The organism is Shewanella frigidimarina NCIMB 400 (assembly GCF_000014705.1).
GTDB classification, from domain to species: domain Bacteria; phylum Pseudomonadota; class Gammaproteobacteria; order Enterobacterales; family Shewanellaceae; genus Shewanella; species Shewanella frigidimarina.
On record NC_008345.1, the window covers coordinates 2,652,597 to 2,883,282 of the forward strand.

A 230,686-nucleotide genomic window follows, 5' to 3' on the forward strand; every position below is an offset into this window, starting at 1 on the left:
GGCGAATATCTATTTAATCCGTCATGGGCAAGCCAGCTTTGGCGCTAATAACTATGACAACTTATCAAGTTTAGGCCATAGTCAAGCAAGGCATTTAGGTGAGTATTTTAACCTGCGCTTAATTCAACCTAGCCATGTTATTTGCGGCAACATGACTCGACATCAACAAACACGAGATGCCTGTTTATCGACGTTGTCACCGCCTTTATTGCATGAGTCATTACAGATAAGTCCCCCTTGGAATGAGTTTGATCATGAAAATGTGATTGCGGTTTATCGACCAGACTTGGCAACCCCAGATGCAATGAAGTACTACCTCCAACAACAAGCTTCACCCACAAGAGCCTTTATCGAATTATTTAGTCAAGCCATTCAACAATGGCAACAACAATCAAATTCCGCCAACGATCACTATAGTGAATCTTGGCAACACTTTACTCAACGAGTCAACCAAGGGTTACAGCAACTCATCGAGCAGACAAATGACAATGACACTGTGTTTGTATTCACCTCTGGTGGCGTCATTAGTGCCGCGATGATGCAAATATTAACAGTGCCAGAAGGTCAGTTTTTTAATATCAATAAACAGCTAGTTAATTGCGGCGTGACCCAGTTACAGTTGAAACGGCAACGATTGAGTTTAATCACCTTAAATGAGCATAGCTTTTTTGATGGGTCACAACGCCATTTACACAGCTTAATTTAAGTTATATTCACTTTGTGAGTATCGTTAAGTGACGATGTTCAACACGTTTAGCAAAACAATTAAAACAAAAATAAAGAGCACATTATGAAACGGAAAAACATATTAATCACAGGGGCGAGTTCAGGTTTAGGCCGCGGTATGGCAATTGAGTTTGCTAAGCAAAATCATAATCTTGCTTTGTGCGCGAGACGAATAGACCGTCTTGAAGCATTAAAGCAAGAGTTACTAGTGATTAATCCCAATATCCAAGTATTGATTAAATCATTGGATGTTAATGACCATCCGCAAGTTTTCGACGTTTTCAGTCAATTCAAACAAGAGTTCGGTCAACTTGACCGCGTCATTGTCAACGCAGGCATGGGTAAAGGTGCCTCTATCGGTACTGGTTTTTTTGAAGCTAACTTACAAACGGCGCAAACCAACTTTATTGCTGCAATAGCCCAGTGTGAAGCTGCGATGGCTATTTTTCGTGAACAAAATAGTGGTCATTTAGTGACCATTTCATCCATTAGTGCCGTACGTGGGTTTAGACGTGCTATGACGGTTTATGCGGCGACTAAAGCCGCCTTAACGTCGTTATCTGAAGGTATCCGTATCGATGTGATGAACACACCAATAAAAGTGACCTGTATACACCCTGGCTTCATTCGCAGTGAGATTAATGAAAAAGTGAAAACGGTTCCGTTTATCGTCGACACCGAGACAGGTTGTAAAGCGATGGTGAAAGCGATTCAAAAAGAAAAAGCTAATGCTTATGTACCGAGTTATCCATGGGCTATTTTACATTGGGTATTACGTATAGCCCCGCTTAGTGTGATCCGTAAAATGAGTTAAAAGTTTTTAAGAAAATGAGCTAAAACAAAAATGCCAAACTCTATGTTTGGCATTCTTTTATTACGCACATTAACTTAAGCGATATTAAGCTGCCACGACTTGTCTGGCTTTACGCAATGGGTGCAAACGATTATGCATCACTTTAATGGTGTCGAATTGTACTAGCGACTTGCTGTCTGATAACTGACAGTATTGCGATAAAATCATCACTGTGGCAGCTTGTAAGCCATTATCAACGACTAATGCTAATACTTTTGAATAGCCGCAATTAAGTTGAAATAATTTACCGACTTCGCAATAAACACACTCATCACTCACATCAAAAAACCAAGACTTCGGCATTTGTGATTGTAATAAAAAATGGGCTGCGGTGGCATTCAAAGCAGTTTGAACAATACCGGCATCAGAGATATGTAAAACCTTAGGAAGTGTTTCAAGCATTTTAATGTAGAATTTTGCGTGTTCAAGATTAAATTCAGTTGCGGTTAATGCATCTGGAATTAATAGTTTTGTCTTGTATGGGGTCAAGAACTCCATCTCGGAACCCAATGAAATACTTAGCTGCTTGCAAGTCTCATTGTATTCCCAATGCCAGTCCTTGTTTGGCATTAATAACATGGCAATTTGCACCTAAATGTTGAACACTTGTGCATAATAGTTTATTTTTCACCCAATATCAAAATTTAATTATAAATTATAACATAAATTTCATAGTGTTAGCGCGATCGAACGATCTAAAATTCGATCGCGGCATGATTTTTGATCGATAACTATATGTTTTAGTCGTTATTTTGCACAATAAGCTCTAGCGATCTGATCAACCAGTTTAGGTCCTTGGTAGATAAAACCAGAGTAAATCTGCACCATGGTTGAGCCAGCGTCAAATTTAGCCAAAGCATCAGCTGCACTATTGATCCCACCCACACCAATGATCGGGATCTTGCCTTGTAAGCAGATCGCTAATTGTTTGATCACTTGTGTTGATAAATCAGCCAATGGTTTGCCACTTAAGCCACCCATTTCTTCGGCATGTTTTAAATCAGTAACAGTATCTCGGCTTAAGGTGGTGTTGGTCGCGATAACACCATCAAACTGATTACTCATCAATGAGTCAGCTATCGCGCTGATTTCTTCTGAGGTTAAATCAGGAGCAATTTTTAGCGCAACAGGGACATATTTACCATGTTTAGCGGCTAATTCAGTTTGTTTGGCTTTAATTGAGCTAAGTAAGTCATCAAGTAACTCACCGTATTGCATTGAACGTAAACCAGGAGTGTTAGGAGAGGAAATATTAACTGCAATATAGCTCGCATATTGATAAACCTTTTCCATACAAATTAGGTAGTCATCTTTACCCTGCTCTACTGGAGTGTCTTTATTTTTACCTATGTTCACGCCAACCATAATGTCAGACTTTTTGGCCATTAAATTACGAACCAGATTATCGACACCTTTATTATTAAAGCCCATACGATTAATAATGCCTTTGGCAGGTTTTAATCGAAATAAACGAGGTTGATCGTTACCAGCTTGCGGGCGTGGTGTTACTGTTCCTACTTCAACATGGCCAAAACCCATCGCATGAAAAGCATCAATTGACTCGCCGTCTTTATCTAATCCTGCTGCTAAACCGACAGGATTGGGGAACGTCAGTCCCATACAGGTTACTGGGGAAGATTTAACCTGTTGACGATAAAAACAATTCAACAAATTGTTTCCGGTCATTTTCAAACTGCCAATCGCGATATTGTGGGCTAACTCAGGGTCCATCTGAAACATTACTTTTTGCGCGAGTTTGTAAAACATGTTTTCTCCTAGACCTAAAAAAAACCCCAGCAATTGCCAGGGCTTATTCACATTATAAAAACTACTTCTGACCTTCGCAATGCAAAATCAGCAAGTTCAGTTCTCTTAAGGCGACTGAGAACTTAGCAAATTCATGGGTTTGAGAAACCTTGAAGTCCGCTAACATGTGATACCATCTTTCAAGCAATGGTTTATTTAATGTAATCCATTGATTGATAACACTATCTGCATCGCAAGTATCTGTACAAGTACGTAATACTGCAGAACTTAATGCACGTTGTTGCCAATCAAGTTCTTCTCTGAATGCAGCACGAGCAAGTGCTTGCCAATGGTTAGCTACAGGTTGAGCACTGATTTGTTCTAAGAACCAATGTAATTCAACTTTAGCACCGAGTTTGAAGTAAGTTTCTGATACCAGCTCAACTGACTTATTCTCGATTTGAGCAATTTGTGCAATGTCTAACGCAGAGAATAATGTACTCATTTTAGCGACAACTTGTGCAACTGCTTTAGGGACATTCTCTTTCGTTAGTGCAGTAATTTCAGCAGAAATCACTTTCACTTCAGCAGCAATCATATACTGGTCAACATTGGCTTTAAGCTGTTCAAATACAGGCTTAAAGAATGCCACTGTTTGATCAATATCATGAGCACGATTGCGATGACGAATAAACCAACGACATGCTCGACGCATATTACGACGCAACTGATGTAGCATTTCACCCTGCACATGTGCCGGAGTAACACCGTTTAAGTCAGTAATAGAAGCGGTTAACTCATCAAGACCAAAGATTTCTCGGGCCATAGTGTAACAAATAGCCGCTTCGGCAACTGTTGCACCGGTCTCATCTTGCATACGTTGTACAAAATTAAAGCCCATATCATTCACCAATTCATTGGCTAATGAGGTAGCAATAATTTCACCACGTAGAGGATGTGCGATCATTTTGTCAGCGTATTTTGCTTGTAACTTTTTAGGGAAATAAGCCACTAATAGCTTGCTTAAAAATGCATCTTCAGTGATTTCAGGTGTCACTAGTTGCTCTTTAAGCACCATTTTAGCGTAAGCAACAAGTACCGATAACTCTGGACGCGTTAACGCACGGCCGTTGGCTAAACGTTCTGCTAAATCGTCATCAGTTGGCAAGAACTCAAGTGCGCGGTCAAGTTTACCGTCTTTTTCAAGATACTGAATAAAACGAATTTGCTCTTTAAGTTGTGACACACCGTGTACTTGGGTAACCGAAATAGTACGGGTTTGGTCTTTACAATCTTTAATCACAATATCGCTGACTTCGTCAGTCATATCTTCAAGTAAACGGTTACGCTGTTTAACCGTTAACTCACCTTCTGCCACTAACGTGTTTAAGAAGATTTTGATGTTAACTTCGTTGTCTGAACAATCAACACCGCCAACGTTATCGACGAAGTCAGTATTCATACGGCCACCATTAGCACAGTATTCAATACGGCCTAATTGTGTACAACCTAAGTTACCGCCTTCACCAATGATTTTGGCACGTACTTCTTTACCATTTACACGTAAGGTATCGTTTGCACGGTCACCTACTTCAGCATGCGATTCTTTGCTCGACTTAACGTAGGTACCAATACCACCATTCCAAATCAAGTCTACTGGCATTTTCAGTAGTTCTTTCATCAGTTCAGTTGGGTTCATGGTGTCTTTGTCAGTGTCTAGCATCTGCTTGATTTCTGGAGTCAATTTAATTGACTTAGCAGAACGTAAGAATATCCCGCCGCCTTTAGAAATCAGTTTGGCGTTATAGTCTTCCCAGCTTGAGCGTGGTAGTACAAATAAACGCTGACGCTCAGCATAGCTTTCGGCAATTTTTGGCGTAGGGTCAATAAAGATGTGCATATGGTTAAATGCAGCAACCAATTGAGTTTGCTCAGATAGCAGCATACCGTTACCAAATACGTCACCAGCCATGTCACCAATAGCCACACAACTAAATGGAGTGGTTTGACAATCAACACCAATTTCGCGGAAATGACGTTTAACAGACTCCCACGCACCACGGGCAGTAATGCCCATTTTTTTATGGTCATAGCCGTTACTACCACCAGAGGCAAATGCATCGCCTAACCAGAAGTTGTATTCAATCGCAATAGCGTTAGCAATGTCTGAGAATGTTGCCGTGCCTTTATCAGCTGCAACGACCAAATATGGATCGTCTTCATCATGACGTACAACATCTACGGGTGGAACCACTTCACCATTAACAATGTTGTCCGAAATATCTAATAACGCACGAATGAAGATACGGTAACATTCTTGTCCTTCCGTAAATAATGCCTCGCGGCCACCTTCTGTCGGCAGTTGTTTACACACAAAACCACCTTTTGCGCCCACAGGCACAATCACGGTGTTTTTAACTTGCTGTGCTTTTACTAAGCCTAATACTTCGGTACGGAAGTCTTCACGACGATCTGACCAACGTAAACCACCGCGAGCCACTTTACCGCCACGTAAATGCACACCTTCAACACGAGGCGAATACACGAATATTTCAAACTTCGGTAACGGCTTAGGCATTTCAGGAATTAAGCCCGGTGCAAACTTAAACGAGATATAGTCTTTCGCTTTTCCGCCAATGGCAGTTTGATAGAAGTTAGTTCGTAATGTGGCGTTAATTAAATCCAAGTAACGACGAATAATACGGTCATCATCTAAGCTTGAAACGTCATCAAGTTGTATGTTCACCTGTTCAAGGAACTTACTTAAGGTGCGCGTTTTTAGTTTAGGGTTAAACTTACGGATGAACATTTTCACCAATAAGTCCGCTAATTTAGGATAACGGCTAAACGTTTCTTCGATGTACGACTGACTGAATGTTGCATCAATTTGACGCATGTACTTAGCATAAGCACGCAAAATAGACACTTCACGACCACTGAGGCCTGTTGACAGTACCATACGGTTAAAGCCGTCGTCTTCTAACTTCTTCTGCCACACTTGCAATAAAGCCGTTTGGAAACGGTCTTGGCTATCAGCTAAGTTTTCTGTCGCTGCACCCTGCACTGTCATTAAGAAGTCTAAAATCCAGAATGTCGCACCATCATTAGTTTTGACTTCGTATGGACGTTCATTAATCACACGTAAACCAAAGTTTTCAAGCATTGGAAGTACGTCAGACAAGTGAATAGGCTCGTCTTTATGGAACAGTTTCAGGCGGACTTTATTGTCATTCAATGCAGTTTCTTGCGGTTGATAAAACAACATACCTAATTTGTGTTCGTCATCCAATGCTTCAAGGTGCTGCATGTCAACAACAGCTGAACTTGGAAGCACATCATCTTTATAACTAGGTGGGAAAGCATTTAAATAACGTTTTGTCAGTCCCGTTCCAGCTTGCTCACCAACGGCATTGTTTAATGCGGTGTGCAGTTTGTCGTCCCATGAGCGAGCAGCTTCGATAAGATTTCTTTCAATGGCGGCCACATCAACATCCATATTGTTATTATCAACTTTGATAATATAGTGAGTTCGAGCCAATGTAGACTCTGAGAAGTACGTGGTGAACTCAACATCTTCTGTACTTTTAAAATGTTGTGCCAGAATGCGTTGAGTATCTTGACGTAATTTAGTGTTGTAGCGGTCTTTAGACACATAAACTAAACACGACAAGAAACGGCCATAACCGTCTTTACGCACAAATAACTTTAACTTGTCGCGATCTTGCATTTCTAAAACACCGTGAGCGATGTTTGATAGCTCAGGATCTTTAGCTTGAATTAGCTCATCACGAGGTAAGTTCTCAAGAATATTCATTAACGCTTTATAATCATGAGAGCGCGGCGCTAGCCCTGAGTTATCAAGAATGCGCTGAACCTTTTCACCCAATAATGGGATTTCGCGTGGACTACGGTTATAAAGATTAGAAGCATATAAACCAATGAAACGATCTTCACCAATTACGTTGCCTTTTTTGTCAAAACGTTTAACACCAATATAATCTACATAAGCTGGACGATGTACACGGCTTTTAGCAGAGCTTTTGGTGAGAACGAGTAAGCTTTCATCTAACGCCTCTTTACGGGCTGAATCAGATAAACTTGAAAGTAATAAACCACGCTCACTATGGGAGGTTTTTGAACGGTTCATTAGCCCTAAGCTAGATTCAATGTTAGGAACAAGCTCAACATCACCTTCAACACGTTTTAGATCATAATAACGATAGCCAAGCAAAGTGAAATGATGGTTGTTCAAGTAGTTTAAGAAATCAACTGACTCTTTCAGTTCCGTTTTATCACCCGGGAAAGGACGTGAAGGTAATTGTTTAATAGTATCGGTTAATGTATCTGACATTAATTGCCAATCATTGACCGACGCAGAGACATCAGCAAGAACAGATTGAATTTCTTTTTCAATCGCCTTAATGTCAGCATCACTATTTTGTTTGTCAATTTCGACTAAAAATACAGCAACATTATTGCTGCTATCTGATGTGTCATTAACAAATGACACATCAGATACATTGTTGTTATTACCGCGTACTACGGCTAATGGCGTGTGCAACATCACATGGGCAGTGATACCCATTCGATTTAACGCCATTGAGAGCGAGTCAACCAAGAAAGGCATATCAAGTTGGATAACCTCAATAATGCTGTGAGTTGACTGCCAGCCATGTTTTGCTTGGCTTGGATTAAATACACGGATGTGGGTTTGATCCTGGGCCGTTTTATTCAGCGCATTCCAAAGGCTCACTACAGCACCATATAAATCACTGTCATTACGAGCATTGAGATCGTCTTTTGACATATGGGCATAGAGGCAATTAGCAAATTGCTCAACTTGTTTGGCTTGAGAATTAGGGATTTTTGTGTGAATTAAATTGACTACATTTTCCAGTAGTACTGAAGGCATTGCATCTTTCAAGGCCATGTTGCAGATTCCTTAAGCGTCTATGGCAGCGCTCTTATCATTATATGGATGCTTCGGCTTGTTGATTCAGTCGGTCCGAGTCATTTTGTGTCTATCACGTAAATAACTGTTTTTCGTTTAACAATAGAAACTCATATTTGAGATCTGGTGCAAAGTTTATTACTAAATTGCTGCTATATCGAGGAAAATTTTAGTGGTACATCCTCTATAAATCCAGTCGACAGCATAGATTAGTGTTTAAAATGACATTTAAGTCGTTTGCATAGAGTAACTATGCAAAATAAAAAAGGGAGCTAAGCTCCCTTTTTTATTTAATTACATGTTTTAGTTACTTTTTTCGCCAAAACATCGCTGATAGTGCCGGTAGAATAATAATTGCTCCCAACATATTCACTAAAAACATAAATGTAAGCAAAATACCCATATCCATTTGGAATTTAAGATCTGAGAAGAACCAAGTACTCACCCCAATAGCTAACGTTAAACCAGTGAAGATAACCGCACTACCGCGTTCAACCAAAGCTTCAAAATACGCTTGTTGAACCGGCATACCATTACTGAGTTTATTAGACATCGTCGACAAGATATAAATACCGTAATCGACGCCAATACCTACCCCCAATGCAATAACAGGTAAGGTACTCACCGCAAGTCCAATATCAAGCAGGGTCATTAGTGCTTGCGCCAATGTCGATACCACATAAAGCGGTATAATCACTGCAATAGTCGCCTTCAGAGATTTAAAACTAATTAAACACAACACAAACACAGCACCATAAACATATAACATCATTGGTAGCTGAGCTTCGCTCACGGCTTCATTTGTGGCAGCCATGACACCAACGGGACCTGAAGCTAACTTAAATTGCAGTGTGTCAGAGTTAAGTTGCGCAGCAACGGCTTTAACTTTATCGACAACCACCTCAATGGTTTCAGCTTTGTGATCCTTTAAGAACAAGTACACTGGCATCACTGAACAGTTACTATTGAGCAAACCTGACGTTGTCGGTACTTGACCAACGGCTTGTACTAAGCTGGCAGTGGTACGAGGTAAAATTTCCCATTTTGGGTTACCTTCGTTAAAACCGGCATTCACTTTTTTAGCAATAGATGCCAAGCTCGCCGTTGACTCTACACCAACGGTATTGGCCATCATCCATTCAAACTGATCTATTTGTGTTAGGACAGAATGATAAGTACAAGCTTCTGGTGTTGCTTCGACAATCACTGTCATCACATCGGTGGTAATAGAAAAGTGATCAGTAATAAAGAAGGTGTCTTGGTTATAACGAGAATCTTGGTGCAGTGCTGGTGCCCCACCTTGTAAATCACCTATTTGCATTTTTGAAGCTTGTTGAAAACCAACCACATAAAGAATTACTGTCGAAATTAATACTACAACGGCATATTTTGGCGTCGCAAACTTAGACAATGCTCGCCAAATATTTTCAATTTTTTGGCGTTTCTCAGGATTATCTTGCTTGTTGGGTAATTCAAAATATGAAATAACCAATGGTAGCAAAATAAGGTTAGTTAAAATAATGACTGCAACACCTAGCGATGCAGAAATTGCCAACTCACGAATAATACCAATATCAATGGCCAATAAGGTTAAAAAACCGACCGTATCAGACAATAAAGCAACACCACCGGGCACTAATAAACTGCGAAAAGCTGACGCTGCTGCGGCTTTAGTTGTTTGACCATCAAGCACCCGACGACGTACAGCATTGATCATCTGCACTCCGTGACTCACACCAATAGCAAACACCAAAAATGGCACTAAAATCGACATGGGGTCTAAACCAAATCCGACCACAGTTAATAGCCCTAACTGCCAAAAAACAGCAATCAAACTACACATTAATGGCAAGATAGTGAGCATTATCGATTTTGAAAATAAGTACACCATCACAGCAGTAATGGCTATGGCGATTAAAAAGAACAGCAATACGCCTTTAGCGCCTTCGGCAACATCGCCAGCCATTTTGGCAAAACCGATGATGTGAATTTTAATTTGATCGTTTTCAAATTTGCCGCGAAGCTCTTGTTCTAATTGATTTGCAAACGCAATAGTATCAATGGCCTCACCCGTTTGAGGGTCAAACTCCATTAACTGCGCAGACACCATGGCAGAGGTATAATCATTGCCGATAAGTCGGCCTACAATGCCCGCTTTTTCTATATTATCGCGAACTATTTTAAGTCCATAATCATCATTACGAAAATCAGCGGGGATCACAGGACCACCAGCAAAGCCATCCTCTACAACTTCGGTAAAACGTGTTGAAGGCGAAAATAACGACTTAACCTGAGAACGTTCTACACCTGGAATAAAAAATAATTGATCGTGAACATTTTTCAGCGCATCAAAAAATACCGGGTTAAATATATTGCCACTGGTATCTTCTACCGCCACCATAATACTGTTAGCACCACCAAAATCTTTTTGATGTTTGGTATACGTTTGCATGTACGAATGATTGAGTGGGATATTTTTACTAAAAGCGGCATCCATTTTTAATTGGCTGGCTTGATACCCTAAGAAAAAGGTAATAAAAATAAACGAAATGATGACCCATTTTCGATTACGGAATAAATGAGATTCAAATCCATTGACCAGTTTTTCTAACATCTTTTCGGCCCTATTATTGTTGTTTTAATTGTCCAATCTAACCTTAAGGTTAGTCAAGCTGGAACAGTCCCTTAGAACCGGCAAACCATAACTGGCCTTTACTGTCTTTAGCTATTGCCACTATATTCTCGCCTTGGCGTCTGGCCACAATTGTTGCTTTACCATCATCTACTGACAACACTATCCCAGCATTTCCGACTAGATATAGCTCATTATTAGCGTTAATCAGTGCGCTATTAATTGATGATTGGACAGGTAAATCAACCTCTTGCCATGAAGATAGTGTTAAGTCTGATTTAAACACGTGACCGCGTAATCCCATGACATAAACATCTTCACCAACTTCAATGGCATTAAACATTGAACCATCGTAATCGAAGTTAGTTTTCGAGAATGTTTGGCCGTTATCACTTGATACCGCAACCATGCCAAGTTCACCCACAAGCAATAAGCGTCTATCCTTGAGGCGAATTAAGCGATTAAAATGGGGTAATAATGATGCTCGTTCAGACAAATATAATGCTTCATCTTCTGCTTTAAGTTCATTTAAATAGGCGATATCTTCTTCAAATAATAATTCTTGATGAAACTCTTGTTGCCATGTTTTTCCGCCATCTGCGGTGCGATAAAATAATCCATAAGCACCTACCGCAATACCATCGACAGGGCTATAAAAACGAATGTCTAATAACGGTTTCTCAATTTCTGCAGATTGCATCTGCACAGACCACGTTAATCCACCATCTTGAGTATGGATAATGGTTGCATCATGGCCGACGGCCCAACCTTGCTTGTCATCGAAAAAAAACACTTTGGTTAATTGAGACAATACAGGAGTTGCAACTTGGTGCCATTGATTATCGTCTAATAGCAACACATTACCGCGTTGACCTACCGCGACAAGTTTGTCACCCGCATTAGCAATATCAAGCAATAAAGAGGATTGAGCTCGGGGTTGAATTTGAACAGAGAGTGGATCGAGTTGAGCATCTACTGAAGTAGTATATAAACATGCACTAATCCCAATCGCCACTACACTGCGAAGCATGCTAAACGTCATACAAACTTCCTTTAAAATTTATAGGGGCGCTACGGCGCCCCATTTTATCTATGGCTTATTAACGAATACCAGCACGTCTTAATGCGTCTGGGGTAAAGTTAGACTCTGAAAGTGATGCATCAAAATTATACATACGGCCTTCATTGTCTAGACCCATCGCTAAATAACGACGTGATTGAAGATCATGGAACACTTCCAATGTACTCCAAAGCGCAGGCACTTCATAATAGTTGATAAGGTGAGCTACACCCACACGATAAAGCTCATCGCGGTTATCATATATATCAGTTACCGCCACTTGCCATGAATCTTCATCAATATAGAAAACACGACTTTTATAAGTATGACGCATGCCTTCTTTTAACGTCGCTTTGACTTCCCATACACGATGTTTTTCATAACGTGGATACTCAGGGTTAATATGACCAGGTTTTAAAATTTGGTCATACTTCAACGCATCTGAATGTAAACGATAATCATTGTAAGGAATGTAGATCTCTTTTTTACCAACTAATTCCCAGTTATAACGGATTGGAGAGCCGTTAAACATATCGAAATCATCTGTTGTTCTTAACCCATCAGATACAGTACCTGGAGTATCAAAAGCTACGTTAGGAGCTTTACGAACGCGGCGCTGTCCAGTGTTGTAAGTCCAAGCTTGGCGTGGAAGCGCTTCTTGATCCATGGTTTCTTTTACAAGTAGTGCTGTACCTGCGAGTCGCGCTGGTTGAGTAACAACTTGTTTAAAGTAAAACAACGTATTTGTTTCTTTAAGCTTCTCTAAGGTCACCTCTGGACGAGAATATTCAAAACGAATTTCCTCAGCGTTTTCAACCAGAGTATAAGAACCATTTGACATAGGCGCGGCTTGGCTACGATATGTTTCTACATCGACACCTCGATAACGTAAAATATGATTCCAAATCACTTCTAAACCGTTAGCCGGAATTGGAAATGGCACACCAATGGTCGCCCCAGTAATACCGTTACCTTGTGAAACTAATTCAGCTCTAACAGCATTGGCTTTAGTCGCATCATAAACATATTGAGGTACAGCTGCAGTACGACGGCTTTCATAAACATTCATTTTGTAAGTATCTGGATATACTTCAAATAACTGTTTCTGACCCGGAGTTAAAAACTCAGCGTATTGGGCTTTATTTTCATTAGTAATGGTAAATAACACTTTATCAGTTGGGAATGGATCTGGATGATGCATACCCTTACTGTAGCCTGCAATAGGCTTGCTAATACCACCAGTCCAGGCTGGAATTGAACCATCGGCATTAGCCGCTTTTTCTGCACCCATAGGGGTTAATGTTGTACCCAATTTGTCTGCATCAGCTTGTGATACTTTCGCCAGCGCAGCAGGTGCACTCAGTGCTAGCATCACTGCTGCCGATAATATCGTCAGTTTCTTCATTATAATTATCCTTCTAAATCGAATACTTGACGTTGAAAGAGATGTAATCTCTGTCTGTCATCGCATTTGTTGTTCCTACGCCACCAAAGAAGCTGTTGTAAGAAATGTCTGCGCCCCAGCGACTTTGATAATCAAAGTTCACACCTAAAGCCACAGATTTTCTGCCTTCGGTGAATAAGAACATTGGATCCGGTGTAATACCATCAACGTCGTGAGAGAAAATCACTCTTGGGTACATGTTCACACCAGCAAACACGTTGTTAAAGTCAGCTTTAGCCACTAAACGATAACCCCACGCAAAATCTGTTGGGAATGGATTGGTTTCTGGACCATTGTGCAGAGCGGCAATAATACCCGTCATTTCTGGGTTACCGCCAGAACGAGCGGTTCCTGGACCGTTTAGACGTAATTCGTCAAAACCAGGCATATCATGGATCCACACACCACCCACTTCAGCAAGCATGGTTAAGTTATCTAAACCAAGTGTTGGACCGAATAAATGAGTAAAGGTTACCTGTGCTTGAGTCGTATCGGTAAGTATATACCCCTCAGCGTTTGAGCCAGGTTCCACATTATCCATTTGTGAAATACCATCTAAATCAGGACGAAGTCCTGCATTTGCAAGCTGTTGAGGCATCGCTAAGAAAAGTAATTCAACGTCATCAATTTGCAATGGCTCATCAACACGGTGTGAAATTTCACCAGCAACAGATGTGTCACCCACTAATGTGTTAAAGCTAAAACCATATAACTGAATATCTTCAGGGTATACGATTTGCGACTTGGTGAAGGTTTCCATGCTTAACAACAGTTCACGGTCTATAACGCCACCACTTTGCGCCAAACGTCCATAATCACGACCTATAGCATCTGCGTTAAAGTTAGAGGCAGTACCACTGATGATTGGGCGACGGCTATGGTAATTCATGTAATAAAGACCGAACTCTGTTTCGCCTAGTTCTGGTGAGTAATAGCCTAATTTAACACCAAACTGGCCATCGTCACTAGGATCTGCAGCATCTTGAACTAAAGCAACCTTAGTTGAATAAGCAGTCATGTAAGCGGCATATGCCGGGTTAAACCCAGTAGCAGCTGCAGCTTCATATAAACGTGTGTATTCTGAAATTAGGAAGTCTTGGTTGATATCCGGATTTGAGTTGAAACCTAATTGTGCATTTTGGTTGTAACCACCATACCCAGCAAAATCATTGGTTGCAAAGTTAGAACCCGGTGTAGGGATCCAAATCGGTTGCCAATCATATTGATAAAATGCTTCAAGGTTTAGGTTTTCAGTTAACCCTAACGATGCCCAAACCATGCCTTGCGGACGAAATGCTTCTTTAAGCTCCGCACCTGGTGCATTAAGAATATTTAAATCTACAGCATTGATTTCAGCAATACCGTGAGAGATCAGGGTGCTTTCGCCCCATGAAACTACTTGGTTACCCACACGAACACTTAATGGGTTAGCACCGTCATTTAAGTCCCAGTTACCGTAAACAAATGCATCTAATAAGCGAATGTCTTTACATTGCACTTCTGATGCTTTGTTATCTTCACAAGGATCGAATTCTTTTCCGGTTAATGGATCGTTAAAGCCATAATCACCGTCATTTAATTTGCGATCGTAAAAATACATGCCGCGTAAAAAGATACCGTAATTTTCGTACTTCAGTGATAACTCGTGAAGACCTTTAACAATCTCAGACGTAGTATCACCTTGCGCATACAACAAATTACTTAAATCATTGTTGCTTGAATATGAACCCGGCTGAGCCCAAATTTCTGCAGATGTATATTTGGTAGAGCCAAACGCGCCACCAAATGCAGAATAACCTGACCAATCAAATTGTGGTTGGTTCACCTTACCGATTTGGTTACTCCAATCACGGTCTGATACACGCCAACTCGCGCCTGCAGTCCATGTAGAGTCAAATGTACCTCGTACATCACCCCAATCAAAAGAAACTGCTGAGGCTGAAGTGCTCATTCCCAAACATAATGCCGACACCACCCCCAAAGCGAGAGCCGACTTGTTAAATCTTTTTTTAACAATATTCATTTTAGTTCATCTCCGTAACCTGTTGGATTAGTTGTTATAGGAATTTAACCAACATCTTGTTAGCCCACAGGCAACACCATTGTTACAGCATTTAACTATATTGAGCAAGGTCAAAAAAAAGAAAATGTTTAAGAAAATTAACGATGTTTGGCTAAATATGACGAAATAAAACCAGCTTATATTTGAATTAACACAGACGATATATTTACAATCATTTAACCATTAACGAAAAAAGTTTATTTTCATATACTTATAAATATTCACAGGTTGCTACTTCACACACTACTAATCAATCAAACGTTTGAAGTAAATACTCTATAATTTATTAAGTGATTTGAAATTCCCTTCTCGATTTAGGACTAATTTGAACTGTCCGTGAATACCTTGAGGGGTTAAATAAGGTCTAAAATACTTACCATTTATGTGCAATACGCGACCTTGATGGTCTCTGACCTGCACTTTCTCTGCAAGTCCTTGGTAATACGGTAGAAATGCTTCATAACTTACGTTAAGAGAAAATAAAAACTCCATCATTTACTCCATAAAAAGGAGAGCAAGCTCTCCTTTTTAACATACTAAACAGTCTGGCTATTCATACTAGATGAACAGCCATTTTTGTCATTATTCTGCTAATGATTTAGTGACTTTTTCATATAAATCTTTCGATAAATCCGGTAAAGCTTTTAATTCTACTAAACACTGTTTCATTAATTGCTGGCGATGTTGATCAAATTTGGCAAACTGAATTAATGGTGTGATCATTCGCGATGCAACTTGTGGATTCGACTTATTCAATTTGACTAATATTGTGGTCAAATAACGGTAGCCTTCGCCATCAGCACGATGGAATTGGTAAGTGTTTGCAGCTGCAAAAGCCCCTATCAATGAACGTACACGGTTAGGGTTAGAGAAACTAAAACTGCTGTGCTTTGTCAGCGTTTTAATTTGCTCTATCACTTCATCGCTATTAACTAACGCTTGTAATGTCAGCCATTTATCCATCACTAATGGCGTTGATTCCCACGTAGACTCAAAATCACTCAATAACATAGGTAAACAGGCTAATTTTGCTGTAGCTGCCGCTTTCAAAGCCCCTAAACTGTCGGTCATATTTTTTGCTGAATAATATTGTTTTTCAACTAATGATTCATGAGTATCGGTCACTTGGCATAATAATGACAAGGCAATGTTTTTAAATGCACGCGCACCTGCATTATCTAGAAGTATCAGCTCACGATAACGTACCAATAATTCATCTTCACAAGCTGATGCGAGTTCTTCAACAACAAACTCTCTGGCTTTGGCTAAAGCATCTAAATCAACGTTATCTACCTGCTCAATTAATGCTGAAGCAGTTGGAATAGACAAAATTTCAGCTACTAATGCTTGGTCTATTTTCGCATCTAAAATGACACCTCTGAATGCTTCAATAACACGAGTATCAACCATCATGACTTGTTGCTTTTGCAACTGTGCAACGTTATTCCAAATGGCGTGGCTCACTAACTGTACTGATGCTTCCCAACGGGCCACTTCGCTAGAAGCATGGCGCATAAGATGTACAAGTTGATCAATGCTAAAATCGTAAACCAATTTAACGGGTGCAGAAAAATCTTGCAGTAAAGATGCTATAGGCGCACTTTCTAGTCCATCAAACACAAAAGTTTGGTTGGCTTTAGTCACATCTAGGACTTTATTAACAATTGATTGCCCTGCACTGTCTAACAGCTCAACACTGAACGGTATATGCAGTGTTTGCCCCTTCACACCTTGTGACATCACTTGTTGAGTAATCGTTAAATGATACTCGCCTTTATCCGCATCAAAACTGTCTTTAACCGTTACAACGGGTGTGCCTGCTTGGCTATACCAACGACGGAATAAGGTTAAATCTTTACCGCTAGCATCTTGCATAGCGTTTACAAAATCATCGCAGGTTACCGCTTGCCCGTCATGACGTTCAAAATAGCACTTCATTCCAGCTTGAAAACCTTCTTCACCAAGAATGGTGTGCATCATACGGATAACTTCAGCACCTTTGTCATATACCGTCACGGTATAGAAATTGTTCATTTCAATCACACTTTCTGGGCGTATAGGATGAGACATAGGTCCAGCATCTTCAGCAAACTGTTGGTTTTTCATCACTCGGATAGCATGAATTCGGTTAACCGCGCGAGACCCAACATCGGAACTAAATTCTTGGTCACGAAATACCGTTAAACCTTCTTTTAAGCTCAACTGAAACCAATCACGACATGTGACTCGGTTACCAGTCCAGTTATGAAAGTATTCATGGCCAACGACAGACTCAATACCATGATAATCATCATCTGTTGCACTGGCTTTGTCTGCGAGCACGTATTTGGTATTAAAGACATTTAAGCCTTTATTTTCCATGGCACCCATATTGAAAAAATCTACCGCAACAATCATATAAATATCAAGATCATATTCAAGACCGAAACGGGTTTCATCCCATTTCATTGATTTTTTCAGTGATGCCATTGCGTGATCTGCTTTATGTAAATTGCCTTTATCGACAAATACTTGCAGTTTGACTTCACGACCTGATTGAGTGGTAAAACTGTCATTAAGTAAATCAAAGTCACCAGCAACCAAGGCAAATAAGTAACTTGGTTTAGGGAATGGATCATGCCATTTGACAAAATGACGACCAGAACGAGGCATTTCTCCTTTCTCAATTAAATTACCGTTACTTAACAAAAATGGAAATGCTTGTTTATCCGCTTCGATACGCACAGTATAAATAGCGAGAACATCGGGTCTGTCTAAGAAATAAGTAATCCGGCGAAATCCTTCAGCTTCACATTGAGTGCAATAAGCACCGTCTGACATGTAAAGTCCTTCAAGACTCGAATTTGCCTCAGGGTCAAGCAAGGTAACCACTTCTAATTCAAATTCATTTAGGTCCGTACTAATCATCAATTGGTTATCATGTTGACGATAATTAGCCGCTACACCATTAAGTTTCACTGTACTTAGCGAAAGTTGCTCACCATCAAGCACTAAATCATGCTGATGCTCACCATTACGGATTACCTTACTGACGGCAGTCACTTTAGTGTTTTTGCCATCCAGAATAACGTTCAAATCAACATGAGAAATGGTGAATGCAGGCTTGGTATAATCTTTTAGGTGTTTTTCTTGCGCTTGGTTCATACATGATCCTTTTGAGCGGTACTAATGCCAATATGATTAAATGTGTAGTCTTTATCGAATTGGTACTATTTTTAGTTATTATGATTAAGAAAAAACGCGCCTAAGCGCGTTTTTTAACAGTAATAAAAAATTACTTTGAGTTAGTTTTAGCTATTTTTTCTACGTCGGCCATATCTAGAGTGATATAAGCCGTTTCATCTAAAAAGGCATCAGGTAATTTGCTATCATCTGTTTTTTCAATATCGTCTAAAGACTTCACAGCAGCTAAACCTTCGTGAACTCGACGCGCATTGGCTCGATCTAGAGCACGCTTATCATCGTCTTCACGAGAAGCAATACGTTCACTCTCTACAAGCGATATTGTTTTGTCTTTGTGATGTTTTTTAAACTCATTAATATCTTGGTAAATATAACTGAACTCTACATCTTGGCTGATACGCTCTTTATGTTTAACATCAAGATTGTTAATCAACATAGGGGTAATATTCCCTAAAGTAGTGTACTGCGCTACAGGTACTTTATCCCATGGTAATGCATTTTCTTCTTCCGACTCACCATATTCACCAGGCTCTAAAGCACTCGGTAAGCGCACATCAGGTGTGACACCTTTTAACTGAGTACTGCCGCCATTAATACGGTAAAACTTAGCAATGGTATACTGCACATGACCGATTGGCTTTTCGTACATGTCATAAATTCGACCCAAGCTTTTATGTTGCTGAACAGTCCCTTTACCAAAGGTCGATTCACCGACAATAAGTGCGCGGTCATAATCTTGTAAAGCTGCAGCAAAAATCTCTGAAGCCGATGCACTATAACGATCAACCATCACAGTAAGTGGGCCATTGTAAGCACTGGCGCCATCATTATCACGATTTTGATTAATGCCACCATTAGCATCACGGATTTGAACAACTGGCCCCATATCAATAAACAAGCCAGTGAGCAATGTCGCTTCGGTTAATGCCCCACCGCCATTGCCACGAAGGTCAATAATAATCCCTTCAACATTGTCTTTCTCAAGTTTAGTGATTTCTTTGGCCACATCTTGTGACAAATTCATATAAAACCCAGGGATTTGAATCACCCCGACTTTACGATTGGCATACTGGCCTTCTTTAGGCTCAACCACTTTTGACGTCGCAGCACGGTCTTCTAAACGAATTTTATCTCGGGTAATGACAACTTCAAAAGGTTTAGCATTCGCCCCGCCTTTTTTCGGCAAAATCTGTAATACGACTTCGCTGCCTTTTGGCCCTTTGATCAAATCAACAACATCATCTAAACGCCAACCTATGACGTCAACAATGTCACCGTCTTTTTGACCAACACCAACAATTTTATCTTCTGGTGATAATTTCTCGCTATTGGCCGCCGGCCCTCCGGCCACTAAACTTTTGATGACAGTGTAGTCATCATCCATTTGCAACACAGCACCGATCCCCTCGAGACTTAAATTCATTTCCATTTGGAAACGTTCTGCATTACGAGGTGATAAATAACTGGTATGAGGCTCAACACTACGAGCAAACGCATTCATGACTGTTTGAAACACGTCTTCGCTTTGTGTTTGGCTTAAACGCTTAATGGCATTGTTATAACGCTTCTCGAGCACTTCAACAATTTCAGGCCACTTTTTACCGGTTAACTTTAGATTTAGTGCGTCATATTTAACGCGTTGACGCCAAAGTTCATTCACTTCGGCTTCGTCTTTTGGCCACTGCGCATCTTTGCGATCAAATTCATACGCATCGCCAGCTTGAGTAAAGTCGAACTCTTTATCAAGCAAAGACAAAGCATAAGCAAAACGCTCATAACGACGTTTTTGTACTAGATCGTACATGGTAAATGCAGGGCTAATATCGCCTGATTCGACCATGTTATCAAACTGGTTTTGATATTGACTAAAGCTCGCAATGTCTGCCGCTGTCAGCACATTACGACGATAATCAAGTTGCTCAAGAAAACGGGTATATATTTGTTCAGAGAATGCATCATCAAGTACAAAACGATGATAATGCGAGCGAGTAAACAAAGTTGTTACTCGCTTGCTAGCCACTTTATGTTGTGGCTCTTGTGCTAGTTTAGGTAACTCGCTGATTTGAATCGTTGGTGAAATTGCCCATGCCGAAAAGCCGACAAATAAACTGGCAATTGACGCGGCCAAGGTAAGTTTTCGCATCAACAAGTACTCCTTAAATTTCTATAATAGTATGTGCTCTGCACGTACTTTGATGGATAAGCCAGAATCTAATTGAACAAGCACATCCTCTTTATTAATATCAGTTACAACACCAGGAACAGGTGTGGCACCTAATTTAACATTAACGCGTTGTTTTTGTTTTAAATCTTCTAGCTTAGCAGGCACAAGTTTAATCACTGGAGCAGCTACCGGTGCAGGACGTTCCTTTTTAACGGCTGGTGCACGTTTAGGTGCCACTTTCTTCGCCGGCTTTTTAGGCGCTAAGGCTTGACGCTTTGCTTTGGCTTTATCTTGGCTTTCTTTAAGCGTCAAAATAGCATGGTCAATGTGCTCTTGTTCTAATTCAGCACATTCATTACCGTCAAGATCTATACGTTTAGCACCTGCTTTTACGCCTTTCAAATAGCGCCAGCTACTTGTATAACGACGAAGCGCTACACGTAATTGTGTTTTACTGACTTTAGAATCATCAGCTAACCGTTCAGCCAAATCTTGAAACAAACCAATTTTTAATGGCTTAGTTTCACCTTCTGCAATAAAGCATAAAGGAAAGGTTTCATATAAATACGCTAAAATTGCGTTGGTGTCGGTCAACTTGTCTGTTGATTCCATTTTTACTTCCACGTTAATAAAGGGACTGATTATGCGGCATAAAAGTTGCCATGCAGTCGTTCATCTTTCGTTAAACCTTACTGTTAAAGCTTAACGTACAAAATATCACTATCCGCCAGTTTGCTAAAGTCATTGAAACAAACCTTAACAATTTAACCAAACTTACTCTCAGCTTAATCATCGCTCATCAGTAAATCCAGCACAAATGCGTATAGCGGCATATTATAAAGCCAGCCACAGCGAATGCGACCATGATTTAATCTAATTTGTTCGCTATTTAACCAAATAGGCAAGTTTCGAAACTTTTTACCATGTTTTCTAAACCAATTTGATCATCTTGATCGAATCGATTCAGTAATGGACTGTCAATATCTAACACTGCCACAACCTCATTACCCTGTCTAACAGGGATCACAATTTCTGAATTACTGGCAGAATCGCATGCAATATGGCCGTCAAATTGATGAACATCGGCAACTCGTTGGGTTTTATTTTCTGCTGCGGCAGTGCCACAAACACCTTTGCCCATATTAATACGGGTGCAAGCCACTTTACCTTGGAATGGACCAAGGACTAATTGTTCACCACGCTTGATATAAAAACCAGCCCAGTTTAGGTCTTCTAGGCTGTCATTTAACAACGCTGAAAAATTAGCCATGGCAGCAATTAAATCATCTTCGCCTTCAAGTAAGGCTTGTGCTTGACGATTTAATGTTTGGTAAAATTCGGTTTTCATTTTCATTCCTTAAGCTGACACCCACTCCAAGAATGAGTGATGAATACGACTATTCTACTGATGTACTTTTAGCCGCAGTCTTTTTAGTTTTCGCTGTAGGAGCGTTTTTAACCTGTACTATGCCTTTTAGCAAGTTAGAAAGCTCATCTTTATTGTTTGCTAGATAAAATGCTAGTTGTTCGCATTTATTTTCATCAAGTCCGAGGTCTGCCTTAATAAGAAATGGCACTAGGTTATCGGAAATATCAAGCATCTTATCGTAGGCATCAGCCTCTTTCTTCGATATAAATGTCATCTTTTCCACCCCTTCTCTGACCACGACAAATTGGGTTATCACTGCCATGATGTAATCCTCACTGTTTTTATATACAGTGCATAGAATCTCACATAGTTAACTTATGATGCAAGTGTTCTGATTATTCTGATATTATCAAACACAACAAAATCGAGATTATTTAACAATTAACTCATTTGTCTGCCAATATAAGGCCAAGCAAAGAGGTTTGACTCTTCGCTACCCAATAATGTGTTTTACTATGGATTAGATTAATTCTTCATGCATGAATTTGATGATCATGATTCGATAATTTTATGCCAATCATGTGATTTGGCAGTCAGAAAACGTGCTTTGCCTTCTAGCGCTCGCGCGCTTTGTCCGCGTTGCCACACGGCACTCTACGATTCTCCTTATTGCTCTATTAATGGCATGCTAGCATTATGCGTTGCTGCGTTAATTATTTTTATTCCTGCTAATTTATTGCCAGTACTCGAAATCCACTTCCTTGGCAGTGTACGAACCACTACGGTGCTGCAAGCTGCCGTGACGGTTTGGGCCGAAGGATATTGGGTTGTAGGCCTAGCGGTAATGGTTGCTGCAGTTATCGCGCCTGGGTTATTGATTTTGTCAATTATGGCTCAAGTTGTAATTGTAAAATTAAAACTGCACAACTCATTTTGGCAAAGAACTTATACTACATTGTTAAAAAATCATGGTTTGATATCACAAATGACCATGTTAGAAATTTATGTCATCAGTTTTCTCGTGTCGGCCTTTCAGTTATCAGACTTTTCAGATGTGTATTTTGGTATGGGGACATTCAGTTTTACGATGTTGTTTATCATCATATTATTTTTACAACGTGAATATAATCTAGAACACATGTGGAGTTATGTAGATGCCTAGTACTCCAATTACACCATCCAATGAACATATAGTGGACAGCACTAAGCAAACTGCGAATACCGATAACGAGGCGAAAACTGAGGTTTTGCCTCATATTCAGGGCAAGAAAATTGGCTTATGTTTATGCCCTGTTTGTCGCAAACTGAATGTCACCAGCAACAGTCATTGTCGACGTTGTTTTAGTCAATTGAGTAGCCGTAATTATGCCAGTATCCAGCAAAGTTGGGCTTTATTGGTGACAGCGACTATTTTACTTGTGGTCGCCAACATCTACCCTATTACCTTGCTGACTAATCGTGGAGTGGTCACCAATGACACCATTTTTAGTGGTATTAGTCATTTAGTCAAAACCGGTATGTTCCCGATTGCTATTATTGTTTTTACTGCCAGTATTTTAGTACCTTGGCTTAAAATATTTGGCTTAGCGACTTATTTAACGGCTATCAGTTTTAACTTACCAATATCAAAAAGAAAATTAATGGTTGGATTTCATATCATTGAATGGATTGGACGTTGGTCAATGCTCGATTTATTTGTTATTTCATTAACCGTTGCCTTAGTTAATATGGGGCAATTATTAGACGCAAAACCTGCACCTGCCGCGACAGCATTTGCGCTAGTTATCTTACTAACGCAACTCGCGGCAAAAGTGTTAGATACTCGATTACTTTGGGACCGCTTGGAAAACACTAATGACACAAATTGAATCGCCTAAAATTGTGAAGAAAAAGTTATTCTCGCCAATATGGTTATTACCGGTTGTTGCTTTGATATTAGGTGCCTGGTTAGGGGTCAAAAGCATCAAAGAATCCGGCATTGAAATATTAATTCATTTTCCTAGCGCTACAGGTATTGATATCGGTAAAACGCTGGTGAAATACCAAGGGCTGACTGTTGGTAAAGTCACTGATATTGGTATAGACGATGATCTTAAAGGGGTTAACGTTAAAGTTATTATGGATTACCGTGCCGACCCATTTCTCAATAAAAACACCCTGTTCTGGTTAGTAAAACCTAAAGCCAGCATTACCGGTGTTGAAGGACTCGATACATTATTTTCAGGTAATTATATTGCCCTTCAACCTGGTGATGGCCGCTCGGCGACCGTATTTGAAGCACAACGTGAAGCGCCTGCGATACTCCCCGGCAGTGAAGGGCTAATGATCGAACTAAAATCCCCTAAACTGGGATCAATTGATGTTGGCTCACCGGTCTTTTACCGTCAAGCACCTGTCGGAAGCATTGTGAGTTATCGCCTCGACGGAAATAAACAAATTATTATCAGCGCATTTGTTCAAGAACAATATGCCCATTTAGTCAATAAAGACTCCCATTTTTGGAATGTGTCTGGCTTAAAAATTGATGCATCTTTAGCGGGGATAAAAGTCAGCACTGAAAGTATCGCGTCTATTTTGGCTGGCGGTATCAGCTTTGATACCGGCAGCTACACTGAAAAAGCCCAAAATGGTGATATTTACAACCTTTATGAAGATGAGCTCACCGCAATTGGAGGCGTTCAGTTTAGTTTAACCGCATCTAGCAGTGAAGATGTTAATGAAGGCACCGCTATCACCTACCGCGGTATTGTTATCGGTGAGATTGAAAAAGTCACCTTAACTGATGCAGGGGTGCAGTTTATCGCTCGAGTAGAGCATCATTACAAAGCATTAATTACCAGTGATAGCCAATTTTGGATAAGTGGGGCTGAGTTATCATTAAAAGGTGTCAAAAACGTCAGTAGACTGGTTACAGGAAGTGTTATTAATGTCTTACCTGGCACTCAAGTAACTGAAGAGCCGATGCAATTTGAATTGGCATCACATGCTCCTGATTTACTCAGTCAAGACAAACTGAAATTGACTGTAGTTGCCACTACCCACTCTGGTGTCAGCAATGGTGCGCAAGTGCGATATAAGCAATTGCCAATCGGACAGATAACCAGTATTGGTTTAAGTAAAGACTTTTCAACTGTTGAATATAGTATCGAAATTCAACCAGAATTTAAAAGTTTGCTAACTAAAGGTAGTTTCTTTGTTCCTGAAAGTGCCATAGCCATTAATGCTTCACTAGAGGGCGTTAATGTTAAAACTCGCGACCTCACTACGATGTTGGAAGGCGCTATTAGCTTAATTCCGGGTAACAGCGAAATGCTGCTTTCGGCTAATAGTACTTTAACACTGCACGAATCAGTTGAATCGGCCCAAACGCTTTACGCTCAACAACAGCTTACCCCCTTTACCTTAACCAGTATTGATGGTGCGGACTTAGCTGAAGGATCGCCAATTTATTACAAAAAAATGCAAATAGGCTCAGTGAATAAAGTCAATTGGTTAGCGAAAACAGACAAATTTAATATCGATATCAATATAGACAATAAATTTGTTCCGTTAATTAAGCCGACTACGGTTTTTTGGCGTAATGATGCAGTAGCCATCAATGCCAGTTTAGCCGGTGTCGATATCAATGTTGCTCCATTAAAAGGTGCAATAAATGGTAGCATTACTCTTGGTCATATTGACGACAAAGTTGATACTGCAAATAATCAACCTAATCTACGATTATATGATACAAAGTCTCTCGCACTCATGCAGGCTAAGGTCATTAACCTCACTCTGCCTGTGAGTACAAAAGTGGCAGAAAAAGCCGCTATTCGTTATCAAGGTCATAAAATTGGTGAAGTGTCACAGGTTAAGCTAAACCAAGATTTAACCACTCTTAATGCACAAGCGTATATTTATGGTCATTACGCAAACCATTTTAGTGCTAGCGATACGGAATACTTCATCGTCGATGCCCAAATTTCTTTAGCGGGTATTAATGCCCCCGAAACACTGTTAACGGGTCCTTATATTGGAGTTATTCCAGGTAACAGCACAGAGATTATCGATAATTTTGTTGCCCAACCTCACTCGAGCTTTGAGGCTACCGTACCTAAAGATGCGTTAGCATTCCAATTAGTCGATGACCAGCTAGGTTCAATTAAGGTCGGTACACCCTTGTTTTTCCGTGGAATTAAAGTCGGACAAATTGATGGGTATAGGTTGGATGACTCAGGTACAGAAATTACGTTGTTTGCCCATGTTAATGCTGAATATGGTCACTTAATTAACCAGACTAGCCAGTTTTGGGATGCATCTGGTATTAAGTTAGACGTTGGTTTATTTTCTGGTGCACAGTTAGAAACTGGCTCATTAGAAACAATACTCGCCGGTGGTATTGCATTTGCAACCCAAGATACCACATCAGACAGTAACCGTATCAACACCACCGACCGTTTCCCATTGCATGAGAACATGCAGGAAGAATGGTCACAATGGCGACCTACCCAAGCTAAGTAATTTCATCTAGCGATAATACAATTAGTACAAAAGCAAAGGCCGATAAATATATCGGCCTTTCTATTTATATTATGGTTAATCTCGATAATGATGATTAACCATAAAACCAATAACACACACCGATGGCGGCACTAATACCTGCAAAATCTGCTGCTAAACCACATCCCAGTGCATGACGTCCATTACGGATCCCCACTGAACCAAAGTACACAGCCAATACATAAAACGTTGTTTCGGTACTGCCTTGTAAAATAGCCGCTAGGCGGCCCGCAAAAGAATCAACTCCGTGATGGCTCATCGTTTCTAACATCATCGCACGCGCACCAGAGCCGCTAAAAGGTTTCATGAACGCGGTTGGCATCGCATCAATAAAGCGCGTATCTGCGCCTAATGCACTCACGCCACTAGCTAACAGCTGTAAGGCATAATCTAGCGCCCCTGAAGCCCTAAGAAATCCAATGGCTAATAACATCGCCAGCAAATAAGGGATTAGCTGAATTGCTTGGCTAAAGCCCTGTTTAGCGCCATCAACAAACTCGTCATACACAGCAATTTTGCGATAACCCGCGACTAGAATAAAACTTAAAATCAGCAACAACAATATACCGTTACCTAACACCATAGACACTTGGCCTATCGCCTCGGCGGATAATGTCACCAAATAAGCGATCCCAGCCATGAATACACTCATAATGGTTGCAGCATAAGCCAAAATAACACTATTGATTAACGAGATTCGTTGCACTAACGCGACAACCAATAATCCCACAACGGTGGAGACACTAGTGGCTAATAAAATGGGTAAAAAGATATCCGCAGGATTAGCCGCACCTTGTTGGGCACGATAAAGAAATACGGTTACAGGAACTAAGGTAACTGATGAAGTATTTAACACTAAAAATAAAATTTGGGCGTTGGTTGCTACTGATTTTACAGGGTTAAGAGATTGCAGATCATGCATCGCTTTTAAGCCTAAAGGTGTTGCTGCATTGTCCAGTCCCAGCATGTTAGCTGTAAGATTCATGCTAATGCTGCCATAGGCGACATGTCCACGAGGAACTTCTGGCATCAACTTCGACAATAAAGGTTCAAATATGCGGGCAAACAACCCTACCACACCGGCCTTTTCACCGACTTGCATCAATCCCATCCATAACGCTAACACACCAATTAAGCCAAGTGATATGTCAGCGGCTAACTTAGCACTGGCAAACAATGCCGTCACCGATTCGCTTAATACATCGACATTGCCATTCACTAATTGAATCGTGATAGACAACGCTGCAATGATAAAAAATAATAACCACACTCTATTTAACACACACCACTCCATTAGCCAGTCGGTTTTATTAACGTCAATATACAGTAATCATTGCCGATCAGGGTGTACAATTCCGTGATATGATCGCTTCAATTACAGCAAAAATAACCTACCGTTTATTATTATGGCCCAATTAAATACAAACTTTATCAATCACATTGAGAAAGAGTTACCCGCTCACTTATCTTTACAAGAGTTTATTGCCTATTGCGATAAACCGCTTCGTAAATCCATTCGGGTGAATACGCTTAAAATCAGTACCGCACAATTTGTCCACATCATGACTAGCGCAGGCTGGCAACTGTCTCCAGTACCTTGGTGTGCTGACGGATTTTGGATTGAGGGTAAAGATGATATCCAACTGGGTAATGCTATTGAACATATTCAAGGGCTATTTTATATCCAAGAAGCCAGTTCCATGCTGCCGCCGACCGCATTATTTTCTAATGATAACACCGCTGAAATTGTCTTGGATGTCGCCTCAGCTCCAGGCTCCAAGGCCACTCAAATAGCAGCCTTAATGAATAACAGTGGCTTATTAGTGGCTAATGAATATTCAGCCAGCCGCGTTAAAGTATTACACGCTAACGTATTGCGCATGGGAGCCAGCCACACCGCCCTAACCCATTTTGATGGTCGAGTTTATGGTGAATATTTATATGAATCGTTTGATGCTATTTTATTGGATGCTCCTTGTGGCGGCGAAGGTACGGTTCGTAAAGATCCCTTGGCATTAAAACACTGGGATATTGATGATGTTACTGCGATTGGTGAAACCCAAAAAGATCTTATTGAATCTGCATTTTTAGCGTTAAAGCCAGGCGGGATTTTAGTCTATTCAACTTGTACTCTAAGCCAGTTAGAAAACCAACATATCTGTTATCACTTACAGCAAACTTACCCCGATGCAGTTGAGTTTGAGTCGCTGGCTGAATTATTCGATGGTGCAGACAAAGCGTGCACTGAAGAAGGTTTTTTACATGTATGGCCACAAATTTATGACAGTGAAGGTTTTTTTGTCGCCAAAATTCGTAAAAAAGCCTCGGTTGAACGAGTAAAAAAACAGCCTAAATTACAAAAAAACTTTCCTTTTAATCCCGCAAATGAAAAGCAAAAAGCGGAGTTAACACAATACTTTTATGACAGCTTCTGTCTCGAGTTACCTAGCGATGACGTAATCATGTTGCGTGACGATGAATATTGGTTGTTTCCAGCCCAATTTATGCCTTTTATCGGCAAAATGCGCTTTCAGCGTATTGGTATTAAGCTCGCTGATGCGATGAAAAAAGGCTACAAAGCTAAACATGAAGCCGTCATTGCTTTATCAGCAGCAACGCATAATCCAGCAAAAACTATGGAATTAAGTGCGGCGCAAGCACAAGATTTTTTAATGGGTCGTGATATTGCCACAAGTACTTTTGATCAACCGACACAGCAACAGTTAGCCATTATGCCACAAGGCGAAATGCTAGTGAGTTATCATAAAGTCGTGCTTGGGGTCGTAAAACATTTAGGTCATAGACTTAAAAACAATTTACCGCGTGATTTGGTACGCGATAACGTTAACTTATATCTATAACACGCAACACTATTTCGATGAGCAAGAATAAAGAATATAAAACATTATTATCAATGAATTACTGTAAAACAGAGTGGAAAGCAGAGTGCTAAACCAATATTGTTGATCAAATTTTATGCACAACACAATTTGAGTGCCTATAATTAATCTATGTTCGATTCAGTATTTGGCATCCTAAGCTACCTTAAGATGCCACAACAGTAGCGCAAGGCTCTTAATCGAGCCCTTTCCCTAGGCCCAAAACAATTGGATAGTTTTGGGCCTTTTTTTATCTTTCAACCACGATCCAATCCTAAAATGTAGTTATCTATTTAACCTGAATTCAAGATAAGAGATGGAAGATTTTAGATTAACCACACATTTATATTTCTAACTCACTGTCCACATCAACTGTTCAGTTAACAGGCCTGATTCGAATCTAAAAGTGCGGTATTAGAAGACAAGCTTACAATGCAGTAGAATATATTGTGCTACAAAAAATGCGGGGGAAAGCTTTTTTAATGGCTTTAAATAACCTGAGCTCGGGATAATAAACGCCTTTCAAACAGCCCTTTGTCCTGCTAACTGTGTTGAATCGACTTACAATAGACTAGCTATTGTCGCGTCAATTCTCCTTGATAGCATAACAAATGACAAGCTTGAAAGTGAGCTTGGTTAACATGCTGATTTTTAATAGCTCAGTTCATCCCTTATCCCGAGTTCAGGTTAAATAATGTTAAACCATCATTTAGCATGAATGTATTTGAGTAACCGTAGGCGCATTTGCCTAATGCAACTGCACCTACGGTTATTTTGTTTGCCTAGAAAGGATTACATTGCTACGCGGTAAACCACTAATAAGTTAATTTGCTATTAGTCTTAGAATTAAATTAGCGGCCAACTAACTTAGCGGCATCTTTAAATAAATTAAAAAAGTTATCAGTGGTGTATTGAGCTAACTCTTCAAATTTTTCACCGCGCAGTTCTGCTACAAATTCGGCAACATCACGAACATAAGCAGGCTGATTTTCTTGGCCACGATGCGGTACTGGTGCTAAATAAGGTGCATCGGTTTCGACCAGTAATCTGTCTTTAGGTACTTGGCGAATAACACTGCGTAATTCACCTGCATTTTTAAACGTTACAATTCCTGAAACAGAAATATAAAAGCCTAAATCAATGGCGGCTTTGGCCATTTCCCAGTTTTCAGTAAAACAATGTAGCACGCCGCCCACTTTGTCGGCGTGTCCAGCTTTTAGCATATTAATGGTATCTTCACGGGCATCACGAGTATGTACAATTAATGGTTTATTCACCTCAACAGCTAATGCAATTTGTTGTTCAAAACACTGCTGTTGCAAGGTTTTAGTATCATTTGAATAGAAGTAATCTAAGCCTGTCTCGCCAATGGCAACCACTCTAGGATCTTCTGCGAAACGTTTAATATCTTCGATGTTCAAACCTTCTTGTACATCTAGAGGATGTACGCCAGAAGATAAAAAAACATTATTAAAGGCAGACATTTTATCTCGCATGGCTTCAAAGCCTTGCTGACGAACGTTGACGCATAATAGATAGTCAACGCCTCGAGCTTTGGCATTGTCCATAATGGATTGTAAGCTGGCTGAGTCTGGGGCCGCTTTTAAGCGGTCAAGGTGGCAATGTGAATCAATTAGCATGAGAATTCTTTCGCAACTACATTAACAAATAAAACAGATGCGCAAGAATACCTAGCTACATAGTGCAGGTCAAATCGCTAGAGGCAAGTTCGCTTGATAATAACTTTTCAATATGATGTTTATGACTTTCAACATCAGTTTTAATTTTAACCCCAATACCTGCTGGGCGCCCACCGGATGCGCCTAATGGGTTAATCCATACCACAGAGCCTTTAAATTCATTAGTTTGAGTGGCATTAGGCAATCGATAAGCAATGGTAAGCTCTTGGCCTAAGAAATGACTTTCTGTAGTCGCCACGAATAAACCTGCAGGCTTAATAAAAGGCATATAAGCACGGTAAAGTTTGTGTAATGTATCGTAATTAACAACAAGATCGACCATAAATGATTATTTTCTTTCCATAAACGGGTTAAAAATCAATATCAAACGTTTTTAATGAGTCAACTGTCTAAATGTGAGCACATATTGTTGACACAAGGCAGGCGCGTTCACACTCGGCATTGTTTCAAGTCTATGGCACATGGTCATCACCCGCCCAGCGAGTTCAATGACTTTCGATTGAACAAGTGGATTTAATGACTGACGACTCGTATTTTCAGTTTTTACCTTATTACTTTTTAACACATATTGGCGCAAGTACAAATACAAAACATTAAGTGCATCAACAATTTGTTGCTCAGACACCTTTAATAAACTATTGCTTAAATGACCCGTTTGTAAACTTTGAGCCCAATCTTGGCGAAATGTCAGCAGTTGCTGATAATGCTGGCTGGTTAAACTGTTTGCTAACGCAAGAGGGCCACCAACAACACTAAGACACCATGTAACATCATGGATTTTGCCATCGGCGTTGGCTGGCGGTAACAACTGCTGCGTCGCTAACCATTGATGGATTTCATGCTTAGTTGGCTCAACAAAATTAAGCGTTTGACAGCGGCTGGTGATAGTCGCTAATAACTGGGCAGATGTATTGGTTTGTAAAATGAGCACAACATCATCACCAGGTTCTTCAAGGGTTTTCAATAATGCATTAGCCGCCGCCAAATTTAAACGTTCGGCATTAACGATTATAGCTACACGTGCGCCACCTTGCTGAGCCGTTTGAGTTAACGCTTGGCAGAGTTGACGAATTTGATCGACTTTAATTTGGTTGCCATCTGGCTCAATAATGTATAAATCAGGGTGATTACCGGCTGCCAATAACAAACAACTTTTACACTGGCCACAAGCACCAACCGGAGTGAGTTGCTGGCAAAGCACAGTTTGCGCTGCGGCCTTAGCGAGCTTATCGCCCCCTAATGCTTTATCGATGTTGAACAAATGCGCATGACTGCTTTTGCCTCGATAATGCTGGTCAACAAAACGCTGATGTGGATCGGCTAACCAAGGTAGCTGGTCAATCTGATAATCACTCATGTCGGCACATTATCCCTTTTAATATCAATCACTGCTCACTCATCAGAGTGGATAAATGGCGTTGTAATTGTATACCAATATCATTATGCACTTGTTCCATGGATTGACTGGCATCAATCACCACAATGCTGTCATCTTCATGCGCTAATTGTAAGTAGGTTCGTCTGGCTCGCTCAAAAAAATCAATCGCTTGTTGCTCTATTCTATCAAGCTCGCCACGACTGGCTGCACGGCTTAAGCCTAACGTTGGATCAATATCCAAATATAAAGTGAGATCGGGTTTAAAACCTCGTAAGCAAGCATCACTGACCGCTTTCACTAATGGCATTAACCCTCGGCCACCACCTTGATAAGCTAATGATGACAGATTGTGTCTATCGCCAAGTACCCATTGACCCACAGACAACGCTGGTTTAATAACATTGGCGATTAATTGTGTTCGCGCTGCATAAATGAGTAAGCATTCTGCTTCATCGCATAATGGATCTGTCTCATCGGCAATTTTAACTAAATCGCGCATTTTTTCTGCTAAAGGAGTCCCGCCCGGCTCACGAGTACACACAGGAGCCTGACCGATATGCTGCTTAATAATATCGTTAACGAGGGCTATCGCGCTTGATTTACCCGCGCCTTCTAATCCTTCGATTACAATAAACTTGCCTTGCTGTTGACTCATTTTCTTTTTCTCTGGAATTCGTTTACGGCATTATTATGGGCTTTCAACGTAGATGAAAACACATGACTGCCATCATTACGTGAAACAAAGTACAAGTAATTTACTTTGGCTGGATTAGCGGCGGCAAATAATGATGCGCGACTTGGTGCAGCGATAGGCGTTGGCGGTAAACCATCAATTTTGTAGGTATTGAATGCCGTTGCTTCGCGTAAATCTTTACGAGTAATATTACCTTTATAACGTTCACCCATGCCATAAATTACCGTGGGGTCGGTCTGAAGACGCATGCCTTTTTTAAGTCTATTATTAAACACTGCAGACACCCAATCACGCTCTTCAGGTTTGCCCGTTTCTTTTTCAATAATAGATGCAATAATCAATAATTCGTAAGGTGATGATAAGGCTAAATCAGGATCGCGCCCTTCCCATGCTTGCGCTAAGCTTAGCTGCATCATGGTGTAGCTGCGGTTTAAAATCGTCTGTAAGTTATCATCTGCATGATAATGGAATGTTTCTGGATAGAACTTACCCTCAGGCAAACCAGAAGTATCACCATTTTGTAATAACACTTGATTAAAGTCGTCGGTATTCTTTGCCAAATGCTCTGTAGTGGACAATGTTTGCTGCCACTCGGTAATAGTTTTACCTTCGATTAAGGTGATGCTGAAAACCACTTGTTGGCCTAAATATAATCGCTTTAATAACGCTTCTAATGTATCGCCAGGGATCATTTGATACAGACCGGTTTTTATATGAGCAAGCTTAGGTTCAAGTTTGACCAGATATTTAACTTTCCAACTATCGGTAATCAATGATTGTTGTTCTAGTTGTTGCGCAAGCTTAATCACACTGGTGCCAGGTTCAACCGTTAACGTTTGAATTTCAGTTAACTGTAATGGCTGTTTTTGGTAAGCGATTAAGCCAGAGACAAGCCAATATCCTCCAAGACAAACGACTGTAAATAGAGGAATAAGACTGGCTAAAAAAAAGGTTTTTATGGTTTTAATCATGATGATAAATTCACACTCAAAATGTGCCTGAATCGCGATGTTTGCGTCCAACGGCTAAATTGAAAATCGTCAATGGCAGTTACATCAACAATGCCAAATAAACTGTTTGTTATAAATATATTGTCCGCTGCCTGAATATCACCAAGTGTTAATTGTGTAGCCATAACAGATAAGCCCTGACAGAGCAGAGTATCAATTAATGTCTCACGCATCACACCACTTACACCTGCATGGGTTATTGCTGGGGTAAACACATGACCATTTTTGACTACAAAAATGTTGGCCATGGATGACTCTATCACATTACCGTCACAGTCAAACACTAACCAATCTTGATGAGTACTAGGCAGCGGTTGTGACTTTATGAGCACCTGTTCCAATCTATTAAGGTGTTTTATTCCAGCCAGAAGTGGTTGCCTGCCAAGACATATGGGTGATGATGCTAGCGAGATACCACTTTGCTGCCAATCAAGATAATGCTCAGGAATGGGATGCACTGACACGACTTCTGTAACGTTTATGCTCAAAGGAGCCTGATAACCACGGCCACCGACTCCACGCGTCAGCAATAGCTTTATACAATGTTGTGGGTATTGTTGGGCGAGTAGGATCAATTGTTGTATTAATAAGTCGCTTGGATGCCACTTAATACTTAGGCGCTCGCAACTTTGCAGCAAACGAGAAATATGCCCGTCAAGGAATAGGATCCCTGCAGGCATATCAGATGATGCTGTGCGCATGGTTGCAAACACACCATCACCATAAGCAACACCACGATCAAATGGACTTATTAGTCCGTTTTCAACGTGATTAACCCAAACCGTAGCCATTATTTATCCTGGCTGATCCGGCTTGCTACAGCCTCTTGTTGATCTTTGTACTTCGAGCTTTTACGCGTGTTATATGGACGAGCAACCGCAGAGCTTAAGCGCTCAAAATTTAGCGCACCAATCGTCATACCAGGGCGAAGAGCCAACGGCAATTTACCACTGTTAAAGAACTCAAGTACGATTTTGCCTTGCCAACCTGGATCAATACGATGTGCGGTCACATGTACCATCAATCCTAAACGAGCAAGTGATGAGCGACCATCTAACCAACCCACTATATCAGCAGGTAAGGTTACACTTTCATAGGTAACGGCTAATGCTAATTCTCCAGGATGAAGGAAAAAAGCTTGATCATCAGCGATTTCAATTTTGTCGCTCATGATCCGATCAAGTGCTATTTGCATTTCTGCACTAGGACCACTTAAATCGATGTAAGGTGCAGTATGGTCTTTAAATACACGAAATTGGCTGCCTAAACGTACATCCACGCTCACTCCCGAAATGGCTTCAATACCAGGACGAGGATCGATAATAATGGTGCCATTATCTAAACATTGCTCAATTTCTATATCGGTTAAACGCATGCTGCACTCTCTTTTAGATAAGGCTACTTCGCCAATAAATGCTGAATTCTAGCTTTTAAAATATCAGTTGCGATACGGTTTTTACCGCCCCGGGGAACGATAATATCGGCATATTGTTTTGACGGTTCAATAAACTGTAAAAACATCGGGCGTACGGTTCGCTTATATTGTGAAATAACCGATTCCATTGTTCTGCCACGTTCAGCAACATCACGAGTTAACCGACGTAAAAAGCAAATATCTAATGGCGTATCCATAAACACACTGGCATCCATTAAATCACGTAATTTAGGATTGGTTAATAATAGAATGCCTTCTAAGATAATCACTTTTTTAGGTTGCATGGTCAACGTGTCGCTAATACGAGTATGCTCAGTATAGCTGTAACATGGAATGCTAACTGGCTCACCTTGTTTAAGCTGAGTTAAATGAGACGCTAATAACTGATGGTCTAACGCTTTTGGATGGTCGTAATTAGTTTTGACACGATCTTCCATCGTCAAATGGCTTTGATCATGATAATAAGCATCCTCATTGATCACACCAATTTGATTTGTACCTAAATCACGACACAATTCTTCAAAAATTGTTTTAGCAATTAAACTTTTACCTGAAGCCGACGCACCGGCAATCCCAATAATGACACACTGCTGAGAATTCATCTCTTAACCTTACTCGTCTTCTGATATGCTAATTTTTACGGTTGATTGTACTTGTTGAAGTGCTAATTCTGCCCCAAGTTTGCGGGCAATTTCGCGATAGATCCCTGACACTTCACTTTCTGGTTCGCTCATCACGCTCGGCGTACCATTGTCCATTGATTCACGAATATTGATGTGTAATGGTAATGATCCTAATAATGGCACGTTATAACGTTCCGCTATTTGACTACCACCATGAGTACCAAATGGGTGTTCTTTATGACCACATTCAGGACAAAGATGAAAACTCATGTTCTCGATAATCCCAAGCACTGGAATGTTAACTTTGTTGAACATGGTGATGCCTTTCTTGGCATCAGCTAAAGCAATATCTTGCGGCGTTGTCACTATCACCGCACCGCTAACCGGTACTTTTTGTGATAATGTCAGTTGAATGTCACCAGTTCCAGGTGGCATATCGATAATTAAATAGTCTAATTCAGGCCACTGAGTTTCGTTAAGTAACTGTGCTAAAGCACCCGCAGCCATAGGGCCTCGCCACACCGCGGCTTCATCACCGCTTAGCATAAAGCCAATAGATTGCGCAGAAATACCATGCACTAAAGCCGGCGTCATGTGCTTGCCATCTGGCGATTGTGGACGAAAATTAGGAATTCCTAACATCAATGGAATAGACGGGCCATAAATGTCGGCATCTAAAATACCCACTTCGGCGCCTTCAGCTTTCAACGCTAATGCGAGGTTTACTGCGGTGGTTGATTTACCCACACCGCCTTTACCAGAAGCCACAGCAATAACTTGTTTTACGTTAGGAATAGGTGCAATTGCTGGCAGCGCAGAATAAACCCGTGGTTGGAAATCGATTTCACATTCCACTTCATCAATGGCGTCAAGTACAGCCAATTTATTGGTGATAGCCATCACGGTGTCGCGGTATTGTGTCATACATGGATAGGGATAAACTAAGCCTAATTGTAGGCGTTTTCCTTCTATCGACAATGCTGTAACACATCCTGCACTGACTAAGCCTTTATGCAAATAAGGATCTTCAAATGCTTCTAAAATATCTAACACTGGTGACAATAATTCATCACTTAATTGATAATTTGTATGCGTATTGACCAAAACGGCAACTCCGAACCAGAAATTTGCACAAGTGTATCAGAACTTGGTAAAAAAATAGCGACTAATAAGCCTTTTTAAGTCATGTTTTGGTGAAAAAAGTCTGCTAATCAGTTAGTATCAGGCAATATTTTTGGTGTAATTTGATATCGAGACAAAATGACAAAATCACAGCGTAAAATACTGGTCACAAGTGCCCTTCCTTATGCCAATGGCCCAATCCATCTAGGCCACATGCTTGAATATATCCAAACGGATATTTGGTCACGTTTTCAAAAGTTACGTGGACATGAATGCCACTACATTTGTGCCGACGATGCTCACGGCACGCCGATTATGCTTAAAGCACAGCAAATGGGCATTACGCCAGAAGAAATGATTGCCCAAGTGCAAAAAGAGCACCAGCAAGATTTCGCTGACTTCAATATCCAGTTTGATAACTTTCACAGCACTCACAGCGAAGAAAACCGCATTTTAGCCAGTGATATTTATCTAAAACTTCGTGATGGTGGTTACATCAAAACCAAAACCATTTCACAATTATATGATCCTGAAAAGTTAATGTTCTTACCGGACCGTTTTGTTAAAGGCACCTGCCCAAAATGTAAGTCTGAAGATCAATACGGCGATAACTGTGACAACTGTGGTGCAACTTATAGTACGACCGATTTGATAAACCCTAAATCGGCAGTCTCTGGTGCGACACCAATAATGAAAGATACCGAACACTTCTTTTTTGACTTGCCAGCATTTGAAGGCATGTTAAAAGAGTGGATCCAATCAGGCTCTTTACAACAAGAAATGGCCAACAAGCTTAACGAATGGTTTGAGCAAGGGCTAAAACAATGGGACATCTCACGTGATGCACCCTACTTTGGTTTTGAAATCCCTGATGCTCCCGGTAAATTTTTCTATGTTTGGTTAGATGCGCCTATTGGTTATATGGGTTCATTTAAAAACCTATGTGACAAGCGTGATGATTTAAACTTTGACGATTTTTGGAGCCTAGACTCAACCGCAGAGGTTTATCACTTCATCGGTAAAGACATTGTTTATTTCCACAGTTTATTCTGGCCAGCAATGCTTGAAGGCGCAGGTATTCGTAAACCGACTAGTGTTTATGCTCACGGCTATGTCACCGTAAACGGTTCAAAAATGTCTAAGTCTAAAGGCACGTTTATTAAAGCGCGTACCTATTTAGATAATTTAGATCCGGAATACCTACGTTATTATTACGCAGCTAAATTAAACAGTCGTATTGATGATTTAGATTTAAATTTAGAAGATTTTGCTCAACGAGTTAACTCAGACTTGGTCGGTAAACTGGTAAACCTTGCATCGCGAACTGCTGGCTTTATCAGCAAACGCTTTGACGGCAAATTAGCCAAGGTAACAGACAGCAGCTTAACCGACATATTCTTAGCTAAAAGCGAAGTGATTGCCGAATTATATGAAACTCGCGAATTTGGCAAAGCGATGCGTGAAATTATGGCATTAGCTGATATTGCCAACGCCTATGTTGCCGACGCAGCACCTTGGCAACTGGTTAAGCAAGACGATAAACAAGATGAAGCACATCAGGTTTGCAGTAATGCATTAAACTTGTTCAGAATCTTGGTCACTTACCTTAAGCCTGTATTACCTAAACTGGCCGAAAATGTTGAAGGTTTTTTACAGTTAACCTTAACGTGGGACAATTTAGGTCAAGATCTTGCTGGTCATGAAATCGCGACATTCAAAGCATTAATGCAGCGTATCGAACCTAAGAGCATTGAAGCTATCATCGATGCCTCTAAAGAGAACTTGCAAGCGACTAATACGGATGCACCTAAAACCGAAGCGCCGACACAAGCTGTTAATCAATTAGAACTCGATCCAATTAGCCCTGAAATAAGCTTTGAAGATTTTGCTAAAATTGATTTACGTATTGCTCGAATCAGCAAAGCGGAACATATTGAAAAAGCCAATAAATTACTGCGTCTTGAATTAGACTTAGGCGGCGATACCAAACAAGTATTTGCGGGTATTAAATCAGCTTATGCGCCTGAAGATTTGGTTGGTAAACTCACCGTAATGGTGGCTAACCTTGCCCCACGCACGATGAAGTTTGGTGATTCAGAAGGTATGGTATTAGCTGCCGGTCCTGGCGGTAAAGATTTGTTTATACTAGAACCTCATGAAGGCGCACTGCCTGGCATGCGAGTTAAGTAATCCAGCTTTAAAACCATAAAATAAGACCGCTTCGGCGGTCTTTTTTATCTCTATTGAGTTTTCAATCTAGCGGATTGCAAACAAACAAAGCGACTGATATTTAAAACGTGGTTAGCCAGCATGTGGTAAGTCGAGCATTAGCTCTGGATATCACTATTACTATCATTTGTTTGCTTTGCATTAGCGTCGTTTTGATTATCGATATCTTGTTGGTGAGCGGCATTATCTTCATCCATTGCTTGCTTTAATCGCTCTTCATACAACATAAACAGTTTAATAAAATCGTTACTAAAGCGTTCACCCGCTGATTCTTTCAACCAAAAATCATATAAACGTTTTGAAGCTTCTTTTTCAACCCGTTTATAGGTTGCCTTTCGTCTCAACACATATTCTTCTGAATGACCTAATAACTGTAACGATGACAAACTCAATTCCAGTGCTGAATGATGCGTTTCCGACTCAACCACGTCTGCCCCTGCTTCTTTTAATAAATGTCCATGACCACGGTCAAATGCTCTGGCAACAATCTTAAGTTTGGGGTAGGTATTATGTAAGTATTTAACTAACTCCACACTACTTTCTCTATTATCGATGGCCACCACAAAAAGCGAGGCTTGTTCAATGCCAGCGGTTTTTAATAAATCTGGACGAGTGGCATCACCATAATAGGCCTTAGTATTAATACGCCTGATAGTGTCGACCTGTGACACCTGATAATCAAGCACTACTGTTTTAATATTATTCGAAATTAAAAAGCGATTAACCACTTGGCCAAAACGACCAATACCCGCAATAATCACCGTGCCTTCATCATCAATACTATCTTGTTCACGCTGGTTGGTTTTTACCTGAAAGCGTGGATAAATGACTTTATCAAATAAAATAAATAATCCTGGGGTTAAAAACATCGATAACGCGACCACGATTGATAACGTTTGCGCTAAATCAGTTGGAATAACATGCTGTTGAACACTAAAACTCAGCAGTACAAAACCAAACTCTCCCGCTTGAGCCAAACATAATGCAAACAGCCAACGATCGCTGCCCTTAATTCTAAAAATCAACGCTAATAAATACAGCACAGACGCTTTAATCAACATAACGCTTAAGGTGATAGCTATTATTTCAGCAAAATCAGCAAACAGTACCGTAAAGTCAATTCCGGCGCCGACAGTGATAAAAAACAATCCCAATAATAGACCTTTAAATGGACCAATATTGGCTTCAAGCTCATGCTTAAATTCACTGTTTGCCAATACAACGCCGGCTAAAAAGGTGCCTAATGCGGGTGATATACCCACTAAACTCATTAATGCTGCAATACCGATAACCAGCATAAGTGCTGCGGCGGTAGATATTTCACGCGCACCAGATTCGGCAACCATTTTAAATAAAGGTCTACTGAGATAATGCCCCCCTAATACAACAGTACCAATCGCTAATACCAGTACAATGGCATATGCCCAACCGGGTAATGAGGCCACGAGGCTTAACTGCTCGTGCTGCTCACTCATACTATTCACCGCAGCTTGGGCTTTATCAACTAATTCAGGTAAAGCTAATAACGGAATAAAGGCCAACATGGGAATAACAGCAATGTCTTGAAACAACAATACCGAAAATGCGTTTTGTCCGGCATGGGTTTTATTGAGGCGTTTTTCAGATAAGGTTTGTAACACGATTGCGGTAGACGAAAGGGAAAAAATTAATCCAATTGTTAATGCAATACTCAGTTGATACCCAGCATAAATGGCACAGGCCATCACGGCTACAACCGACCCCACTACTTGTAAGCCACCAAGCCCCAGTAAACGATTACGCATCGCCCACAACATTTTAGGTTCCAGCTCTAAGCCGACCAAAAATAGCATCATCACCACACCAAATTCGGCGAAGTGTTGAATGGTATTAGTTTCACTGCCCACTAAACCCACAATGGGGCCAATGACCACACCCGCAATCAAATACCCCAGCACGGAACCCAAGCCCAATTTATTCGCTAACGGAACAGCAATGACTGCAGCGGTGAGATAAATAAAAGCCTGTAAAAAGTACTCTGTCATTGGGGGTCCTTATCGGGTGAAAAAATTAATATCGACTTTTACACTGCAATTACAAGTGCAAGTTCACGCCAATATTTAACGAGGCCTTTAATCCATTAAACTGGATTAACGATATCAATGAAATGATGGGTTAAATCAAACTTACTGGCTAAATGCTGCCCTAATGCCTGAATACCAAATTGTTCAGTAGCATGATGCCCTGCGGCAAAATAGTGCAGCCCTTGTTCCGTTGCTGCATGATAAGTACGTTCAGACACCTCACCACTTATAAACGCATCTACACCCATTTGGGCTGCATAATCAATATAATCTTGAGCACCACCAGTACACCAAGCAAGGGTTGAGATAGGCTTACTGTTATCGCCAATATGTAATGGTTCACGTTTAAGCACCTTAGTCAGTAATTGACTAAATTCGCTGGCGCTTAATGGATGTTCTAAATGACCATGCCACAGTAAATCTTGTGCGACTGGTTCATATACTCGAGGGCTAATAACACCTAACTGGTAAGCTAGTTGGGCATTGTTTCCAATTCCGTGATGGGCATCAAGTGGTAAGTGGTAGCCGAATAAACTCATATCATGGTCCATTAATGCTTTAATTCGGCGATACTTCATCCCGGTGATAATTTCTGGCTCATTTTTCCAAAAAAAACCATGATGAACAAGAATTGCATCGGCATTAACAGCCGCCGCTTGCTCAATTAATGCTTGGCATGCAGTTACACCCGTCACAATCGTGCGGATATCAGACTTACCTTCAACTTGTAATCCATTAGGAGCGTAGTCTTTAAAGGCTGACACATTTAAAAAACTGTCTAAATATGAGCTTAACGCTTGGCGAGTAATGGTAGAAGAGCCTTGATGATGTGTCGACATAGTATTTTCCTAACAAAAATGGATAAAAGTCTCTGAAACTAACTCAGGAAATAACGGACCGTTTATTACTTACAATCCGATGTTGAACTGCAAGCGAATTAACCACTGAGTTGAACGCTTTTTTAGGAGTTGATGCTCATCAACCTCTGATCTGGATTAAAAACGGTATCGAGCTAATTTTAGCTTATTTATTCAATACCTTCACTAGAGATGAACTTAATAATTTAGGGTAACTCATGCTCAAAAATTTCAACAATAGCAGTCATAAATGCTGATAAATCGGTCTTTATGAGTGAGAAACCGACAATTTGCGCCACTAATTGGACTTTTGTAGTCTTAACACATTAAAATTAGTAACAACCTTAATTTAACATGATAACAAATAGGTTATTAACTATGACAACATTGACTAAAGAAGAGGTCATCGGCCAACTACAAATGGCTATTGAAAAGCAGTCTGGACAAGCAGTTTCTATTGAGCAAGCTGGTAGCTGGTACAAAATTGACGGCGGTAAATCAGTGCGCTTTAGCGAACTTGAATCCATGCATGCTGAACTAACTGCATCGTCAGTAAAAAAAGCACCTACTGCGAGCAAAGCAGTTATTAAGCCTGCAGCAAAGGCAACCGCAAAAACTGCACCGAATAAACAACCGAGTAAAAAAGCACAGTCAAACTCAGGCGGATTAACGCCTAAGCAGTTATGGCGTAAAAAACTCGAAAGCGCAGCGGGTAATCAAACTTTGCCTCGTGGTTTCTAATTAACGAGAACAGATCAAACTGTATTGTTAGCGAATATTGACCACAGTGTGTAAACAAAAGGAGCCTAGGCTCCTTTTGTTTTAGCTGTATAATCACACGGTGAATAATCACACCGTAAATAATCACATCGCTAGGTCGACCCTGACATAACCGGTTAAGTAAACCACCCTAACCTCATCTCCGGCAGTAAAACTCATGCCTGGATCCGCATCTTGGATCACCATAACTTGGCTACCATCTTCTTGCTTTATCATTAGTTCAACTAACTTAGTTTCAAGATAATATTGTTGGTTACCGTGCTGGCTGCCAATTCCACCGCCAATCAACGCCCCCAAGACAGTGGCAACATCTTGACCTGAACCTCCACCAAATTGATGACCGATAACACCACCAATTAAAGCACCGCCAAAGGTTTTCCAACCACTTCGACTGTCTTCTACTAGCTGTTTCTCTGTTACATGTTTCACAGATTCAATGTGTCCATATAACACTTTTTCAACTGGAACGGCTTGATTACGCTCGTAAGCAGCTTGGCTTTGACCACAAAACAAACAAATAGTCAGCAATACTGCAAAAATACTCTTCACACTTACAGTTATGATTTTAAACATGGCCATTTTCCGCTAAGTTAACGATAAGGTATTACAAATAATATACTCAATTGTGAACTCACTGTCTTATTTAAATCAATCCATCGGCTTCCCGCCGCCAGAGCAAGCTCTTACTGATCCGAATGGTTTATTAGCCATCGGAGGAGACCTACGTCCAGATCGCCTAGCACAAGCCTATTACCAAGGTATTTTTCCTTGGTTTAACGCTAATGACCCCATTTTATGGTGGTCACCCGATCCTCGAGCGGTGTTCACACCGAGCCATCCTTTTGGCAGTAAAAGCTTAATAAAATTTCTTAAAAAGTCTGCATGGCGTTTTACCATTAATCAGGCATTTTTAGATGTTGTTGCCGGTTGTGCTGGGCCCCGTAACACCCAAGATGGCACTTGGATTTCGGCCGAAATACAAATGGCCTACTATGAACTGCATCTTCAAGGGCATGCTCATTCTATTGAAGTATGGGATGGCGAACAGCTAGTGGGTGGATTGTATGGTATTCCGGTGGGCGGTATTTTTTGCGGTGAATCGATGTTTCACCGTCAAACAAATGCATCAAAAGCAGCCTTTGCTATACTGAATCAACACTTGGTGAAACACGATTTTCAATTGATTGATGCGCAAGTAATGAATCCTCATTTAGTGAGCCTTGGGGCTAAAGCCTTACCTAGAAGCGAGTTTTTAACGATACTTCATCAGTACAGAGATCGTGCAACTTCAGCGTCAATGTGGAACAAACAAGAGGTGTTTATTGAATTCTAAATCTGTCAGCGTAGGAATAAGCCAGCCTTTTGATTGCAATTATATTGAAGGTAATAAAGAGCAATTGCTGGTGATCCAAGAACCGCAAATAGACGCGGCGCTGTTTGAACAACTTCTAACGATGGGGTTTCGTCGTAACGGCAATGCTATTTACAAACCTCGTTGTCCGAGCTGCCAAGCTTGTCAGTCTATTAGATTGAATGTTAATGATTTTATATTATCAAAACGACAAAAACGAACCTTAAAAAACAATCAAGATTTGCATTGGAAAGTCACTCATACCTCACGGCCTGAGCACTATGATTTGTATCAACGTTATATCAATGAACGTCACAATGATGGGCCAATGTTTCCTGCATCGCCAACCCAATATGATGATTTTTTATTATCGGATTGGTTACCGCCCATGTTTATTGAGGTGTTTGATCAAGACCGATTAATTGGGGTTGCCGTAACCGATGAAATGATGAGCAGCTTCTCGGCAATTTACAGTTATTTTGATCCTGATTATGCCGACCGTTCATTAGGTTCGCTGATGATTTTAATCCAATGCCAATTAGCAAAATCATTGGGTAAACGTTTTTTATATTTGGGCTATCAAATTGATCAAAATCGGAAAATGAACTACAAACGCCAATATCGCCCATATCAAATTTTAACAGCACTCGGTTGGCAAGTTGGTGAAAATCTTACAGCTCTTTCTCGTTAACGCCCTTTACAGTTCAGTGTTTTTGGGGCATGATACGCCCGATTTTTTCATATTTGAAGGCTAATGGGATAACTAATTAATGGCGAAAGAAGACAACATTGAAATGCAGGGCACTATCCTTGAGACCTTGCCAAATACAATGTTCCGCGTAGAGCTTGAAAATGGACATGTGGTGATAGCCCACATCTCTGGCAAAATGCGCAAAAACTACATCCGTATTTTAACGGGTGACAAAGTCACTGTACAGTTGACTCCTTATGACCTATCAAAAGGTCGTATCGTCTTCCGCGCACGTTAATCGCTAGCCTCAACAATGTAAAAACCGACTGCCTGTCGGTTTTTTTGTTGTTATACCAAACTGCATAAATAAAGTGTATTCAACGTAAAGCAACACGCATCAAACAAGACGAATGTTCAACGTAATGGGTATCCCTTTATCAGAGCATTCAACCAAGCATCGCGATGGTTGTAATCCGTTTTGCAGAAGCACCTCATACGATCCACTACTATGTTTATTGATTTAAAAAGGGAATACCCATTTTGCTATCAATACCCATTGAATTGAACAGTAAGAAATGCTTTGAGTTGAAGGCTTATTTATAATTAATGGTATTGGGCGCAATTAACAAACATAAAAAAAGATGACCCATGGGTCATCTTTTTTTATGGTATATTTTCAAGCATATGGATTGATTATTACGAGACTTTTTCTAACGACTCGCAATCAATATTGATCTCACCTTCTTTAACGTCAATATGCGCAATACCTCCTCGTTCAAGCACACCAAACAGAATCTCATCTGCTAACGGACGTTTAATCAATTCCGTGACAACACGTGACATTGGGCGCGCGCCCATCGATTTGTCATAGCCTTTCTCTGCAAGCAAGGTTCGTGCTTCATCACTGACATCCAGCGTGACATGTTTATCATCAAGTTGTGCCTGTAATTCAACTAAGAACTTATCAACCACTTTGGCGATAACGGTCATATCCAAATGATTAAACCATACGATCGAATCCAATCGATTGCGGAACTCAGGTGAAAAGACTTTATTAATTTCAGCTAAGGCATCTTGAGTGTGATCTTGCTGTCTAAAACCAATCGATTTACGGATTGTTTCTTGTACGCCAGCGTTGGTTGTCATCACCAAGGTTACATTTCTAAAATCAGCTTTTCGGCCGTTATTGTCGGTCAATGTACCGTGATCCATAACTTGCAATAGCAAGTTGAATACATCTGGGTGCGCCTTTTCAATTTCATCAAGTAGCACCACACAATGTGGGTTTTTAATCACGGCATCGGTAAGCAAACCACCTTGGTCATAACCCACATAACCTGGAGGAGCACCGATTAAACGCGATACGGTGTGACGCTCCATATACTCAGACATATCAAAGCGAATGAGTTTGAGGTTGAGACAATTAGCCAATTGATTGGTTACTTCGGTTTTACCTACCCCAGTTGGGCCAGCAAACATAAAGCTACCAACAGGTTTCTTTTCTGAACCTAAACCACTGCGAGACAAGCGTATAGCCGCGCTAAGGCTCTCAATCGCCTTGTCCTGCCCAAACACCACCATCTTGAGGTTGCGTTCAAGGTTGCGTAACATATCCTTGTCAGTCGACGATACCGACTTCTCAGGGATACGAGCCAATTTAGCAATGATTGCTTCAATTTCAGCTTGGCCAATGGTTTTCTTGCGTTTACTTTGCGGCATCATCACCATTCGAGCGCCCGCTTCATCAATCACATCAATCGCTTTGTCAGGTAAATGGCGATCATTAATGTGTTTTGCCGAAAGGCTAGCTGCACTGCTGATGGCAGCTTGGGTATAACGCACCCCATGGTATTCTTCGTACTTAGATTTAAGCCCCATTAAAATTTTGGTGGTTTCGGCAACTGAAGGCTCATTAATATCAATTTTTTGGAAGCGACGCGCTAAAGCACGGTCTTTCTCAAAAATGCTTTGATATTCTTGGAACGTGGTTGACCCCATGCAACGTAACTTACCACTCGATAGCAATGGCTTAAGCAAGTTAGATGCATCCATCACACCGCCAGAAGCGGCACCAGCACCAATAATGGTATGAATTTCATCAATAAATAAAATGGCATGCTCATCAGCTGCGAGTTCTTTTAATAAGCTTTTAAAACGCTTTTCAAAATCACCACGGTATTTAGTGCCCGCTAATAATGAGCCTAAGTCTAACGAATACACCGTCGCGTTGGCCATAACATCAGGTACTTGCTTATTGACGATACGATAAGCCAAACCTTCTGCGATAGCCGTTTTCCCCACGCCAGCTTCACCCACAAGTAATGGGTTATTCTTACGTCGACGACACAAAGTTTGAATTGCGCGCTCAATTTCAGCATCACGACCAATTAATGGGTCGATACTGCCGTCTTGGGCTAATTGGTTTAAATTGGCAGCAAACTGCGCCAACATGCTGCGGTCTTCGGCATTTTCAGATTGATCGTCAATGCGCTCTTGATCTTGTGGTTCGCCAGAATCATCTTCTTTTGACATGCCATGAGAAATAAAATTAACCACATCTAAACGGGTAATATCACAACGACGCAGTAAATATACCGCTTGCGACTCTTGTTCACTAAAAATAGCAACGAGTACATTGGCACCAGAAACTTCGTTACGACCAGATGATTGCACATGGAACACGGCTCGTTGCAAAACACGTTGAAATCCCAAGGTGGGTTGGGTTTCACGTTCTTCGGTTGATTCTGCAATAATGGGCGTGGTTTGTTGAATGAAATTAGCCACTTCTTCTCGTAAACGATTAACATCCGCCCCACAAGCAATTAATGCTTCATAGGCCGAAGGATTATCAATCAGCGCTAATAATAAATGTTCTACCGTCATGTATTCATGACGTGAATCTCTAGCTTGCTGAAACGCTAGGTTCAAGGTGACTTCCAGGTCTTTGTTCAGCATAAGCACCCCCTAAATTTAACCACAGACTGTGAGATATCGATTTTTATACTTTCTCTAAAGTACACAGTAACGGATGTTGGTTTTCTCTTGCAAACTGATTTACTTGAAAAACTTTTGTTTCTGCAATCCCAAATGGAAATACACCACACAACCCTTTGCCTTGGTTATGGATCGCTAACATAATATCTACAGCTTGCTGTTCATTTTTCTCAAAGAAACGTTGTAATACTTCTACCACAAAGTCCATCGGGGTGTAATCATCATTGTTTAGCACCACTTTATACATATGGGGTGGTTGTAGTTCAGATTCAACCTTTTCTTCAATATGTTCTACATTGCCTAATTTAGCCATTGTTTAATACTAGCCTCTCGTTTGGTTCCCGACCACTTGATATCATTAAATTAATTAAATGTTGGTTTTTTGTTAATTACTACTTGACATATTTTCGTACAAATTTCATTCTGTTTGTTAGGCGGCGAATACTAGACCGCTGGATAATAAGTTTTACTATCTTACTGGTAAGTAGACAACAGAAGGAAGTGGAAGTATGGCAAACGGAACTGTTAAATGGTTCAACAACGCCAAAGGATTCGGGTTTATTTGCCCTGATCAGGGTGGCGAAGATGTATTTGCGCACTATTCAACTATCGAAATGGAAGGTTATCGTACCTTAAAAGCAGGTCAACCTGTGTGCTTCGAAGTTGAAGAAGGCCCTAAAGGAATGCATGCTTCAGCCATCTCGCCAACAATTTAATTGGTGAGACTATAAAACAAAAAGACAGGGATTTTAATCCCTGTCTTTTTTATTGCCTAAAAAAATATCGCCTCAATCAATTTAATACACCTTCACTTGAAGATGTATTCATTAATAGAATAACTCACACCTAGTTAGGAAAGTTTTTGTGCAGATTAACCAATTACAAACTGGTTTAAAGTTGCACTAGGGCGCATTGCTTGTTCGGCTTTAGCAGCATCTAAACGGTAATAACCGCCTAAATCAACTGCAGGGCCTTGAGCACCGTTCAATTCAGCAAGAATAACGGTTTCATTTGCAGCCAATGACTTAGCTAAAGGTGCAAAGTGTGCAGCAAGCTCGGGATCAGCCGTTTGCTCAGTTAATGCTTGTGCCCAATACATCGCTAGGTAAAAGTGACTACCGCGGTTATCGAGTTCACCTACACGACGAGACGGTGATTTATTGGTATCAAGAAACACACCAATAGCAACATCTAAGGTATCTGCTAATACTTGTGCTTTAGCATTGTTGGTCGTTTGACTTAAATGCTCTAAAGACGCAGCAAGAGCTAAAAACTCCCCTAATGAATCCCAACGTAAATGACCTTCTTTTTCGACTTGTTGCACGTGCTTAGGCGCTGAACCACCGGCACCTGTTTCAAATAAGCCGCCACCATTCATTAACGGCACGATAGACAACATTTTCGCACTTGTTCCCAGTTCAAGAATTGGGAATAAATCGGTTAAGTAGTCGCGTAACACGTTACCCGTTACCGAAATAGTGTCTTCACCTTTGATAATGCGCTCTAGCGTAAAGCGAGTAGCATCTTCTGGTGACATCACTTGAATGTCTAAACCAGCAGTATCTTGTTCAGCTAAATATTGAGTGACTTTTTTAATTAACTCAGCATCGTGAGCACGGTTGCTATCTAACCAGAATACCGCAGGCGTATTGCTTAAACGTGAACGCTTAACCGCAAGTTTAACCCAGTCACGAATTGGTGCATCTTTGACTTGGCACATACGATAGATATCGCCAGCTTCAACGTTATGGCTCATTAACACATCGCCAGCTTGGTTAATCACGTTAACCGTACCAGCAGCTTTAATTTCAAACGTTTTATCGTGGCTACCGTACTCTTCTGCTTTTTGAGCCATTAAGCCCACGTTAGGCACGCTGCCCATAGTTGTTGGGTCAAATGCGCCGTGCTTTTTACAGAACGAAATGGTTTCTTGATAAACACCAGCGTAACAACGATCTGGGATCATTGCTTTGGTGTCTTGTAACTGGCCATCAGGACCCCACATTTTACCCGAAGAACGGATAGCTGCAGGCATTGATGCATCAATAATGATGTCACTAGGTACGTGTAAGTTAGTGATACCTTTATCAGAATCAACCATCGCAAGTGCTGGACGAGCAGCATAAACAGCAGCAATATCTGCTTCAATTTCGTTACGTTTAGCTTCTGGTAACGTACTGATTTTGGCATAAACATCACCAAAACCATTGTTTACATCAACGCCTAGCTCAGCAAATAATTTACCGTGCTTATCGAACACATCTTTAAAGAACACTTTAACGGCAAGACCAAATAATATTGGGTCAGACACTTTCATCATGGTCGCTTTAAGGTGTAAAGATAGTAAAACATCTTCACATTTTGCCGCTTCGATTTCACGAGCATAAAAATCCACTAACGCTTTTTTGCTCATCACTGATGAGTCAATAATTTCGTCCGCTAATAACGCTAAGCCGCTTTTCAATACAACGTCTTTGCCGTCTTGTTGAGTCAACACGATATTGACTTTATCAGCTGCCGCTAGAGTGACAGACTGTTCACTACCGTAGAAGTCGCCTTCATTCATGTGAGCAACGTGAGACTTAGAGTCGCTGGCCCATTTACCCATTGAATGTGGGTTTTTCTTGGCGTAGTTTTTCACTGAAGTCGGTGCACGACGATCTGAGTTACCTTCACGTAATACTGGGTTTACCGCACTGCCTTTAATTTTGTCATAACGCGATTGAGCTTCAACTTCTGCGTCATTTTTAGGCTCATCAGGATAGTTAGGAATGTCATAACCTTTTGCTTGAAGTTCAGCAATACAGGCTTTTAACTGCGGAATTGACGCACTAACGTTAGGTAATTTAATGATGTTAGCTTCTGGCTTATTAGCCAATTCGCCTAATTCGGTTAGCGCATCAGCAATTTTTTGCTCTGCGGTTAATTTTTCAGGGAAGTTAGCAATAACACGACCTGACAAAGAGATATCGCGCGTTTCAACTTTTACGCCTGCAGCGTTAGTGAAGGTACGGATAATCGGTAATAAAGACAGCGTGGCAAGTGCCGGTGCTTCGTCGGTTTCTGTGTATATGATCGTTGGAGTGTTATCTTTCATTTTATTTCCTACATTATTGTAAATTAATAATTTATTAGAATAAATTGCGTAAGCTTTTGACGGGTTTTGGTGGATAACACTCGCACAAGTGGACCGTGATCAATGACCATGGCACACTTTTTTATAAGCCAAGTATGTGAAATCCCCTATCCCATTTATTATTATATTTTGTTCTCAAACCTCTGAGATTTGGCGGTTAAAGCCGATATCTCAGAATGATAAATTAGGTACAGATCACAATTTTTAGGCGGACATCATAGATCATTCTTAGTAATTTTCAAATTCCACTAAGGGCGAATACGCAGTAAACTACCATAAATAGATTTATATTCGTTCACTTTTTACTCACTTGTATTAGCAAAGGATGTTAACCATACCTTTATGTCAAAAATCGGTAAATTCAGTTCATTTAAAAAAACATCTACTTACAGAACTGGCGCGTCAACAACATCAGTCAATTCTGAAGCAACAAGAGCACCAATCAGTAGTGCTGCTAATCGGAGCAGGGCAAAATCGCGTCCCCCACAAAAACCACGGCCTGAAAATCCCGTCATTGTATTATTCAACAAGCCATTTGACGTGTTGTGCCAATTTACCGATGAAGCAGGCCGACAAACATTAAAAGACTTTATTCCTGTAGCCGATGTCTACGCAGCAGGACGTTTAGACCGTGATAGTGAAGGATTGCTATTGCTTACCAACGACGGACAATTGCAGGCAAAGCTTACCCAACCATCGCAAAAAACCTTTAAAACCTATTGGGTTCAGGTGGAAGGCGAACCGTCGGATGAAGCAATCAATGCCTTATGTAATGGGGTTGGATTAAAAGACGGTATGACATTACCGGCTAAAGTTTGCGTAATGGCATCTCCTGATATTTGGCCAAGAACCCCGCCAGTACGAGAACGTAAAGCCATTCCAACGACCTGGCTTGAAGTGCAAATTTGTGAAGGTCGAAATCGCCAAGTCAGAAGAATGACCGCACATGTGGGTCATCCAACCTTAAGATTAATCCGTTATAAAATAGGTCAATGGTGTCTAGATGATTTACCTAATGGTGAATACAAAGTGATCAGCACGGCAAAGTAATCGCTGGCAGACGCTTTATACAAGAGGGAAATATGACCGAACGTTATAAACCTAATACTACTGTAGCTTGCGTGATCCACTGCCAAGGTAAATTTTTATTGGTTGAAGAATGCATTAACGGTGCGGTTAAATTTAACCAACCAGCCGGGCATTTAGAGGCCAATGAATCGATTATAGAAGCATGCGCTCGTGAAATTGTTGAAGAAACGGGGCTTGAGCTGACACCACAAGCCTTAGTAGGGATCTATCAATTTCGGGCAGCTGCTGATTTAGCCTTTGTTCGTTATACATTTTGTATTGAGCTGGCCAAGCAACAACACGCCACACCTCGAGATAATGCCATTACAGCTATTCATTGGCTTAATCTTGCAGACATCACCGCCCTTGGCAACCAGCTTCGTAGTCCATTAGTGCTAAAAAGTATTGAAGATTTTTTACAACAATCAGATAAAAACCATCCCGCACAGCACACACCATTATCGTTGCTCAATGTCGATTATTTTTAATGGCTTGTCTTAGGCTATTTGTATGCGCCTCAAGATAGCCCATTAAGTGAATGCGTGATAGAATACGCGCCGCACAAATGTCGTATTTATTGGCCGTTTACCAATTAATCTCTTCGATATGTGCAACTATAATCTCTGCGATATTCGCAATTAATAGTATTCAGATTCACTACTAGCAAAAATCTAGCACAATCGCCTTGAAACATCGGCATTGCGGCACAATATATACATTATCTTTCTTCAAGGTTTTTAGGATTTATGACATCACTCAACCCTACTTCAAACGGTAAAAAAGTCATTGTCGGCATGTCCGGCGGTGTGGACTCTTCAGTATCAGCTTACTTGTTAATGCAGCAAGGCTTCGAAGTTGAAGGTCTATTTATGAAGAACTGGGAAGAAGACGATACTGATGAATATTGCGCTGCAGCAGATGATTTAAAAGATGCTCAAGCGGTTTGCGACAAGCTAGGTATAAAAATGCACACCGTCAATTTTGCTGCCGAATACTGGGATAACGTATTCGAATATTTTTTAGCAGAATACAAGGCCGGTCGAACGCCCAACCCCGATATCATGTGTAATAAAGAAATCAAATTTAAAGCATTTCTTGAATTTGCCGACGACATTTTAGACGCCGATTATATCGCCATGGGCCATTATGTTCGTCGTCGTGATAATAGCGATGGCAGCGTTGAAATGCTCCGCGGGGTTGATGGCAATAAAGATCAAAGTTACTTCTTATACACGTTAAGCCACGAACAAGTTGCCCGTAGTTTGTTCCCTGTCGGTGAACTTGAAAAACATCAAGTACGCGAAATAGCCCAAAAATTGGGACTCATTACTCACGACAAAAAAGACAGCACTGGCATCTGTTTTATTGGTGAACGTAAGTTTACTGACTTCTTAGCAACTTATTTACCTGCTCAGCCTGGTGATATCGAAACATCGGAAGGTGAAGTGATTGGTACACATCAAGGGTTGATGTATCACACACTTGGACAACGCAAAGGCCTTGGCATTGGTGGACTGAAAAACAGCAATGAAGACCCATGGTATGTGGTCGAAAAAGATTTAGTCCGTAATGTGCTTATTGTGGCGCAAGGCGGCAATCACCCTCGCCTAATGTCAACAGGTATGACCGTCAATCAGCTCCATTGGGTTGATCGTACGGGGCCAGCCAATAACAGCACGATTACAGTAAAGACCCGTTATCGTCAACGTGATGTTGGATGTACCCTCACCTATGACGACGCAGACAATATTACGGTGATGTTTGATGAACCTGTTGCTGCTGTTACGCCTGGGCAATCAGCGGTGTTTTATGATGGTGACATCTGTTTAGGTGGCGGCATAATCGATACTTTAATTCGAGGGTAATCCGTGAGCCAAACTCCAGACAACATCTTGTTTGAACGCACTATGGCCTTCGCGGGTATTTTACAAGCGATTGGCCAAGTACAGTATTTAGCTCGCCACGGTGAAAGCGACAAAGACGCCCTAGCGGCTACGCTTAATACTATTTTAGTCACAGAGCCTGAATCAACAGCTGATATCTATCAAGATAAAGCCATTTTAGACAATGGTTATCAACTGATTCAAAATCAGCTCGGCGATGGCAGTAACAAAGATGTCGAAACGACTCGTTACTTAGTTGGCGTATTAGCGCTTGAACGTAAACTTGCCCGCTCACCCAATGGTTTGGGTATGTTGGCAGAGCGCATCAATCAAGTGCATCGCCAACTGGCACATTTTGCGATTACCGATGAACAAGTACTTGCCAATTTTGCTAGCATTTACAGTGATATCATCAGTGAGTTAGGCCCTAAATTACAAATATCAGGTAATCCCGATTGCTTAAAGCAGCCTCAGGTGCAAAACAAAATTCGTGCGTTACTGCTTGCTGCAATGCGCAGTGCGGTATTATGGCGCCAATTAGGTGGCAAACGCCGCCATTTAGTGTTTGCCCGTAAGGCCATATTTGATACAGCAAAACAAAGCCAAAATAACAATTAATCGAATCACCCTACAACAAAGTTCATCAAGGAGCTTCAAATGGATCTTTCCGCACTAACTGCTATCTCTCCGGTAGACGGTCGTTATGGTAGTAAAACCGCCTCATTAAGAGGGATTTTCAGCGAGTTCGGTCTTACTAAGTACCGTGTTCAAGTTGAAATCAACTGGTTAAAGCTATTATCTAGCTGCCCAGAGATTGAAGAAGTTCCCCCTTTTAGCGAAACCGCCCTTGCCGTGCTAGACAGCATCAAGGACAACTTTAGCGAACAAGACGCTCTACGCGTTAAAACGATTGAAAGCACCACCAATCACGACGTTAAAGCGGTTGAGTATTTTATTAAAGAACAAATTGCCAATAATGCCGAGTTAGTCGCCATTGATGAATTTGTCCATTTTGCCTGTACCTCTGAAGACATTAACAACTTATCTCATGGCTTAATGTTAAAAGAAGCGCGTGAACAAGTGTTAGTGCCGCATTGTCAGCAAATTATTGATGCCATCAAAAAGTTAGCGCATGACAATAAAAGCGTGCCATTAATGTCACGTACTCATGGTCAGCCAGCATCGCCATCAACGTTAGGCAAAGAAATGGCTAACGTTGCGGTACGTTTAGAGCGTCAATTAAACCAAATCAACGCTGTTGAAATTATGGGTAAAATTAACGGTGCAGTCGGTAACTACAACGCACACATTTCTGCATACCCAGAAGTAAACTGGCATGAGTTGTCACAGCGTTTTGTCACCAGCCTTGGCATTAATTGGAACGCATATACCACTCAGATTGAGCCGCATGATTACATTGCTGAATTGTTCGATGCCATTGCTCGTTTCAACACCATCCTAATCGATTTTGATCGTGATATTTGGGGTTATGTTGCACTAGGCCACTTTAAGCAGCGCACTATCGCAGGCGAAATTGGTTCATCAACGATGCCGCACAAAGTCAATCCAATTGATTTTGAAAACTCTGAAGGTAACTTAGGTATCGCTAACGCGCTAATGCAACATTTAGCCGCTAAATTACCCGTTTCAAGATGGCAACGTGACCTAACTGACTCAACCGTATTACGTAACTTAGGTGTCGGTATGGCTCACTCGTTAATTGCTTATCAAGCAACCTTGAAAGGCATTAGCAAGTTAGAAGTGAATGAAGCACAACTTTTAGCAGAACTAGACAAAAACTGGGAAGTATTGGCCGAGCCAGTGCAAACCGTAATGCGTCGTTACGGTATTGAAAAACCGTATGAGAAGTTAAAAGAACTGACGCGTGGCAAACGTATTGATGCAGCACAACTTGCAGTATTCATCGATGGTCTTGAATTACCAGAACACGTAAAAATTGAATTAAAAAAGATGACCCCAGCAAACTACATTGGCCGCGCAGAAGCCTTTGTTGATGAGCTAAAATAGTCTTATAAGCTTATACATACCATTAGCGGTCGCATATGTGGCCGCTTTTTTATTGTATTACCACTCGTTAATTATCTCGACCTGAGGTCAATGATGTACACATTAAATATTGATACCCAAGCCTTTATTAAACAGCATTGGCAGCAAAAACCACTTGTGATCAAACAGGCTTTTATCGATTTTGAAGATCCTATCGCCGCAGATGAACTTGCAGGCCTAGCATGTGAAGAAGAAATATCATCGCGAGTCGTGGTCACAAAAGGTGATGACTGGGACGTAGTCCAAGGTCCATTTGAAGACTACGACCAATTTGGTGAAGACAACTGGCAGCTATTAGTTCAAGCCGTCAACCATTGGTACCCTGACTCACAGGCTTTAGTCGAAGCATTTCGATTTTTACCAGACTGGCGTTTTGATGACTTAATGGCATCATTTGCCACGCCAGGTGGTGGTGTTGGGCCGCATATTGATAACTACGATGTGTTTATCATTCAAGGTGATGGCGAACGTCGTTGGAAAGTGGGCGACAAAGGTCAACATAAACGTCGCGGCGATAACCCTAACTCACCACTAGTTGACGACTTTGAACCGATTATCGATGTGGTATTGCAAAAAGGCGACGTGCTCTACATTCCACCAGGATACCCACATTGCGGTGAAACACTATCGCTAGCCTTGTCATATTCGATTGGTTTTAGAGCCCCTAGCCAGCAAGAATTATTAACTGAACTCGCGGATAGTTTAATCGACAGCAATCAAGGCCACAAACGCTTTAATTCTGTGGATGAGCCAGCAACACCAGGGATGATTAGCCAATCTCACCAGCAAGGTATTATGGATTTATTGACCCAATTGGCTCAAGATCCGGCCAGCTATCAAACCATGTTAGGTAAACTACTGAGTCAAAATCGTTTCGAACTTGATATCTGTGAAGGCGAAGAGCCATTAACAGCCGATGAGTTATTGGAAGCGATTGAGCAAGGCGCGATAATTCAACGCATTGGTGGTTTGAAAGTATTGCAGTTAGAAAATGATAACGAGCAGCGTTTGTTTATCAATGGCGAAGTGTACACCTTTGCTAATGTCACAAATGACATGTTACAGCTATTGGCTAACCAGGTAAGGATCACGCCTGAAGAGGCAAGTGTATTCACAGCCAATGCTGCGGCATTGGATATTCTGACTGGATTACTCAATCAAGGGTTATTCTACTTAGCCGAAGACGATTGCGAATAATCGTTAGCATATAAATCACTGAGCTTGATGGCCGCTTTCAACATAGAGCTCATCAATATGATCCATCAAGCTCAAGATAACAAAAAAGGCACTGTGAGTGCCTTTTTTATGTTTATTACGTCAAGTTACTCACTGGCTTAGGGCATTACCCCCACAGCTTCTCATCTTGATTCATTTTATATAAGCTTTCTGCACGCGACACCAATAATTGCGCAAACTTAAGTTGAGTAGGATCTTTGGTGACACCCGACTTATGCAAGTTCTCAGCTTTAAGTTGCCACATCATAGAAAAATGTCTAATCGCATCACGAGCCGTCGCCGCGACTTTAACATCAACATAATCAGAAGGTAAATCACCTGACATTACCCAAAATGTTTGTTTTTTAGGTTGCTTCGATTCCATCTTCCAAATGGCTAAATAAGGAGCAAGATAACGGCTTTCGTCAGCAAGTACTTTGCTTGGGATCACCCCTTTCTCAGCCAAAAAACGGTTCGCCTTTTGAAATTGAGTACGAACCCACTCTTGTCTTAATGCCTCTGGATCTGGTGTTGGCTGTGCAACCGACTCTGCTACTTCTTCAGTCATAATACTTCCTATCTTATTGTTATATTGCAGGTTAGAACAAAAATGCAACCTGATATTCAATCTCAAAAACACTGATGCAACATACGTTACTTTACGTTTACGTAAAGTGGCAAGCTAAATTTCCACATCAATGACAAAAATAACTAAATCATGCTTTGTTGAGAGTATCGCTAAATGCTATCGTGCTGCAATAAATATAACAAGCAGTCGTTTGCGCCTTTTGTACTCAATTAACAGAAGGTGTGAGAACTTTACTTCAACAAGCTAGCAAGCGGAGATATCACGTGGCAGTTTTTAATCATGTTTCGTTCGATGAACACGAACAAGTGGTCTTTTGTCATGATAAACAAAGTGGTTTAAAAGCCATTATTGCGGTCCATAACACTAACCTAGGCCCTGCCGTAGGTGGTTGTCGTATGTGGAACTATCAATCGGATGATGAAGCCTTAACAGACGTATTACGTCTTTCTCGTGGAATGACTTATAAAAATGCGTTAGCGGGTCTCACCATGGGTGGCGGTAAAGCAGTGATCATCGCCGATCCTAAAACAACCGACCGCGAAGCGTTATTTCTTGCATTCGGACGCTTTGTGAACAGTTTAGGTGGTAAATATTATTCTGCTGAAGACGTTGGCGTATCGACATCAGACATTATGATAGCCAGCCGTGAAACTGAATTTGTTGCCGGTCTTGAAGGTAAATCAGGCGATCCATCACCACTTACCGCCTTAGGCACTTATCTTGGTATTAAAGCTGCCGTAAAGCATCAACGTGGTGTTGATAGCCTTAAGGGAATTAAAGTCTCTGTGCAAGGCGTGGGACACGTTGGTTATTACTTATGTAAGCATTTACATGATGCTGGCGCTGAACTGATTGTTACCGACATTCATCAAGCCTCGCTTGACCGTATTGCAACCGAATTTGGCGCAACCGTTGTTGCTCCGCAAGATATCTATACCCAGGATGTTGATGTCTATGCACCTTGCGCATTAGGTGCAACACTTAACGACACAACCTTGCCATTATTAAAAGCCACCATCGTTGCCGGTTGTGCTAATAACCAGTTAGCAGAGGTTCGTCACGGTGAAAAACTTAAGCAAATGGGTATTTTATATGCACCAGATTACGTGATTAATGCTGGCGGCATTATCAATGTGTCATTTGAGAAAAACTATGACGCTGCGGCTTCTACGGCCAAGGTTGAGCAGATTTACAATACCCTGCTGACTATTTTTGAACGTGCTGATAGCGAGAACCGCACTACTGGTTCTGTAGCCGATGAAATGGCTAAAGCAATTATTGATGCCGCAAGATAGTTAATCAGCTTGATATTAAGGCTCTTGAATCCCTTAATATGATTTTATAAACATGATCTTATAAACATAACTTTATAAACATGAATTATAAAAAAAGCTAAAAAGGAAATGCCTATGCATTTCCTTTTTTATTACCCCGCTCTCCAGATATTGTTGGTGACTGGTTCATCAAGTTGCAACAAATCGTTCACCTTATCGTCAAATAGCTGCCCTACTCTAAATCAACACTGACGCAATCTGTGTATTAGGGTGAATGACGGATGATCTCACACAGCAAAAAAAGCAATCAACAACGCCAACCTTTATCGCACTTAACTCACAGTGACAAAGTTCAGCATTTTCATGCCTTGTGGATATCGGATGTTCATCTAGGCAGCATTGATTGTAAAGCCGACTTTTTATTACATTTTCTCAATCACAGCCAATGCCAATACTTATATCTGGTCGGCGATATTGTTGATATATGGGCGTTGAAAAAACGTGTTTATTGGCCCGATAGCCACAATAAAGTCATACAAAAAATCCTCGAACTGGCCAGTAATGGCACCCAAGTATTTTATATACCAGGTAATCATGATGAGGCTTTCAAAGCTTATACCGACAGTCATTTCAGAGGCATTACCCTTGCCAAGCAGCATATTCATCAATCCCTTAGCGGTAAACGCTTTTTAATGTTACATGGCGATCAATTTGATTCACAAGTGTGTGTTAGCCGTACCTACGCAAAATTAGGTGACCATTTATATGATGTCTTACTGTGGTTAAACCGGCTATTGCATGTAGTAAGAAGCCGTCTTGGCTATCCGTACTGGTCATTAGCGAGCTACATCAAACTTCGCGTCAACAAAGCTCAGCAAGCCATTAACCAATACCGAGATGCCGTACTGCGCTATGCCATTAAAAAACAAGTCGACATGGTGATATGTGGCCATATCCATCAGCCAGAATTATCACAGCATACAATTAATGATCGCGTCATCACTTACGCTAATGATGGTGATTGGGTTGAAAATTGTACTCTCATTGCAGAAACAGAATCTGGAGATGTGCAGTTACTCAAATGGGATGAACAAACGTTACAAGCTACCGCAGTAAACACGATTGATTTTGGCAGTTCAGAGGCGACATCAATCATCACGCCCCAAAAACAGCACGTTGCATAAATAAGGCTAAAATATGATATTTACTGTCGATAATGTGGTCGAAAAAAACCTACCAAATGTGCATAACAAGCCTTGGTTAGCCGTGCCGACTAAAGCCATGTTGCGCTACTTACTTCATGAAAAGCAGTGTAATGACATTGCGAACGAACACGCGCATTTATCCGGGGTCGATTTTGTTGAACAAATTCTTGCCTGTTTAAATTTCAGCTACAGCGTCCCCAATAACGAAATTGAAAATATACCCATTGAAGGCAGAGTGGTGATCTACGCTAATCACCCTATTGGTTCGCTTGATGCGCTGGCATTAATCAAATTGATTAGCCAAGTGAGACCAGACATAAAGGTCGTTGCCAATGAATTACTTATGGCCATTAAACCGCTTCACTCCATTTTATTGCCTGTACGTAACATGACTGGTGGAACACCGAAACAACATTTAAATGAAATTCATCATCACCTTAAACGTGAAGGTGCGGTATTAATTTTCCCCTCGGGTGAAGTGTCGCGTTTACGCCCTACTGGCGTCACAGATTTACATTGGCACAGCGGATTTTTAAAAATGGCTCGCGCCTGTAATGCGCCGCTTTTACCCATGTATGTAGATGCGAAGAACTCTGCTACATTTTATGGCGCTTCAATGATTTACAAACCATTAGCGACGTTATTGCTGGTCAAAGAAATGTTTAAACAAATGGATCATGTCATGCCAGTACGGATTGGCCAATTGATTGCAAAAGAAGTCGTCAGCACTCAAGATTTCCCACTTAAAACCAAAGTGAATCTGCTTAAAAATCATTTATACCGCATTGGTAAAAATCGCAGCCCGTTATTCATTACCCAAAATGCCATTGCTCATCCTGAAAAACGCAGTGAGCTACAACAAGCATTACAACAATGCGAATTGCTCGGTAAAACCCAAGACAATAAACAAATCTATTTATACAAGCATACCCACAGCAGTGCGATTATGCGTGAGATTGGCCGACTTCGTGAAATCGCATTCAGAGCCGTGGGTGAAGGTACCGGTAAACGTCGCGATACCGATAAATATGATAATCACTATTTTCATTTAGTGTTATGGGATAAAGACGAATTAGAGATTGTAGGTGCTTATCGTTTTGCCAGTGCCAAAATGCTTCACGAATCTATTGGTGAAAATGCTCTGTATAGCCAATCACTATTTGAATACCACGATGCTTTTGCCCCTTATTTTGACCAGGGACTTGAACTTGGCCGCAGCTTTGTCCAACCTAAATATTGGGGCCGCCGGAGTTTAGAATATTTGTGGCAAGGTATTGGTGCGTTTTTGATTAAAAACCCGCAGTATCGTTACCTCTTTGGGCCCGTGTCGCTAAGCGATAGCCTGCCGGTACCAGCCAAAGAGATGTTAGTGTTTTTTTACCAACATCACTTCGCTACTAAACACGTTTTAGCGACTTCATTTAATTCATATCAATTCACCGACGAACGTCAGCATCAATTACACCAGTTATTCAATGGCAATGACTATGCTGATAATTTTAAAATACTCAAACGGACGCTATCGAATATGGGTGTATCAGTACCGACGTTATTTAAGCAGTATGGCGAATTGTGCGACAACAATGGCGTACAGTTTCTCGATTTTGGTATTGATGCAGAGTTTGGCGACTGTATCGATGGTTTAGTATTAGTCGACATTCATCAGTTAAAGCCGATTAAATATCAAAAATACTTGGCGGGACATTTACCCGAAAACAAAATTGCATCTTGACCAAATACAAGCTGCTAAGCTTAATAAGAGGTTGTCATTAGGCGTTAAATGATTGTTACACTGATGTTTATCTGATATAAAAGTATAAATACGTGGAGAATCGCTTATGACAACTTCTACTGAAATGTTAGCTGAGACATTACCTGATACCCCGACTAAACATCTCTGTGTCGCGGACATCATGACTACGCGAGTGGTTACCATTGAAATGGATGATCGGTTAATACTGGCAAAAGAAATTTTCGACAATGTCAGCTTCCATCATTTATTAGTGGTTGATAACGAGCAACTGAGTGGAATATTGTCTCATCGGGACTTTCTACGAGCGCTCAGTCCTAATATCGGTACCGCTGCTGAATTAATGCGAGACACTGAAACCCTGCAAAAAAGGGTTCATCAAGTCATGACTCACAATCCATTCACCATCGCCCCTCATTGCGATATCAATCAAGCAACCAAGCTTATTTTAGACCACGATATAGGATGTTTACCGGTATTAGACAACAATGTCATCGTGGGCATTATTACTTGGAAAGATCTATTGAATGCCTATTACGTTAAGTAAATGGTTAGCTTTTCATTTATGTAATCGTTAACAAAAAAACAACCTGTCTGTTACTACAGTATTTTTCATCAGCCCTTTTAAGCTGTCGTTTAGTTCGAATACTCTTCGTATAAGTTCCGTATATTGACCGTATAATCTGACATACAATCTGCTGCTTTATTTATCATCAACCGCTAATGTTGAAGTGCCGAAAAAACACATTTTGGCAATAGCCTTTTCAAAAAATAAATATTACTAAGCCTGCCAACTAGATAGCTTCATTTCGTAAATTGTTCATATTTATATGCTGGAAAATGTCACATTACTCTGCTTTTATTAGACACAGGGCTCGTGGCTATCATGTGATAAGGACAGCATTATGATTAAGTTTACATACCACCTCAATCAAGACAATATTGAGTTGCAAGCGAGTAATTGGTGCGGACTAGAACGGGTATTTATTAATGGTAAAGTGGTGTCACGCAAGTTCAATTTTGGTTTACAAAGCATGCATGATGTATTACTCAATAATGGTAAAAAGTGTCGTTTTCAATTAGTTCTCGATCCACAAACAGAATTAGTCTCTTGCCGTATTTACAAACAAAACCAATTAGTGACTATTTTAAATCAAGGTAAAAAACAGCTACAAAAAAGCCAGTTCCTTATCGAAACTAGCTTCGTTGTTGCATGTGTCGGCATGCTCAGCTTGTTCTGGTTAAGTTAAACATAACCAATGAAATTGGTATAACACAAGCAGACTTGGGTATTAACCTATGGTGAAATCAAGCTGAACGGTAGACTTTGCTTCTGTTGGCTTACCATCAACAAATTTAGGTGCATAACGCCATTGACTGAGCGCTTCTATCGATTCTTTTTCAAACTGGGTGCCACCTTTAGAGTCAATGATCTCAGGTGATTTAACAAAACCATTTTCATCTACCGTAAACTCAACTTGCACCCAACCAGATTTTCTTCTTTGAGCATATGATTGCGGGTATTTTGGTGGTTTTCTAAATAACGGGGTTTGTTCTTGTTGGTCACTCCATGGCGTCATTTTACCAATCGCAATGCAATGCTCAGTGGCTTTATCGCCTAGGCCTTTTTGCTCATACAGTTTCACTAACAAGGCATGCGCACGAAGCTCATACGGATGGCTATAAGGTAATGCCCGATATTGTTTGATAACTTCAACTAAATTCGTAATAGCTTGAGTTGGCTTACCCATAGTCTCATATAACGCACCCACTAGATAAGTAGCATCAACTCGTTTAATGGCATCCTCTGGCAACTTACTGGTATAAATATCGTAAGCGTCAAACGCCAAAGTTCTCACTGTGCGGGTATAATACTCGGTGCGCGATAATCGGTGAAACGTAATGAGTTTTACTTCTGCAACCGTTAACTCATTGTCAGCTTTTTCTGCGATCTCTATTGCTTCAAATAATAACGTTTTCGCGTATTTATCATCTGTTGTCGATTCAGCTAACCCAATCAAAGGATCGATTAACTCGATACCATTATCGGTCACGTTTTCACGGTATACAGCTAATGCAGAAGTAAATAATTGATGCGCCTTAAGCGTGGCTTCATCTTCAATAACACGGCCTTGATTCTTTTTCTTAGGTTCAACCATTACCGCATTTGCATAATTGATGGCTAACTTAGCGCTATCAAAGCTGTCTTGACCGAATTTAATTTGACCTAACTCATAGGCTTGCTGCGCATATTTCAGCGTATCTTGGTTGTTATTACTTTCAACAGAAGCATTGTACTGTTGATAAGCTTGTGAAAAATCCTCTACATCGGTTGGTTCAGCATAAGCTACGTGGCTAACAAAAGCCGCCGCTATCGATAAGCGTAAAAGTGTCTTCATAACGTTCTAAATCCTTTTTAATTTTATCCTTAACCTTTTCTCGCACTGCGCAAAATACTGGTCGAGTAATATTGAAGTAAATACCCCCCTACTTTTACCCATTTTTATGACTTAGGTCAACTTAATGAAAATCATTGTAAACAATATGTTGCGAAATATTGTCCCATAGGCACACTAAATTATCCCGCTTGTTATTTATCTCAGCGCAAAATAATACAGGAGCCAAGATGTCTGCCATCACCAAATTGCTCCAAGCGATGTTAAGTAGCTTCAAAGACCTTATTCCGATTATCTTAGTGGTCAGTTTTTTTGAAATATTTGTGCTTCATCAAGCGCCTGCAGAACTTGGATCTATTCTTATTGGCGTGGTGTTTATTGTATTAGGATTGACCTTTTTTGTATTTGGTTTGGAAATGGGTTTATTTCCTATTGGCGAATCACTTGCTGAAGCATTAGCCCGCAAAGGCAGTGTATTTTGGTTAGTTATTTTCTCATTCTCATTAGGTTTTGGTACCACATTAGCAGAACCAGCCCTCACGGCAGTGGCAAACGAAGCGGCACAGGTTGCCGCTAATGCTGGTGCGATCGAGTCAAATAAACAATCCATGAGCTCCTATGCGATGGGCTTACGATTAACCGTCGCGGTCTCGGTTGGCCTAGCCATTTTACTTGGGGTCATTCGTATTCTTAAGGGATGGCCAATCCACTACCTCATTATTGGCGGTTACGTGTTGGTAATGATCCTCACCAGCTTTGCACCTGCCAACATTATCGGCATTGCATATGATTCTGGTGGCGTCACTACATCGACCATTACTGTGCCTTTAGTGACAGCACTAGGGGTTGGCCTAGCAAGTGTGATTAAAGGCCGTAATCCGATGGTAGATGGCTTTGGATTAATTGCTTTTGCAAGCCTTAGTCCAATGATTTTTGTATTACTGTACGGCATGGTGTTTTTGCAGTGATCGCAATCGCGAACTATATGAGGAGTTGTTTTGCTCAATGAACTGATTAGCACTTTATTACTGACTGCTCGTGATGTTATACCTATCGCGATAATTTTGTTTGGCTTTCAGCTGGGCGTGCTTAAACGTCCAATAAACCAATGGCGTAAAGTATTACTCGGATTTGTTTATGTGATTATCGGACTCACTTTTTTTCTTGTTGGTTTGCAATTGGCGCTATTCCCTATCGGTGAGAGCATGGCCAATCAACTGACCACCAGCGAGTTTTTACACCCTGATGGTGGTAATGAGCCGTATATTTGGCAAGACTACTTTTGGGTTTATGTGTTTGCCGCCGCAATCGGTTTTAGCACCACCATCGCAGAACCGTCATTAATTGCAGTGGCAATCAAAGCCAACCAAGTTTCGGGTGGCACCATTGGCATCCAAGGCCTGCGAATGTCTGTGGCGTTTGGCGTGGCGATTGGGATTACGTTGGGTTGTTTTCGTATTGTGGTTGGCGATCCCATTCACTATTACATTATGGCCGGCTATGTGGTGGTGGTCATTCAAACTTTTTATGCCCCAAAAATGATTGTCCCTTTAGCTTATGACTCTGGTGGGGTAACCACCTCAACGGTAACTGTGCCATTAGTTGCGGCATTAGGACTTGGGCTTGCCACCAATGTTGAAGGCCGTAATCCATTAATTGATGGCTTTGGCTTGATTGCCTTTGCCAGTTTATTTCCGATGATCACCGTAATGGGTTACGCCCAAGCGGTTGACTATTTATCCAAACGAAAAGCCACTAAGGAGTAACCTATGCGCTTTAAATTAATTGTCGCTTTTGTCGATGATGACTGTACCGATAAGGTACTTGATGCAGCGCGTGTTGCAGGCGCAACGGGTGCCACGGTAATTAATCATGCTCGCGGGGAAGGCTTAGAAAAAAAGAAAACCTTTATGGGGCTTACCTTGGATGTTCAGCGAGATGTGATTTTATGGTTGGTAGAAGAACACATGAGCCGCAACATTCTCGAAACCATTTCTAACGTAGGTGAATTTGACACAAATTCAGGCAAAGGTATTGCGATTCAAATTGATGTTGAAGATGCCGTTGGTGTGGCCCATCAAGTTCAAAAATTGAGTAAAGACATTGAGGATCAAATATGAGTAGCACAACCCCTATTCGTAATCGCGACGTCATGAATAACCATTACGTCATGGTTGATGGAATGCACACTGTGGCCGAAGCGATCCAAGAAGCCATTAGCAATAACGTCAATATATTAGTGGTGAATAAACGCAATGAGCATGACGAATTCGGCATGGTACTCATGAGCGATATTGCTCGTAAAGTATTAGCCAAAGACAAGTCACCTGAGCGCACCAATATTTACGAAATCATGATAAAGCCAGTGCTTTCGGTGCCTTTAGATATGGACGTTCGCTACACAGCAAGGCTTTTTGAGCGCTTTAATATCAATAAAGCGCCGGTGATTGAAGCGGGTGAGATTTTAGGGTTTGTCACTTATGACAATATTGTGCTTAAGGGCATGATAGCAAAGTCATAATATGCATCTACTATATTATGCACATGTGGTTATTCGAGCTGGCGAATAATAAAATCAATCAAAGTTCGTGTTTTTAATGGCAGATTTTTGTCTTTATATAATAAGTGTATTGGCATCGCATCTGGAGGTATTAATGCGCTGACATTTATTAATAATCCAGCTTGAATTGCCTCTTGCACCACAATCTGTGGCTGTAAAATAATGCCCAGTCCATCTATCGCGGCTTGGATTAATACCAAGCCACTATTGGACAACAATCTAAAGCTGCGTTTACCAAACAACTGGCTATGGGCAACCGCTAATGAAGCACTTTTCGAATAGCTAAAGCCTAAACAATCATGCTGAGGTAAATCGCTAATTGACGCTATTGGCGAGTGTTGAGCTAAATAGTGAGGCGAAGCACAAAATACCATTTCATAATTCATAATATGCCTGCCAATTAACGCAGAGTCATCAAGATTGCCAATTCTGACCACCACATCAGCATGATCGACCATGGGATCGATTAGATTATTATCAAGTCGCAGCTCTACATCAATTTGCGGATATTGCAGTAAAAATTGATTCACTATCGGTGCCAGCACAATATTGCCAAAACTCACTGGAGCATTAATTCTAATGGTGCCTTTTGGCGTCGAACTCATCGACTGCAGCGTGTTTTCAGCTTGCTCAATAGCCATCAAGATTATCTGGCATTCTTGGTAATAAACGTGGCCTGATTCCGTTAATTCTTGTTGACGAGTAGTACGGTTAATCAACTTAACCCCAAGGTAGGCCTCTAACTGATTAATGTGTTTACTCACCATAGTCCGGCTGATATTAAATTTATGCGCAGCTGTGCCGTAGTTGCCCTGCTCAGCCACATGACTAAACACCTGCATCGCGGTTAATTTATCCACCGAATATCCTTAATATTGCATCAAACCAGTGTTAATTATAAACCTATGGTGTTTTCTGTAAACACCAGTAGGCCATTTTGCCTTGCGCCTAACTGGTTTACGATGCCCCATTATTATTAAGGGGTCGATATGGATAACAAACTGGATCAACAAGGCGTGTTTATCACCGCAGAAATTCACATTAAAGACCAAGTGCCTTTGGCACAAGGAATCGCAGCTGTCCGTCAATTCTGAGCAGATATGAATAGCGAACCAGGCTGTTCACTTGCAATGGCTCTGCAAAATAAAACCAATCCTAAGCAATTTGTGTTTTGGGAACGTTATAACGACCAAGCGGCATTTGATGCCCACTTTGCAGCTGTTCATACTCAAGCCTTTATCAAATCGGCGTTAACCGATCTAAAGCAAGCGTTTGACTATCAACTATTAACCACTGAGGGATAATTAATGTCTGGATCGATTAAATGGGCAATTTTAGGCACCAGTTTTATCTCTGGGGTAATGGCTGATGCGATTAAAGCACAAGGTCAAAGCACAATTTTTGGTGTTGCCGGACGCAACACCACAACATTGGCAGAGTTCGCCACCCAGTATCAAATTCCACATCAATTTTCGGATTTTGATGCGTTAATCAACACCCCAGAAGTCGATGTTATCTACATTGCTCTGCCAAATCATCTACATCATGAATACATAATCAAAGCGGCTAATGCTGGTAAAGCAATTTTATGTGAAAAATCATTGTCCGTAGACATGCAAAAAACAACAGAAAGCCTTGATGCTGTAACGCAAAACAAGGTGTTTTTCCTTGAAGGCTTAATGTATTTAGCTCACCCCTTTATGCAACAGCTAAGCAAAACATTAGCCACTGGTGTGATTGGTGAAGTAAAAAGTATTCGCGGCCAATACTGTGCATCCATTAGCCAGTTTGTTAACCCTGCCAGCCTTGGTGCATTATTTAACTTAGGTTGCTACCCTGCATCATTAATGCAGTTAGTCATGCAACAGCAATTTGGTACCGAGCAAAGCCAACAATACCAAATTGAAGCGACGGGTAGACGCGGCCAAGACGGTAATATTTGCGAATCAACCGCCATTGTCAGTTACAGCAACGGCGTGCAATGTCATCTGCATACCGCTGAAGACTATGGTCTGCACGCAGGCTTTACTATTTTAGGCAGCTTAGGAAGTATTGAGTTCACTTCAAACCCTTGGTTACCAGAATCTCAGGGTAATCATTTTACGGTGAGATTATATGAACAAGAAGCTGAAGTGCTAGATGTTGAAGTAGTAAACGTTGAAGCTAAAGGCAATGGGTTTTACTATCAAGTAGAAGCTGTGCTTAACGCATTAGAAACCAAGCAATACACAGTACCTAGACCTTTGGTACAAGTCAGTGATTCTGTTGATATTATGCAAATGTTAACCACATGGCATAAAGCCGCCTTAGAAAGCCGCGCTGCGAACCACACCACTGAATGCTAAACATTCGCTTACTCGCTGTTGCTGAATGTTAGATAATTCAGTAACAGCAACGAAAGCGTACTCGCTGTGTTCATCGCTTAAACTTATTTGGGCACCTTTGGGTAACTCGCAGCGAAAGATAAACGCTTGCGATTGATACGCACTGTGAAAATACACTCCAGACAGATATTGCACATCCACCTCACAGCCCAACTCTTCAAAACATTCACGTTGTAATGCCTGATGAATCGTTTCATTAGGGTCAAGCCCACCACCCGGCAAGCCCCAATGTTTGTCACCATAAGTGGCTTTTAACAGCAAGACTTCCCCTACTGTATTGGTTATGACCGCGTGAGAACTGAGTCTAAATAAATCATTAAAAGCCATGATGGTTTTCCTGTTATAAATAGAGGCTTGTTATGTGCTCTTAAAAAACTAGCGCCATAACTGCTTTGTACCAAGTAAATAGTAAATGCCATAGATGCAACAAACTGTTGAGCTCACTAACCAAAAAGCCAGAGAGTTTTGATGGATATCGGGTGATGACGTGAAAAAAGGCACAATTAACCCCGCCACTCCACGAATGAGGTATACCGCGGTGATTAACACTAAACATGTTTTTAGAAACGGTAACTTAACAATTAAGCCCGCGCCCGAAAATGCGTAAAGCCCCCAAACAGAAAGAACAGCAGCGATAATCAATGTGACAATGGTAGGATAAATATCACCGGCAGCAGCCATTTTAGCCATTTTTTCACCAGCACCAAAAAAGAGGTACCAGTCTGGGCCGCCAAATATACAACTGATGTGTAGCAAGGCAGCAAAGATACTTAAGCAGCCAGCAATAACGAGTAAACCATTCCGTTGCATGCAAAATCCTTTCGGCACTTGCTCCGCTATGGAGTATGTAATAGTTAGTCTGTTAGCATATGTAGCGAAGCGAAAACGAGTTCAACATTAGTCGCTTATTCGCTATGACTTTTTAAATGGTTTGCATAACGTGCCTTGATGGTAGCTCATTTATGACCTCCCATTATTCAGTGACTATATAGAACTACGCAGTGAAAATATCGGCGTTGGTTTAAGATATGGCCTGCGGCCACTAATATCCTAATTAAACTGCTAATAAGTTTAACTGAGCACTAAGCGTTTGTGGCGAAATATGCATGACTTTTGATGCCTGAGCGATACTCCCATATGTCGCTATCATATGAAAAGACTGCAAGGGATGATAATTAAACTTACCATATGATTCCCTAATGTACTTTCTTTCATCTAATGTTTATTTTCTCAAAATACAGTATCAATTTTTTATTGATGAAAAAAAAACTAAAATAGACTTTTAGTACTATGATTAATTGTATAAAGTTAAGTCATTAGAGAAAAAGGATTTATATGTCAAAAAGTAGTTTCCCCTTAATGGTTTTCGCTTTCTTGGCCGTTCAATTATTGTCAGTACCACCAGCTAAGGCAGTAGAGGTACTGACGGCTCAAGAACTTTCATCGCACTGCGCACTGTTTAACTCTGAACCAGAAAGCGTTGATGGTCAGTATTGTGTCCGCTATATTCAAGGCTTTATAGATGGTGCAATAGCGACCGATGCAAGAGTCATGCTAAATGCGGAAAGTGCACTTGCAAGTAAAGAGACTTTCACGGAACGCGCGATTCGCACTCGTATGCCAAACCGTTTAGACCGTTCCAGAGCAGCAGGCCTAGCCGGTTTTTGCCTCGGAGATCCGCTGCCATTGCGCGATGTTGTTAACGTTATCGTCGCCGATCTAGCAGCCCAAACAGATAACAGCGAAGAAAATGAACCGGCGATGGAAGTCGTCTATAAATCATTACTGAAAAACTATCCCTGCAAACTATGAGCTTAACTCTAACCCAGCATACGTTTCAACGCGGCGAAACAAGACTCTCGTCTGTTTTGCTACTTCTGCTTATTTTAGCAATATCTTGGCTTCTCTGGTCGGGACTCTACAAACCACTGGTCATGAGTTTGGGGGCTTTGTCCTGCTTGCTCAGCGTTTACTTGGCACATCGTATGGGCTTTTTCCGGCATCATACAAATTTGCTTAGACTTATGCCTCGCCTGCCTGGCTATTGGTTGTGGCTGTTACGAGAGATTATTATTTCGAGTCTGGACGTAGCCAAGCTAATCCTGAAACCCTCTATGCCTATAAGCCCAACCGTGGTTGTGCTTGAAGCGGAAGCCAAAACGGACGTGGGCCAAGTAATTCTTGGCAATTCCATTACCCTGTCTCCTGGAACCGTCACGTTGGATTTACACGAGGGGAAAATATTGATTCATTGCCTAACCAGTGAAAGCGCAAAAGAATTACAAAAAGGCGAAGCGAATCGTCGAGTAGCAGCTCTGGAGCCTCGCTAATTATGTATATTGTTGTCTCTATAGCCATTTTGGTGACTATGGTATTGGCCTTAGTGAGAGCACTTAAAGGGCCAAGCGTTTACGATCGCGTACTGGCAGTCAATGTGTTTGGTACCAAGACCGTATTGTTATTGTCCGTCATTGCATTTCTTTACGGTCGGCCTGATTTTCTTGATCTTGCGTTGGCCTACGCCCTGGTCAATATGGTAGGGATTCTTGCAGTATTAAATTTTTTCCAAAATCGTTCCCGTAGAAAATCTGATTCCGAGGCAGAAAATGATTGATGTCGCGCTAGATATTCTGAGTTGGATTTTACTCGTTCTAGGTGGTGCCTGCGTGTTAATCGGCGGTATAGGCGGCCTGCGCCTGCCAAACTTTTACACCAGAATTCATGCCGCCAGTCTTACTGATACCATGGCGACTATCTTAATTTTTGTTGGTATGATCCTACAAGCAGGTTTGTCTCTAGCCGCTATTAAACTGTTTGCTATTATGCTGTTTTTGCTGCTGACTGGCCCAACTGCTACCTATGCGTTGGCCAATGCCGCGCTATTATCCGGTCTCAAGCCAGACGATGGAAGCGCTAGCGACGCACCCAAGGCTAACAACTTACCCAAAGAGGGGGCTGGAGAATGATCTTAATTTTTGCGCTATTCCTACTGACCCTTCTCGTCATTACCGCTATTGCTATAGTGCGCACCGACGACCTGTTTGTCGCGGTAATGCTGACATCTATTTTCAGTTTACTAATGGCGGCCAACTTTTTTATTTTGGACGCTGCTGATGTAGCACTAACAGAAGCCGCGGTGGGTGCTGGAGTGACAACGGTAATCTTCCTCTGTGCATTGGAGCTGACTGGTGACCGGGAAAAAGCGCGAGTTGGAGGTCGGTGGATAGCTCTAAGTACTGTGGGCGTTCTGGCATTGCTAATAATATACGCCACTTTCGACAAACCACGGCTCGGCGACCCTGATGCCCCAGTGCATCAGCATCTTGCGCCTTGGTATCTAGAAAAAACGCCTGAGTATATTGATATTCCCAATGTGGTCACCGCAATCCTTGGCAGCTTTCGAGGCTATGACACGCTGGGCGAAGTGTTTGTTGTTTTCGCTGCTTGTATCGGGGTTTTATTCATCCTTGGTGTGAGCCCTTCACGAAAAAATCAGCCAGTGATTAAAAAAAGTAGTGGTCTACGCCACCATCTGATCCCCCAAGTAGTCGGCCGACTGCTGATACCATTTATCGTGTTATTTGGTCTTTATGTACAATTCCATGGCGAATATGGCCCGGGCGGAGGATTCCAAGCTGGTGCAATTATTGCCACAGGCATAATCCTTTACGCGCTGCTCGAAGGCGAATCCGAAGCGTTGCGCGCAATACCTCGCGGGGTGCTGTTGGGTATGGTTATAGGCGGTGCATTGCTATATGGCGGCGTGGGTGTGGCCTGCATGTTGATGGGAGGAACATTTCTAGATTATTCAGTACTAGCCACTGACCCTGTGTTTGGGCAACAGCTGGGTATTTTAATTATCGAGGCCGGCGTTGGCATGGCGGTATGTGGTGCACTTCTGGCCATTTTCCATGCGTTCGCTGCCCGTGAGAGATTGTCATGAAACTATTAGAACTGCTGGGCTACTTCAATTATTGGGTATTCGCTATCATTTTAACGGTGGGACTGTATGCCGTGATTAGCAAAACCAATTTGATTAAAAAACTCATTGGATTATCCATATTTCAATCTGCTGTATTCCTTATGTATATTACTATGGACAAGGTAGAAGGCGGAACAGCCCCCATCATACAAAGCGGTGTAGAAGATCAAATATTTTCAAACCCAGTACCACAGGTACTGATACTAACAGCCATCGTTGTGGGAGTATCTACCCTCGCATTGGGACTGGCCATGGTTGTACGTATCAAAGAATGTTATGGCACGATCGAAGAAAACGAAATTTTGGATGCCGACTGACTACTATGGATTTATTAGCACACCTTCCTGCTTTGCAAGTTGTGATACCGATGTTGTCGGCACCACTTATCGTCATGTTACAACCGCGAGGTTTAGCTTGGGCCGCAGCAACTGCCGCTGCACTAGTTAGTTTTTCCATCGCCGTTGCGCTCACTTTGGCTGTTTTAGACGGACAAGCCCTCCAATACGCTATGGGGGGCTGGCCGGCACCTTATGGCATAGCACTGTCGGTTGATACGTTTAGTGCCATTATTTTGCTGGTGATCACGGGAGCCAGCACAGCAGCCTTACTCGCTGCCAAACCAAGTATTGATCAGCAAATAGAATTAGAACGCCAACCACTTTTCTATGCGGCTTGGCTTTTGGTTTTATCTGGACTGGTGGGTATTGTCGTATCAGCAGATGCCTTCAATATTTTTGTTTTCATGGAAATTTCATCTCTTGCCAGCTACATATTAATAGCTGGAGGTCCAGACCGTCGGGCTCTTCCAGCCGTTTTCAAATATCTAATGATGGGCACTATTGGCGCAACCTTTTATCTAATTGGTGTAGGTCTAATCTACATGATGACCGGCACGCTTAACTTAGCCGATATTCAAGATCGCCTCGGTGATGTGACCGATATAAATCCAGTTTTAGTTGCTGCTGGATTCATCACTATTGGGTTGGCCCTTAAAGCTGCTGTGTTTCCTTTGCATGTATGGGTTCCAAACGCTTATACACATGCTCCGCACATGGTAACCGTGTTTCTCGCTGCTTGCGCGACCAAGGTTGCACTGTATGTACTTATCCGATTTGACTATATGGTATTTCAAGCCACGCTTGAGGATCACGAAGTTCAGTTCGCATTGTTTGCGATGCCATTGGCAATTCTCGGAATACTTATTGCTTCTGCAGTTGCGATGTTCGAAGGACATCTTAAAAGGCGGCTTGCTTCATCATCTATAGCACAAATAGGCTATATTTTGCTTGGCGTTAGCTTTGTAAGCATGGCTGGACTAAGCGCCAGCGCAATGCATATGTTCAACCATGCGCTAGCAAAAGGTGGGTTGTTCCTGGCAGTTGCTTGCCTAGCTTATCAGTATCGTGACTTGCGCCTAGATCAACTCGGTGGTGCTGCAGCTCGTATGCCCTGGACTTGTGCTGCTTTTGTTGTGTGTGGTTTGAGCTTAATCGGCGTGCCTGGTACTGCAGGGTTTATTAGTAAATGGCTCCTTATCACCGCAGCTTTGGAAAGCGGTCCTTGGGGGGGGGGGGCTAGTAGCAATTATTCTAGTCAGTTCCTTGATGGCGGTGGTTTATGTTTGGCGCATCGTTGAGGCGCTTTACTTCCAAGCTCCTGTCGAAGGAGAAGGCCCAACATCTGAAGCACCAATACAAATGTTATTAGTTACCGGTTTTGTTGCACTACTCAATATATACTTCGGACTGTTTCCACAGGTTCCATTAGAACTCGCAAATAGTGCTGCAGCCCTTCTATTGGAGGGTTCAAAATGACACCAGAAACTACCATATTAGTCGCCATTGGTCTTCCTCTAGTAGGAGCTCTGGCTATTTCTCTTGCAGGGCGAATAGGCCCTAATATTCGCGAAGCTGCTACCGCTATTACATCTGTTTTACTAATCTGGGTTGTTTGGGGACTCATTCCTACTCTTATGGAAGGCGGAAGACCCTCAATAGAAGTAAGCGAGGTGATGCCTGGGCTAAGTATTGCATTTACTGTTGAACCTCTGGGCATGCTATTTGCGGCATTGGCATCTGGGCTTTGGCTTATCAACTCGATATATTCCGTTGGCTACATGCGCGGTAATAAAGAGAAAAACCAAACTCGATTTTATGTATGCTTCGCGTTAGCTCTTTCAGCCACTGTTGGTGTTGCTTTCGCTGGCAATCTATTCACTCTCTTTTTATTCTACGAATTATTAACACTCTCGACATACCCTCTGGTAGCACATAAAGGCGATGCAGCTACGATACGTTCGGCAAGGATTTATCTGGGTGTTTTACTGAGTACATCTATTGGTTTGTTCCTTCCTGCAATCATCTGGACTTATACCGTGGCAGGAACAGGTGATTTTACTGCCGGCGGGATCCTCGCTGGTAAGTTGAATGATCCAGAAATAGGGTTGCTTCTGGCACTATTTGTATTTGGTATCGGTAAAGCGGCTGTCATGCCGATGCATAAATGGCTACCCGCCGCTATGGTAGCCCCCACCCCAGTGAGTGCCTTACTACATGCAGTTGCGGTAGTTAAAGCTGGTGTTTTTGCTATCACTAAGATAATCATTTATATATTTGGGATTGAATATCTATTTGAATCACCCAGCTCAGAATGGCTTTTATATGTTGCGGCTTTTACCATCATTGTTGCTAGTCTTGTTGCAATGCGCCAAACCAACATCAAACGCCTGCTAGCCTACTCCACTATTGCCCAGTTATCTTATGTAGTCATGGCCTCTGCCATTCTCAAACCACTCGCAGAGGTTGGCGCCGCCTTACATATGGTCGCTCATGCTTTTGGTAAAATCACATTGTTCTTTGCTGCTGGCGCAATTTATGTTGCCTCTAAAAAGACCGAAATTCATCAATTACGTGGTATTGGTAGACGTATGCCATGGACAATGGCGGCGTTTACAATTGGTGCATTAAGTATGATTGGTGTCCCTCCCACTGCGGGGTTCGTCTCCAAATGGTACATTTTGGCCGGAGCTTTCGAAGCTAACAATCTAGTGGCAGTATTCACCATAATTGTCAGTACCCTTCTTAATGCAGCTTACTTTTTGCCTATTTTATACATAGTTTGGTTTGAGCACGAAAAAGAAGGTGACAAGGAACACGGCGAAGCACCGTTTTTAGCTGTGTTGGCATTGACTCTGACCGCCATACTGACACTCGCTTTCTTTTTGTTTAACGGTCCAGTAATTGAATTGGCAAGCCAAGTTGTTAAGGGGCTCAGTTAAAATGAATGACGAAAAACAATTACACTGGTTAGTACGGCCGTCAACTATTCGTAAGCTCTGGATTGGTTTCAGTGTTGTACTGACCTTGGTGGTTCTTGCGCAGACAGTAATATACGTTAAGGGTTATTTCGGCTTTGATGCCTGGTTTGGGTTCGGTGCCGTTTACGGATTTGTCAGTTGCCTGGTGATGGTATTAATAGCGAAATTATTAGGTCTGTTTCTAAAACGTCCACAGGATTATTATGATGAACCAGAGCAAATAAAAACCTCAGAACCTAGTCATGACAAGGTAAAGGAGAATAGCAATGGGGTTTGAATTTTTCTCTCCAGCATTTATCCTGCTAATTGCTGCTGTACTGATATGTTTTGTTAAAGGGCACGCACGAACAGCAGTTATATTAATCGCCCCAATTATTACCCTGTTGGCCATATGGCAGATCCCTGACGGAGTCCAGAGTACGGTAAAATTTCTTTCGTACAACATTGAACCTGTCGAAGGTAGTCCGCTAAGGCGATTGTTTGCGACTATTTTTACAATAATGGTCTTTGTTGGAGGTCTCTTTTCTTTTCGTATAGCACGTTGGTATGAACTTGCCGCAGCCTTTACATACGCTGCAGGTGCTATAGGAGTCTGTTTTGCCGGCGATCTTATTACCATGTTCGTCTACTGGGAACTAATGGCGATATTCTCTACTATTGTGGTTTGGTGTGGTGGTACGCCCGATTCACGCGCAGCTGGAATACGGTATGCCATAATGCATTTTCTCGGTGGCGTAATACTTAAAGTTGGAATTGTAGGTGTTGTACTTGGGACTGGTTCTATCCAAATCCAACCTATGCTGGCAACAGATTTCAGTACATGGATGATACTTATTGGCATATTGATAAACGCCGCGGCACCACCAGTGTCAGCTTGGCTAGCCGATGCATACCCAGAAACCACACCCACTGGTTCAGTATTTCTGTCGGCATTTACAACTAAAACAGCTGTATTGGCACTGATATTATTATTCCCAGGCGAACCTGTGCTGATTGGCATAGGTCTGTTTATGGTTATGTACGGTATTATTTTCGCATTATTGGAAAATGATGTGCGACGTATCCTTTCCTACTCCGTGGTTAACCAAGTCGGTTTTATGGTTGTTGCCGTAGGTATTGGTACCGAAATGGCACTTAATGGGGCTACGGCTCATGCTTTTGCACATATTATATATAAAGCGCTACTGTTTATGAGTGCTGGGGTTGTTATATACCGCACTGGGAAAAATAAATGTATGGAGCTGGGTGGTCTATTTCGCACCATGCCACTTACCTGCGTCTGCGGTATTATTGGCGCGCTAGCAATTTCAGGTTTTCCACTGACGTCAGGTTTTACCACAAAGAGCATGATTTCCCAGGCAGCTGTCGATGGGGATTTAGTTTGGGTTTACATGGCGTTAACCGCCGCATCGGCCGGTGTATTTCTTCATGCTGGCATCAAATTCCCATGGTTTGTGTTTTTCCAAAAAGACTCAGGTTTAAGGCCAAAAGATGCGCCATGGAATATGGGGTTGGCGATGATCATTTTTGCTAGCATGTGCATTTTACTGGGTGTGTTCCCAGAAACGCTTTATGCCCTATTACCCTACCCTGTTGACTACCAACCGTACTCTATTGGTAAAGTGCTGTTCTACCTGCAGTTGCTGCTATTTTCAGGATTGGCTTTCTTCGTATTATTGCCACTAATGAAACGTACCATGACGATTAGCCTCGATACAGATTGGCTTTGGCGACGTGCGGCCTTTTCATTGGTTAAGTTGATCGAACGAGCACTTAGCTCACTAGGTGAAATGGTTACGCAACAACGAAACCGCTTGCAGAAATTCTTACAACGTATGGCAGTGCGTTATCTAGGCCAACCGCATACAGCAGATAGCCAAGAGCGCGGCGTGTTCGCGCGCTCTTGGCCCGTGGGCACTACTGTGCTTTGGATCGCTGGGTTGCTATCAGCCTACGTGTTGTTGTACTACTTGTAGCTGCACTGGAACAAATTTTTCACTTGACTCCATTTAGCATAGTTATTTTTCAGATCAGATAGTGACTCTTACACGCGTTGAAGATAGATATTGTGAGGGCAGAAGGCTAGGGTTAAACATGCCATTACTAACATTTCTGTGTTTTCATAACGATAAACTTAGGCGAAGTTTTAGCACAAATCAATTTATAACAGTACAAATAAACATAACACTCTATGGGAAGGTTTTATGGTGCTGAAACGTAGAAAAAGATGCCATTTGCTAGCGACTCTCTCAAAATGAACTAGCCACTTATATCCGCTTTACCTTTGGTACTAACCTTACTTTATAAGCTAAGTAAGGTTAGCCATTTTTTAGATTCATTCTTGTAAATTAATTGATATTGAAACCAATCCCATTGCTAGCATGAGTAAATTTATGGCTAACTGATATAAGTATATTGTGAATGAATAGTCGCTCTAAATTGCTTTGAGGCAGATCTTGGCTAGCCATGCCAGCTAGCAGAGAGATGGAAAAAAGTGTGTTTGAGGTATTGATTAACCCAGCTTACTTGGTATTGGTTTAGTTTGATTTATAACGTAGCTTCATTTGAACTTATTGCGTGCAGCATGTGAGCTACAGGACGTTGTAAATGTAGCGATCACAGGGAAAAGCTCAAATCTAATTAGTTGACATATTTTGGACAAATTCAATATTTAAATTGAGGCCGTTGAAGAAAATAGAAAAATGTTGCAGGGCGGCTGGGCCAATTTTTTTAGAAGAGTTAAGAGGAAACATCCGTTGAGTTCCTCTTGTTCTGGTGTGGCAAAGCGCCACGACGTTAGTGGCCGCAGGCCATCGCGGTAACGCACTATCCATATATAACACTATGCGTAAATAACACCACGACGCATTAACCATTTTTCAATCTCGACGGCAAACAAAATAAGTGAAGACAACAACAGACAGACAATAAGATCGACCATTGGCAGAGGCTGTGTATGGAAAATGGTGTTTAACGCAGGTGTATAAATCACGACCATCTGAAATAGCAACGTTAACAGAAAAGCCCCTAACATCGGTAAATTACTGAACAAACCAATACGCAATAATGAAGTACTCTCACTGCGAACCGCCAGTGAGTGAAACAACTGCGATACCGTTAATACCGTAAACACCATTGTCTGCCAGTAAACAACGTCACGAGAAATAGCCCACGCCATAGTCGCAATGGATATTCCACCAATAAACAATCCTACCCAGAGAATATGTTGCCACATACCATGAGAAAAAATACTTTCCTTTGGAGGGCTGGGCGCACGACTCATTATATTCGGTTCGGCTGGCTCGGCGGTTAATGCAAGACCCGGCAGACCATCGGTCACTAGGTTAATCCACAGGATATGAATCGGCAGTAAAGGAATAGGCAACCCGAGAAACGGTGCAAGGAACAAGGTCCAGATTTCACCAGCATTGGAACTCAAAGTATATTTAATAAATTTGCGAATATTATCGAAAGTGCGTCGACCCGACCGTATCGCTCGCACGATTGAAGAAAAGTCATCGTCCAATAACACCATATCCGCAGCTTCGCGAGCCACATCGGTTCCCTTCTGGCCCATGGCGACACCAATACTGGCACGCTTCAATGCCGGCGCATCGTTGACGCCATCTCCAGTCATAGCGACAAATTCGCCTTTGTCCTGCAACGCTTTGACGATACGTAATTTTTGTTCCGGTGTCACCCTTGCGTACACCCATATTGAGTCAACTAGGCGGGAGAATTCTTCATCGGATATTTTAGCGAGTTGATCACCACTTAGCATCGCCCTATCGTTATCTATAATGCCCAAACGTTGTGCTATCGCAAACGCGGTACCCGGATGATCGCCAGTGATCATTACCGGAATAATTCCCGCTGTGAGACAATCTTTTACGGCCTGAGGCACTTCGGGTCGCGGCGGATCGATCAACGCCACCAGCCCCAAAAAGGTGAGTTCTCGCTCCACCACTTCAGCGTCCAACGGATCTGGCAAACAGCTAAATTCACGTTTTGCAAATGCCAGTACACGGTAACCTTTATTCGCTAACTGTGCTGCTTCAGCCAGTATGGCCGTCGCTTCAAATACTGCAACCCCATCATTACTTAATCCCTGAATACATTGTTGTAGCACCTGCTCTGGCGCGCCTTTGATGTACGCAGTTATAACATCGGATGTTTGATGCAAGGTTGTCATCTGTTTACGTTCGCTATCAAACGCAATAACGGCTATACGAGGCTTTGCCTGCTCTAAGATGGACTTATCAAAACCGACCATGTGAGCGGCTTCGAAAAGTGCTAGCTCGGTCGGCTCACCTGCAGGTTTGCCGTCTTTATCCATGATGTCATTGTTTAGTGCCATGGCTTGGCCAAGCTCTGTCCATGGAATACTGGCTTCTGACTCAGGCATTGATTGTCGCAGTTCTCCAGCGACAAAAAATAACTCCGCTGTCATGAGATTTTGTGTCAGGGTACCGGTCTTGTCTGTACATATATAGGTAACTGAACCTAGGGTTTCGACAGAGGGTAAGTTACGCACGAGCACATTATGTCGGATCAGCTTACGTGCACCCAAAGCAAGTGAAATGGTCACCACCGCAGGGAGTGCTTCCGGTATCGCAGCTACACCCAAGCTCACCGAGGTTAAAAACATCAATAATATTGACTGTCCTTGCAGCAAGCCGACAACAAACACCACTATACATATTGCCAGTACAGTCAAGGCAAGGTATCGGCCAAAACGAGACAATCGTGTTTGCAAGGGGGTTTTTACACTCGTTTCATCTTGTAGCAGTCCAGCTATTTGGCCTATCTCGGTTTCCATGCCGCTGGCAACTACCACACCTTTACCACGTCCACGAATAATCATGCTGTTCTTAAAGACTAGATTCAAACGATCACCAATGGCTAATTCTTTATCAGCTAGCGGTTCTGTTTGCTTTTCTATTGCATGTGATTCACCAGTCAGGGTTGATTCATCGACCAGCAGTTCTTCCCCTTCCAGTAAGCGCACATCAGCAGGCACAATATTTCCGGCTTCAAGCATAACAACATCACCCGGCACTAATGCTGTTGCGTCAATCGTCACTTCAAGTGCATCGCGAAATACATAAGCATCTGGCGCTGCCATTTTTCGCAGTGCCGCCACAGCGCGCTCTGCCCTAAATTCCTGTACTGTGCCGATAATTGCATTAAGCAATACGATCACCATAATAGCAATGGTATCTTGTGGCTCACCAAGAAAACCCGAAATCACCGCTGCTACCAACAACACAACTATCATGAAATCAGAAAACTGCCCGAGTAAAATGAACAGCAAGGAACGTCGTGGTTTTTGGATAATAGTATTATGACCATATTCAATCAGGCGTTTTTTGGCTTGTTCCGTAGTCAGGCCCGTTAGCGAAGAATCAAGCCGCTGTAGAACATCTGCAGATTGTAAACTGTGCCACTTTGTTGAGGACATTCTAGTTTCCGACAAAGAAGTAAATAAGCGAGGCGGTTATCACCGCAACCAATAATGATTGTATGCCACTGCGTAACCATGTGACCCCTGATATCCGGCCAAGAAATACCCCCAATAAAAAAGTGAGTAGCAGTGCCACTAAGATGGCAGCATAAAGAGGTGGAATAGGAAGGTTGATGCCAGCAATAGATAGCCATAGTGGTGACAATATTAACAGTGAAATGACCAGCGGGGCTAAGCCATTCACCAATGCAATCAACAAGGGTACCCACCGCGAGGCGACGCCATGCGCACTATTATGGAGATCACTAATCATTGCCTTCTCCAGCTCCCCCAAAGCATACTTTCGCTCGGCAGATTCACTGATGTAAGCACTGCTAATACCACTCATGCTTAGCGCAATCGCCGCCCCCAGACAGACACCAACAACCATTGATAAATCCGTGGGTGCACTGACAATAAAACCCATTATCAGCCCTAGCATGGTAAGTGCACCATCAAAACCGTTGACCACAAAATAACGACGCACAATACCCCGAGTACGAGTGATATCTAATAAAAAATTGGCCTGCGTTAACAGACTCATAATATATTAACCAGCAACCGTTTCATTATGTACTTCAACCTCATCAATACTGTGAAGAGACCCTCCCATATTGGTAATGGCAGATTGAATGGTATTAAAATCGATTTCGCTCCCAAACAGCTGTATTTGAACCGTTTCGGTATTTTCATCTATCTCAAGAACAATCAGTTTAACTCGATAATCGACACCTGTTTCTGCAATGGTTCGTGCAAAATCAAGTGCATTAGGTTGATGAGGTTTAAGCACATCCAGAACAATCCTTTTGACGTTAACCATAATAAATAGTCCTATAATCTTTTGTCTTGATAAGTATAGTAAAACCCTCATCAATTTGTGGTGAGATGTCTACTATTTCTGGGTAATTTGGCAACCTAATACCTTGGGCAATATTTGAAGCCATACTGTTTAATATGCTCCCATTTAACTAGCAGTACTAGGGTAGTCAATATAGAAACCTGCAGCCTAGACGACATAAGCTTTTTATGATGATTTTTAGGCCGAAAAGATAGAGTTTAATAAGTAATGACTTTTAAGAAATTTATTTTTAATCAATAAGATTCATTCAGTACAACATGCATGAGCGCAAGCGTTAGCATTTTAACGCTTTACAAATAAGATGACCCGAGGATATTAAAAATGAGGGTAAAAGTGCTAGCTAATTCCATCTCGAAACTTTCGTATCTGTTGTTTAAGTAACGAGGGGGAATGTTGCCGAAATGGCTGGGACTCCGAGGGGGATAACGTCCCTTTTGATCTGTACATCAAATGTAGCAAGAACCAAGACGTTAATGGTCGTAGGCTATAAATAATAAATAGCGGCTACAGCCCTGAGATATGATTAACTCAACTGATTAATTAACCTTATCGACTCTATTTATTGGCTAAACTGATTTACTTTATTCAACAAACGCATAAATTCATCTTGCTCACTGACTGTTAATGCGGCTAAAAAGTGTTGGTTAACCCACTCGGCCTCATGAATTAAGTCTTGCTCTAAGGCTTTACCATTATCAGTTAAAAAGATTTGAAATGCGCGGCGGTTGTCAGCTTCTTGATGACGGGTAATAAACCCTTGAACTTGTAAGTTATCCAGCAGCCGCGTCATGGTGTAGTTGGCCACATCACAACGCTTAGACAACTCAGTTTGGCTTAAGCCTTCCTCTTGCCACAAGGTAAATAGCACCGGCCAAAGTTTACTGTCTAACTCGTAGCGCTTTAAACGCACATCAAGCTGTTGCTGCAAGGCAATATTAAGATGGGAAATCAGGTAACTTAAACTTTCAAAGCGTTTCAAATGATACCTCCTACATCGTCATCCGTATGCTCACTTTCGGTTAAAGACTTTACTGACTAAACAGTGACAGCATCAACACGAAGTCAAACACACCTGAACATGAATTAGATTACCATCTCTATACGTTAATAGAAGCTATTTTAATCTTAACTCGAGATAAGAGATGGGAAATACGAACTTAAACCAATGTATTTAGAACATTTCATATCAAACTTGTCATTTGTTTTGCTAACTAGGCGCATTGATGCGTCAATAAACGGCTGTTTGATAAACGTTTATTATTTTGAGCTAAGGTTAACCGAGTCAAAAGATAAGTACTCGTTTATGTAGCGGTAATAACAGGCTCGGTTTAATTGCCCTACCAAGCCTCTGATTAATGGTGCGTAAATACCATCGTCTGTGACGATAATATCTGCGATATTAATGGCTGAGAGCTGCGTACCTATGCTGCTGGTAAATATCAGTTGATTGTTTGAATCACCATCCAAAGATGTATCTTGATAGTCCACCAGCAGGAATGGATAGGCTTCAACGGTGACTTTGACTTTCTCGACTGGTGTAATTAACAAATACTCATTGTCGATACAGTGCAAAATACTACTGAACAAAGCCGCAAATTTTGCTGGCAACGGACTGTCTAGATACAGCCAATCGCCATTGGCTTGAATATGAAACAGAACATCATCACTGCACAGTGCCACACCATCAGGTTGAGTAAATGTACTTAATGTCGCTGTTTCATCTGTCATTATACTTACCTACTCGAGTAATTTAAGTAACGCTTCAATAGGATGTTGCGGCTTAAAACCTGCAAAACGTTTTACTTGGCTACGACATGAATAACCCGACACCAACACTTGGCTATTTTCAGCAATTTTTTCAATGCTTGGTTGCCAAGACATTTCAAATAACTGTTCCGAACGCTCGAGGTTTTCAAGTTCATGCCCATAAGTACCGGCCATACCACAACAGCCTAAATTAACGCTGTTGAGTTTAGCACCAAAATGGCTGAATATTGCTTTCCATTCGTTGGCCGTATTAGGTTTGGCGGTCGATTCAGTACAATGACTAAACCAAGTAAATTGTGGTGCATCACTATCAACGACTGGCACATCATTGCGGCTTGCCACAACATCGGTTAACCATTCATTGGCCAATAATACCTCAAACGGTCCACGACGCTGACCTAAGACTTCTTTGTATTCGTCGCGATAACATAACACTAATGCAGGGTCTAACCCCACCATCGGCATGCCAAGGGCATGTACGCGGTTTAAGAAATCAGCACTGTTTTGCGCTGTTTTGGCAAACTTGTCTAAAAAGCCTTTAATATGAGTCGGTTTACCGTTTGGTTTAAAGGGCAGTAATACCGGTTTAAAGCCTAGCTTTTCGATTAATTGAATAAAACGATAAACCAAACCTGCATCGTAAAAGCTGTTAAATGGATCTTGTACTACTAATACATGTTGACTGCGCTGCGCTTGTGGGATCGCGCATAGCGCATCTAAGTCATAACCACGGCTAGCATGACCATCTAAACGCTGTTTTAGCGTAGGTACAGATAATTTAGGCGCATCTACATAACCAATGGCTTTTTTAATAACCCACTGGCTCAGCGGATTTTGCGAGGCCAAATTGGTTAATTTAGGCATTGCGGCCATCAGTGGTAGTGAGTCTTCGATACCTGCAACTAAATAGTCTTTGGCTGGGCGTAAATAGCGTTTGTAATAAATATTAAAGAACTGGGCTCTAAACTTAGGCACATCGACTTTAACTGGGCACTGACCCGAACAGGCTTTACAGGCTAAACAGCCTTTAAGTGATTCCATGACTTCGTGCGAATAATCATAGTCACGCTGGTTATTGAGGGTATTTTGAGTACGCTGCATCCACCCTAGTGGTTTAGATTTTGCTAACGCGTCAACATCAACACCTTCGGCTTCAAGTAATCGCAACCATTCGCGCATTAACCCAGCACGGCCTTTAGGTGATTGCACTCTATCGCCAGTGACTTTAAATGACGGACACATGGGTGAATAACTACTGTAATTAAAACATAACCCATTACCGTTACAGTTCATCACATCAGGGAAAGCATCACGCACTTGAACAGGGATTTGTCTGTCGAAACTGCCGCGTTTTGCGCTGTCGACATTAAACATTAATGGACCAGATTTAGGTGGCGCCACTAATTTGCCTGGATTAAGACGGTTATCTGGGTCAAATAACCCTTTAATTTGCTCAAGCACGGCATAAAGCTCATCACCAAATACCGCAGGCCCGTATTCACCACGAACCCCTTTACCGTGTTCTCCCCACATTAAGCCGCCATACTTAAGCGTTAATGCGGCAACTTGATCTGATATCACTTTCAGTAATTGCTCGTCGGCAACATCACACATATCTAATGCGGGTCGCACGTGCAACACACCAGCATCCACATGACCAAACATACCGTATTGCAAATTATGGCTATCGAGCAGCGCACGAAACTCCATAATATAGTCGGCTAGGTTTTCTGGTGGTACGGCGGTATCTTCGGCAAACGCTAACGGTTTACGGCTGCCTTTTGTTGCGCCCAATAAACCCACGGCCTTTTTGCGCATGGCATAGATACTGTCAATATCCGTTCTGTCGGTAATAACTTGAAAACCCACTAAACCAAATTGTTGTTGGCTTAGCTGCTCACTGAGCATCTCCTCAAGCAGAGCGACTTTATGTTTAACATCGTCATCTTCGCCAGCGAACTCAACCATATTAAGACCTTCGATGATCTTATTAGGTACCGCTTTAATTTGATCGGCAACCGAATGCCAAATAATGTCTTCGCGAGCAAGGTTAAGTACTTTTGAGTCAACGGTTTCAACTACCGTTGCTTTAGCCTGTACCAATGACGGGGCATGACGTAACGCGGATTCAAATGAATCATATTTGATGTTGACCATCATGCGGGTTTTCGGCAATGGAGTCAGGTTAAGCTTGGTTTCGGTGATCACCGCAAGCGTACCTTCTGAGCCCGTTAAAATACGTGATAAATCAAACTGGCTTAAATCATCATTCCACACATGCTTTAAATCATAGCCCGTGAGAAAACGATTCAACTTTGGAAAACGCTCAATGATGGTGTCACGCTTTACGCGGCAAACTTCTGCTATTTGGCTAGCAATGCTATTGCCGAGTGAGTTGTCACCAAAAGGTTGATCGGCCAACTTGTCTTGGTCAATTGGTGTGGTGGTTAATACGCTGCCATCAATCAGTACACTGGTTATGCCTAATACGTGATCGGAGGTTTTACCGTAAACTAATGAACCGGCACCAGATGCATCGGTATTGACCATACCACCAACGGTTGCACGGTTTGAGGTTGATAAGTCTGGACTGAAAAAGAATCCATGTGGACGTAAGGCATCATTTAACGCATCTTTCACTACACCGGCTTGCACCCTCGCCCAACCTTCCTCGGCATTAATTTCTAGCACTTGGTTTAAGTGGCGTGACACATCTAAAATTAATCCGTGGGTAAGCGATTGGCCATTAGTCCCTGTTCCGCCGCCACGCGCACTAAAGGTCACTTGTTTATATTGTGGTTGTGCTGCTAACGATAATACCAACTCAACATCTTGTTGATGTAGAGGGTATATCACCGCTTGAGGCAAAAATTGATACACCGAATTGTCGGTTGCCTGAATAAGCCGCGCACTGTAACGCTTGTCTATTTCACCTTCAAACTCGCTTTGTTCAAGCGCGTCAAGATACTCAAGATAGATAGGTTCTAATGTTTGTTTATGTGATAGCAAAGGTAACATAGAGGACTTATTATTTATTGGCATATTGCAGCCATTATAAACAAAAAAAAGCCGCTAAAAAGCGGCTTTTATTACAACTTGATAAAAATGCAGGTTGGAAAATAAATCTACCTGCAAATTTTACTCTTATTTAGCCATGTGCTTCAGCTAAATATAACCAAGTGTCAATTACGGTATCAGGATTAAGTGATACAGAATCAATACCTTGCTCAACTAACCATGCAGCAAAGTCGGAATGGTCTGATGGGCCTTGGCCACAAATCCCCACATAAGCACCTTTTGCTTTAGCCGCTTTAATAGCCATTGAAAGCAATGCTTTTACTGCATCATTACGCTCATCAAACAAGTGACTGATGATTCCTGAGTCTCGATCAAGCCCTAATGTTAACTGAGTTAAGTCATTTGAGCCGATAGAGAAACCATCAAAATGCTCAAGGAACTGGTCAGCTAGCAAGGCATTTGAAGGTAGTTCACACATCATGATAACGCGTAAGCCATCTTTACCGCGCTCTAAACCTTGCTCTTTCAGTAACTCAATCACTTGAGATGCTTCGTTTACAGTACGAACAAATGGAATCATCACTTCAACGTTGGTTAAGCCCATTTGATTACGAACACGTTTAATCGCTTCACATTCAAGCGCGAAACAATCACGGAATGCTTCAGAAATATAACGGCTAGCACCACGGAAGCCCAACATTGGGTTTTCTTCATCTGGCTCGTAACGGTCACCGCCGACTAAGTTTGCGTACTCGTTCGACTTAAAGTCAGACATACGTACGATAACTTTCTTCGGATAGAAAGCCGATGCAATAGTGGCAATACCTTCAACTAAACGCGCAACATAAAACTCAACAGGTGAATCATAACCCGCAATCATTTCGTTGATTTCATTTTGCAGTTCAGCAGTTTGACCGTTGAAATCAAGCAAAGCTTTAGGGTGAATACCAATCATGCGGTTAATGATGAACTCTAAACGCGCTAAACCCACACCTTCGTTAGGCAAACGTGCAAAATCAAATGCACGATCTGGGTTACCGACGTTCATCATAATTTTCATTGGCAAAGGAGGTAATGTATCAACACGGTTAGTGATGATTTCAAAATCTTGCTTACCTGAATAAATTAATCCGGTATCGCCTTCTGCACAAGATACAGTGACAATGTCGCCCGTTTTGATTCGGTCAGTCACATCACCACAACCTACAACAGCAGGTACACCTAATTCACGTGCAATGATTGCAGCATGGCAAGTACGACCACCACGGTTGGTGACAATGGCACTAGCACGTTTCATGATCGGTTCCCAATCTGGGTCTGTCATGTCGGTCACTAATACGTCACCTGGTTCAATTTGGTCCATCTGATCAATCGATGTTAATACCTTCGCGATACCAGTACCAATTTTATGACCAATTGCACGACCTTCACAGATCACGTCACCCTTCGTTTTTAAGTGATAACGTTCAATTAACTGGACATCTTCACGACTACGAACTGTTTCTGGACGAGCTTGAACAATATACAACTTACCGTCGTTACCGTCTTTTGCCCATTCGATGTCCATCGCACGGCCATAATGCTTTTCAATCACCATTGCTTGCTTAGCAAGTTCCATGACTTCGTCATCGTTAATAGAGAAAATACGACGCTGTTCAGCAGAAACATCTTCAATTTTAACTTGCTTGCCATGGCCAGCATCATCAGAGTAAACCATCTGAATCAACTTACTGCCGATATTTCGGCGCACAACAGCTTTATGCCCTTGCGCTAAAATCGGTTTGTGCACATAGAATTCGTCAGGGTTAACCGCGCCTTGTACAACCATTTCACCTAAACCAAAAGATGAAGTGATAAAGACAACGTCATTGTTTCCTGACTCAGTGTCCATGGTAAACATCACACCAGAAGCTGCTTTGTCTGAACGTACCATACGTTGTACGCCAGCAGATAAAGCCACACCTTGATGTTCGTAACCTTGATGAACACGATAAGAAATTGCACGGTCGTTAAATAGTGAGGCGTATACATGCTTAATTGCTAGCATGACCGCATCAAAACCTTTAACGTTTAGGAATGTTTCTTGTTGGCCTGCAAAAGATGCATCTGGCATGTCTTCAGCGGTAGCTGATGAACGCACTGCAAATGACGCTTCTTGAGTTTCACTCGACAACTGCTCGTAAGCTTCACGAATAGCGTCTTCTAATGCCGGCTGGAATGGGGTTTCAATAACCCACTGTCTGATCTGCGCACCTACTTTTGCCAGTTCATTGACATCATCAACATCCAATGTCGCCAGAATGTCAAAAATCTTCTGGTTAACTCCACTTTGTTCAAGGAACTCATTGAACGCATGCGAGGTCGTTGCAAAACCGCCAGGAACTTGAACCCCTGCATTAGCCAGATTGCTGATCATCTCTCCAAGGGATGCGTTTTTACCGCCAACCTTGTTTACATCGCCCATGCCTAATTCTTGATACCAGAGTACGTATTGCTGCACAGTTTTATCTCCGCAAGTTTTTATTTCAGTGGCCACTTCACACGAGGGCAAGAGCATCTTACACTCCCATACAACAAGCGTAAATCTATAATTTTATTTGTAATTTTATTACTACAAGAGGTCAGAATGACACCAAAAGTATTCTATATTTCAGATGGGACCGCGATCACAGCGGAGGTTTTTGGACATGCGGTACTTTCGCAATTTCCTATAGAATTTGAAGCACTTACGATTCCGTTTGTCGAAACCATTCAAAAAGCTCAAAAAGTTAAGCAACAAATAAATGATTGTTTTATTACAACAGGTGAAAGACCACTTGTGTTCCACTCGATCATTAATCCTGAGATCCGCAATGTGATTTTTTCGAGTGAATGTGTTGATTATGACTTTTTGAACACCTTTGTTGCGCCACTAGAACAACACTTAGGTGTACAAGCTAAGCCTTTATTGCACCGAACCCATGGTAAAAGTAACCATGGTTATGAAACCCGTATCGATGCGATTAACTACACCATGGAGAATGATGACGGCCAAACCATGAAACACATGGATAAAGCCGACATTATTTTATTAGGCGTGTCTCGTTGCGGTAAAACACCATCAAGTTTATATCTGTCAATGCAGTTTGGTATAAAGGCCGCAAACTACCCGTTTACTGAAGAAGACATGGATAACCTCAAGTTACCTGAAGCATTGAAACGCAATAAATCAAAGCTCTTTGGCTTAACCATCGATCCACATCGTTTGCATGAGATACGTCAAAGCCGCATGGAAAATAGCCGCTACTCTTCATTAAGACAGTGCCGACTTGAGGTAAAAGAAGTCGAAATGCTGTACAAAAAAGAACGTATACCCTTTGTAAATACCACTAACCATTCGGTTGAAGAAATTGCCACTAAAATTCTTGATATCACCGGTCTAGAGCGTCATATGTTCTAATTCATAAACAATCATTATCTGCATGAAAGAGAATGAAAAACCAGCAAAAGACGAACTTAACTCAGGTTGATTCGTCTTTGCCTTTTACGGCAATCTATTTTTTAACCGTTAGAATCCGAGGCTAAGCCTCGCATCTTGAACTTCTTTGGGTATATAATCCCGTTCAATATGATGCAGATGCATCTCACGATTTCTCGGTAATATGCATGACAATTAAAACAGATGAACTCAGAACAACCTTATTAAGCAAAGTTATTTCTCCTGCTCAGTTGGCTTCAGAATATCCATTAACGCAAAATGCTGCAGACTACTTGGTTGCACAACGTCGTGAAGTAGAAGCAATTATTGCCGGTGAAGATCAACGTTTGCTGGTCATTATTGGCCCTTGCTCAATTCATGACACTAAAGCAGCACTCGAATATGCAGAACGTTTGTCAGCCTTACATCACGAACTAAAAGATGACTTGTGCATATTAATGCGGGTGTACTTTGAAAAGCCTCGTACCATTGTCGGTTGGAAAGGCTTAATTTCAGATCCAGATTTGGACGGCAGCTTTAGCCCGAATAAAGGCTTGCGTATGGCGCGTCAGTTATTACAACAAATCACTGAACTCAAGTTACCTATCGCCACTGAGTTTTTAGACATGGTGAACGGCCAGTACATCGCAGACCTTATTACCTGGGGTGCTATTGGCGCACGAACCACTGAAAGCCAAATTCACCGCGAAATGGCTTCTGCATTGTCTTGCCCTGTTGGCTTTAAAAATGGTACTGACGGTAACATTAATATTGCTGTTGATGCAGTACGTGCAGCTCAAGCTCCGCATATTTTTTACTCTCCAGATAAAGATGGCGCAATGGCGGTTTACCGTACCCACGGCAACCCATTTGGACACATTATTTTGCGTGGTGGTAAAACGCCAAATTATTCAGCTGAAGATATTGAAGTCGCACGCGCACAACTTGAAAATGTGGGTGTAACTCAGCGTATGGTGGTTGATTTCAGCCATGGTAACAGTGAGAAACAACATAGAAACCAGCTTAATGTAGCCAATAGTATTATGGCGCAGCTGCGCAGTGGTAGTACAGCAATTGCCGGTATTATGGCAGAGAGCTTTATGATTGAAGGTAATCAGAAAGTGGTTAAAGACGAACCATTAGTGTATGGCCAAAGTATTACTGATGCATGTTTGCATTGGGCTGATTCTGAGAAGCTGTTACGTGATTTAGCTCAAGCTTCGAAAGAACGCAAAGCATTGCTAGCACAGTAATAGCCCTAGTACGGGTTAATGGCTAGCACACCAAAGCTAACTCAATCCTGTTTATATAGCGGCTGATATCGACACTGTATAATATTGTTTCATAATGCCAGTCCCCAGGACTGGCATTATTGTATATACCCTTTCATCAAAGGGTTAATCCTCTTCGAGTAAAGATGCTTTTGACAGCACTGCAAATTGTTCACTAATAACCATAAAGCTATCGACCAATTTGGGGTCAAAGTGTTTGCCTTTTCCTTCAAGAATTAACGCCATCGCTTCTTCATGACTAAAAGGCCTTTTGTAACATCGTGGTGATGTTAATGCATCGTACACATCGACTAAGGCTACAATTCTGGCTGACAAAGGGATAGATTCTCCTGCCAACGCATTAGGATAACCACTGCCATCCCACTTTTCATGGTGAGCGCCAGCAATGTCGCGTCCCATTCGTATAAATGTACACTGAGGGGCATACGCTAATAAACTGTTAAGCACTTTTTCCCCAATCACTGGATGAGCCTTAATTTGTTCAAATTCTTCTACCGATAAGCGCCCTGGTTTTAACAAAATATGATCGGCGATACCCACTTTACCAATATCATGCAAAATGGCTGATAGGCTAATTTCTTGAATAAAAGCGTCAGTTAACTCTTCTGGAACATGTTCATCGGTTAATCTTTGTTTTGCTAACATATTGGCATACTGCTGCATTCGAATAAGATGCGCACCGGTTTCATTATCACGATACTCTGCCAGTTTAGCTAACCCCATAACTGTTGCTGTACGAGAGGCTAAAGTAGACTCTAAAGAGTGTGTTAACTTACCCAATAAATAAGAAGTCGACTGAGTCACTATTGCATTAGTGACTAGAAAGTTAATCGCCACTACATACCAAATCAAGGTCGAAAAGCCGCTGATGTCGGGCCAATGAACCAGTTGGTAATGGTAAGCGATACCGATGACTAATAACGATATACCATTCGTCACCTGGGCCCATACCGCCATTTTGTCACCAAGAAGAATACTGCTCAGAGGAGGGAAAACAAATAACCAGAAAAAACCTGCGCCAGAAGGGCCAATAGCGACTATAAAGCCGATTCCGATACCAAACGCAAGATAACAACCTATGGTAAATTTTTGTGTATCGCTAATTCGTGGATAAAACAAAATGAATAATAATACCCCGTAAGCCACGGTATCAAATATTGCCATGCCCCAAAGATTTTGAACAATACACAAATATACGCTGGTGATATAAATCGGGATACATAACAAAGCCAACACACTAAACAGTCGCGTGAAAATGATCCGACGCCATACTGGTAAGCCATCATCAAAACCATTTTGAATAAGCTGTGCTGTTAAGCGAGATGACATATTAATTCCTTTTAAAACGATGTTAATCTAACAGCATTAAATTCTATTAAATGCGTAAACAGACTTATTTAGATGACCGAGCTGTATAAATGGCAGAGCGATTTAAATAACAACAACACGAGTCAGTAATATGCCAACTTAAGTATTGTTGCTAGACAAGCATTAAGCAAAACTAGGATTAAAAATAATCCATAAAACCAATATTCAACTCATATTCGATTATGATTGTCATTAATTTGGAAGCTTATCATTGCCGATAATCCATAATGTTAGCGAAAATATTGACGTTTCATGACTGTGTGATACGGCAATTAACACCCTATAACAAAAATAACGTTAGCCATAAAGCCAACGTTACATCACCACTCCCCACCTATAATAAGGATGTTGTTATGCAAAGTTCGTCTCGTAGTGCTGCTATTTTCGGAATATTAATTGCACTGGGCTTAGGCGCTTTAGGCGTATTACTCAAACAAGCCATTGTTGAGTACAAGTTACTCGACCGCAGCGTCACGGTAAAAGGTCTGGCAGAAAATGAATATTCTGCCGACATCGTCATTTGGCCTATCCAATTTACAGCTGCCAATAATAATCTCGATGAACTATACAAACAGCTCGAAGCACAAAATAACCAAGTGGTTAACTTTTTAGCCGAACAAAATATCGATCCTAAAGAGATCACTCTCGCCGCCCCCACTATTACTGATAAATTGGCGCAACAGTATGGTGGAAATCAACCAGTAGAATTGCGCTATACGGCGTCGCAAACCATTACGGTATATTCTAATGACATAGATAAAGTTCGCGGTGCTATGCCTAAATTAACTGAGCTAGGTAAAATGGGAATTGTTTTCTCGCAAAATAACTATGATGCCCAAGTCGAATATATTTTCAGCCGATTAAATGACGTTAAACCGAAAATGATCGAAGAGTCGACCACCAATGCACGTTCAGTTGCTGAAAAATTTGCTACCGATTCACAAAGCCGATTAGGTAAAATAAAAAAAGCAACTCAAGGACAATTCAGCATTAACAATAGAGATAAAAACACGCCATATATTAAACAGGTACGGGTCGTATCTACCATCGAATATTATTTAGCGGATTAACACCATGAAACAATTAATCATTAGAGTCATTTTCGGCTGTATCAGTTTAATCAGCGCATCACTAATGGCACAGACGCCAATCGTTGCTCCGATTGCGCTTAACAATACCGCCGTAGATAGCAATAACAATACCAAGAGCAATCAAGTTATTTTTATTGTCAGACATGCCGAAAAACTTGCAGGCAAAGACCCTAGCTTATCCGCACAAGGACAATTACGAGCTCTACGTTTAGCTAAAATACTATCTAGTACGCATTTAGATAAAGTGTACACAACGGATTATAATCGCACCCGTGAAACGGCCACCGCCGTAACGCAAGATCAGCAACTGGATTTAAGTGTTTATGATCCACGTGATATGGCTGCATTTACCCAATATCTATTAACTCAACAGGGTAGTATTTTAGTGGTCGGACACAGTAATACTTCGACAGATTTAGTAGAAGGTCTCGGGGCAGAAAAACAAATACCCATTGCAGATGCAAGTGAGTTTGATCGCTTATACATAGTGACCCTCAATGCCAACAAGCAAATGGTTTCTACTGTGTTGTTACGCTATTAACGGGTCATTGAAAGTGAGTAAATGATTGTTAATGAGTGATGGTTTTTAGCAAGATATAGAGCAGACAAATGGGATACTGACATGGATCCAATTAAATGTGAGATTTACGATTACATCGAGATCATCTGTTTGTATCGCTATAGGGTCAAACTGACATTAACAGATGGAACCCATATACAAGGTCAATTTGATCGAATATTGTATGTGAATCGCAATCAACAAAAACACGAAGCTATTGCGGGCATTAATCAACAACAGCAAGCGATTGAAGTGATATTAACCTATATCACTTCAATTGATGTTCTCAGCCAAAATGCCTCATTTAGCCATATATCGTTAATCGAATAGTATAACCCATCCAATTTATGAGAATATTTCCCCCAAGGGCCCCGCGAATGCTGGCCCTTGGGTGACTAAACAGGCACTACAACATCGACAGAGATCAACGCAATACAGTATAATGCGCGGCTTTTTTCGCTTAATTCTTTGTTGTTCTGCATAACATTAGGTAGTTGTATGTCCCTTGCTCAAAACCCTGCTCAAACTCAAAACCATTTCCCTGATGACATTGCTGCACGTATTGCTCAATCAGAAGCGCGCGTTATAAAGGCTATTTTCCCGTCTAATACCAATCACCATAACACCTTATTTGGTGGTGATGCTTTAGCATGGATGGATGAAACAGCATTTATCGCCGCCACCCGTTTTTGTCGTAAGTCATTAGTGACCGTCAGTTCTGACCGTATCGATTTTAAAAAAGCGATACCCGCAGGCAGCTTAGCAGAGCTAATTGCTAATGTGATTCATGTTGGTAATACATCACTCAAAGTTGAAGTGAACATTTATGTAGAAGATATGTACCACGATCATCGAGAACATGCGATACGCGGAGTATTTACTTTTGTTGCGGTAGATGAAAACAGAAACCCAACCCAAGTGTGGCCACACAATTAATATACGCCATTGCTAATGTAGTCAGATAGATGGCTGCATTAGCACTTTATCTACTCGACTAAAGTCTAAAATTTTACGGTTTTTATTCAAATCAATCACAATGTGACATAAAGCAATAGAATACTCGATTACTTTTCTGTTACATTGAGTTATCTTCACGTGCAACATAGAATAAAAAACGCCATGAAGCTCGAAAATTTAAACATCATCATCGCAGATGATCACCCATTATTCCGTAACGCCTTAAGGCTAGCGTTGAGTAATGCATTTGAAAAAACGCAATGGTTTGAGGCCGATAGTGCCGAAGCATTGCAAGGGGTTCTTGATCAAAAAGAGACCCCATTTGACTTAATCCTGCTAGACCTACAAATGCCAGGATCACACGGTTACTCAACCCTGATCCACCTCAGAACTCATTATCCAGATATCCCCGTTGTGGTGATATCTGCCCATGAAGACATCAATACAATTAGCCGAGCAATACATTATGGCAGTAGCGGATTCATCCCTAAATCTGCGTCAATGGAAGTGTTGGCCGAAGCATTAAATGCGGTGTTATACGGTGATATTTGGTTACCAAAAGGCACACAAATCGTGCCGGTTTCTGACGACCCGACCGACAAAATGGCCAACCGATTATCAGATTTAACCCCGCAACAATATCGCGTGTTACAGATGTTTGCAGAAGGGTTACTCAACAAACAAATTGCTTATGATTTTGGGGTATCAGAAGCAACTATCAAAGCACATGCCACAGCGATATTTCGTAAACTGGGTGTTCGCAATCGCACTCAAGCGGTGATAGCATTGCAACAATTAGAAATGGATAGAATTGATATCTCGTAATGCCTCAATCATTATCGCTACAACAGCTGCCTTTTTCACAAGCGTGTGAAAATAATAAACAGCCTATCTTTACCCTATTGGCAAAGTGGTTTGTCAATAGGCAACATGTACTCGAAATAGGCAGTGGTACAGGCCAACACAGCGTCTATTTCGCTGAAAACCTTGCCCATGCTCGCTGGCAACCAAGCGATCAGCAACATTATTTGCCTACCCTACAAGCTCGACTCGATTTGCAAACATCACCAAACTTACAACAGGCTATTAGCCTTGATGTCACCCAACCATGGCCCCTACTTTTATCAGATGTAGATGCAATATTCAGTGCTAACACCTTGCACATTATGAGTAAGCCAATGGTGGAAGCATTCTTTACTGGTGTTGGTAGTGTATTGGTTAATTCAGGTTCATTAGTCGTTTATGGTCCCTTTAATTATCAAGGCCAATTTACCAGTGACAGTAATCAACAATTCAATTTGTGGCTGCAACACAACAATCCTGATAGCGGTATCCGCGATATTGAATGGATCTGCCAGTTAGCACAACAACAGGGACTAACACTTCAAGAAGACATCACCATGCCAGCCAATAACCGTCTGTTACATTTCACTAAATAACCTCAACTTTACATTAGAGGTGAGCTGAATTGATACTGGGTGGTTATTTCAAATCAGCAATATCAAAACTCGTTATTTTGCTCACAAAGCGAATTAACCCCGTAATAGCCTATCGATGACAAGTGATGCAACACTTAATGCTGAATCAATAGCGGTTTGATGTTTACTTATTAACTAAAGTTGATCGCTAACACCCATAAATCATCCAAACGATTAGTGACTTACTTGCCAAAAACCTTGTAAGCTATCTACTAGGGTCAAAATACACAAGGACACACACACTATGGGTTCGGTTACCACTAAAAGACATCCCAATGGTCTTGATTATGTTGCTGTTGACACAGCACTTTGCCAAGCACGTATTTTTATGCAAGGTGCACAAATAGATCAATTTATACCTGTCGGCAAAGCACCACTATTGTGGGTATCAAGTGCAGATGATTATCAACCTGGTAATGGTATCAGAGGTGGAATCCCCATTTGCTGGCCTTGGTTTGGCATGAGCGACACTCCAGGGTTTCCGCAGCATGGCTTTGCACGAAACAAAACCTGGTCGCTTGAATCTGTCAAAATGCGTAACCAATTAGTAGACTTAGTTTTCACCTTGCCCGCCAGTGAAATGGATAAACAATATTGGCCTCATAATACCCAAGTAAAGGTGTTATTCACCTTAGGCGAAACCTTATCGGTCAGCCTAGTGAATACTAATAATGGAAATGATAACGTAATACTGACCCAAGCATTGCATAGCTACTTTCCTATTGAAGATATTCATCAATTGAAAGTGAGTGGCTTTACTGGGTCGCAATACATTGAGTTTGGTGAAGGGCCGTTTAAACAAGTCGATGATGTCGTCAAGTTTGAACGAGAAACCGACCGGGTTTACACCCAATTAGGTGATACTCAGGAGCTACATACACAAAATGGTACCATTGTAGTCAGTCGCGAAAACAGCCAATCCGCTGTACTTTGGAACCCTTGGATAGACAAGTCGATGCGCCTTTCACGCTTTAATGCCGATGATTACCTAACCATGGTGTGCTTAGAAGCCGCTAATGTTCTGGACGACAGTGTGACTTTAGCGCCAGGGCAAAGCCATACGTTAACCACTCATATTAGCTGGAAATAAAACAGTTAATTGAGCGAGGTAAACAGCGATAATTGTAACCATTAAAAGAACGTCATAGCTTTATAATAGAAAAGGCAACCTAGGTTGCCTTTGTTACTTTCAAATACCCACTTACGATTTCAATACTTTGAGCAATATCATCATAGGAAATTCAACAAGTAATATCTGATAACCGATAACCGTGTAGGTTAATATTAACTAATGCTTCTATTTTTAGATTTTTTAAACAAGCCAAACCAAAAGGCTGATTCAAGCAATCCACCAGCTACAAAAAAAGTGATCGCTCCCGTTTGGCTACCGGCTAAATAACACGATAGTGCGAGCACGATTAAAGAGACTAACAACAATAATCTGTAGATACCTTTCATATTAATTTATCTCAATCCTATGCATGCACTGTTCAATAATAATAACAAAACCTCTTGATTACATTACCGCTTTACTAAACTACGAGTCAACTAAACTATCACCAATAAAAAAGGCAGCCGAAGCTGCCTTTGTTGCAATCTAGCCTTAGCTCGGAATAATAAATGGGTACCCCATCTATTAACCTAAACTGAGTTTAATTAGTTTGCAGTAACTTCACAACCTAATGGGCTGTTTGAGTTTTCATAAACAATGTCACCTATTGGCGCGTAGTCAGCGGCAGCAATAGTGCCTTTGTCTTTGAAGAAAGTGTATAACACTTCTGCATCAACATAACCTGTTTGGATTGGGTCTAATACTGGGTAACCATCACCGCCAGCAGCATTAAAGCTTGGTACAGTGAAGCTATATGAATCAGTTGCACTGTAGTCTTTACCATTAATTTCACTAATAGCAACAGTTTGAGCAGTACAATCAACCGTCATTTTCACGCCAGTGATTTGTGCATATGCACCTGCACCACGTTGGAATGAAGCTACAGTATTAAGATACTCAGTCACTTCTGCACCAGTCATAGTGCTCAACGTTACCATGTTGCCAAAAGGCTGCACAGTTAACACGTCACGATAAGAAATATCACCAGCTTGAATAGAAGCACGTACGCCACCAGAGTTCATCACGCCGATATCTGCACCCACTTTAGTACGCTGTGCTTCAGCAACTAAACGACCTAAATTAGTTTGCATGTTACGTACATTTGCACGCTCACCGTCTAATAATGCATCTGTAGTAGCAATAATTTCATCAAGTTGGCCTTGACCACGTTCTTGGTAATAAGAAAGTAGTGCTTTTAAATCTGCATCAGCTGTGATTTCATCAGCAACTAAAACTTTAGTTTTGTTACCTTCAGCATCTTCAACCGTTTTCTTCAAATTAACCGGAATTAACTTGTAGCTTGCAAGGTGAAGCTCACCGTTGAAATATTCAAAATCAGCACGGCCAACATACTTACCCCATTCATGAGCTTGCATAATGTAAGTGCCATTTTGCATGTCAGGAGTACAAGCGTCACCAGGAGCAAACTCGGCATAGTCGTTAGTATCTGGTTCCATACATACAGGGTTTTGAGAGTGGCCACCAATAATGGCACTTAAATCACCTGCAGCAAGTGCACGAGCTAATGTCACATCGCCAGGAGCATTACTACCATTTTGCGCATCAGCATAGTGACCCATATGAGTCGTCGCAAAAATTAAATCAGCGGTATCTGCAGCTTTAATTTCTGCAATAACTTTAGCCGCTTCAGTTGTTGGGTCTGTAAACGTTAAATCTTTAATAAATTCTGGGTTACCGATTTTAGCCGTGTCTTCGGTGGTTAAACCGATAACAGCAACACGAACACCGTTAACGTCAAACACTTTATAAGCATCAAAATAACGAGTACCGTCTGCTTTATAAATGTTTGCAGCAAGCATTGGGAAGTTTGCAACTGAACGTTGAGAATCTAGTACTGCTAATGGGTTATCAAATTCGTGATTACCGACGGCCATTGCATCATAAGCGATTTCGTTCATACCGATAAAATCTGGTAATGCATCTTGTAAATCTGATTCTGGAACACCAGTGTTGATATCACCGCCAGACAGTAATAGCGATTCGCCACCGTTTGCACTGACTTCTGCACGAATTTGGTCGATCAACGTCTTACGCGCTGCCATACCATATTCGCCATCACTGTTAGACCAGAAACGGCCATGGTTGTCGTTGGTGTGTAATACTGTAAATATTTTACAATCTGCACCTGCTTCGGCACATGTTGTCGGTGCTACGACTGCAGTATTGTCGTCGTCACTGCCACAACCGGTTAATGCTGCTAGTACAGCCGTTGCGACTAATCCTTTAATTAACATATTTGTCATGATTTACCCCGATGTTATAATTTATATTTTTAAATCCGTGAATTATCCTATTCACGGGCAGAATGATAACAAAGATTGACGGATTTTGATGTCACTTTTATGACAGAATGTGATTTTAAATACACTATTTAACAATAGCTTACACTTTAACAATTCCCTGAGGGAAACAATTGCTATGTTAACAGGCTTGTTAATGCAAAGTAAAAAAATGGCTTAAGCATTTTTACTGCTAAGCCACTTAAATAGATTGGTTTTTTAAACCCTACGCAACACTATCGATTATCTTTAAATAAGAACAATGCCGAATAACATTATTTAAAAACTTGCTGTAACCATTGACCGATATCAATTAGTTGATTAGGTAATACGCTGTGAGCCATAGGGTAGGTTTTCCAAACACTCTGATAACCTGCTGCGATCAGAGCATCATGAGCCATTTTTCCGGCAAACATAGGGACAACATCATCTTGCTCACCATGATTTTGGAAGATGGGTGTATGCATATTGGCGTCAGCAAGTTGCTCTGGCAATGTTTCCCCACCAGGTAAATAACAAGATAACGCCATAATACCTGCCAGTTTTTGTTCAAAACGCAGACCCGTAAACAAACTCATGACTCCGCCTTGACTAAAACCTGCTAAAACTATTTTTTCAGCCGGTATGCCGCTGTTGATTTGATCGACTATCAGCTTACGTATTGCTTGCTCAGACACCATAACTCCTTGGATATCTGCACGGTCATGCAAATCCATACTTTTGATGTCGTACCATGAACGCATCACAAACCCGCCATTTATCGTCACAGCTTGTTCTGGTGCATGAGGAAAAATAAAACGAATACTATGCTGACTATTTAAGCCTAATACTGGTACCACTGGTGCAAAACCAGCACCAGAATCACCTAAGCCATGTAACCAAATGACACAAGATGTTGCAGGTGATTGCGGTTCAATCACGATTTTATCTAACTGAGCAGACATATTTATTAATCCTATCAATACAGTAACAATATTGGTCGCTATCTTACGTTAATTGATTTTTAACATCGAACGATTCGCAAATAAATATCATAAATAATCGAGTATATTCAGATAGGTTTATGACTAATGGTTATTGTGCATGGATCCCGGTGTGATTAAGTAACACCTCTAATTGCGCTGGATTATCGAGCTTAAGACTCCACCGCACCGTCCCCGCATCCGCGACAATCACTAAGCCTTGATGAAAACAGCTAATATCATCTACTGACGCAGCAAGCACCAGTTGACTATCATGAAACCGGCACTGAATTTCATGCACAGTGACAATAATTTTACCCAAAGAAAAATCAATAACCATAATAACTCACTGTAAAAACAAAAATCCCAAGTCTTCACTTGGGATTTATAAAAGAATTAAGTTGCTGTTAAATTAGGAATTAACAGCAAATCAATCTCATTAGTGGTGATGACCACCAGCACCATGGGCGTGGCCATGAGCAATTTCTTCGTCTGAAGCATCACGAGCACCGACGATTTCGATGTCGAATGTTAATTCACGGCCAGACAGTGGATGATTGACATCAACAGTTGCCATAAATTTACCCACTTTAATGATGGTAACTTGACGTTGGCCTTGTTCAGTGTTCACCACTGCAGCCATGCCAGGTTTCCATACTTTTGCGCCGACAAGATGTTTAACTGATACACGCTGCTCTGAATCTTCTTGGCGTTCACCATAAGTGTCAGCGGCTGGTGGAGTAATGGTAAACTTCTCGCCAATTTCTTTACCATTAATAGCAGCTTCGATACCAGGCATCATGTTGTCATGCCCATGCAGATATGCAATCGGCTCACGACCTTCATTTGATTCAAGCACAACGCCTTTTTCATCACGTAGCGTGTAATTAAACTGCACTACCATATCGTCTTTAATGCTCATTATCATTCCTTAACTCAAAAATTTGCCGAAGCTTAGCAAAAGCGTGCTAATGCATCCACAAAAAAGTGGCCATTTAGGTGGCCATTATAATTTGATGCCTAATGCGTTAAATGTTTGTACGTCAGGAAACCCATCCGCAATCAGCCCTTTTTGCTGTTGAAAGGCTTGCAAACCTAGCACTGAATTACGCCCTAAAATACCATCAGGCTTACCCACATCAAATCCAGCATCATTCAGTTTTTGTTGTAACTGCTTTACTGTTTCTCGGCTTAACCTTGGCTGTTTAGGTACTGAACGAGTTAACATCGCACTGCCATTAATTCTGTCGGCTAAATGACCTACTGCAATGGCATAAAATTCAGAGCGATTCCAACGCATAATCACATTAAAGTTGTCATAGCCCAAGAAAGCTGGACCCGTATGCCCAGCGGGTAAATATAAAGCAGCTTGCATATCGGGTGTCGACAACGGCTGACCATTAGCTTGCTTAATATTCAGCTCTTGCCATTTTACTAATGGTAAAGGGTGTTTACCGCCCAAGTAAGCAAACGGGTAATCTACAGGCAACAATACTTCGCGTCCCCATCGCTCATCGGCCTTCCAACCTAGATGTTGTAAAAAGTTAGCTGCTGAAGTTAATGCATCCACTTCACTATTCCATAAATCGGCAATACCATCACCGTCGCCATCTACGGCATACTTACGATAATTAGTTGGCATAAATTGGGTGTGCCCCATCGCACCGGCCCACGAGCCAACCATTTTGCTATCTGCGAAATTATATTGCTGCTTTAACTTCAACGCTTGTAATAACTCGCCAGTGAAATAATCGCTACGCCTTGGATCGCATGCTAGCGTTGCCAATGAATCGAGCACTGGCATACTACCTTTGTAACTGCCAAAGTTGGTTTCTAAGCCCCAAAAAGCAACAATATATTGCCCAGGCACGCCATACTCTTTTGTTAGTTTAGCTAATAATGGCCCGTGTTTAGCCATCATTTTTGTACCTTGTTCAACCCGCCAAGGTGTTACGCGTTTATTGAAGTAATCACCAAAGCTAGTGGTAAATTCTGGCTGCTGATTATCTAATTCAATCACCCTAGGGACAAACTTTAAATTTGCCACCGTTGTATCGATAATCTGTTGTGAAATCCCTGCTGTTTTTGCCTTTTGCTGTAAATTAATCACACAAGTAGCAAAATCAGGATGCTCTTGAACTGGAGTAACATCGGCGACTGGATCGGGAGATGCTGACACTGCACAGGCACTTAATAAAGTGCTAGATACAAACATTGAAGCAATAAACACAGAAAAACGTCTTTTATGAGCCATGAACAACACTTAATTTACGTAAAATGAATATTGAATATCGTGACGCATCGGCTTTCAGTAAACAAGAGCTGTTAACATTAAACCCTGTTTATTTATGCTAAATTCAAGTGAAACTTGACAACACCGATGACAAGATGAGCAATAATGAAGCTGGTACTCAACGCCACAGATACTCGTGTTAAAAGCGGTACTTGATTTGAGTGATACAGACTGCTTAATAAAATAAGCGGGTTAATAAATTTAAGACTTCCGTTACTTCTACTATTTATTGAATGACCTAACAAACAACCACAAAGTACAGTTACAACATTGACGCATCGAGTCGTGTTAGTGACTAATATCAGGCTAACTGCCCGATTTTCGTCTAGATTCTGTGTCAATTTAGTAGCTAAATGACCACCAAGGATCCTCATAAACAAAATTGTCATTAATTAAGCCTTTTCCTTATTCAATGAGTCCGTATAATGATGTTAATTCTCACTCATTTAAGCGATTTATCATGACAGAACAGACAGCAGCACTAACAGGCTTTATCGAAAGCGTAAAACAACATCAAGTCTTATGGGGCTTACAAGATGAAACAGGTGAAGGTTGGGTTGTATGTGACTCATCAGAATTTGAAGAAACTGATGTTATGCCACTTTGGTCAAGCGAAGCTGCTGCAAAAAGCCATTGCACTGATGAGTGGGCAGACTACAACCCAGTGACTATTACGCTGACTGAGTTTTTAGAATATTGGGTAAGTGATTTAAATGATGATGGTGTATTAATAGGTGTTGATTGGGAAGCTGAACAAGAGTGCCTAGAAATTGACCCTATCGTACTGGCTAAAGAGTTAGTTGATTTTGAAAAAGAATAATCATTAATTGATTTGATCTTACTACCCAAGCTGTTCAGCCATTGAACAGCTTTTTGATATTATTATGCCCATGCCTACACTGATTGATATTCCTTTTGACAAACGCCACACCTGTTGGTTTTGCAACGAACCCAGTAATCATATATTTGATTACTATAGAATGACTCATACTCCCCATCCCTCTCTAGCCATTCCAGCTTGTAAAGAATGCCATATGTTAGCCAAGAAAAACCTGCTGACCTCTATTTGGGATTGTCGAGATGCGGTTAAAGATAATTTAATGCATCTATATAGCAAAGACTTGGCGATTGGCATTAATTGGACTGAGCAAGAACTCGAAGAATCAGATTTTGATTGTATGATTTTTGGTGGTTTTAAAAAAAGTGCCTGGATGATGTATCAAATAGCCCAAAGTCGCATGAATGCACGGGGCTGGCCATTAAGTCTGGACGGAGTATTGCTTGAAGGCGAAATAGCGGGTGACAGTAGTCAATATCATACCGGTTTCGAATTTGACGATATAATGTTTACCTCTTTAACAAAAGCCATTAGCCACTATAGCAAGACCTTATCTTTAGACAGTGGTTTTTTACAACAACTGGTGACTTTACTTGGTAAAGCCCAATTTGGCCATGCTGTCAAAATAGCGAGGCTGAATATTGGTATCACCCCGGGGCATCAACGTCGTATTCTTGATGAGTTAATCGAAGATATGGATCAATAAAACCACGTAATCATTCAATGGTGGTCTAACCAAGAATACTCCGTAAACGATCTTGAACAACGCTAACTAATAAGTCGGGCTGGAATTTAGAGATAAACTTATTACAGCCCACTTTTTCTACCATCGCTTGGTTAAAACTGCCACTCAAAGAAGTATTAAGAGTAATAAATAGTGCCGCCATTCGAGGATCATTTCGTACCTCAAAGGTCAACTTATAACCATCCATTTCGGGCATTTCGGCATCGGTAATCATCATTAGCAATTCATCGGCAACCTGTCTGCCTTCATCAGCCCACGATTGTAATAATTGCAAAGCTTGTAATCCATCTGAAGCTTCAATAATCTCTATACCAAGTTGATTGAGAGTGTCTCTTACTTGTTTGCGCGCCGTTGACGAATCATCCACAATTAATATCTTACGACCAGGCATATAAGAAACGAGCGCTTCATCTAACACACCGTCAGATAACTTCACGTCGTAATCAATAATCTCAGCTAATACCTTCTCAACATCAATAATAGACACTAATCGTAAGTGTCCTTGGTCTTCTATTTTTGTTATTGCTGTTAAGTAATTATGTCCGCCAGTGGTTTTGGGCGGCGGCATAATATCACTCCAGCTCATGTTAACGATATTCTCGACTTTACCGACTAAAAAGGCCTGCACACTGCGGTTATACTCGGTAATAATCAAGTTACAATCGTCATTTACGGGCATCGGTGAGAAACCAATCGCTTCTCGTAAATTAATCACCGGGATAGACATGCCTCTAAAGTTAGCGACGCCATAAACATTATGATTACTGCCGGGTAAATTATTTAAGGGTGGTAACTTAACCACTTCTTTGATTTTAAATACATTAATGGCAAACAACTGTGTTGAGTTAATGCGAAATAACAACAATTCTAAACGGTTTTCGCCAACTAACTTAGTTCTTTGATCTACCGTATCTAGCACTTTTCTCATTAACAGGTCCCACCTAAAAACATACAAACAACATCAAAGATGCATTATCATTAATAAGCATAATTATACTTAAAAAATATTATTAAACAGTGTTGGATCAGGATTTATCCCACAAAAATAAAAAATATCTATAAACAAGATCGACAAAAAACCTAAATATCTAAGATGTTTATTCAAGACTCAAACTATCTCATCTCTTAAATGCCCTACTAAAAGACTACACCGATGAAAAGACTCCAGAGACAACTACATCAATTTATCTCGATATTTCAACACTGATCCAGTGAGACTTAAACTTGATAGATGTACCTGTTGTTGTAAACCCATTTAACTCAATCAATGCTTAAGATGTAAATATGAATAACCCTTGTTGAAACTGCATTTGAGCGAAACATGCCATACATAAAAGCATAATTTCATTTAGCTTATTTAAACCACAGCAGAAGGTGATCATTTACCTGCTTGTATGCGTATAACACTATAGATTATTCGCTAAAAGTCATTCAGGTGCCGTTATGATTATCCCACTATTCCCTTTATCGATATGCTTGTTACCTCAAGGATATACCCAGCTACGAATTTTTGAACCTAGATATAAACGGTTAGTATCAGAATCGCTAAAAAGTGGTGTTGGTTTTGGTTTGTGTATGTTGGCTGATGATAAAAAAACCATATTACCCATGGGGACATTAACCCAAATCATCGACTTTGAAACGCTTGAAGATGGCTTGTTAGGTATTAGTGTGCAAGGGCAAAAGACGTTCATTATTAATAATGTCAGTGTTGATAGTGACGGTTTAAAGCGCGCCGATGTCAGCTTAATTGATTCTTGGCCACGCGATATAATTGAACCACAAACGGGACAGACAGGCATTAGCACTGATGCGCGTAAAAAAGATAAAGCACTTAGTCACACGTTAAAGCAAATTTTACAGCAATACCCACAGCATCTTGCTCACTACTGTGAAGAGAACTTCAACGATATTGCGTGGGTTTGTCAGCGATGGCTTGAAATTATTCCATTGAGTGCCAAAGAAAAATATCAGTGTATCAATAGCCATGATCATCAATTAGCAAAATCATTCTTAGCCGATATTATAAAATAATACATAACAGTGATCCGAACGCAAAAATGCCACGTATTAGTTAATGATACTGCAGCTTGTTTGAGCTCAGGATGGCCACAGCATAATGAGGTAATATTTTATGCTCAATGAGTTATTTATTGGATGCGGGTGAAATAATGGAAAATGTTCAATCACAAAGCACACAAAGTCGTTATGATAAGGGGCATCTTGCAAAAAGATCCCTAATTAAACTAAGCGGTGCTATGAAATCAAACGAACCCAATCCAATGGCTGATGAGCTGGCGTCATTAATGACGCAGGTGGCTAATGATCGATGCAAAACATCTTTTGCAAAACTTTTTTCGCATTTTGGCCCAAAAATTAACTCTTTTGGTGTCCAGCGCTTAAGCCAACAGGGCTTAGCCATGGATTTAGTGCAAGAGACAATGACTAGAGTATGGACAAAAGCCCATCTATATAACGCAGAGAAAGCAGCGGTAAGCACTTGGGTATTTACCATCATGCGTAATCAATGTTTTGACATGCTTCGTAAAGTACAACACAACCGTGAAGATTCTTTCGGTGATGATATTTGGCCTTTATTTGAGTCTGACGAAGCTGAAAGCAACGACAATGATTTTTTATTATCGGCCAGTTTATTGCAGCATGTAGAAGAATTACCCCCTCTTCAGCGCCAGGTAGTACAAGGTATTTATATGCAAGAGCTTACTCAACAAGAGTTAGCGGAAAAACTTAATATTCCAATTGGAACGGTTAAATCACGACTTAGACTCGGGTTAGAAAAATTAAAAAGCTTTATGGAGAAACACTATGATTAATTACCACCCAGATCAGCATTTGCTGTCTCTCCATGCTAAAGGCGAGTTGCCGCTATCTATGTCGATTGCTATCTCCGCCCATGCTGAATTGTGCCCTCATTGCCAGCAACAACTTGACCAGATGACTATTGCGCTGTCTGAACAACAGTTTGAGTCAGCAGTAAAAACTCAGTCGGTAGACACTAATGATAATCATCAATTAGACGCACTACTCGAGCAGCTATTAAATTCGACCTTAGACACTTTAGAGATTGAACAGGCTAGTACGATTGATACGATTGAAGATAACAGCGTTAGTATTAAAGGTCAGCATTATCCTCTGCCTAAGGTATTTCGTAAGCAAATTAATGCTTCTTGGCAAGGTATTGGTAAAGTCAGCCGCTTGAGACTCGATACTGGAGAGCCACAAGCAAGAGCAAGTTTGTTGCATATCGCAGCCAATGGTGAAATTCCTGAACACACACACAAAGGCGCAGAGCTAACATTACTGCTCGCTGGTGAGTTCAGCGACTGTTACAACACCTACAAGCCAGGTGATTTTATGCTGCTTGATAAAGAGCACCAACATTCACCAAAAACACTTGAAGGTTGTTTGTGCTATACCATTGTTGATGCTCCGTTATACTTCACTAAAGGTTTCAGTAAGTTACTAAACCCAATTGGCGATTTACTTTACTAAGCATTACGCTAGTTGCTTAAAATGTTAACGACTAACGTAATGTATAGACAATTTGGCCGCTATTTATCATTAAGTTGTACCATTTGATAAGGGATGATGACTGATTCATCATCATCCCTTTTACACCATAGACATCCGAGCAATGCGAAATTTGTCGATAATTCATCACTAACCGCTATTTTTTAATCGAAAACAGCATTAATTTGATTAAAATTTGAAAAAGACTATTGCCATATGCAAACACTCAGTATATTATCCACACAGATTTAGTTTTCTTGTTAATTTTGGTTACCTACCTGTAAGTCTGCTCAACTTCACTTCGTAAATAAACCCAAGACAAGCTTCTGTACATCGTTTTTGATTTCAATTGATTTCTGTTGATATGATAATTTAAATTATATTCACGTAATCTTGTTGTCATAAAACTATGTTCAACTTACAAAGTTAAGTGCTAAATATGTATTAAGTTTTTATGGCTATATGTCATGTCCCAACATCAATGTTGCAGGCATAAAATAGACCTTAATCAACTATTTACATATCAACACTTGATTAGTGAGTAAAGGATAGGTTAAGTTAAATCTCGAAACATTAATCTTTTGCAACACTAAAAAATGCCAAGGATATTTTATTGAACAATTTTCTCACCTAATGGTGAATATATAAGAAGGAGTGTGACCTATGTCATACAACATGAATGGACACGAAATTTCAGTTAGCTTTCCGGTTAACTCTATCTCGTCAAACAAGAATTCAATTGCTTTTACCGATAGCCTAGGTAAAAACAAAAAAACCTTTTCAAAACGTATTGAAGCATTAAACTTCATGAAATGGTTAATCTCTGCCAATAAGTAATACCCCCTAACGCTTTGCGTTAATCATTTGCTCTGTTATTTAATAAACTCATTTCTCGGTATTCTCCTCTCACTTACCGATGTTTATTAAAACAGAGCAAAATGAATAACTCACTCGCATCATTTCAAATTATTCTTCAGTTTTAAACTCCAATCGAAATTTTTAAACCCAAATCTACAACTTGAAAATAACTGACTTAATATCAACAGCTTACAACAAGAAACCCTACACTCATCCTGTAATCAAACCGTGTGCAAAAACTTTCGTTGGTATCTTGGCAACATCGTTTTATTTCCCAAGACTCCCCCCTGATGTATATAGAGAATATCGGTTGCACTGACAGTATTACTATTCAAATAATGTTGTAACACTAGAAATCCAACCGGGTCGTACAATAATTCAAATTCAATTCCCGACTGGCATACCGTATTCCACATATCAAAACAACGTCGTGATAATTTTCCAAAATGATATTTATGACCATCATTAATAATGTTAGGAAAACAAACCTCATCGACTAATTGTGAGAATTGTTGACGTAAATATTCATCTCCTCCTACGGTACTGCAAGTTAATACCTCTATGGCAATAACATCCATTAATAGTAATTTAGCCTGTTGTTGAATAATTTGTTTATTTAAATAAGCTGCAGTAGTTCCCGTACCTGAGGGTAAAAATATCTTTAACTGTTTTTTTTGTTGATCTTGTGCCCATTGAATAATTTCACTGGCGAGTTGTGCTATCCCAGTTTCGGCATACTCACAACGGCCACCTTCAGGAATAAAAAGTAATTGTTTTTTATCTGCATAGCTTGGGTCTGATGAAACAATATGCTGCATCGCATCGTCTAAATGCATACCTTCAAGGTTTTTAGCATCAGTCAAATGACGAACATCTATAATATTGGCGCCATTTTGTATCGCTGCAGCATAATTCCCCTGAGGATGTTGTAATAAAAACTCGCTGATGTGGCTTACGTAGTAATCAAATTTCCACCCTTGCTGCTTTGCAAGTACAGACAATGAGTACAAGGAGTTTGCTTGTGCAGAGCCCGAAGCCACGATCTGGGTAACATGTGAATAATCATGATGTAAGAAATGATAAAATTTACGCGCTTTATTACCACCAAAATCAGCATGTAATAAATCATCCCGCTTAATGTAGATACTGCGTCCTTCAAAGTTCATCGCTTGTACTGGGCTTATCGAAAACATGAATTGTCTCAATCAACTGTAATATGAGCATTTTAACTAAAAAATGATAAATCTCATCGATTCATTTGTATTAATCATCACACTACATTAGCTATACAGTATAAAACCAACATTTAAGCTATAATAATCAGTTAGTTAACAACATGGCATGAATATGGCTTTATATTAAGTAATATTGACTATTGATAGGATTGAAAATGTCACTTTTACGCTTAATCTTTAATATTGCTTGGTTTTTAATGGGTGGTTTTGTCATGGGACTAGCCTGGTGGTTTGTAGGGGTACTGTGCTTTATCAGTATCATTGGTATCCCATTTGGTCGTGCTTGTTTTGTCATTGGCGAACTTGCTTTCTGGCCATTTGGACAAGAAACCGTTAACCGAAAACACATTTCAGGCCAAGAAGATATTGGCACTGGCACGTTAGGTTTGGTGGGTAATGTCATCTGGTTTTTGTGCTTTGGTATTTGGCTCGCGATTGGTCATCTAGCCCATGCTCTGGCTTGTTTTGTAACGATTATAGGTATTCCTTTCGCGTTACAGCATCTTAAGTTGGCCCTGTTAAGTTTAACCCCTATCGGCCAAACTGTTATTGCCAAACCAACTTATTAACATTCATTAATAACCGTTGAATGACCACTGTTCTAAAAAGCCGATAGCATAATACTATCGGCTTTTTATTTGCCTAATTGCATCAGCAACGTGTACATTGCCATTCTTAAGCGCTAAAAGGTTATTCAGCCTCTTTAAAGACAGTAATGGGATCACATGAACTATTGGTTAATGAAGTCTGAACCAGACGACTTTAGTATTGATAATCTACAGATGAGTGAGCAGCAAACCGTTGCTTGGCAGGGTATTCGTAACTATCAAGCACGTAATTACATTCGCGATCAAATCGCCTTAGGCGATGTAGTGTTGTTTTACCACTCTAGCTGTAAAGTACCTGCCATTGTGGGTTTAGCAAAAATTAGCAGTGATGCACAAATCGATATCAGTGCTTTTGATAACCGTTCACCGTATTATGATGTAAAATCTAACACTAATACGCCTCGATGGTGGCAAGTCGATATCCAATTTATGGCCAAATTTTCTAAACCAGTGAGCTTGAAACAATTGAAAGCAGATCTCGCACTGCAAGATATGGTATTAGTGGCTAAAGGTGCCCGCTTGAGTGTTCAGCCCGTCACACCGTTGCAATACCAACATATTATGCAATTAACAATCTTAAAATAATAACGTTAGATTGATGACCTTACATGGGTAACCTTAAGTTAAAACAGACCAGCTCGTCAGCCGACCAGTAAACATTCTAAAAAATCTCCTAAAGACAGCTCAGAGTAAGTCAATACAATTTGCTGTAATAGTCTGAGCTCGAATACTAACGGCACAGTGAAAAGATCGCGCAATGTCAGAATTAGTTAATCATTCGACCTATTCCGCCAAGTACAGAACCTTCACCTTGGTCTTTGCCACCACTTGATGGTGCATGAGCAATGATTCTGTCAGCCATACGAGAAAACGGTAAGCTTTGTAACCACACAGTTCCATGGCCTTTTAAGGTTGCAAGGAACAAACCTTCACCACCAAATACCATCGACTTTAATGAGCCTGCACGTTGTATGTCATAATCAATTCCAGGAGTGAACCCCACTAAACAACCGGTATCGACCCGCAATGTCTCACCGTGTAATTCTTTTTTAATCAATGTCCCACCAGCATGCACAAACGCCATGCCATCGCCTTTTAGGCTTTGTAGAATAAATCCTTCCCCACCAAAAAAACCGGTCCCTAAACGTTTATTAAACTTCATACTCACTTGCGTACCTAAAGCTGCCGTTAAAAAGCTGTCTTTTTGGCAGATAAGTTCACCTTGATGTTGAGCTAAGTCAATTGCCAGAATAGTGCCAGGAAATGGTGCAGCAAATGCTACTTTTCGTTTCTGTTGGCCTTGATTGGTAAAGTGAGTCATAAAAATACCCTCACCCGAAATGGCGCGTTTACCAGCACCAAGTAACTTGCCAAAAAAACCGGATTCCGGTTCAGAGCCATCACCCATTCTGGCCTCGAACATAATGTCTTCTTCGAGGTAAGTCATCGCCCCCGCTTCAGCAATCACAGACTCATTTGGGTCTAATTCAACTTCAACCAGCTGCATGCTAGAACCTATAATTTCATAATCAACTTCATGACTTTTCATGCTCATTTTCATTCCTTAAAAATTTATTTAATGTTTGCAGTTGCCCTGTTCGGTATTAAGGCATTATTTATTATGGATGATTTAAGGTAACAAAATGATCAGCTATTTAACACGACAACATTTCAATATTCTGTAACCAAATTCTGTTGCCACTGCATTCGTTTACCGATTTGTGTCCATCGTTAACCTAAACCTGCACCGCTTAATCCTGATTGATGCTGTAATTGATATTGAGCAAACTCTTCTAAAATAAGCTCAGTAAATAGTTGCCCTGCTCGCCCCAGCGGACGTTCAAGTGTGGACACTAATTGCGGTGTAAAGCTAAACCGATTACCACCAATAAAATCAACTTCAATAAGTTGTCTTTGATGTAATTCTTCGGCAATTAAAAAGTCTGGCATCCAACCAAAACCGAGGCCTTTTAGTAAGGCATTTTTTTTCATGATAAAACCTGATAAATAAAATACTTTATCGCCGCCAAATTGCATTTCATCGCGGTCGCGTTTACCTGGAGATGAATCTTCAATGGTTAACTCAACATGTTGTTGTAACTCAGGTAAACTAATTTCCTTAAGTAGACTTAATGGATGTTGTGATGACGCCACTAGCACACTGGTAATCGTAGGTAACGGTTTAGGGTGATACGAGGGACCAGTACGATAATCCTTAACCAGCATTAAGTCTGCTTGGTCGCGCTCAAAGCGATGCTGTACTCCGCCTAAAAACTCCATATTAAGTTGTACTTTAGTCGGTATATTGTGTTCTGACATACGCTTAAGCGCGGTCATGATCGGCTCCATCGGTAAAGCACCGTCGATGACTAACTCAAGCTTAGGTTCCCACCCCTGACTAAAGCGACTGGCAAGATGTTCAATATTGGCTAAATGCTGTAACAGCCGTTGCCCTTCGGCCAAAATCACCTTACCTTCTGGTGTTAATTCCGCTCGATAATGATCTCGATTAAATAATGTCACGCCGAGATGTTGCTCTAGCTTTTTAACCTGATAGCTTACTGCCGATTGTGCCTTGTGTAATCGCTCGGAAGCTTTTGCAAAACTTCCTTCTTCAACAAGTACTTGCAGTACATTAAAGGCATCGATATCTATTCGCATAAGATTTTCACTGTCCCGTTATCCATACACAAATGTAAAGCTAACACAACAATCTAAAAAATAGATTGTGTTGAGTTATTTATTATTCTTTTTTTTGTTGATCTTTACCACTAAATTGTAAGTTAGATCACATATTGGTTTGCCCAATGCGATTAGGCCATAACAACAAATAACATAAACGCCACGACACTCGCAGTCGATTCACCATAGGACAATCACATGCCATTCTATGTTAAGCAAGGTCAGATCCCGACCAAACGCCACATTGCCTTCGAAAAAGACAATGGCGAGTTGTACCGTGAAGAATTATTTTCAACTCATGGCTTTTCTAATATTTATTCAAATAAATATCATCACAATATGCCAACCAAAGCGATAGACGTTCAACCTTACACGTTATCTCATGGTGAACAATGGCAAGACTCATTAATTCAAAATTACAAATTAGACTCGCGCCAAGCCGACTGCCAAGGCAACTTTTTTAGCGCCCGAAATAAAATTTTTTTCAATAATGATGTCGCCATGTACACCGCTAAGGTGACTGAAGATACCAATGAGTTTTATCGTAATGCCTATGCTGACGAAGTGGTGTTTATTCACGAAGGTGAAGGCCAACTGTTGAGTGAATACGGCGTCATTGATACCAAAAAATGGGATTACTTAATTATTCCACGCGGGACCACGTACCAACTTAAATTTAACGATTATGAAAATGTGCGTTTATTTGTGATCGAATCATCTTCAATGGTCGAAGTGCCAAAGCATTTCAGAAACGAATACGGCCAAATGCTTGAATCTGCACCTTACTGTGAACGAGACATTCGTACGCCAACCTTGGCTGATGCCGTGGTTGAAAAAGGTGCGTTTCCGTTAATGTGTAAATTTGGTGAGCGTTATCAAAAAATGACTCTGCAATGGCATCCATTTGACCTAGTTGGCTGGGATGGCTGCGTTTATCCTTGGGCATTTAACATCAGTGAATATGCACCCAAAGTAGGCAAAATTCATTTACCACCGTCTGAGCATTTAGTGTTTACTGCACACAATTTTGTCATTTGTAACTTTGTGCCACGCCCATACGATTTTCATCCTAAATCGATACCAGCACCTTATTACCACAACAACATCGACAGCGATGAAGTTTTGTATTACGTCGATGGTGACTTTATGAGCCGTACAGGTATTGAAGCGGGCTATATGACGTTACACCAAAAAGGTGTGCCGCATGGGCCTCAACCTGGTCGCACAGAAGCCTCTATCGGCAAAACCGAAACATACGAATATGCGGTGATGGTTGATACCTTCGCCCCACTGAATTTAACCGCTCATGTCAAAAATTGCATGAGTGATGATTACAACCGCTCTTGGTTAGAAAACTAAGACCACATTTATAGCTAACCCAAGTCACCAAAGAGTGATGGCGTGTTGACATAAAATAAAGGAAAACAAAATGGCAAGCGAACTAAACCCACTGGGCCTGTTAGGCATTGAATTCACCGAATTTGCTAGCCCAGATACTGAATACATGCATCAGGTATTCATCGATTTTGGTTTTTCGATGTTAAAAAAAGCCAAAAATAATGACATTGTTTACTACAAACAAAATGACATTAACTTTCTATTGAATAAAGGCCGTGCAGGGTTTTCTGCAGAATTTGCCAAATCTCATGGCCCGGCTATTTGTTCAATGGGTTGGCGTGTAGAAGATGCACAGTTTGCATTTACAGAAGCCGTTGCCCGTGGTGCAAAACCAGCCGATGATGCCAATAAAGATATGCCTTACCCAGCTATTTACGGTATCGGCGATAGCTTGATTTATTTTATTGACACTTTTGGTGAGCAAAACAATATTTATCAAACTGACTTTGTTGATTTAGAGCAGCCTATCGTAACGCCTGAAAAAGGCTTTATGGAAGTCGACCATTTAACCAATAATGTCTACAAAGGCACTATGGAAAAATGGGCTAACTTTTACAAAGACATCTTTGGTTTTACTGAAGTGCGTTATTTTGATATCAGCGGCGCACAAACCGCATTGGTATCTTATGCCCTACGTTCACCGGATGGCAGTTTCTGTATCCCGATAAACGAAGGTAAAGGCAATGATAAAAATCAGATTGATGAATACTTAGGTGAATACAATGGCCCAGGTGTTCAGCATCTTGCATTTAGAAGTCGCGACATTGTGGCCTCACTTGATGCAATGGAAGGCACCTCAATCAAAACACTGGATATTATTCCTGAATATTACGACACTATTTTCGAGAAGTTGCCACAGGTGACCGAAGATCACGATCGTATCAAACATCATCAAATTTTGGTTGATGGTGATGATGAGGGTTATTTACTGCAAATTTTCACCAAAAATCTTTTTGGCCCTATCTTCATTGAAATCATTCAACGTAAAAACAACCTTGGCTTTGGTGAAGGTAACTTTACTGCGTTATTTGAATCAATCGAACGCGATCAAATGAAACGCGGCGTGCTGTAATTTTATAGACACGAAGTGATACATAAAAACCAGCAAATTGCTGGTTTTTATCATTTTAGGCCTTTACACTCTGCCATCTACATTCTAATTAAAGACCTTTCTAATGCCAGATTACGCTGTACTCGCTGTGTTTATTCCAACGTTCTTTTTTGTGTCTATCACCCCCGGTATGTGCATGACTTTAGCCATGACACTCGGAATGAGTATTGGTGTACGCAGAACCTTATGGATGATGTTAGGCGAATTAGTGGGCGTGGCGTTGGTCGCCATTGCAGCAGTACTTGGGGTTGCCAGCATCATGCTAAATTACCCACAGGTGTTCGATATTCTTAAGTGGGTGGGTGGTGCTTACCTTGGCTACATTGGCATTAATATGTGGCGTGCTAAAGGCAAAATGGCCATCATCACTGGTATTGAAGTCAAAGCCAGTCGCATGAGCTTAATCAGCCAAGGATTTATTACCGCGATTGCCAACCCTAAAGGTTGGGCTTTTATGATTTCGCTATTACCGCCGTTTATTAATGTTGATAATGCCGTTGGGCCACAACTCGCCGTTTTGCTTGGTATTATAATGGTCACCGAAAGTGTATCGATGCTGGCTTATGCCAGCGGCGGTAAGAGTTTACGATTATTTTTAAGTCGAGGCGATAATATCCGCTGGATGAATCGTATCGCCGGAAGTTTAATGATACTGGTTGGTATTTGGCTAGCGCTAGGCTAACCCAGAAAGCACATTTGATGAGTAATTAACCTCATACTATTTTATGTATTATCAATTGACTTATACGGCAGTTGTTCGCACATTTGCTGTATATAAATGTCGATATGAGCTTGCTCTTGTTGACAAAAAGCACCGATGGCATCATTAAAACCTTCATGAGCAACAAAATGGCTTGAGGTGGTTTTCACAGGACGAAAACCTCGAGCCACTTTATGTTCGCCTTGTGCTCCTGCATCAAATACTAATAATTGATTAGCGATAGCGTACTCAATGCCTTGGTAATAACATGCTTCAAAATGGACATAGTCGCATTCTGTTAACGCCCCCCAATAACGACCATATAAATGCGTGTCTGACACAAAATATAATGCTGATGCCACTAATTGTGCGTCACTATTTTCAATCAATAATAATCGTATCATTGAGCCCATTGTTGCTGCTATCTGCTCAAAGAATGCTGCCGACAAGTACCCTTTATGACCAGAACGCTTTAAATAAGTATTTTGATAACAACGCACAAAATTCTGCCATTGCTGTGCACTCGCCTTATCGCCATCTATAAATCGGAATTGTAGCTGTTGCCTTGCAGAAATTCGTTCTTTAGTGATGTTTTTGCGTTTACGTGACGTTAATGTACTAAGAAAGTCATTAAAATCAGCATAATTTTGGTTGTGCCAATGAAACTGACAACCAACACGCTCCATTACCCCTGCTTGTGCAAACTGTAGATGTTGCTCGGTATTGGTAAATAAACAATGCCAAGATGACCAGCCCTGTTTAATGACAGTTTGTGACAGATAGGTTTGAATGCCGTCAATCAAGGGCTGTTGATCGTGTTTTGGTAACCTTGGGTCAATACCAATACGCCGCCCAGTTGTAGGAGTAAAAGGTATACTGCCCACAAGCTTAGGGTAATAGCCTATATTATGACGCTCATAAGCTTCTGCCCATGCCCAATCAAACACATATTCCCCCCAAGAATGACTTTTAAGGTACAAGGGCATTAATGCAATAATATTATCGCCATCCATCACAATAAGGTGCATCGGCGTCCAACCCGTTTCAGTGCTAACACAGCGACTCATTTCCAGAGCGGATAAATATTCATGCCGGGTAAAAGGATGAGATGATCCAAAAAAGATATTCCATATTAAAGAATCTATATTGCTAATACTATTAACAAATTTATATTGATAAACTCGCGTTTGTGTTTGTTCCACCCACACCTACCCTATAATAAATAACACTCAACCACTAAAACTCATACCAATTATTGCTATCATGTGGCATGTTCTATCACAGTATCTTCTCAATACACACCAAGGATTGATCGTGACACGATTCCCTAAATTAACACCGCTTTTTTTGAGCACCGCATTAACTCTTACACTTTGTTATCCTGCACTTCATATTGCTGACAGCCAGGCAAATGAAGCTTCAATCTTTAGTGAAATGGCAACGGCTCAGCCAATCTATGCTAAGCATGGCATGGTTTCAAGCCAAGAAGCATTAGCCAGTCAAATTGGCGTTGAAATTTTAAAACAAGGTGGCAACGCGGTCGATGCGGCCGTAGCAGTGGCCTACGCCCTTGCAGTAACCTTACCTCGCGCGGGTAATATTGGTGGAGGTGGCTTTATGTTAGTGCATTTAGCCGAGCAAAATAAAACCATTGCTATCGATTACCGTGAAACAGCCCCTGCTAAAGCACACAAAGATATCTTCCTTGATGAACAAGGTAATGCTGTAGATAAACTCAGTCGTGAACATGGTTTAGCCGTTGGCGTACCAGGCACTGTTATGGGGATGGAGCTGGCCTTAAAACAATATGGCACCATGAAAATGGCGCAAGTGATCAAGCCTGCGATTAAACTCGCCAAAGACGGAATATTAGTCACTTCAGATCTATCAAATTCATTAGCGGGTCTTAAATCTCGTATTACCCAATGGCCAAGTTCGGCAGAGATTTTCTACCATGCCAACGGCAGTAATTATCAAGTCAATGAATTGCTCAAACAACCCGAGTTAGCACAGTCATTATCTTTGATTGCCCAGAAAGGTAGCAAAGGGTTTTATCAAGGTGAAACGGCTAAGAAAATTGTCTCTGCAGTACAGAATGCGGGCGGCATAATGAGTTTAACTGATCTGGCTAACTATAAAGTGATTGAACGCGAACCTGTGCGGGGTAATTACCGAGGTTACGAAGTGGTTTCTATGCCGCCACCATCTTCAGGTGGTATCCATATTATCGAAATGCTCAATGTACTCGAGCAATTCCCCATTGATAAATTAGGCCACAACACCGCAAACACTTTGCATCTTATGGCCGAAACCATGAAATATGCTTATGCAGATCGAAGTGAGTATTTAGGTGACCCTGATTTTGTTAATGTGCCAGTTAAACAATTGACTAGCAAAGAATACGCTAAAGAGATTGCCAGCAAAATCGCCATTAATAAAACCACACCTAGCAGCGAAGTGAAACCTGGAAACCTTGCGCCGTATGAGAGCGATCAAACTACCCACTTCTCAGTTATCGATAAATGGGGCAATGCCGTAGCTAATACTTATACTCTTAATTTTAGTTATGGTTCTGGCTTAGTCGCTAAAGGCACGGGCATTTTATTAAACAATGAAATGGATGACTTTTCGGCTAAACCCGGCACACCAAATGGTTATGGCTTAATTGGTGGTGACGCAAATGCGGTAGAAGGAAATAAGCGTCCTCTCAGTTCAATGAGTCCTACTATGGTGATGAAAGATGGCAAACCTTTCATTGTTACCGGCAGCCCTGGTGGCTCGCGAATTATTAATATTACGCTGCAAATGATCATGAATGTGATTGATCATAACTTAAACATTGCCGAAGCAACTGCTGCTGCACGTATGCATCACCAATGGTTACCTGATTTTATTTGGGTGGAACATACATTGAATCGCGATACGATTTCATTACTTGAAGCCAAAGGTCACAAAGTGAAAGTGCAAGAGTCGATTGGCAGTACTCAATCGATAATGATGACAGAGCAAGGTCTTTTTGGCGCTTCAGACCCAAGACGCGCAGGTTCTGCCGCCATCGGCTACTAATACCGTAAACCATTCAAAATAATGCAATAGCGGCTTTAAATAATGTAAAGCCGCTATCATTAATTATTAATAACAAGAATGAATGAGTTATAACTTAATTTAACCTTAATGAAATTAACATCAATCAACCAATGCACCAAAATCAATACTCAACATACTTAAAAATATTGTATCGTTTTATACAATGTAAACGCTCAATATTATTAATGCTCATAAAAAATAAAGGCAACAGTTAGAATAACAACAAAATCAATGTATTGAATTAAAGCCCCCCCTCCCGCCATAAAAAAATTAGATTATTTCAAACACTACAAATATTAAATCCTTCTGGTGTCTCACCGTTATTATTTTTTCGCCGTAATTATTCAACCCAAAGTGAATGTTAATATTTTAAGTCACTACTGGAACTGTTATTATCGCCATCAGTTTAGACCTTCCTAAATTAACAAAAGGCCCCATGCAGCTCATTAATTTAAAAATCAAGCATCGAATTGCCCTGCTAACCTTTGTCGCTATCGTGTCATTTGTCATTTCGATTATCATCAATAATCAAACTGGCAAAAGTAATGCACAACGCTTAAATGGACTTCAGAATCAACTTTATCCTGCGTTAAATCTTGCTACGGTGAATCAAGGCTTAATATTACAATTAGATCAAACGATCCAATCGGCTATTACAACAGGCGAAGAAGATGCACTAGATGTTGCCAATACTATGGTGTTGCAAATATCAACTAACTTACGTCAGCTCGTCGATTTACAGCCCCAAGAAACCAATGTAACTCGACAACTTAATAAGGACGTAAACCTCTACTATAATAATGCTCGCAGTTTAGCTGCTGAGTTTATTAAAGATGATGTCGACTTTAGTAAAATTCAACGTCAGGCGGCGGAAAATGCTAAACGATATCAATTATTGGTTGAACAATTTTCTGAAAAGAAATCGATTTTATCTGAACAATTTCAACAGAGTATTCAAGCAACTATTGCGAGCTCAAACCAGGCAGAAAATAGCGTTTTACTCATAGGTGTTATTGCGACGTTGCTAATGGTGATTATGGGGCTACTCGTTAATCGCTCCATTATTAATACCATAGACAATGTGACTCAGTCTTTGCGCAATATTTCTGAGGGTGAAGGCGATCTTCGGTCGCGGATCCACTATGCAGGTAAAGATGAAATTGCTCAGTTGGTTTACTGGTTTAATCAATTTGTGTCTAAACTTCAATCGTCTATTGCCGATACAAAGAATACCACTGAACATTTAACCGAAGTAGCTGCAACGTTACTCAGTGGTAGTCAATACAGTGAACTCAATGTGCAGCAACAAAATGAAGCCATTGAGCAGATATCGCAGGCAATGAAAGAAATGTTTGTCAGTGTCACTCATATTGCTGAGTACGCCTCAAGTGCGGCACTTGAAGCTGAAAATGCCAACACTGAAGCAAAACAAGGCGGGATCATTGTTAATGAAGCCGTTATTACTATTAATACCCTGGCTGAAGAAGTACAGCAAACTGCGGCTGTCGTTAATCAATTAGACGCATATACCCACAACGTTAATGACATATTAGACACAATCAGAAGTATTGCAGATCAGACAAATTTACTGGCCCTTAACGCTGCTATTGAAGCAGCGCGTGCTGGTGAACATGGGCGTGGGTTTGCAGTAGTTGCCGATGAAGTCAGAATATTGGCCTCTAGAACACAAACCTCTACTCAAGAAATCCAACAAGTGCTACAAGAATTACGCTCAACCTCTAAGCAAGCCGTTGACGCGATGGCTCGTGGTATTAACACTGCTGCAATAGGGGTTAAATCAACCTCTTTAGCCGGTGAAGCGTTACAGCGTATTACAGAAAAAGTAAGTGCAATATCAGAAGTTAATGACCAAATTGCGGCTGCGACCGAGGAGCAACATACAACTTCAGTGTTGATCCAGCAATATGTAACTGAAATGGAAGTCGGTTCACAAAAAGTCAGAGTAACGACTGCGGATATGGGCGGTATTAGTGTCGATATTCAAAATGTAAGTGAAAGACTTCAATCTATTACCAGTCAATTTAAGGTATGAGATTGATTGTAATGCAGTACCAAAAAACCAAAAATATAAGCCCAAAGGGCATATGAGTGATGATCAAGGAGTAACACCATGCAATTTAATTTAAAAATATTATCCGTTGCGATATCAATGGCGATAGTCCCAAGTTTAGCAGTGGCAGATGAAGCCGCTGATGCTAAAATTGCTAAACTAGAGCAGCAGGTACAAACGTTGCAGGCGCAGCAAAATGCAAGCCTAGCCGACAAGGTCAAATTTAACGGTTTTATTAGCGGAGCCTATATCAGCTCTGATAATGATGCTGGCTACAATAATGCTGATTCAAGTGCTAACTTTAGCGAAGACAGTAAATTAGGTCTACAAGGGACATTTAACATTTCTGACAATACTCAAGCAGTATTACAGCTAATGATGCGCGGTAAATACGACTGGGAAGTTGAAGCTGAATGGGCCTATTTATCCCATCGCTTTGACAACGGCGTTAAGATTCGTGGCGGTAAACTGCGTGTGCCTTTATTTATGTACTCTGATTACTTAGATGTTGGATATGCACAGCCTTTCGCGCGCCCACCACAAGAAGTATACGGTACCATCCCGTTTTCATCTTACACTGGTGCAGGTGTTTCTTATGATGTGGAATACGATGACTCAACACTAACAATGCAAGCATTTGGTGGTGAGTCCGACGTTAAAAACTCAGCGGTTGAATTAAGCAACCTTATGGGTGCTAACGTAAGTTGGACTGATGAAATTTGGACTTTACGTGCTGTATATGCACAAGCCAAATTAGATGGTCCAATTGTCTCAGAAGTAACAGTGCCTTTAGCCGCAGGTGTAAATACTCAAGCTAACTATACCGTATTAGAACTTAATGATGAGAAAGGTTCATTCGTTGGGGTGGGTGCAAGTTACGACAATGGTGAAGTGATTGCTATTACTGAATGGACTCGTTCAGAAATTGATAACGCTTACCCTGACACTGATTCTGGTTACTTAACGCTGGGCTACCGTATTAAGGAATTCACACCTTACGCTACAGTTGCATACATGAAGACTCAAGATAATGATGAGCGTCTGCCACTATCAACAGCGACTGCTATTCAAATGGTTGCATTTAATGCTGAGCGCATGGCTTACAGTATTGGTTTACGTTGGGATGCTATTGATAACGTCGCGATAAAATTTGATGTCACTTATGCTGAAGATTTTGGTGACACTTCAGGTGGATTCACGGGCAACAGCATCGACACATCAACAGGTAAGTTTACTTATGATGACACCTTGATTTACACCGTTAAATTCGACGCAGTATTTTAAGGAGTATGATAATGAAAAAGTTACTAACTATTTTAGCACTAAGTTTAACCGCTGTTACCTCCGCTAACGCTGCTGTAGTTGTTATTGGTAATCCTGCTGCTGCAGACATTTCAATTAATGACGTTAAAAAAGCTTTTTTAGGCAAAGGCAACTCTTCGGTCGTCGTTTACGAATTAGAAGAAGGCAATCCTATTCGCAGTGAGTTTCATCAAGCTGTTACTGGTAAGTCTGATGCACAACTAAAAGCATTTTGGTCTAAGCAAGTCTTTACCGGTAAAGGTACTCCACCACCTGCGGTTTCTGGTGCTGCAGCGATGAAATCTGCAATTGCAAGTAATCCAAATGCCATTGGCTACATTGATGAAGCAGACGTTGATGCCACAGTTAAAGTCATTATTAAACCATAAAGATAATGATCCTGTGATTTGCATGCATCAATAGTGTGGAAAGATAACCACCGATTTTTTTGATGATAAACCAAAGCATAAACCGAGCAATTATTGTGATTGCTCGGTTTTTTTGTTACAAACAAATCAAAAACCTTATGTTAATTATGTGTAAAATTAATATCAACATATAACAATCCATACCCAATAATTCATCAAAACCCGCTTATTCAGACAATAAACAAAAGAGGACAAGATATGAAGGGCTTACCCCTTAAACCCCTTTTCGCCAGCATCGCGGTAATATTTGCACTAAATGCCTGCTCCATGTCAACCGTATCCCAAACGACCAATGACCCCACGCCATTAACAGCTGCACAAATAGAACAACAACATGCTGATAATCCGTTTTTTAAACCTTACGGTACATTTTTTGAAATCCCTGATTTTGCCAATATTACAACCGATGATTATATCCCAGCCTTTGAAGCTGGAATGACTGAGCTGCAAGAGCAAATTAGTACTATCGCAAATAATCCTCAGCCCCCAACTTTTGAAAATACGATTGAAGCAATGGAATTTTCAGGCGATTTACTAACCCGAGTATCATACGTATTCTTTAATTTGGCGGGCGCAGACACTAACGATGCGTTACAAGCTATATCCAAACAGATTTCACCCAAACTATCGTCATCACAAGATGATATTTTCCTAAATCCAATGCTGTTTCAACGAGTAAAAACTTTACATGAACAACGTAATAGCTTGTCCTTGAATACTGCACAGGCAAAATTACTGGAAGATACATACAAATCATTCACCCGAGGCGGAGCAAATTTATCAGCAGAAGATAAAATTACCCTCCGAGGTTTAAATGAACAAATTAGTAAGTTAAGCCTTACTTTTGGCGATAATTTATTAGCTGAAACCAATGGCTTTCAACTCATCATTGACAACCAAGAAGACCTTTCCGGTTTACCACAAGATGTGGTTGACACTGCAGCTCGTAAAGCTACAAAACTGGGTCATCCAGGTAAATGGATTTTTACTCCTCATCGCCCATCAATGACCCCATTTTTGACTTACGCTGATAATCGAAAACTGCGTGAAACCCTATTTAAGGCTTACGTTGCTCAAGCAAATAATGACAATGAATTCGATAATAAAAAGATTCTCGCCAAAATAGCCTCAATACGTTCACAACGAGCTCAGCTTATGGGATATCAATCTCATGCTCATTTTGTACTTGAGTCTCGCACTGCTAAGACCCCAGAGAATGTCTATGCTCTATTAGATAAAGTGTGGCCAGCTGCATTAAAGCAGGCTAAAAGTGAAGTGGCAGACATGCAAGCGCTAGTCGATACCCAAGGTACCGATTCGACCATTGAAGCATGGGATTGGTGGTATTATTCAGATAAAATTCGCGTCGCTAAATACAGTTTCAATGAACAGCAAACTAAGCCCTATTTCTCACTTGAGAGTACCTTGAAAGGGGTATTCTATACCGCTAATCGTTTATATGGCATTACTGTCAAAGAACGTACGGATTTGCCCAAGTATCACCCAGATGTTCGTACCTGGGAAGTCTATGATAAAGACGGTAGCTTGCTCGCTATATTTATGGGCGACTATTTTGTCCGTCAAAGTAAGCGAGGCGGCGCGTGGATGAACGTATACCGTCAACAATATAATATGAATGGAGTAGAATCAAAGCCGATTGTGGTTAACGTACTTAACTTCCCTCGCCCAGCAGGTAATGAGCCAGCACTACTTACATTTGACGAAGCCAGTACTCTGTTTCACGAATTTGGACATGCATTGCACGGCATACTTTCTAATGTGACTTACCGTTCTCAATCCGGAACTAGCGTACCAAGTGATTACGTTGAGTTTCCATCTCAAGTGATGGAAAACTGGATGACACAGCCGGAAGTATTATCACAATTTGCAAAGCATTATCAAACGGGTGAAATTATTCCCCAATCTTTAATAAATAAAATCCAAGCCGCTAGCCAATTTAATCAAGGTTTTGCCACTGTCGAATATATGGCTGCCACTTATTTAGACTTGGATTGGCATTCTCTTAAAGATAGCAAACTACGCGATGCAAAAGATTTTGAATTGGCCTCATTAAATAAAATGGGCTTAATTAGCCAAATAGCCCCTCGTTATCGCAGCACTTACTTTTCGCATATTTTTGCAGGCGGTTATTCTGCAGGATACTACAGTTACCTTTGGTCTGATATTTTAGGTGCTGATGCTTTCGAAGCATTTAAAGAAAATGGAATTTTTGATCCAAAAACAGCTCAAAAATTCCGTGATAGTATTTTATCCAAAGGCGGCAGTGCAGATCCGATGGAATTATACAAACAATTTAGAGGTAAGGATGCAGGTATTGAACCGCTATTACGTAGCAGAGGTTTATTAAAAGAAAAACTTTAATATTAAAAATTGAATGATGATATTAACAATGGCTTCGACAGCCATTGTTAATATTGCCAAATTTAATATGGATATTTACTTCCTGGTAAACAGACTCTAAGTATTTAAAGGTATAAATTCTATTCATACCAAATCATAAAACAAGTTCATATTACATCCATTAATATCAATCCTTATCAAACACACAAAAAATTTACATGAAACGTATTAATAGCTTGTCGGCTTTTTATCACCTTTTACGCCTATTAATTGCACGAACGCACTCATTAATCATATTAATTTAGCGTTACATCACAATTTATTCATATCTTATGCTTATAATCTCCGCGGTGTTTTCATTTTATTATCAAAATAGTTAAGGATCGTTAACACTACGTAAGAGGCAAAAACAAAAAATACGCCTCGGGGTCAAATAAATATAGAGAGTAAAATATGTTAAATAAAAAACTTCTTGCCGTTGTTATCGCTGGTGCACTGGGATTAGGCGGTTGCGGCTCTGATAATGACGATCAAACAAGTACTGTTGCTGCAGATATCAAGTTACGTGTAATGGAAACCACAGATCTTCATACCAATATGATGGATTACAACTATTACTCAGGTAAAGAAGATAAGACCATCGGTTTGGTACGTACAGCAAGTTTAATCAATGCAGCACGCGCCGAAGCCACTAACTCGGTATTAGTCGATAACGGTGATTTATTGCAAGGTAGTCCAATGGGAGACTATATTGCCAATAAATTTAAAACTGAAAACAACATGCTAACCGACACTCATCCTGTGTACAAGGCAATGAATACCCTAGACTACGAAGTCGGTAACATTGGTAACCATGAATTTAACTATGGATTATCATTCCTTGAGCAATCACTTGGTGGCGCTAACTTTCCTTATATTAATGCCAACGTAATTTGTGCTGATAAAGATGGTTGCTGGGATGATGTATTATTCAGTGAAAACATGTTCACACCGTATATTATTAAAGACAAAGTCGTTACCGATGTTGATGGTAATGAACATACAATAAAAATTGGTTACATCGGCTTTGTACCACCACAAATTTTACAATGGGATAGAGCTAACTTAGACGGTAAAGTTGAAGTATTAGGCATAGTTCAAGCGGCGAATAAATTTGTGCCACAAATGAAAGCAGAAGGGGCTGATATCATTTTAGCCATTCCGCATTCAGGTATTGGTTCAAGTGAAAACCCTGGCGACCCATGGGCAGAAAACGCAACCTATGCATTAACCAACGTCGATGGTATTGATGCGATTTTCTTTGGTCACAGCCACTCTGTATTCCCGTCTGCAACTTACAGCGACTTACCAAATACTGACGTAGACAAAGGTTTATTGAATGGCGTTCCTGCCGTAATGCCTGGCCGCTGGGGTGATAACTTAGGTGTGGTAGACTTAGTTGTACGCCAAGTAGAAGGGAAATGGACCGTAATTCATGAAGAATCAACTGCTAAAGCACGCCCAATTTACGACAATGCTAATAAAGTAGCATTGGTTGAAGGTGAAGCTAGCTTACGTGATGCAATTGAAATTGAACACAATGGTACTATCGAATATGTTAGCCAACCTATTGGGGTTGCTGCCGCTAACATGTACAGCTTTTTAACTTTAGTTCAAGATGATCCAACGGTTCAGATTGTATCTAATGCTCAAATAGCGCGTGTTAAAACATTAATTACTGATGATCTAAAAGATTTGCCAATCTTGTCAGCAGCAGCACCATTTAAAGCCGGTGGACGTTATGCTGAAGGAGATGCAAGCCAATATGTACAAGTTGATGCTGGCGACCTTTCGTATAAGAACGCTGCTGACTTATACCTATACCCAAATACTATGGTTGCAGTTAAAGCTACCGGTGCGGAACTAAAAGATTGGTTAGAATGTTCTGCCAACCAGTTTAATCAAATTGACCCAAGCGTCAGTGCTCCACAAAATTTGATTAATCGCGCAGGCCACCCAACTTATAACTTCGACGTTATTGATGGCTTAACTTACAAAATTGATGTAACTCAACCAACTAAGTTTGACCGAAGCTGTGCTGTCGTTAACGCTGATGCAAATCGTATTGTTGACTTAGCATACACAGCACCTGACGGAACGGTTATTACGGGTGATGAATTAGCAGCGATGTCGTTTGTTGTGGCTTCAAATAACTACCGTGCTTTTGGTGGTTCATTTGCGGGTACCGGTTCAGACCACGTAGTGCTAGAACTGCCAGATACCAACCGTGATGCATTATCAGCTTATATTACTGAGCAATCACAACCAAATGCGACTGGCGGATATGATGCTATGGTTGATCCATCAGCTGATTACAACTGGGATTTTAAAACTATTGATAATGCGACTGTTGCATTAGACATTCGTTTTGAAACCCAAGACAGCGATGTTGCTGACAAGTTTGTTGCTGATAATCAACAACGTAAAATGGTGAAGTTACCTAAAACAGCTGATGTTGTAGCCGGCTTTGCGATTTATAGCATCGACCTAACTACACCTGTTGCTGCGAAGTAATTACTCGCAGACTAAATGCAAAAAAGGCGCTTTATGCGCCTTTTTTATTTTTATTACTCAGTCCTGAAATATGGCCACACAACTTAAATACTGTAACTATCATTTAACAAATCACTTTCCACGTTATTACTCTTCAAACAACTGCGCCATTTTTTGAATATGCGCTAATGAAACTTGATGTTGATTTCGTTGCGCGCAAAGCTGTTGATGTTGGTCGTTATCTGGCTGCCCAACCAATACCACTTTAACTTGATAGCCTAACGCTTTTGCAGCGGCTTCATAAGCCATAAATTCCCATTTCGCGATATTAGTATTATCACAAATAACTATCGGTTCTTTACGCGCCAACGCCTGAATAAAAGCCGTTAAATTAGCCTGATGATATTGGCCGATTTTTTGCGGATTAAAGCGGTACTGCCCTTGTTGATAAAAATAGCGGTCTGTAGAGAATAGGCCATGCTGACGGATATGAATAGCCTGCTCAATGCCTTGAGAAGTAATAAATTGTTCAACCCAATAAGATTTACCACTGCCAGGTAAACCACGCATAATAATCGCCAGCTTTGTCGGCATCACGTCACTAACGGCTTGCTCTAATAATGCTTCACTCACTACCAATCACCTTACCCGCTAAAATATCGTCGACTAACTTAGGTAAGATAGCACCCGCTTTACCGGTAAAATGATATTGAAACTGACTATGACGGTCTGCAGGATCCAGATTAACCTCCACGGTTTGAGCACCGTGGTGATTCGCACTATCGACAAAACCTGCCGCGGGATAAACCGTACCCGATGTACCAATCGCAATAAATAAGTCACAGTGGTCTAAAGCGTCGTGAATTCTGTCCATACCAAAAGGCATTTCACCAAACCACACAATATGTGGCCGCAGGCGCTTCCCGGGTATGCAACAGGTGCAGCAATTATCAACACCGAAAGGTTCACGTAATACAAAGGTTTGTAGCGATTGTGGGCATCGACCTTTTGCTAATTCACCGTGCATATGCAGTAATCGTTTAGACCCCGCACGCTCGTGTAAATCATCAACATTTTGGGTTATTACTAGCAATTCACCCGTAAATTCTGTTTCAAGTTTCGCTAGCGCTAAATGTGCAGCATTGGGAATGACATCATCACTGTGTAATTGTTGCCAGCGGCTATTATAAAAACGCTCCACTAACTCGATATCTCTTGCATAGCCTTCAGGAGTGGCAACATCTTCAATATGATGCTGTTCCCATAAACCATGCTGATCTCTAAACGTGCTCATACCCGACTCAGCTGAAATACCTGCGCCGGTCAGCACTACAATTTGCCGGTACATTGTTTGTCCTTTATTGTGATGATGTAAAATAAAATGTAATGACTTTTTATACCATATCAAAAATACGTACTCAGGTTACAAAATGTTGTCACTACACGGTCTAAAAATTCACATAAAATTCATGTTATAGATTTGATAATAATATCGGATATCCGAATAGGTACAATAATCCCTTAGTATAAGTAAGCTTATTGAGAGATCCTTAACAAATAATATCAGCTTAAGTGACTGTTTTACTAAATATCCTCTATATTGGTTGATAAAGCAGCTTAAGAGGTTTATGTTTTTAGACTCAAGACATATAATGATTAGAATATCCACCGATGAACCGATTGGTTCTGCAATCAAGAGATTAGCAATGACAGATGGAAATCAAGCACTCAAAAAAGCCGGATTAAAAATAACCCTGCCGCGAGTTAAAATTCTAGAACTGATGCAATCCCCAGATAACCAGCATATCAGTGCAGAAGACTTATATAAGAAGTTACTCGAAATAGGCGAGGAAATTGGCCTTGCTACTGTATACAGAGTATTAAACCAGTTCGATGATGCGGGCATTCTAAATCGTCATCATTTTGAAAGTGGTAAAGCGGTGTTTGAAATGTCGACTCAACAACACCATGACCATTTAGTGTGTTTAACCTGTGATAAAGTGATTGAGTTTTCTGACGACGTGATTGAACGTCGCCAAGATGAAATCGCAATGCGTCATAACATCAAGCTGACTCACCATAGCTTGTACCTTTATGGTCATTGTACCAATGATACTTGTGATCACGCTGACGAATAGTCTGTATGTGAGCAACAAACAAACCAGCAAATTTGCTGGTTTTTTATTGGCTAACATTTATCATAAGCTTTTAAAGTTTACTTAAATCAAGAATGTAAGCCATAGGCTAAAACTAAACACTGATAACAAGGTCGATAATACTACTGTGCTACCCAAGGTTGATTCATGTTGTTTAAGTTCAGTGGCAATAAGATAAGCGTTGACGCCAAGCGGAGAAGCACTGAGCAACACCAACATCGCAGTGCTTGATGTGGTTAGTTCAAATACAAACTGCGCCATAATATAAACTAATGCTGGCAATAAAATAATTTTTAAACCACTAGCCATTAAGGCTAAACGCCAATGTTCACCTATACGATAGAAACTTAAATTAGCACCTAGCACAAACAATGCACACGCCAAAGCGGGCTTAGCTAATAGCGCTAAACCTTCATCTAATTGTTGTCCCAAGTTAATACTTAACGCATTCACTAAAATACCTAGTCCAATACTCATTACTACCGGATTAAGTACCATAGAGCGAGCAAACCGTCGCCACGAGAAACCTTGAGGCTGCGCTCGTGCCGCTAAGATAAAAGTCAGAGCAAACAAGGTGGCGCTATGAAAAGTAATGATCATAAATACCTGCCCCATCATTGCTGGGCCTAATGCAGCGATAATAATGGGTAAACCTACCAATACCGTATTGGAATAACTGGCACCCAACGCGAATACCGCACTGGCATCACGCCCCTGCAGCGCTATTGGACTAAAAAGGCGATTAATTCGGTAACCTATAGAAAACACTAACAACACTGGTAAATAAAAAGCTAGCAGTGCAAATGGGTCAATGCTTTGCGCTAACGGTGCTGCGAGCATATTGATAAATAGAAATGCCGGGATACTGACGTAAAAAGTGAACCTGCTTATCCCAGTAATGTGTTCTTTGTTAAAGAATCCAACTCGGGTTAATACATAGCCTAATAACACCATAAATATTAAGGGGAAAATAATGCTGATGATGGCCATAATTACCTTGCTAAGAATTAAAGGAATCGCAACAGATTGTCTATTAAAATATAACTATATGAACATAGTGAATAAAAACCAATAAAAAAGGCGCCTAAGCGCCTTTTTATCAAGAAGGTATAATTACCAACCTGTTTTGATACGTAGTGCTTTACCAATGTCAGCTAAAGAGCGAACAGTCGTAACGCCAGCAGCCTCTAGAGCAGCAAACTTATCTTCAGCAGTACCTTTACCGCCAGCGATAATTGCGCCAGCATGGCCCATGCGCTTACCTTCTGGTGCAGTAACACCAGCAATGTAAGATACAACAGGCTTAGTTACGTGTGCTTTGATATAAGCAGCCGCTTCTTCTTCAGCATTACCACCGATTTCACCGATCATAACAATCGCTTCAGTCTGTGGATCGTTTTGGAACATTTCCAATACGTCGATGAAGTTAGTGCCAGGAATTGGGTCGCCACCGATACCTACACAAGTAGATTGGCCGAAACCTTCATCAGTAGTTTGCTTAACCGCTTCGTACGTTAATGTACCAGAGCGAGAAACAATACCTACTTTTCCAGGTAAATGAATGTGACCAGGCATAATACCAATCTTACATTCACCAGGAGTGATAACACCTGGGCAGTTAGGACCGATCATGCGAACGCCAGTTTCTTCAAGTTTCACTTTCACTTGAAGCATATCAAGTGTAGGGATACCTTCAGTGATACAAACGATTAGCTCAAGGCCAGCATCGATTGCTTCAAGGATAGCGTCTTTACAAAAAGGAGCTGGTACGTAGATAACAGTTGCAGTTGCACCTGTTGCTGCTACAGCGTCTTTAACAGTGTTAAACACTGGAAGACCTAGGTGAGTTTGACCACCTTTTCCAGGAGAAACACCACCAACCATTTGCGTGCCATAAGCAATCGCCTGTTCAGAGTGGAAAGTACCCTGACCACCAGTGAAACCTTGACAGATTACCTTGGTATCTTTGTTAATTAAAACAGACATTATTTGCCCTCCGCAGCTTTAACAACTTGCTCAGCCGCGTCAGTTAGACTTGTAGCCGCGATGATATCAAGACCAGACTTAGCCAATACTTCACGACCTAATTCAGCGTTAGTACCTTCAAGACGTACAACGACTGGCACTTTAACGCCAACTTCTTTAACCGCACCAATAATACCTTCAGCGATCATATCGCAACGCACGATACCACCGAAGATGTTAACCAATACCGCTTTAACATTGCTGTCAGAAAGAATGATCTTAAATGCTTCTGCAACACGTTCTTTAGTTGCTCCACCGCCAACGTCTAAGAAGTTAGCTGGCTTGCCGCCGTGTAGGTTCACGATGTCCATTGTACCCATTGCTAGGCCGGCACCGTTAACCATACAACCTACGTTACCGTCTAAAGCAACATAGTTTAATTCAAATTTAGCAGCATGCGCTTCACGAGCATCATCTTGTGATGGATCGTGCATTGCTTTGATTTTAGGCTGACGGAATAATGCATTGCCATCAATACCAATTTTGCCATCTAAACAGTGAAGGTTGCCTTCAGTGGTGATAACAAGTGGATTGATTTCTAATAACGCAAAATCATGGTCATTGAACATGTTCGCTAGACCCATAAAGATCTTAGTAAACTGCTTCATTTGTGTTGGGTTTAAACCTAACTTGAAGCCAAGATCACGAGCTTGGAAAGCTTGAGGACCTGTTAACGGATCAATGATAGCTGTGTGGATAAGCTCTGGCGTATGTTCAGCCACAGTTTCGATATCAACACCACCTTCAGTCGACGCCATGAACACAACGCGACGAGTGCTACGGTCAACTACTGCACCTAGGTACAATTCGTTAGCGATGTCAGTACAGCTTTCAACTAGAATTTTAGCAACTGGCTGACCTTTAGCGTCAGTCTGGTACGTTACTAAGTTCTTACCTAACCAGTTTTCAGCGAATGCTCTGATTTCGTCTTTATTACCGGTAACTTTAACGCCACCTGCTTTACCACGGCCGCCTGCGTGTACTTGACACTTAACAACCCATAAGTTTCCGCCAATGTGACCAGCTGCTTCTACTGCTTCTTGAGCAGTATCACATGCAAAGCCTTCAGAGACTGGTAAACCATATTCGGCAAATAAAGATTTTGCCTGATACTCATGCAAATTCATGATGATCTATCCATATACTTCTAATCAAATCCAACTGGCTCAATATGAGCCAGCGACGAGGGTTTATCTACCTACTTACAGATCAAGTAGCAGACGAGTTGGATCTTCTAAGAAGTCTTTAATCGCGACTAAGAAGCCAACTGACTCACGACCATCAACAATACGGTGGTCGTAAGAGAGTGCTAGGTACATCATAGGCAGGATTTCAACCTGACCATTGACTGCCATTGGGCGATCTTTAATGGCATGCATGCCTAAGATTGCGCTTTGTGGCAGGTTCAAAATTGGCGTAGACATGAGTGAACCGAAAACACCACCGTTAGTCACAGTGAAGTTACCGCCAGTCATGTCAGCAACAGATAATTTACCGTCACGGCCTTTAATGGCTAATTCACGAACCGCTTTTTCGATTTCAGCTAAGTTCATGGTATCAGTGTCACGCAAGACTGGAGTTACCAGACCACGAGGCGTTGATACAGCGATGCTGATGTCGAAATAGTTATGATAAACAATGTCATCACCATCAATAGAAGCGTTAACTTCTGGGAAACGTTTTAGCGCTTCTGTCACAGCTTTGATATAGAAAGACATAAAGCCTAAACGAATACCATGGCGTTTTTCGAAAATGTCTTGGTACTGTTTGCGAATATCCATGATTGGCTTCATGTTAACTTCGTTAAACGTAGTTAACATTGCCGTTGAATTTTTCGCTTCTAAAAGACGTTTTGCGATAGTTTTACGAAGACGTGACATTGGTACACGCTTCTCACTACGACCTTCTAAAGGTGCTACAGGAGCAGCTGGTGCAGCGGCTTTAGCAGGAGCTGACTTAAGGAATGCATCTACATCATCCTTAGTTACACGTCCGCCCACACCAGAACCTTTAATTTTACTGGCATCAAGATTATGTTCGGCAATCACACGACGAACAGATGGGCTTAATGCATCATTAGATTCATCAGAAGCAGCTTCGGTCGTTGCCACGACAGCAGGCCCTGAAGCTTCAGCTTTAGTCACTTCTTGGCCAGACACAACACCAGCGACAAAATTAGCAATCACTTGCTCACCTAAAACGGTATCGCCTTCTTGGAATAACAATTCAGAAATTGAACCGTCTTCTGGTGCTACCACTTCTAACACGACTTTGTCTGTCTCGATATCAACTAAGTTTTGATCACGAGTAACCTGTTCACCAGGTTTAACATGCCAAGTAGCAATAGTTGCATCAGCAACAGATTCTGGTAATACGGGTACCTTAATTTCGATACTCATGGAAAGCTTCCCTTATATAAATTATCTATTACGACAGTTTTAATGCGCTATTTACTAATGATTCTTGCTGCTGTACATGCAACCCAGGGTAACCACATGCTGGTGCAGCAGAAGCTTCACGACCGGCATAAGTTAATTGAGCACCTGCAGGAATATTAGCCCAGAAATGATGCTGACTACAGTACCATGCCCCTTGGTTTTGCGGCTCTTCTTGACACCAAACAAAATCAGTAACATGTTGATATGTTTCTAACGCTGCACGCATTTCCACATCAGGGAACGGATACAGCTGCTCAACACGCACGATGGCAACGTTGGTCACATTCTCTTTACGACGCTTTTCAAGTAACTCGAAATACACCTTACCGCTACAGAATACAACACGGTCAACTTGACTTGCATCTAAGGTATCTATCTCACCAATGATATTTTGGAAAGTACCTTCAGCAAGTTCTTCTAAGGTAGACACCGCTAATGGGTGACGTAGCAAAGATTTAGGTGACATTACCACTAACGGGCGACGCATAGGACGCACAACTTGGCGACGCAACATATGATAAACCTGCGCCGGAGTTGATGGCACACACACTTGCATGTTGTGGTTAGCACATAATTGCAAGAAACGCTCTAAACGGCCACTTGAATGCTCAGGTCCTTGACCTTCATAACCATGAGGTAACAACATAGTCAGACCACATAAACGGCCCCACTTTTGCTCACCAGATGATAAGAATTGGTCAATCACTACCTGTGCACAGTTAACGAAGTCACCAAACTGCGCTTCCCAAATGGTCAAGCCACCAGGTTCTGCAGTCGCGTAACCGTATTCAAATGCCAACACTGATGCTTCTGATAATACTGAGTCAATAATATCAATTGGCCCTTGTTCATCAGCCACATTACGCAAAGGTAAATAGGTAGAACCGTCTTTTTGGCTATGCAATACAGCATGACGATGGAAGAACGTGCCGCGACCAGAGTCTTGACCCGTAATGCGCACACGCTTTTTATCTTCAAGAATAGAAGCATAAGCTAACGTTTCAGCGAAACCCCAGTCTAATAACTTCTCGCCTTTAGCCATGGCAGTGCGATCAGCACAAATTTTGGCAACACGAGATTGAAGCGTATGATTTTCAGGAATATCAACTAACTTATTGGCTAAGTTTTGCAGACGTTCCATCGACATTGAACCGGCGTATTCTTCATCCCATTCGCGATTTAAATAAGGTGTCCAGTCAACTGTATGTAACGTCATAGGACGCCATTCTTTAACCACACAATCACCTGCATCTAATGCATCACGATAATGGTTAATCAGTCCGGTCACTTCATCGGCAGGAATGCTGTTTTCAGCTATCAACTTATCAGCATAAATTTTACGTGGCGTAGGGTGTTTTTTGATTTTAGCGTACATTAACGGCTGAGTCGCACTAGGCTCATCAGCTTCGTTATGGCCATGACGGCGATAACACACTAAATCAATCACTACATCACGTTTAAATTCATTACGATAATCCACTGCAAGTTGAGAAATAAACGCAACGGCTTCAGGATCGTCAGAATTGACATGGAAAATAGGTGCCTGAACCATCTTAGCGATGTCAGTACAGTATTCGGTTGAACGTGTGTCAGCTTGGTTTGATGTGGTAAAACCAACTTGGTTATTAACCACAATTCGAATACTACCACCAATAGTAAAACCACGTGTTTGAGACATGTTGAACGTCTCTTGCACAATGCCTTGGCCAGTTATAGCTGAATCACCATGAATGGTGATAGGCATAACTTGCAGACCGTCTTTACAACCACGACGATCTTGACGAGCACGTACAGAACCAATAACCACTGGATTAACGATCTCTAAATGAGATGGGTTAAAGGCTAATGCTAAATGAACGTTTCCACCTGGCGTTTCAAAATCAGATGAGAAACCTTGGTGATATTTTACGTCGCCAGAACCGTGAGTGTCCGCATGCTTACCCGCAAACTCATCAAACAATTCAGCAGGACGTTTACCCAGCACGTTTATGAGCAAGTTTAAACGACCACGGTGAGCCATACCTACTACGATTTCTTTAGTTCCAGCTTCGCCTGCACGGTAAATGATTTCACGCATCATCGGAACGAGCGCATCACCACCTTCTAAAGAGAATCGTTTAGCTCCAGGGAATTTAGCACCAAGATATTTTTCGATACCTTCGGCTGCATTCAACCCTTCAAGAATACGCTTTTTGACGCTGTTATCGTACTTGGCTTTACCTAATGTCGGTTCAAGACGTTGTTGGATCCAACGCTTTTCATCGGTATCAGTAATATGCATGTATTCAGCACCTATCGAGCCACAATAGGTACTCTTTAGTGCATGAATAATATCAGCAAGCTTCATGGTCTCACCGCCGAGGGCGAATGAACCAGTATTAAACTGACGTTGCATGTCATCAACGGTTAAGCCGTGGTAAGCAGGATCCAATTCCTGAACAGCTTCACGCTTCCACAATCCTAATGGATCTAAATTGGCATTTTGATGGCCACGGAAACGGTGAGCATTGATCAGTTGCAGGACTTTAACTTGCTTCGCATCTAACTCTGGGTCGCCGACGCTAGTAGCGTTTTTTAAACGACCTTGTAAAGCTAAACTACGGAAATAGTCACGAACTTTAGAGTGAGCAGTTTCGGGTACTTCTACTGAGGCACCGTTAACCGGAGGGAGGTTATCAAAAACAAGCTGCCAATCAGGAGTAACTGATTGCGGATCTTCTTGATAGGCTTCATACATCTCTTCTACGTAGGTCGAGTTCGAACCACTTAAATGTGACGACTCGAGCCAGGCTTTCATGATGCCTTGGTGCATTGTTATTCCTTTCAAACTTGATACACGTGCTAGCCATAAACATAACAGTGAGTAACGTAAGTTACATCACACGTAGACTGAAATTATCTTAACAAGATAATAGCAGGAGGTATTACATAAACACACAAAAGAGCCATCCCCAATATTGAAGATGACTCTTAACAAAGCTAATAAGTCAGATTATTTTGCTCAGTTTTGTGCATTAAACAGCTCGCTTAAGCAGCATTGACTTAATGTGACCAATCGCTTTAGTTGGGTTTAATCCTTTAGGACAAACGTCAACACAGTTCATGATGCCATGACAACGGAACACACTGTAAGCATCATCTAGTTCAGATAAACGCTCTTCAGTGGCCGTATCACGACTGTCAATTAAGAAACGATATGCATGTAATAAACCACTTGGCCCGATAAATTTATCAGGGTTCCACCAGAAAGATGGACAAGCAGTTGAACAACATGCACACATGATACATTCATATAAACCATCTAAATGAGCACGCTCTTCAGGTGATTGTAGATGTTCACGAGCTGGAGCCTGTTCGTCATTAATCAGATAAGGCTTAATTTTTTCGTATTGCTTGTAGAACTGAGTTAAGTCTACAACCAAATCACGAACTACTGGCATGCCTGGTAAAGGACGGATTTCAATTTTCTTACCTTTAAAGGTAGATAATGGCGTAATACACGCTAATCCGTTTTTACCATTCATGTTAACACCGTCAGAACCACACACACCTTCACGGCATGAACGACGGAACGCAAGCGTTGAGTCTTGTTCTTTCAGTTTAATTAACGCATCTAACACCATCATGTCAGTGCCATCAGGCACTTCTAAGGTGTAATCCTTCATATAAGGCTTGGTATCTACATCAGGATTATAACGATACAATGCAAATGTTAATTTCATCTTTTGCAACTCCTGCCTAATAGGTACGTTTTACAGGTGGAAACGCTTCACGTAATTTAGGTGTCATGTTGACATCACGTTTGCTCATACCTTGAGTGACTGGGTTATACAAACTATGACATAACCAATTATCATCATCACGGTCTAAATAATCTTCACGAGAATGCGCACCACGGCTTTCAGTACGGAAGTTAGCTGCATAAGCAGTTGCCAGCGCTGTAGCCATTAAGTTGTCTAATTCTAAGCACTCAATACGTTGAGTATTAAATTCTGTTGAATTATCAGATAACTTAGCATTTTCAAGACGCTTTTGAATTGCTTGTAGCTGTTCTAAACCTTCAGCCATAGCATCTCCACTGCGGAAAACAGAGAAATTTAACTGCATACACAATTGAAGATCTTTACGGATAACCGCAGGTTCTTCGCCGTCTTTGTTGCTTTCCCAACGATTAAGACGAGCAAGTGATGCACTAATTTCTACGTCTGAAGCCGCTTTTGGATCAGGTGTAGCGTCTAACGCTTTACCTAAATGCTGACCAGCAGCACGTCCAAACACAACTAAATCAAGTAAAGAGTTACCACCTAAACGGTTTGCACCGTGTACAGATACACAAGCAATCTCACCAACAGCAAATAAACCTAATACATCTTGTTCAGTGCCGTCGTCATTCATACGAATAACTTGACCACTTACTTTAGTCGGTAAACCGCCCATCATATAATGACAAGTTGGCAACACTGGAATTGGACCATCAGCTGGATCAATATGAGCAAAGGTACGTGATAATTCACACACACCAGGAAGACGAGCTTCTAAGGTTTCTTTACCTAAATGATCAAGTTTTAGCAAACAATGTGGACCTAAAGGACCGTCTAAACCACGACCTTCACGAATTTCAGTCATCATTGAACGTGCTACCACGTCACGAGATGCTAAATCTTTCGCGTTTGGCGCATAACGTTCCATGAAACGCTCGCCGTCTTTGTTTAGAAGATATCCACCTTCACCACGACAACCTTCAGTAACCAAAACACCTGCACCGGCAATACCTGTAGGGTGGAACTGCCACATTTCCATGTCTTGTAACTGAACACCAGCGCGTGCCGCCATACCAACACCGTCACCAGTATTGATGTGAGCATTAGTGGTTGATGCATAAATACGTCCTGCACCACCAGTGGCTAAAATAGTCGCTTTTGCTTTGAAATAAACAATTTCGCCCGTTTCAATTTCAATTGCAGTACAACCCACCACTACGTCATCTTCGTTTTTAACCAAATCTAAGGCATACCACTCAGAATAAACGTCAGTTTTATGTTTAACGTTTTGTTGGTATAAACAATGAAGCAGTGCATGACCTGTACGGTCAGCTGCAGCAGCAGTACGAGCAGCTTGCTCACCACCAAAATTACGCGACTGACCACCAAAAGGACGCTGATAGATAGTGCCGTCTTCGAAACGAGAGAAAGGTAAACCCATTTGCTCAAGTTCGATAATCGCTTCAGGACCCGTTTGACACATAAACTCAATGGCTTCTTGGTCGCCGATAAAATCAGAACCTTTAACCGTGTCGTACATGTGTTGTTCCCAATGATCTTCGTGCGCATTACCTAATGCTACAGTGATGCCACCTTGAGCAGAAACGGTATGTGAACGAGTTGGGAATACTTTAGATAACAGCGCACAGCTCTTACCTTCTTTAGAAATCTGTAATGCAGCTCGCATACCCGCGCCGCCGGCGCCGATTACGATTACATCAAATTCGCGTACTGGAATACTCACTTAAACACCCCACACTATTACAATGCCTGACGCTAAATAACTAAAAGCGATCAACACAAAGGTAAACTGTAATACACCACGTAACGCTGTATGTTTGACATAATCAGTCAACACTTGCCATACACCAATCCACGCATGGATAAGTAAAGCAATCAAGGTTATTAGGGTAAAGACTTTCATTGGAAGTGAAGCAAACAAACCATTCCAAATCTCGAAAGTTAACGGGGCACTACACGCGATAAAGCCAACTAAAAAAATAGTATAACAAGCGAGGATCACTGCACTTGCGCGTAATAGAATATAGTCATGAACACCACTGCGTCCAAAACTTGCTGCATTTGTTACCATACCCAAATCCCCGCTATGATTGAAAAGACTACTGCTAACACAAACGTAGCCTTAGCTGATGAGACACCCGAAGCTAACTCTTCCCAGTGTCCGGCATCCATAATCAAATGACGAATGCCACCTAATAAGTGATAACCCAACGCGGTTAGAATGCCCCAAATGATGAACTTCATCACGAAACCATCGAACAAGGATTGTACGCTAGCGAACCCATCTGCTGATGTTAAAGTCGAATTTAACAACCAAAGAAGGATACCAATAGCAAATAGCATGATAACACCGGAAATACGGTGCAGTATTGATGCGATAGCTGTCGCAGGAAAGCTTATCGTCTGCAGGTCTAGATGGACAGGTCTTTGCTTTTTCACGTTCTGCTCACTCAGCTCCATTGAGCATTATTTTTTTTATGATCTATTTTTTGCTTAACCACTAAAGCTTGCACAAGGCAGAGCATTTTTTAAACAAAAAACAGACTACTCTCAAGCATCTAATCAGTTGAGAAACCACTATTTAGTTAGTAAATTGATCATTTCTAAACTGTGACGCTCGTCGCCCTTAGGGACGCAGGCAAGTATACTCGCGGGAATTGTCAAATACAAACCTCACATTATGCAAAATAAGTTTTTTTAGTATTTTTTTATTCTAATGCAAGCGCAGAGCGGTTTTCAGCGAACATATACCATGGTCTAACAAATTTAAACGCTTATTTAAATTGATCTGTGATCCCGATCCACTGTAAAGTAATGACCGCTTAACATGCCGCACTCATATAGAAGAATGAAGTAAGGAGAACGGGGTATGGCTGATAATATAGCCAAATTAGAGTTACCAGGAAACGATTCAATCGACCTACCTATTAAGAAAGGTACTGAAGGTTTTGACGTTATCGACATCAGTACACTTGGAAAAAAAGGTTATTTCACCTTCGATCCAGGCTTTTTAGCTACTGCATCTTGTGAGTCTGCTATTACATATATCGATGGTGAACAAGGTATCTTGTTGCATCGTGGATATGCAATTGACCAGCTTGCAACTGAATCTACCTATTTAGATTTATGCTACTTGCTTCTTTACGGTGAATTACCGTCTAAAGTTGATTACGAACAATTTGTTGCCACAGTGAAAGAACACACTATGGTACATGAGCAAATTGCATTCTTCTTCAGAGGTTTCCGCCGTGACGCACACCCTATGGCAATGCTATGTGGTGTAACCGGTGCATTATCTGCTTTCTATCAAGATTCTCTTGATGTTAACAATCCAAAGCATCGTGAAATTGCAGCTTACCGCTTAGTGTCGAAAATGCCGACAATCGCAGCGATGTGCTACAAGTACTCAATGGGGCAACCTTTTGTTTACCCACGTAACGATTTAAGTTATGCGGGTAACTTCTTGTCGATGATGTTTGCTACTCCGTGTGAAGAGTACAAAGTCAATCCTGTTGTAGAAAAAGCAATGGATCGTATTTTTGTACTGCATGCTGATCATGAGCAAAATGCATCTACATCTACCGTCCGTTTAGCAGGTTCTTCAGGCGCTAACCCATTTGCATGTATTGCAGCGGGTATTGCTTCGTTGTGGGGCCCAGCTCATGGTGGTGCTAACGAAGCTTGCTTAGAAATGTTAGAAGAAATCGGCAGCGTTGACCGCATTCCTGAGTTTATCGAGAGAGCGAAAGACAAAAACGATCCATTCCGCCTAATGGGCTTTGGCCATCGCGTTTATAAGAACTTCGACCCACGTGCTAAAGTGATGCGTGAAACCTGTCATGAAGTCCTTAAAGAACTTAAAGTGGTTGACCCATTATTAGACGTAGCAATGGAACTTGAGCGTATCGCACTTGAAGATGAGTACTTCATCTCTAAGAAGCTATACCCGAACGTTGATTTCTACTCTGGTATCATCATGAAAGCCATTGGTATCCCTAACGATATGTTCACAGTGTTATTTGCACTGTCACGTACTGTTGGTTGGATTTCACATTGGAAAGAAATGTTAGATCAACCAGGCCATAAAATCAGCCGTCCACGTCAGTTATACACTGGTGAGTCTGCGCGCGATTTTGTGAGCGTTGATAAGCGTTAATCTTTTGATTAACCAAACTAAAAAAGCGCCGAAAGGCGCTTTTTTGTTATCTAAATTTAGATATCGGTGACTATTCAACGTAGTGTATAAATCAACCCTAAACACCTTCGATGATTTATAATCGGTTAGAAGCGATGTTTAATAGAACCATTTATTGCATGTTTTAACAGTTTAAAGTCGTATGACAGTAACCTGTTTGGAGTTGGTGCTAGTTAAACTCCAATTAGTCTTTGTTGATGACTCTATTACAATCTGGATCACCATTACCGGTGTGCAAGCTAAGAGGTACTAAACCTCTCCAAGAACCCATATTAATGACTTTTTTACACCATAGTTCCAGCTTTTAGGAGCATTAATTAAGCTTTTTTGGCACTGCTCCGCGGCGACATTAATTGTTAAGTTGTGATCATCTATATAAATTGAATTATTCCACCTCGGACCTGCTGCTTTGGCGAAAGATATAACAAAGAAAAAGCAAACAAAAATGTTTTCCCCATGTCAAAGTCTCTTCTTAAGAAACTCTTTTTTGAGAAATATAAACTGTAAAAGAAAGCATAGGCGAAGGTATGAATGAGCCTGTTCAGCAAAATAGACCTGCTTTTCTAATTCATCATCTTGGTACATTTATTCCACTTTAATCACTTTAATTTTAGCAAGATAATGAACATTTTTAATTCACTAGAAATCTTCAATAGAGCCCAACTTACTAAAACCTGAATCATCACAAAGCCAATATTCTTTTGTACCAATTTTTTGCATTGTTACTGATGTTTCTTTAGTAATCATATTAAGTTCTTCGCTGTAGTAGTCACTCACTAAGACTTCACTATCGCCGTATGTGAAAGTCATACTGTGCTCTGTAACTAAAGAACGGTGGTAGCTCGATTTACTCACATCACTAATTAGCGCTGCATTAGCAAGCTTTGAACTCTCAATATTAAATTGCTCTAATTTAAACGTGTTATCTATTTTACTAATAACAACATCAATCGATTTGGGCTGATCAGCGTGGCATTTAAATATAATCTCTGCCACATCACGCTGAGAGGCACTACACGATGCAACTAAAAATAAGGGTAAAACCCACAAAGCGTTAGAGAGTTTACTTTTTGTCATATTTTTCAAATGCCTTATGTAATTTAATATCATACTTATTCTGTTCGTACTGCGAGCCGTTATAACCTTTCGCAAATGAAGCCCAGTCTAGCGTTATTAGGTACTTTTCTAGGCCTTTATTCTTTACAAAGCTAACGAAAGCATCAAGCTGTTTTCTTTCAGAGCTGAACATTGCTTTAACAAATGCTTCTACGCTAGTAAAACCAGACTCACTATAATTAAAGCCCATAATTTGAAAGCGCCCCCATGAAGTCGACTTCAAAGCCTCTGAAGTATCTAAACTCATGGCAATTTCAAGCCTTGCATACTCTTGGGAGCCACCGGTATATAAGCTTCGATTCCAGGTTCTGCTGGATACAGATGGATGACTCTGATCATACTTGTGATTTGTCAAACGAGCAAAAATATGGGCTTCAAATAAGATTTTTGGCTTTCCGTTTGAGAAAAATGCATCACCAGAAGACTCTACGTCCGCAACAGCTTTAATAGCAGCGACTTTACAACCAAGTTGATTGGCAATATCTAGATAATCTGACTCAGATACTGACGAATCCCCACAAAAGAATGAATAAAAATAATGAGATAGGTTAAAAACGGAGGAACATTCATGGCATTTGGTGATCAAATTTATCGCCAAACAAATATTACCACGAGTAAATGCCATGAATGCGAAACAAGTTTTATCAAAATGCCTATCGTTTGTCACCCCATTAATGCACAAAACACTCCGCTTGAGTTTGTTTGCTGCCATTGAAAGTTCAATGAACGGTGGCTCGCTTTCTATCACAGGACTTGGCCGGAATATAACGAATAAAGCAAAGAAAAACATAAGATTAAACGTGTAGATAGGCTCTGTAGTAATAGTCACTTACATCGTGAAATCGAGTTTATATACACCCGCATGACCTGCCTGCTAGTCGGGAAAAGGAAGCAACCCATTATTCATATCGATTGGTCAGATCTTGATGACCGAAAGCAGCATTTTCTCATTCGAGCATCCCTGGCGGCTCAAGGACGATCACTGACACTTTATGAGGAAATACATCCCCTAAACAAAAAAGAGAAACCAAAAACTCATTTATTGTTTATGACTAAACTTAAGGCGATGCTACCTCATGACTGCAAGCCTATTATCGTTACTGATGCAGGATTTCGAATTCCATGGTTTAAGCAAATATTGTCACTCAATTGGGATTACGTAGGGCGATTTAGAAATAGAACTCACTGTAAAAAGCATGTTGAGGATGATTGGTTTCCTGTTAAAAAATTGCATGTCCAAGCAAACTCAAATGCCAAAAATCTAGGTATATATTACTTAGGTGAGCAGACTGCTTTTAAATCTCGCTTAGTGATTTTTAAACGCAATGCTAAAGGGCGAAAAGACAAAGTGGCCACAGGTGATAAAGCTAGACTGAGTAAACAGTCACGAGCAAGTGCCGAGCAAGTGCCGAGCGAGAGAAAGAGCCGTGGTTACTGGCAACATCGCTATGCACTAGCAGTGATACAGCTAAAAGGATCGTTAAAATTTATGCGACAAGGATGCAAATAGAAGAGAGCTTTAGGGATGTCAAAACGGGTTTAAAAATGAATGATAGTGGCTCAAGGATTACGCATAAGCTCAGCGTATTGCTACTCATCGCCTGCTTATCCCAATTTATGTTATACCTGTTAGGTTTGGCAGTTAAAGCGGCTGATAAGCATAGACAATACCAAGCGAATTCAATCAAACACCGTAATGTTTTATCAAATCAATTTATAGGATTAAGAGCTTACAAAGATAAGTCTTTGAGGCTGCTGAAGTCTCACTGGCGAGCAGGAATTAAGACGCTACAATCGTTAATCAAGGATCCACAAGCATGCTATTAAATTCGTGGGGATCCCTCAGAATCAGATAACATTTGAATATCAATAGATGCTATCGGTAATTTATAGGTAACCTTACTTAAAGTCGTTAATAGCTTCTCATTCATTTTTCGATGAGTTCGACCATTAGCGTCAATTTTGCCGTCTGGACGTACCATATTAAGTACTTTGCTTTGAAATAACTTAATCGCTACAACAGTTTTAGAGCTTTCAGGCCTAGAGCCTAAACGGCCATCAACAATTAATGATTTTGTAGGAGGAATGAATTTGAGTAATTTATTTAAAGCCGTTTGTACTACTTTTACATCGTTTAAATTGTTAGCACCACCCAGTCCGACAGCTTGAGTTATTTTTATTGATGACATCGTATTATCCTTGTCATAGTTGATTTTAATAAATAAGATCTGTAATTCTTTAATTTTCGGGAACTGATTTTTACAATTTAGCGATATAATTCCATTTCCATCAAGTATTCCCCGTATGCTCTCATTGTCAAAAACTGCTTACCTGCCAAATAATAATCTCTTTCAATTTCATTAATCGCATCTTTTATCTCTTCTGGTGAAGACGCTTTTTCATAGCGGTAGCTCCAGTATTTCTTAAGCTCGCTTAAGTCAAAGAATTCATTACCACTTAAAGGGGCCTCAGCTTTGTTTCGTTGGAACTGATCTTCTTCTTCACGAAACGCTCTTTCAAGAGTTTCTTTACCTCGTTTATTTTTATCTAATTGTTCTTGAGAAAATTTAATCTCAGCTGATTCAGTTATTGTCTGAATTCGGGCATTACAATATAAATGCATTTTTATCTCAAGTCCTTCAACTTTTTCGGCATCTATGTATTCCTATAGGGCTTATGCTTAATTAAGCTGAAAACGCCTTGTGGTGTAATAACAATCACTTGAGATCAGCAAAACGATTGAAATTGATAAAAAACTGTCGCACTCAATCCGCAGAACTAGACTCAATAATTACTGTCTTAATATAAACACTAAAACGTTGAGGCTGAACCTCTTTAGCACCTATGATGATATGAATCATCATATGGCATACTTTACATTTAGTACTGATAGCATAAGCAGGTACACCCACTTTAACTTCAACACCATATTGAGTTTCTTTTAACAGATTCGAAGCCTTAGTAAAATCAAGTAACTTTCCTTTAATGCTTTGAATTTCATTAAAAGAAAAAAAAACATCACCCTTACACTTTGGACATTTCACATGGAACTTCGTTTCTAATAGTTCATTTTCACTCCCCAAAAAAATAGAGCGCAGCCTGCTACCAGAATATGTATATATCATTTATAAATCATCCTTATTGTTAGATGGCCGTTTTTCCTTAATTTTTCCCTTATCTTTCAAATTTTCAATTGAACTTGGTAACTCATATTGTGTACCCCCTCCAGGCTGACCAAACCAAGGAATAGCAGGACCAGAATTTACTTTTAGCGGTTCAATAACTTCATAAGCATTATAGTCTTTATTTTTTGTCGAAGAAGGTAAAGCCCTACTAGTAAATGAGTTACCTTCAGGAGAAACGAATGTACCATAATCGCGAAATTCACCATTTGAATCTAAAAAACCACCGAACCGATCAATTTTGCTCCCAATATTTAAATCTACAGTTTCTATACTCACAAAGCCTCTGTTTGGGGGCCAAGAACCTGGCCCAAGTAAATCCTCTAGCTCAGGCCAATTTTGCGCTTTCCAAAATTTATAACCTTGGGAAGCCTGCGTAACAGATGAAAAGATCCCTTTAGAGTTTTTTTGGAACGTATTCCAACCATTTTCTTTACAACTCAGCCCAAACGGATCCACCCAGTTCACATGGTTAGGCGCATATTGATAATGGTTTATCCCGCCCACTAATCCTATCGGGTCTTGATGTATAAATCTAGCTTGCCCAGGGCTGTAGTACCTAAAGCGGTTGTAGTGTAACCCTGATTCGTCATCAAAGTATTGCCCTTGAAAACGGATTGGGTTAGTTATCTTGTCTTGCTTGGCTGCATCTTTAAAATCTGTATATTCAATATCTGTATTTTTAATAGATGTACTTTCAATTGTCTGGCCGAACACGTCTTGTTGGCTGCGCCAGACGATTTGAACGTTTTCATCGGTTAAGCAAATGGGTGTGCCGAGTTGGTCTAGGTGATAATAATATACTTGCCCTGCTTTAATGAGTGCTACAGGTGTAAAAGTATCAGGCTGATAAATATACCAGGTGTATTCACCTAAAGTGCATTCGCCAATAAGCTGATGATTGTCCCAAATGAAGTCGGTGCGACCGAGTTCGGTGATTTTTGCACTGCGACGGCCTAGGGCATCATATTCGTATTGCGTCAGCTTGCCATTAACGTTGATTTGCACCAGTTGGTTTAAGCCATTAAAGCTACGCTGTTGTTTATCGCCCGTACCCACTTGGCTGATTTGGTTGCCACTGGCGTCGTAACGGTAATCGACCCCAGCCATGCTCATTAAGCGGTCGTTGTTAACCACCACATCATTAAGGTTTTTATTGGGCCTTGCTGTGTCGGATGACAAAGCCGATGACGCTGGCTGTTGAATGTGTTCTGCACGCTCTAAGTCAGCTGTTGAGCTGATAATACTGGCATCAGCACTGTTATTGTCAACACGAAGAGAATGAGTAGGATTACCAAATCCATCCCATTGGTATTGTTGCTGAACACTGGTTTTGTTGCCAGTAGGGTTATCCGTTACACGAGTATAACTGTCACTGACTAGTTGGCTGATGTTGTTATAGCGAAATTGCTTAACATCGGGCGCGCTTTTGGTTTCAGGCCCTTGGGAGGTTTGAACCTCACTAGTTGCGCCCTGCTCTGCAATGTTGCTATCACAACGAAGTAATTGATGTTGTTTATCGTATTGATAACGTCTTGATACAAACAGAACTGACTCTGATGAGGAAAGCTCTTCTAATATAAGCTCTGATGCTGCGTTATCTGAGCGAGCATGTCGCCATGCCTGCTCAATTAATCTTGAATGGCTGTCATAAGCATGAGTGAGTTCAAGCTGATTACCCTGTATCGTTTTATGCAATAAACCCGATGGCAGATAGTGATATTGAGCCAGCGGTATGCGCTGCTTCGATGAGCTATTGTCTTTAAGACTAATGCCACTTAATTGACTGTTTTTATTGTATTGATAATCAATCTGTTGCCCATCAGGTAACGTTAAACGACTGCGTTTACCTGAATCATTATATTGATAGTCAAGTTGCCACTGGCTTTGCAATACACTATTTATACGCCCTTGAGCGTCAAGGTGTTGTTGCACTGTACGGTGTTGGTTGTGGGCGCGAGTTATTTGCCCTATCGGGTTATATTGATAAAAGTTCTGAGTATTCAGTAATGCAGATGTGGCACTGGGCTCAAGTTTTACATGGCTACTTTGCTGATAAATGCGCCCCATTGAATCACGTTTTAGCTCAACAAACCGAATATCACTGTCGTTCACTGCCACTAAATTATCATTGGCGTCATATTGATAATGTTGTTCACGGCCATCAAAACCAATTAAGGTTTTAGGTTGCTCTGTTGCTGTGTATTCAATACGGTACTGCGCCCCGTCACTTCGCTCAATGCGGTTTAAGTTACGTTCTTTATCATAAAAAAACTTCAGCCAACTACCATCGGCAAATGTTTGTTGGCGCGGTTGGGCTAAACCGTCATAGTCGATAATGTTTTCAATGTACTCACTATCGTTACGGAGTTCTTGCTCACCAACAACATCAGCTTGTTGACGCTGGCGAATAATACGTCCGGCATCATCGTACTGATAATAATGACTAATGGCTTCTTCAGGCTTGTCTTGATGATCTTGTGGATAGGATTTACTTTCGACTATTTGGCCTTTGTTGTCACGAATAAATTCAGTGACCAGACCTTGCGGATTAATAGTGGCGTTAACTCGTCCCAGTCTGTCATGGCTAAAACGGGTTAACGCATCACCGACTTGCGTTGCCAGCAATTCGCCATCGCGGTCCCAATGGTAACGATGAATGACCCCATTAACATCGACTTTTTGAGTTAACTTCCCAGCATCATTGTATTGAAATTGACTTTGACGGCCATCAAAACCACTTTCAGACAACAACCGACCTGTGGCATCGTAATGTCTTTTAGCCGTTCGGCCTATCGCATCTATGGTCACAATTCGTTGGCCTAAGCGATTATATTCAAACCTTGTGGTACCACCATCCGCTTGAATAACAGCCAGTAACTGCCCTTGCTCGTTATAGTTGTATTGTATTTTATTATCACACGCATCAACGGTAGCCACTTTACGACCGACGGCATCATATTGATGACGTATCACACTGCCATTGGGGTTGTGATGCTCTGTCAATAGCCCTTGCGCATTGTGAATAAAAGTCTCGCGATGACCTAAAGAGTCAGTACAACTGCTTTTTATACCGTTAACGAGTGCCGTATATTCAAAGTGATAATGATAAATATCATCGTCACCCCATTGCTCAATACATTTAGCGCGCTGGTCTTGTCCGTCCCACAAAAAGTGATGACTAAAGCCTGATGCCCGAGTTCTGCGTTGTAATAAATAGGTCGAGGTTCTGTTGTTGTATGGGACATCGCGGTCAGAGGCATTTGTAGCCGACTTCACTTTTACATAACTGTAGCGCTCTACTCGTCCGTTGCTGTCGGTGGCGGCAATAAGGGCTTGATCATCATCGTATTGATAGCTAGCCAACAAATTCTGATGAATTTGTTTGTTGCCTTCGTTATCTAACATGTACGAAGCGACTTTTAACAAATTGCTTTGTGCATTGTAAAATAACAACACGCCACGTTTAGGGCCTGTTGTTATTTGAGTTAAGCGGCCTTGATGATCATAATACAGCTGAAAGTATTGGCCTTGATGATTACTAATCGTTTCAAGCTGCCAAACCTGTTTACCAGCAACGTTTTTTTGTATAAATGCCCAATGGCTGTCATCGGGCTTTATTAATACATGGCGGCCATCGGCTTGATGTACTAGCGACCAACCTGTTGAAAGTTGAATACTGGTTTGCCCTCGTTTAACCGAGTCGAACACATGTACTCGGCCTTCATCGTCGGTTAATTCAAACCAATATTTACCGGGTTTTTTAGGCCCAACTTTCGCTGGCGCTTGATATTGATGATCCAGCTGCACACAAAAGTTATGTCGCCAGCCGTAACCCATACCAACATTGCTAAGAATTTTGCTCGAACGATACAAACGACACCACGTTAGCGGCATTAAGCCATTAAGCTCAAAATCGACTAACGGTAAAATTTCTTCGCCACTTAACATCGATACGGGATCGCTGCGGCACTCTTGCTGATCAATAGCCACTTCCGTCGGGGAATGATTCGCCACAGTCCCGGATTGAACTGACGCAGAAGTTTGTTTGCCCTTATTGGTTTTGGGTGCTTTTGTATTGGTTGAACTCGCGCCTAGAGTGCCCGTTTCAGTTGAATGCTGAATTTGTTGTTTGGGTGTTTCACCATACACTCTGAGTAAATTGCGCTCAATAATGTCACTCAGTTTACGGGTAATATCTCTTGGATTTAAGCTAGCATTTACACCCGCATTCATCACCAGACTGCGCGCATAAATTAATGCATTACGATCACGGACTAAATGAGGCGAGATTTCATTAATTATCTCACTAACATTATTGTTTTGCTCAAACGTTAATAACTGGAATCCAGCTGGCGTTGACGCACTGGCAGGCACGATAACGATATAACGGTTATGACCTTTAAAATTGAAATTACTGACCGTCATGTTCGTTTATGCCTTCTCTATCCATGAGTACATTGCCAAACCAAGGTGAAGTTGTTGAGATACTTCTAGCTGTAAGCTTGTTCCAGTAGCATTTTGTTGTTGGTAACGGTTATAGATGTGTAGCAAATTAAATAACCCCGCCACACAACCGATATCACCTGTAAAATAACTAGACTGGGAAATTTGTGTATCTTGATCGATTCTGCCGGCTAATTGTTCGTAAGCATTAAGCCAGTTATCCGTTACAGCGGCATGGTTGCCGGGTAAATACAGTTGAGCGAATACATCCAAGTCTTCAATCTGACAAGCACGATTAAACAAAGCTTTTATTGTTTGGGTTTGTTGCACCGCGCTACATGAATCTTGAAATAAATCCACCATTTCCAAGCCATCGTTTGCAACATTAATACTGGCCATGATGACCGCTTCGGCAGGACAACGTCCTGTGTCTTGTTGTTGAGTAATCAGCTCTTGGTCATGATTAAAATCCACAAGGTCAAAGAACAAACTGTCTACGGCAATAAATATTGCACTTTGATTGTCGACAGGCATTGCCTTTAATGCGCTCAAAGCAGAAAAAATACCAGCACTGCCCATAGGAAAAAACCGGCTATTGGGATGCACAAAACAATGCGGAAAAAGTGCATGTAAACGAGTGACCCAATCAACAAGTTGTTGTTTTTCTAAGTGAGGTAAAATCCAAAAAATCGCTTGGTGAGAGTAAGGTTGCCATTGAGTTTCATTTTGAATAGGTAATTTATGCAACATATCAATTAGGCGGTTTAATTGAGTGTCTGTAGCAAGCTCGTGCGCCATGACGGCTGCCACATGCTGACCATCGGATAATTGATAGCTGAAATCGACTCCTTCGGATAAAGGTAAGTTAATTAACTGCTGTGGGTTTTCGTATGACCCTACGACCATATTAATGGCCTCTGCATGCATTATCATAAGGCCACTTTCACACGTTGTGGGCTGCAACTAACCACATTATTCAGCCGAAGCTTATGTAAAAAGGCAATACGCTGGTGCACGGGGCTTGAATGACTAATGATCTTATCAATACTGGTACCATTAACTTCAACACCATCAATCAATCTGACATCTGGCATTTTAAGCGCCAATAACATCCACCGATGTAATAATTTGGCACTGTAAAACTGTAGGTATTCACAACGTTCGACTTCATCTTCTTCAAACTGCCATTGATAAGGCACCGCTTGATCCAGCTCTGGCCCTAAAATAGTTCGAAGTGCTCGAAAAGCCATTAATGTTTGACTAGGTTGCTGCATTGCTCGAGCTAAAAAAGGCACGAATTTACTAAAACCCGAATAACCCATTAACTCAATGACTCTTAGGGTTAAATTTGCATTTTCACTCATTAAATTAAATATTTGGCTCAATATTGCTTCGTCTAACGAAGTAATAAACACTTCAAAAAGCGCACTATGGCAATAGTCTAATTGACAAAATACCCCATAGAGTTTTAACGGTTCGTTTATGTTGACCATCAACATTTCAATATACAAAGACGTCAGTGATGACCGAGAAATGTTGAGGGAGTCAATTCCGTCGGCACGCTTTAAACGTTTACCTCGATAGATGCAGAATAAGATGTATTGCTGGATTTGTTCAGGCGTTTTGTTGCTGGCTGTAAAATTAACTTTATCAAGATTAAGTTGGCTGGCCATTAATGCAAATGCAGGGCTATAGTGGCCCACATCTATAATCGTACTGGCAAACAAAGCTTGAACGATACCTGATTGCTTAACTGGCTGAGCCTTATAGTGCAGTTGCAATAGTAAAGATAAGATCACCATTTTGTCTGTTGGGCAATAAAACACATCTGTTTCAAATGCATCGACAATTTCATCACAGGTGTTGGCATTAAGTAATGGCCATTCAGCATCTTTTTTTTGCTGGATCATCTTTAAAATGACCATTAGCGATTGAGTATTATCTTCAATATTTTTTGGCATACACTGAAACGACGACAACATGACATGTCGTTGTGCCAACAGAAGATTAAAACTATCAATCAAATTCATTTACCACAATCCTTGTTTATACTAACCGATCATTACTGTTGGATTACCCACAATAATTTTTCCACCATGTGCGGTACCATCACCCATTCTGGCGGCTGGTTTTCCGTTAATCAGTACCGAACTCGACCCCGCATTAATGGTATCAGGCGGGCCGACACAAATTAACTTGTCACCTTTGCGCGCTGCAGGTAACGAACCAATAAGGACATTACCTGAGCCCATCACAATGGGACCACCAACATGTGGAACGGGACCGGGATTCATTTTCGGACAAAGATGCATACACGAAATGGTTGCTGCTGGCATTCCCATCAAATATTCCTTTATTTGTTGTAGCGCATTGATACCGGTGGCTTACTGGCTGTCTAACGGGATGACCAGCAAAGCACGCTGTTCAAACGACATCGCAAGAGTGCATATCATTGCTGCTTCAGCTTGCTGAACGGCTGCGTAAGTATCATTATGTAGATAACAGTAAATTTGGTTTAACAGTTCAGGAGAATTCTTCCAACTATGCCTATTAACCAAAAACTGCTCTCCAAATGTAGCACTGACCCAAAACGTCATATTGGGTGTATTAAGGAGTGGGTCATGTGGCTTATCGACCGGTTTGCAGATTAAATGTCGATAGCCAAATTGACAGACAATTTCATGGCCTCGACAAAATGGCCCAGCTAAGCCGACTCCAGGATAACGAGATAATGACATGGCTAGTTCAACTTAATTTGAGCAGCTTTTAAGGCAATACTGGTACCATTAACCTTAACGTTTGTCCCTTTAATAGTAATGTTGGTGCCTTCGATAGAAATCGAACCGTCGCTGCTCATTTTGATTGATGCGCTGCCGGTTTTAATGACAATTTCATTACCCGCTTCAATATTAAGTACTTTACCGACTTTTAAACTGTCATTATTGGCTATGTCTTCTAGTCGATTATTACCAATTTTAACGTTATCGTTATTAACGATGTCAGTGAAACGGTCGTTGCCTATGGTGTCTTTTTGATCATGTTTTACATTCAATAGATGATCTTTTTCTGCTTGGAGGAATAATAACTCTTTGCCTTTTTCATCATCAAAACGTAACTCATTGAAATTGTCGGCACCACCGTCCTTAGTACTATGGGTTTTAATGCCAGACTGAGTCTTTTTAGCCGGTAATGCATAAGGAGGCATTAAGTCTGCGTTATACACCGCACCGCTGATAATCGGTTGATCAGGGTCACCATTGATAAACTCAACTAACACCTCCTGGCCTACGCGAGGGAAGAAGAATGCACCCCACTTGTTGCCAGCCCAGCTTTGTGCGACACGGATCCAACATGAACTTTTACTATTGAACTCGCCTTCACGATCCCAATGAAACTGTACTTTTACACGGCCAAATTTATCAATATGTTGTTCATCACCAGGTTCACCAGTCACTACCGCTGTTTGTACCCCATTAATTAATGGTTTACGTAAATGAAGCTGTGAGCGATAAGGAGTACTTTTAGGAACACATTCAAAATCGTTTTGATAAACACTGCCAGACATTGATTGGCTTGTGCCTGACTGATTAGGCTGAGTAGCCGACGTTCTCAGTGAGCTTATAACAAAGCTCTTACCTTTATAACTCGCGTTTTCATGATCTTTGAAAGTAAAAAACTTACCCACCATAAAACTACGACAATCGCCTTGGCCGCTGCATTTATTCATGTCTTTTTGCAGGGCTTCAAGTTGATTATTGGCAAACGGTTGAGCACGCTTGTTGAACTCAGACTCGCCCAAATAATCGTACACCTCAAGTGCACTTTGTTCAGGAAGATTTGCGTTAGTATGATTACCTGATGGGTATAATTTAGGTTGTTCGTAGTCATAACCTTTTTGAATAAAACCGCCACTCACCATGCTCATGCCGCCTTGCCAATGAGACACGTGCGACTCGGCTAAATGACCTGAGAAACAACGAACCTTCTCTTCTGCACAAGGTTTGTAGGCGTTTATATCATCAGCAAGTACTAGGGTATGAGCACTAACACTATGCTCGAAGAAGAAGAAAATTCCCTCTTGCTGTAATAAACGACAAACAAAATCGACATCTGATTCTAAATACTGCACACAGTATTCATATTTAGGGTAGGTGTTGGTGGTTTTATTTTGAAATTCAACTTTATGTTGACCAAACAAGTCTTTAACAATATCAATGACTGACTTATTTTGAAAAATTCGACAATTACTGCGTTTTTTCATCAATGCCATCTGAGGCACTATAACGGCTTGATAATCTATATAATTCTGTGCATCGTCTGACGCTGCGGTCCGCATTCCAGCAGACTCAAGATGACTTACCACCCCATGAAAGTATCGAACTGCACCATTACTTTCGGCATTACGTAAAGTAATACAAACATTTTTACCCACTAAACTGTCGAGACTAATCTGGGTGCCAACCGTGAACATGGAGACGCTGATTGAAAAAAGCTGAGAGATGGCTTCTGTGGCAGTAAAATGCGTTAGGTACAGAGTATCCTTACCTAATGGCGTTGTGATACTGATGATATTATTTTTTTGAGTGGCCTTAAGCATTCCTTGCCTCAGTCTTTAAGAGTAAAGATCTTGGGGAACAAGTTCCCCAAGATATAAGATCACAAACAACTTACATTTGTTGACCTTTAACACCGCTGTAGCCATAACGTAGCGCTGCAGTAATGTTGTTTTTATCATCAGTTGGCGTAACAGCCATCATCATTTCAGTGTAGCTGATAGTGATTGTCTCTACAGGACGGTCACCATGAACTGAAACACTGTAGCTAGAGATCATTGCATCAGTTAATTCGATTTGCATGATTTCTTCGATTTTGTCACCTTGCTTAGTGATGTGGAAAACCGCTTTTTTACCTTTACCGATAGTCGCTTCTTTGAACAAGTCAGTAGAAGAATTATCTTGTAATTTAGTAATGGTCACGTCACCTAAACGAGTTGAGCTTGCTTCACGGTCTTTTGCAGTACCAGTGAAAGAAGTGATCTCACGGCTAATATTCCAATCGACTGATAACACAGTAATCAGGTCTTTGAATTCTTCAGCAGTGGTTTCGCCTTTAATCCCTTCATAATCTAAATATGTATTCGCTTGCATTATTAATGCTCCTTTTGCGTGGATGTCATCCATTAATGGACAGTTTTATAAGTTCAATAATCAAACTTAATATTTCAATTTATTAAAAATGCACTTACCAACAAATAATACTCAACTGCATTATCCATTTAAATATAGTGAGTCCTCATAATTAAGCCAACGGATTATATCAAAGGTTTTTTGATAATCAACTAATCGTTTATATAAATAAAAAAATACAACCAAGACTAATAATTTATACATTAATAATAACTACACAACATTACAAAGGGTATATACTTTATTATATACCCCTCAAATATGATGTTATAAATATACAATATAATACTTATTAATTATTTATTAATGTCACGTTATTTTTATGTCCATTTAGATTTTATAAATAAACTCATCGTTTACTACATTTACTTTTACATTGGTTGTTTTCTTATTGTTAGCCATATTGTGTAAGATTTTGATCGAAAGGTCAGGCAACATAGTATTTTGTAAAATATTATGCACATTGCGAGCACCTGAACCAGCATCCTGACACATAGACACAATTTGGCTCACCACATCATCACTGTAAGTGAACTTAGCTTGATAATGCTCAGCTAAACGATTAGCAACTCGCTGTAATTGCAATTTAGTGATTTCATTGAGCATTAGTTGGGTCAACGGAATATAAGGGATTACATTTAAACGGCCTAAAAAAGCCGGTTTGAAATAACTCAATAAATCATCTTGAAGTGCTTTGCGTAAACCTTTAATTGATGGCGCAATTTTTTCATCTTCAAATAAGCCCATCGTGGTTTCTGTACCAGCATTTGAGGTCATAATGATAATAGTATTTTTGAAATCTATATCACGCCCCTCACCATCTTTAATGGTGCCTTTATCAAAAACTTGATAAAAAATATCTTGAACACCTGGATGTGCCTTTTCCATTTCATCCAGCAAAATAACACTATAAGGTTTACGGCGAACGGCTTCAGTCAGCACTCCACCTTCACCATAACCAACATAACCTGGAGGTGAACCTAAAAGTAATGACACTTTATGTTCTTCTTTAAATTCAGACATGTTGATGACAGTTACATTATCTTCGCTACCATAAACTTGCTCAGCCAATGTTAATGCCGTTTCTGTTTTACCTACGCCGCTAGGGCCTGTCAGTAAAAATACACCAATGGGACGTTTTTCATCACCCAACTGTGCACGAGACGTTTGCACTGTTTTGGCGATTAAATCTAAGGCATGATCTTGGCCGATAACGCGCTTGGCCATGGTGTCTTTTAAGTTCAAAATTGTTTTTATTTCATCATCCTGCATTTTACCTGCAGGAATGCCAGTCCAATCAGAAATGACTTCAGCAACCAATTGTTCATCAACTTGCCAATGCACCATAGGCTGTTTATTGGCTGACAATATTGCCTTAAACGCCGTTAACTCCACTAACAAAGGTGCGGTATCTGTTTCTGATGCTTGAATCTGGCCAACTAATTCTGCAATTTTTTGAACGGTAACTAATTCGTCCTGCCATTGTGTTGTCAAAGGAGCGAGTTCTTTTGAAAGCAATTTATGTTTTTTGGTTAACTCTGTAATAGACTTTTTATGATCTGAACCTGTTTTTTGCTCACGAGTTAGAATGCTAATTTGTGTGTCTAGTTGCTGAATTTGTCGTTGTAATGATTCAACCATTCCAGGAGTAGAAGCTTGACTCATAGCAACACGAGCGCATGCAGTATCTAATAAACTTACCGCTTTATCTGGCAGTTGTCGGCCAGTAATATATCGATGAGATAAGTTAACTGCAGCACATAAAGCTTGATCGGAAACAAGAATTTTATGGTGCCCTTCCATTACAGGTAACAAGCCCCGCATCATTGCAATAGCTTGTTCAGGAGAAGGCTCTTCAATTTTAACCACTTGAAAACGACGAGTTAATGCGGCATCTTTTTCAAAAAACTTTTTATATTCTGCCCATGTTGTTGCCGCAATGGTACGTAACTCACCACGCGCTAATGCGGGTTTTAATAAATTTGCCGCGTCATTTTGTCCAGCTTGTCCGCCGCTGCCAATCATGGTGTGAGCTTCATCTATAAATAAAATAATAGGTTTAACAGACTGTTTAACTTCTTTAATTAAAGCTTTTAAGCGGTTCTCAAATTCCCCTTTCACTCCGGCTCCAGCTTGTAGTAAGGCTAAATCCAGTACATGAATACGAACATTTTGTAATGCAGTCGGAACTTCTTTCTGGGCAATTTTAAGCGCTAAACCTTCCACAACAGCGGTTTTACCAACACCGGCTTCACCCGTTAAAATAGGATTATTTTGACGGCGACGGGTTAAAATGTCGATCATCTGCCTAATTTCATTATCACGTCCAAGAATAGGATCTATTTTCCCCAGTTCTGCTTGCTCGGTTAAATTTTGGGTAAATTGGTCTAGATTTGGTGTTTTGCTCGGCGCAGACTGCATCGCCTGAGTTTCTTCGATATCGCTACTTGACACTTTATGCTCGGTAGATTGACGAGCAAGCTGTGGCCATGCATGTTTTAGCTGTGCAGGATCTATTTTAAGGAGCTGTTTTGCAGAGCACGAAACCAAAGAGTTTAATGAATCGTCAGTCAGCAAGGTAAAAATCAGATAGGCAGTTCTTATCTCACTATCGTTGAATTCAATACTGGTATTTAACCAAGTTTGACGAAGCAAACTTACTATATGTGGTGACAAGCTTGGTGCTGCACTGTTGCCTGTTTTAAACTTTTCTAATCCCTGACGGATATCACTAATCAACTGATCTTTTTGTACTGAAAAACTGGCCATGATGATGTCTAAATCACCCGAACCATTCTCTAGCAACGCTAATAACCAATGCTCAATCTCAACGCTGAATTGGCTGCGGCTATGGCATACGCTGGCAGCGGTTTCTAAAGATTGTCGACATACTGGATTAAGTTTTCCTACCAATTTACTTAAAGTCATCGCTGACATATTCATAGTCCTTTATTAATTAAATCATTAAGCTTTTTATTTGTTGTCCATTCTCTGCACGGCTCATTAGGCCACAACCTAACCCTAGTCCGATTGCGGACTTTGATAATTGAGCTGTAGGTGCATCTTGTTGTTTTATTTCTAGAAAAATTTTGTATTTCACTGACTGGCCTAAATAGTTTGAGACTAGTTTTTTAAGTGATTGATAACTGGCTGTTCCAGGCATAAAAGCGTTAACCGATGCGCCTTCCTTCGGCTTTATATGAATACTGACACTTGAATTAATATCCCATACCCGGTTACCTATACTGGCATCAACACCTAAACGGGCGTATTGCCCTTCTGGCATACTTCGACTGGCCATTCGGGTTTGCTCTGTTTTCGCGAGAGACTGCCAACGTCCTTGAAAAGACAAAATATTTACATTACAGCCAGTAAAATCATTTAGCATTCTTCGTAACGACTCAGCACTCGGCGTTTTAGTGTGACAAAAACCTGCGTAATAGCGATTTAATGATTTGTTACCACTAAGCAAACTCAATACATGGGTAAAGCTGTCGGTAACGCCTGTTTCAGGGGATTGATAATTTGCCGAAAAACGATACTTTTCCCATGAACGATAGAATAGTGAGATCAGCCGATGGTTAAATAAATCATAAAAGTCACGCATCCCATTATCTTTAAGCCGCAGGCGCTCTAGTAGCAACTCAGTATAATGTGAAGGCAAAACACCACTGGGTCCGGTTAATCCCATAAATGATATATGCAAATCGGCGGCAACTTTATCAGTTTGACTTGTCGATGTAGGCGCTACTTTGCTGATTGCTTGTCCTGGAAAACCAAGATGTTGATCAGACTTAAAACGTAACAACTCTTGGCTGGGAATGGCGTCATAACCCACCTTATAACCTTGCTCTCGCCCTTGAGATAATTGTTGTTGAAACTGATAAACGGCTTGGTAAAAGTCATGTTCTGATGGCGTATCGATTATCGCCTGCAACTGATTATTCATTACTTGCTGGGTCATAGCAGCGGCCTTTGTCCAGCTCGTGCTGGCCAGGTATAAGCTATCGAATTATGATCTTTAAAGCGCATGCTCAAGCGAGTAAAACTATTGATTGCAGCAAATTGTGCAAAGAAGTGGTCTAAAATAGTGCAAAAGAAAAACACGCCACTGCCAGAATAATGGTCTTTAATAAAGGTAATTTCAATATGACTGCCACTGCAAAAGCTAATCCTGCCATGCTGGTTAACTCTGGCTGTATCGGGGCTCACTTGAACAGAATGGATATTCTCTATTAAGTTTTTATTTTCTGGTGAACACTTAAAATCGTATAATTTAAGGGTTTCTTTTAAGTTAGACAGTGCATCTTTACCACTAAAACTATCAATAGATAAATGAGTCACTAGCTGCCAGCGCGAAGCATCGCTCAGCGACGCACGTACCGGTAACGTGGGCGCAAGCAAACATTTTACGTGCTTAATAATGTCGGCACGTTCAGGTACGAACATTTTTGGCTCATTAGTACCAAACGGGAGATGCGCCGGTAAATTACGGTTGCTGCATTGAGCGGTAATACTTAATATCCAAGCGCCATAGTCGTCTTCGGACTTAAATCCTTTAAAGTTATGATCGACTAGAGATAAAAATGATTCAGTGCCTAATTCAGCATACCCACCAGACCAACTAGCAGACTCACGTCTAACATGCCAAAACAAATTATTATGACCTAAATATTGCGGATGCGATTCACCATAAAATGGGGTAACTTCTACCTTGTTGTCCTTAGGATCATAAGCAATAACATCTTCAATGCTGATGATTTCAGTCACTTCAGAGTCAGAATAACGGGCAGCCAATTTATATTCATACTGAGACGCATCAATACTCACCGGTTCTAATTTTTGTTCAAACAAATTAATCACTGGCGTACAACCTAACAGAAAATGATTGGCACTAACTTGCTTCTCTAAATCCTGAGAGCCTTCCTTTAAATATATATAAAGAGAAAACTTATTGTCGATCCCTTGCCAGCTGCCGTCTAAATCATCAATGTCAAAAAACAAGAATTTTTCTGGAAAAATAAAATTTTCTAATAATAATCGATAACCAGAACTAGTACGTTGGCTGTAAGGTATGACTTGTTGTTCATCTTCAAAGCCAACCGCTTTTAAATGCCTTTTGGTTAAAAACTTACACACAGTTTGCTGCTCATTCACTAAAGCAAAACCTAGGCTGTGTTCAAATAACAATTGATAAAGCTGAAACGTTTGATGATCTTGGCCATTCAAGAAAAAGCGTAATTTATCAACCCCAAGGCTCGGCATGCTAATTTCGTCAAATTCACAGGCGATATCAAGCTTAATAATCGCTTTAGCACGTTCTGGACATTGTGGTTCTGGGGCATTAAACGGTGCATTTTGAAACTGGGCTTTTTGCACTTCAATGGGCCATAATTTCATGTCATATGATGTTTGAAAATGGCACGTTTTCATCCCCTCTACCTGAGTGTCTACCTGAGTTGCCCTGGGTAATAACACGCCAGTAGTCGACAAGTTTTCAGTGGTGACTTTGATAACTGACATAGACGGTATTGGCGCTTGGTAATCGGGATATAACTGGCCTAATAACGCCTCGGTTAATTCAGGAAAACTATCGTCAAGTTTTTGCCTAATTTGTGCTGTTAGCAAAGAGAATGCTTCAATTAATCGTGAAACATGAGGATCTTCAACATGTTCATCACTTAAGCGTAAACGCCCGGCCACTTTAGGATATTGCTCAGCAAATTCCGCTCCCATATGACGAATGAAAGCCAGCTCACGATTGTAATATTCCAATAATTCCTGATTCACAGAATTCCCTCATTAACTATCATCGCCAAGTGGACAGGCTCAACTTCCGAGTCAAACGTAATATATTCAGGCTCAGGTTCTGCATACAACAATGCATTAATTTTTAATCTTAAAACCCGATCTAATGGTTGTTCATTATCAACTGTTTCAACCATCACTTCTAAAAATCTCGGTTCGAATCGTTTTATGGTATCGGCAACTTGTTTACATAAAAGTTGACGCCCATCTAAGCTCGCGACTGGCATAGAAGAAAAGTCACGTAAACCATAATTCATCAAAGAATTATCAAGCTCAGTTAAATGATCCGGCCACGTTTGCCATTGCAATTTAGCATTGAGTAGATTTTCTAAATCGCGACGAACATTAGACCTTAACTGACGTAAATTAAGGCCACGATGGCTGTCTTTGACATCTTGCTCATTTGGCGCATCATCTATCAATCTATCTAGAATTGACGCCATTATCGGTTGTTGGTTTTTGCTCAACACAGGGCCTACTGCAACACTGGAGTCGTAACTTTAGTTATTTGATTTAATGCGATAGCATTATCATCGACAAACCACATCTTTAAGCCCTTGCCAGCAACAACATTAGTCGCGATTTCATGCCAATCGGTTTCTCGTCCCAGTTTTTGCGCATCAGTTTCACTGCCACCATAAATCATTGGAATATGCGCTTCACCACTTGGTCCATTTTTAATGGCAAGATCAACCCGGCGCCAAACCATTTCCAGTAATGAAGTTACAGGTTTAAAATTGATATAATCAATTTCAGATAACTGCGCTAAATAAAAATTGCCGTCAGTACCAAAAATTTCGATGAAACCACCTAAAGTGTCATCTAAATCACGAATTTCTTGATGAGTGATATCATTTAATACTAAGTTTATTTCCGGACGCAGAGTTTCAAGGCTGTTTGCACACTGAGTCACATCATCTTGAGCATCAACCATTGCTAAACGTAATTTCATTAATGCTTCAACGTGCGCATCAGACTCAGCAAAAAGTTGTGGTACAGCTTTGCCCGCCATAAAATCTTGTCGGGCTTGTTCAGCACGGATCAGCTGACGTAAATTTGCTGCGCCAATTAAAAAGTCGGGATGCTTTTGCACTAAAAAGTTTAATTGTTTGTCTGCACGCTCAAGTTCACCATTAATACACAACAACTCAACATGTTGACCTTTTAAGTCAATATTCATCGGGTCGTCTTTTAATTGTGTCTCAACTAACTGAATTGCATCTTGTAGTTGGCCGCTCTGTAGCATTTGTTGAATTTGTTTCATTTGATACCTTTATCTTAATTTCTTGATGTCAGTTCAGTGACCAATTTAATACTGGACACCATCTGATCTAACTGAAAATGAGGTTGTAACTGAATAATCGAATAGAAATGCCCTGGCTTGCCACGCATTTCTTTTACCTGTACTTGGGCACTTCGCAGTGGGTATTTACTTCTTACATCATCTGAAGACACGTCTGAAGCGGTAGTGTATTTATGCAGCCACAGTTGTAGCTCTCGCTGGCAAGCCTCTGCAGAATGAAGTGAACCAATTTTTTCGCGCCCTAGTACTTTGATGTAATGAGCAAAACGTGAAACACACAGAATGTACTGCAACATCGATGATAACTTTGCATTAATACTGTCTTCCAACAATTCATATTTAGGTGGTTTCTGGACAGAAGCATTGCTGTAAAAAACTAAGTGTTCACAACCTAAAACCGGAGATAAAGGAATAAAACCTTGGTCTGAAATAGACTTTTCTGCCCGATCACTGATTAATAAGTCCACCGATGGCTTCATGCGTTTCCGATACAAATCCGGCTCATATTGGCTCACAGCAAGATCGCAAACTAATCCTTTCTTACGAGCCCCAGGCTCTAGCCCACGGATATGACCAAACCAGCCAGATTCACTAAATGCACGAATTAATACCCCACCGAATGCATAAGCAGCATTGCCCCATAAATGATCTTTTTTAGGGTTTTTAATCGATTCTTTAAACTTAAATCCTTCGCTACGAGTACCATCAATGAGATAAGGAGAACGCATGAGAATATTAGGCATTGTTAACCCAATGAAGCGAGAATCGTCCATTTTACGTAACGAATTCCACTTAATGTACTCGTGTTGTTCAAAAATTTTGGCGATATTCATATGAGCAGATAAATCGGAAAAATCATCAGCACCAAACAAAGAAGGACTAGCCGAGGTAATAAAGGGCGCAAAAGCGGCGGCTGCAGTGCGGGATATTTCTTTTAAAATATCAATATCATTAGTAGAGACACCAGGACGGCTTTTATGAGTGATTTGATAATCACCAATTAATGTGCCGAAGGGTTCGCCACCAGACATGTCGTATTCATTATTGTAAATCAGTTTAAAAAAATCACTTTGATCAAACTCAATGGCCCGATTAATGTCTTTAGACAGCGTTGTCCAACAACAATCGAGCATTTTCACTTTCACTTTCTGGTCTTTATCATGTAAATCCTGCTGTTGAACAAGATAAAGTACCCCACGCCAACTGGCTTCTAACGCCTGAAATGCATCATGATGAATAATAGCGTTAAGCTGTTGTTCTAATTGTCTATCAATGCGTTCAATGGCTTTAAGCAGGAAAGGTAAAACAGATGTTTTATCGAATTGTTCAAGCGAATGGCTTGAGTTTTCAAGCCACAGCAATAACGACCTAGTCGAGTCCGACTCTCGTAAGAACCGTTCGACTAGGTGTTTATTTTTTAGTGCCTGTGTAGTCGAAGATACTGGTTTGTTAATACCAGTATCTTCTTTGAAAATTTCACTTGTTACAAATGAAATGGTTTCATGCGGCATCGTTTGTTTCTATCCTTGAAAACAAATGAGGGTCACTGCATTAGCGCGTGATTATCCTACTTTAGGGATCTTCGCGACTAAACGTAAAGAGGCTGTCAGTTCTTCCATTTGTAACCAAGGACGTAACCATGCAACAGCATTGTATGAACCAGGTTGACCAGGGATCTCTTTAACTTCAACTTTTGCATCTGCTAATGGGTACTTGGCACGAATCTCTTGCCCACCACCTTCTGAAGCATTAACAAATGATAAAATCCAGCGATTTAACCAAGACTCGACGTCTTCAGCTTCCATGAAACTACCAATTTTGTCTCGAGCCATCACTTTAAGATAATGCGCAAAACGTGATGTTGCCATTAGGTAAGGTAAACGTGCAGAAATGGCCGCATTCGCGGTAGCATCATGGTTAGACATTATTTTAGGTTTTTGGCAAGATTGAGAGCCAAAGAACACGGCATAATCAGTATGCTTGTAATGACATAGAGGCAAGAAACCCAACTTACTTAATTCAGCTTCGCGGCGATCGGTAATGCCAATTTCTGTTGGGCATTTTAAATCCGGATCACCATCATCACTGGTAAATACATGAGCTGGTAATCCTTCAACCTTACCACCACCTTCGGCGCCACGGATTGCGGTACAGAAACCATATTTACTAAATGCCTGCCCCATATTAGTTGCCATGACATACGCGGCATTCATCCAGCAATAGTCATCGTGATCAGCGACTTTAGCACGACCACTTTCTAAATCTAATTCGAATTCTTCATAGCAAAACTCTTCAACAGGTTTTGTTGCTTCACCATACGGAAGACGGGCAAGCACACGTGGCATGGTTAAGGTGACAAAACGAGAGTCATCACTGTCACGGAAAGAGCGCCATTGCGTGTATTCTAAAGATTCAAATACTTTTTCAAGATCGCGTGGTTTACTGAGTTCTGTCCACTCATCAAAACCGAATAAAGAAGAACCAGCAGCAGAAACAAATGGGCAGAAGCCAGCGGCTGCAACATTAGATATCAATGATAATGTTTCAACATCTTCAGGATGATTACTAAACTCATAATCACCGACTAAGCAACCATAAGGTTCTCCGCCCGGGGTGCCAAATTCAGCCTCATAGATTTTTTTGAACATTTGACTCTGATCAAACTCAACCGCTTTACTCAAATCTTTGTGAAGTTCTTTTTTGGACAAACTCATGACACGAATTTTAAGCGTTTCATTTGTTTCAGAGTTTTTCACTGTATGATGCAATCCACGCCAACTGCCTTCCAGTTTTTGCAGTTCTTCATTGTGCATGATGGCAGCTAATTGCTTAGAAATAATATCGTCCAAACGAGTAATTGCCTTGTTAAAAGTAACTGTGAGGTTTTTATCCCATTGCACAGTGCCTTTCAAGGCCTCTTCCGTTAATGAACGAATAAGCTCTTCAGCACGCGAAGAATCGGTTTGCTTGGTTGCAAAAATGGCCTGCTCTAAAATAGAAACACTTTGTGCTTGTTCTTCAGATACAGCATCTAATGACGCAGCTTCCATGCTCATTATTCCGCTCCTTTGAGGTTAAGTTCACCAGCTAATCTATCTAGGCTGGTTGTGTTATTTAACACTTCTTCTAAGATATTTTCGAGATTCTCAGAACGATCAACTTTGGTCATCAAATCACGGAGTTTGTTGCGGGTTTCCATTAATTTTTTCAATGGTTCAACCTGATTAACAATAGCTGCAGGCTCGAAGTCTTCGATGCTGCTAAATTGTAATGCTACCTTCATTTCAGTATCATCACCGGCAAGCGTGTTAGGTACTGAAATGTTTAATTGGGGACTCATACGCTTTAATACATCATTGAAGTTGTCGCGATCGATTTGCACAAAACGGCGGTCTTTCAATGGCTTTAAATCTGCGGTGTTGTGTCCAGTAAAATCACCCGTAACACCGATAACAAAAGGCAGTTCTTTTTTTACAACTGTACCTTCTGTTTCAACATCGTAGGTAATATGAACACGAGGTTTTCTTACTCGCTTTAATTTATCATGTACACTCATATGAACTCCTTTCAATAATATGTTGAGTAATTAAATACAGATCAATCTTCCGTTTTTATTCCAGATAACTTGAAGAAACCATTCCTTGCTTCACCATCTTGGATTAATTCTTGTAACAACTCAGGCAAACTGAGATCACTCCAACGAATAACTTGTTCAATAGCATAAGACATAGGCGAATGCGGTTCGGTTCGTCTAAAAAAGTCCGCTATCGTTTCAAGGTTATTAATGGCTTGTGCTCTTGAGTTAAGCTGGCCATCGACACCTGATGACGTTGTGCTGTGCTCATTAGTGTCGCTGTGTTGCTCTTCTTCGTGATGTTGTTCTTGTTCAAGTTTTGTTTTGTTTTTTGCAATAATTGGCGCTGTTATCGTGCTGATTTGCAACGCACATGCTTCTAATGCCTTGCGAATATAACTTGTAGGCTGTGGCTCACCGCTCATTGCTGCATCCATGGCAGCAGATAGCTTGCTAAAAGCTGCAATGGCATCTTGCACATCTCGGTCTAATTCAATAAAAAAACTGTCTGAGGTTTCTCTAATGCTATGTTCGACATCTTCAAGTGATACAGAACCTGAATCAAAACGCTTTTCTTGCTTGTCTTTATCTAAACGACTGGTGTCTAAAGCTTGTTCATATTGCCAAGTAGAATAAATAACACCACCATCAGTGATTGGGATCGTTCTGATTGGATGAATTAAAGAACCTTCGCTTTCGATACCGTTTAAACCAATGAGCGGCGCAATGCGCTCAGCTAAATCATTTGGCTCAGGGGTGGGATAGATAGTGTCCCAATAGCGCTCAACTAGCTCTGTGGCCAGAGTGAAACCAAAATAAAGTCCTTTAAAGCCATATAACCTACAGGCGGCCTCTATAAACCAAGCAACATATTCAATATCTTTTGATTGTTGTTTTAAAATGTCAGGGACTTGTTCAAAAATTGGTCGCCATTCAACTGCAACTGACAATACATCTTCTTCGTCTGTCAGTGCTTTACGTTCTCTAGAACGTGCAATATTTCGCACGTCTTTAAGTAAATAATAAGTTGATGTCGGGCTTATATCTTCACGAGGATCAACTCCTGACTCCGCATCAATAGAAATGGGAAGAATTAATTCATCAATTGTTAAATTCTTTAGCTTACTCAATCTAATTCAATCCCTGAATAAAAACGATTAATTTACAATAATAAAAGTATAGAACTTCAAAAACAATACTTATTGGCCTTTAATAGAAGCAAAAGACAATATAATGCCAATAACTAATCACAATGGATAATCATAAAAATTAAATACATCCAAAATGATTACACCCGATGTAATTACATTTAAAGTAATGTTACAGCACATCTAAATACAACATTTATAAGTAATGACTATCGGTAATTAAACTCATTAAACAAAAACACTTATATGAGTTTAATTAATAAAAATATCAACCAAATATTGGAATTGTTTTATCACTATCATCAATGCTATTTATTTTTTTCGGTGTATTTTTAACGAGAATGCAGGTGACATTATCTCGTGCATTCCTGACTAAAGATGCATGGAGTAGTGCCATACCGGAATCAATGATGTTGCCAGACTTTATTGTTCGTTCAATTTCAACATCATTTAATTCTTTATTTAAACCATCGCTACAAAGTAAAAAGACATCACCCTCTTTCATATTATCGGTGCGATAATCTATGTCTAATTGTGAGTCAACACCAACAGCCCGAGTGATCACATTCGCTAATGGATGAGATTCAGCCTCTTCAGGTTGAAGCAACCCTTCATCAATCATGTCGTTAACTTGACTGTGGTCTTTAGTGACTTGCTTCATTTGTTGATCTCGTAACAAATAAATTCGGCTGTCTCCTACCCATAGCAAGTGATAATTATCTTGGTATAACCACAAAACAACAACAGTACTGCCTGCTACCTTCCCATCAAACTCATGCTCACTCATTTGTTGCAAAAAACGATTACTCGAAATAAGTGACTGTTTTAAAATATCTAATGTAATAGTCTCAGGCTGTAAATGTTCAACGGCCTGCTGGATGCCATCAATCACTAATTGGCTTGCGACATCTCCAGCAGCATGTCCACCCATACCATCTGCAACGACCCAAATACCTAAATGTGGTAATTCGAGATATGCATCCTCGTTGATTGATCTTACGGTGCCTCGATGAGTTAATGCATGACTTAAGTGCATGATGTTTGCTCCTTAATGAGCTCTGCAGTATTCCAACCACGTTGTTGCCATTGACCATTTAACATAGAAATAAATTGACTGATCTGTGGCAAGCCTTCCGTAATAATCGTGCACGGTTCAACATCGTCAGAGCCCTCTGTCCACCAAATGCTGTAACGATCAAAGCGTTTTCTGTATTGCTGGTCCAGTAATAAAAGTACATCAGGAGAATTGTCGCCTTGAAATACCCACGCTTTCTTGTTGCGATCTAACGATTCACTCTCGAGTAGCTTGTCGTTATTGGCGGCAACCGTTAAAGTCTCTTTTGTAATGGCATCTAACCATTTACTAAGAACAGTATCATCTTCAAGCACTTGTAATATATTCTGTTCAAAAACCTCAACCCACTGATTGTCTTTCCAACCTCTTAAAGCCGATTGATTATGTAATCCGGCTAATGTGAATGGATAATGGCGACCAACATGGTCAACACTTGGAATGACGGTCCCGACGACGGCTTGGTCGCAACACACACCGGCAGATAACGAAAAATGCCATATGGGACTCGTCAGATAATAATCCAACCAATTGTGTTCGGTTTGTTCTTTACTCACCGCAATAACAGCTTGTAACCAGTCATTCCAATTTTTAAGAAAATCAACATTTAAGTTCTGCTGAATAAAATCCCCTTTTGAGGGGACTTTGCCACAGTAACCTACTGATGTTAAAGGTTCGCAGGACATCTAAACTTCTCCATATTTGCCATCCAAAATGGATTGTTAACACTGTTTGCGGTCAATTTCAGTACAGCGTTGTAGCCTTTGAGATTGATGAGTAACTTGCCATCTTTTTTAGTTTGTGGACGCTTTTTACTTAATTCATCTAATAATTTGAAGAATGACCATTCACCCTCATATTTCTTATTGATAGAGCGCCCGCCGTTAGGAGGTGAAAATGCAATTCGTGTTTCGTTATTTGCACCAGGGCCAGGCCACGTAAATAACTCTTTGCGAGTAGGACCGTGTCGATACTTCAGCTGTTGGCTGTCTATTTCGAATAAAAACATACTCACACTTCTATCTAATAATTCCGGTTCTAATGAAAAGTTAACAATAGGCTGCTTAGATCCTGGTTCGAAAAATGCTTCTTTAATAATTTCAGCGCGTTGATACATTTCTAAAATGTCATTACGAATGCCGATATTACGCTTAAAACGCCAAGGTTTTTTGCTGGTATCTACATGTGAAGCGAGGTATTGATCCCAAAATTTATCTAAGGTGCCGCCATAACCAAAAAACTTACTGAAGTCTTTTAGTCTGACATCTTCTGACGATTTTCGGTCAAATGGGTAACGCCCTGCAATCGCTCGATTGAATTCGGCCAACACTTGCGAACGCCAAATACCGTTGAAACGCTGACTTTGATTGGATTTGGCAAACGAGCGAGTACGATAAGCCACTTCACTTAACCAATTTTTTACTGGATAAGGTAGATCCATCAATTGCTCAGATAAACTAGAACCTAGTTGAGCAAAGCTTTCTTCTGTGGCTTGATTAACAACGTTACCTTGTCCTTCTGACTGCATTGATAATTTATTGTAGTTTCGATTAAGAGCGCGTAACGTCGTTTGAATTTTATCAATATCAGCGGGATTGATTTTGAGCAATTCTGCAAAAGCAAATTCCACATCCTTGCCCGGCAAATCAATATCTAACTCTATTGCTGTATCGGGTAATAGCCTATTTAATCGTGCTTTTTTAGATCGAAATGCAACATCAGAAATATTACCGGCCACTTCCGCCGCGGCCTTTAAATTATTTGAATCGGCAGGAAGCTTAGTTAAATTCACATTTTTCTGAACTGCGGTAATAATGGTTTTGATCGGTTGATCTGGGCTAGCAAGTGCTGCAGTAACACTCTCAGCTTCCTCACGTGTTGAATATGGTTTGATAGCAAGGTCGCTTAAGAAATCTTCCCAATAGAAAATATAATCACGAATGTATCTGTTTTCTAACTCTTGGGTAATCTGCGCTTTGGCTTGTTCGTCTAAATCAACTAACTCATCACCATATACCCAACTGTCTGCGGTTAGGTTTTTTATTATCTTATTCTTTTCTATACTAAAAATGCCATGAAAACCATTAAAAGTATAAAGACCAGGAATGCCTTGATTAAATTGGCGACCACTGGTGAACACCAAACCATCTAAACTGTCTAAACTCAGAATATCAACCAGTTTAAAATCTGGGATACTGCTGTTTGAAAAATCACTTTTTAAACGCTGATATGCGCGCTCAACCAGAGGTAACATGGTCAAATTAATCCGAGCACTATCAACTGTCATACTGTCGTATTGATGACCTCTAACCCCTAAAGACAGTAATGTATCTATATGCTTATTTAGCTCTTTCCTAACCTCACCATTTACATCACCAACAATGTTTCTATCGATATAAGCGGAGAACCAGACTTGCACATCACTTTTGTCAAAATGCTCAGGAAAATACAACATTAAATAGGTTTTTAATGTTTCATATAGGTAGTTAAGGTGCTCACCATTAGCGTCCATTTCTGCACTAAGCACACTTTGTAGGTAAGGCATTAAATGTGTTTCTAAAGCACGGTGATAAGCCGCTGTAGCAGGTTGTTTAAGCTTATCTCCTTGATACAAACCAAAGGTATATGCATCCTCAGGTTTATCAGTACCAAAACCAACAGGGAGATCACGAATTAATGTTAAGCCTTTGGTAAGTGTAATCACATCTGACTTAGCATTTAACCCACCACTGGTAATGGTTTTGTATGTCGTGACACCTTGATAGGTATCATCAATCAATTGTCTATTCCAATCATAACTTTGCCACCAAACATAACTAGCAAGCAAGGTCACACCTGCAGCAATGCCTACTGATACTTTACGTAAAAGTTTATTATGGTTTGTATGCTTTCGATTGGTTGATGCTAAATTTTTCTCTGGAAAAATAACGTCTTCTAACAGGCGTTTAATAAAATAGCTGCGTTGTTTATTTGCGGCGAAGGTTTTAGCTTTACTCTTAATGCCACTAGATAAGTGACTAGAAAGATGATCGATTGGCGTACCTTCTTGAGTTGCACTGGTTAAGTAAACACCACGCAATAGCGGTGCTTCTTCATATGCATTAGGCGCAAAAATTTCTTTAAGAAAATCATCTGCTGAGCTCTGTAATAACCGAAGCTGCTTTGGAAACTCATAGATGGCCGCACGACGCTCTAGGTCGCGTTCGTTTTTTAGGCGGCTATTTAATCTTGCATTTAAATTTAATAATAAATCATGAAATTCTTTATTAAATGAACTAACAATATCAGTGTCTTCTGTATCTGCATTTAATGGGAAGGTAATACCCCAAATTTGTTCACAATCTTCTTTGGTTAAATCATCAAAAAACTCATTAAAACCGGCAACTAAATCTGATTTAGAAAATAAAACATATACCGGAAAAGTCATACCCAGTTGATTTTGCAGTTCTTGTAAACGCTGCTTAATTGCTCGCGCATGTAAGTTTCTCTCAGTCTTGGTTTGGTTTAATAAATCAGACATACCCATGCTGATTATCACCCCATTAATAGGACGAACAGGGCGATATTTTTTCAATAACCCCAGAAAACCTTGCCATGCCCGAGAGTCTTGTTTTACATGACTATCTTGAGTGGTATAACGACCCGCCGTATCAATTAATACTGCTTTATTGGTAAACCACCAATCACAGTGTCTTGTACCGCCAACGCCTTCAATCATATCTACACCCATTTTTTCTTTTAATGGGTATTCAAGACCTGAATGCTGAATCGCGGTGGTTTTTCCACTTCCTGGCGGACCAATCATGATGTACCAAGGTAATTCGTAAATACTTTTATTTTTAGTTAGCTTGGTATTTTTAAGAATATCTAACGCTTGGGTCATTTTATTCTGTAAAACAGTGATTTCACTTTTGGCTAAGTCATCACCGGTCACAGAGTTACCCTCTTCACCGTTAATTAAGCTATCAACCATTTTCTCGCTTTGTTTTTTATTCTTGAGTTGTCGAGTAAAGTGAATGGCACCAAAAATAATAACAATAACCAGTAGTAAGATAACCCGTGTTGCTGCTGATGCTAATGGTTCATACCCAGCTATAGCCACTAAAGGACCACCAAACCAAATAAGTAAAGCCAAACATAAAAAACCTATTATGGTAATTGCCCATTTAGACTTAAGTGTGTCGACAATTCCTTTGCCAATTGATTTTAAAGACATTGATGCGATTCCTTTGTGTCACACTAAAACAATAAGTCGATTTCGATTCGACGATTTAACGCGCGGTTCTGTTCATTGTCATTCACCACACGGGGCTCAGACTCACCACGACCTTCAGGCCACAATCGGCCACTTAGCGATGCGCTATTAGCCAGAACGTTCGCAATCGACGTTGCTCTTGCTAATGAAAGATGCCAATTTGATGGATATTTAGAGGTAAAAATGGGTTCATCATCGGTATGACCGGTGATCAAAATTTTGCCATCGGTACTCTCTAGCGTCAGAGCTATTTTGGCTAAAATCGCTTCAAAATCAGACCGAGGTTGAGTGTTACCAGAAGCAAAAAGTTCAGTCGCCCCAATGCGGATCCTCACACGATCGCTTAATTGTTCTACTTCGAGTAAATTTTTGCCAATTTCGGTTTGTAATAGTTGTTGCAGTAATAATGCTTCATCACGACTAATTTGTTGTTGCGCATCAATGGTTTTTTCCCAAGGCACAATCGAAGTCAATTCTTTATAAGCTTCTGATGAGTAATTGTTGATGCTGTAACTAAAACCCATATAGATAAATAAAGTAACCACACCAAATAATGCCCCGATAACCCATAAAGGAAATGGCTGCTGAAAAGTTAAATTAGGGACAATATTCTGTCGCCATCCTGGTGATAACTCTCTATGAAAATCGCCTTTGCAAGATTGAATGGCTAAATACGTTTTTTCACGTAATGCTTCTAATTTTTGATCGCCTTGAGGCTCAACTCTCATTTTGCCAACAAAACCAAGAGTTAAACATAAATACATCAACTCAAGTAAATTACACTTTTCAGAAGGATGACGAAGTGATGCTTCAAGCAAGGTATAGAAATATTCACCACCTAAAGTTTCATTATGAAAAGTAGAAAGCAAACTGTCTGATGCCCAATAGCTTTGCTCTCCCCAAGGCGTATTGAGAACTACTTCATCAATAAAACAACACAAGCAATATCGAGCAGACTTAATGTCATCTGACGCTAAATTTGCATTACGCAATTGTTGCTCATAATTCTTGATGAGTTCGACACAATGCACCCGTAAAGTATTGACATCATCATGCTCGGTACTATTTCGTAACTGAGTACAAATAGATAAAAGCGTACCCGCAAAATCAACGATTGGGTTTTGCGATAAGCTTAGTTGCGATCGGTTGTCGCGATTATCGGCACGATGATCTTGGATCAAGGTTTTCTGACTATCATCATCGACTTTTGTTTTATTGGCAGCCATACCCGACCCTTTCCCTGGGCGAGGTTTAACGATGGTTTTATCGTTCACAAAATTATCCTTAATGTTTTGGCGTTAAATACTCACAGCCCAAAGTTCTATTTGTAACTCTGGATAAGCACCAGAAATATGCATCGCTACACCGCCACTTGATTTAAGCTTTATCCAATGGCTGTTGTTTTTATCTAATTGAAAATAGTGATAACCAGCATGGTATGGCACCTGTCTTGGTGCTACTGGTAGGTTGGATATTCCAATGCCTGGTAATTGGTTATTTACCAGCTCTCGAATGGTTTCAACTGACCCTATTTTAATTTGCGAAGGTAGGCGTTGGCGAAGCTCGTCATGCGGAACATTTGCTTTAACAGCAAGAATAAACTCAGCATTATCAAGCATACTTTTATCTGCAATCGTCGAGAAATATACACCAAATTTGGTCTTTTCTAGGATCAGCTCTGTAGCACTTTGCTCCAATACGCTACTTAAACCATGATTCACAATCACCATAGTATTACTAAATACATAGGTTAAATTGTCATGTTGATAGACTGGAAATTTTGGCGGTCGCTTGTTGGGGCTGCTGAACGTTGAAAGTTCGCCAGAAAAACTAATGAGTGTGCGAAATAGCAATTCCGGATGAATGTGATTAACAACACCATAATGTTCGAAAATGGGTTGGTACTTATTTAAAAGTTGTAACATTAAAAAGTCTGCTATCGAACTAGAAGTCCCTTGGGATTGACTTAAGCGACCGGCTATAGCTTCTGCACGCTGATTAATCATACCGGTGACTTCAGTTGTCATATTCATTAAGGTTTTGATGTGTTCAATGCCAATACATGCCGGAATAAACTTTTTATCTAATCGAATCACGCCCTCTTCAGACACATCAATAACTCGAGCTATCGCGATTGAAACATAACCTGATCGGTCTTCACTTTGTAACTTTAACCGACAATCTAGTTTGGCAACTTGCAGCACTTCCATAGCATCGGACCCAACGCTTGTGTCAACAATGTTGTGATCTTCATAGCTGTAACGAGTAATTTGATTTTGTTCAGAAGATGAAATATTCATCCCATTGCTTTTAGCAACGGGAAGAACAAGATAGACAAGTTGATCCAATGTACCTGCTGGGACAGTAATAGCCGTTGGTAACGGACTCTGCTCAGGAAGACAAGCCAAGGTGTTATCTGGAAAAACACAATCGATGCGGTCTAATCCAAATTGCCCCAGTGGAAGTAGGCCATAATTTACTTCATAGCTCACAACCCCCCAAGCAAGTGGATTGTTATTCTTGGCAGTTCGCGCTTGTTGATGTTGCAAAAAACGTTCTTGCTGCTGCATATGTTGTGGACGAAGAAACATGCCCTCTGTCCATGCTATTGGGCTAAAATCGCTCATAATTTCCCTATTTATTCACAACAATTATTTTTCAGAGTTATAAACTGCTATTTTTTCTATATTGATAACAACATCATCATAACCAGTAGGATCGACTGCGACGACAGAACGCCAACGAGATGAATCAATATCTCTGTATGCGACAATAACACCAACAAATCGCGTGTTTTGTCCCAATGTCATGGCATACTCACGCGTTTCTGATGGTTGTAATTCCAGCTCATCCTTACGGATAAGATCTGGACCAAGCACATTTTCTGCTGACTCATCAAGGGTAAAAAAATCTTGAGTATCAAAGATAGTTCTTGATGATAATTCAAATATTTTCACCACCACTGGTGATGGCCGGTCGTTAATGTCTGGATTAATGTCAGCACTGGCATTAAAGGTAATATCTGTCGATGGTGGGACGACAGCATTAATCGTTTTACAGCCAGAGTTAAGTAATAAAAAGCTTACTAATACAATTTGATATAGACCTAACTTCAATTTCATTTATTAGCCCTTAATAATTTATAATGTTTTAATTTTATTGTCGTATGCTTTAACAAAATCATCTGATAATGCGGCAGCACTGTCTTGCATAAACTCTGTTTTTAAATTGGAATGTAAGCTTTTATATACCTTCCATTGACGCATTTGTTTCTGTCCCGGCACTAACATGTCTGTAAGCGACTGATTTTGACTTTTGGCTTCAATAAATTCAGGATCTAATTGATTTAGCAATCCACGGATAGCGCCTAATGTGCCTGCAGTTAACGCGGTATCATGCTTTCGACCGTCATTAAAAGCTTCGGTGATAGCTTGTTGAGATGACAAGAAACTCGCACTTTTCCTTAAAAATAAATTTTGAAATACATCATCAATATTGGCCGAAAATTTCAATGGATTATTTTCACGCTGCTGGAATGTCGTTTGATTGATCCTAAACTCAGTCTTCAGCTTTGAACGTTGACGTAGTGATTCCATCAGTCCTGTCAACATAAACTGCATGCTTTGGCCCAGTTCAAACATCAATTCTTCAGTTAACACATTGACATAATCGTGTTCATTGACTCCCAAACCTTGGAAAAATGCTTTGCTTAATGCAGATGCTGGGCTTACCAGAGTACTAACTGACGCCTTGGTATTGGGTGCCTCGGGGGCCACTTTTTTTACCTCAGCTTTTACAACTTCAGGCACTTTGATAAGGTTAACTGAAGCTTGAGAAACCTGAGGCATGGGCTCTTGCGGAACAGCAGACCGGGTATCTGCTTGTGTATGAGCTTGAGAGCCTTGCCCAAAAATATCTTTATCCCATTCTTCTGGAATGGCAACAGGTGGTTGAAAATGGTCTTGTAAATCAGCGTTAATCTGCGAGAGACCTGCTGATTGTTGTCGAGATTGGTTCAATAACATAGCAGAATCAAATCCTGCTAAATCGGACTCAAACCCAGTATCAAGCATTGATGAAGAAGAAGCTGCTGGAATGACTTTATTTTGCTGCAAAGTCGCTACTGGCGGTGCGTCATGTACATCTTGCTGAACATGACTATTGGAGGTCACATTTAACATTTGTAACTTCGCGCTGATCTCATAATCACCAAAAGTGAACAAATCATCGTGTTCAATTTTATGTTCACGATTGGCGCCTAACGCTTCGACAGCCCGATTGACATATAACCCATTGGTTGATAAATCCTCAATGAAAAAGTCATCACTGCGCTTAATGATCCGAGCATGAGTACCAGATACCACTTTTTCAGGATCAGGCATGTGCCAGTCACATACATCAGAGCGCCCTAACGTTAAGGTGTCTGTGACATCTTTTGTTATGACTTGCTCAGGGGATAACCTGTGATAACTCACAATCTCTAGCGATAATTCCATTTCTATTACATCTTCCTTCATCAACTTATTGACTAGCCATCATACCCAGTGAGTTATAAGCGTTGAACACCATTGAGACGTTCATACATTTCATTTCCTCTGGCAAATAACTCTCTGGCTGTCTTCAGATATTGCTTATCAAGATACACATTTGCTTGGCGTAAAAATGAAGCGGCTAAACGTTTATCAAGCGTTAGCAAGGGTTCAAAGTCATCAGGTAAATTCGTGGCGAGCCCCCTAACTTCTTTATCAAACTCATGTAAGTCTTTCGGATTATCAATCGCATCCAACCTCACGGTTAATTGATTAAATGTATCTCGGTAATAAACTTCAGCAGCATCGTATGGATAGCTGGCAGTTTTACCTTTTGCCGTTAAATTGTGATAGTCATTTAACCTTTTAACCGCCACTTTTAATTCAGCGCCATATTCAATTAATGACTTAGCTTTTGGATAGTTTGCAAAAATATATTCGCCGGTAGTAATCAACCCATCAATTTGAGTAATATCATGTTTCTTTAAGGCGTTATTAAATGTGCTTGCATAGAGAGTGTATTCTTCATTGCTGGCGGTGTATGCATATCCAGGTTCGACAAACGTTAACCCTTCAACAATGGCTTGAATATTATTACTTCCCTGTTCGTTATAACGGGCTTGAGATAATAAAAGACTTAATCGTTCAGACAGTGCATCTACAACAGATTGTTTACTTCTCTCAGCTTGATTTTTCATTTGTAGTAAGCGAACTGAATCAGGATAAAATCGTTCTATATCATTAATAACTTGTGCTATTTTTTCATAATCTTGATACAGACCATTATCGCTTTTCGGTAAAGAAGCAATACGTTGCTCAACAATATCCAACACTTCAGATTGATGCGTCTTTAACAAACCATTCTTAATTAGCGTTTTATCTTCTGGAATATCTTCTATCTGGGCTAATAACGCTGAAGCAGGAATAAATTCAAATGCTTGAACTTCGCTTTTGGCCTTATTTGTCAGAGCGACTTTACTCTGTAAGTCGTCTAATTGAACCTGATAATACTGTTGAATTTGAAACCCACTGATCACAAGTACAGCACCTGCAGCAATAGCGGTGAGTAGTGGCCAACTTTTACTGTGGAACTTATTGATAATTAGCTCGATGGAAGGCGCACGTTGTACTTTTTTAAGCGCGAGACCTTTTTTCAACATAGGCCATAATCGTGAACTAATATTTTTTGGTTTAATCAACTTATTGTTGGTGATATCAACTTCATTTGCAGCTACACGGTTATAAGGATGTTTACTTGTTAGTAGCTCATAGCTAATACACGAAAAAGCAAAAATATCGTCTGCCGCGCAGGCATCTTCTCCAGATAACTGCTCAAAACTAGCATAAGCTGGGGTATAACCTGTTAAAGGAGAGTCTTGGTCGACTTCGGCAAATGCGTATCGGTCCTCTCTTTGCTGTAAGTTTTTCGCAACGCCAAAATCAAAAACTTTAATGTTCCCTTGGCGAGTGAGGAAGATATTTGATGGCTTTAAGTCTGTATGGACAATACCTTGTTGATGAGCATACGATAATGCAGAAGCAATCTGATCAATGATTTTCATTGATCCTTTGAAGTTGATGCCTAATGGTTTTGAACGTTTGATCACTTGGTCTAATGATTCGCCATCTAACCACTCCATCACCATAAAGTGAAAGCCATCATCGGTATCTACATCATAAACTCTGATGATATTTGGATGAGATAGTTTTTGAGTTTGTACTGACTCTTTGATAAGGACTTGCTGAGCTTCGGGTATATCCGATATCTGAGATAATAATACTTTAATCGCAACAAAAGGTTCTGTTACGTTTAATGACTCCAAATAGAGATCTTTGGCGCGGTATATATCACTCATACCACCATGACCAATTTTCGACTCAATTAAATAGCGATTTTTGAAACACTTCCCAATCAAGTTAACTTTATTATTATTTCCAGAATGTTCAAATCCTGCCACAACTGTTTTATCTTCAGCAAAGTGATTTGGTGCTTTACTCTTATCCATAAGTACAGGTTAATCCCTTAATATTATCCTAAAGTATGTAAACTATCTTCCTAGTGAATCAAAATTACCCCAATATGTTGCAGCAAGAAAATGCAAAAAACAACATTTAAAAACTTGCTTAATAACTTTTAAATAAATTCATTAAAATAAACCACCCATTAGTATGTATTAAAATCTAAAAACATTAAAAAGTATGTTTTTAATATTAAAATAAACATCTAATTAACTAAAAAACAGTTTTTCTATTGACCCAATAAAACATTATCGGTAATTTACGATTTCTTTTTAATGGACCACATTTTTAAAGGATTAAACAAATATGAAACGCGTCAATCTTTCATTACCTGTTATTGCGTTATTAACACTTGCGGGTTGTCAATCAGCACCTGTCGTTGTATCTGAACCAATCAAAACATTTTCTATTTCTCCAGAGTGTATTGAATATACATTACAAACAGATAATGAAATGATTATTGGGTTCACACCTGTGTATTTCGAAGTTAATAGTGATAAGTCATACAGTAAGCTTGATACTCACATGTCTTGCGTTGCGACTTACCTCGCCAATAATTCTGATAAAGAACTAAATGTTCAGGGCTTTACAGATGACAAAGGCACAGTTAAATACAATAAAGCGTTGGCACAGCGTCGTGCTGATGGTTTAGTGGAGTTTTTAATCTCTTTGGGCACATCTAACGACCAATTAATTTCGACTACTAAAGTTATTGAAGATAACGGTGTAAAATTAACCAGTTCTGAGCGTTCTAAGACTCGTCGGGTTAACTTTTCCATTACGAATAAATCTTCATAAAAAATGAATTAAAGTATTAATAAAATACTGTAATTCAAGTGTATTTATTATACTTATTATTGAATCTCAGCTTATTACAAAGCTGAGATTCAATAATTTATCAACAAACCTCAGTTATATCGCTCCTTATTCCATCTAAAAAACCTGCTTACTTATATTATTGTCAATATCTGGACTAAACATGGATTCTCTAAATTTATTTGGAAATTTTAGTCACACGACAGAGCCCATACTGAAGATAATTGTGCTGCGTTAACGCGCATCACAGATAAAACGACTTCTAAAAATTGACAGTATAAAAATGATTAACCGAAAAACGTGACTCAACGATTAATCACTGCTCATTGGAAATAGATACTTAAGCATAGTCAATTGAACATAGTCCCCAGTGAGGTTAGCGTTCAACACCCTTACTTAATCTTAATCGAATGAATAACATTATCAATAATAGTAAACCAAACCGAATATCAATTGTCCCGCCGCTGTAATTATTACTATGTTCCACCTTGGCAATTTTCTCCTCTTTAACTCTCACCTTAAATCGAGCTAACTCATCATCTAAGTTTTTAGTCATATCAGTGACCGCTAGATCAAAACCTTGCATCGATTTTTCTGCTAAGGTTTCATCAATACCTATGGCAGTAGTGCGTTTTTCAAGCTTACTGATCCCTGGCGCTCTAAAGAGCATTTTCCTACTTTTAATGTCAAATACTGCCGTATCGACAAATGTTTGTACGGTATTTTCATTGCCCGGAATCACATACATCCCCACGATTGTCCAATACAATAACGCGGCATTATTCTCTACCGACTGAGTCACTTGATCGTAAGACACCAAGGCCATTACGTCGACATCATATAAACGCCCAACTTGCTCTAATGTGTTAAAACCATCACCACCAGCAAGATAAGTACTCGGAATAACTTCAATGCGATCAATATAATCATATTGGACAAAAGCCGCTTTCACTTTTTCAAGTAATTCATATTGGTCCTTACTATGCACGGCCTCTTTTTGAAAGCCTGTAGACGGTACAAAGGCAATACCGACTTTTACCGGTAATGTGAGCAATGGAACTTCGGCGCTATGTGCTGAACGGTCATCTTTATTAGGATACAAAAAGTCCATCAGGCTGCTCGAGACAGACTGTTTTCCCGACTGCTGGCTCACCAGCATACTGCATGAAGACAATAATAAAACTGATGCCATCGTACCTAACCATGTTGTTTTTTTCATTTACGCTTCCCTTTTAAACTATTTTCCATTTATCGATAACAATAAATCTGTTTATTTCTACAACACGAAAATACATAAATAACCAATCACACCAAATGTTAATTATTTTCACTACCTTAACATTGTCAATTTCGCTAACCCTTAACTAAAAATACTATAAACCATTGTTATTTATACACTATAAAAAGTGGCACAGTTAGTGCTATGTTGTATTTAATTAACATTAGTTACAAATGATAACGTGACGTTAACTCGCTTAAGAATAACAATAAGTACATTAGCGTCATTTAATTCAAAAAATATAACATTAGCAGGTACCCCATGGATAGGTTCATCAGCATGAAGAAAATGGCAATTCCTTTACTTTGTATTGCAGTATTGAGTGGTTGCAGCGGCGAAGAAGAGCAAACAAAAAAAGATGAAAAATTTGCTATTCCGGTTGAAACAGCACTGGTCACCACAGGCAATGTATCGTCTTTTTACAGCACCACCGCCACACTTGAAGCACCTGAAGAGTCTCATGTGATGAGCCGCATTGCTGGGATAATCGAAAAGATTAACGTTGAAGAAGGCGATCGGGTTACCAAAGGACAAATACTTGCGGTAATTGATGCCAAGCGTCAACGCTATGATTTCAATCGTTCAGAAGCCGAAGTGCAGATTATTCAGCAAGAATTAAATCGTTTAAACAAAATGAACAACAAAGAGTTTATTAGCCAGGATCAGATGGCCAAACTCGAGTTCAACCTGCAAGCTGCTAAAGCACAGCGTGACTTAGCAGAACTGCAAGTTAAAGAAAGCCAAATCACCTCGCCTATTAATGGTGTCGTTGCTGCACGTTATGTTAAAACGGGCAATATGGCCAAAGAGTTCCAAGAGTTATTTTATGTTGTCAATCAAGACCAACTTCACGGCATATTACACTTACCAGAACAACAGCTTGCAAGTTTACGAGTTGGTCAACAAGCCAGTATTATTCAACAACATCAAGGTAGCGCTGCCCATATTATCGATGCAAAAGTACTGCGCATTAGTCCAATAGTGGATGCTCAAAGCGGTACGTTTAAAGTGACATTAGCCGTGCCAAATCAAGATGCTACATTAAAAGCGGGTATGTTTACTCGGGTTGAACTTAAATACGACACCCATCGTGATGTACTTACCGTGCCTTATAACGCATTAATCAACCAAGACAACACTCAAGCTTTATATGTGATAAAAGACACCAAGGCACAACGACGTGAAGTCACGTTGGGATATCGTGAAAATAACACGGTTGAAATTTTATCGGGTGTTGAAGATGGCGAACAAATTGTCATCCGGGGCCAGCAGAACCTCAAAGATCAATCATTAGTGGAAATTATTACCCCACTTAGCTTCGCAGCTATTCGATAACGGAGCGGGATAATGTCAATAATAAACACTTCGGTTAAACGCCCCGTCACTGTATGGATGTTCATGTTCGCTGTGATGCTTTTTGGTATGGTCGGGTTTTCTCGCCTCGCGGTAAAACTATTACCCGATTTAAGCTATCCCAGCGTGACCATACGCACAGCCTATGACGGAGCTGCTCCGGTTGAAATTGAGCAACTGGTATCAAAGCCAATTGAAGAAGCCGTTGGCGTAGTCAAAGGACTGCGGAAAATAAGCTCAATTTCACGTTCTGGCATGTCTGATGTTGTGCTCGAGTTTGAATGGGGCACCAATATGGATATGGCTAGCCTTGAAGTGCGTGAAAAAATCGACACTATCGAGCTGCCCTTAGACATTAATAAGCCATTATTACTGCGTTTTAACCCCAATCTTGATCCCATCATGCGCTTAGCTTTTTCTGTACCCAATGCCGATGCGGAGCAGTTAAAGCAAATGCGAACTTTTGCTGATGAAGAGTTAAAACGACGTTTAGAAGCCTTATCCGGTGTTGCTGCTGTAAGGTTATCCGGTGGGTTGGAGCAAGAAGTTCATATTGAATTAAATCAACAAAAACTAAGTCAATTGAATCTTAATGCCGATCAGGTTAAACGTCGAATAAATGAAGAAAATATCAACCTTTCAGCAGGTAAAGTGATTCAGGGTGATAAAGAATACTTGGTCAGAACCTTAAATCAATTCAATTCTTTAGATGAACTAGGTCAAGTGATTATCTATCGTGATGGCCAAACGTTAGTCAGATTATCTGATATTGCGGTGATTAGTGATGCCTACAAAGAACGCAGTGATATTACTCGCATCGGCGAAGTAGAATCGATTGAACTAGCCATATACAAAGAAGGTGACGCCAATACCGTTGCTGTTGCACAAAAGCTACGATCTGAACTTGAAAAAATCAATCTAGCTAATGAACACAATAAGTTAAAAGTAATTTACGACCAATCTGAGTTTATTGAAAGCGCAGTCAATGAAGTGACATCGGCAGCGTTATTTGGCAGCTTACTGGCGATGCTGGTAATTTACCTGTTTTTACGGGACATTATTGCCACATTAATTATTTCCATCTCGATCCCCTTTTCGGTTATTGCCACCTTTAACATGATGTATTTTGCCAATATCAGCTTAAACATTATGTCGTTAGGTGGTATTGCGTTAGCGATTGGTTTATTGGTCGACAATGCCATTGTGGTATTAGAAAACATAGACCGTTATAAATCTCAAGGCATGAGTAAAGTTGAAGCTGCCGTCACAGGATGTAAAGAAGTCTCAGGCGCCATTTTTGCTTCAACACTCACCACTCTGGCGGTATTTGTCCCTTTAGTGTTTGTAGACGGCATTGCAGGAGCCTTATTTGCCGACCAAGCGCTCACAGTCACGTTCGCCCTACTCGCCTCATTATTTGTTGCCTTAACAGCCATTCCCATGTTGGCATCACGTCAAGGTTTTACTAGCCTGCCGCAACCTATTGAAGTCGCCCAAAAACCTAAACCCACTAGCCGAAAAGGAAAAGTGGCCTATTACTTACTGGCTGTGCTGAGCTTTCCATTTAAACTCTTGTTTAGCTATTTGCCTTCAGGATTGTTAACCGCAATTATTGTCATTAGCCGTTTTGTAAGTAGTGTATTTGGACTGTTGCTCAAACCCATCTGCGCTGGTTTTAACTACTTATACCGCATAGTCGAATCAATCTATTTCCGTGTATTACATCACGCTCTTCGCCACCAAGTGTTAACCATTGTGTTAGCACTATTGGTGACCCTAGCGTCAAGCTGTTTGCTGCCTAAATTAGGTGTTGAGCTAATCCCGCCGATGAATCAAGGAGAATTTTATGTCGAAGTATTATTACCACCAGGCACCGAAGTCAGTGAAACTGATGCTGTATTACAACAACTAGCCCTGTCGATTAAAGACCGTAAAGATGTGAAACACGCCTATAGTCAAGCCGGTAGCGGTGGGTTAATGACATCGGATACTGCAAGAGGTGGTGAAAACTGGGGCCGATTACAAGTGGTACTCGCAGACCCTTTAGCCTTTAATGCGGTTAGCCAGGTATTGCGTAACACAGCAAAAAACATTCCTGAACTAGAGGCTCAAATTGAACACCCTGAATTATTCAGCTTTAAAACCCCGCTTGAAATTGAGCTATCGGGTTATGATTTAGCTCAACTCAAACAAAGTGCAGACCAACTGGTTAATGCCTTGTCTGATTCTGACCGCTTTAGTGACATTAATACGACCTTACGCGATGGCCAACCAGAGATCAGTATTCGCTTTGACCATGCCCGTTTAGCCGCGCTGGGGATGGATGCTCCGACAGTTGCTAACCGCATAGCCCAACGTGTCGGTGGTACTATTGCCAGCCAGTTTACGGTACGCGATCGTAAAGTGGATATTTTGGTGCGCAGTGAATTAAGCGAACGCGATCAAATCAGCGACATTGAATCGTTAATTATTAATCCCAATAGCGCCCAACCTATTCCATTAAGTGCTATTGCCACTATCGATTTACAAATTGGTCCTTCAGCGATTAATCGTATCAGTCAACAACGAGTCGCTATTGTGTCGTCTAATTTGGCTTACGGTGACTTAAGCGAAGCGGTAATTGAAGCCCAGCAGATACTGGCTAAACAGCAGCTACCAAGTTCTATTCAGGCCAGATTTGGCGGCCAAAATGAAGAAATGGAGCACTCATTTGACTCATTGAAAATAGCCCTCGTTTTGGCTATCTTCCTAGTGTATTTAGTAATGGCCAGCCAATTTGAATCATTGTTGCATCCACTGCTAATCTTAATCGCTGTTCCAATGGCCGTTGCCGGCAGTATTGTGGGTTTATTCATTACCGGGACCCATTTGAGCGTAGTGGTATTTATTGGCTTAATCATGCTAGCAGGTATTGTGGTCAACAATGCGATTGTATTGGTTGACCGTATTAATCAATTGCGCCAAGAAGGTATTGATAAACTGACCGCGATTAATGATGCCGCGCAATCTCGTTTACGTCCTATCATGATGACAACCCTAACCACTACCTTAGGTTTATTACCAATGGCAATAGGCATTGGCGATGGCAGTGAAGTTCGTGCGCCAATGGCCATTACAGTCATTTTCGGATTAAGCATGTCAACCTTGCTTACATTGTTAGTTATTCCAGCTCTATATGCGCTATTTGATCGTAAACAATATACCCAAAGCGACGTTGAGTTTAATACAGCGGAGACGCCAGCATGAACATAACTCAACTGGCGATAAAGCGCCCCGTCACCACCTGCATGTTTTTCTTGGCCATTATGTTGTTTGGCATGGCGGCCAGTAGAATGCTGCCATTAGAAATGTTTCCAGGAATTGATATTCCACAAATTGTGGTGCAAGTTCCGTACAAAGGCTCCAGCCCTGCAGAAGTTGAACGCGACATCACTAAAGTGCTGGAAGAGTCACTTGCTACCATGAGCGGCATAGAAGAGGTGCGATCAGATTCAACCCAAGACGGTGCGTTTATTCAGCTCAACATGAAATGGGGTGAAGATGTTGCCACCAAAAGCCTAGAAGCGCGCGAGAAAATTGACTCGGTAAGGCATTTATTACCAAAAGATGTTGAGCGCGTCATGATCCAACAGTTCTCAACCGCCGATATGCCGGTGTTAACCATTCGCATATCAAGCGAGCGCGAACTCTCTAATGCATTTGATTTGTTAGACAAACAGCTTCGTAAGCCGCTTGAACGCGTTGACGGCGTATCAAAAGTCACCCTTTATGGCGTTGAACAAAAGCAGATCGAAATCCGACTTGATGCCGATAAATTGGTCGCATCAAGCCTTAATAGCCTCGATTTACGATCGCGTTTACTGGCAGAAAACTTTGTCATCAGTGCAGGTACCCTAAGAGAAAATTCACGGGTGTATCAAGTCTCACCAAAAGGTGAATTTACCAGCCTTGATGATATCAATAGTCTGGTGATTGTGCCGGGTATCCGCTTGCAAGATATTGCGATGGTGAGCTATGCCCTGCCCGAGAAAATTGAAGGCAGACATTTAGATCAAAAATATGCGGTGGGTATTGATGTATTTAAGGAATCTGGTGCCAATTTAGTAGAAGTGTCTGATCGTGTGCTAAGCGTTATCGAACAGGTTAAGCAAGATCAGCAATTTAATGGCATCAAACTGTTTATCATGGAAGACCAAGCCTATGGGGTTAAATCCTCACTCAAAGACTTATTACTATCGGGCTTAATGGGTGCGGTACTGTCATTTGGGGTGCTGTTTCTGTTTTTGCGTAACCTTAAAATGACCTTAGTGGTTATCTCATCGGTACCGATTTCATTATGTATGACATTGGCTGGTATGTATTTTTTAGGCTACAGCTTAAATATTTTATCGATGATGGGATTGTTATTAGCCGTCGGCATGTTGATTGATAATGCGGTTGTCGTCACCGAAAGCGTGCTACAAGAGAAACAAGCTGGGCATATTGACGACACTTGTCAGATAAAAGCCAACCAACAAGCCGTGTTAACTGGCGTTGAAAAAGTCTCTTTGGCGGTTTTAGCAGGCACATTAACCACCGCCATTGTATTTTTACCGAATATTTTCGGCGTAAAAGTGCAACTGACCATCTTTTTAGAACATGTTGCTGTGGCCATTTGTATCTCGCTAGCGGCTTCATTATTGGTAGCGAAAACATTAATCCCACTGATGCTCAACCACTTTCACTTTGAAGTGCAGGCCGCTAATGACAACAATCGCTTAGGGCGTTTTTATCAACGTAGCCTCACGTGGATATTAACCCGACCAAAACGTTCTGGTGTCATCGCAGTGGCATTGTTGATATCAACAGCATTGCCATTAAGTATGGTGCAACAAGATCAAGGAGATGGCGAAGGTAATGACCGTTTATACATTAATTACCAGCTAGAAGGTCGCCATAATCTAGCGGTGACCGAAGCCATGATTAATAGCATGGAAACGTATTTATACAGCAATAAAGACAAGTTTTATATTGATGCGGTTTACAGTTACTACGCCCCGCAAGATGCACAATCAACCATTTTATTGCAAAAAGACATCCCTATAGACATTGGTGAGTTAAAGAAAATGATCCGCGAAGGATTTCCTAAATTTTCGATTGCCACGCCACAATTTGGTTGGGGTAATGAAAATAATGGCATTCGTGTAACCTTAACAGGGCGCTCAACAACGGAATTAATTCGCATCAGTGAACAAGTGATGCCATTGCTCGACAATATTGAAGGCTTAGTCGATGTGCGCTCGGAAGTGAATGGCGCCCAACAAGAAGTTGTGGTGGTGATCAACCGAGAAATGGCTGCCCGTCTGGATTTAACCTTAAGCGATATAGCATCGAACATTGCCATTGCCTTAAGAGGTTCGCAGTTACGTTCGTTTCGCCATGATCCTAGCGGCGAACTACGCATCGAACTGGCCTACGACAAAAGCTGGCAGAACTCTTTAGAAAAGCTTAAGCAACTGCCGATTATTCGCCAAGGTGACCGAGTTTATACCCTAGACAGTTTAGCTGAAGCAACTGTGGTGCCTCGATTTGATACTATCCGTCATTTTAATCGCCAAACGGCTTTATCCATTGGTGCAAATCTTGAAGATATCACAACCGAAGAAGCGCAAACTAAAATTACTCAGGTGATGGACTCGGTGAACTTCCCTTACGGGTACGGTTACTCGTTACGCGGTGGTTTTGAACGCCAGGATGAAGACCAGTCCATCATGGCGGTAAATATGATCTTGGCTATCGCAATGATTTATATCGTCATGGCGGCGTTATTTGAGTCACTGCTGCTACCTACTGCTATTATCACTTCGATTATGTTCTCAATTACGGGTGTGTTCTGGGCATTGTGGCTCACAGGCACGCCAATGTCGGTAATGTCGATGATTGGCATACTTATTTTAATGGGCATTGTGGTTAATAACGGTATTGTACTGGTAGACCAAATTAATCAGATGACACCCGATTTGGATAAGCTAAGTGATACCATCATTAGCGTGTGTATTACTCGTTTACGTCCGGTATTAATGACGGTTGCAACCACAGTGCTGGGATTAGTGCCATTAGCCATGGGAGATACTCAGATAGGCGGTGGTGGGCCGCCGTATTCGCCAATGGCCATTGCCATTATTGGTGGGTTAACCTTTTCAACTGTCACCAGTTTGTACTTGGTACCATTATGCTATCAAGCGCTATATCTCGTGCGCCATAAAGCCGCAATTAGATTAGGGGTAGCCAATACATTTGCCCAAAAACTGTTGCCTTGGACCAAATAGTCCCGCACTTCAGTTCTGCTGGTGCATCGTTATTGTTTACTGTAGTCAATGTTTGCTATGGTCAATGCTTGCTATGGTCAATGCTTAATAAGCTACATTGGAGAAGCGTGATTTTATTTAATCAGATGCTAATTCACTGGATGTTATTGCGCCATAAGTGATCAACTTGTTACGCTAGGCAGTATTAATAACAATAACATAATTGCTATTACAGCAATGAGGGAGCGTCATGAAACTCACATTTCAACGTCACATCATCGGACTCAGTGCATTAGCTATGCTTGCATTAGCTCAAACATCAGCCATTGCTGATGATAAGTTCAGCGATGTGGTGATTAAATCTAAAAAACTAGACAATAATACTTACATGTTTATCGGGGCCGGAGGCAATATTGCGGTTTCTGCAGGAGATGACGGCATATTAATTGTTGATGATCAATTTGCACCTTTAGCCGATAAAATTACCGCTGCACTCAATGACATTCAACCTGGTCTGCCTAAGTACATCGTTAACACTCATTACCATGGCGACCATACAGGTGGAAACGCCCACTTCGGCCAAACAGGCTCTATCTTGGCTCATCATAATGTTCTCAAGCGTCTCAAAGCCGATAGCAGTACTCCTGCGTCAGCATTGCCCGTTATCACTTATGAAGACAATATCTCAATTCACTTTAATCAAGATACTTTAGAAGTTATCCATCTAGGGCCCGGCCACACCGATGGGGACAGTGTCGTCATGTGGCAAAAGGCCAATATTATTCACATGGGCGATTTATACTTTAAAGACCGCTTTCCATACATTGATTTAGCTGCTGGAGGCTCTGTAACAGGCTACCGTGAAAACGTTAGTCTTATCCTCGATCGTTTAGACAATAAAACTAAGGTAATACCTGGTCATGGTGCGTTAGCCGATAAAAATGCACTGCTAAAATTCAAGCATATGCTTGATGACAGTATTAATTGGATGCGTGGTGAAATTGAAATGGGCCATGATTTAGCCACCATCAAAAAACAGGGCGTGCCAGCAAAATATGCTAATTGGGCTTGGGAATTTATCTCGGCAGATAAATGGATTGAAACCTTATATCAAGACCTAGCCGCTAAATCTTAACTAGAAAATCCATATCGGCATATCGATATCACCGTAGACTTACATACAAAAAAGCTTGTTGTTTTAAGCAAGCTTTTTTGTATAAATACCAATGTAGTTAAAGACAGAACATCCACTATGCCAGTGTTAAAGGCGCTTGCCTGAAATGCCATAATACCCAATACACTGGCTTCAAATCTTTTCCGCCAAAATCCCGAAAAGGTCTTGCGAAATAATATAACCATTGCCAGGAAGCTAAAAATTGTTTGGCTTTTTGCCATATCGCTTCACCACCAGCTAAACGATAACAAGCTATAGCTTGGTTGATCATTCTGTTATTAGGCCCAATATAGCGATATAAGCTATGGATAAACACCAACACATCTCGAACTTGTTGTGAGACAACGGATTTATGCTGTTGGTTCGCCTCAAAATCAATAAATTTAACCTCACCAGCTTGCCAGCTGATATCACGCAAAGCTGGACGGCCATGAGCAAGCTGCATAGAGTGCAGTTTCGCTAAAGCTACGCTGACATCATTTAAAATGGGTTGCCATAAAGCTTGGCTAGTATGGTCCAACAGATGATTAATCGTATTGCCAACGTCTTCGACAACCATGTAACCGTCACCATAATCGACAACCGCAGGCACTGGTGCACCTATATGACTAAGCGTATTTAATATACCAATTTCTTTATGTAAAGCAGCTGTGGAGTTTTGCTTTAATAAACGCATCGCACCTGCAAGATGCTCTACTTGCTTCAACCAATATCGCTTACCCTGATATTCGAAAGGTACGATACGCTCGCCACGGTGTTCGCGATAAACCTTAGCTACATGTTGTTGAAAACCATTATTCTCAGTCATAAAACAACCTAGTCATCGACTCACTATTACTGATTACTAAATTATCTTCCTAACGTTTATAGAACTCAATTAAACCAATGGTTTTTAGTGCTTTTTCATAAAATATTAGCCATATATATAAACTTTATACATAGCTTGTATACAAACTAAAAACACAAAAGATACATTTAGTTACCATCGATGTTAATCAGTATGAATATCAGATCAATTCATCATTAAATAGAACACACTGCAACTGACTCGTTGAAAATGATTAGATAAATGGAACAGAAAGGTAAAGTGTAGAGGCTTGAGTACAAACAGAAATATTATTGCTCAATAGGATGGCTTTCCTCAAAAAAAAGCGCCCTTTTGGGCGCTTAATCATTCTTGGCACTACCGATATGTTATTCAGTCACTATCGCTGTAGCACGATTTTCTAACAATACCGGAATACCTTCGGTAATAGGATACGCTAACTTATCAAATTTACAGATCAGCTGTTGCGACTCTTTGTCGTAATCTAGCTTTCCTTTACATACTGGGCAGGCCACAATTTCGAGTAATTTTTTATCAAATGCCATGAGACAATCCTTTTTTAGTTTGAGCCACTTGCTGTAATTGGCTCAACAATGCGTGATCAAATTCTGAGTTAAGCTTCGCATTTACAGGTAAATACCACCAGTTTGATTGTGCAAAATCGCGACATTTAACCGCATCTTTTTCAGTCATTAATAATGAATGCTGTACGGATAAGTCACTTAATTGCTTTTGATCAAAAGCTTGGTGATCTGCGAACTCAACTGTTTTTACTACTTTATAGCCTAACTGGCTAATACTATTAAAGAAACGTTGCGGGTTACCAATACCAGCCATTGCAACGACACTATTTTGCTGATTAAACTTATCTTGTAGATTGTTGTCAACCAGACAAAGCGGTGCAGGTTCTAGTGCCATCAGCACTTCACCGTTTTGAGCTGGTCCGCCATTATTTATCACAAAATCAACTGAATTTAACCGCCACAAACCTTCACGTAAAGGACCGGCGGGTAACAAGCAGTGATTGCCATAACGACGCTCTCCATCCACTAAAGCAATTTCGATATCGCGGCCTAAGGCATAATGTTGTAAGCCATCATCACTAATAATTACATCAACATCAAAGTCTGTTAATAATGTTTGCGCAGCGCTCACTCTCTTTGCGCCGACAACCATAGGCACTTGAGTGCGAGCCACTATCATTGCAGGCTCATCACCTACATCACTGGCTTTTGCATTAGGAGTAACAGCAACAACACCATCAACATTAACCCCATAACCTCGGCTTATTACACCTGGCTTGTAACCGTGTTGGCGTAACAGTTCAATTAAATAAATTACTGTCGGGGTTTTACCACTGCCTCCCGCGGTGATATTACCCACCACTATTACGGGTACGGGTAATACTTGCGCTTGTTTAAACCCAAAACTAAACAGTAACCGCCTAATATAAGAGATGAACCAAAATATCCCAGATAGTGGCAGTAATAACCATTTGGCCTGATGACCTTGGTACCAAATTCGATGAATAAGCTGTTGCATCACAACCACCTAATCATTATTGACTAAACTGCATCTGGTAAAGATTAGCGTAAATGCCAGCTTGGGCAATTAACTCACTGTGATTGCCGCGTTCAACAATTTTCCCTTGGTCGATAACCAAAATTTCATCAGCGCTTTCTATGGTTGATAAACGGTGTGCAATCACGATAGAGGTGCGATTATGACGAAGATTGTCGAGGCCCTTTTGAATCGCTTTTTCGGACTCAGTATCCAATGCTGATGTTGCTTCATCTAAAATTAACACTGGCGCATCACGTAACATGGCACGAGCAATGGCAATACGTTGGCGCTGGCCGCCTGAAAGCAACACACCATTTTCGCCGACTTGGGTATCAAGACCTTCAGGTAAAGTATCAATAAATTCCATGGCATAGGCTAACTCTGCGGCATGTACTATTTGTTCGCGAGTCACTTCACCTGGGTAGGCATAGGCAATGTTATTGGCAATGGTGTCATTAAATAAGGTAACTTGTTGCGACACTAGAGCGACTTGATTACGAAGTGATTTTAGTTGGTAATCATAAATACTGGTGTCATCAAGACGGATATCACCAGTTGATAAATCACCGTAAAAGCGAGTGATCAAACTGGCAATGGTCGATTTACCAGAGCCAGAACGCCCTACTAACGCAACCGTTTTACCCGGCTTAACTTCAAAATTAATCCCATTAAGTGCAGACTTTTCTTGGCCAGGATATGCAAATGTCACATTATCAAAGGCCAACTTACCTTCAACTCTATCAATACTAAATACGCCATTATCAGGTTCTGGCGCAGTGTCTAATAATTCAAATACTGTGGTACAAGCGGCAATACCACGCTGAAATTCCGCATTAACACGGGTTAAGTTTTTAATCGGTTGTAGCATGGCTAACATGGCGCCTAAAATAGCCGCGAACGTACCAGCGGTTAAATCGGTTTTCATGCTATCCCAAGTGGCAGCATACAACACAAACGCCAATGCGAATGAACCAATCACCATAATGAGCGGCTGGCTGATTGACTGTGCAACCGCTAGTTTCATGTTTTGGTAGCGATTACGATCGTTAACTTGAAAAAAGCGTTCAACCTCAGTTTTTTGTCCACCAAACACTAATACGTTTTTATGGCCCTTAATCATCTGTTCTGTGGTTGCGGTTACACCGCCCATAGCAGATTGAATTTGCTTAGACACCTTGCGAAAGCGCTTACTGACTACACTGATAACCACACCCATGATGGGGCCTATCACCAAAATACATAATGACAATTTCCACGAATAGTAGAACATAATGCCTAACATACCGATGGCCGTCATGCTGTCACGGACAATTGAAATCAACGCACTGCCTGATGCACGAGCAATTTGCTCGGTATCAAACGTAACGCGTGAAATCAAATTACCGCTATTTTCACGGTCAATATAACTCACAGGTAAACGTAGGTAGTGCTCAAACACTTGTTGACGCATATCCATAATGAGCTGAGCACTCATGTACGACACACAATAGGTCGACACGAAGTTAGCCACACCACGCAAGCTAAACATTAAAATAACCGCGATTGGGGCCATTAACATAATGTCTTTATTGGCGTTAAAGCCACCGTGCGTTGGTAAGTCGACACCGGCGACTATCGCAGGCGTTTGACTGAAGCCTTCATCAATAAACGGCTTAATAAATGCGATAAACGCTGCATCGACAGCGCCATAAGTAATAAGACCTAGAACAGCCATAATAAACATAGCTTTCATCGGTACGACATAGGCCATCAAACGTTTGAAAACGACCCACATTTCATTTTTAGGTGATGCTGACATTGAATCCAATACTTAACTAGCAAACATGAATAACATTCTACTCTGCTTTAAGTGACTCACCAAATCTAAACAAACGGTTATACCAAAATGGGGCAATTTGCTGACGGTAAGTGGTTACTTTGTAGCCTTCAGTTGTGAAGTTGATGCTTATTTGGCCGACATGGCCAGTTTGTAACATTTTACTGCCTTGTTGTTGATACCTCGCCATAATATCTGGTTTAGGAAACCCATATTGATTAGAGAAGCCAGCGGTAAAAATAGCTAATTGGGGGTTAACACTATCAATAAAGGCTGGGGTAGATGAGGTGCGACTACCGTGGTGCGGAACGAATAAAATATCGGCTTGAATATCTGCATTTACCGCCAAAAGTGCTTGCTCTCGTGGAGCTTCAATGTCTCCGGTTAACAACACCGTTGACTGACCGTCAAACAATTTAACCACGCAGGAACGGTTATTATCATTACTATTGGCGCTTAAAATATTTGGGATAAAACTCAATTGTACGCCGCGCCACAATAATTCACCGTCACAAGTTCGCACGCTATGTGATGATTCAGTTAACGCTGAGGCTGACGCTGAAAAATCAGCAATTAATGCCGCCTGTGGAAATTGATCGACCAACACGTTTAATCCACCAGCATGATCATTATCGTCATGACTCACAACAATATAATCAACATAACGGATACCTTTACTGGCCAAAAAAGGCAATATTGCACGTTGAGCATAACTGAACTCCCCATAAGCAGCGCCAGTGTCGTAAATAATTCCGTGCTGCCCTTGTTGTAAAACCACTGCCATTCCTTGAGCCACATCGATGGCATGAAGTTGCCATGGTGTTTCACCTAACGAAGACGCTGGTGAAAACACTATCTCATGAGTCACTAACTTGTTCATAATGATGGGCAGCATCAGTACTGCCACTACAACGCTATAACTCCATTTTCGCTGACTCGGTACGTATCTGCGTAGCACCAACAACATCAATGCTAAAACAAAAAACATTCCCCCCGCTAGCTCTTTCTCGGTTAGCACCAGTTGATTTAACGGCAAATCATCGCTCAGCTGTAATAACCATGCAAAAGGCTCCAAACTTAAATTAGCCCACTGAAATATCATTAAACTAAAACTTTGCAATGAAGCAGTATCAATGCCTAGCACCCACAAAATCCATAACGCCAGTAACCAAATGCAAAAACTCAACAGGGTTAATGGAATAACCACCAAGCTAAACCAAGGCACCAGCAGCATATTCAACCAAATACTATGAGGTGCAATGCCACCAAATAATATCCCTTGCAAAATGCCGAGCAACAGCGCTAAACGCCATTGAATCGACCACAAAATACCGAGTCCATGTAAAATGTTATCCTTCAGCAGCATAACTTTTTCAATACATCTGTCAGTCAAAGTAAGCTCGGGGACATCAATGCTTCGATTAACGAGAACAGGGTCTAGGTTAGATGGCTGATCTACCGAGTCAGGTTTCACCGACAATAGAATAATCACCAATGCCCCAAAAGATAACCACAACCCAGCACCTAACGATGCAAAGGGATCCACCAACATCACAAAAAATAATGCATAAGCAAGTCGATCCCAATGATGACTAAATTGTTTAATAAAACTAAATATCAACAATAAAAACAGCATCAACAATGCGCGTTGAGTGGCAATAGCAAAACCCGATAAGTAGCCATAACCTAAGGTAAATACTGCTGCAAATACCATTGCCAGTTGGATTTTACCCAAATGCTGCCATGAAAATGCATAGCGACTTATCCCAATCAAAATGCCATAAAATAATCCGAAAACTACCGACAGATGTAAACCTGAAATCGCGACTAAATGCCCTGCTCCGGTCTGTTGCAACTGCTGCCAACGTTGAGAGGTTAATGCGCTTTTATCGCCAAAAATCAAAGCGTGTAAAATATCGCCATGAGAAAACTGCCCCAATAAAGGTGATAATATTTCCATGATTTGTTGACGCATTGAGCTACTGTGACTAAGCAACTCTGCTTGCTTAACACGACCTTTAGCGACAATATGCTGGCTAATAAAATACTTTTGCTGGTTAAAACCGCCTTGATTTTGGATGCTTGAGATCCCTTTAACTTTTGCATTAAATTGCCATATTTGGCCAACAACAATTTTATCTGGCTTTTGCCATGTTAATCGGTAATATCGCTGCACATTATTAAGCGCCAACGTCTCAAAAAATGCGTCTTGATGGGGTTTTGCTATAACGCGCACATCAAAACTAATCCAGTCGCGGTTTTGGCTAACTAGTGATACTATCTGCGCCTTAAACTCGATTTGTTGCGACTTTTCAACATATTGATGCATATATAGACAATGAAATAACAGGCTCAGCCAAATGACGGCGAATAAACAGCCGGCCATAAGCGGCCCTTTGCGAAGACAAAGAAGCATAGCCAAGAATAGAATGGGCAAACACCATATTGGTGCCAGCGAAGGCCATAACATCGCTGATAAAGAACAGGCGCAAAAGCCATAGATAAATCGATTCATAATGAATTAGTTAAGACATTAATCGACAAATATGCCAAAAAAATTAATACAAAGATTTATGCCAAAACCAGAAACACTCCGTGAACATAAGTATTTGCGGATGTTTGGCAAACTATTGCACAAGCCTAATTTGTGGGCATTGAATCGCAAATCAGCTCCAGGAGCCTTTGCTGTTGGGCTATTTGTGGCTTGGCTCCCCATGCCATTTCAAATGGTTGTTGCTGCAGGATTTGCCATTATGTTTAACGTCAACCTTCCCGTTGCTGTGGCGCTGGTATGGATAACAAATCCACTGACGATGCCAATTATGTTTTATGGAGCCTACTTGTTAGGCACTAAAATCCTAGGACATAAAGCACAAGCATTTCAGTTTGAAGCCAGCTGGGCATGGATTGAAGCCTCAGTATCAACTATCGGCCCGCCTTTTCTTGTTGGTTGCCTAGCACTAGCCATTATCAGTGCTTTGGTAGGGTTTATTGTCATTAAAAGCATGTGGCGCTATTCAGTTCTGTTTAAATGGCAAAAACGTAAAGGCCAGTAACACCTCATAGATTGATTAATGTACTTGTATTAAGGCCGCTACTGCGGCCTTTTCTATAAGTTAGAGATGTTGATTTAAATTTTGTGCCATCCGCTTTGCTAAACGTGAAAAATCTGCAATTTCTTGGTCTGTTAACCCACTTTTCATTAACTCATTCACACGTGACTCTGCGGTAGATAATTTGGTAACAATCTTAATTCCCGCAGGGCTTAAGCCTAAAAAGTAACTGCGTTTATCGCTAGGATTATCTGATTTTTCAGCATACTTAAGGTTAATTAATTCTTTAATCAACCGTGCAAGTTGCGCCTTATCAATCAATGTTTTTTGCACTATATCATTCGCTGTTACTTGTTTATCTTGGTTAGCAATTATTTTTAACACCCGTAAATGTAATGGCGTTAACCCAAATTCAGCGCTATCAATAGCATGACGCAATGAACGCTTTACACTGTGTAATAAATTAAACAATGGCTCTTTTATATTTTCAGACATAAGACATCCTCAAAATCATTTTAATACCCCAGCAGCATCAAATTCTATTACAACAACCAATAACTAGTTGACTTTGTCAACAACAATCAATATAGTTGACATTATCCACTAACAGCAAGGTTAATGCAATTATCAGTTGCAGCAAACGAGTGATTAAACCCCAACGCTTTGCTAACCCAAACGACAGGCAAGTTATTATGAATAACCAATCAGCTAAAAAATCTCCAACCCGATTAACTTATATCAGTGACATTATTGAAATAAGCCCTTATTTACGTAGATTGGTGTTGAGTGGCGAGCAACTGGCTAATTTCCCTGCCGATCAACAAGGGGCCTATGTAAAAGTATTAATACCGCAACCCGGTGAAACCACCGTAAATATGACGTTAACCGGTCCTAATGCTGCGATTAAGCGCTCATATACCATCAGGGAGTTTGATCCTGTGCGTGGTCAACTTAGCTTAGATTTTGTGATAAATAAGCATACGGGGCCAGCAACCGATTGGGCAAAATTAGCTAACGTTGGCGATACCGTCGCAATTGCAGGCCCTGGGCCATTAAAAATGAATCGATTCGATTTCAATGACTACTTATTATTTGGAGATTCCACGTCTATCAATGCCGTTGATGCATTGATAAAGCGGCTTCCCGCCACCGCTAAAGGGCATATCATCATGTTGGTGAATAGCCATCAAGAGCAAGCGCTGCTCAGTCAACACCCATTATTGAAAACCCATTGGTTAGTACTAAATGACAGTATCACTGCAGAACAACAGATAGATTGGTTATTAGATAAACTTGAACTCTTTGGTGATTTACCTGCTGTGACACAAGTTTTTGTCGGCTTAGAGGCCACCCAAGTGAGAGTAATAAAGCAATACTTACTTGAGCAACAACAATTACCATTAAGTTCAATCAGTGCTACGGGATACTGGAAGCGAAATACTGATGCTGACACGTTTGGTAAACAAAAGCAGATGCAGCCGTTGTAGTGTCTTTTTGTTTAGTTAAGCAAAGAACTGATTAAGTGATGGGTCGTAAAAATCACACGTTTCGACTATTTGTCATTTTAGCTTGTCATATGTGTGGCTAAACAAGGCGCTGTTTCTTATTTCTGGTTACGTCAATAGCATGTCCATTACCAATGAATGCAACACAATTAGCTGGTCAAAGGACTTTTTGACGCGGTAGATTACAAGCGGAGGCTCGATAGACTGCGATAAGCCCACACCACTAAATGCAGTGTAAGTAATCCACTGAAACTAACCGCAAAGAAAAGTAATGCAATGGATTCAACTGTCTTAGGCGTGTCCGCATAGCAATACCACCAAAGTGGCCATGCAATTATGCTCAGTAGGGTTAATTGCCACATGCAACGTTTACAACGGCCAACTTTTTGTATAAAAACAGAGTCGGAACATTGGTTACAGGACATAACAGCTTTCTTTATCATTTATGCTCAGGATATTGATTATCAAACTCGCTCGCCAACATGGCATACAGATACTCATCACCCCATGCGCCTTTAAAAAACACATTGTTAATAAAATGGCCTTCACGACGAAACTGCAACTTTTCTAAAAGTGCTGCACTGGCTAGATTGAGGCAATCTGTTTGAGCAATAACTCGATGACGAGATAATTCTACAAACAAATATTGCAATAAACGAGTTAGCGCTTGTGCCGCTATTCCCTGCCCTTGGAATGCAGGAGCGATCGTAAAACCGACTTCAACTTGGCTGTCATCAATAAAATGTAGCGCCAGATCGCCCATTAACAACTCATGCTGATCACTAATGGCTAATTGATACCATTGCCCTGCTTTAGCAAAATCTTGGTAATGGGTCGAATTGAATAAGCTTAGCGCATCTTGATAGTGGTAATCGGTCCAACTCTGATATCGAGCAACATTAGGATCCGCTCTATAGGCGGTAAATGCCGTTAAATCATTAAGACTAAATGGCCTGATGATTAAACTACCCGAGGTTAACGTAGGACACTTTAATGAACATAAACTTGAATCACTGTCCATATCAACCTCATTCATTTATAGAGTCTACCTTCCCGCTAATGCAGTGGCTGGCGCGATTTTAGTCGCTTTCCATGCAGGGTAAATGGTTGCAATAAGGCTCATGAATAGGCCCATTAACAATACAACTAATACATCTTGATAATGTAATTCAGAAGGAAGGAAATCAATAAAATAAATATCCGATGCTAATAGTTGAATACCTAATATCTGCTCAAGACTGCTGGCAATAGCACTTAAATTATATGCTAGAGTGACCCCTAATATGCCACCAATAGTGCACCCCATCAGTCCATTTAAAGCACCTTGCAGAATAAATATCGCCATAATGGCACCACGATGAAGCCCCATTGTCATCAGAATCGCAATTTCAGAGGCTTTATCGCGCACTGCCATAACAAGTGTCGACACAATATTAAAACACGCCACAGCAATAACCAGCGCTAACACCAAATACATCACTAAACGAACGAGTTGAATATCTTGGTATAAATGCCCTTGTGTGCGAGTCCAATCATTAATGTATAAATACTGCTCTTGGGCAAATCCTAAATCACGAGTGATACTTGCTGCATTAAACACATTATTGACTTGAATTCGTACCCCAGAAACGGCAGAACCCAGCTCGAGCAAATCGGCTAAATAATCAAGCGACACATAAGCTTGAGTCGATTCAATTTCGCCACCCAACTCGAACACGCCAGACACCACAAAGCGATGGCTTTTGGCCGACGTTAACTGACTGTTATTAGCATCTGGCGTATACATCGCCAAGGTGTCACCCACCTTCAAGCCCAACTTAGTTAATAAACTGCGGCCAAGCACGATATGATTTTCATCACTGCTTAATGACTGCCATGCATCGACAGACATATAATCAGCAATGCTGGACACGTCAGATTCATGTTTAATATCAATACCGTTGACGATTAACCCTTGAAACCCGCCTGGCTTTTGCACTAACCCTTGCAAGCGCACAAAAGGGGCAACGCCAGTAATCTGCGGCATATTTGAAGCACTTTTGGCAATATCCTGCCAATCGGCAATGGGTTGGTTAACCCCAACGAGTTCGCCGTGAGACACCACGCCTAATAACCGGTCTTGTAATTCTTTTTCAAAACCATTCATGGCAGATAACACCACAATTAGCACACCCACACCTAAGGCAATACCCGCAGTTGATGCAAATGAGATAAAACCGATAAAGCCATTAGACTGTCTGGCACGGAAAAAACGCCAGCCAATTGTTAACGGTAACCACTTACTCATTCGGCTAGCCCTGTTGGAGATGTTGCAGCAACAACTTGCAAAATGCCGTCTTTCATTGTCAATTGACGATCCATCTTGGCTGCTAATTTATGATCATGAGTAACCACCACGAACGCCGTACCAAATTGCTGCGCTAACTCGCGGATCATCGCATAAACATTATCACCACTGCTGGCATCCAAATTACCTGTAGGTTCATCGGCTAATACTAACTTTGGTTTGTTGATAAGTGCTCTGGCAATCGCCACACGTTGACGCTCACCACCCGACAATTGCGCCGGAATATGCTGCAAACGATGACCTAACCCCACACGTTCAAGTAAATTTTTTGCGTCTACCAAGGCTTGCGTTTTATCTCTGCCTTGAATAAATGCTGGCATCGCCACGTTTTCAATCGCGGTAAACTCTGGCAATAAATGATGAAATTGATAGATAAAGCCCAAATCCTGATTACGTATTTGTGCCTGACGCGCACTAGACAATTGATATAAATCTTCGCCGTCTAATAACACGGTTCCAGACGTTGGCGTGTCTAAGGTACCCATGATATGTAAAAGCGTACTTTTACCCGATCCAGAACTGCCTACAATGGCTAGCTGCTCACCCTTATACACGGTTAAATCAACACCCGATAATACCTGAGTGGTCACTTCACCGTCATGATAATGCTTACTGACGTGTTGAACTTGTAATAACGCTTGTTGTGTCTGGCTCATTATTCGTATCTCAAAGCGGTAGCAGGTTGAACCCTTGCGGCGGACAACGCAGGATAAAGAGTGGCAATTAAAGTAATCAATAATGTGCCTAAGATGATGAAACTCAATTGCGCTAATGATAATTCCACAGGTAGCGTCTGACCGACACCTAAAATAGAAATACCAACAGTGGTTAATATTTCATTCAAGTTAAGCGTTAACACAATGCCCGCAATCGCGCCAAGCATTAACCCTAACATCGCATTAAGCGAGCCTTGCACAATAAAAATATTCATCACTGAAGTAGTCGTTAACCCTTGGGTTTTTAGCACCGCAACATCGGTTGTTTTATCCACCACCATCATCACCAATGCTGACACAATATTAAATGCCGCTACGGCGACAATTAAACTGAGCATGAGTGACATCATATTTTTTTCCATTTTTACGGCGGCAAATAAATGACCAAAATCTTGGCGCCAATCACGAGTTTTGATGTCGATATTTTGCTTCGCAAATCCAGCAACCAGTTTGGGTGCTAACGCTGGCGCGGAAAATGGATCGTTCAAATAGACCCGTAATTCATTAATGGTATTACTGTCTTGGCGCATCAATTTACGCGCATCTTTATAATGTACATAGGCAACACTTGAATCGACTTGCGAGCCCATTTCAAATACACCTGCAACAGTAAATTTACGCTGACTCGGCACCGGGCCCATTGGTGAATACACCACCCCATCACCGCTTAACACTCTAACCTTATCGCCCGCTTTAACGTCTAATTTGCGGGCTAGATCGGTGCCGAGCACAATTGAATACTTGCCAGCTTGTAACGTTGAAAAAGCATCTGAATAAGTATGAGCCGCAATGCTCGACAATGATTGCTCAAGCTCTGGGTAAACCCCATACATTTGTATCGCTTGAATGTTACTGCTCGATTGGATCATAGCTTGCGTAGTCGCACTAGGCACAATGCCACGAATATTTTGTAATAAATATTTATCCGCCAACAGGCTTTGGCTACTTTGTTGCCAATCCCTAAATCCCATATCACTGATAAGGGTCATCTGCGGCACCGCCCCTAAAATGCGATTTTTTAGCTGGCCTTCGAGTCCATTCATCACAGAACTGACCACAATTAATGCTGCAACACCTAAGAAAATACCCGATACCGCAAAGAAGGTAATAAAAGAGGCAAAAGCATTCGCTTTTCGGGCTCGCCAGTAACGGTAGCCGATAAAAAATGAAAATCCTAAATTCATAAAAAAATACTAATCCTGTGCGCCTATTGGGGCGTATAAGTCAGACAATCAGGCAAAATGTGAATATGAAAACAACAAGCCAGCGTGTATGACTTGCTAAATCATTAAGTTGGGCACGATAATAGGGCTATTAGTGTGATAAATAAAGAGGCAAACCTTGATACCTGACAGCAATTCTTATTTTAGTGTGCCTCACCACTTTAATGTGTACTTAACTTCGTGGGATGCAAACCAAGCTTTACCCACAGATGATGAACTCCGCGACATGCAATCTGTTGGGTTAAAACTACTGACCGAAGTGAAAAGTCTTGAAGCAAATTGTTTACTGCAACTGCGCAATTTAGACAATGATGCTAAAGCCGTAGTCGACTTTTTAAAGCTACAATCGCGTAAAGTCGATTTAGTATTGCAACACGTATTAGAAAAAGAAGTTCAAGATGGTGAGTTATTTAAAGGTGATCAATTTGGTGGCAGTGGAATTAGTATCATTTCTTCACGTCCATTGGTTGTAAATGAACACGTTAAGACCCACATCTATTTGCATACAGAATTAGTGGCATTGTTGTGTCTGTGCCAAATACAAAGCTGCACCCCAGTATCAACAGATGACGCCACCGAAACCGCATATTGGCGCTGTGAGCTTGAATTTAGCCAAATACTTGAAGATGATATTGAGCAATTAGTCAAAGCAAGCTTGAATGTACAACAAAAAATGCTCAAAAAACGTAAACAGAATATCGATAAACAGCGTAGCTGAAGCCTCGCCTCATTCAATACGACTTGATCGCAAACGGAACTGACAAAGATTTCAATGAACCTATTTAGTGTACTCACGCCGCCGAGTGTAAAAAAAGGCCAACAAACGCAAACTTTGGCAACATTGGGTGGCGTGTCGCAAGCCATCACCCTCGCCAATTTAATCAATAACCATGCTGGCACCAGTATTATTGTCACTCACGATACGCCTAGTGCGTTATCGCTTGAGGTCGAACTGAGTTATTTATTAAACCACATCAATGTGAATGTGTGTTTGTTCCCCGATCGTGAAACCTTGCCTTACGATAGCTTTTCGCCACACCAAGACTTGATATCACAGCGACTTGAAACCTTAGCTAATATTGGTCAAAGCCAGCACAATGTGGTCATAGTACCAGTAAATACCTTAATGGTTCGCCTACCACCGAAGTCGTTTATGACCGCCAATGTTATGGTGCTTAATAAAGGCGACACATACAGTTTACAGCAAGCCAGGCAACACCTTACTGATACCGGTTACCATATCGTCGATCAAGTATATGAACATGGTGAGTTTGCTATTCGTGGCTCTATTATCGATATTTTCCCTACTGGCTCAAAACAACCATTACGCATAGAGTTGTTTGACGATGAAGTCGAATCGATACGCTTTTTTGATGTTGATACCCAGCGTTCAGGCATGGCTCGCGATGCGATTCGCATGTTGCCAGCCAAAGAATTCCCAACCGACAACCATGCTATTGAAGGTTTTAGACAACGTTATCGTCGTCGCTTTGAAGTAATTTCAAAAGAAGCCGAGTCAGTTTATCAACTCGTTAGCCGTAATTTAATGCCCGCAGGCATCGAAAACTACTTACCGTTATTTTTCGATGATACGGCAACATTGTTTGATTATTTACCGCAAAACAGTCAACTCATCACCTTAGGCAATATTGAAAAAGCCAGCTTAGCGCACTTACATGAAGTAAACGTTCGCTACGAAGACCGACGAGTTGATCCACTAAGGCCGTTATTGGCGCCAAAAGAACTTTACTTGCTTAATGATGAATTATTCGCGGCATTTAAATCTTTTACTCGTACCCAATTATTACAGCAATATATTGCCACCGACACCAATAATGCCGGCGAGCCGCTAGCTGAAGTTGAACTTCCAACGCATACCCTCATCGCTAACGTTGAAACACTGCCAGACATCAATGCTAACCATAAACTCAAACAACCACTCATTGCGTTACAAGAGTATTGTCAGCAGCATCCAAAATTAGTGTTTAGTGCCGAATCGGAAGGCCGCCGTGAAGCCCTGTTAGACTTATTTGCCAAAATTGACATTAAACCCAAGCAGTTTGCTCATCTTAACGACTATCTAGCAGCCAAAGACAATATCGGTTTAATCGTGTCACCTTTGGCGCGAGGTTGTGTGCTAACCGACACCGCAAAAGGTGCCGTGAGCATCATTTGTGAAACCGAACTGTTTGGTCAGCGTATTTCGCAGCAACGTCGCCGCGAAAAGCAAAAGCAAGTTAGCACCGATGTTTTAGTTAAAAACCTAGCTGAACTTAAAGTCGGTCAACCTATTGTCCACTTAGAGCACGGTGTTGCGTTATACCAAGGATTAGAAACGCTCGATACTGGCGGTTTGGTTGCAGAATACTTAAAACTGGAATATTCAGGTGGTGACAAGTTGTATGTGCCAGTGTCGTCACTGCATCTTATCAGTCGCTACAATGCCAGCGGCGATGGTAATACTCACCTCAATAAGTTAGGTAACGAAACCTGGGCTAAGGCCAAGAAAAAAGCCATCGAACGTATTCGTGATGTGGCCGCTGAATTGTTGGATGTCTATGCCCGTCGTCAAGCTCGCCCTGGCGATGCGATGAGTATTGATGAAGAAGAATACGCCCAATTCAGTCAAGGTTTCCCCTTTGAAGAAACCGTCGACCAAGAAAGTGCCATTCACGCAGTACTTGAAGACATGCAAGCACCACGCGCAATGGATCGTTTAGTCTGTGGTGACGTGGGTTTTGGCAAAACAGAAGTGGCTATGCGAGCAGCATTTGTTGCTGTGAATGCCGGTAAACAAGTGGTGGTGTTAGTACCGACTACCCTACTTGCCCAGCAACACTACGAAAACTTTAAAGACCGTTTTGCTGATTGGCCTATCGTTATTGAAGTGATGTCACGCTTTAGAACCGCTAAAGAGCAAAGCAGTGTTGTCGAACAACTGTCTGAAGGTAAAGTCGATATCGTTATCGGTACCCATAAGTTACTGTCTTCAGAAGCTAACTTCGATAACCTCGGGTTATTAGTCATCGACGAAGAACACCGCTTTGGTGTGCGTCAAAAAGAAAAAATTAAAGCATTACGTGCCAATGTCGACATTTTAACCCTCACCGCCACACCGATTCCGCGGACATTGAACATGGCTATGTCAGGTATGCGAGATTTATCGATTATCGCTACCCCTCCAGCTAAACGTTTGGCAGTAAAAACCTTTGTGCGTGAATATGACAAAGCCACGGCACGAGAAGCCATCTTGCGTGAAATTTTGCGTGGTGGCCAAGTGTATTATCTGCATAATAATGTTGAGACCATTGAAAAAACGGCGCAAAACATTCGCGATTTACTGCCAGAAGCCCGCGTCATAACCGCCCATGGGCAAATGCGTGAACGCGATCTTGAAAAAGTCATGTCAGACTTTTATCACCAACGTTTTAACGTGTTGGTATGTACTACCATTATCGAAACCGGTATCGATGTGCCTAGTGCCAATACCATCATTATCGACCGAGCCGATATGTTTGGTTTAGCACAATTGCACCAGCTTCGCGGCCGTGTTGGCCGATCGCATCATCAAGCCTATGCTTATATGATGACGCCACATCCTAAACGTATGACCCCAGATGCCCGCAAACGTCTTGCAGCCATTGAAGCCCTAGAAGATCTTGGCGCAGGTTTTTTACTCGCCACCCAAGATTTAGAAATTCGCGGTGCGGGTGAATTGCTTGGCGACGAACAAAGTGGCCATATCTCAAAAATTGGTTTTAGCTTATACATGGAAATGCTGGAATCTGCCGTAAAAGCCCTCAAAGAAGGAAAAGAGCCTTCTTTAGCCTATATGATGAGTGCCAAAGCAGAAATTGATTTACGCATTCCGGCATTATTACCAGAAGATTACGTCAGTGATGTTAATATGCGCTTATCATTGTATAAACGAATCGCTAACTGCGAAACCGACACCATGCTCGATGAACTTAAAGTCGAATTTATTGACCGATTTGGTATGTTACCTGTGCCAACCCGTAATTTGATGGCGATTACTCTGTATAAACATCAAGCAACCGCGTTAGGTATTCATAAAATTGAAATGCATGCCAAGGGTGGCAGTGTCGAATTTGGTCAAGAAAATCACGTCGATCCGATGTTTATTATTGGTTTGTTGCAAAACCAACCACAAATCTATCGAATGGACGGGCCAAATAAGTTAAAGTTCAACATTCCTGCTGAGACAAGCAAAGAGCGTCTTGAGTTAATCAACACCCTGCTTGGACAGTTCGCTAAACATCAAATTTTGGAGACAAATAGTGCTTCGTAAACTTGCGATTTCTATCGCCGCTATCACAGCGCTATCCCACAGCTTTTCAGCCCATGCAGAATCATGGTTTGAAGTTGAAGTGTTTGTATTTGAACGCCAACAACCGTCAGTTGAAAAATGGCTAAATGCTACACCGCCCAAACTCAGTAAAGATACGGTGGATATCATTACTCCAGTGATCAGTACCGACATAACCGGAGTAGCCGTTGGCTTAAATGGTTGTACTTCAACCGACTGGACCAATGGCTCAAGTAACTGTAATGACCCAAAAATCAGTAACAGTATCGCGGCTCATCCAAGCGAGGTTCCGTTTAATATCGGAGCCAACAAGCCGCAAACCGCTTATTTAGGTCAAGGTCCATTACTGCTGGCTCAAAGCCAGGGTAAGTTTAATGACTTAATGAGAACCATTAGCCGCGAACCTTATGTTAAAAGCTTAGTGCATTTAACCTGGCAACAAAATATGCAGTCGCGCAGACGCGCTAAGCCTGTGCGAATATTTGGCGGAAAGGATTTTTCAAAAAGTTTTGAATATCATGGTTTAGCTGTCAAAAAGCCAACTCAAACAGAAGCCATGCCAAGCACAGAATTTGGTGCTTTAGGTAACTTTTATGAAGCGCCAAAAATAGGCCCTGTATGGGAGTTAGATGGCTCGATAAACATTTATCTCAGCCATTACCTGTATATTGAAAATAATCTGGCTTTGCGTAAACCAACTCAAAAAATGCTTGAATCCAGCCCTTTAGAGTTTAATGAATATGCCGCTCTAGACATTGAAGGTAAAAAGCAACTAGCACCTTATTTAGAAAGCATCCCACTTATTCAGAATCGCCGTGTGCGCAGTGGTGAGATCCACTACTTTGATCACCCGCAGCTGGGTATCGTAATGCAAATTCGTAAAATGGCCCAACCTACTAATGTTAAACCAATTGATTTAACCGAGCGTGCTACCACTAGCCAACCAGCACCTTATACTGGTTAATAGCTCGATAGCTTAATACTAAAAAACCGGATCAATTGATCCGGTTTTTTGCTTAATGGCCTAGCTCATTTACTACATAACCTTCGCACGGAAAATTAATACATCCCTTAACTCGAGCTGTGGTTATTTAAACAATTTACAACGATTGAGCAATGCGAGTGATATCCATCGCCAATAGCTGAGCAGCTTGCCAACGTGTTTGCTGTTCAAGAGCCTGCGAGGCTTGTGCAGTATTACCTTTTAGCGATAATGCGGTATGTGTAGGCTCGGCAGCCGGCCAATCAAACTCTGTTAATAAAGCATTAACGCCAACAGAATCATTACAGACCAAAATCATATCACAGCCAGCATCTAACGCCGCCTTAGCACGGCCAAGGTAGTTACCTGCAAAGCTGGCACCCTTCATGCCTAAATCGTCAGAAAAAATCACCCCATCAAAACCTAATTGTTGACGTAAAATAGTTTGTAGCCAGTAAGATGAAAAGCCTGCGGGATTAGGGTCAATATTTGAATAAACCACATGCGCTGGCATCACACCTTGTAGCTGCTGAGAACCTATCAAGTGCTTAAATGGCTGCATATCAAAAGCTTCCACTTGCTCTTTAGTCCTTGGATCAACTGGCATGGCAATATGTGAATCGGCAGCAACACTGCCATGGCCAGGAAAATGTTTTCCTACCGCAGCCATACCGGCCTCATTCATGCCAATGATGAACTGCTGTGCTAATGCACTGACTTCATCAGGAACCGCACTAAAACTGCGCTTACCAATCACTTCACTTATACCATTTACGTCTAAGACAGGTGCAAAACTTAAATCGATATCACACGCTAACAGCTCAACAGCCATTAAAAACCCGCACTCTTTCGCCCATTGTTTAGCTAATGTTAAATCGCCTTTAGCAGCAGGTAAAATATCACCCATGGCAGGTATTAAACTAAAACCTTCACGAAAACGTTGAACTCGGCCACCTTCATGATCGACCGCAATTAATAATTCAGGGCGAATACTGCGAACACTTTTAACCAATTCAATTAATTGATTTTTATTTTCACAGTTGCGGCTAAACAATATAATGCCACCTACCTGCGGATGCTGTAATTGCGCAGTTTCTGTTGCAGATACAGTTAAACCTGCAAGATCCATCATTAAATAGCTCAAATCTTTCCCTTATCTATAAAGCTGACTATCACGTCAGGTTAATCAAGTCACATTATGCATCAAGTATAAGGCTGGCTAATGTGAGAATAATGCATCAAAAAATCTAATGAACAGTCATTGATTAATGTGTGGGATACTCTACCAAGAATAGGAGATAAACCGCCAACATTACTTTTGACGATTATACTCACTTATAATGAAAACAATAAACGACTCAGCAAGGGTTAAACAACATGATTAGTGTATTTGACATGTTCAAAATTGGTATCGGTCCATCTAGCTCACATACAGTGGGTCCTATGAAGGCAGGTAAAACTTTTATACAGCATGTCGCTGATAATAATTTATTAGCGGATACCGACGAGTTACAAACAGAATTATTTGGATCTTTAGGTCAAACAGGCAAAGGCCATGGTACCGGTAAAGCGGTCATTTTAGGGCTAATGGGTGAAGACCCAGAAACCGTAGATACCGATGGGATTGATGCCATTTTAGACGCAGTGTCTACGACTCAAAAACTCACCTTAGCAGACGGACGTCAGGTTAAATTTACTCGCGAGACTGGGGTAACTTACCATAGACGCAAAACCTTGCCGGCACATGCTAATGCCATGACCTTATACGCATTATCTAAAGGCGAATGCATATACCAGCGTACCTATTATTCGGTTGGTGGTGGGTTTATTCTTGATGAAGATGAAATAACTCAACGTAATGCTTCTCCAGCAACGCCAATTGAACAAGCACCTTATGACTTCAACAGTGCACTGCAATTACTGCAATTGTGCTGCGACAACGGCTTAAGCATTTCATCATTAATGATGGCTAATGAGCTTAGCATTGCCAGTGAAGATGAGATCAAACAAGGTTTGTGGAAAATTTGGCAAACCATGAAAAACTGCGTTGAACGCGGTTATCAAAAGGAAGGCATATTGCCAGGCGGTTTAAAATTACGCCGACGTGCCCCAGCGCTCTACCGCCGCTTAAAAGCGGAAGGGAGAAATAACACAGACCCATTGACCGCTATGGACTGGGTTGATTTATTTGCTTTATCGGTTAATGAACAAAATGCAGCAGGCGATCGCGTTGTAACTGCCCCAACAAACGGCGCCGCAGGGATTATCCCGGCAGTATTGTGTTACTACGATATGTTTGTGCAAGAAGTCGATATCGATGTGTGCAGCCGCTATCTGTTAACCGCTGCTGCCATTGGTATTTTGTACAAGAAAAATGCCTCGATTTCTGGCGCTGAAGTGGGTTGCCAAGGCGAAGTGGGCGTAGCCTGTTCAATGGCAGCCGGTGCGTTAACTGAAATTATGGGCGGAACCGTAGAACAGGTTGAGAATGCCGCTGAAATTGGCATGGAACATAACTTAGGTTTAACCTGCGATCCAGTTGGCGGCCTAGTACAAGTGCCTTGTATTGAACGTAATGCTATGGGTGCAGTAAAAGCGATTAATGCTTCACGCATGGCACTTCGCGGTGATGGTAATCACAAAGTGTCTTTGGATAAAGTCATTAAAACGATGATGGAAACCGGTAGAGACATGCGCAGTAAATACAAAGAAACCGCAAAAGGTGGTCTTGCGGTGAATATCGTCGAATGTTAATTAACGTATTCATTTAATCTGCTCAATTCTAAATGCCTGTTAGTGAACCTAACAGGCATTTTTGTATGCTTTTAACGGGTAGATAACCTGTTAATGATTCATCGTGAAATCAATTAATTGAATGACTTGTTTTCCCTTGCTCCAACCATATAAAGGGACGGTATAAAATGCATACGAGCACGCGCGAAACCAAAGAGAGACCTTTGCTCTTAGTGGGCCTGTGCAGGCTTAATATAAGCCTTGGTTCCCCAAAGTGGAACTGTCGAAAGGCTGTGTTTGAAGCTGCCCGATGTTTCTTTGGTAGAGTAAGAAACATACATTAGAGTTTGATTTTCAGCATCAAATATTCTTCTAATTTTCATGGTTTTGAAAAAAATACTTTTTGATTTTTTAAACACAACCTCACCTGATTTACTCTTATCTATTTTAGCAATCATATCAGTAGTGATCTCACCCGTTTGTCTGCAAGAGATAGAACTATCACTTGGGTCAGAAAAACTGAGGTTTTCTTCTATTGAGGCGATGTGACAAGTGACACCAGATACAATTTCATCTTTTAAAATATTCAGCTTTATGTCTTGTGTAGTAAACATTCCGAGTGAAACATCACCGACTTCGTTGTCAGAACAAGCTGTAACAAGTGTCGTTAAACATAGCGCTATTAGTATTTTTTTCATCGGTAACACCTTGTAATATTATGAGATTATATAATCACAATAGACTGAGATAGAAATCATAGGTTATGTCATTACAAGCAAACTATTAAAGATAAGCCTGGAATAAACAATAAGTCCACATTGACGTTTTCACGACCACAGAACGCCACAGCTAACCAAAATAGCTAACATTTCCTTTATTATGGTTAGCACGATAATCAAATTAATTGACCATAATTGTGGCTGGCAAAGCAAGCTTGTTATTATTCTATGATTATTTTAATGATCAACCATTAGTATAAAGATCAGCTTTTAACATAATCACCACCCTTTACGAGCTAAGTGTAATTTTTTTAGTTAAAGGCACTTTGAGCACAACGGGTTAAGCCTGCAGTTACCGAACCAAAATGGTCACCCACCACCACTTTGGCATTGGGGTACACGCTAGCGATTTTATTGTATATTGCCGGGCTTCTAGCAGTACCGCCTGTTACATACACAATATCAGGAGTGGTTGGCATATCACAATCTTGTTGCTCTGCTTTAGCTGTAGCCGTTTGCATTGCTTGTTTCATTAACGCTTCAACTTTCGCTAAAGGATCGTTAATGGCTTGCTCAAACTGTGCTGCGGTTAACGGGACTAACAGCCCCTTTTCAATAAAATCTAACGAACATTGAATGGTGTCATTGTCGGACAAACTAATTTTCGCCGCTTCAGCTTCGCGCACCACTTGATAACTCATTTGGTTCTTTTGTACTTTTTGTAAACGAACTAATAGTTCAGGCTGCTGCGCTTCTTTGATTAGCTGCTCAACTAACTTACGAGAGGGTAAACTAACAAAGTCACGTTGGGCACTAATATCATTGACGGCCACCGCGTTCCAAAAAGGCGTTCTTGGCATAGGTTTACCGTTAATCATTAACGTATCGGCACCAAAACTTGGCATCAACCCAGTCATCGCTAACGCAATATCTAAATCGTTACCACCAATCCGTTGACCTGAATGCCCAAAACAGTCTGGGCTGCGGTCTTGTTGTTTAATGTAAGACGGCCCCATTTTCACCACTGAACAATCTGTCGTACCACCGCCAACATCGACTACTAACACGGTATTGTCATCGCTTAGGTTTGACTCAAAATCCATACCTGCGGCTAAGGGTTCAAATAAAAACCTAACATCGGTAAAGCCTGAGCGAGTTGCCGCAAGGCGTAAAATGGTTTCAGCTTGTTGATTACTGTCTTCGCCACCTATGCCTTGGAAATTAACTGGTCGGCCTATCACCGCATGACTGGCCGAGCTAAGCGATTTCGCGTTTAACGCTTTGTCAGCTAACGTTTTCACATGTTGCATCATCAAGGTGACAATGTCTTCAAATAAGGCTATTTGTTCAACACGTAATCCGTTGGCACCTAAAAAAGACTTTGGAGAGCGGACATAAAAACCTTCTTCAGGCATGTCTAAATAAGCATCTATCGCAGCTTGGCCAACAAACACAGCTTGTTCATTGGGCGACAGATCAAGCTCATGACGCATTAGTTTTGCACGCATTAACTGAGAACTGCGCAAATGAGAGTACTCTGCTTTTAAGTGTTCTGGTAATCCTTGGTATACCGCCTCGGCAATAAGCTCGCGATCCATTGCGTATAACGTTGAAGGCATAAAATCCGAATGAGTTGATAATGGTAATAACGATACCGCATCATCAATCATTACCCCAATCGCACAGTTGGCACTGCCGTAATCAAATCCAACAAACATTGACTTACCTTCTGTCATCTAATCGAAAAAAGCGCTCAAAATAACACACTTACGCCACTTGCTAAACCATTTATCACTGTTTTATCTAAAGGTAAGTATCAATACTTAACTTTTTTTTACTTTGAGTGAATGTTTAAATACTTTACATTGAGTATATGGCGGCATGAATCTGCACAAGAGAGGTTATCTACATTGTCAATTTAGGCTGGTCAAGATCATTACTTAATAAGTAAAATGGCTAAGTTACAGAATAAAATATAAATAACTCATTGATTACAAATATTTTTTATTTTGGCATGCCAGTTGCTATAACTAGATGAATTACTCATGGATATATAGAATAATATTAAGGACTTTATTGTGAAAAAAATCATCATCATTATTGTTGCTGTCGTACTAGGTTACTTTATCAACCTCAAATTTGTTGAAATCGCATACTCATTAGGTTTCGCTGAATTGAAAAAAGAAACTCTATTGATTAATGATCAAAAAATGAAAGTGAAATGCGACTCTTATGCTTTAGGCTTTTTTGATAAAGTTAAACTTGAAAATAAGTTTCAGCAATGCATTAATGATTACCAAGCACAAGGCTATGTGATTATTGACCAACAAGCTGCGATGAAAGCGGTTTAAGGCTGGAAATAAAAAAGCTCAAGCATTAATGCTTGAGCTTTTTTATTGATTCACGGCACGATTAAAACGGCATTTTCATTCCAGGAGGTAATTGCATACCACCAGTCACTTCGGCCATTTTAGTCTTTTGATTTTCTTCAATACGACGGGCTGCGTCATTACACGCTGCGGCGATAAGATCTTCTAACATCTCTTTATCGTCTTCCATCAAACTTGGATCAATTTCAACTTTACGCACATTGTGGTTACCTGTCATGGTTACTTTAACCAAGCCAGCACCCGCTTCACCCGTCATTTCTGTGCGCGCAATTTCTTCCTGCACTTTAGCCATTTTGTCTTGCATCATTTGGGCTTGTTTCATTAAATTGCCCATACCGCCTTTTCCACCAAACATAGTCGTCTCTCTCTAATTAAGGTTGTTAGCAAGTCGTCATAATGGCGACAATCTTACTGAAATAAAATCGATTGGCAATATTACAGATACATTTTTGAGATGAAGATATATTCATTTTCTGTAAAACCACCCTATTTGTGTACTTATGAAGCGTTGATTAGTGCAATATCCTGCGCTATTTGCCCTAGTTGCTCCGATGGATATTCAATCGTGTCACTGTCTAACTGAGCCGATAAGTGTTGGATCATCCACTGAACGTTGTCATCAAGCAAAATAGATTGTTGCGCTTGCACAATGAGCTCCCGATGAAAGCGTTTGCGTAACTCAAGCGGTGTTTCTCGTTTTTGCACCACACCAATCTGGATTTCAACTTCAGTTGGTCGCTCAAGGTACTCAGATAATGCCACTTGTAATTGATCGATAGCAGTTTGCGCAGACAAATGTTTCTGGTCTGGTTTTAACACTAATACTATTGGATTTGACAATGTTGGGCACACGGAGTTCACCCCTAATTGCCTAACTCTCCCGCCAACAGACACATTAGTCATTATTTTATACCAATGTAAATCAACTTCATCGCCTTGAATGCTGTGTGGTTCAAATTTGGCAAGCACATTAGATTGAATCACCGGCTCTGCATTAATGTTTTGCGGATCGGCAGCAAGTGATTGTGTGCTGGCTGGTTTTTGATGTTGATGACCGGCTTGCTGACTGACAGAATTCGATGGTTGAAGTGTTGTTTCAACTGCTGGTTTAGTCTCTTGATTAGTATCTGCAAACGCATTAACGTTCTCACCTTCTTTGGGCGCGACCCAAGGTGGCCTATCATAATCTGTCACAACTTGAGACTTGTCTGTTCCGCTGAGTGTTGCCGTTGACGCTTCGCTGGCCTTAGGTGCAGGTTCTGACTTATCAGAACCTGAAGGCTCAGTAGCGGCCGTTGGTGATGTTGATGCCGCAGCCGCTTTGCTCACTCTAGAACTGATTGTTTTTGTCGACTCTTTTTTGGCCAGTTCTTCTTGTTGCTGTAATGCGCCAACATCTGCAATGAGAGAATCTCGACTGGCTAGCACTTCATCTAAAAAGTCGTCTAAGTTATCATCTTCACTCGCGAGGTTTTGACGTGCATCATCACTTATCAAGTCGCTGTTATCGTCAGCGAGATGATTAACCGTTTTCGGTTTAGACATCGACTCCGAAGCTTCAGTAACATGGTTAACGTCAGTTGCCTCACTTGAAGCAGAAAACGCAACATATTCGTCATGATCAGAGGGTTGATATTCCATTGACGGATCATCTGCTTCGTTATAATCCATAAAAGAATAGGCATCAAGTGAGCTATTATCTGCACTATCACTGGATTGACTATTTTCTAATGAATTGGTGTCTGCCGTACTTGGCGCCAATGCAGGTTGCTCTGCAACTTCTTCAGACTCGATAACATCGCTTATCACATTTTTAGTACTGGATTCATCCGTTGCTTCAGCATCTGCGCTATGAACAACATTATCAGATGAAGTTGCATTAACAACGTCAACTTCGGCATCATCATTAACAAGCTGGTCAGTGTGCATATCGACACTTTCTAGCGGCAATGAATCAAACCCTAAGCTTTGTGCTTGGTCCAACAATAAAGCTTGCTCAGCCGCCAACGAAGGCTCAACAGCGATATCGTCGAGAGGATCAGCATCTTCAACTTCGGCAGTCGGCAACACTTCAGCCTGAATAGCTTGTGCTGCTGTCGTTAAACCATAATGCGCTTGAGGCAGAGCATCAGGCTTTGGGCCTGTTTCAATGACCTCTTGTGTTGAAGTTGATGCGTGATCGATAACGCTTAAATCAATATTAGCTGGTGTCGTTGTTACCCAACGTTTTACTTGTTTCTCGGGCGTAAAGGCTACCGCACGAAGCAGTGCCATTTCCAAGCCCGATTTAGGATCGGGAGCAAAGGGTAAATCTTTACGGCCGTTAAGCAGCATTTGGTAATAAAGCTGTACTTGTTCAGGTGCTAATTGCTGCGCGAATGCCACAATTTGCTCACTAAACAGCGATTGTTGTGCTGCGGCTGGGGCAAATTGAGTTAAGGTGATTTGATGTAATAGTTCTAATAAGCTGCGTAGTACTTCTTCGGCATCTGCACCAAATGCCAATACTTTTGCCACGGTTTGCATTAATGGCCCAACATCGGCATCACACAAGGCTTTTAATAACGCGAGCACATGTTGCTCATCAATACTGCCCAACATGGTTTGCACTTGTGTAAGCATCACTTGGCCACTGCCAAATGCTATGGCTTGATCCGTTAAACTGAGCGCATCACGCATACTGCCATTGGCCGCTTTGGCTAATAAACTCAGTGCTTGCGACTCAAATGGTAACTTTTCTTGAGTGATAACATACTCAAGTTGCTTGCTAATTTCGTCCTGCGATAAACTTTTCAAATTGAACTGTAAACAACGAGATAGCACAGTAACCGGCAGTTTGTGCGGATCGGTTGTCGCTAATAAAAACTTAACGTGCTCAGGAGGCTCTTCTAAGGTCTTTAGTAGTGCGTTAAAACTGCTGCGCGACAACATGTGTACTTCATCAATTAAGTACACCTTAAAACGACCACGGGATGGGCGATACTGTACATTGTCGAGAAGTTCGCGAGTATCATCAACTTTGGTGCGGGAAGCGGCATCGACTTCAATTAAATCAACAAATCGGCCTTGGGCAATTTCAATACAACTAGAGCATTCACCGCACGGCGTAGCAGTAACGCCTGTTTCACAATTAAGACCTTTAGCAAACAAACGTGCCAAACTGGTTTTACCCACGCCGCGGGTACCAGTAAACAGATAAGCATGATGTAAACGTTGTTGGCTCAATGCATTGGTTAATGCCATTAATACATGGGATTGGCCGACCATTTGTTCAAATTTAGCTGGACGCCATTTGCGGGCTAGTACTTGGTAAGACATGAAATTCCCCACAGAGAGCTATCGGGAGTCAATCCCTTTAAAGGGGTTAACAATAACATGCCAAGGGCTGGCATGCTATTGTTGAGCAAGCATTTGATAGAGTAAAACCTAGTTAACTGCTTAATAAAATGGCAGTTTATTTTACTTTACTTACTCTCCGTCAAACTCGCATAAACTTAATACTTCAATTCCCATACCTTGTAAACGCTTCTCGCCACCAATTTCTGGTAATGAGATAACAAATGCAGCATGGCTCACTTCACCGCCTAATTCACGAATAAGTTTTACCGTCGCTTCAATCGTGCCACCGGTGGCTAATAGATCATCAATAACGAGCACTTTATCATTAGCATTAATTGCATCAACATGAATTTCTAAGGTGTCTTTACCGTATTCTAAGTCATAAGTTTGGCTTATGGTTTTACGGGGTAATTTACCCGGTTTACGCACAGGTACAAAACCGACGCCGAGCTCTAACGCTAATGGTGCGCCAAATAAAAAACCACGCGCTTCAGTACCAACCACTTTAGTGAAACCTTTTGATTGATAATGAGCCACTAGAATCGCAATAGTGGCTTTATAAGCTTCTGCATTTTCAAGCAAACTGGTGACGTCACGGAACATGATGCCTGGTATTGGATAATCAGGAATGGTTTTAATGCTCTGCTTAATAAGCGCTAAACTGTCTTGGTTCATCATAATGTAGTTAACTCTGTCTGAAAGTGATTACGCAATAAAAAAGTCCACGTCATTGGTGGACTCTGGTAAAAATACTGGTGTGATCTTATGCCCGTTTAATCTCAGTTGCAACAGGCATGCATTAACCAGGCTATTTATTATTCTAACTCTGGGATCCGCCACAAGAAAAATAATAAAATAAGCATCATGCACAACAACATAATTTTCACCCATATTATCGGTACTATCATGATACTAATAGCAAAACTAAGGCCGCTCATTAACATGGCTTTTCGCTTGAGCGATCGGCTCAACGCACGTTTAGATTGCCACTGAGAGATACCTTCAGCAAACCAAGGGTGATTGATTAGCCAATGATGAAGTCGATCGCTAGAACGAGCAAAACAAAACGCAGCCAATAATATAAACGGCACTGTTGGTAATAAAGGCAGTGCAATGCCAATAATGCCTAACACTAGACTGCACAAGCCAATAATGAGAAAAAATCCGCGTTTCACCGCCATATACGCCCTCATACAAACAAAAAACCACTCTATCTGAGTGGTCTAATAAGACAATATCATGACAGGTTAACCTGAAGTAAGCGTTAAATTAATCCTGTTGCTTTCAACCATGAAAGGCTCGCGGGCAATGTTGGAATTAATAAAACCAAAATAAAACCAATAAAATAAAAGATGTTAAACGGGTCTTTAAACGGCTGGCTCATGATTATTCCTACATTAAGGTTATGTTTTAACTGCGATAACTTACATCTTTCATCTGTTATATTGTGCCAACTGTTCAGTTAGCATCGCGACAACAGACGTGAAGTCGATCACAAAAAGTGGCTTATTTTAGACGCATCTTCACAAAATAAAAACCTTAAATATATTATGTCTATTATGACTCGATTGATGAAATAACGATGCCCTTTTGTGCCAGTTGTTGCAATAAAGGTAAGCAGCCTGACAACAAGGTGTCATTTGGCATTTGTGGGTAATGCTCACTTAACCAACTTATAATGGCATCGACTGTTACACCTTGTTGAGAATGAGTCATTTGTTCAATGTAAGCTAACACTTGCGCACTTAATGGTGTCAGTTGTAAAAATGCGACCTCATCATCAGCACCTCTAAATACACAAAAAAAGTTCGCTTGTGCTGTCGGCTCTATAGGCTGGTAGTCAACACTAATATGCTGAACGTCAAAGGCATATTGCGCCACTTTGGCACAAGCTGCTAGGCATAACCTATGCAGGTTTAGTTCGATGGTATTGATCGATTGAGCCGCTGGAGTATCTGGCGCGACGGCGACACATAATTCTAACCATTCATAATGTGCCAACTGCAACATAAAAACAGGATCATCTTCTGTCATCTGGTATTCATGTTGTAAAAACGCTAAAAACTCACCGGCTATTTCAACAAATATTGGTGTCTTACAATCGTGGCTTACAAAAAATTGTTGTACTAAGGCCTGCCATTGGTCGTCCTCATATACACTTTTCAACACCGGAAATGCACTCGACACAAAACCTGCAATATTATTAAAAAATAATTCTCGATAGATTTTCATGCGCCTAGGCTCAATCCCCTCGGGCAATGGCAAACTAGGATCACGGATATAGTCCATAAATTGTTGTTGTACTTCAATGAAACCCATTATGCCTTCCTCAATATTGACTGCTGCGTTAAGGCATTTTGTTGATACTGATGAATTTGATTAATCTCATTAAGAAGTATGTCTGTTTTAGGAATATTAAAATCACGCTCAAGCAACGTCGGATGCACGCCATGTATTTGGTAACACTGCTGCAATAAGGCCCATACTGGATCGATAATATCCGCACCGTGAGTATCGACCATTAAATCGGCCTCCTCTTCATAGTGTCCTGCGATATGCAGATAAGCGATTCGTTTGGTAGGCATCGCCGCTAAGTAAGCTGCTGCATCGTATTGATGGTTAATTGAATTAACGTAAATGTTATTTACATCGAGCAGTAATTTGCAGTCGGCCTCTTGCAGCACCGCATTGACAAACTCTTGTTCGGTCATTTGTGCACCAGGCGCCGCATAAAAAGACACATTCTCTAAAATAAACGGACGCTCGAGTATGTCTTCGACTTGCTTTATCCGCTTAGCGGTATGGATGACTGCATCATCAGTAAATGGGATTGGCATCAAATCATACATATGGCCAGTACCTGAGCAATAACTTAAATGCTCTGAATACACTTCAATATTATGCTCATCCAAAAAGCGTTTTATATTTTGTACAAAGTGACTATCAAGCGGTTCAGGACTACCAATGGATAACGAAAGCCCGTGGCAGAAAAAAGCGTGTTGTTCAGTTAATTGTTTAAACCGACGCCCAAACTTGCCACCTAATGTCATCCAATTTTCAGGTGCAACTTCGAAAAAATTAATGGCAGATGGCACCTGCTGACAAAATTCATCCAGCATTTCACGGCGAAGTCCTAAACCGACACTAGCCTGACCCGGTGTGTTGCGATGCTGAATAGACATAATGCGTCCTTTAAAATAAAAAGCAGATAAAACTAAGGCCTGAATATCAGGCCTTAATTGTGTCAGATAAGCCAAGGCATTATCAAATAGAAGTCATTAATTATTTCTGACCGCCACACTTACCTTCACCACACTTACCTTCTTTGGCTTTCTCAGCAGACTTTTTCATGTCGCCGCCACATTTGCCTTCGCCGCACTTACCTTCAACCGCTTTCTCAGCAGATTTTTTCATGTCGCCGCCACATTTGCCTTCGCCGCACTTGCCTTCAGCCGCTTTCTCAGCAGACTTTTTCATGTCGCCGCCGCATTTGCCTTCGCCACATTTACCTTCAGCCGCTTTCTCTGCAGACTTTTTCATGTTCTCGCCACATTTGCCTTCACCACACTTGCCTTCTCCGCCATCAATTTGATAACCAGAAGTTAATTGTTGAAAACCAAATGGGTTAGCTTCTACTTGAGCAGAAAAGCCAGCAGTCATTACAACAGAACCTAATGCAACCGCCAAAGTAGTTTGTTTGATTGAATTCATAATAATTATCTTCCTATATCTTGATTGTGTATGGTGACCAACATCATTGCCGGCTTGGTTAAAGAGACCTGCAGTAAGTAAATTTTATTGCAAAAAAATTAAAAAAACGTGAAAAATGTCTATTTATTTAACACAAATACTTGCTAGGCAAGCCTCAAAACTAATGCCATGTATATTTAACATAAATACAACAAGATCGCTATCAATATGATTATTAGCAATAATTTTATTAGTTAATCGACAAAAGAACTCGTATCGTAATTTAGTACTGATATCAAATAATAAACACGCTAAAATAGCGCACTTTTGACTTCAGCAAGGTGTACTGTGCGCGTTATTTTAGCTCCAATGGAAGGTGTGGTTGATGACCATATGCGTGAAATATTATCTGCCATCAATCCATTTGACCTGGTTGTGACTGAATTTGTCAGGGTCGTCAATCAACTCATACCAGATAAAGTGTTCTATAAACTGTGCCCTGAGCTACTTCATCAAGGGCTAACCGCATCAGGAACTCCTGTACGTGTTCAGTTGTTAGGACAAGAACCAGAGTGGATGGCACAAAATGCCATAAGAGCCATAGAGCTAGGCTCAAATGGTGTTGATGCAAATTTTGGTTGCCCAGCTAAAACTGTCAATAAAAGCAAAGGCGGCGCAGTATTACTCCAATATCCTGAGAATATTTACAGTATCGTCAAAGCCATGCGCGACGCAGTACCCTCTGAGCATCCTGTTACAGCTAAAATCCGTTTAGGCTACGAAGATAAATCGTTATTTATGGAAAACGCCTTAGCCGTGTATGAGGCTGGCGCAACAGAGCTCGCTATTCATGCTCGCAGTAAAACCGATGGTTATAAACCTCCGGCATATTGGGAATACATTACTGAAGTGAGACAGCGCCTGCCAATTCCTGTTATCGCTAACGGAGAAATTTGGAATGCCGCTGATGCTCAGAGATGCATGGATGTCACTGGCTGTGACAGTATAATGATTGGTCGAGGAGCCATATCGTTGCCTAATCTAGGCGATACCATCAAAACTGGTGCGACGCCATTTAGTTGGCAACAAACCTTAAGCTTACTTATGGCCTATACCGACAAAGAACTTAATGGTCGTAAATCTGACTATTATCCTTCACGGATTAAACAATGGTTTAGTTACTTAAACCGTCAATACCCTGAAGCGGATACTCTATTTAGAGAGCTACGAGTGTTCAAAACAACTGAAGAAATCGTTAAGGTTCTACAGCATGCTCACAGGTCGCTTATATAAGCTTGCAACAACACACCAACTTTACATCTAGGCTTAAATTAACCTTTTTGATAATGTGTCATCAAGGTTATAAACTCTGTTAATCCTACACAACCATAAGCGTTTCTTAGTCTTCAATCGACAGTGATTCAGTCACCATATTGACGCGACAATCAACCCTAGCTTAACGCCCAGACAGACAATAATGATTGTTAACATGAATAAATGATAAATTATTATTCATGTTTTTATCGCAGAAATCTTATCGAGAATTGATCTTCATCATAACGTCTGCTTTATTTGTGCCTAAAATAGAAATTCTACATTGGCATTGTCAGTTAAGGTTATTTCAGTTGCACAACACTCAGGACATACAGCAAAAACTTCAACATCTTGAACTTATTTTGAGACATGAGTTAATGCTACTTATAAAGGATTCATTAAAAGCTACTGAAGTTGCTCATATTTCGATGGAAACCCCTCTTGGAAAAGTGATTGATTACTTGCCACAAGTCAAACTAATCAATACTGATATTTTCACTAAGTTCATGAAGCTAGATGCTGCTTACTGTCAACTTGAATTGGGTTTATATGGTCTTTGCTCTGATTGTGAAATGGACATAGAGCCGCCCCGCTTATTCGCCGATCCAACGGAACAACGTTGCACAGGTTGTGAACAGAAATTTCGCCGAGAACATCGACATGAATTACGCTTAAATCACTAACCATGCTTTGCTTTATTAGCGACTTAAAATCAACGTAATAAAAAGGCCTACAATAATGTAGGCCTTTTTATGTCAGACAATGTAACTGTCACATTGTCTGATGTTTAGCTCTCTAACTAAACTGTTATTTAGAACTTAACAGTTACGCCACCGTAGTACTGGCGACCAATAGTGTCATACACTTCTGGTACTGTACCACCATCACTACCATTCGATACGCCTGATGGCTCTTCATCAGTGATGTTTTTCACACCAGCGCTTAGAGTAATCATGTCAGTAACATAATAAGTACCGGCTAAGTTGTGGTACAGAATCGCATCCACTTTATCGCCTGTATTTAGATCGTCCATTTCGCCAATGTAACGGTTGAAGTAGTTAACACTCCAGCTATCTTGACCTGCTTGAATGCTGAAGTTGTTACGAACTTCTGCATAAGCACCAAAATTACCATCGATCTTGTTGGTGTAATCATTGTCTTCTTGTTCGAAATTCAACAAGTAAGTTGTGTCATTGCTGATTTTCCAATCTAACGACAAGGCTTCAAAGTTATAAGCTAAGTTGAAGTCTAAACCGCTAGTGTCTTGGCTACCTACGTTTGTTAACGAGTTAGTAAGATTAGATAAATCACCGTTTGCACCAATGTTAAAGGTTTCACATGCTGCAGCTGAAGCATTAGCAAAACATTCTTCTAAACCAGCTTGAACATCTAAACGAGTGATTGCATTGGACACTTTAAAGCGCCAGTAATCAAGCGTGACCGATAGACCTTCAACATAGTTTGGTGAGTAAACTAAGCCAGCTGTATAAGAGTCAGACTCTTCAGCTTTTAGATCATCATCAGACGTGTAACGAACTAGAATCTGTGGGTCCTGAGCATTGCCCCATGGATCATCCAAGTAGTCGTAAGAGCCAGTGTCACCACCAAATAACTCACTGATGCTTGGAGCACGGAAACCTGTTGCCGCTACAGTACGAAGCATCAAATCATCAGTTGCTTCATAGGTTAGACCTACTTTCCAAGTAGACGCTTTACCGAATGTTGAGTAATCGTCATAACGCAGTGCAAATTCACCGGTTAATTTTTCAGTGAAAGGAACGCTGACTTCTTGGAATACAGACAATACATTGTAATCGCCGTCTGTAGCATCTTGCTGTGCAGCAGTACTGTCACCAGCCACTGTTACAGGGTCTGGATTATAAAAACCGCTTTCATAACGGTATTCAGCACCAATAGCAAATGCAACTGCACCAGCACTCAGATCAAACAACTCACCATTTAGACCAGCAGAAACAACATGTTGCTCATTGCCGCCGTCAGCATTATCAGTGAAGCTAATGTCATTAACGATTTCACCTGTTAATGGAACACCTGTGAACCATGCATCTTGGTTAGCATAAACAGATTGCTTAAGATTGGTTGCATTGATTGAGTTCTCAACACTTGAATCAGCTTTGTTTTTGCCATAGGTATAACCGATATCCCAGTTCATGCCTGTATTAATATCAAGCTCACCCGCTAATGCAGCAGAGATACGGAAAGTATCAGTGTCTTGAGAATAAATACGAGGACCGGCATCGGTAGTACGACGACGATAATTTACACGACCAGTATCATCAGCAGCAATTTCACCGTCTGTCATCGCTTGATCAAGTGTAATACATGCTGCACCAGCAGTAACACCTGGAGCACCACATACGTTTAACATTACGTCAGCAGGTTGTGGAGCTAATTGCTGATCAGACTTACGTTTAGTGTAAAGCACGTCGCCTGTTAGCACTAAATTGTTGTCTAATTCTTGGATCATATTAGCAAACAAGCTGTAACGCTCGTTTGGTGTTTGGTAATAACTGCTAGTGGTGTAGTCATAACCTGTAGAACGAGCAACCCATTCACCAGCGTCATTGCGTACTTTCCCGCCTAATGAACCTGTAGGTAAAAATGAACTTGCACCAGGCTCTGTCCAGCTACGATCTGACTGAATAACACTTTCGCGTTTCGAATACGCAGCACCAATAGTGTAGTTACCACCATCGGTATTGAAGCCGTATAAACCACTAATTTCGCCAGTTTCACCATCACTTTCACTGGTAGTACTACCGTTAAGATCTAGTTGAAAGCCTTCGAAATCTTTCTTAGTAATGATGTTAACAACACCAGCGATAGCATCTGAACCGTATACTGCTGATGCGCCATCTTTTAAGATTTCAACACGAGATATCATCGATACAGGGATAGAGTTCAAATCGACAGAGCTATCTGCACCTGAACCAGAGTTAACCATACGACGACCATTTAATAGTACTAGCGTACGTTGTGAACCCATACCGCGTAAGTCAACTTGCGCAACACCGTCTGAACCGTTGTTCGAGCTAGAACCTAGAGCAGCACCAGCCATTGACGTTTGGGCTTGAAGTAGTTGGTCAACTGAAGTGAAACCTTCTGCGCGAATAGCTTCAGCTGAAATGATGGTTACTGGAGAAGCAGATTCCATGTCTTGACGTTGAATACGAGAACCGGTGACTTCGATTCTTTCAACTTTCTGTTCATCGGCAGCAAATGCTACTGAAGAAAATAAGCCTGTTGTCGCGACACTTGTTGCTGCTACAGCTAATAAACTGCGGCGAATTGCCTTAGCAGTTAATGTGACTGAACTCATGAATAAACTCCCTATAACTTGGAATAAAATAAAACAAGTCGTTATATTTTTAATTATGAATAATTGGTCAGTGCCAATTATTGAAAAACATTATTAATGAATAAAAAACCTTTAGTCAATAAGGGCAACATGTGAACAACATCACATTTAACATCAGAATTGATAATTAATTTGACATAAACTGATTCATTTAAAATCAACCAGTTACTGAATTTAACGGTATTTATCAAGATTGTTAACATTTTAAATCGCAAATAAAAATACAAATTAAAGACTATAAAAGAACAAATAAGTACACAAAGAAAAACAAAAATAAAACACAGTTAACAATTTAAATACAATTGATCACAAAATATATCAAAAATTAATTTTCAATATTTTAAATAAAATCGATTATTTGTCGTAAAAAACATCAGAATGACATTTCAATATTACTGAGTATTTATTCAGAAAAGTAACTTGTTAGCATTTTTATAGACTAAATCTATTCAAAACAGCCTTAATATCGGGCCTGAGAAGTCCTGTTTATTAGACGGCAAAAAAGCCTGTTTGGTGATATTTCGTATAAGATTAGGAACTTTCTGACGGAGTACAGATATCTTATTTAACACTATATCAACACACCAATTCGCAACATTATTGTTAATAAAATGTAGTTCTTTTAGTCAACGCAATATGATGAAATGGTCTATTTAAGCTCGAAGAAGTCGTTATCAAACAAAGTGCTCAATATCTGACGAGCGAACACAAAAAAGGAGCCGAAGCTCCTTTTTTATCAACTTACAGTAACCATTAACG

Annotated in this window: 197 protein-coding genes and 1 pseudogene (2 of these 198 only partly in view); 82 read left to right on the plus strand and 116 right to left on the minus strand. The window is 40.9% G+C overall.

The window, feature by feature from the left end:
• Positions 1–706, plus strand: partial view of a histidine phosphatase family protein gene (locus SFRI_RS11435; RefSeq protein WP_011637673.1) — the 3' portion only. 2 nt of this gene lie to the left of the window's left edge; only the last 706 of its 708 coding nucleotides appear in the window; the start codon is cut by the window's left edge — 1 of its three bases falls inside, at position 1; the stop codon is at positions 704–706.
• An 84-nt stretch (positions 707–790) separates the two neighbouring features.
• Positions 791–1,540: an SDR family oxidoreductase gene (locus SFRI_RS11440; protein WP_011637674.1), complete on the plus strand. Its 750-nt coding sequence runs from the start codon at positions 791–793 to the stop codon at positions 1,538–1,540.
• 84 nt (positions 1,541–1,624) lie between these two features.
• On the opposite strand, the gene SFRI_RS11445 is transcribed toward SFRI_RS11440, so the two are convergent.
• The 13 genes from SFRI_RS11445 to SFRI_RS11505 form a co-directional block, all read right to left on the minus strand.
• Positions 1,625–2,158, minus strand: a complete 534-nt coding sequence (locus SFRI_RS11445; protein ID WP_011637675.1) for a cell division protein ZapC — start codon at positions 2,156–2,158, stop codon at positions 1,625–1,627.
• Positions 2,159–2,326: 168 nt separating this feature from the next.
• The gene (pyrD, locus tag SFRI_RS11450) at positions 2,327–3,346 is read right to left on the minus strand and encodes a quinone-dependent dihydroorotate dehydrogenase (protein WP_011637676.1); all 1,020 of its coding nucleotides are present in this window, start codon (positions 3,344–3,346) and stop codon (positions 2,327–2,329) included.
• 61 nt (positions 3,347–3,407) lie between these two features.
• A complete protein-coding gene (locus SFRI_RS11455) occupies positions 3,408–8,255 on the minus strand; it encodes an NAD-glutamate dehydrogenase (RefSeq protein WP_011637677.1) in 4,848 nt (1,615 codons plus the stop codon).
• Positions 8,256–8,583: 328 nt separating this feature from the next.
• Positions 8,584–10,890 (minus strand): efflux RND transporter permease subunit, encoded by a 2,307-nt coding sequence (locus tag SFRI_RS11460; protein ID WP_011637678.1) that lies wholly within the window; start codon positions 10,888–10,890, stop codon positions 8,584–8,586.
• A 49-nt stretch (positions 10,891–10,939) separates the two neighbouring features.
• Positions 10,940–11,950, minus strand: coding sequence for a WD40/YVTN/BNR-like repeat-containing protein (locus SFRI_RS11465; RefSeq protein ID WP_011637679.1), 1,011 nt, complete (start codon positions 11,948–11,950; stop codon positions 10,940–10,942).
• A gap of 58 nt (positions 11,951–12,008) precedes the next feature.
• Positions 12,009–13,373 carry a DUF1329 domain-containing protein gene (locus tag SFRI_RS11470; RefSeq protein ID WP_011637680.1) on the minus strand — a complete coding sequence of 455 codons (1,365 nt, stop codon included), beginning with the start codon at positions 13,371–13,373 and terminating at the stop codon, positions 12,009–12,011.
• A gap of 13 nt (positions 13,374–13,386) precedes the next feature.
• Entirely contained in the window at positions 13,387–15,435 is a 2,049-nt protein-coding gene (locus SFRI_RS11475) for a DUF1302 domain-containing protein (protein ID WP_011637681.1), read from the minus strand.
• Between the two features lie 315 nt (positions 15,436–15,750).
• Positions 15,751–15,966, minus strand: a complete 216-nt coding sequence (locus SFRI_RS11480; protein WP_041413003.1) for a DUF2835 domain-containing protein — start codon at positions 15,964–15,966, stop codon at positions 15,751–15,753.
• A gap of 90 nt (positions 15,967–16,056) precedes the next feature.
• Positions 16,057–18,618: an aminopeptidase N gene (pepN, locus tag SFRI_RS11485; protein WP_011637683.1), complete on the minus strand. Its 2,562-nt coding sequence runs from the start codon at positions 18,616–18,618 to the stop codon at positions 16,057–16,059.
• 130 nt (positions 18,619–18,748) lie between these two features.
• The gene (gene prc, locus SFRI_RS11490; RefSeq protein ID WP_011637684.1) at positions 18,749–20,800 is read right to left on the minus strand and encodes a carboxy terminal-processing peptidase; all 2,052 of its coding nucleotides are present in this window, start codon (positions 20,798–20,800) and stop codon (positions 18,749–18,751) included.
• Positions 20,801–20,821: 21 nt separating this feature from the next.
• Positions 20,822–21,433, minus strand: a complete 612-nt coding sequence (proQ, locus tag SFRI_RS11495) for an RNA chaperone ProQ (protein WP_011637685.1) — start codon at positions 21,431–21,433, stop codon at positions 20,822–20,824.
• Positions 21,434–21,710: 277 nt separating this feature from the next.
• Positions 21,711–22,169: a GAF domain-containing protein gene (locus tag SFRI_RS11500; protein ID WP_041413006.1), complete on the minus strand. Its 459-nt coding sequence runs from the start codon at positions 22,167–22,169 to the stop codon at positions 21,711–21,713.
• A gap of 49 nt (positions 22,170–22,218) precedes the next feature.
• Positions 22,219–22,512 (minus strand): YebG family protein, encoded by a 294-nt coding sequence (locus SFRI_RS11505; protein ID WP_011637687.1) that lies wholly within the window; start codon positions 22,510–22,512, stop codon positions 22,219–22,221.
• Positions 22,513–22,725: 213 nt separating this feature from the next.
• Between SFRI_RS11505 and SFRI_RS11510 the strand changes: the two genes are divergently transcribed.
• Genes SFRI_RS11510 through SFRI_RS11520 form a run of 3 tightly spaced genes read left to right on the plus strand, consistent with a single transcriptional unit; the run spans position 22,726 to position 26,690 of the window.
• Positions 22,726–23,352, plus strand: a complete 627-nt coding sequence (locus SFRI_RS11510; protein ID WP_011637688.1) for a paraquat-inducible protein A — start codon at positions 22,726–22,728, stop codon at positions 23,350–23,352.
• The gene (locus tag SFRI_RS11515; protein WP_011637689.1) at positions 23,345–24,058 is read left to right on the plus strand and encodes a paraquat-inducible protein A; all 714 of its coding nucleotides are present in this window, start codon (positions 23,345–23,347) and stop codon (positions 24,056–24,058) included. The genes SFRI_RS11510 and SFRI_RS11515 overlap by 8 nt, the downstream gene beginning before the upstream one ends.
• Positions 24,045–26,690, plus strand: a complete 2,646-nt coding sequence (locus tag SFRI_RS11520) for a PqiB family protein (protein ID WP_011637690.1) — start codon at positions 24,045–24,047, stop codon at positions 26,688–26,690. The genes SFRI_RS11515 and SFRI_RS11520 overlap by 14 nt, the downstream gene beginning before the upstream one ends.
• 94 nt (positions 26,691–26,784) lie before the next feature.
• On the opposite strand, the gene SFRI_RS11525 is transcribed toward SFRI_RS11520, so the two are convergent.
• Positions 26,785–28,011, minus strand: a complete 1,227-nt coding sequence (locus SFRI_RS11525; protein ID WP_041413009.1) for a nucleoside recognition domain-containing protein — start codon at positions 28,009–28,011, stop codon at positions 26,785–26,787.
• A gap of 124 nt (positions 28,012–28,135) precedes the next feature.
• Here SFRI_RS11525 and rsmF point away from each other — a divergent pair, with 124 nt between their 5' ends.
• Entirely contained in the window at positions 28,136–29,590 is a 1,455-nt protein-coding gene (gene rsmF, locus SFRI_RS11530; protein WP_011637692.1) for a 16S rRNA (cytosine(1407)-C(5))-methyltransferase RsmF, read from the plus strand.
• 869 nt (positions 29,591–30,459) lie between these two features.
• On the opposite strand, the gene SFRI_RS11535 is transcribed toward rsmF, so the two are convergent.
• The 9 genes from SFRI_RS11535 to apbC are packed head-to-tail and all read right to left on the minus strand — an operon-like array spanning position 30,460 to position 37,552.
• Positions 30,460–31,248 carry a TatD family hydrolase gene (locus SFRI_RS11535; protein ID WP_011637693.1) on the minus strand — a complete coding sequence of 263 codons (789 nt, stop codon included), beginning with the start codon at positions 31,246–31,248 and terminating at the stop codon, positions 30,460–30,462.
• 55 nt (positions 31,249–31,303) lie between these two features.
• On the minus strand, positions 31,304–31,630 hold the full coding sequence (locus SFRI_RS11540; protein ID WP_011637694.1) for a PilZ domain-containing protein: 327 nt from the start codon (positions 31,628–31,630) through the stop codon (positions 31,304–31,306).
• A 51-nt stretch (positions 31,631–31,681) separates the two neighbouring features.
• Positions 31,682–32,665 carry a DNA polymerase III subunit delta' gene (gene holB / locus SFRI_RS11545; RefSeq protein WP_011637695.1) on the minus strand — a complete coding sequence of 328 codons (984 nt, stop codon included), beginning with the start codon at positions 32,663–32,665 and terminating at the stop codon, positions 31,682–31,684.
• Between the two features lie 28 nt (positions 32,666–32,693).
• The gene (gene tmk, locus SFRI_RS11550) at positions 32,694–33,341 is read right to left on the minus strand and encodes a dTMP kinase (protein WP_011637696.1); all 648 of its coding nucleotides are present in this window, start codon (positions 33,339–33,341) and stop codon (positions 32,694–32,696) included.
• Positions 33,338–34,348 (minus strand): endolytic transglycosylase MltG, encoded by a 1,011-nt coding sequence (mltG, locus tag SFRI_RS11555; RefSeq protein ID WP_424540183.1) that lies wholly within the window; start codon positions 34,346–34,348, stop codon positions 33,338–33,340. The genes tmk and mltG overlap by 4 nt, the downstream gene beginning before the upstream one ends.
• Positions 34,348–35,181 carry an aminodeoxychorismate lyase gene (gene pabC, locus SFRI_RS11560; protein ID WP_011637698.1) on the minus strand — a complete coding sequence of 278 codons (834 nt, stop codon included), beginning with the start codon at positions 35,179–35,181 and terminating at the stop codon, positions 34,348–34,350. The genes mltG and pabC overlap by 1 nt, the downstream gene beginning before the upstream one ends.
• A complete protein-coding gene (gene dcd, locus SFRI_RS11565) occupies positions 35,181–35,765 on the minus strand; it encodes a dCTP deaminase (protein WP_011637699.1) in 585 nt (194 codons plus the stop codon). The genes pabC and dcd overlap by 1 nt, the downstream gene beginning before the upstream one ends.
• A 23-nt stretch (positions 35,766–35,788) precedes the next feature.
• A complete protein-coding gene (gene udk / locus SFRI_RS11570; protein ID WP_011637700.1) occupies positions 35,789–36,427 on the minus strand; it encodes a uridine kinase in 639 nt (212 codons plus the stop codon).
• A 9-nt stretch (positions 36,428–36,436) separates the two neighbouring features.
• Entirely contained in the window at positions 36,437–37,552 is a 1,116-nt protein-coding gene (gene apbC / locus SFRI_RS11575; protein WP_011637701.1) for an iron-sulfur cluster carrier protein ApbC, read from the minus strand.
• A 156-nt stretch (positions 37,553–37,708) separates the two neighbouring features.
• On the opposite strand from apbC, the gene metG reads away from it, so the two are divergent.
• Positions 37,709–39,760 (plus strand): methionine--tRNA ligase, encoded by a 2,052-nt coding sequence (gene metG, locus SFRI_RS11580; protein WP_011637702.1) that lies wholly within the window; start codon positions 37,709–37,711, stop codon positions 39,758–39,760.
• 137 nt (positions 39,761–39,897) lie between these two features.
• On the opposite strand, the gene SFRI_RS11585 is transcribed toward metG, so the two are convergent.
• Both SFRI_RS11585 and SFRI_RS11590 read right to left on the minus strand, forming a co-directional pair.
• The gene (locus SFRI_RS11585) at positions 39,898–41,823 is read right to left on the minus strand and encodes a monovalent cation:proton antiporter-2 (CPA2) family protein (protein WP_011637703.1); all 1,926 of its coding nucleotides are present in this window, start codon (positions 41,821–41,823) and stop codon (positions 39,898–39,900) included.
• A 95-nt stretch (positions 41,824–41,918) separates the two neighbouring features.
• Complete coding sequence (locus SFRI_RS11590) at positions 41,919–42,671, minus strand: Nif3-like dinuclear metal center hexameric protein (protein WP_041413588.1); 753 nt, start codon at positions 42,669–42,671, stop codon at positions 41,919–41,921.
• A 426-nt stretch (positions 42,672–43,097) separates the two neighbouring features.
• Here SFRI_RS11590 and SFRI_RS11595 point away from each other — a divergent pair, with 426 nt between their 5' ends.
• The gene (locus tag SFRI_RS11595; protein WP_011637705.1) at positions 43,098–43,460 is read left to right on the plus strand and encodes a hypothetical protein; all 363 of its coding nucleotides are present in this window, start codon (positions 43,098–43,100) and stop codon (positions 43,458–43,460) included.
• Positions 43,461–43,583: 123 nt separating this feature from the next.
• Here SFRI_RS11595 and SFRI_RS11600 read toward each other — a convergent pair whose 3' ends face one another.
• Positions 43,584–44,072, minus strand: coding sequence for an outer membrane lipoprotein (locus SFRI_RS11600; protein WP_081430136.1), 489 nt, complete (start codon positions 44,070–44,072; stop codon positions 43,584–43,586).
• 52 nt (positions 44,073–44,124) lie between these two features.
• On the opposite strand from SFRI_RS11600, the gene aat reads away from it, so the two are divergent.
• The 3 genes from aat (at position 44,125) to infA (ending at position 45,839) form a co-directional block, all read left to right on the plus strand.
• Entirely contained in the window at positions 44,125–44,832 is a 708-nt protein-coding gene (gene aat, locus SFRI_RS11605; RefSeq protein ID WP_011637707.1) for a leucyl/phenylalanyl-tRNA--protein transferase, read from the plus strand.
• Positions 44,822–45,541 carry an arginyltransferase gene (locus SFRI_RS11610; protein ID WP_011637708.1) on the plus strand — a complete coding sequence of 240 codons (720 nt, stop codon included), beginning with the start codon at positions 44,822–44,824 and terminating at the stop codon, positions 45,539–45,541. The genes aat and SFRI_RS11610 overlap by 11 nt, the downstream gene beginning before the upstream one ends.
• A 79-nt stretch (positions 45,542–45,620) precedes the next feature.
• Positions 45,621–45,839 carry a translation initiation factor IF-1 gene (gene infA, locus SFRI_RS11615; RefSeq protein WP_011496276.1) on the plus strand — a complete coding sequence of 73 codons (219 nt, stop codon included), beginning with the start codon at positions 45,621–45,623 and terminating at the stop codon, positions 45,837–45,839.
• A 398-nt stretch (positions 45,840–46,237) separates the two neighbouring features.
• On the opposite strand, the gene clpA is transcribed toward infA, so the two are convergent.
• Positions 46,238–48,496, minus strand: coding sequence for an ATP-dependent Clp protease ATP-binding subunit ClpA (clpA, locus tag SFRI_RS11620; protein WP_011637709.1), 2,259 nt, complete (start codon positions 48,494–48,496; stop codon positions 46,238–46,240).
• A gap of 43 nt (positions 48,497–48,539) precedes the next feature.
• On the minus strand, positions 48,540–48,848 hold the full coding sequence (gene clpS / locus SFRI_RS11625; protein ID WP_011637710.1) for an ATP-dependent Clp protease adapter ClpS: 309 nt from the start codon (positions 48,846–48,848) through the stop codon (positions 48,540–48,542).
• A gap of 196 nt (positions 48,849–49,044) precedes the next feature.
• Between clpS and cspD the strand changes: the two genes are divergently transcribed.
• Positions 49,045–49,251: a cold shock domain-containing protein CspD gene (cspD, locus tag SFRI_RS11630; RefSeq protein WP_011637711.1), complete on the plus strand. Its 207-nt coding sequence runs from the start codon at positions 49,045–49,047 to the stop codon at positions 49,249–49,251.
• A gap of 155 nt (positions 49,252–49,406) precedes the next feature.
• Here the strand turns inward: cspD and SFRI_RS11635 are convergent, their stop codons facing one another.
• Complete coding sequence (locus SFRI_RS11635; protein WP_011637712.1) at positions 49,407–51,632, minus strand: NADP-dependent isocitrate dehydrogenase; 2,226 nt, start codon at positions 51,630–51,632, stop codon at positions 49,407–49,409.
• 381 nt (positions 51,633–52,013) lie between these two features.
• On the opposite strand from SFRI_RS11635, the gene SFRI_RS11640 reads away from it, so the two are divergent.
• The 6 genes from SFRI_RS11640 (at position 52,014) to SFRI_RS11665 (ending at position 57,886) form a co-directional block, all read left to right on the plus strand.
• Complete coding sequence (locus SFRI_RS11640; protein ID WP_011637713.1) at positions 52,014–52,721, plus strand: pseudouridine synthase; 708 nt, start codon at positions 52,014–52,016, stop codon at positions 52,719–52,721.
• Positions 52,722–52,753: 32 nt separating this feature from the next.
• Positions 52,754–53,227, plus strand: a complete 474-nt coding sequence (locus SFRI_RS11645; protein WP_011637714.1) for an NUDIX hydrolase — start codon at positions 52,754–52,756, stop codon at positions 53,225–53,227.
• Positions 53,228–53,485: 258 nt separating this feature from the next.
• Positions 53,486–54,604: a tRNA 2-thiouridine(34) synthase MnmA gene (gene mnmA, locus SFRI_RS11650; protein WP_011637715.1), complete on the plus strand. Its 1,119-nt coding sequence runs from the start codon at positions 53,486–53,488 to the stop codon at positions 54,602–54,604.
• 3 nt (positions 54,605–54,607) lie between these two features.
• Positions 54,608–55,240 carry a high frequency lysogenization protein HflD gene (gene hflD, locus SFRI_RS11655; RefSeq protein ID WP_011637716.1) on the plus strand — a complete coding sequence of 211 codons (633 nt, stop codon included), beginning with the start codon at positions 54,608–54,610 and terminating at the stop codon, positions 55,238–55,240.
• Positions 55,241–55,279: 39 nt separating this feature from the next.
• Complete coding sequence (gene purB, locus SFRI_RS11660) at positions 55,280–56,650, plus strand: adenylosuccinate lyase (RefSeq protein ID WP_011637717.1); 1,371 nt, start codon at positions 55,280–55,282, stop codon at positions 56,648–56,650.
• Positions 56,651–56,743: 93 nt separating this feature from the next.
• A complete protein-coding gene (locus SFRI_RS11665; RefSeq protein ID WP_011637718.1) occupies positions 56,744–57,886 on the plus strand; it encodes a ribosomal protein uL16 3-hydroxylase in 1,143 nt (380 codons plus the stop codon).
• 145 nt (positions 57,887–58,031) lie between these two features.
• On the opposite strand, the gene SFRI_RS11670 is transcribed toward SFRI_RS11665, so the two are convergent.
• Positions 58,032–58,472, minus strand: coding sequence for a DUF4826 family protein (locus SFRI_RS11670; protein ID WP_011637719.1), 441 nt, complete (start codon positions 58,470–58,472; stop codon positions 58,032–58,034).
• A gap of 284 nt (positions 58,473–58,756) precedes the next feature.
• Here SFRI_RS11670 and SFRI_RS11675 point away from each other — a divergent pair, with 284 nt between their 5' ends.
• The 5 genes from SFRI_RS11675 to SFRI_RS11695 all read left to right on the plus strand — a co-directional run bounded on the left by SFRI_RS11675 (position 58,757) and on the right by SFRI_RS11695 (position 63,972).
• Positions 58,757–59,788, plus strand: coding sequence for a Glu/Leu/Phe/Val dehydrogenase dimerization domain-containing protein (locus tag SFRI_RS11675; protein WP_011637720.1), 1,032 nt, complete (start codon positions 58,757–58,759; stop codon positions 59,786–59,788).
• Between the two features lie 260 nt (positions 59,789–60,048).
• Positions 60,049–60,951: a UDP-2,3-diacylglucosamine diphosphatase gene (locus SFRI_RS11680; protein ID WP_011637721.1), complete on the plus strand. Its 903-nt coding sequence runs from the start codon at positions 60,049–60,051 to the stop codon at positions 60,949–60,951.
• 13 nt (positions 60,952–60,964) lie between these two features.
• Positions 60,965–62,704, plus strand: a complete 1,740-nt coding sequence (gene olsF, locus SFRI_RS11685) for a bifunctional ornithine lipid synthase OlsF (RefSeq protein WP_011637722.1) — start codon at positions 60,965–60,967, stop codon at positions 62,702–62,704.
• Between the two features lie 106 nt (positions 62,705–62,810).
• The gene (locus tag SFRI_RS11690) at positions 62,811–63,269 is read left to right on the plus strand and encodes a CBS domain-containing protein (RefSeq protein ID WP_011637723.1); all 459 of its coding nucleotides are present in this window, start codon (positions 62,811–62,813) and stop codon (positions 63,267–63,269) included.
• A gap of 358 nt (positions 63,270–63,627) precedes the next feature.
• The gene (locus SFRI_RS11695; RefSeq protein ID WP_011637724.1) at positions 63,628–63,972 is read left to right on the plus strand and encodes a hypothetical protein; all 345 of its coding nucleotides are present in this window, start codon (positions 63,628–63,630) and stop codon (positions 63,970–63,972) included.
• A gap of 42 nt (positions 63,973–64,014) precedes the next feature.
• Here the strand turns inward: SFRI_RS11695 and SFRI_RS11700 are convergent, their stop codons facing one another.
• Positions 64,015–65,121: an energy transducer TonB gene (locus tag SFRI_RS11700; protein ID WP_011637725.1), complete on the minus strand. Its 1,107-nt coding sequence runs from the start codon at positions 65,119–65,121 to the stop codon at positions 64,015–64,017.
• A 227-nt stretch (positions 65,122–65,348) separates the two neighbouring features.
• Here SFRI_RS11700 and SFRI_RS11705 point away from each other — a divergent pair, with 227 nt between their 5' ends.
• From SFRI_RS11705 to SFRI_RS11720, 4 genes are read left to right on the plus strand one after another with little or no spacing between them, the layout of a single operon-like run.
• The gene (locus SFRI_RS11705) at positions 65,349–66,086 is read left to right on the plus strand and encodes a DUF1538 domain-containing protein (protein ID WP_011637726.1); all 738 of its coding nucleotides are present in this window, start codon (positions 65,349–65,351) and stop codon (positions 66,084–66,086) included.
• Between the two features lie 30 nt (positions 66,087–66,116).
• Positions 66,117–66,884, plus strand: a complete 768-nt coding sequence (locus SFRI_RS11710; RefSeq protein ID WP_011637727.1) for a DUF1538 domain-containing protein — start codon at positions 66,117–66,119, stop codon at positions 66,882–66,884.
• 3 nt (positions 66,885–66,887) lie between these two features.
• Entirely contained in the window at positions 66,888–67,238 is a 351-nt protein-coding gene (locus SFRI_RS11715) for a P-II family nitrogen regulator (protein WP_011637728.1), read from the plus strand.
• Positions 67,235–67,639: a CBS domain-containing protein gene (locus SFRI_RS11720; RefSeq protein WP_011637729.1), complete on the plus strand. Its 405-nt coding sequence runs from the start codon at positions 67,235–67,237 to the stop codon at positions 67,637–67,639. The genes SFRI_RS11715 and SFRI_RS11720 overlap by 4 nt, the downstream gene beginning before the upstream one ends.
• Before the next feature lie 29 nt (positions 67,640–67,668).
• On the opposite strand, the gene SFRI_RS11725 is transcribed toward SFRI_RS11720, so the two are convergent.
• Positions 67,669–68,538, minus strand: coding sequence for a LysR family transcriptional regulator (locus tag SFRI_RS11725; protein ID WP_011637730.1), 870 nt, complete (start codon positions 68,536–68,538; stop codon positions 67,669–67,671).
• A 240-nt stretch (positions 68,539–68,778) separates the two neighbouring features.
• On the opposite strand from SFRI_RS11725, the gene SFRI_RS11730 reads away from it, so the two are divergent.
• On the plus strand, positions 68,779–68,982 hold the full coding sequence (locus tag SFRI_RS11730) for a putative quinol monooxygenase (RefSeq protein WP_011637731.1): 204 nt from the start codon (positions 68,779–68,781) through the stop codon (positions 68,980–68,982).
• Positions 68,983–68,985: 3 nt separating this feature from the next.
• The gene (locus SFRI_RS11735; RefSeq protein WP_011637732.1) at positions 68,986–70,023 is read left to right on the plus strand and encodes a Gfo/Idh/MocA family protein; all 1,038 of its coding nucleotides are present in this window, start codon (positions 68,986–68,988) and stop codon (positions 70,021–70,023) included.
• On the opposite strand, the gene SFRI_RS11740 is transcribed toward SFRI_RS11735, so the two are convergent.
• Positions 69,985–70,389, minus strand: coding sequence for an NUDIX hydrolase (locus SFRI_RS11740; protein WP_011637733.1), 405 nt, complete (start codon positions 70,387–70,389; stop codon positions 69,985–69,987). The two genes, SFRI_RS11735 and SFRI_RS11740, sit on opposite strands and share 39 nt — an antisense overlap.
• Positions 70,390–70,437: 48 nt before the next feature.
• On the minus strand, positions 70,438–70,872 hold the full coding sequence (locus tag SFRI_RS11745; protein WP_011637734.1) for a hypothetical protein: 435 nt from the start codon (positions 70,870–70,872) through the stop codon (positions 70,438–70,440).
• Positions 70,873–71,436: 564 nt separating this feature from the next.
• Between SFRI_RS11745 and SFRI_RS11750 the strand changes: the two genes are divergently transcribed.
• The 10 genes from SFRI_RS11750 (at position 71,437) to SFRI_RS11795 (ending at position 79,336) form a co-directional block, all read left to right on the plus strand.
• Entirely contained in the window at positions 71,437–71,874 is a 438-nt protein-coding gene (locus SFRI_RS11750; protein WP_150099385.1) for a Rap1a/Tai family immunity protein, read from the plus strand.
• Complete coding sequence (locus SFRI_RS11755) at positions 71,871–72,392, plus strand: Na+/H+ antiporter subunit E (RefSeq protein ID WP_011637736.1); 522 nt, start codon at positions 71,871–71,873, stop codon at positions 72,390–72,392. Before SFRI_RS11750 ends, SFRI_RS11755 begins: the two co-directional genes overlap by 4 nt.
• A gap of 2 nt (positions 72,393–72,394) precedes the next feature.
• Positions 72,395–72,676 (plus strand): MrpF/PhaF family protein, encoded by a 282-nt coding sequence (locus SFRI_RS11760; protein ID WP_011637737.1) that lies wholly within the window; start codon positions 72,395–72,397, stop codon positions 72,674–72,676.
• The gene (gene mnhG, locus SFRI_RS11765; protein WP_011637738.1) at positions 72,669–73,028 is read left to right on the plus strand and encodes a monovalent cation/H(+) antiporter subunit G; all 360 of its coding nucleotides are present in this window, start codon (positions 72,669–72,671) and stop codon (positions 73,026–73,028) included. Before SFRI_RS11760 ends, mnhG begins: the two co-directional genes overlap by 8 nt.
• Positions 73,025–74,005: a DUF4040 domain-containing protein gene (locus SFRI_RS11770; RefSeq protein WP_011637739.1), complete on the plus strand. Its 981-nt coding sequence runs from the start codon at positions 73,025–73,027 to the stop codon at positions 74,003–74,005. The genes mnhG and SFRI_RS11770 overlap by 4 nt, the downstream gene beginning before the upstream one ends.
• Positions 74,002–74,361, plus strand: a complete 360-nt coding sequence (locus SFRI_RS11775; RefSeq protein WP_011637740.1) for a cation:proton antiporter subunit C — start codon at positions 74,002–74,004, stop codon at positions 74,359–74,361. Before SFRI_RS11770 ends, SFRI_RS11775 begins: the two co-directional genes overlap by 4 nt.
• Positions 74,362–74,366: 5 nt before the next feature.
• Positions 74,367–75,680, plus strand: a complete 1,314-nt coding sequence (locus SFRI_RS11780) for a monovalent cation/H+ antiporter subunit D family protein (RefSeq protein WP_011637741.1) — start codon at positions 74,367–74,369, stop codon at positions 75,678–75,680.
• A 174-nt stretch (positions 75,681–75,854) separates the two neighbouring features.
• On the plus strand, positions 75,855–77,321 hold the full coding sequence (locus SFRI_RS11785) for a monovalent cation/H+ antiporter subunit D family protein (RefSeq protein WP_011637743.1): 1,467 nt from the start codon (positions 75,855–75,857) through the stop codon (positions 77,319–77,321).
• 1 nt (position 77,322) lies between these two features.
• The gene (locus tag SFRI_RS11790; RefSeq protein ID WP_011637744.1) at positions 77,323–77,637 is read left to right on the plus strand and encodes a hypothetical protein; all 315 of its coding nucleotides are present in this window, start codon (positions 77,323–77,325) and stop codon (positions 77,635–77,637) included.
• The gene (locus SFRI_RS11795; protein ID WP_011637745.1) at positions 77,627–79,336 is read left to right on the plus strand and encodes a Na(+)/H(+) antiporter subunit D; all 1,710 of its coding nucleotides are present in this window, start codon (positions 77,627–77,629) and stop codon (positions 79,334–79,336) included. Before SFRI_RS11790 ends, SFRI_RS11795 begins: the two co-directional genes overlap by 11 nt.
• Before the next feature lie 866 nt (positions 79,337–80,202).
• Here the strand turns inward: SFRI_RS11795 and SFRI_RS11800 are convergent.
• From SFRI_RS11800 to ppsA, 7 genes are all read right to left on the minus strand, one after another.
• Positions 80,203–82,821: a cation-translocating P-type ATPase gene (locus SFRI_RS11800; protein WP_011637746.1), complete on the minus strand. Its 2,619-nt coding sequence runs from the start codon at positions 82,819–82,821 to the stop codon at positions 80,203–80,205.
• A gap of 1 nt (position 82,822) precedes the next feature.
• The gene (locus tag SFRI_RS11805; RefSeq protein ID WP_011637747.1) at positions 82,823–83,407 is read right to left on the minus strand and encodes a VIT1/CCC1 transporter family protein; all 585 of its coding nucleotides are present in this window, start codon (positions 83,405–83,407) and stop codon (positions 82,823–82,825) included.
• Positions 83,408–83,413: 6 nt separating this feature from the next.
• Positions 83,414–83,683 carry a DUF211 domain-containing protein gene (locus SFRI_RS11810; RefSeq protein ID WP_011637748.1) on the minus strand — a complete coding sequence of 90 codons (270 nt, stop codon included), beginning with the start codon at positions 83,681–83,683 and terminating at the stop codon, positions 83,414–83,416.
• A gap of 598 nt (positions 83,684–84,281) precedes the next feature.
• Complete coding sequence (locus SFRI_RS11815) at positions 84,282–84,701, minus strand: MarR family winged helix-turn-helix transcriptional regulator (protein WP_011637749.1); 420 nt, start codon at positions 84,699–84,701, stop codon at positions 84,282–84,284.
• A 278-nt stretch (positions 84,702–84,979) separates the two neighbouring features.
• Complete coding sequence (locus tag SFRI_RS11820; RefSeq protein WP_011637750.1) at positions 84,980–85,450, minus strand: DUF1285 domain-containing protein; 471 nt, start codon at positions 85,448–85,450, stop codon at positions 84,980–84,982.
• Between the two features lie 9 nt (positions 85,451–85,459).
• A complete protein-coding gene (gene ydiJ, locus SFRI_RS11825; protein WP_041413598.1) occupies positions 85,460–88,507 on the minus strand; it encodes a D-2-hydroxyglutarate dehydrogenase YdiJ in 3,048 nt (1,015 codons plus the stop codon).
• Between the two features lie 130 nt (positions 88,508–88,637).
• Positions 88,638–91,007, minus strand: coding sequence for a phosphoenolpyruvate synthase (ppsA, locus tag SFRI_RS11830; protein WP_041413599.1), 2,370 nt, complete (start codon positions 91,005–91,007; stop codon positions 88,638–88,640).
• A 126-nt stretch (positions 91,008–91,133) separates the two neighbouring features.
• On the opposite strand from ppsA, the gene ppsR reads away from it, so the two are divergent.
• The gene (gene ppsR / locus SFRI_RS11835) at positions 91,134–91,946 is read left to right on the plus strand and encodes a posphoenolpyruvate synthetase regulatory kinase/phosphorylase PpsR (protein ID WP_011637753.1); all 813 of its coding nucleotides are present in this window, start codon (positions 91,134–91,136) and stop codon (positions 91,944–91,946) included.
• 206 nt (positions 91,947–92,152) lie between these two features.
• Complete coding sequence (locus SFRI_RS11840; RefSeq protein ID WP_011637754.1) at positions 92,153–93,217, plus strand: 3-deoxy-7-phosphoheptulonate synthase; 1,065 nt, start codon at positions 92,153–92,155, stop codon at positions 93,215–93,217.
• Positions 93,218–93,361: 144 nt separating this feature from the next.
• Here SFRI_RS11840 and SFRI_RS11845 read toward each other — a convergent pair whose 3' ends face one another.
• Positions 93,362–94,585, minus strand: coding sequence for an HD-GYP domain-containing protein (locus SFRI_RS11845; RefSeq protein WP_011637755.1), 1,224 nt, complete (start codon positions 94,583–94,585; stop codon positions 93,362–93,364).
• A 392-nt stretch (positions 94,586–94,977) separates the two neighbouring features.
• Here SFRI_RS11845 and SFRI_RS11850 point away from each other — a divergent pair, with 392 nt between their 5' ends.
• From SFRI_RS11850 to SFRI_RS11880, 7 genes are all read left to right on the plus strand, one after another.
• Positions 94,978–95,694, plus strand: a complete 717-nt coding sequence (locus SFRI_RS11850) for an SIMPL domain-containing protein (protein ID WP_011637756.1) — start codon at positions 94,978–94,980, stop codon at positions 95,692–95,694.
• A 4-nt stretch (positions 95,695–95,698) separates the two neighbouring features.
• Positions 95,699–96,256 carry a SixA phosphatase family protein gene (locus SFRI_RS11855; protein ID WP_011637757.1) on the plus strand — a complete coding sequence of 186 codons (558 nt, stop codon included), beginning with the start codon at positions 95,699–95,701 and terminating at the stop codon, positions 96,254–96,256.
• A gap of 81 nt (positions 96,257–96,337) precedes the next feature.
• Positions 96,338–96,604 (plus strand): Rho-binding antiterminator, encoded by a 267-nt coding sequence (locus SFRI_RS11860; protein WP_011637758.1) that lies wholly within the window; start codon positions 96,338–96,340, stop codon positions 96,602–96,604.
• A 168-nt stretch (positions 96,605–96,772) separates the two neighbouring features.
• A complete protein-coding gene (locus tag SFRI_RS11865) occupies positions 96,773–97,210 on the plus strand; it encodes an acyl-CoA thioesterase (protein WP_011637759.1) in 438 nt (145 codons plus the stop codon).
• A gap of 183 nt (positions 97,211–97,393) precedes the next feature.
• Positions 97,394–98,056, plus strand: a complete 663-nt coding sequence (locus tag SFRI_RS11870; RefSeq protein ID WP_011637760.1) for a response regulator transcription factor — start codon at positions 97,394–97,396, stop codon at positions 98,054–98,056.
• Entirely contained in the window at positions 98,056–98,670 is a 615-nt protein-coding gene (locus SFRI_RS11875) for a DUF938 domain-containing protein (RefSeq protein WP_011637761.1), read from the plus strand. Before SFRI_RS11870 ends, SFRI_RS11875 begins: the two co-directional genes overlap by 1 nt.
• Before the next feature lie 283 nt (positions 98,671–98,953).
• Positions 98,954–99,799, plus strand: coding sequence for a D-hexose-6-phosphate mutarotase (locus tag SFRI_RS11880; protein WP_011637762.1), 846 nt, complete (start codon positions 98,954–98,956; stop codon positions 99,797–99,799).
• Between the two features lie 566 nt (positions 99,800–100,365).
• Here the strand turns inward: SFRI_RS11880 and ushA are convergent.
• The 5 genes from ushA to SFRI_RS11905 form a co-directional block, all read right to left on the minus strand.
• On the minus strand, positions 100,366–102,084 hold the full coding sequence (gene ushA / locus SFRI_RS11885) for a bifunctional UDP-sugar hydrolase/5'-nucleotidase UshA (protein ID WP_011637764.1): 1,719 nt from the start codon (positions 102,082–102,084) through the stop codon (positions 100,366–100,368).
• A gap of 311 nt (positions 102,085–102,395) precedes the next feature.
• Entirely contained in the window at positions 102,396–103,064 is a 669-nt protein-coding gene (locus SFRI_RS11890) for an alpha/beta hydrolase (protein ID WP_011637765.1), read from the minus strand.
• A 130-nt stretch (positions 103,065–103,194) separates the two neighbouring features.
• On the minus strand, positions 103,195–103,422 hold the full coding sequence (locus SFRI_RS11895) for a DUF3389 domain-containing protein (protein WP_011637766.1): 228 nt from the start codon (positions 103,420–103,422) through the stop codon (positions 103,195–103,197).
• Between the two features lie 99 nt (positions 103,423–103,521).
• Positions 103,522–104,004: an FKBP-type peptidyl-prolyl cis-trans isomerase gene (locus tag SFRI_RS11900; RefSeq protein WP_011637767.1), complete on the minus strand. Its 483-nt coding sequence runs from the start codon at positions 104,002–104,004 to the stop codon at positions 103,522–103,524.
• An 84-nt stretch (positions 104,005–104,088) separates the two neighbouring features.
• Positions 104,089–105,336: a lytic murein transglycosylase gene (locus tag SFRI_RS11905; protein ID WP_011637768.1), complete on the minus strand. Its 1,248-nt coding sequence runs from the start codon at positions 105,334–105,336 to the stop codon at positions 104,089–104,091.
• 499 nt (positions 105,337–105,835) lie between these two features.
• On the opposite strand from SFRI_RS11905, the gene SFRI_RS11910 reads away from it, so the two are divergent.
• Positions 105,836–106,195 (plus strand): DUF2750 domain-containing protein, encoded by a 360-nt coding sequence (locus SFRI_RS11910; RefSeq protein WP_041413601.1) that lies wholly within the window; start codon positions 105,836–105,838, stop codon positions 106,193–106,195.
• Between the two features lie 64 nt (positions 106,196–106,259).
• Positions 106,260–106,919, plus strand: a complete 660-nt coding sequence (locus SFRI_RS11915) for a hypothetical protein (RefSeq protein ID WP_011637770.1) — start codon at positions 106,260–106,262, stop codon at positions 106,917–106,919.
• Positions 106,920–106,944: 25 nt separating this feature from the next.
• Here the strand turns inward: SFRI_RS11915 and SFRI_RS11920 are convergent, their stop codons facing one another.
• The gene (locus SFRI_RS11920) at positions 106,945–107,886 is read right to left on the minus strand and encodes a chemotaxis protein CheV (protein ID WP_011637771.1); all 942 of its coding nucleotides are present in this window, start codon (positions 107,884–107,886) and stop codon (positions 106,945–106,947) included.
• A 515-nt stretch (positions 107,887–108,401) separates the two neighbouring features.
• Between SFRI_RS11920 and SFRI_RS11925 the strand changes: the two genes are divergently transcribed.
• From SFRI_RS11925 to SFRI_RS21465, 4 genes are all read left to right on the plus strand, one after another.
• The gene (locus tag SFRI_RS11925) at positions 108,402–108,992 is read left to right on the plus strand and encodes an LON peptidase substrate-binding domain-containing protein (protein ID WP_011637772.1); all 591 of its coding nucleotides are present in this window, start codon (positions 108,402–108,404) and stop codon (positions 108,990–108,992) included.
• Positions 108,993–109,129: 137 nt separating this feature from the next.
• Positions 109,130–109,792, plus strand: a complete 663-nt coding sequence (locus tag SFRI_RS11930) for a sigma-70 family RNA polymerase sigma factor (RefSeq protein WP_011637773.1) — start codon at positions 109,130–109,132, stop codon at positions 109,790–109,792.
• A complete protein-coding gene (locus SFRI_RS11935; protein ID WP_011637774.1) occupies positions 109,785–110,471 on the plus strand; it encodes a ChrR family anti-sigma-E factor in 687 nt (228 codons plus the stop codon). The genes SFRI_RS11930 and SFRI_RS11935 overlap by 8 nt, the downstream gene beginning before the upstream one ends.
• 681 nt (positions 110,472–111,152) lie before the next feature.
• Positions 111,153–111,326, plus strand: coding sequence for a hypothetical protein (locus SFRI_RS21465; RefSeq protein ID WP_011637775.1), 174 nt, complete (start codon positions 111,153–111,155; stop codon positions 111,324–111,326).
• Between the two features lie 242 nt (positions 111,327–111,568).
• On the opposite strand, the gene SFRI_RS11940 is transcribed toward SFRI_RS21465, so the two are convergent.
• Entirely contained in the window at positions 111,569–112,540 is a 972-nt protein-coding gene (locus tag SFRI_RS11940) for a 1-aminocyclopropane-1-carboxylate deaminase (protein WP_011637776.1), read from the minus strand.
• A gap of 197 nt (positions 112,541–112,737) precedes the next feature.
• Between SFRI_RS11940 and SFRI_RS11945 the strand changes: the two genes are divergently transcribed.
• Together SFRI_RS11945 and SFRI_RS11950 are read left to right on the plus strand one after the other, a co-directional pair.
• Positions 112,738–113,151, plus strand: coding sequence for a YccF domain-containing protein (locus tag SFRI_RS11945; RefSeq protein ID WP_011637777.1), 414 nt, complete (start codon positions 112,738–112,740; stop codon positions 113,149–113,151).
• 156 nt (positions 113,152–113,307) lie between these two features.
• Positions 113,308–113,775, plus strand: coding sequence for an EVE domain-containing protein (locus SFRI_RS11950; RefSeq protein ID WP_011637778.1), 468 nt, complete (start codon positions 113,308–113,310; stop codon positions 113,773–113,775).
• A 181-nt stretch (positions 113,776–113,956) separates the two neighbouring features.
• On the opposite strand, the gene SFRI_RS11955 is transcribed toward SFRI_RS11950, so the two are convergent.
• Together SFRI_RS11955 and SFRI_RS11960 are read right to left on the minus strand one after the other, a co-directional pair.
• Positions 113,957–114,745: a TIGR00266 family protein gene (locus tag SFRI_RS11955; RefSeq protein ID WP_011637779.1), complete on the minus strand. Its 789-nt coding sequence runs from the start codon at positions 114,743–114,745 to the stop codon at positions 113,957–113,959.
• Between the two features lie 176 nt (positions 114,746–114,921).
• Positions 114,922–115,851: a LysR family transcriptional regulator gene (locus SFRI_RS11960; protein ID WP_011637780.1), complete on the minus strand. Its 930-nt coding sequence runs from the start codon at positions 115,849–115,851 to the stop codon at positions 114,922–114,924.
• 219 nt (positions 115,852–116,070) lie between these two features.
• Here SFRI_RS11960 and SFRI_RS11965 point away from each other — a divergent pair, with 219 nt between their 5' ends.
• The 3 genes from SFRI_RS11965 (at position 116,071) to SFRI_RS11975 (ending at position 119,063) form a co-directional block, all read left to right on the plus strand.
• A complete protein-coding gene (locus tag SFRI_RS11965) occupies positions 116,071–117,231 on the plus strand; it encodes a homogentisate 1,2-dioxygenase (protein ID WP_011637781.1) in 1,161 nt (386 codons plus the stop codon).
• A gap of 70 nt (positions 117,232–117,301) precedes the next feature.
• Positions 117,302–118,342 carry a 4-hydroxyphenylpyruvate dioxygenase gene (gene hppD, locus SFRI_RS11970; protein ID WP_011637782.1) on the plus strand — a complete coding sequence of 347 codons (1,041 nt, stop codon included), beginning with the start codon at positions 117,302–117,304 and terminating at the stop codon, positions 118,340–118,342.
• Between the two features lie 103 nt (positions 118,343–118,445).
• Positions 118,446–119,063 carry a LysE family translocator gene (locus SFRI_RS11975; RefSeq protein ID WP_011637783.1) on the plus strand — a complete coding sequence of 206 codons (618 nt, stop codon included), beginning with the start codon at positions 118,446–118,448 and terminating at the stop codon, positions 119,061–119,063.
• 41 nt (positions 119,064–119,104) lie between these two features.
• Here SFRI_RS11975 and SFRI_RS11980 read toward each other — a convergent pair whose 3' ends face one another.
• The gene (locus SFRI_RS11980) at positions 119,105–120,283 is read right to left on the minus strand and encodes a GNAT family N-acetyltransferase (RefSeq protein ID WP_011637784.1); all 1,179 of its coding nucleotides are present in this window, start codon (positions 120,281–120,283) and stop codon (positions 119,105–119,107) included.
• Positions 120,284–120,395: 112 nt separating this feature from the next.
• Between SFRI_RS11980 and ggt the strand changes: the two genes are divergently transcribed.
• The 6 genes from ggt (at position 120,396) to SFRI_RS12010 (ending at position 130,883) form a co-directional block, all read left to right on the plus strand.
• On the plus strand, positions 120,396–122,147 hold the full coding sequence (gene ggt / locus SFRI_RS11985; protein ID WP_011637785.1) for a gamma-glutamyltransferase: 1,752 nt from the start codon (positions 120,396–120,398) through the stop codon (positions 122,145–122,147).
• A 457-nt stretch (positions 122,148–122,604) separates the two neighbouring features.
• Positions 122,605–124,221, plus strand: coding sequence for a methyl-accepting chemotaxis protein (locus SFRI_RS11990; RefSeq protein WP_011637786.1), 1,617 nt, complete (start codon positions 122,605–122,607; stop codon positions 124,219–124,221).
• Between the two features lie 78 nt (positions 124,222–124,299).
• Positions 124,300–125,523 (plus strand): porin family protein, encoded by a 1,224-nt coding sequence (locus SFRI_RS11995; protein WP_011637787.1) that lies wholly within the window; start codon positions 124,300–124,302, stop codon positions 125,521–125,523.
• A gap of 11 nt (positions 125,524–125,534) precedes the next feature.
• Positions 125,535–125,930, plus strand: a complete 396-nt coding sequence (locus tag SFRI_RS12000; protein ID WP_011637788.1) for a type 2 periplasmic-binding domain-containing protein — start codon at positions 125,535–125,537, stop codon at positions 125,928–125,930.
• A gap of 237 nt (positions 125,931–126,167) precedes the next feature.
• Positions 126,168–128,351 (plus strand): M3 family metallopeptidase, encoded by a 2,184-nt coding sequence (locus SFRI_RS12005; protein WP_011637789.1) that lies wholly within the window; start codon positions 126,168–126,170, stop codon positions 128,349–128,351.
• A gap of 432 nt (positions 128,352–128,783) precedes the next feature.
• Positions 128,784–130,883 carry a bifunctional 2',3'-cyclic-nucleotide 2'-phosphodiesterase/3'-nucleotidase gene (locus tag SFRI_RS12010; protein WP_011637790.1) on the plus strand — a complete coding sequence of 700 codons (2,100 nt, stop codon included), beginning with the start codon at positions 128,784–128,786 and terminating at the stop codon, positions 130,881–130,883.
• Positions 130,884–131,009: 126 nt separating this feature from the next.
• Here SFRI_RS12010 and SFRI_RS12015 read toward each other — a convergent pair whose 3' ends face one another.
• The gene (locus tag SFRI_RS12015) at positions 131,010–131,456 is read right to left on the minus strand and encodes an ATP-binding protein (protein ID WP_041413603.1); all 447 of its coding nucleotides are present in this window, start codon (positions 131,454–131,456) and stop codon (positions 131,010–131,012) included.
• 31 nt (positions 131,457–131,487) lie between these two features.
• Positions 131,488–132,210, minus strand: a complete 723-nt coding sequence (gene cobB / locus SFRI_RS12020; protein WP_011637792.1) for a Sir2 family NAD+-dependent deacetylase — start codon at positions 132,208–132,210, stop codon at positions 131,488–131,490.
• Positions 132,211–132,568: 358 nt separating this feature from the next.
• Between cobB and fur the strand changes: the two genes are divergently transcribed.
• Complete coding sequence (gene fur / locus SFRI_RS12025; protein WP_041413604.1) at positions 132,569–133,000, plus strand: ferric iron uptake transcriptional regulator; 432 nt, start codon at positions 132,569–132,571, stop codon at positions 132,998–133,000.
• A gap of 81 nt (positions 133,001–133,081) precedes the next feature.
• Here fur and SFRI_RS12030 read toward each other — a convergent pair whose 3' ends face one another.
• The 9 genes from SFRI_RS12030 to sdhC form a co-directional block, all read right to left on the minus strand.
• Positions 133,082–134,008 carry an AEC family transporter gene (locus SFRI_RS12030; protein ID WP_011637794.1) on the minus strand — a complete coding sequence of 309 codons (927 nt, stop codon included), beginning with the start codon at positions 134,006–134,008 and terminating at the stop codon, positions 133,082–133,084.
• 123 nt (positions 134,009–134,131) lie between these two features.
• Entirely contained in the window at positions 134,132–135,004 is an 873-nt protein-coding gene (gene sucD, locus SFRI_RS12035; RefSeq protein ID WP_011637795.1) for a succinate--CoA ligase subunit alpha, read from the minus strand.
• Entirely contained in the window at positions 135,004–136,170 is a 1,167-nt protein-coding gene (gene sucC, locus SFRI_RS12040; RefSeq protein ID WP_011637796.1) for an ADP-forming succinate--CoA ligase subunit beta, read from the minus strand. The genes sucD and sucC overlap by 1 nt, the downstream gene beginning before the upstream one ends.
• A gap of 75 nt (positions 136,171–136,245) precedes the next feature.
• Positions 136,246–137,442 (minus strand): 2-oxoglutarate dehydrogenase complex dihydrolipoyllysine-residue succinyltransferase, encoded by a 1,197-nt coding sequence (odhB, locus tag SFRI_RS12045; protein WP_011637797.1) that lies wholly within the window; start codon positions 137,440–137,442, stop codon positions 136,246–136,248.
• A 28-nt stretch (positions 137,443–137,470) separates the two neighbouring features.
• A complete protein-coding gene (sucA, locus tag SFRI_RS12050) occupies positions 137,471–140,293 on the minus strand; it encodes a 2-oxoglutarate dehydrogenase E1 component (RefSeq protein ID WP_011637798.1) in 2,823 nt (940 codons plus the stop codon).
• A gap of 202 nt (positions 140,294–140,495) precedes the next feature.
• Complete coding sequence (locus SFRI_RS12055; RefSeq protein WP_011637799.1) at positions 140,496–141,203, minus strand: succinate dehydrogenase iron-sulfur subunit; 708 nt, start codon at positions 141,201–141,203, stop codon at positions 140,496–140,498.
• A 16-nt stretch (positions 141,204–141,219) separates the two neighbouring features.
• Positions 141,220–142,986: a succinate dehydrogenase flavoprotein subunit gene (gene sdhA, locus SFRI_RS12060; RefSeq protein ID WP_011637800.1), complete on the minus strand. Its 1,767-nt coding sequence runs from the start codon at positions 142,984–142,986 to the stop codon at positions 141,220–141,222.
• Positions 142,987–143,334 carry a succinate dehydrogenase, hydrophobic membrane anchor protein gene (sdhD, locus tag SFRI_RS12065; RefSeq protein ID WP_011637801.1) on the minus strand — a complete coding sequence of 116 codons (348 nt, stop codon included), beginning with the start codon at positions 143,332–143,334 and terminating at the stop codon, positions 142,987–142,989.
• Positions 143,328–143,723, minus strand: coding sequence for a succinate dehydrogenase cytochrome b556 subunit (sdhC, locus tag SFRI_RS12070; protein WP_011637802.1), 396 nt, complete (start codon positions 143,721–143,723; stop codon positions 143,328–143,330). Before sdhC ends, sdhD begins: the two co-directional genes overlap by 7 nt.
• A 409-nt stretch (positions 143,724–144,132) precedes the next feature.
• Here sdhC and SFRI_RS12075 point away from each other — a divergent pair, with 409 nt between their 5' ends.
• Positions 144,133–145,419: a citrate synthase gene (locus SFRI_RS12075; protein ID WP_011637803.1), complete on the plus strand. Its 1,287-nt coding sequence runs from the start codon at positions 144,133–144,135 to the stop codon at positions 145,417–145,419.
• Positions 145,420–146,097: 678 nt separating this feature from the next.
• On the opposite strand, the gene SFRI_RS12080 is transcribed toward SFRI_RS12075, so the two are convergent.
• Together SFRI_RS12080 and SFRI_RS12085 are read right to left on the minus strand one after the other, a co-directional pair.
• Complete coding sequence (locus tag SFRI_RS12080) at positions 146,098–146,535, minus strand: hypothetical protein (protein ID WP_011637804.1); 438 nt, start codon at positions 146,533–146,535, stop codon at positions 146,098–146,100.
• Positions 146,522–147,286 (minus strand): N-acetylmuramidase family protein, encoded by a 765-nt coding sequence (locus tag SFRI_RS12085; protein WP_081430138.1) that lies wholly within the window; start codon positions 147,284–147,286, stop codon positions 146,522–146,524. Before SFRI_RS12085 ends, SFRI_RS12080 begins: the two co-directional genes overlap by 14 nt.
• Between SFRI_RS12085 and SFRI_RS21025 the strand changes: the two are divergent.
• A pseudogene (locus tag SFRI_RS21025) lies at positions 147,198–148,401 on the plus strand (IS4 family transposase). The gene SFRI_RS12085 and the pseudogene SFRI_RS21025 sit on opposite strands and share 89 nt — an antisense overlap.
• Here the strand turns inward: SFRI_RS21025 and SFRI_RS12100 are convergent.
• The 27 genes from SFRI_RS12100 to SFRI_RS12230 form a co-directional block, all read right to left on the minus strand.
• Entirely contained in the window at positions 148,398–148,763 is a 366-nt protein-coding gene (locus SFRI_RS12100; RefSeq protein ID WP_011637806.1) for a hypothetical protein, read from the minus strand. The pseudogene SFRI_RS21025 and the gene SFRI_RS12100 overlap by 4 nt on opposite strands.
• A gap of 77 nt (positions 148,764–148,840) precedes the next feature.
• On the minus strand, positions 148,841–149,197 hold the full coding sequence (locus SFRI_RS12105) for a hypothetical protein (protein ID WP_011637807.1): 357 nt from the start codon (positions 149,195–149,197) through the stop codon (positions 148,841–148,843).
• 142 nt (positions 149,198–149,339) lie between these two features.
• Positions 149,340–149,699 (minus strand): hypothetical protein, encoded by a 360-nt coding sequence (locus tag SFRI_RS12110; protein WP_011637808.1) that lies wholly within the window; start codon positions 149,697–149,699, stop codon positions 149,340–149,342.
• On the minus strand, positions 149,700–154,184 hold the full coding sequence (locus SFRI_RS12115; protein WP_011637809.1) for a glycohydrolase toxin TNT-related protein: 4,485 nt from the start codon (positions 154,182–154,184) through the stop codon (positions 149,700–149,702). It abuts the gene before it with no gap.
• Between the two features lie 6 nt (positions 154,185–154,190).
• The gene (locus SFRI_RS12120) at positions 154,191–155,135 is read right to left on the minus strand and encodes a hypothetical protein (protein ID WP_011637810.1); all 945 of its coding nucleotides are present in this window, start codon (positions 155,133–155,135) and stop codon (positions 154,191–154,193) included.
• The gene (locus SFRI_RS12125) at positions 155,132–156,232 is read right to left on the minus strand and encodes a hypothetical protein (RefSeq protein ID WP_011637811.1); all 1,101 of its coding nucleotides are present in this window, start codon (positions 156,230–156,232) and stop codon (positions 155,132–155,134) included. The genes SFRI_RS12120 and SFRI_RS12125 overlap by 4 nt, the downstream gene beginning before the upstream one ends.
• A gap of 21 nt (positions 156,233–156,253) precedes the next feature.
• Positions 156,254–156,544, minus strand: a complete 291-nt coding sequence (locus tag SFRI_RS12130; protein WP_011637812.1) for a PAAR domain-containing protein — start codon at positions 156,542–156,544, stop codon at positions 156,254–156,256.
• A gap of 42 nt (positions 156,545–156,586) precedes the next feature.
• Positions 156,587–156,940, minus strand: coding sequence for a hypothetical protein (locus SFRI_RS12135; RefSeq protein WP_011637813.1), 354 nt, complete (start codon positions 156,938–156,940; stop codon positions 156,587–156,589).
• A gap of 2 nt (positions 156,941–156,942) precedes the next feature.
• Positions 156,943–158,799, minus strand: a complete 1,857-nt coding sequence (locus SFRI_RS12140; RefSeq protein ID WP_011637814.1) for a type VI secretion system Vgr family protein — start codon at positions 158,797–158,799, stop codon at positions 156,943–156,945.
• A 70-nt stretch (positions 158,800–158,869) separates the two neighbouring features.
• Positions 158,870–159,349: an Hcp family type VI secretion system effector gene (locus tag SFRI_RS12145; protein WP_011637815.1), complete on the minus strand. Its 480-nt coding sequence runs from the start codon at positions 159,347–159,349 to the stop codon at positions 158,870–158,872.
• Positions 159,350–159,718: 369 nt separating this feature from the next.
• A complete protein-coding gene (gene tssH / locus SFRI_RS12150) occupies positions 159,719–162,325 on the minus strand; it encodes a type VI secretion system ATPase TssH (RefSeq protein WP_011637816.1) in 2,607 nt (868 codons plus the stop codon).
• 19 nt (positions 162,326–162,344) lie between these two features.
• On the minus strand, positions 162,345–163,352 hold the full coding sequence (tssG, locus tag SFRI_RS12155) for a type VI secretion system baseplate subunit TssG (RefSeq protein ID WP_011637817.1): 1,008 nt from the start codon (positions 163,350–163,352) through the stop codon (positions 162,345–162,347).
• Positions 163,349–165,178 (minus strand): type VI secretion system baseplate subunit TssF, encoded by a 1,830-nt coding sequence (tssF, locus tag SFRI_RS12160; RefSeq protein ID WP_011637818.1) that lies wholly within the window; start codon positions 165,176–165,178, stop codon positions 163,349–163,351. The genes tssG and tssF overlap by 4 nt, the downstream gene beginning before the upstream one ends.
• Positions 165,175–165,666 carry a type VI secretion system baseplate subunit TssE gene (tssE, locus tag SFRI_RS12165; protein WP_243638395.1) on the minus strand — a complete coding sequence of 164 codons (492 nt, stop codon included), beginning with the start codon at positions 165,664–165,666 and terminating at the stop codon, positions 165,175–165,177. The genes tssF and tssE overlap by 4 nt, the downstream gene beginning before the upstream one ends.
• 5 nt (positions 165,667–165,671) lie before the next feature.
• Positions 165,672–166,460, minus strand: a complete 789-nt coding sequence (locus SFRI_RS12170; RefSeq protein WP_011637820.1) for a type VI secretion system accessory protein TagJ — start codon at positions 166,458–166,460, stop codon at positions 165,672–165,674.
• 14 nt (positions 166,461–166,474) lie between these two features.
• Complete coding sequence (tssC, locus tag SFRI_RS12175) at positions 166,475–168,010, minus strand: type VI secretion system contractile sheath large subunit (RefSeq protein ID WP_011637821.1); 1,536 nt, start codon at positions 168,008–168,010, stop codon at positions 166,475–166,477.
• 51 nt (positions 168,011–168,061) lie between these two features.
• Entirely contained in the window at positions 168,062–169,555 is a 1,494-nt protein-coding gene (gene tssC, locus SFRI_RS12180) for a type VI secretion system contractile sheath large subunit (RefSeq protein WP_011637822.1), read from the minus strand.
• Positions 169,555–170,055, minus strand: a complete 501-nt coding sequence (tssB, locus tag SFRI_RS12185) for a type VI secretion system contractile sheath small subunit (protein WP_011637823.1) — start codon at positions 170,053–170,055, stop codon at positions 169,555–169,557. Before tssB ends, tssC (SFRI_RS12180) begins: the two co-directional genes overlap by 1 nt.
• Before the next feature lie 41 nt (positions 170,056–170,096).
• Positions 170,097–171,203, minus strand: coding sequence for a type VI secretion system protein TssA (gene tssA, locus SFRI_RS12190; protein ID WP_011637824.1), 1,107 nt, complete (start codon positions 171,201–171,203; stop codon positions 170,097–170,099).
• Positions 171,204–171,489: 286 nt separating this feature from the next.
• Positions 171,490–172,257 carry a PP2C family protein-serine/threonine phosphatase gene (locus SFRI_RS12195; RefSeq protein ID WP_011637825.1) on the minus strand — a complete coding sequence of 256 codons (768 nt, stop codon included), beginning with the start codon at positions 172,255–172,257 and terminating at the stop codon, positions 171,490–171,492.
• Entirely contained in the window at positions 172,248–172,979 is a 732-nt protein-coding gene (gene tagF, locus SFRI_RS12200; RefSeq protein ID WP_011637826.1) for a type VI secretion system-associated protein TagF, read from the minus strand. The genes SFRI_RS12195 and tagF overlap by 10 nt, the downstream gene beginning before the upstream one ends.
• Positions 172,961–176,509, minus strand: coding sequence for a type VI secretion system membrane subunit TssM (gene tssM / locus SFRI_RS12205; RefSeq protein WP_011637827.1), 3,549 nt, complete (start codon positions 176,507–176,509; stop codon positions 172,961–172,963). The genes tagF and tssM overlap by 19 nt, the downstream gene beginning before the upstream one ends.
• Before the next feature lie 23 nt (positions 176,510–176,532).
• Complete coding sequence (tssL, locus tag SFRI_RS12210) at positions 176,533–177,822, minus strand: type VI secretion system protein TssL, long form (RefSeq protein WP_011637828.1); 1,290 nt, start codon at positions 177,820–177,822, stop codon at positions 176,533–176,535.
• 24 nt (positions 177,823–177,846) lie between these two features.
• Positions 177,847–179,175 carry a type VI secretion system baseplate subunit TssK gene (gene tssK, locus SFRI_RS12215; RefSeq protein ID WP_011637829.1) on the minus strand — a complete coding sequence of 443 codons (1,329 nt, stop codon included), beginning with the start codon at positions 179,173–179,175 and terminating at the stop codon, positions 177,847–177,849.
• A 24-nt stretch (positions 179,176–179,199) separates the two neighbouring features.
• The gene (tssJ, locus tag SFRI_RS12220; RefSeq protein ID WP_011637830.1) at positions 179,200–179,670 is read right to left on the minus strand and encodes a type VI secretion system lipoprotein TssJ; all 471 of its coding nucleotides are present in this window, start codon (positions 179,668–179,670) and stop codon (positions 179,200–179,202) included.
• 18 nt (positions 179,671–179,688) lie between these two features.
• The gene (gene tagH / locus SFRI_RS12225) at positions 179,689–181,044 is read right to left on the minus strand and encodes a type VI secretion system-associated FHA domain protein TagH (RefSeq protein WP_041413036.1); all 1,356 of its coding nucleotides are present in this window, start codon (positions 181,042–181,044) and stop codon (positions 179,689–179,691) included.
• A gap of 53 nt (positions 181,045–181,097) precedes the next feature.
• The gene (locus tag SFRI_RS12230; RefSeq protein WP_011637832.1) at positions 181,098–183,083 is read right to left on the minus strand and encodes a serine/threonine-protein kinase; all 1,986 of its coding nucleotides are present in this window, start codon (positions 183,081–183,083) and stop codon (positions 181,098–181,100) included.
• A 319-nt stretch (positions 183,084–183,402) separates the two neighbouring features.
• On the opposite strand from SFRI_RS12230, the gene SFRI_RS12235 reads away from it, so the two are divergent.
• Positions 183,403–183,894, plus strand: coding sequence for an OmpA family protein (locus SFRI_RS12235; protein ID WP_011637833.1), 492 nt, complete (start codon positions 183,403–183,405; stop codon positions 183,892–183,894).
• Positions 183,895–184,288: 394 nt separating this feature from the next.
• Here SFRI_RS12235 and rhlP read toward each other — a convergent pair whose 3' ends face one another.
• Positions 184,289–185,131 (minus strand): rhombotarget lipoprotein, encoded by an 843-nt coding sequence (rhlP, locus tag SFRI_RS12240; protein WP_011637834.1) that lies wholly within the window; start codon positions 185,129–185,131, stop codon positions 184,289–184,291.
• 321 nt (positions 185,132–185,452) lie between these two features.
• Between rhlP and SFRI_RS12245 the strand changes: the two genes are divergently transcribed.
• The 4 genes from SFRI_RS12245 (at position 185,453) to SFRI_RS12260 (ending at position 193,966) form a co-directional block, all read left to right on the plus strand.
• The gene (locus tag SFRI_RS12245) at positions 185,453–186,526 is read left to right on the plus strand and encodes an efflux RND transporter periplasmic adaptor subunit (RefSeq protein WP_011637835.1); all 1,074 of its coding nucleotides are present in this window, start codon (positions 185,453–185,455) and stop codon (positions 186,524–186,526) included.
• Positions 186,527–186,538: 12 nt separating this feature from the next.
• Complete coding sequence (locus SFRI_RS12250) at positions 186,539–189,790, plus strand: efflux RND transporter permease subunit (RefSeq protein ID WP_011637836.1); 3,252 nt, start codon at positions 186,539–186,541, stop codon at positions 189,788–189,790.
• Positions 189,787–192,852 carry an efflux RND transporter permease subunit gene (locus SFRI_RS12255; RefSeq protein WP_011637837.1) on the plus strand — a complete coding sequence of 1,022 codons (3,066 nt, stop codon included), beginning with the start codon at positions 189,787–189,789 and terminating at the stop codon, positions 192,850–192,852. Before SFRI_RS12250 ends, SFRI_RS12255 begins: the two co-directional genes overlap by 4 nt.
• A 229-nt stretch (positions 192,853–193,081) precedes the next feature.
• Positions 193,082–193,966, plus strand: coding sequence for an MBL fold metallo-hydrolase (locus SFRI_RS12260; RefSeq protein ID WP_011637838.1), 885 nt, complete (start codon positions 193,082–193,084; stop codon positions 193,964–193,966).
• A 115-nt stretch (positions 193,967–194,081) separates the two neighbouring features.
• Here the strand turns inward: SFRI_RS12260 and SFRI_RS12265 are convergent, their stop codons facing one another.
• From SFRI_RS12265 to SFRI_RS12280, 5 genes are all read right to left on the minus strand, one after another.
• The gene (locus SFRI_RS12265) at positions 194,082–194,813 is read right to left on the minus strand and encodes a lipopolysaccharide kinase InaA family protein (protein ID WP_011637839.1); all 732 of its coding nucleotides are present in this window, start codon (positions 194,811–194,813) and stop codon (positions 194,082–194,084) included.
• 386 nt (positions 194,814–195,199) lie between these two features.
• Positions 195,200–195,376: a Trm112 family protein gene (locus SFRI_RS21275; protein WP_011637840.1), complete on the minus strand. Its 177-nt coding sequence runs from the start codon at positions 195,374–195,376 to the stop codon at positions 195,200–195,202.
• Positions 195,366–196,373 carry a tetraacyldisaccharide 4'-kinase gene (lpxK, locus tag SFRI_RS12270; RefSeq protein ID WP_011637841.1) on the minus strand — a complete coding sequence of 336 codons (1,008 nt, stop codon included), beginning with the start codon at positions 196,371–196,373 and terminating at the stop codon, positions 195,366–195,368. Before lpxK ends, SFRI_RS21275 begins: the two co-directional genes overlap by 11 nt.
• A gap of 16 nt (positions 196,374–196,389) precedes the next feature.
• Positions 196,390–198,192 carry a lipid A export permease/ATP-binding protein MsbA gene (gene msbA, locus SFRI_RS12275; RefSeq protein ID WP_011637842.1) on the minus strand — a complete coding sequence of 601 codons (1,803 nt, stop codon included), beginning with the start codon at positions 198,190–198,192 and terminating at the stop codon, positions 196,390–196,392.
• Positions 198,193–198,229: 37 nt separating this feature from the next.
• Positions 198,230–200,725 carry a DNA internalization-related competence protein ComEC/Rec2 gene (locus tag SFRI_RS12280; protein ID WP_011637843.1) on the minus strand — a complete coding sequence of 832 codons (2,496 nt, stop codon included), beginning with the start codon at positions 200,723–200,725 and terminating at the stop codon, positions 198,230–198,232.
• Between the two features lie 31 nt (positions 200,726–200,756).
• Here SFRI_RS12280 and SFRI_RS12285 point away from each other — a divergent pair, with 31 nt between their 5' ends.
• On the plus strand, positions 200,757–201,266 hold the full coding sequence (locus SFRI_RS12285; RefSeq protein ID WP_011637844.1) for a DUF2062 domain-containing protein: 510 nt from the start codon (positions 200,757–200,759) through the stop codon (positions 201,264–201,266).
• Between the two features lie 60 nt (positions 201,267–201,326).
• On the opposite strand, the gene SFRI_RS12290 is transcribed toward SFRI_RS12285, so the two are convergent.
• The gene (locus tag SFRI_RS12290) at positions 201,327–201,758 is read right to left on the minus strand and encodes a MarR family winged helix-turn-helix transcriptional regulator (RefSeq protein WP_011637845.1); all 432 of its coding nucleotides are present in this window, start codon (positions 201,756–201,758) and stop codon (positions 201,327–201,329) included.
• 197 nt (positions 201,759–201,955) lie between these two features.
• Between SFRI_RS12290 and SFRI_RS12295 the strand changes: the two genes are divergently transcribed.
• The gene (locus SFRI_RS12295) at positions 201,956–202,750 is read left to right on the plus strand and encodes a siderophore-interacting protein (RefSeq protein ID WP_011637846.1); all 795 of its coding nucleotides are present in this window, start codon (positions 201,956–201,958) and stop codon (positions 202,748–202,750) included.
• Positions 202,751–202,950: 200 nt separating this feature from the next.
• Here the strand turns inward: SFRI_RS12295 and SFRI_RS21280 are convergent, their stop codons facing one another.
• The 5 genes from SFRI_RS21280 to SFRI_RS12315 are packed head-to-tail and all read right to left on the minus strand — an operon-like array spanning position 202,951 to position 207,015.
• Complete coding sequence (locus tag SFRI_RS21280; protein WP_081430139.1) at positions 202,951–203,193, minus strand: DUF3624 domain-containing protein; 243 nt, start codon at positions 203,191–203,193, stop codon at positions 202,951–202,953.
• A 14-nt stretch (positions 203,194–203,207) separates the two neighbouring features.
• The gene (locus SFRI_RS12300; RefSeq protein ID WP_011637848.1) at positions 203,208–203,804 is read right to left on the minus strand and encodes a GNAT family N-acetyltransferase; all 597 of its coding nucleotides are present in this window, start codon (positions 203,802–203,804) and stop codon (positions 203,208–203,210) included.
• A gap of 9 nt (positions 203,805–203,813) precedes the next feature.
• Positions 203,814–205,055 carry a lipoprotein-releasing ABC transporter permease subunit LolE gene (lolE, locus tag SFRI_RS12305; protein ID WP_011637849.1) on the minus strand — a complete coding sequence of 414 codons (1,242 nt, stop codon included), beginning with the start codon at positions 205,053–205,055 and terminating at the stop codon, positions 203,814–203,816.
• A complete protein-coding gene (lolD, locus tag SFRI_RS12310) occupies positions 205,052–205,771 on the minus strand; it encodes a lipoprotein-releasing ABC transporter ATP-binding protein LolD (RefSeq protein ID WP_011637850.1) in 720 nt (239 codons plus the stop codon). Before lolD ends, lolE begins: the two co-directional genes overlap by 4 nt.
• Positions 205,771–207,015, minus strand: coding sequence for a lipoprotein-releasing ABC transporter permease subunit (locus tag SFRI_RS12315; RefSeq protein WP_011637851.1), 1,245 nt, complete (start codon positions 207,013–207,015; stop codon positions 205,771–205,773). Before SFRI_RS12315 ends, lolD begins: the two co-directional genes overlap by 1 nt.
• A 157-nt stretch (positions 207,016–207,172) precedes the next feature.
• On the opposite strand from SFRI_RS12315, the gene SFRI_RS12320 reads away from it, so the two are divergent.
• The 3 genes from SFRI_RS12320 to SFRI_RS12330 are packed head-to-tail and all read left to right on the plus strand — an operon-like array spanning position 207,173 to position 212,345.
• Positions 207,173–207,772, plus strand: a complete 600-nt coding sequence (locus tag SFRI_RS12320) for a hypothetical protein (RefSeq protein WP_011637852.1) — start codon at positions 207,173–207,175, stop codon at positions 207,770–207,772.
• A 54-nt stretch (positions 207,773–207,826) separates the two neighbouring features.
• Positions 207,827–211,363: a transcription-repair coupling factor gene (mfd, locus tag SFRI_RS12325; protein ID WP_011637853.1), complete on the plus strand. Its 3,537-nt coding sequence runs from the start codon at positions 207,827–207,829 to the stop codon at positions 211,361–211,363.
• Complete coding sequence (locus tag SFRI_RS12330; protein ID WP_011637854.1) at positions 211,353–212,345, plus strand: peptidoglycan binding protein CsiV; 993 nt, start codon at positions 211,353–211,355, stop codon at positions 212,343–212,345. The genes mfd and SFRI_RS12330 overlap by 11 nt, the downstream gene beginning before the upstream one ends.
• A gap of 136 nt (positions 212,346–212,481) precedes the next feature.
• Here SFRI_RS12330 and nagZ read toward each other — a convergent pair whose 3' ends face one another.
• Positions 212,482–213,507, minus strand: coding sequence for a beta-N-acetylhexosaminidase (nagZ, locus tag SFRI_RS12335; RefSeq protein ID WP_011637855.1), 1,026 nt, complete (start codon positions 213,505–213,507; stop codon positions 212,482–212,484).
• 233 nt (positions 213,508–213,740) lie between these two features.
• On the opposite strand from nagZ, the gene SFRI_RS12340 reads away from it, so the two are divergent.
• Positions 213,741–215,117, plus strand: a complete 1,377-nt coding sequence (locus SFRI_RS12340; protein ID WP_011637856.1) for an L-serine ammonia-lyase — start codon at positions 213,741–213,743, stop codon at positions 215,115–215,117.
• A gap of 209 nt (positions 215,118–215,326) precedes the next feature.
• On the opposite strand, the gene SFRI_RS12345 is transcribed toward SFRI_RS12340, so the two are convergent.
• Complete coding sequence (locus SFRI_RS12345) at positions 215,327–215,794, minus strand: CreA family protein (protein WP_011637857.1); 468 nt, start codon at positions 215,792–215,794, stop codon at positions 215,327–215,329.
• A gap of 332 nt (positions 215,795–216,126) precedes the next feature.
• Positions 216,127–217,533 carry a molecular chaperone gene (gene yegD / locus SFRI_RS12350; RefSeq protein ID WP_011637858.1) on the minus strand — a complete coding sequence of 469 codons (1,407 nt, stop codon included), beginning with the start codon at positions 217,531–217,533 and terminating at the stop codon, positions 216,127–216,129.
• Between the two features lie 360 nt (positions 217,534–217,893).
• Here yegD and SFRI_RS12355 point away from each other — a divergent pair, with 360 nt between their 5' ends.
• Positions 217,894–218,166, plus strand: a complete 273-nt coding sequence (locus tag SFRI_RS12355; RefSeq protein ID WP_011637859.1) for a hypothetical protein — start codon at positions 217,894–217,896, stop codon at positions 218,164–218,166.
• Between the two features lie 61 nt (positions 218,167–218,227).
• Here SFRI_RS12355 and SFRI_RS12360 read toward each other — a convergent pair whose 3' ends face one another.
• The 7 genes from SFRI_RS12360 to SFRI_RS12390 form a co-directional block, all read right to left on the minus strand.
• Positions 218,228–218,560: a YbaB/EbfC family nucleoid-associated protein gene (locus tag SFRI_RS12360; protein WP_011637860.1), complete on the minus strand. Its 333-nt coding sequence runs from the start codon at positions 218,558–218,560 to the stop codon at positions 218,228–218,230.
• 143 nt (positions 218,561–218,703) lie between these two features.
• Complete coding sequence (dnaX, locus tag SFRI_RS12365) at positions 218,704–221,523, minus strand: DNA polymerase III subunit gamma/tau (protein WP_011637861.1); 2,820 nt, start codon at positions 221,521–221,523, stop codon at positions 218,704–218,706.
• Positions 221,524–221,673: 150 nt separating this feature from the next.
• Complete coding sequence (apt, locus tag SFRI_RS12370; RefSeq protein WP_041413043.1) at positions 221,674–222,225, minus strand: adenine phosphoribosyltransferase; 552 nt, start codon at positions 222,223–222,225, stop codon at positions 221,674–221,676.
• A 134-nt stretch (positions 222,226–222,359) separates the two neighbouring features.
• Positions 222,360–222,725 carry a YbaN family protein gene (locus SFRI_RS12375; protein WP_011637863.1) on the minus strand — a complete coding sequence of 122 codons (366 nt, stop codon included), beginning with the start codon at positions 222,723–222,725 and terminating at the stop codon, positions 222,360–222,362.
• Between the two features lie 376 nt (positions 222,726–223,101).
• Positions 223,102–223,863 carry an HvfC family RiPP maturation protein gene (locus tag SFRI_RS12380; protein ID WP_011637865.1) on the minus strand — a complete coding sequence of 254 codons (762 nt, stop codon included), beginning with the start codon at positions 223,861–223,863 and terminating at the stop codon, positions 223,102–223,104.
• Positions 223,863–224,726 (minus strand): HvfB family MNIO-type RiPP peptide maturase, encoded by an 864-nt coding sequence (locus SFRI_RS12385; RefSeq protein ID WP_011637866.1) that lies wholly within the window; start codon positions 224,724–224,726, stop codon positions 223,863–223,865. The genes SFRI_RS12380 and SFRI_RS12385 overlap by 1 nt, the downstream gene beginning before the upstream one ends.
• A 100-nt stretch (positions 224,727–224,826) precedes the next feature.
• On the minus strand, positions 224,827–225,255 hold the full coding sequence (locus SFRI_RS12390; RefSeq protein ID WP_011637867.1) for an HvfA family oxazolone/thioamide-modified RiPP metallophore: 429 nt from the start codon (positions 225,253–225,255) through the stop codon (positions 224,827–224,829).
• A 327-nt stretch (positions 225,256–225,582) separates the two neighbouring features.
• Between SFRI_RS12390 and dusC the strand changes: the two genes are divergently transcribed.
• Both dusC and SFRI_RS12400 read left to right on the plus strand, forming a co-directional pair.
• On the plus strand, positions 225,583–226,527 hold the full coding sequence (dusC, locus tag SFRI_RS12395; protein WP_011637868.1) for a tRNA dihydrouridine(16) synthase DusC: 945 nt from the start codon (positions 225,583–225,585) through the stop codon (positions 226,525–226,527).
• A 332-nt stretch (positions 226,528–226,859) separates the two neighbouring features.
• Entirely contained in the window at positions 226,860–227,231 is a 372-nt protein-coding gene (locus SFRI_RS12400) for a TraR/DksA C4-type zinc finger protein (RefSeq protein ID WP_011637869.1), read from the plus strand.
• A gap of 128 nt (positions 227,232–227,359) precedes the next feature.
• On the opposite strand, the gene SFRI_RS12405 is transcribed toward SFRI_RS12400, so the two are convergent.
• Positions 227,360–229,888, minus strand: a complete 2,529-nt coding sequence (locus SFRI_RS12405; RefSeq protein WP_011637870.1) for a TonB-dependent receptor plug domain-containing protein — start codon at positions 229,886–229,888, stop codon at positions 227,360–227,362.
• Positions 229,889–230,680: 792 nt separating this feature from the next.
• Positions 230,681–230,686, minus strand: the final stretch of a protein-coding gene (gene ndk, locus SFRI_RS12410; RefSeq protein ID WP_041413046.1) for a nucleoside-diphosphate kinase. 426 nt of this gene lie beyond the right edge of the window; the window shows 6 of its 432 coding nt (coding positions 427–432); its start codon lies beyond the right edge, outside the window — the gene reads right to left on this strand; the stop codon is at positions 230,681–230,683.

Coding starts and splice junctions, on each gene's coding strand:
- SFRI_RS11440 (WP_011637674.1), top strand. CDS start 791: ATGAAACGGAAAAACATATTAATCACAGGGGCGAGTTCAGGTTTAGGC.
- SFRI_RS11445 (WP_011637675.1), bottom strand. CDS start 2,158: ATGTTATTAATGCCAAACAAGGACTGGCATTGGGAATACAATGAGACT.
- pyrD (WP_011637676.1), bottom strand. CDS start 3,346: ATGTTTTACAAACTCGCGCAAAAAGTAATGTTTCAGATGGACCCTGAG.
- SFRI_RS11455 (WP_011637677.1), bottom strand. CDS start 8,255: ATGGCCTTGAAAGATGCAATGCCTTCAGTACTACTGGAAAATGTAGTC.
- SFRI_RS11460 (WP_011637678.1), bottom strand. CDS start 10,890: ATGTTAGAAAAACTGGTCAATGGATTTGAATCTCATTTATTCCGTAAT.
- SFRI_RS11465 (WP_011637679.1), bottom strand. CDS start 11,950: ATGACGTTTAGCATGCTTCGCAGTGTAGTGGCGATTGGGATTAGTGCA.
- SFRI_RS11470 (WP_011637680.1), bottom strand. CDS start 13,373: ATGAAGAAACTGACGATATTATCGGCAGCAGTGATGCTAGCACTGAGT.
- SFRI_RS11475 (WP_011637681.1), bottom strand. CDS start 15,435: ATGAATATTGTTAAAAAAAGATTTAACAAGTCGGCTCTCGCTTTGGGG.
- SFRI_RS11480 (WP_041413003.1), bottom strand. CDS start 15,966: ATGGAGTTTTTATTTTCTCTTAACGTAAGTTATGAAGCATTTCTACCG.
- pepN (WP_011637683.1), bottom strand. CDS start 18,618: ATGAACCAAGCGCAAGAAAAACACCTAAAAGATTATACCAAGCCTGCA.
- prc (WP_011637684.1), bottom strand. CDS start 20,800: ATGCGAAAACTTACCTTGGCCGCGTCAATTGCCAGTTTATTTGTCGGC.
- proQ (WP_011637685.1), bottom strand. CDS start 21,433: ATGGAATCAACAGACAAGTTGACCGACACCAACGCAATTTTAGCGTAT.
- SFRI_RS11500 (WP_041413006.1), bottom strand. CDS start 22,169: ATGAAAACCGAATTTTACCAAACATTAAATCGTCAAGCACAAGCCTTA.
- SFRI_RS11505 (WP_011637687.1), bottom strand. CDS start 22,512: ATGGCAGTGATAACCCAATTTGTCGTGGTCAGAGAAGGGGTGGAAAAG.
- SFRI_RS11510 (WP_011637688.1), top strand. CDS start 22,726: ATGCATGAATTTGATGATCATGATTCGATAATTTTATGCCAATCATGT.
- SFRI_RS11515 (WP_011637689.1), top strand. CDS start 23,345: ATGCCTAGTACTCCAATTACACCATCCAATGAACATATAGTGGACAGC.
- SFRI_RS11520 (WP_011637690.1), top strand. CDS start 24,045: ATGACACAAATTGAATCGCCTAAAATTGTGAAGAAAAAGTTATTCTCG.
- rsmF (WP_011637692.1), top strand. CDS start 28,136: ATGGCCCAATTAAATACAAACTTTATCAATCACATTGAGAAAGAGTTA.
- SFRI_RS11535 (WP_011637693.1), bottom strand. CDS start 31,248: ATGCTAATTGATTCACATTGCCACCTTGACCGCTTAAAAGCGGCCCCA.
- SFRI_RS11540 (WP_011637694.1), bottom strand. CDS start 31,630: ATGGTCGATCTTGTTGTTAATTACGATACATTACACAAACTTTACCGT.
- holB (WP_011637695.1), bottom strand. CDS start 32,665: ATGAGTGATTATCAGATTGACCAGCTACCTTGGTTAGCCGATCCACAT.
- tmk (WP_011637696.1), bottom strand. CDS start 33,341: ATGAGTCAACAGCAAGGCAAGTTTATTGTAATCGAAGGATTAGAAGGC.
- pabC (WP_011637698.1), bottom strand. CDS start 35,181: ATGGCTACGGTTTGGGTTAATCACGTTGAAAACGGACTAATAAGTCCA.
- dcd (WP_011637699.1), bottom strand. CDS start 35,765: ATGCGTTTAACCGATATAGAAATTGAGCAATGTTTAGATAATGGCACC.
- udk (WP_011637700.1), bottom strand. CDS start 36,427: ATGAATTCTCAGCAGTGTGTCATTATTGGGATTGCCGGTGCGTCGGCT.
- metG (WP_011637702.1), top strand. CDS start 37,709: ATGACAAAATCACAGCGTAAAATACTGGTCACAAGTGCCCTTCCTTAT.
- SFRI_RS11585 (WP_011637703.1), bottom strand. CDS start 41,823: ATGACAGAGTACTTTTTACAGGCTTTTATTTATCTCACCGCTGCAGTC.
- SFRI_RS11595 (WP_011637705.1), top strand. CDS start 43,098: ATGACAACATTGACTAAAGAAGAGGTCATCGGCCAACTACAAATGGCT.
- SFRI_RS11600 (WP_081430136.1), bottom strand. CDS start 44,072: ATGTTTAAAATCATAACTGTAAGTGTGAAGAGTATTTTTGCAGTATTG.
- infA (WP_011496276.1), top strand. CDS start 45,621: ATGGCGAAAGAAGACAACATTGAAATGCAGGGCACTATCCTTGAGACC.
- clpA (WP_011637709.1), bottom strand. CDS start 48,496: ATGCTGAACAAAGACCTGGAAGTCACCTTGAACCTAGCGTTTCAGCAA.
- clpS (WP_011637710.1), bottom strand. CDS start 48,848: ATGGCTAAATTAGGCAATGTAGAACATATTGAAGAAAAGGTTGAATCT.
- cspD (WP_011637711.1), top strand. CDS start 49,045: ATGGCAAACGGAACTGTTAAATGGTTCAACAACGCCAAAGGATTCGGG.
- SFRI_RS11635 (WP_011637712.1), bottom strand. CDS start 51,632: ATGAAAGATAACACTCCAACGATCATATACACAGAAACCGACGAAGCA.
- SFRI_RS11640 (WP_011637713.1), top strand. CDS start 52,014: ATGTCAAAAATCGGTAAATTCAGTTCATTTAAAAAAACATCTACTTAC.
- SFRI_RS11645 (WP_011637714.1), top strand. CDS start 52,754: ATGACCGAACGTTATAAACCTAATACTACTGTAGCTTGCGTGATCCAC.
- mnmA (WP_011637715.1), top strand. CDS start 53,486: ATGACATCACTCAACCCTACTTCAAACGGTAAAAAAGTCATTGTCGGC.
- purB (WP_011637717.1), top strand. CDS start 55,280: ATGGATCTTTCCGCACTAACTGCTATCTCTCCGGTAGACGGTCGTTAT.
- SFRI_RS11665 (WP_011637718.1), top strand. CDS start 56,744: ATGTACACATTAAATATTGATACCCAAGCCTTTATTAAACAGCATTGG.
- SFRI_RS11670 (WP_011637719.1), bottom strand. CDS start 58,472: ATGACTGAAGAAGTAGCAGAGTCGGTTGCACAGCCAACACCAGATCCA.
- SFRI_RS11680 (WP_011637721.1), top strand. CDS start 60,049: ATGATCTCACACAGCAAAAAAAGCAATCAACAACGCCAACCTTTATCG.
- olsF (WP_011637722.1), top strand. CDS start 60,965: ATGATATTTACTGTCGATAATGTGGTCGAAAAAAACCTACCAAATGTG.
- SFRI_RS11690 (WP_011637723.1), top strand. CDS start 62,811: ATGACAACTTCTACTGAAATGTTAGCTGAGACATTACCTGATACCCCG.
- SFRI_RS11695 (WP_011637724.1), top strand. CDS start 63,628: ATGATTAAGTTTACATACCACCTCAATCAAGACAATATTGAGTTGCAA.
- SFRI_RS11700 (WP_011637725.1), bottom strand. CDS start 65,121: ATGAAGACACTTTTACGCTTATCGATAGCGGCGGCTTTTGTTAGCCAC.
- SFRI_RS11705 (WP_011637726.1), top strand. CDS start 65,349: ATGTCTGCCATCACCAAATTGCTCCAAGCGATGTTAAGTAGCTTCAAA.
- SFRI_RS11715 (WP_011637728.1), top strand. CDS start 66,888: ATGCGCTTTAAATTAATTGTCGCTTTTGTCGATGATGACTGTACCGAT.
- SFRI_RS11720 (WP_011637729.1), top strand. CDS start 67,235: ATGAGTAGCACAACCCCTATTCGTAATCGCGACGTCATGAATAACCAT.
- SFRI_RS11730 (WP_011637731.1), top strand. CDS start 68,779: ATGAATAGCGAACCAGGCTGTTCACTTGCAATGGCTCTGCAAAATAAA.
- SFRI_RS11735 (WP_011637732.1), top strand. CDS start 68,986: ATGTCTGGATCGATTAAATGGGCAATTTTAGGCACCAGTTTTATCTCT.
- SFRI_RS11740 (WP_011637733.1), bottom strand. CDS start 70,389: ATGGCTTTTAATGATTTATTTAGACTCAGTTCTCACGCGGTCATAACC.
- SFRI_RS11745 (WP_011637734.1), bottom strand. CDS start 70,872: ATGCAACGGAATGGTTTACTCGTTATTGCTGGCTGCTTAAGTATCTTT.
- SFRI_RS11755 (WP_011637736.1), top strand. CDS start 71,871: ATGAGCTTAACTCTAACCCAGCATACGTTTCAACGCGGCGAAACAAGA.
- SFRI_RS11760 (WP_011637737.1), top strand. CDS start 72,395: ATGTATATTGTTGTCTCTATAGCCATTTTGGTGACTATGGTATTGGCC.
- mnhG (WP_011637738.1), top strand. CDS start 72,669: ATGATTGATGTCGCGCTAGATATTCTGAGTTGGATTTTACTCGTTCTA.
- SFRI_RS11770 (WP_011637739.1), top strand. CDS start 73,025: ATGATCTTAATTTTTGCGCTATTCCTACTGACCCTTCTCGTCATTACC.
- SFRI_RS11775 (WP_011637740.1), top strand. CDS start 74,002: ATGAAACTATTAGAACTGCTGGGCTACTTCAATTATTGGGTATTCGCT.
- SFRI_RS11780 (WP_011637741.1), top strand. CDS start 74,367: ATGGATTTATTAGCACACCTTCCTGCTTTGCAAGTTGTGATACCGATG.
- SFRI_RS11785 (WP_011637743.1), top strand. CDS start 75,855: ATGACACCAGAAACTACCATATTAGTCGCCATTGGTCTTCCTCTAGTA.
- SFRI_RS11790 (WP_011637744.1), top strand. CDS start 77,323: ATGAATGACGAAAAACAATTACACTGGTTAGTACGGCCGTCAACTATT.
- SFRI_RS11795 (WP_011637745.1), top strand. CDS start 77,627: ATGGGGTTTGAATTTTTCTCTCCAGCATTTATCCTGCTAATTGCTGCT.
- SFRI_RS11800 (WP_011637746.1), bottom strand. CDS start 82,821: ATGTCCTCAACAAAGTGGCACAGTTTACAATCTGCAGATGTTCTACAG.
- SFRI_RS11805 (WP_011637747.1), bottom strand. CDS start 83,407: ATGAGTCTGTTAACGCAGGCCAATTTTTTATTAGATATCACTCGTACT.
- SFRI_RS11810 (WP_011637748.1), bottom strand. CDS start 83,683: ATGGTTAACGTCAAAAGGATTGTTCTGGATGTGCTTAAACCTCATCAA.
- SFRI_RS11820 (WP_011637750.1), bottom strand. CDS start 85,450: ATGACAGATGAAACAGCGACATTAAGTACATTTACTCAACCTGATGGT.
- ydiJ (WP_041413598.1), bottom strand. CDS start 88,507: ATGTTACCTTTGCTATCACATAAACAAACATTAGAACCTATCTATCTT.
- ppsR (WP_011637753.1), top strand. CDS start 91,134: ATGACACCAAAAGTATTCTATATTTCAGATGGGACCGCGATCACAGCG.
- SFRI_RS11840 (WP_011637754.1), top strand. CDS start 92,153: ATGACAATTAAAACAGATGAACTCAGAACAACCTTATTAAGCAAAGTT.
- SFRI_RS11845 (WP_011637755.1), bottom strand. CDS start 94,585: ATGTCATCTCGCTTAACAGCACAGCTTATTCAAAATGGTTTTGATGAT.
- SFRI_RS11850 (WP_011637756.1), top strand. CDS start 94,978: ATGCAAAGTTCGTCTCGTAGTGCTGCTATTTTCGGAATATTAATTGCA.
- SFRI_RS11855 (WP_011637757.1), top strand. CDS start 95,699: ATGAAACAATTAATCATTAGAGTCATTTTCGGCTGTATCAGTTTAATC.
- SFRI_RS11860 (WP_011637758.1), top strand. CDS start 96,338: ATGGATCCAATTAAATGTGAGATTTACGATTACATCGAGATCATCTGT.
- SFRI_RS11865 (WP_011637759.1), top strand. CDS start 96,773: ATGTCCCTTGCTCAAAACCCTGCTCAAACTCAAAACCATTTCCCTGAT.
- SFRI_RS11870 (WP_011637760.1), top strand. CDS start 97,394: ATGAAGCTCGAAAATTTAAACATCATCATCGCAGATGATCACCCATTA.
- SFRI_RS11875 (WP_011637761.1), top strand. CDS start 98,056: ATGCCTCAATCATTATCGCTACAACAGCTGCCTTTTTCACAAGCGTGT.
- SFRI_RS11880 (WP_011637762.1), top strand. CDS start 98,954: ATGGGTTCGGTTACCACTAAAAGACATCCCAATGGTCTTGATTATGTT.
- ushA (WP_011637764.1), bottom strand. CDS start 102,084: ATGACAAATATGTTAATTAAAGGATTAGTCGCAACGGCTGTACTAGCA.
- SFRI_RS11890 (WP_011637765.1), bottom strand. CDS start 103,064: ATGTCTGCTCAGTTAGATAAAATCGTGATTGAACCGCAATCACCTGCA.
- SFRI_RS11895 (WP_011637766.1), bottom strand. CDS start 103,422: ATGGTTATTGATTTTTCTTTGGGTAAAATTATTGTCACTGTGCATGAA.
- SFRI_RS11900 (WP_011637767.1), bottom strand. CDS start 104,004: ATGAGCATTAAAGACGATATGGTAGTGCAGTTTAATTACACGCTACGT.
- SFRI_RS11905 (WP_011637768.1), bottom strand. CDS start 105,336: ATGGCTCATAAAAGACGTTTTTCTGTGTTTATTGCTTCAATGTTTGTA.
- SFRI_RS11910 (WP_041413601.1), top strand. CDS start 105,836: ATGACAGAACAGACAGCAGCACTAACAGGCTTTATCGAAAGCGTAAAA.
- SFRI_RS11915 (WP_011637770.1), top strand. CDS start 106,260: ATGCCCATGCCTACACTGATTGATATTCCTTTTGACAAACGCCACACC.
- SFRI_RS11920 (WP_011637771.1), bottom strand. CDS start 107,886: ATGAGAAAAGTGCTAGATACGGTAGATCAAAGAACTAAGTTAGTTGGC.
- SFRI_RS11925 (WP_011637772.1), top strand. CDS start 108,402: ATGATTATCCCACTATTCCCTTTATCGATATGCTTGTTACCTCAAGGA.
- SFRI_RS11930 (WP_011637773.1), top strand. CDS start 109,130: ATGGAAAATGTTCAATCACAAAGCACACAAAGTCGTTATGATAAGGGG.
- SFRI_RS11935 (WP_011637774.1), top strand. CDS start 109,785: ATGATTAATTACCACCCAGATCAGCATTTGCTGTCTCTCCATGCTAAA.
- SFRI_RS21465 (WP_011637775.1), top strand. CDS start 111,153: ATGTCATACAACATGAATGGACACGAAATTTCAGTTAGCTTTCCGGTT.
- SFRI_RS11940 (WP_011637776.1), bottom strand. CDS start 112,540: ATGTTTTCGATAAGCCCAGTACAAGCGATGAACTTTGAAGGACGCAGT.
- SFRI_RS11945 (WP_011637777.1), top strand. CDS start 112,738: ATGTCACTTTTACGCTTAATCTTTAATATTGCTTGGTTTTTAATGGGT.
- SFRI_RS11950 (WP_011637778.1), top strand. CDS start 113,308: ATGAACTATTGGTTAATGAAGTCTGAACCAGACGACTTTAGTATTGAT.
- SFRI_RS11955 (WP_011637779.1), bottom strand. CDS start 114,745: ATGAGCATGAAAAGTCATGAAGTTGATTATGAAATTATAGGTTCTAGC.
- SFRI_RS11960 (WP_011637780.1), bottom strand. CDS start 115,851: ATGCGAATAGATATCGATGCCTTTAATGTACTGCAAGTACTTGTTGAA.
- SFRI_RS11965 (WP_011637781.1), top strand. CDS start 116,071: ATGCCATTCTATGTTAAGCAAGGTCAGATCCCGACCAAACGCCACATT.
- hppD (WP_011637782.1), top strand. CDS start 117,302: ATGGCAAGCGAACTAAACCCACTGGGCCTGTTAGGCATTGAATTCACC.
- SFRI_RS11975 (WP_011637783.1), top strand. CDS start 118,446: ATGCCAGATTACGCTGTACTCGCTGTGTTTATTCCAACGTTCTTTTTT.
- SFRI_RS11990 (WP_011637786.1), top strand. CDS start 122,605: ATGCAGCTCATTAATTTAAAAATCAAGCATCGAATTGCCCTGCTAACC.
- SFRI_RS11995 (WP_011637787.1), top strand. CDS start 124,300: ATGCAATTTAATTTAAAAATATTATCCGTTGCGATATCAATGGCGATA.
- SFRI_RS12000 (WP_011637788.1), top strand. CDS start 125,535: ATGAAAAAGTTACTAACTATTTTAGCACTAAGTTTAACCGCTGTTACC.
- SFRI_RS12005 (WP_011637789.1), top strand. CDS start 126,168: ATGAAGGGCTTACCCCTTAAACCCCTTTTCGCCAGCATCGCGGTAATA.
- SFRI_RS12010 (WP_011637790.1), top strand. CDS start 128,784: ATGTTAAATAAAAAACTTCTTGCCGTTGTTATCGCTGGTGCACTGGGA.
- SFRI_RS12015 (WP_041413603.1), bottom strand. CDS start 131,456: ATGCCGACAAAGCTGGCGATTATTATGCGTGGTTTACCTGGCAGTGGT.
- cobB (WP_011637792.1), bottom strand. CDS start 132,210: ATGTACCGGCAAATTGTAGTGCTGACCGGCGCAGGTATTTCAGCTGAG.
- fur (WP_041413604.1), top strand. CDS start 132,569: ATGACAGATGGAAATCAAGCACTCAAAAAAGCCGGATTAAAAATAACC.
- SFRI_RS12030 (WP_011637794.1), bottom strand. CDS start 134,008: ATGGCCATCATCAGCATTATTTTCCCCTTAATATTTATGGTGTTATTA.
- sucD (WP_011637795.1), bottom strand. CDS start 135,004: ATGTCTGTTTTAATTAACAAAGATACCAAGGTAATCTGTCAAGGTTTC.
- sucC (WP_011637796.1), bottom strand. CDS start 136,170: ATGAATTTGCATGAGTATCAGGCAAAATCTTTATTTGCCGAATATGGT.
- odhB (WP_011637797.1), bottom strand. CDS start 137,442: ATGAGTATCGAAATTAAGGTACCCGTATTACCAGAATCTGTTGCTGAT.
- sucA (WP_011637798.1), bottom strand. CDS start 140,293: ATGCACCAAGGCATCATGAAAGCCTGGCTCGAGTCGTCACATTTAAGT.
- SFRI_RS12055 (WP_011637799.1), bottom strand. CDS start 141,203: ATGAAATTAACATTTGCATTGTATCGTTATAATCCTGATGTAGATACC.
- sdhD (WP_011637801.1), bottom strand. CDS start 143,334: ATGGTAACAAATGCAGCAAGTTTTGGACGCAGTGGTGTTCATGACTAT.
- sdhC (WP_011637802.1), bottom strand. CDS start 143,723: ATGGAGCTGAGTGAGCAGAACGTGAAAAAGCAAAGACCTGTCCATCTA.
- SFRI_RS12075 (WP_011637803.1), top strand. CDS start 144,133: ATGGCTGATAATATAGCCAAATTAGAGTTACCAGGAAACGATTCAATC.
- SFRI_RS12080 (WP_011637804.1), bottom strand. CDS start 146,535: ATGACAAAAAGTAAACTCTCTAACGCTTTGTGGGTTTTACCCTTATTT.
- SFRI_RS12085 (WP_081430138.1), bottom strand. CDS start 147,286: ATGGCAGCAAACAAACTCAAGCGGAGTGTTTTGTGCATTAATGGGGTG.
- SFRI_RS12100 (WP_011637806.1), bottom strand. CDS start 148,763: ATGTCATCAATAAAAATAACTCAAGCTGTCGGACTGGGTGGTGCTAAC.
- SFRI_RS12105 (WP_011637807.1), bottom strand. CDS start 149,197: ATGCATTTATATTGTAATGCCCGAATTCAGACAATAACTGAATCAGCT.
- SFRI_RS12110 (WP_011637808.1), bottom strand. CDS start 149,699: ATGATATATACATATTCTGGTAGCAGGCTGCGCTCTATTTTTTTGGGG.
- SFRI_RS12115 (WP_011637809.1), bottom strand. CDS start 154,184: ATGACGGTCAGTAATTTCAATTTTAAAGGTCATAACCGTTATATCGTT.
- SFRI_RS12120 (WP_011637810.1), bottom strand. CDS start 155,135: ATGATAATGCATGCAGAGGCCATTAATATGGTCGTAGGGTCATACGAA.
- SFRI_RS12125 (WP_011637811.1), bottom strand. CDS start 156,232: ATGAATTTGATTGATAGTTTTAATCTTCTGTTGGCACAACGACATGTC.
- SFRI_RS12130 (WP_011637812.1), bottom strand. CDS start 156,544: ATGGGAATGCCAGCAGCAACCATTTCGTGTATGCATCTTTGTCCGAAA.
- SFRI_RS12135 (WP_011637813.1), bottom strand. CDS start 156,940: ATGTCATTATCTCGTTATCCTGGAGTCGGCTTAGCTGGGCCATTTTGT.
- SFRI_RS12140 (WP_011637814.1), bottom strand. CDS start 158,799: ATGCTTAAGGCCACTCAAAAAAATAATATCATCAGTATCACAACGCCA.
- SFRI_RS12145 (WP_011637815.1), bottom strand. CDS start 159,349: ATGCAAGCGAATACATATTTAGATTATGAAGGGATTAAAGGCGAAACC.
- tssH (WP_011637816.1), bottom strand. CDS start 162,325: ATGTCAGCGATGACTTTAAGTAAATTGGTAGGAAAACTTAATCCAGTA.
- tssG (WP_011637817.1), bottom strand. CDS start 163,352: ATGACCCAGCAAGTAATGAATAATCAGTTGCAGGCGATAATCGATACG.
- SFRI_RS12170 (WP_011637820.1), bottom strand. CDS start 166,460: ATGAAACAAATTCAACAAATGCTACAGAGCGGCCAACTACAAGATGCA.
- tssC (WP_011637821.1), bottom strand. CDS start 168,010: ATGCCGCATGAAACCATTTCATTTGTAACAAGTGAAATTTTCAAAGAA.
- tssC (WP_011637822.1), bottom strand. CDS start 169,555: ATGAGCATGGAAGCTGCGTCATTAGATGCTGTATCTGAAGAACAAGCA.
- tssB (WP_011637823.1), bottom strand. CDS start 170,055: ATGAGTGTACATGATAAATTAAAGCGAGTAAGAAAACCTCGTGTTCAT.
- SFRI_RS12195 (WP_011637825.1), bottom strand. CDS start 172,257: ATGCACTTAAGTCATGCATTAACTCATCGAGGCACCGTAAGATCAATC.
- tagF (WP_011637826.1), bottom strand. CDS start 172,979: ATGTCCTGCGAACCTTTAACATCAGTAGGTTACTGTGGCAAAGTCCCC.
- tssM (WP_011637827.1), bottom strand. CDS start 176,509: ATGTCTTTAAAATCAATTGGCAAAGGAATTGTCGACACACTTAAGTCT.
- tssK (WP_011637829.1), bottom strand. CDS start 179,175: ATGAGCGATTTTAGCCCAATAGCATGGACAGAGGGCATGTTTCTTCGT.
- tssJ (WP_011637830.1), bottom strand. CDS start 179,670: ATGAAATTGAAGTTAGGTCTATATCAAATTGTATTAGTAAGCTTTTTA.
- tagH (WP_041413036.1), bottom strand. CDS start 181,044: ATGGAATTATCGCTAGAGATTGTGAGTTATCACAGGTTATCCCCTGAG.
- SFRI_RS12230 (WP_011637832.1), bottom strand. CDS start 183,083: ATGGATAAGAGTAAAGCACCAAATCACTTTGCTGAAGATAAAACAGTT.
- SFRI_RS12235 (WP_011637833.1), top strand. CDS start 183,403: ATGAAACGCGTCAATCTTTCATTACCTGTTATTGCGTTATTAACACTT.
- rhlP (WP_011637834.1), bottom strand. CDS start 185,131: ATGAAAAAAACAACATGGTTAGGTACGATGGCATCAGTTTTATTATTG.
- SFRI_RS12245 (WP_011637835.1), top strand. CDS start 185,453: ATGGATAGGTTCATCAGCATGAAGAAAATGGCAATTCCTTTACTTTGT.
- SFRI_RS12250 (WP_011637836.1), top strand. CDS start 186,539: ATGTCAATAATAAACACTTCGGTTAAACGCCCCGTCACTGTATGGATG.
- SFRI_RS12255 (WP_011637837.1), top strand. CDS start 189,787: ATGAACATAACTCAACTGGCGATAAAGCGCCCCGTCACCACCTGCATG.
- SFRI_RS12260 (WP_011637838.1), top strand. CDS start 193,082: ATGAAACTCACATTTCAACGTCACATCATCGGACTCAGTGCATTAGCT.
- SFRI_RS12265 (WP_011637839.1), bottom strand. CDS start 194,813: ATGACTGAGAATAATGGTTTTCAACAACATGTAGCTAAGGTTTATCGC.
- SFRI_RS21275 (WP_011637840.1), bottom strand. CDS start 195,376: ATGGCATTTGATAAAAAATTACTCGAAATTGTGGCCTGCCCAGTATGT.
- lpxK (WP_011637841.1), bottom strand. CDS start 196,373: ATGCAACAGCTTATTCATCGAATTTGGTACCAAGGTCATCAGGCCAAA.
- msbA (WP_011637842.1), bottom strand. CDS start 198,192: ATGTCAGCATCACCTAAAAATGAAATGTGGGTCGTTTTCAAACGTTTG.
- SFRI_RS12280 (WP_011637843.1), bottom strand. CDS start 200,725: ATGAATCGATTTATCTATGGCTTTTGCGCCTGTTCTTTATCAGCGATG.
- SFRI_RS12285 (WP_011637844.1), top strand. CDS start 200,757: ATGCCAAAAAAATTAATACAAAGATTTATGCCAAAACCAGAAACACTC.
- SFRI_RS12290 (WP_011637845.1), bottom strand. CDS start 201,758: ATGTCTGAAAATATAAAAGAGCCATTGTTTAATTTATTACACAGTGTA.
- SFRI_RS12295 (WP_011637846.1), top strand. CDS start 201,956: ATGAATAACCAATCAGCTAAAAAATCTCCAACCCGATTAACTTATATC.
- SFRI_RS21280 (WP_081430139.1), bottom strand. CDS start 203,193: ATGTCCTGTAACCAATGTTCCGACTCTGTTTTTATACAAAAAGTTGGC.
- SFRI_RS12300 (WP_011637848.1), bottom strand. CDS start 203,804: ATGAATGAGGTTGATATGGACAGTGATTCAAGTTTATGTTCATTAAAG.
- lolE (WP_011637849.1), bottom strand. CDS start 205,055: ATGAGTAAGTGGTTACCGTTAACAATTGGCTGGCGTTTTTTCCGTGCC.
- lolD (WP_011637850.1), bottom strand. CDS start 205,771: ATGAGCCAGACACAACAAGCGTTATTACAAGTTCAACACGTCAGTAAG.
- SFRI_RS12315 (WP_011637851.1), bottom strand. CDS start 207,015: ATGAATTTAGGATTTTCATTTTTTATCGGCTACCGTTACTGGCGAGCC.
- mfd (WP_011637853.1), top strand. CDS start 207,827: ATGAACCTATTTAGTGTACTCACGCCGCCGAGTGTAAAAAAAGGCCAA.
- SFRI_RS12340 (WP_011637856.1), top strand. CDS start 213,741: ATGATTAGTGTATTTGACATGTTCAAAATTGGTATCGGTCCATCTAGC.
- SFRI_RS12345 (WP_011637857.1), bottom strand. CDS start 215,794: ATGAAAAAAATACTAATAGCGCTATGTTTAACGACACTTGTTACAGCT.
- yegD (WP_011637858.1), bottom strand. CDS start 217,533: ATGTTTGTTGGATTTGATTACGGCAGTGCCAACTGTGCGATTGGGGTA.
- SFRI_RS12360 (WP_011637860.1), bottom strand. CDS start 218,560: ATGTTTGGTGGAAAAGGCGGTATGGGCAATTTAATGAAACAAGCCCAA.
- dnaX (WP_011637861.1), bottom strand. CDS start 221,523: ATGTCTTACCAAGTACTAGCCCGCAAATGGCGTCCAGCTAAATTTGAA.
- SFRI_RS12375 (WP_011637863.1), bottom strand. CDS start 222,725: ATGGCGGTGAAACGCGGATTTTTTCTCATTATTGGCTTGTGCAGTCTA.
- SFRI_RS12380 (WP_011637865.1), bottom strand. CDS start 223,863: ATGGGTTTCATTGAAGTACAACAACAATTTATGGACTATATCCGTGAT.
- SFRI_RS12385 (WP_011637866.1), bottom strand. CDS start 224,726: ATGTCTATTCAGCATCGCAACACACCGGGTCAGGCTAGTGTCGGTTTA.
- SFRI_RS12390 (WP_011637867.1), bottom strand. CDS start 225,255: ATGAATTCAATCAAACAAACTACTTTGGCGGTTGCATTAGGTTCTGTT.
- SFRI_RS12405 (WP_011637870.1), bottom strand. CDS start 229,888: ATGAGTTCAGTCACATTAACTGCTAAGGCAATTCGCCGCAGTTTATTA.